Source organism: Streptomyces orinoci, from assembly GCF_003121295.1.
Taxonomy (GTDB): domain Bacteria; phylum Actinomycetota; class Actinomycetes; order Streptomycetales; family Streptomycetaceae; genus Streptomyces; species Streptomyces orinoci.
Genome location: NZ_PHNC01000029.1, coordinates 963,450 through 1,194,135 on the forward strand (window position 1 = coordinate 963,450; position 230,686 = coordinate 1,194,135).

Sequence of the window (230,686 nt, forward strand, 5' to 3'; positions counted from 1 at the left end):
GCGGACCCGGCCCGCCCCCTGGTGACCTTCTACGACGACGCCACCGGCGAGCGCGTGGAACTGTCCGTGGCCACCTTCGCCAATTGGGTGGCGAAAACCGCCAATCTGCTCCAGGGCGACCTGGCCGCCGAGCCCGGCGACCGCCTCGCCCTGCTGCTGCCCGCCCACTGGCAGACCGCCGTCTGGCTGCTGGCCTGCTCCGCCACCGGGGTGGTGGCCGAGGTCGGCGGCGACCCGGCCGGGGCCGGTCTGGTGGTCAGCGGCCCGGACACCCTGGAGGAGGCGCGCGCCTGCCCCGGGGAGCGCATGGCACTCGCCCTGCGCCCGCTGGGCGGCCGCTTCCCACAGCCGCCGCCGGGCTTCACCGACTATGCGGTGGAGGTACCGGGCCAGGGCGACCGGTTCACCCCCTACGCCCCGGTGGACCCCCAGGCCCCGGCACTGACGGTGGACGGCCTGGAGCTGACCGGCGCCCAGCTGGTCGAACGGGCCCGCCAGGACGCGCTCCGGCTGGGCCTTGAGCCCGGCGCCCGGCTGCTGTCCGGCCTGTCCTACCAGGACTGGGACGGGCTCTCGGCCGGCCTCTTCGCCCCGCTGGCCGCGGGCGCCTCGGTGGTGCTCTGCCGCAACCTGGACCGGCTGCCGGCGGAGGGCCTGTCGCAGCGCCTGGAGAGCGAGCGCGTCACCGTGACGGCCCTCTGACGCTGCCGGAGCGTCCTTCCCGCGCGATGATCGGGCGTACACCGCCCCTTGTGGAGGAGGACGCTCGCAGTGATCCCACGCTCCACCGCCCCCGGCCCGGTCAGGGCACCCGCGCACCGCCGCGGGCGCCGCTGGCTGCGCTGGCTGGCGCTGGGGCTGGCCGGGCTGCTGCTGACGCTGACCGGGCTGGGCTGGTACCTCTATGAGCGGCTCAGCGCCAACATCACCACCGACACCCGCACCGCCGAGGAACTGGCCGAGTACGAGCACCAGCGGCCCAGCGCGCTGGTGGCCGGGGCGCAGAACATCCTGATCATCGGCTCCGACAGCCGCACCGGCCCGGAGAACTCCAAGTACGGCCAGGACAGCGGCACCCAGCGCTCGGACACCACCATCCTGCTGCACCTCTCCGCCGACCGGCAGCGGGCGACCGCGGTCAGCCTGCCCCGGGACCTGATGGCGCACATCCCCAGCTGCCGGCGGCCCGACGGCAGCCACACCAATGAGCACTTCGCCCAGTTCAACTGGGCCTTTGAGTTCGCCGGTCCGGCCTGCACCATCCGCACCCTGGAGAACATCACCCATATCCGGATCAACCACCACATTGTGGTGGACTTCAATAGCTTTAAGCGGCTGGTGGACGCGGTGGACGGGGTGCCGGTGTGCCTGCGCAAGCCCATCAACGACAAGGAGGCGCACCTCACCCTCCCGGCCGGGCGCCAGGTGCTGCACGGGGAGCAGGCGCTGGGCTATGTACGTGCCCGCTATGGCATCGGCGACGGCAGCGACACCGAGCGCATGGGCCGTCAGCAGGGCTTTCTGGGCTCGCTGTTCCAGGAGCTGAGCAGCAATGGCGTGCTGCTCAACCCCGCCCGGCTCTATCCGGTGCTGGACGCCGCCACCAAGTCGCTGACCACCGACGCCGGGCTGGACTCGCTCAAGAAGATGTATGACCTGGTGCGCACGGTGCGTCATATCCCCACCGAGCGGGTGCAGTTCCTGACCGTGCCGCGCCGGCCCTACCCCTACAACCCGGACCGGGACGAGCTGGTGCAGCCGGATGCCGACCAGCTCTTCGAACTGCTGCGCAGGGACAAGCCGGTGCCGGTCACTCAGCAGATCCGCCCGGCCGACAACAAGCCGCCGCGTGACGGGGAGGGCGACCCCTCACCCAGCCGTCCGCCCACCTATGAGGGCACCACGGCGGCACACGGTATCTGCGACTGATGGGCACTTTTGCCGCCAATTGACCGGTTGTCCAAGGGCCGCGATTTGTCTCCGGCGTCAGTTGCCGCTGAACTGGGCCGATAGTGTGAGCGATCTCCGCGTACGGCCACGCGACCGGCCACGCGACCGCGCACCGCTCAGACGAGCCGGCAACGACGGAGGATTCAGGCGACCGTGGACGCGCAAGGCCGTGGCCAGGCGGACGGCATCGACCCCGCCGACCAGTGGGTGTTGGACCCCAAGACCGGCAACTACGAGCTACGGCTGAACCCCGCGGGGCCGGCGGCGGCGGGCTCCCCCTTGCCGCCCGCTGCCAAGCCGGGCGTGCCCAGGCCGGGCGCCGCGAAGCCGGGCACCCCCGCCAAGCCGACCGTCCCCGAGCAGCGCGGCAGCGGCCGGCGCGGTGGCCGGGCGGACGCCAAGGCGGCGGCCGCGGCACCGGCCGGCGGCCGCCGCAAGCCCCGGCCCAAGGCGTCCAAAAAGAAGAAGGCCCTGGCCTGGACCGGAGGCACCCTGGGCTTTGTACTGGTCGGCGGCTCCCTGGGCGCGTATCTGCTCTACCAGCACCTCAACAACAACATCGCCAAGGTCGATGTCGGGGTGAAGAACGACGCGGTCCCGGACGGCCCGGTCAACATCCTGGTCATCGGCACCGACAAGCGCTCCGGCAAGGGCAACACCGGCTACGGCGACGACGGCAGCGTCGGCCACGCCGACACCACCCTGCTCTTCCATGTCTCGGAGGACCGCAGCAACGCCACGGTGGTCTCCATCCCGCGCGACATGATCGTGGACATTCCGCAGTGCCCCGTCAAAGAGGGCGGCACCACCAAGCAGATACCCGGCTCCCACAATGTCCGCTTCAACGAGAGCCTGGGCCAGGAGGACCGCGACCCCGGCTGCACCTGGCGGACCGTGGAGCAGATCACCGGGCTGAAGGTCAGTCACTTTATGATGGCCGACTTCAATGCGGTCAAGCAGCTCTCCTCGGCGGTGGGCGGGGTGGAGGTGTGCCTGGCCAAGGACATCAACGACCCCAAGTCCCACCTCAAGCTGAGCAAGGGCCGCCATGAGATCGAGGGCGAGGACGCGCTGGCCTTCGTCCGTACCCGGCACAGCGTGGGCTTCGAGAGCGATCTGGACCGCATCAAGCTCCAGCAGCAGTTTCTGAGCTCCATGATCCGCAAGATGAAGTCCGGTGACACCCTGTCGGACCCCAAGAAGCTCTATGACCTGGGCAACGCGGCCACCAAGTCGCTGACCGTGGACACCGGGATTGGCTCCATATCCAAACTCACCAGTCTGGGCCGGGAGTTGAGCAAGGTGAATCTGAAGAACATCACCTTCACCACCCTGCCGGTGCTGGACAATCCGGCGGACGGCAAGGTGCACAAGACCGTCATCCTGGACAAGGCCAAGGCCGAGCCGCTGCTGGAGATGGTCCGCCAGGATGTCTCGCTCACCGAGGTGAAGCAGAAGGAGAAGGCGGCCAAGGAGGAGAAGGACGCCAAGCAGCAGGCGCTCCTCAAGGGCCCCCGGGCCGAGCCCGCGGCCGTCCGGGTCAAGGTGTTCAACGGCAGCGGCAGGATGGGCGCTGCCCAGGAGACCGTCACCTGGCTGCAGAACACCAAGGGCATGGTACGGACCGGCAACGGCGGCAACGCCCCCGCCAAGAAGGTGGCCAGGACCACCCTGGAGTTCGCCCCCAACCAGGCCGACCAGGCCCGCCGGCTGGCCGATGTGCTGGGCCTGTCCGCGGACGCCCTCAAGCAGGGCACCGCCAACGCGGCGCCCACCGCGGAGATGACGCTCACCCTGGGCCAGGACTTCAAGGGCGCCGGCACCCCGGTCAACGCGCCCAAGGCCCCGGCCAAGGCGCCGGAGGGCATCCAGAAGATCGAAGCGGACGACGACAACATCTGCGCGAAATAGCGAAGCAGCGAAGCGGCAAGACAGCGAGGCAGCGAAGTGGCCCGCCAAGCGAACCGTACGCACAAATTTGCGCATCTAGCCCAGTAGCACCAGCTAGCCCAAAAAACCACGTAGGACACGCCTGCCCTTCGGGCCGGACGCTAAGGGGAGGCCCGATGGGGCGCAGCAGCGCACAAGGGGACCGGACAGAAACCACGGAGACCGAGCCGAAGGAGAAGCCCCGCCGCCGCAAGGCCCGAATACTGCGCTGGAGCGCCCTCTCGCTGGCCGTGGCGGTGCTCGGCGCGTCCACCGCCGCCTATGTCTACTACCGGCACCTCAACCACAACATCCGCAAGAGCGCCCTCAATCTCAGCGACAAGCCGCTGGACCGCAGCGTGCCCAACTCGGCGGGCCAACGCCCGCTGAACATCCTGCTGTTGGGCTCGGACAGCCGGGCGGGCAAGGAGAACCAGGAGCTCGGCGGCGCCCGTGACGAGGCCGACCGGCCCGGCCTGGCCGATGTGGAGATGCTGGTGCATGTCTCGGCGGACCGCAGCAATATGTCGGTGATCAGCGTCCCCCGGGACACCCGGGTGACCATCCCCAAGTGCACCGACCCCTCCGACGGCAAGGTCTACCCGGAGACCCACAGCCAGATCATCAACACCAGCCTGCAGAACGGCGGTCCGGGCTGCACGGTGGCTGCCTGGGAGGAGCTCACCGGCATCCCCATCGACCACTTTATGATGATCGATTTCTCCGGCGTGGTGAGCATGGCGGACGCGGTGGGCGGGGTGCCGGTCTGTGTGGACGGCAATGTCTATGACGACAAGTCCGGCCTGCGGCTGACCAAGGGCACCCACACCATCAAGGGCGAACAGGCCCTGCAGTGGCTGCGCACCCGGCATGGCTTCGAGGACGGCAGCGACATCGGCCGTACCCACGCCCAGCACATGTATATGAACGCGATGGTCCGCCAGCTCAAGAGCGGCACCAAGCTCACCGACCCCGGACAGCTCACCGACCTGGCCGAGGCGGCCACCAAGGCGCTCACCGTGGACAAGGACCTGGGCTCGGTGAAGAAGCTCTACGACCTGGCCAATGACGTACGGCGGGTGCCCACCGCCCGGATCACCATGACCACCATGCCCTGGGCCGCCGACCCCCAGGACCCGGACGCCCATGTGGTGCCCAAGCCCGGTGACGCCGACAAGCTGTTCTCGCTGGTCCGCAATGACATCGCGCTGGACGGCAAGGACAAGCCCAAGGACGACAAGGACGACCAGCGCACACCCGCCACCGCCGACAAGGCCAAGGCCGGCATCGCCGTCACCGTGGTCAACGGCACCGGCACCGTGGTGCTGCCGCCGGTCACCGGGCGCGGCTCGGATGTGGCCGCGTACCTGGTCAAGCAGGGCTTCACCAAGGCCACCGCGGACTCCACGCCCGGCGCCCAGGCGGACACCACCATCACCTACCCGCGCGCCGCCCAGCGCGCCGACGCCCTGGCCGTGGCCAAGGCCGTCGGACTGCCCAGCGACGCGGTGCGCCTGTCCCCCGCCGTGGACCGGATCACGCTGGTGGTCGGCGGCGACTGGCGCAAGGGCACCGCCTACCCGGCGCAGGGCGGGGACGATACGTCCGGGCAGGACGACTCCGCCAAGAAGGACGACGGGGCCAAGAAGGACGACAAGCCGTCCGAGAAGAAGCCGTCCGACAACAAGGCGCCGGAGAGCGCCGATCCGCTCAACGGCGAGGACAAGTCGGCCTGTATGAAGGTCAATTCACTGAACCGCTTCTGACCGGGGACCCCAGGGGCGCGGGGCTGCTTCGCTATGCGGCTCCGCCGCGTGGGCGCGAGCAACCACCCGCAGCCCGCGCCCGAAAAACTACCCCTTGACCGCCGGCCGCCGACTCGCAATAACCCGCTTCGCCAGCGACCGCGGACTCGTCAGGAACCCGAACCCCCACGACATATGCATGGTGGCCAGGGCAAGGGGGATCCGTACCCGCGCCCCCACCGGCAGCCCCTTGCCCGCCGGCACCGACCCCGCGACGATCGCGGCCAGGTACCCCCCGGGCACCACCAGCGCCCACGGCGTGACGGCAACACCCAGCACCACCCCGGCCGCAATGGCCAGCACCGCGGCCGGCGGCGCCAAGTACCGCAAATTGATGGAGCCCTTGTGGAAGCGGGCGACCACATGCCGCCAACGCCCGTAGTCCTTGTACTGCTTGGCCAGCGCCCGCACATTGGGCCGCGGCCGGTACGACACCCTGAGCTCCGGCGAGAACCAGATCAGCCCTCCCGCCTCCCGGATGCGGAAGTTCAGCTCCCAGTCCTGGGCCCGGATGAACTCCTCGTTGTAGCCGCCCTGTTGCTCCAGCGCCGCCCGCCGGAAGACCCCCAGATACACGGTCTCCGCCGGGCCCGCCGTGCCACCGGTGTGGAACGCCGCGTTGCCCACCCCGATCCTGGAGGTCATGGCGGCGGCCACCGCCCGCTCCCAGTCGTTCTCCCCCTCGGCGTGCATGATCCCGCCGACGTTCTGCGCCCCGGTCTCGTCCAGCAGCCGCACCGCCGTGGCGATGTAGTCGGGCGACAGCATCCCGTGACCGTCCACCCGCACCACGATCGGATGGCGGGACGCCTTGATCGCGGCATTGAGCGCGGCGGGGGTACGGCCGGTGGGGTTGGGCACGGTATGCACCCGGGGGTCCTCGCGGACGAGTTCGGCGGCGATCTCGTCGGTCCGGTCGGTGGACGGACCGAGCGCGATCACCACCTCCAGTTCACCGGCGTAGTCCTGCTCAAGGATGTGCCGGACGGCGGTGCGCAGATGGCGCTCCTCATTGAGCACCGGCATGATCACGGAAACGGCGGGCTGCTGCTCTGGCATGGTTCCTCGGGGGTACGGGGGTCGGGGTCACCCCCCGGCGGACAGCGGAATCATCGGCCCACGTTACCGCCAACGGGGGACATCCCCGGCCCCGCCCGGGTGGCCCGGCCGCCGGCCGGCGGCGTGGGGCCGCTATCCGCTGATCGTATGGACCTACCGTGACGGCGGTTACTGCCCGCCCCCAGCGGAGGTGCTCACGATGGCCGACCCGGATCCCTCCCGGCCCAGCCGCGCCCGGCACGGGGTACGGCGCTCCCCCCGCTGGGGACTGCGCGTCGCCGCCGTGATCTCCGCGGGAATCCTGGCCACCAGCGGCATCGGGCACGCGGTGGTGCACCGCATCAACCGGGACATCGGCCGGCTGGACCCCTTCGCCGGGCTGTCCGACCGGCCGCGCGGCAGTGCCGGGCTCAATGTGCTGCTGGTCGGCACCGACAGCCGGGACACCATCACCGAGGAGCAGCGCACCCGCTACAAGCTGGGCGGCGACGCCTGTCACTGCACCGACACCATGATGCTGGTGCACCTCTCCGCCGACCGGGACCGGGCCAGCGTGGTGAGCCTGCCGCGGGACACCTACACCATCCTCCCCGAGCGCACCGACCGCCAGGGCCGCTTCCACCCGGCCCATCCGCAGAAGCTCAACGCGGCCTATGCCGAGGGCGGCCCCTCGCTGACCGTGAGGTCGGTGGAGCGGCTGACCGGGGTGCATATCGACCACTATCTGGAGGTGGACTTCAGCAGCTTTATGAAGACCGTGGACCTGCTGGGCGGAGTCCAGGTGTGCACCACCCGGCCGCTGAGGGACAGCTACAGCGGGCTGGACCTGCCGGCGGGCACCAGCACCCTGGGCGGCGGCCAGGCATTGCAGTATGTCCGCGCCCGGCATGTGGACGGCAGCTCCGACCTGGGCCGGATGCGGCGCCAGCAGCGCTTTGTCGCCTCTCTGCTGCACCAGGTGACCAGCAGCGGGATGCTGCTCAACCCGGTCCGCTTCCAGCAGGTGGCCACCACCCTGCTGGGCTCGGTACGGGCCGACCGCGGCTTTGGCACCGAAGACCTGGTGGAGCTGGGGCGCAAGCTCAAGGATCTCTCGCCGGCCTCCTCGGAGTTCACCTCGGTGCCGGTGGCGACCGTGGACTTCCCGGTGAAGGGGGTCGGCTCCACGGTGAAGTGGGACGAGCCGGCGGCGGCCAGGATCTTCCAGGCCCTGCGCGAGGACCGGCCGATCGCGCTGCCGGCCCGGCGGGCGCAGGACGGCAAGCCGCCGGTGCGGCCGACGCCGGTGGAGGTGGCGCCCAGCCGCATCCATGTCCAGGTGCTCAATGGCACCAAACGCAATGGTCTGGGCCGGACCACGGACGAGGCGCTGCGCGCCACCGGCTTCGCCACCACCGGTATCCCCGGCGACGCGCCGCCGGCCCCGCGCACGGTGATCGGCTTCGACCCGCGCTGGGACCGCTCGGTGCGCACGGTGGCGGCCGCCCTGCCCGGCGCGGAGCTGCGGGCGGTGCCGGGGCAGGGGCCGCTGGTGCAGGTGATTCTGGGCAATGACTTCCAGGAGGTGCACCCGGTGCGGGCCGCCGAGCCCGCACCGGTCCACCCCACCGGCAACCAGGTCGTCACCGGGGACCAGGTCGCCTGCGCCGACGGGACCTGAGCTCGGCGCTCAGGCCGCGCCGGCCGCGCAGGGACGCCTCAGATGCCGGGCGAAGAACCGGGCCGCGGCGTCCCCGGCGAACGGTGGGACGCCGGTGTGCCCGCCCATATTGGCGTAGAGGGACTTCTCCCTGGAGCCAAAGGCGTCGAACAGGTCCAGGGCCGCCTGCCGGTCGTTGCCCTCGTCGTCCCACTGCAGCAGGACATGCAGCGGGATGGTGACCCGGCGGGCCTCCTCGAACATGGCGCGCGGCACAAAGCTCCCGGCGAACAGGCCGGCGGCCACGATCCGCGGTTCTACGTGCGCCAGGCGAACGCCGATGGAGATCACTCCGCCCGAGTACCCGACGGGGCCGTCGAGCGCGGGCAGTGACAGCAAGGCGTCCAGGGCCGCCCGGCATTCCGGGACCGCCTCCTCCACCAGCGGGAGGACCAGCGCGTCGATGATCTCGTCGCTCACCGGCTCACCGGCCTGAATGGCCCGGCGCATATCGGCGCGGGCCTGTTCGACGGCGGCCAAACGGGGCCGGTCACCGCAGCCGGGGAGCTCGATGGTGGCCGCGGCGAAGCCATCCGCCGCGGCCTGCCGGGCCCGCGCCGCCAGCCGGGGATACATCCTGGGGAGTCCGAGCGGGGAGCTGCCGAGCAGAATCAGCGGCACCGGTGCGGACTCGGACGCGAAGGCGGGAGTCCACAGGAAGCCGGGGGCCCCGCCAAGGGTGAATGCGCGCTCGACGACCCCGTCGTCGAGGCGCCGCTCAGAGGTGAAATGCATGGTCGTGCCTTTCGGGAGTGCACGGAAAACGGCGCTCCCGGACGACCTACCGCCCGACCGTGACCCCGGAGGGGAGCACCCATGTCGATACTGCGTTCACGGGTACCACCTCCTCGTTCTCCTGCACGGCCATGGGGAAACGTAGCAGCGGCCGCGGTGGTCCTGCCACCGGTTTTCGCGCCCGGCTCCATGGCCTGCGGCTACTCGTCGTCGAGCCCCTCCGCCGCGCGGTTCTTCCGCAGCTCCATGATCGCGCGACGCCGGGCCAGCCGGTGGGTGCGGCGGATCTGCGCCTCCTGGTAGCGCCGCCGGTCCCGCTCGGTCTCCGGGATCACCGGCGGCACCGGGCGCGGCCTGCCCTCCTCGTCCACCGCGGCGAACACCAGATAGGCGCTGCCCACCTGCACCGGGGGCGCGGACTCGTTCCAGCGCTCGGCCATCACCCGGACCCCGATCTCCATCGAGCTACGGCCGGTCCAGTTGCACTGGGCCTGGACATGAACAAGATCCCCGACCCGGACCGGCTCCAGGAAGGCCATCTCGTCCATGGAGGCGGTGACCGCCGGGCCCCCGGAGTGCCGTCCGGCCACCGCGCCGGCGACATCGTCCACCAGCTTCATGATCACGCCGCCGTGCACAGTGCCCAGCAGATTGGTGTCCGTCGCCGTCATGATGTGGGACAAGGTCGTACGGGAAGCCGCGACTGACTTGCCGGGGAGATCCGGGCCCGCGGCACCGGCGACGTTTTCGCTCATACGTCCACTCTAAGCAGGCGTGCGTTACCGATCTTGCGCGGTGGGCCCACGGCCATCCGCTGTGCATCAGCTCTGCAACAGCCCGGCTCCGGTCCTGGCACAGCGGCGCGGGGCAGGGGGGATCCCCGGGCACACTTCAAGGTATGAACCATGACCGCCGGACCGTCCGGCGGGACGCAGGCCCGCCGCAGCGCCGTCCCGCCGCCGATGACGGCTACAACACGGGCCAGATATACGGACGCGGCAGCGGGAACCGCACCCGTCGTCCCAACTGGAAGCGCCGGATCGGCATCAGCCTGCTGGTCCTGGTGGTGGTGCTGGTGGGAGTGTCGGCCGGCACCTACTTCTGGGCCGACTCCAAGCTGCGCCGCGAGGTGGACCTGGGCAAGATCCCGGACCGGGCGCCGTCCGGCAAGGGCACCAACTATCTGATCGTCGGGTCCGACAGCCGCGAGGGCCTCTCCGACAAGGAGAAGCAGGAGCTGCACACCGGCTCCGCCGAGGGCAAGCGCACCGACTCGATGATGATCCTGCACACCGGGGACAACGGCACCACCATGCTCAGCCTCCCCCGGGACTCCTATGTCACCATCCCGGCCTTCACCGGCAAGAAGTCCGGCAAGCGCTACCCGGCCTCCACCCACAAGCTCAATGAGGCCTTCGCGGACGGTGACGCGGAGCTGCTGATCCAGACCATCGAGTACAACACCGGGCTGCATATCGACCACTACGCCGAGATCGGCTTCGGCGGCTTCCGCAGCCTGGTGGACTCGCTGGGCGGCGTGGACATCTGCATCGACAAGCCGATCAAGGACCGGGACTCCGGCGCCGACTTCAAGGCCGGCTGCCAGACCCTGGACGGCAAGCAGTCGCTGGCCTATGTCCGGGAGCGGCACCAGGAGGCCGACCAGGACCTGGGCCGGATGCGCCACCAGCAGCAGTTCCTCAACACCCTGGCCAAGCAGGCGGCCTCGCCCTCGACCATCCTCAATCCCTTCCGGCTCTACCCGGTGATCGGCTCCGGCCTGGACACGCTGATCGTGGACAAGGACATGGAGCTATGGGACCTGACCTCGATGTTCTGGGCCATGAAGGGCGTCACCGGCGGTGACGGCCGGCAGCTGACCGTACCCATCTCCAACGCCAACCTGCCCACCCGCAGCGATGGCGTGGCGGTCAAGTGGGACCCGGTGAAGTCCAAGCGCCTCTTCGGCCGGCTGAAGAACGACGAGCAGGTGGACAAGCCCTAGCTCGCTACGCCGCCTCCGGCGCCCCCGCATTGATCACCGCGAAGATCCCGCCCTGCGGATCCCGCAGCACCGCCATCCGCCCGGCCATCATGTCGAACGGTGCCTTGAGCACCGTGCCACCGGCCCGGACCACGGCGTCGGTGACGCTGTCGGCATCGTCCACGGCGAAGTAGACGAGCCAGTGCGAGGGCGTCCCCTCGGGCAGGTTCTCCAGCCCCTGCATCCCGCCGACCACTTGCTCGCCCACCTTGAGCGCGTGGTAGCCGGGCGCGTTCTCCATGGGGGTGACGGCGATGCCCAGCGCGGCCGGATAGAACCGCTTGGCCGCCTCCGGGTCGGCGGTGCTGAGCTCGTTCCAGATGACCGCGCCCGGCTCGTTGACCACCTCCGCACCGGCGAAGTCCCGGGCCTCCCAGAGCCCGAAGACCGCCTCGGTGGGGTCGGCGACCACGGCCATCCGCCCAAAGGTGAGCACCTCCATGGCGGGCATCACCACCTGGCCCCGGTTGTCGGTGATCGCCCGGACGGCGACATCCGCGTCCGGCACCGCGAGATAGGTGGTCCACGCGATGGGTGGCGCGGGGTGCCCGTCCGGAGCCATGGACGGCCCGATCCCGGCCACCGCCCTGCCGCCCAGCGTGCAGACCGCATACCCACCGGTCTCCGGCGGCCCCGGCTCGCCCTGCCAGCCGAAGAGGTCCCCGTAGAAATCCAGGGCCGCCCGCTGGTCGGGCGCCATCAGATCCACCCAGCAGGGGGTGCCGGGGGCATACGGGCCGGTTACCTCTGGCATGACAAGGGCCTCCACAACACGGTTGCGCTCCCCCAGACAGCAACCACCCTGCCGGTCCCTCCCCCACCCCGCCATCGGACGGACCCGTCCGGGTACGCGAACGGCCCCGGCGGGGGCCGCGTGGGCCCGTACTTTCTGCGTGCTTTACGGAAACAAGCTCTTGGCCTGCACAAACATCCCCTTCGGAGAGGGCCTCCCCAGCATGTCCCCATGATCGGGACAGTTGGTCTCCCAGGTGCCACACGCCCTCTTGACCGGAGCGGTGCGAAGGACAGATCGTCACATGCAACTGATCGCAAGGGACTCGACACGGGAGACAGCGATGGCGCTACTGTTCGTCGGGATCGACCCGGAGACGAAGACTGACCAGTGCCCTGCGGCATGGGTGGACGTCGAGATGAAACCTGAGCCGGACATCCTCTTCCAGGGCTGGCTGGCCGACGAAGAGACTCAGGCCGAGTGCCGGAAGAACAGCCCACACCCCGACACGGAAGCGGTCATCCGGATGCCGTACCGGATGATCGACATCATCAGGAAGGCGTGCGATGCCGCAGAACAAGCAGCAGCGGGCAAGCTTTGAGGACCTGCTGAACTCGACCACGCGCTCTGCGGTGCACCTGGAGATGCGTGACGACTACGGCATCGCCGGCGAAGCCGAGGAGTTCGAGCAGTGGAAGCGTACCGGCGAAGTAGACCTTGACCCGGGGTCCGAAGGCTGGTCCCGCTGGACGTCGCTGGTACAGAGTGCCGTCGCCCGGGGCGTGGTCATGCGACGGGCCCGCATCATCTCCGAGCCGGTGAGCGAGTACATCAAGTACGAGCACGCCACCACCGCTGTCAACGTCGCCGTGGGAGAGCAGGTTCGCTGGCTACCACGTCGGCGCGCATCGGACATCGCCCTACCCGGAAACGACTTCTGGCTCTTCGACGATCGCCTGGTGAGGTTCAACCACTTCACCGGTGACGGTGACGGGGCCGGCTTCGAGTACACCGAGGACCAGGCCATCATCAAGCTGTGCGCCAACGCCTTCGAAGCGGTGTGGGAGCGCGCTATCCCGCACGAGGAGTACAAGGTCTGACGGCGCGACCAGGACAGCCAGATCATGCCCACCGTCCCCACGTCCAGTGCCCAAACCGCCCGCGAAGCCTTGGCAGGCCGGCTCAAGGAAATCAGACGGGACGCAGGACTCACCGGACATGATCTGGCTGTTCGTTGCGGCTGGCACAAAGCCAAGTCCAGTCGCATCGAGAACGCCAAGACGGCTCCTTCGGACGCTGACATCCGAGCATGGTGTGACGCCTGCGGTGCCCAGGAGCAAGCCGCTGACCTCATAGCAGCCAACCGCGCTGTCGAGTCCATGTATGTGCAGTGGAGGCGGCTCCACAGGAAGCAAACGCTTCGCCAGATCCAACAGAGCCGCGTTCCCCTGAACGAGCGCACGAAGCTTTTCCGTGTGTACAGCTCCGGCCTCATCCCCGGGTTCCTTCAGACCGAGGGGTACGCGACAGCCGTCCTTGAGTCGGCCGCGTGGCTGAGAGACCTCCGGGACAACATCCCCGAAGCAGTAGCAGCCCGGCTTGCGCGGGCACGGGTGCTCCGAGAAGGTGAGCACCGGTTCGTCATGCTCCTCGAACAAGCCGTCCTCCACTACCAAATGGGCGACGACGAGACCATGGCCACCCAACTCGGGCACCTCCTGTCTGTGATGTCCCTCCCCTCAGTCAGCCTGGGCGTGATCCCGTCCCAGGGCCAACGCCCTATCTGGGCCGTGGAAACGTTCAACGTCTACGACGACGAGTATGTCAACGTCGAACTGCTGACTGCTGAGGTCAGCGTGACCGCTCCCGGCGAGGTGCGCGACTACCTCAAGACCTTCGCCGAGCTGCAACGACGTGCCGTGTATGGGGCACGTGCACGTACCTTGATCTCAACAGCGATCGATGCCCTCGGCTAACTGGCCTGCAACTGACTGCAACTTTTTCGCTCCGGATGTCCGCAGGTCCCTAGCGTCTCCTCATGGCCACGGATACCGAAGCAGCCGCACAGCAAGCCGATGCCTTTCTGGCAGGCAAGAAGAAAGCCGACGACACCGCGTTCATGTTCGGTCGGGTGCTGGCGGAGATGGGCGTCAAGGTCGGAGACCCGGACTCCTGGCCCCAGCTCGTGGGCCGGTCCTCCCTCTCCGGCGAACCGTCGTTGTTCCTCGGGACCGTGCCCCTGCCCACCGCCCTCAAGCTCATCGACGCGCTGATCTACGCCGAGTCGGCACAGCGCCGCCAGCGCGACCAGAGCCACGACGCATAGCCCAGTGCCCTTCTGAAGACCCCCGTCCGGTCGCCTTCATGACGGTCGGCGGCCGGACGGGCTCCAGCGCACCACCCCGCTCCATCGAGAGAAAGGGAACATGGTGGCAACAGCACTTCAGACGCGGACCCGCGATCCGCGCATCATCCTCAACGCCGTGCAGGAGCGAGTACCGCACCTGGTCACCGATGTGGGAGTAAAGGACCTGTGGGAGCGGGAAGTTGCGCTCCTGCTCCGTGACAGCGTGGCTGTCCGAAGCCTCGCCGAGCGCATTCTCGGCCAGGGCATCGCCTACCTGGTCACAGCCATGGAGAACCCCGGCGTGGACATGGGCGTCGGGTACACGGTGGACATTGGGGTTCACCAGCTCATCCTCGATACGCCCCTGTACTTCGCCCTCTGCGACGAGTACAACGGCGGGCGGTACAAGCACCATGCCCCGCTCATCGAGCGCCGCCGGGACGGCACCGTGATGCGTACGGCCGACCTGCTGCGCACGAACGGTTTCACCGTCGATGACGAGCTGTGGTCGGTGGACGCGTCCGACTGCTCGCCGTGTGACGACAAGGTCCCCGACAGCCACTGACGCGGGGCTAGAGTGCCCTCGCCCCGGACTCGGATCAGGGGCGGGGGCAGCTCCTTGCCCGCCTCGACACAGAGGAAGCGCCGTTGCCCGTACGACACAACATCGAAAGCGAACGCGAACTCTGGGACGCCTTTGCGGAGAGCACCAAGGACAAGGTGTTCGAGGCAGACCCCGTCTTCTGCTGGACGCAGTACGCCGGGCACGGACCAGGCCCCGAACTGCTGGGCGACCCGACAACCGTCCTGGAGATCGGCTGCGGTACCGGGCGGGCGCTGGCCCACCTCGCGCGGCAAGGTGTGACGGCGACGGGCGTGGACCTCTCCCCCGTCATGGTCGCCAACACCACCGAGCGGTGGGGGCCATTGGGAGCGCGGTTCGTGTGTGCCGAAGTACTGGACCACCTGAGCGCCACGACGGAGACCTACGACGCCATTTATTCGATCTTCGGGGCAGCCTGGTTCACCGACCCGACCAAGCTGCTTCCGCTCATTGCCAAGCGGTTGAATCCGGGCGGCGTGCTCGCCTTCTCCCAGCCTCCGGCCATCCCCGGCGCGTACGGGCCACAGGGCATGTACAAGGGAGGCTTCGCGGGCAAGGCCATGTACACATACCGGTACAGCTACACACCCCGGAGGTGGGAAAGCCTCCTTCTGCGGGCCGGATTCGCGAAGGCGGAAGTGTGGGTTCTCGACGCTCCCGAGCCTGACCACATCGGGACATTGATCGCTCGCGCTGTGGTGAGCTGAGACCAAGCAAAGCAAGGACGCCCCGGCCATGACCGCCGGAGCGTCCTTGGTTACGAACGGCCCCCGGCAGAGCGCTGGGGGCCGTAGTGCTTGTGCAGGTGAGTGGCGGTTTCCCGCCCGACGTCAGTTCCAGGACTCCCCAGCATGACGCCCACGATCAGCCCGAAACGGGCCCGAACGGACCGGAAGCCGATCACAGCTCGCCAGCCGCTGGAACGGCCCTCTGACGTGCAAAACCCCCGCTACGGCAGGTTCCTCGCCATCACGATCCGCTGAACCTGATTCGTGCCCTCATAGATCTGCGTGATCTTGGCGTCCCGCATCATCCGCTCCAGCGGGTAGTCGCGGGTGTAGCCATAGCCGCCGAGCAGCTGGACGGCGTCGGTGGTGATCTCCATCGCCACGTCGGAGGCGAAGCACTTGGCCGCCGCGCCATGGAAGGTGAGGTCGTCGTCGAGGCGCTCGGACTTGGCCGCGGCGGCGTAGGTCAGCTGGCGGGCCGCCTCCAGCTTCATGGCCATGTCGGCCAGCATGAACTGGATGCCCTGGAAGTCGCCGATCGGCTTGCCGAACTGCTTGCGCTCCTGGACATAGCCCTTGGCGTAGTCCAGGGCGCCCTGGGCGATGCCCAGTGCCTGGGCGGCGATGGTGATCCGGGTGTGGTCCAGGGTCTTCATCGCGGTGGCGAAGCCGGTGCCCTCCGCGCCGATCATGCGGTCGGCGGGGATGCGGACGTTGTCCAGGTAGACCTCGCGGGTCGGCGAGCCCTTGATGCCCAGCTTCTTCTCCGGGGCGCCGAAGGAGACGCCCTCGTCGGACTTCTCCACCACAAAGGCGCTGATGCCCTTGGAGCGCTTCTCCGGGTCGGTGACCGCCATCACCGTGTAGTAGTCGCTGACCCCGGCGTTGGTGATCCAGCGCTTGACGCCATTGAGCACCCAGAAGTCACCGTCGCGCACCGCGCGGGTCTTCATACCCGCCGCGTCCGAGCCGGCGTCCGGCTCGGAGAGGGCGTAGGAGAACATCGCCTCGCCCTTGGCCAGCGAGGCCAGATAGCGCTTCTTCAGCTCCTCGGAACCGGAGAGCATCACCGGCAGCGAGCCCAGCTTGTTGACCGCCGGGATCAGCGAGGAGGAGGCGCACACCCGCGCCACCTCCTCGATGACGATCACGGTGGCCAGGGCGTCCGCACCCGCCCCGCCGTACTCCTCCGGCACATGCACCGCGTGCAGGTCGGCGGCGGTCAGGGCGTCGCGGGCCTCCTGCGGAAAGCGGCTCGCCTCGTCCACCTCGGCGGCGAATGGCGCGATCTTCGCCTCGGCGAGCGAGCGCACGACCTTGCGGAGCTCGTCGTGCTCCTCGGACGGCCGGTACAGGTCGAAGTCCTTGTTTCCCGCCAAGGCGTACTCCCCAGAGAGTTAACTACCGTTTAGTAACAACGATTCTAGAGGCGGCCCGCTGGGCGGGGATACGTGAGCTTGCCGACAGCCCGGCGCACTCCTCGTCCCTCCCCCGGCCGGGCCCCGACTATGCTCGCGGGAGCCAGTTACGCAGCACCTCCCTGGAGCACTTCAATGGCCCTCAAGATCACCGTGATCGGCACCGGCTACCTGGGCGCCACCCATGCGGCGGCCATGGCCGAGCTCGGGTTCGAGGTGCTGGGCCTGGACATCGATCCCGCCAAGATCGAGAAGCTGGGCCGGGCCGAGGTCCCGATGTACGAGCCGGGACTGGAAGAGCTGCTGCGCAAGCATGTCGCCGGGTTCGAGGGCTCCACCGGGCGGCTGCGCTTCACCACCTCCATGGAGGAGGTCGCCGAGTTCGGCGACGTCCACTTCATCTGCGTCAACACCCCGCAGAAGCACGGCGAGTACGCCTGTGACATGTCCTATGTGGACGGCGCGGTGGCCGCGCTGGCCCCGCTGCTGCGCCGTCCGGCCCTGGTGGTCGGCAAGTCCACCGTCCCGGTGGGCAGCGCCGCCCGGCTGGCGGAGCAGCTGCGCCGCCTCGCCCCGGCCGGGGAGGAGGTGGAGCTGGCCTGGAACCCGGAATTCCTGCGCGAGGGCTTCGCCGTCAAGGACACCCTGCACCCGGACCGGATCGTGGTCGGAGTGGCCGGCGAACGTGCGGAGAAGGTGCTCCGCGAGGTCTATGCCACGCCGATCGGCGAGGGCTCGCCCTTTGTGGTCACCGACTATCCGACCGCGGAGCTGGTCAAGACGGCCGCCAACTCCTTCCTGGCCACCAAGATCTCCTTTATCAATGCCATGGCCGAGGTCTGTGAGGCGGCCGACGGCGATGTGGCCAAGCTGGCCGAGGCCATAGGGCACGACGAGCGGATCGGCAAGAAGTTCCTGCGGGCCGGTATCGGCTTCGGCGGCGGCTGTCTGCCCAAGGACATCCGGGCCTTTATGGCCCGCGCCGGGGAGCTGGGTGCCGACCAGGCGCTGACCTTCCTCCGCGAGGTGGACTCCATCAATATGCGCCGCCGTGGCCATATGGTCGAGCTCGCCCGGGAGAGCGTGGGCGGCGGGTTCCTGGGCCGCCGGGTGGCCGTGCTGGGCGCCACCTTCAAGCCGGACTCGGACGATGTGCGGGATTCGCCCGCGCTCAATGTCGCCGGGCAGATTCATCTGCAGGGCGGGCAGGTCACGGTGTACGACCCCAAGGGCATGGCCAATGCGCGGGAAGTCTTCCCGACGCTGGCCTACGCAGCGACGGCGCTGGACGCGTGCCGGGGTGCGCATGTGGTGCTCCACCTCACCGAGTGGGCGGAGTTCCGGGCGCTGGACCCGGCGGCGCTGGGTGCGGTCGTCGCGGAGCGGCGCATCCTGGACGGCCGCAATGCGTTGGACGCTGCCGCTTGGCGGGGGGCCGGGTGGTCTTTCCGCGCCATGGGGCGCCCCCGGGCGTAACGGTTCGCCCTTTGCGGGCAACCGCGCCGCCGGGCGCACCGGTTCGCGACCAGCGGTGCCGGTTCGCGGGCAGTCGTGCCGCTGGGTCGCACCCCGCAGCGAGACCGCCGCGCAGGCGGGCATCGTTGCCGGGTGCGGCTCGGCGGTGGCTGGTCGCGCAGTTCCCCGCGCCCCTCGAGGGGCGCCCTCAGCCGTCCAGCTCCGCGAGCGTCGCATTCGACGGTCCGCGCGAAACGGACAAGGAACCCGCAACCGCTTCCGCGGCGCGCAGCACCCGCACCGCGTTCTCCCAGGTCAGCTTTGCCAGGTCGCCCTCCGACCAGCCCCGCCGCAGCAGTTCGGCGATCAGGTTGGGGTAGCCGGCCACGTCCTCCAGCCCCTGCGGGGTGAAGGCCGTCCCGTCGTAGTCGCCGCCGATGCCGATGTGGTCGATCCCGGCCACCTCCCGCATATGGTCCAGGTGGTCCGCCACCGTCTCCACGGTGGCGACCGGCCGCGGCCGTTCCGCCTCGAACGCGCGGTGCACCGCCATCGCCTCGGGCGTGGTGTCCAGCGGGTGGAAGCCATGGGCGCGCATGTTCTCGTCCGCGGCCCGGGTCCAGTCAACGGCCTCCGGCAGGATGAACTTGGGGACGAAGGTCGCCATCGCCACTCCCCCGTTGGCGGCCAGCGAACTCAGCACATCATCGGGGATGTTGCGGGGGTGATCGCACACCGCCCGTGCCGAGGAGTGCGAGAAGATCACCGGCGCCTCGGTGACCCGCAGCGCGTCCCGCATGGTGTCCGCCGAGACATGGGAGAGATCGACCAGCATCCCGATGCGGTTCATCTCCCGCACGACTTCCTCGCCGAAGCGGGTGAGCCCGCCCGCCCGCGGCTCATCGGTGGCCGAATCCGCCCAGGGGACATTGTCGTTGTGGGTGAGGGTCAGATAGCGCACCCCCAGCCGGTGCAGTGAACGCAGCGTGGCCAGCGAGCAGTTGATGCTGTGGCCGCCCTCGGCGCCCATCAGGGAGGCGATCCGCCCCTCCGCCCGCGCCGCCTCCATATCGTCGGCGGTGAACGCCAACCGCAGCTCATCCGGGTAGCGGGCGGTCAACTGCCGCACGATATCGATCTGTTCCAGGGTGGCGCTGACCGCGTCATCACCGGACATATCGGTGCGTACATAGACCGACCAGAACTGCGCTCCCACGCCGCCCTCCCGCATCCGCGGCAGGTCGGTGTGCAGTCCGCTGGCTCGCTGGTCGGTGGCGATATCACGCCGGTCCAGGTCATAGCGGACGTGCTCGCGCAGCGCCCAGGGCAGGTCATTGTGGCCGTCCACCACCGGGTGGGCGGCGAGCAGTTCACGGGCCCGGGCCAGTTCGGCGGTCATCGGGCGCCCTCCCCCGCGAAGCCGAAGCCGCCGCCACCGCGCACCTTGGCCCGCAGCCGGGCGCCCTTCTCGGTGGCCTGGGCGTTCAGCCCGTCCTGGAACTCCCGCATCCGCTCGCTCAGCCGCTCATCGTGCGCGGCCAGCATCCGTACCGCCAGCAGTCCGGCGTTACGGGCGCCGCCGACCGAGACGGTGGCCACCGGCACCCCGGCCGGCATCTGGACGATGGACAGCAGGGAGTCCATCCCGTCCAGGTACTTCAGCGGCACCGGCACCCCGATCACCGGCAGAGTGGTGACGGAGGCCAGCATTCCGGGCAGATGGGCGGCGCCGCCGGCCCCGGCGATGATCGCCTTCAGCCCGCGCCCGGCCGCCCGTTCGCCATAGGCCACCATCTCCCGGGGCATCCGGTGCGCGGAGACCACATCGACCTCATACGGAACATCGAACTCGGCCAGGGCCTTGGCCGCTTCCTCCATGACGGGCCAGTCGGAATCCGAGCCCATCACAATGCCGACGACGGGGGAACCAGTCATTCCGTGATCGTTCCTCGCAGATATCCGGCGGCGTGGGCGGCGCGCTCGCGCACCTCGGCCAGGTCGTCGCCGTAGGTGTTGACGTGCCCGACCTTACGGCCGGGCTTGACGTCCTTGCCATACATATGGATCTTCAGGCCCGGATCGCGGGCCATGCAATGCAGATACGCGGCATACATGTCCGGGTAGTCGCCGCCCAGCACATTGGCCATCACGGTCCACTTGGCGCGCGGCCGGGGATCGCCCAGCGGCAGATCCAGCACCGCCCGGACATGGTTGGCGAACTGCGAGGTGACGGCGCCGTCCTGGGTCCAGTGGCCGGAGTTGTGCGGGCGCATCGCCAGCTCGTTCACCAGCACCCGGCCGTCCGCGGTCTCGAACAGCTCCACCGCCAGATGGCCCACCACCCCCAGCTCCTTGGCGATCCGCAGGGCCAACTGCTGGGCGTGCGCGGACAGTTCCGGGGACAGGCCGGGCGCGGGGGCGATCACCGTGTCACAGACGCCGTCCACCTGGATGGACTCCACCACCGGGTAGGCGACGGCCTGGCCATGCGGGGAACGGACCACATTGGCGGCCAGCTCCCGGACGAAGTCCACCTTCTCCTCGGCCAGCACCGGCACACCCGCCCTGAACGGCTGCTCGGCCTCGCCGGCATCACGCACCACCCAGACGCCCTTGCCGTCATAGCCGCCGCGCACCGTCTTCAGCACCACCGGGAAGCCGCCCACCTCGGCGGCGAAGCGCGCCACATCGGCCGGGCCGTCCACCAGCCGGTGGCGTGGGCAGGGCACTTCGATCTCGGTCAGCTTCGCCCGCATCACGCCCTTGTCCTGGGCGTGCACCAAAGCATCGGGCCCCGGGCGGACGGGAATGCCGTCCGCCTCCAGGGCCCGGAGGTGCTCGGTGGGGACATGCTCATGATCGAATGTGATCACATCGCAGCCTTGTGCGAACGCACGAAGGGTATCCAGGTCGCGATAGTCGCCGATGACGACCTCGCTGACGACCTGGGCCGCCGAGTCCTGTGGAGTATCGCTGAGCAGCTTGAACCTGATGCCGAGGGGGATGCCCGCCTCGTGGGTCATACGGGCGAGCTGGCCGCCGCCGACCATGCCGACTACCGGGAAAGTCACGCTCCAAGGGTATCCGTACGCACGAGCGCCTCAACCCGCCTCCTGGAGGATCCTCCAAGGAGGGATGTCCGAACTGCCGGGAGTTAGCCATGCGTTCACCCACTCCCACGGATCGTGACCGGACCCGCTCGCTAGTGCTCTGACCGGGAAGGTTGGCCGGGTCTCGCCTGCGAGATGATCGCGTCATGAGCGAGATCGTCTTGATGTCAGATCCGAAGGTCGCTGCGATACGCGTTGCGGAGTGCGGTGAACGTCTTGTGGATGTCCGCCGCGATGGCGGGTTGCTGGTCGATTCCCGCAAGCAGGACCCGGCAGATGCCTTCGCGTACTTGCGGGAAGGTGTGCTGGAACGGCTGCTGAAGGCCCAGACGCTGCTCCCGCAAGGCTTGCGACTGCTGTTCGTTGAGGGGTATCGGCCTCCCTCGCTTCAGTGTGCGTACTTCGAGGAGTACGCCGGCCAGCTGCAGGCCGTCCACCCCGGCTGGTCCGCTGAGCAGATCAACTCGGCGGCCAGCCGCTACGTATCGCCGCCCGGCATCGCTCCGCACAGCGCCGGTGCGGCCGTCGACCTCACCCTGGCCGACACCGAAGGGCGCGAGCTGGACCTGGGCACCCGGATGAACGCGGACCCCGAGGAGAGCGAGGGCGCCTGTTACACCCACGCCGTCAACATCAGCGCGGAGGCCCTCGCCAACCGGAAGCTGCTGGGCTCCGTGCTGACCGCTGCGGGCCTGGTGAACTACCCCACCGAGTGGTGGCACTGGTCGTTCGGTGACCGCTACTGGGCTCTGATCACCCGGGAGGCCGCAGCCCTCTACGGACCGAAGGAGATCACCCCGTCAGTCTGACCGGCCAGGACTTCACAGACCGACTGGTTACGCGCGGCCGCGGGGCGTCCGCCCCAGCGGAGCCCTTTCTCGCTGCGGACACGGGCACGCTCACGGCGCTGGGCGGCCAGGACATCGGGGTGCCGGGCGTTCTGGTTGCGCCAGCGTAGGTAGCGGTGCAACTGGCGGGTCTGGGCGGTGTGGTTGGGGTGGTTGGAGTTGGCGATGGTGAACTGCCGCAGCGGTCCGAAGTGGGCCTCGATGGGGTTCGCCCAGGACGCATAGGTCGGGGTGAAGCACAGCTTGACCTTGTTCTTCGTCGCCCAGCGGTGGATGTCGGCGCCTTTGTGGGCGGACAGGTTGTCCAGGATCACGTAGATCGGGGCGCCGTCGGGCCGGGCGGCACGGATCGACTTCAGCGCAACCAAGGTGTTCGCGGTGCTCTTCTTGCGGCGGTTGACGCCCCACAAGGTGTCGTCGCCGATCGAGTAGCAGCCGTGGAAGTAGCGCACCCCATGGGTGCGGTGGCAGGTCGCAGGATGCCGCTCGGGTCGGCCTTGTTCGGCCCAGCACGACCCGGCGGCGGGCCGGATGCCGAGCGGCCCGAACTCGTCGAACGCGAATACGCGGTCCGGGAAACGCTCCAGCACTTCCTCGATGCGGTCCAGCTTGGCGTCGCGCTCGGGGTCGGGGGACTCCTTCCACGTCTTGGTCCGCTGGAAGGTGACACCGCGGCGAGCGAGCAGGCACCGTAATGCCTCGCGGCCGATCAGGATGACGTGGCCGTGCACTTTCCGCAGGTAGGCAGCGAGTTTGCGGATGGACCAGCGGGTGAAGGGCTGACCAAGCTTGGTCGGGCGGGTGGTGGCCGTCTGCACGACGAAGTCCTCATCGTCAATGCTGAGCAGGCGGGGACGGCCTCCCGCCCACCGAGGGTCCAGACAGGCCAGGCCGATCTCGTTGAACCGGTGGATCACATCGCGGACGGTGTCCTCATCGGCCTGCACCAGGTTCGCGATCACCGGCACCCGGTTGCCGCCGGCCGAGGCCAGCAGCATCATCGCGCGCCGGTAGCGCACCGAACTCGTGCTGCCCCGGCGCACGATCTGCTGCAGCTTCTGCCCCTCCTGATCGGTCAGTCTGCGCACACGGACCGGCTCAGCCACCACACCCCCAGCAGTCGGACGGACGCCTCCGGACATCCAACCGCCGGAACCACCACCCCGGCCAACCTTCCCGGTCAGAGCACTAGCATGGGTCCCTGCCCGACCGCCCCTACCGCCCCCCGACCGCCATCGCAACGGAGCCTGACGATCGTGACGAAGCAACGGAGCACAGTTCGCTCCCGCCTGGAGCGGCTGGCCCGCGAGATCGCCAAATTCGGCGCGGTGGGCGCCATCGGGTTCGTGGTCAACCTGGTTGTCTTCAACGCCTGCCGGCATCTGCTGCACCTGGCGGTGGTCCGCTCGGGCATCATCGCCACCGCGGTGGCCATCGCCGCCAACTATGTGGGCAACCGCTACTGGACCTACCGGGACTGCGACCGCAGCCGGCGCAGCCGGGAACTCTCGCTGTTCCTGCTGTTCAGCGGGGTGGGCCTGGTCATCGAGAACGGCATTCTGGCCATCTCGCACTATGGGCTGCAGCTGACCGACCCGCTCTCCGACAACATCGCCAAGAATGTGGTCGGCCTGGGCCTGGGCACCGTCTTCCGCTTCTGGTCCTACCGCACCTGGGTGTTCCGGGCGCGGGCGGTGCAGACCGCGGAGTCCTTCCTGGCCGAGCTGCCGCGCCAGCGGGACGGCGAGTCTCAGCCCTCGCCCGCCCCGGGCTCGCGGTCCCGCTCGCTCTGAGCGCCGCCCGTATCCCGGGCGTCCGTACCCGTATCCCGGCCGTCCGCACCCTGGTCCCGGCCATCCGCACCCTGGTCCCGGCCGTCCTTGTCGCGACCGTCCGTGCCCCGCCCTTCGGCGTCCCGGCCGTCCGCATCGCGCCCTTCGGCGCCCCGACCGTCCGCATCGCGCCCATCCGCCTCCCGGCTGAGGAACAGCGCGAAGATCGGCGGCTGTTGCTGCAACAGCTCCAGCCGCCCGCCGTCCGCCTCCGCCAGGTCACGGGCCACCGCCAGCCCCAGGCCGGTGGAGTTGCGCCCGCTGACGGTCCGCTCGAAGACCCGCGCGCCAAGGTCCGGCGGCACCCCGGGCCCCTCGTCGGAGACCTCGATCACCGCCTGGTTGCCGGTGACCCGGGTACGCAGCGCCACCGTTCCATCGCCATGGGTCAGCGAGTTCTCGATCAGGGTGGCGATCACCTGGGAGACGGCGCCGGGGGTGCCCACCGCGCGCAGCCCCTGCTTGCCGGAGCGCACCAGCGCCCGGCCGCTGCCGCGGATGGCCGGGCGCCACTCCTCCAGCTGCTGTTTGATGACCTCGTCCAGGTCGAAGGTGACCGCCGAACCGGTCTTGGGGTCGCGGGAGTTGGTGAGCAGCCGCTGCACCACATCGGTGAGCCGCTCCACCTGGGAGAGGGCGATGGTCGCCTCCTCCTTGACGGTGTCCGGGTCGTCGGTGAGGGTGATCTCCTCCAGCCGCATCGACAACGCGGTGAGCGGGGTGCGCAGTTGGTGTGAGGCGTCGGCGGCCAGCCGCCGCTCGGCGGTGAGCATTCTGGCGATCCGCTCGGCGCTGGCGTCCAGTACGTCCGCGACCCGGTCCAACTCCGGTACGCCATAGCGGCGGTGGCGGGGCCGGGGGTCGCCGGAGCCCAGGCGTTCGGCGGTCTCGGCGAGGTCGGTGAGCGGGGCGGTGAGCTTATTGGCCTGGCGCACCGCCAGGAACACCGCGGCGATCACGGCCAGCAGGGCCACCGTGAGGATCACCAGCAGGGTGCGGCCGATCTCCTTGCTGACCGTGGACCGGGACGCCTGGACGGTCACCGTCTCGCCATGGTCCCCGGTCTGGGTGGAGGTGATCAGGGCGCCGTCCGGCTTGCTGCCCAGCACGATGGGGGGATGGCCGGGGATCTCCACCCGGGCGTAACGGTCCCGGGCGATCTGCTCGGTGAGCACCCCGGACTCCACCCGCTCATTGCCGGCGATCCGGCTGTCCACGATGCTCACCAGCCGCACCGCCTCGGACTGCACGCTCTCCCGGGCGCTGCTCTCGATGGTCCTGGTCTCCACGATGACCAGGGAGATACCGAAGACGGCGATCACCACGAGCACCACGGCGAGGGTGGAGTTGATCAGTCGGCGGCGCACGGTGCCCGTTCTTCTCTCTCTGGTCCGCTGGTTTCTGCCAAGCGGTCGTGCCGGAGTTCCAGTGCGGTTCCGCCGTGCCCCGTAGGGGCCCGGGGAACTACGCGACCGGCCACGACGCACCCGCGGATGAACTGCCCCAATCCCCGCGGAGCGCTCAGTTCTTCTCGAAGCGGAAGCCCACGCCACGGACGGTGGCGATATAGCGGGGGTTGGCCGCGTCGTCGCCCAGCTTCTTGCGCAGCCAGGAGATGTGCATATCCAGGGTCTTGGTGGAGGACCACCAGGTGGTGTCCCAGACCTCGCGCATCAGCTGGTCACGGGTGACCACCCGGCCGGCGTCCCGCACCAGCACCCGCAGCAGGTCGAACTCCTTGGCCGTCAGCTGGAGTTCCTCATCGCCCATCCAGGCACGGTGCGACTCCACATCGATCCGTACCCCATGGGTGGACGCGGCCTGCTGGGAGGGCTCGGCGGCGCCGCGCCGGAGCAGCGCCCGTACCCGGGCGAGCAGTTCGGCCAGCCGGAAGGGCTTGGTGACATAGTCATCGGCGCCGGCGTCCAGGCCGACCACGGTGTCCACCTCGTCGGCGCGGGCGGTGAGCACCAGCACCGGGAAGCCATGGCCCTCGGTCCGCAGCCGGCGGCAGACCTCCAGGCCGTCCATACCGGGCAGCCCGAGGTCGAGGACGAGCAGATCCACGTCTCCCTTGAGGCCGGCGGCGAGCGCTGTGGGACCGTCTTCGCGGACCTCCACCTCATATCCCTCACGGCGCAGCGCGCGTGCGAGCGGTTCCGAGATGGAAGCGTCATCCTCGGCGAGCAGTACTCGGGTCATGGGTGTGATGGTAGTCCGCTCGGACGCACCTCAGAGTGCACTCAGGGGGACCTGCGTCAACAGATCGCCAAAGGTTTGGCCACGACAGATCGGTCATAAATGGTTCCAGCCCGACCTGTGATCCATGTCTCAACTCCTTCCATATGCGGGCGGGGTGTGACGTATGGTTACGGCAGTCTGTAGCACCAATGGGGGACCTTCGGCACGGCAGTAACGCCGAAGGTCTCTGTCGTGTACAGGGCTGGAACCTCCAGTCTTGTGTTCAGTGAATGACCTGTCGACCGGGTCCGCCGCGCGAAGATGCGCGGGGGCGTGGATCCCGGATGCGGCCGTCCTGCCGGCTTCCCTCCGGGAATCCGAACCCCAGAGGGCGTGGGGCAGGGGCGGTGCGGCAGCCGGTGCCGGTCAACCCCCACACGGACCCGCAATAGCTCAACGCGTGTCCTCAGCACTCAAGGAACGACCATGGCGACCAGCCTGACGAAGGGCACCGCGGAGGCAGAGAAGACCTCTCCCGCCTCGGGCGAGAAGACCTTCCTTGGCCACCCCATCGGCCTGGCCCCCCTCTTCATGACGGAGATGTGGGAGCGCTTCAGCTACTACGGCATGCGTGCCCTTCTCGTCGTCTATCTGATCGCCGGCGGCCCCGACGCCAAGCCCGGCAGCCAGGGCGGCGGTCTGGCCATGCCCCAGGCCAGCTCCGTGGCCATTTACTCCGTGTACGTGGCCATGGTGTACCTGCTGGCCATGCCCGGCGGCTGGATCGGCGACCGCATCTGGGGCCCGCGCAAGACGGTCACCGTCGCGGCCAGCACCATCATGTGCGGTCACCTGCTGCTGGCCGTCCCGGGCAAGCCGACCTTCTTCGCCGGTCTGGCGCTGGTCGCCATCGGCTCCGGCCTGCTGAAGTCCAACATCTCCACGATGGTCGGCCACCTCTACGACGGCCCGAAGGACCCGCGCCGCGACGGTGGCTTCACGATCTTCTACATGGCCATCAACATCGGCGCCTTCGCGGCTCCGCTGGTCATCGGCACCATCGGCCAGAAGGTCAACTGGCACCTCGGCTTCAGCATCGCCGCCGCCGGTATGGCCATCGGCCTGGCCTTCTTCCTGTGGGGCACGCGTCACCTGAACCCGCGCAGCAGCCAGGTGCCCACCCCGCTGACCGCGGAGGAGCGCAACTCCTGGCTGAAGAAGGGCCTGATCTGGCTCGCCATCGCCGCCGTCTTCTACGGCATCGTCGGTGGCACCGGCCACTTCACCATGAACTGGGCCACCGTGCCGCTCGCCCTGCTGGGCCTGGTCATCCCGATCTCCGTGCTGCTGCGCATCAAGCGCGACAAGGAGCTCTCGGACACCGAGCAGACCAAGGTCAGCGGCTACATCTGGTTCTTCGTCGCGGCCGCCGTGTTCTGGATGATCTTCGACCAGGCCGGCTCGACGATGTCCACCTTCGCCGAGAAGAAGACCGCCGACAACGTCTTCGGCATCAACTTCCCGTCCACCTGGTTCCAGTCGGTCAACCCGCTGTGGGTGATGGCCCTGGCCCCGGTGCTGGCTTCGCTGTGGCTGAAGCTGGCCAAGAGCAACCGTGAGCCCAGCACCACGGTGAAGTTCGCCATGGCGATGTTCTTCGCCGGTGTCTCCTTCGTGGTCTTCGCCATCCCGATGTCGATGGCCACCGGCGGGCACACGGTCAGCCCCGCCTGGCTGATCGTGATCTACATGATCCAGACCATGGGTGAGCTGTGCCTCTCCCCGGTCGGCCTGTCGCTGACCACCAAGATGGCGCCGCAGAAGTACGCCAGCCAGATGATGGGCGTCTGGTTCCTCGCGGTCACCGCCGGTGACTGTGTGACCAGCCTGCTGTCCACGGCGGGTGTGAACCTCGACGGCATCGGCGTGATCCTGGGCGAAGCGGCTGCCGCGGCGCTGGCCGGCGGGGCGATCTGGGTGAACCGCAAGAAGATCGTGGCTCTGATGGGTGACGTTCGCTGATGCTCGGCTGATCTCCGCTGATCTCCGCTGATCCTCGCGGGTTACCAGGCCCCGGTGCTCTCCAGCGCCGGGGCCTTGCGCATGCGCGCGTGGGTGGGCTGGACACCGGCGCCCGTTCAGTCCCGGCCCCGCACCCGCACGGTTCCGGGCCGGAACCAGGGCAGGCCGTTGCTGCCGCCCTTAGCGGGAGCCCTGCGGGGGGTCGCCGGGAACGCCCGTCCCACTCCCCACATCCCCGCCCGGTAGACCAGCACCGCCCCTACGACTCCTGCCAGCACCCAGAACACCACTACGCCCCATGGGCGGGGCACGTCCCACGGCTGCTCCACCAGCACCCGGCCCTCGTGGCGCAGCGACACCTCGTACGCTCCGTACGCTCCGGCCGGCAGCTCCACCGGCAGGGAGATCCGCGCCTTGCGGCCCGGCGCGACCGTGCCGCGCCATTTGTGGCGCTCCCATTCCGGTGCCAGGACGCCGTGTGCGGTGCCGAGTTCGAAGACGGGGTCGCGGACCGCCGCCTCCCCGGCGTTTCCCACGGTGAGCACCAGGTGCCGCTGGGGCGGTGCGCCGAACCAGGTCAGCAGCGAGCTGCTGCCCTGCAGCCGGGCGTCCAGGACTCGCAGCTGCCCCTGCGGCAGCGGGGCCTCTGGGTGTCCGCTGATCCGCAGCGCGGCGTCCACTGCCGCCCGGGCGCCCAGCACGGTGGCCACATGCACCACACAGGGGCAGGGCTTGGGCGGCGCCGCCACGGTCAGGCTGCGGCTGAACGCGCCGTCCGCGCCGGTGGTGACCGTGCGCCCGTCCGCGTTGGCGCAGGCATTGCTGCCGCCGATCATGTTCTGGCCGCAGATCACCAGGGTGAGGAGGGCGGCGGGGCGCCAGCCCGTGCCGGAGACGATCACGCTCTGACCGGGGGCTGCGGTGCTGCGGTCCAGGGTTGCGGTGGGCGGCTCGGGGGGTGCGGTGGGGTTCCGGGTGCGGGCTGTGTGTGGCTGATCGCGCAGTTCCCCGCGCGCCTGGTTGGGTGCCCCGAGCGCTTTCCTGAGCCTCTGGGGGCCGGACGCGGGCGCCGTGGGGCGGTCGGCTGCATTGCCGGTGCGGGTTGGCTGTGGCTGATCGCGCAGTTCCCCGCGCCCCTGGTAGGGCGCCCCGGCTGCGGCCCCGCGTGCCTGGTAGGGGGCCTCGGTTCGGGTTGGGGGGTGATGGGGGGCGGGTGTGGGGGGTGGTGGGCAGAGGAGGGTCAGGAGGAGGAGGACGCTCTGGGCCCGGCGCATCAGGGGGTTCTCCGGCGGCGGGTGTGCCGGTGGCGGGCGGCCAGGGCGGCCAGGAGGACGGCCGCCGCGCCGGTCGCCGGGCGCAGCCAGGGCAGGGGGGTGTAGGTGCCGGAGGCGGAGACCTGGTCCGCGCCGGGGGCGGCGGCCGTTACCCGGACCCGGACGCGGTCCTCCAGGCGGGGCGCGTCCGGCCACTGTTCCGTCAGCCAGACGCTGCGTCCGGGCGCCAGCCGCCCGGGCACCCCATGGGCCCTACGCCGCCGCAGCGCCCGCCCCAGCAGCCCCTCGGCCTCGATGGACAGCCGCGGGGACAGCACCGTGGTGCCCCGGTTGGCCAGCCGGTAGCGGATCACCGCCCCGCCGCCGGTGCCGGTGACCGTCACCCGGTCCACCCCCAGCGCCGCCAGTCCGCCACCGCCGACCCGGACCAGTACCGGCACCCGGACCGTCCGCCCGTCCCCGCCGACCACCACCGCCGCCGTATGGTCGCCCTCCGCCGCCCCCACCGGGACGGTGACCGTCAGTGGCACCTCCGCCCGGGTACGGGGCGGCACCGACACCCGCCCGGCCGCCAGCGCCACCCAGGAGCCCGTGCCGCGCAGGGTGACCGTACGCACCCGGTCCCCGGGGTTCACCACGCTCAGCCGGTCCTGGAGCACCGTCCCCGGGCCGCCCTCCAGAACGAAGGCGCCGCGCCCGCCCGGACCCCCGCCCTCCACCACCGGCCCCGCCGTCCAGGGCGGCGGCGCACCGGCCAGCAGCAGCCCGGCCAGGGCCGCCGCGGCCGGGGTCACGGGGCGGTGCGCCGGCGCCGGGTCAGCCAGAGGAGGCCCGCGACGCCGGACAGCAGTACCGTTCCGCCCAGTGTGCCCAGGGCGAGGACCGAGTCGTCCGGACCGGTCTGCGGCAGATTCTGCCCGCCGGTGGTGGTCCCGCCGGCCGTTCCGCCCGTGGTGCTGGTCCCGCCCGTGGTGCCGGTGCTGCCGGAAGTCCCGCCAGTCGTGGACCCGTTGGTGGAGCCGTTGGTGGACCCCGTGGTCGAACCCGTGGTGCCGCCCGTGCTGTCGCCCCCCGTGGTCTGCCCGCCGGGCCCGCCCTGGCCCTTGACCTCCAGGGTCAGCGAGGGCCCCGGATGGTTGCCGGGCTCACAGGTCGTGGTGGTGCCCATCGCCTTGATGGTCAGGGTGGAGGCGGTGAGGGTGACCTTCCCGTTCACATTGCTCTTGGGCGTATAGGTGCCGGTCAAGTTGCCGATCTTTATCGGGGTGTTGGGCGGAATCGGCTGATCGTTCCCCGGTCCGGACACCGGCACCGTGCCGGTGTCCGCGCCGCCCAGCTGAATCACCGCGCTTGGCTGCATCACACCCTTGGGCAGCTCGATCGGGCTGCTGGAGACGCCCTTCTCGAAGGACATGGTGAGCTGGTACGAGCCACCCTTGGCCGCCGCCTTGATGTCGATGGGCGACACCGCGTTCTTGTCGCCGATCGGGGTCTTGCAGTGGTAATCGACGTCCACCGTCTGCGCCTTGGCATCCGGCGCGACCAGCAGCAGCGTGCCCGAGGCCAGCACCGCCGCGAGGGCCGTCACTCCGGCGCGGCTCCTGGGAAGAGGTTGAGCGTGGGACACCTGGGGTTCCCCTCTCACCCGGCGTCGTCAGCCGAAAGTTACTGACGACACATCAGATTCGGCCGCCGACGGTACGCCGGGGACCTTGAGGAGGGAAGACCCGGAACGAGCCGTACCCGAGACCCGCTCCGCTCAGGAGGGACCGGCCAGCTCGGCCCAGACGGTCTTGCCCACGCCCCCCTGGTGCCGTACGACTCCCCAGTCCATACAGAGGCGTTGGACGATAAACATGCCGTGCCCGCCCGGCCGTCCGGCCTGGTGCGGGCTGCGTGGCGTGGGCTCCCCGGCCCCGCGGTCGGAGACCTCCAGCCGCAGCGCCTTGCCGTCCCGGCTGACCATCAGCTCCTCCGGCCCGTCCGCGTGCAGGCAGGCGTTGGTCACCAGCTCGGAGACGACCAGCAGGACGTCCTCCGCGGCCGCCCGGCGGTCGGCGGTGGCCGCGGGCAGCCAGCCCCAGTCGTGCAGCGCCTGGCGGGTGAAGTCACGGGAGAGCGGCACTGCGCCGCTCACTCCGGCGAGGCGAAGCCGGCGGACCGGTCCGCCGGACCCCGGCAGACCGGGCTCGCCCGCGCCGCCCGGCTCCGGGCCGGGGTCCCCCGGCGCCGGCGGGTACGGCCGGGTGGTGCTCATCAGCGCTTCACCTCATCACCGATTCACCGATTGGAACTCTTGCAACGGTCGGTAGTGCACACAATGCACTCAGCTGGCTCCTGCCCGGCCGTCCGCCATGAACACCTTCGACTCAATGCGTGTGATGTGCGCTACGCAAGAGCGAGGGCGTCAGCGGTCCGGGCGCCGGGCCGGACTCACCTGGTGTAAGCCCGGGCTTACCCGATGTAAGTGGGGGCGGATCATTCGGCCAGCGCCGCGTCCAGGGTGTCGTGCACCGTGAACACCGCACCGGCCCCGGTGATCTCGAACACCCGGGCCACCACGGCGCCCATCGCCGCCAGATGCACCGAACCGCCCACGGCCTCGGCCTTCAGCCGGGCACCGAGCAGTACGTTCAGGCCGGTGGAATCACAGAACTCCAGCCGGGAGCAGTCCACCACGACCCGTGCGCCGGGCTCCTCGGCGCACGCCTCCAGAGGCTCCCTGAGCAACTCCGCCGTGTGGTGATCCAGTTCACCCGCCGGCGTCACGATCGCGTTCGCGCCGTGCCGCTGGACGTCCACCCGTAGCCGGGCCACGCTCATGCCGGCACCCCTTCCCTGGCATACCCGCATCCCATTGCGCGCGTCCCTTCGTGATGTGCCGTGTCGTTACGTGGTTGTGATGTGCCCGCGTGACACCGCCGAAACCCTACGCGTTCGATACGCCCAACGAAAACCGAACATCGGTCGATTAACGTCAAATCCGGACAACTTGCACTTGCCAAGCGAGCGTAAAGACCGATACGGCTAGATACGGACATCGATTCACCACGGACGGCTTGGAGGCGCCGCAAACCGCAGCACGAGCTTACGGCTCCGGCGGCCATACGCCGAGAAAGATGGAGGAGACCATGTCACCCCGGCTCGACGAACCGCGTTCCACCCTCCCCCGGGAGACCGACTCGTCGGCAATCATCACCGCAGCCCCGTCCGGACTCCCGGACCTCCCGCCCCCTGACGAGGTGGGACCGGTCGACGCACGGGCCCTTTCCAAGACCCTGTTCGCACGCCTCGAATCACTCGAGGAAGGCACCCATGAGTACGCCTATGTGCGCAACACCCTGGTCGAACTCAACCTGGCCCTGGTGAAGTTCGCCGCCTCCCGGTTCCGCACCCGCAGCGAACCGATGGAGGACATCATCCAGGTCGGCACCATCGGCCTGATCAAGGCGATCGACCGCTTCGAGCTCGGCCGTGGTGTGGAGTTCCCCACCTTCGCGATGCCGACCATCATCGGCGAGATCAAGCGCTTCTTCCGCGACACCAGTTGGTCGGTACGGGTCCCCCGGCGGCTCCAGGAACTCCGCCTGGACCTCGCCAAGGCGGGCGACGAACTCGCCCAGCGCCTGGACCGCTCGCCGACCGTCGGCGAACTCGCCGAGCACCTCGGGATCTCCGAGGACGAGGTGGTCGAGGGCATGAGCGCCAGCAACGCGTACACCGCGAGCTCCCTGGACGCCCAGCCCGAGGCCGATGAGCCGGAGGGCACGCTGGCCAACCGGCTCGGGTACGAGGACCACGACCTGGAGGGCATCGAATACATCGAGTCCCTCAAGCCCCTGATCGCCGAACTCGGCCCGCGGGACCGGAAGATCCTCTCCCTCCGCTTCGTGGCCAATATGACCCAGCTGGAAATCGGCGAGGAACTCGGCATCTCCCAGATGCACGTCTCCCGCCTCCTCTCCAGAACCCTGACCCGGCTCCGCCGGGGGTTGCTGGTGGAGGACTGACCTCCACGTCCGCCCCTCTCGCCGTGCGTCGCAGGGAACTTCCCTGCGGCGCACGGCATTTCACACGCCGGACGCGCCGGGAAACATCCGCGCTCACTCCGAGGGTGACCGGGGAACGGCGGTGCGTTCGGCTTCCTGGGCGGCCATGACCTCATCGCCATGCTCGAAGGCCCATGCTCCGAAAGCGTCGATGGGGGCCAGCAGAGTCCGGCCCAGGGTGGTGAGCCGGTACTCAACGCGCGGCGGCGCACCAGGAAGTTCCTGCCGGTCCACGAGTCCGTTGTACTTCAGGCGCCGCAGCGTCTCGGTGAGGACCTTGGAGCTGATCCCCCCGATCTGCCCGCGCAGTTCGACCGGGCGCCTGGGGCCTTCGCGCAGTGCCCAGAGCACAACAGCGTTCCAGGTGTTGGAGAGGAGATCGAAGGCGAGGCGGGCACGGCAGTCGGCGAGGAAGGCGTCGGTCGTCACCTACCAAATGGTGCCCGACGGGCCCTCTAGCGTCGTTGCGAACGGTCCAAGCAGGTCCTGGAAGGAAACGCGTGATGAGAATCGGCATATGGGGCACGGGCAACATGGCGGACGCGCTCGCCACCCACTGGGTCCGGGCCGGGCATGAGGTGGCCATCGGAGGGCGGGACGTACCCAAGGCGGAGCGGCTCGCAACACGCCTCGGCGGCGGTGCGAAGCCCGCAAGTCTGCGTGCGGCAGCCGAGTTCGGACAGGTGGTGCTGGCCGCGCTGCCCTTCGGCGCGGGGGAGAACACGGCACGCGAACTGCGGGCGGTCCTGGACGGCAAGGTGCTGATCGACTGTTCCAATCCGGTCGGTCCGGGCTTCCGGCTGCTGACACGGAGCGGCGTCTCGGCCGCACAGCAACTGGCCGCGGCGGCGCCGGAAGCCCATGTGATCAAGGCGTTCAATCTCTGCCATGAGGGCGTATGGCGCATGTCGCCGCCCGTCTTCGACGGGCGGCCACTGGCCGTTCCGGTCTGTGGCGACAACGAGACAGCCCTCGCCCTTGTACACCAGCTGGTACGGGATGCCGGCTGCGAACCCTTGGCCGGCGGCGGTCTGGAACGAGCCGGACTCCTGGAGGCGACCGCCGCGCTCTTCATCGGGCTATGGGTGGGCGAGGGAGCCGACGCCCAGGCGATCGCCCCTCCGCTGGCGTATGCCACCGGAGGGGGACACAAGGAGCCGGAAGACGCCGCGAGGGCTCTTCGTTAGGGGTTCTCCGGCCGCCCCGGGCAGCACCCGGCCGGTGGCCGCCGGCCGGGCCCCGGCCCCGCCGGCCATCGGCCGGGCGCCCGTTCAGATGTGGTGTGGGGCACGGAACGGCCGTCCGCCGCCTGGCACTTCACGGCGCGATGCCGGTTGGGTCCGGCACCGGACCGTAGTCTCCGCGGTGAGCCCCCTCGGTGCCGCCAGAAGCACCGGGTCCGAGTACACCTCCGCCATATGCCCCCAGGCGGTGGATCAGCTGCCCCACGGCCGGCATGTCGGCGCAGGACTCGAAGGCCCGCATCGCTTCAGTCAACTCGGCGACGAACAAGCGGACATCGGATTTCGGAAGAAGCCGCAACCATGGAAACGCTTCCCGTAGCTGAGCCTCGGGGCCGCCGTCACTCGTCCAGGCAGTCTACGAGCCGTCGGCAGGTCCGGCCGAGATCATCCATATACGCCGCCGCCGAGCGCAGCCCGCAACCGCCGTCCCGGTCCAGGTCGTCGCGGGCCCGGCCGATCAGAGCCACCCAGCCGAGCCAGGGCTCGGTACCTCGTTCGAGCTGACCGGCCCGGTTCTGCGCCTCCACAAGCATCAGTTGGAGGTGGCCGCGAAGGGTGTGGGTGATCTCGCGGATCTCGCTCGCCCGGGGCAGTGCCGCCCGCTCCTGCAGGGCGCGGCGGACCGTGGCGCGGATGGTCACCAGGTCGAGGGGGGTGTTCTCGCCAGCCACCATGGCGGTGATCGACGGCTGCTGTGGTGTGGGGGACGACGGCATGGCGGTCAATGGCTTCCGTTTCGCAGGGACATGCGGTTACTGGAGGTGGGTGAGCGTCGGGTTCTGCCCCGCACTTGCGGGAAAGTAGGCCGCGAAGGCCCGGTTGGCGATCAGCCAAGTGCGCAGCTGGGCCTTCGCCGGCGGGTGACAGGCGATCTCGTCTTCGCTGCCGGCGACCACGCCACGCACTTCCCAACCTTCCACGAGCCTCTCGACCTTGGGCCATGCCTCTCGGTCCGTACAGGTGGTCGTGATGGGGGCGGTGTCGTAAAGCGCCGCACGTACGACCCAGTCCCTGGCTTCGGCGTGATGGCGCAAGAACGCCATGGCCGCCGTGGGATCGCGGCCGTCCGGAAGGCATGCGTACAGCACCACAGGGACCCGCGAGGCGTTACTCACTGGCAGCGTCGGCGAGGTCCCGGCGACGGTTGGTTTCTCCCAGCGTCCGAATCATGCGGTAACCATGCCGCTACTCAACGCCGTCATTTACCCCGATGAGTTCGGATACCCGGCGCAGCCGGGCGATGGAAGCCTTGCCCACCTTCTGAACGATGACGCCCGGCAGGGCCTGGTGGCGAGCCCACTGCGGGGCCTTGGTGAGTGCCTCCTCCAGGGTGTCCAGCGAGGCATCCCACATCCGGGCATCCGCCTGCGCCATCGCCTTGTCCAGGGCATAGCGATTGCGGGCCGCCTCACTGAGCTGTGCGGTGTCGTGGATCGTGGCGGCGAGGGCAAGTGCCTTGCCGGTCCGGCCGAGTGCAACATTGATTCCCACGGCCTGCGTCGATGCCGTTACAGGCCCGAACAGAGTGCCGTGGGAACGGTGTTCCCGTCCCATGCGAGCCGCCGTGGCATGGGATTGCGACAGGAAGTCGGCCGCTCGTTCCTTGTCCCGCATGCGGGAGGCGACCACCGCCGCGAAGTTGATGTGGCTGCCATAGACAGTGAGTTGTTCCAGGGTCGCCTTCGAGAACCTGGGCTCGATGTCAACGGCCGCCCGCTCCGCCAGTTTGAGCGCATCGGGCAGCCGTGCGTCCCGCAGGTATACCCAGGAGCGTCCCGATGCCACCAGCGCGGGCCGCAGTTCGTCGGCCGAGCGCTCGGCGGCGGACTGGGCGTGCCCGATCGCCGCATAGGCCAGGTCCCGCGCGCCCACCAAGTTGGCCACATACGCCGCGATCCGGTAGGCATCGGCCAGCAGCCCCCAGCTCTCGTCCCGCTCGCCGGCGGGTTGGGCGTGCAGATGGGCGGCGGCCTGGCGCACCAGCGGACCGGCGACCGCCCCAGCCTCTGTGTAATGGCCCTTCCAGTAGAGCCGCCAGGACCGTTCGATCGCGACCCGAAGTTCGGCAGCACTGCCGCATTCCGCATCTTCCGGCAGCATTCCGGCCGCCGAGTCGTGCACGGCCTGGGACAGGGCCCGCAGCATCATGCGGTCCTCCTGCTCCATGGCCCGGCGCGGTGCCTGCTGGCCGAGGATCACGGAGGTATCGACCCCGAGTGCGTCGGCAATCTTCAACAGCGTGGGCAGGCCGAGCTGCTTGTCCTGCTCCGCCTTCTGGATCGTGACCAGGGAAAGGTCCGTCATCTCGGCCAGATCGGACTGGCGCACACCCTTGCCGCGCAGGATCTTGATGCGCTCGCCATTGCTGTAGTCGCTCCACTTGGGCATGGCCGGTCAACTCCGTTCCGGGAACGTCGCCTGCCCTTGCACGGTACCCATGCCGACGCATCGAGGCCCCTGTTGCTACCCCACTCAGCGTCGGGAATCCGTTGCCGAATCGCCTTGCAGGACAAAGGTTTTCCGACTCCCAGTTACGTGATGCCGGCGATCGTTGCGGGAGCGCCCCCTCCCAACTCACCGCGAGCGCGCCCAGATCGGGGAGTTCAGGACCCGGCTGGCCGCCAACCGGCGAGCCACGACGTCCAGTTAAGGAACCTTGGGGAGAACCGAAACCCCACCAACCCGGCCCGCTTCACCCCTTCAGGTGACTCGGTGGCAGATGCGCGGAAAAGGGCGGTACGGTCGCCGCACATCCCCAGACAGGACGACGGCCCCCGGCGGGACGGGCATCCACGCCGAGGGCCTGATCATCCAGGAACAGGACCTTCCCGATGACTGACGCACAGCCTACCGTCGAGGCCGCCCCGCCCTGCGGAGTCACCCACATCCGGTACCGCCACACCAAGCACTTCACCGTGGTCGGCAACCACCTCGCCCAGCACCCGGATTTGTCCGCCGTGGCGATCGGCCTCGGGGTCTACATCCAGTCCCTGCCGAATGGCGCGCCCGTCGGGATCAAGGACCTTGTCCGCCGCTTCCGGGAAGGCGAGATCGTCATTGCCCGTGCGCTGCGCGAACTGGAGTCGGCCGGGTACCTGGAGCGGACGCGGGTGCGCACCGGTGCCGGGCGGGTGATGACCCGTACCCGGTGGTACGAGCGGCCGGGTGCTCCGCCGCCACCGGTCGTGGACCTGGTGAAACGGCGCCCGGCGCGGAAGAGCGAGCCGGTGACGGCGCCGGATCCGCTGCCGCCGGTGGACGAACCGGCCGCCGAACTGCTCGCCGGACTGCGCCGCTTGGACCCTCGGCTGCTGCTGTCGGAGAAGGACGTACGCCGCCTGTCACCGGCCGTGCGCACCTGGCTGAACCGGGGCGTGGGCCCCGCGCAGATCGCGCGCACGCTGACGGCCGAGCTGCCGCCGACTGGAATCGGCTGGCCCGCCCGCCTGGTGGGCTACCGGCTCACCAACTGGCTGCCGCCCGCGCTGCCGGTGGTGCCGGTGGCACCGAGGCCCCAACGACCTGTTCCGCCACTGCCGTTCCAGACCTGCGACGGCTGTGAACGGGCCTTCCGGGCAAGCGCGCCCGGCCGGTGCCGGGAGTGCCGGGAAGCGATGGCGGAGGCGTCCTAGCTGCCCGGAGGGCCCTGTTCCTGCTGAGCAAGAACGAAGGTGCCTTGGCCCTCGGAGTCCAGTCCGGTGTCGAGAATCTTGTCGTCCAGAAAGGCCGCGGCCTGCGCGTCCAGGAAGATCCGCGATCCCTCGGCAGTCAGGACCTGATCCTGTTCGGCGGGAGCCGCGGCGACCGTCAACTCCAAGGTCCCGGCATCGTCGGTCGTGGAGAAGCGCAGCCCGGCGTCCGCCGGGGCGCCCTCCGCGCTGGTGATCGTGCGAACGGCCTCCGCGGCCGTGGGGGTGAGCATCAACATGGTCCGGCTCCTTTCCCGCAACAACACTCCTACACATGTCGCGGGCGTCGGCGATCGGGTGGAGCGTCGTACTCCCCCAGGGGACTCCTCCGCCGGGCGACGTTCATGCGTGCATACTCCGAACGAGTTACGGTTGGTGCGGTGACCAGGGAGATCCTGCCGGCGCCCGGCGCCGCCCCAGACCAGCACATGACCGTCTCAGGGACGCGGACAGAGCCGCATCTGCGGCTGGACGCCGCCCCCAGGGAGATCACGCACCTGGTGTGCTGCCGCGCCCCTTCATGGCGCCGCACGCTGTGCGGGGCGGAATCGGACACCGTCAACGTGGCAGCCGAGACGCTGTGCACCATGTGCGTGGAGCAGATCGAGACCATGTGGCCCGGCTGGCGGGCGGACCCGGAGTGGTTCTGCCCGGTGGACGGGCGGTCGTGCCCGGACGAGCATGAGATCGACCTGCGTATCGCCTGGGAGAGCGGTCCCCCGGCCCGGTAGCCCGCCGGGGTGGAGCCGTATGACGGGCCCCGGCCCCCTACGGGGCGCCCCCCAACGCCGCCTCGACCGCCGCCTGAGCGTGCAGCCGGGCCGTGGGGAAGACCGGGACCGGGCTGTGCTCCCGGCCGATCAGGAGCTCGATCTCGGTGCAGCCGAGGATGATGCCCTCCGCTCCGGCGGCCACCAGGTCGGCGATGACCCGCTGGTACGCCAGGCGGGACTCCTCTCGGACCTCGCCGAGGCAGAGTTCCTCGTAGATGACGCGGTGCACCAGGGCACGGCCCGGCTCGTCGGGGATCAGGACGTCCAGGCCGTTGGCCGCCAGGCGGCCCCGGTAGAAGTCCTGCTCCATGGTGAAGGCGGTGCCCAGCAGCCCAGCCCTGGTGCAGCCCGCGGCCCTGACCGCCTCGGCCGTGGCATCGGCGAGGTGCAGCAGGGGGACGGCGGTCGCGGCGGAGATCTGGTCCGCGACCTTGTGCATGGTGTTGGTGCACAGGAGGAGCAGGTCGGCACCCGCCGCTTCCAGGGACTTGGCGGCGGCGGCCAGGATCTCGCCCGCCTCCTGCCAGCGGCCGGCCACCTGGAGGCGTTCGATCTCCGCGAAGTCCACCGAGTACAGCAGGCACTTGGCGGAGTGCAGGCCGCCGAGCCGGTCCCGGGTCAGCTGATTGAGCAGGCGGTAGTACTCCGCGGTGGACTCCCAGCTCATGCCACCGAGCATTCCGATCGTCTTCATCGGGTCACTTTCATCGGCGTGTGGTGGTAGTGCAAGGGAATTCGGGGCAACCGGTCGGAGCTCATGCTCAAAGCTCCCGGACGCCCCGTCGCCACACCGCCGACACCAGTGGCACCCCCGGCCGGTAGGCCAGGTGGACATGGGACGGGGCGTCCAGCAGCGCCAGGTCCGCGCGGGCGCCCGGGGTCAGGCGGCCCACATCGGTGCGGCGCAGGGCCGCCGCGCCGCCTGCGGTGGCGGACCAGACCGCCTGGTCGGGGGTCATTCCCATGTCCCTTACGGCCAGGGCGATACAGAACGGCATGGAACTGGTGAAGGACGAGCCGGGGTTGCAGTCCGTGGAGAGCGCCACGGTGACGCCCGCGTCCAGCAGACGGCGCGCGTCGGGCCACTGGGCGCGGGTGGAGAACTCCGCGCCGGGCAGCAGGGTGGCCACCGTGTCGCCCTGGGCCAGGGCGTCCACGTCGGCGTCGGTGAGGTGGGTGCAGTGGTCGGCGGAGGCGGCGCCCAGTTCCACCGCCAGCTGTACGCCGGGGCCGTGGCCCAACTGGTTGGCGTGAACGCGAAGTTGCAGGCCGCGCGCCTTGCCTGCCGTCAGTACGGCACGAGCCTGGTCGCCATCGAAGGCGCCGCGCTCGCAGAACACATCGATCCAGCGGGCGTACGGGGCACAGGCGTCCAGCATCTCGCCGGTGACCAGGGCGACATAGCCCTCGGGGTCGCCATCGAACTCCGGGGCGAGGACATGGGCGCCCAGGTAGGTCACCTCGTCCACCTGGGCGGCCGCAATCCGCAGGGCGCGGGCCTCGTCATAAGTGGTCAGGCCGTAGCCGGACTTGGTCTCCAGGGTGGTGGTGCCCTGGCGTACCGCCTCGCGCACCAGGCGCACCAGACCGGCCTCCAGGTCCGCGTCGGAGGCGGCGCGGGTGGCGGCGACGGTGGTGCGGATGCCGCCCGCCCGGTAACTCTCGCCGGACATCCGGGCGTTGAACTCGGCGGTGCGGTCGCCCGCGAAGACCAGGTGGGAGTGGGAGTCCACAAAGCCGGGGAGGCCGCTGCGGCCGCCGGCGTCCACCCGGTTGTCAGTGGCGGGTGCTTTGCTGGTCTCACCGACCCAGGCGATGCGGTCTCCGTCGATGACCACCGCGGCGTCCTGGATCAGACCCAGTGGGCCCTTACCGAGGGAGGTGTCGTTGGTGACCAGACTGCTGATGTTGATGATGGCCGTGGTTGTGGTGGGGGTCGTGGTCACCGTGGCGGTCGTCATGGGGGCGCTGCTTTCCGTGCGTCGCTTCGGCGTTGGAGTGGGCGTGGGCGTCAGTCGTGCAGGGCGGCGATGGAGTCGGCCAGTTCCCGGGGGACGTCGGGTACCAGCAGGTGCGCTCCATCGCGTACGACATGGCGGCCGCCGACCACGGTATGCCGGATATCGGCGCCGGTCGCCGCGAATACGGCCGTTTCCGCAGCGAGTCGCGGGGGTGCGCCCGCGGTGCGTACCGAGTCCAGCGCCACGGTGCTGAAGTCGGCGAGCGCGCCGGGCTCGATCCGGCCGGCCTCCGGCCAGCCGAGGGTTGCATGGCCGTCGGCGGTGGCGGCGCGGAGCAGGGCGGCGGCGGTCCAGTGGCCCCGCTTGCCGGTGGCCAGGCGCTCGTTGAGTTCCATGGCGCGGGCCTCCTCCAGCAGGTCGATCACCGCATGGCTGTCGCTGCCCAGGGACAGCGGGCTGCCCGCCCGCTGGAGCCGGGCGGCGGGGCCGATGCCGTCGGCCAGGTCGCGCTCGGTGGTGGGGCACATACACACCCCGGTGCCGGTGGCCCCCAGGGTGTGGATGTCCTCCTCGGTGAGGTGGGTTGCGTGCACGGCGGTGGTACGGGGCCCCAGCACACCGTGGTCGGCCAGCAGCCGGGTGGGGGTGCGGCCGTGGGCGGCCAGGCATGCCTCGTTCTCGGCGGGCTGCTCGGAGAGGTGGACATGCAGGGCGGCGTCCCGCTCCTGGGCCCAGCCGGCGACGGTGGCCAACTGCCCTGCGGGCACGGCCCGTACCGAGTGGATGGCGGCGCCGATCCGGGCGTGCGGGGCGGGCTTGAGCGCCTCGGCCCGTTCGGCCCAGGCCTCCGCCGTGCGGTCGGAGAACCGGAGCTGGTGCGGGTTGGGCGGCTCACCGAAGCCGCTGGAGAGGTAGGCGGTGTCCAGGAGGGTGATACGGATGCCCGCTTCCCCGGCCGCGGCGATCAGGGCCTCGCCCATGGCGTTGGGGTTGGCGTAGGGCGTGCCGCCGGGGGCGTGGTGGAGGTAGTGGAACTCCCCCACGCAGGTGATTCCGGCCAGCGCCATCTCGGCGTAGACGGCGCGGGCGAGGGCGAAGTAGCTGTCGGGGGTGAGCCTTTCGGTGACGGAGTACATCACATTGCGCCAGGTCCAGAAGGAGTCCGGTGCCTGGCCGCCGGTTTCCCGCGTCTGCGGGGCGGCTTGGACGACTCCGCGCAGTGCGCGGTGGAAAGCGTGGCTATGGGCGTTGGCCAAGCCTGGGACCGTCAGTCCTCGCAGGGCCACCGCGCCCGGCGGTGGGGTGGCGACTCCCTTGCGGACGGCGGCGATCCGGCCGTCGGGGCCCGCCTCGATGGTGACGCCCGGTTCCACCAGGTCGCCGAGCCAGGCCTGTTCGGCCCAGTAGGTGGTGGTCACCGGCACGCCAGTTCCTCCAGTACCTCGGTGAGTGCGGTCACCCCGGCCAGGCAGTCGTCCTCGGTGGCCGATTCGGCGGGCGAGTGGGAGACGCCGGTGGGGTTGCGGACGAACAGCATGGCGGTGGGGACGGTTCCGGACAAGATCCCCGCGTCATGCCCGGCACCGGTGGGCAGCACGGGTACGTCGCCGAGCAGCTTGGCCAGCCGGTCGCGGAGGTCATGGGCGAACTCCACCACGGGGGTGAAGGACTCCCGGGTGACCGCTACCCGTACCCCGTCGCGCTGCCCGCGTTCGGTGGCGGCGCGCTCGATCTCGCCGACCACCTCGGCCAAGGTGGCCTCGTCGGCGGCGCGGGAGTCCAGCCAGCCGCGCACCAGGGAGGCGATGGCGTTGACCCCGTTGGGCTCCACGGTGACCTTGCCGAAGGTGGCCAGGGCCCCGGCCGGCCGGGCCTTTTTACGGGCGGCCAGCACGGTGTTGGCGTAGGTGAGCATGGGGTCGTGGCGGTCCTCGATACGGGTGGTGCCCGCGTGGTTGGCCTCGCCATGGAAGTCGAACCGCCAGCGGCCATGCGGCCAGATCGCGGAGGCGACGCCGACGGGGTGCGGTGTCTGTGCCAGGGCGCGGCCCTGTTCGACGTGGAGCTCCACGAACGCGCCGATGCGGGCGAGGCGTTCGGGGTCGGGGCCGATGGCCTCGGGGTCGTATCCGGCCCGTTCCATGGCCTGCGGGAGGGTGGTGCCATCGGCGTCGCGCAGGCGGTGCGCGGCCTCGGCGGTCAGCAGGCCGGCGGTCAGCCGGGAGCCGACACAGGCGAGGCCGAAGCGGGCGCCTTCCTCGTCACCGAAGTTGACGATGGCCAGGGGGCGGGTGGGCTGGGCGCCGCGGGCGCGCAGTTCATCCAGGGCGGCGAAGGAGGAGACCACGCCCAGGGGGCCGTCGAAGGCGCCGCCGTCGGGGACGGAGTCCAGGTGGGAGCCGGTGACCACGGCGTCACCGGCGGCGGGATCGCCCAGCCAGGCCCACTGGTTGCCGTTCCGGTCCACCTCGTAGGTCAGCCCGCGGGACTGGGCTTGTGCCTTGAACCACTCACGGCAGTCGGTATCGGCGCCGGTCCAGGCGTAGCGGCGGTATCCGCGGGTTTCGGGGTTCCGCCCGATAGGGCGAAGGTCCTTCCACATCTCGTGGAAACCGGTTGCGGGCAGTCGTGCCGCAGGGCGGCACGGGTGGGCGCAACCCGACCCGCGGGCCGCACCCGGCGACGAAACCTGCTCGTGGGACGATCCCGCCGCTGTCGGGTGCCGGCCGGTTGTGCCCACCCTCCCCCAGCTACCGCTGGGAGGTGCCCCCATCGCCCCAGCGGAACGACTGCCCACAACCTCGTCAGTCACAACCCCTCCCGCATCGGGATGCGGACATCGCGCTCCGCGGCAACCGACTCCGCGATGTCGTACCCGGCATCGACATGCCGGATGACGCCCATCCCGGGGTCATTGGTCAGCACCCGGCGGATCTTCTCGCCCGCCAGCGCCGTGCCATCGGCGACCGTCACCTGCCCGGCGTGGATGGAGCGCCCCATGCCCACGCCGCCGCCATGGTGGAGGGAGACCCAGGACGCGCCGGAGGCCACGTTCACCATGGCGTTCAGCAGCGGCCAGTCCGCGATGGCGTCCGAGCCGTCGAGCATCGCCTCGGTCTCCCGGTAGGGGGAGGCGACGGATCCGCAGTCGAGGTGGTCGCGGCCGATGACCACGGGGGCGGACAACTCCCCGGACGCCACCATGTCGTTGAACCGCTCGCCCGCCCGGTCCCGTTCGCCGTAGCCGAGCCAGCAGATGCGGGCGGGCAGGCCCTGGAAGTGGACGCGTTCGCCCGCCATCTTGATCCAGCGGGCCAGGGACTCGTTCTCCGGGAAGAGTTCCAGAATGGCCCGGTCGGTGGCGGCAATGTCGGCCGGGTCGCCGGAGAGGGCGGCCCAGCGGAAGGGGCCCTTGCCCTCGCAGAACAGCGGGCGGATATAGGCGGGGACAAAGCCGGGGAAGGCGAAGGCCCGCTCATAGCCCGCCAGTTGGGCCTCGCCGCGGATGGAGTTTCCGTAGTCGAAGACCTCCGCGCCCGCGTCCTGGAAGCCGACCATGGCCTCCACATGCCTGGCCATGGACTCCCGTGCCCGCTGGGTGAAGTCGGCGGGCTTCTCGGCCGCATAGGCGGCCATCTCGTCGAAGTCGATGCCCAGCGGGAGGTAGGCCAGCGGGTCATGGGCGCTGGTCTGGTCGGTGACGATGTCGATGGGGGCGTTCATCGCCAGCAGCTGCGGGACGAGTTCGGCCGCGTTGCCCAGGACGCCGATGGACAGCGGACGGCGGGCGTCGCGGGCCTCGACGGCCAGCTGGAGGGCGTGGTCCAGGGAGTCCGCGCGGACATCCAGATAGCGGTGCTCGATACGGCGCTCGATGGCCCGGGGGTCGCAGTCGATGCAGATCGCCACGCCGTCGTTCATGGTGACGGCCAGCGGCTGGGCGCCGCCCATGCCGCCGAGGCCGGCGGTGAGGGTGATGGTCCCGGCCAGCGAGCCCCCGAACCGCTTGGCGGCCACGGCGGCGAAGGTCTCATAAGTGCCCTGGAGAATGCCCTGGGTTCCGATGTAGATCCAGGAACCGGCCGTCATCTGGCCGTACATGGTGAGGCCCAGGGCCTCCAGACGGCGGAACTCCTCCCAGTTGGCCCAGTCGCCGACCAGGTTGGAGTTGGCGATCAGGACGCGGGGCGCCCACTCATGGGTCTGCATCACCCCGACCGGGCGGCCGGACTGGACCAGCATGGTCTCGTCCTGCTTGAGGGTGCGCAGGGTGCGGACCATGGCGTCGAAGGAGCGCCAGTCCCGGGCGGCCTTGCCGGTGCCGCCGTACACCACCAGCTTGTCGGGGTGCTCCGCGACCTCGGGGTCCAGGTTGTTCTGCAGCATGCGCAGCGCGGCTTCCTGCTGCCAGCCGAGGGCGCTGAGTTCGCTGCCCCGGGGGGCTCGTACGGGTCGCGGTCCTGACATGCGGATGCCTCCGGCGGTGCGGTACGGCTATTGAATGGGCCACTACACATCTTGGGCGTGTGAATAGAGCTAGTCAACCAGTCGGCGGCGGGGATCCGCCCTCGCCTGCCGCATCCCATAGCGGTACCACCGCACCGGTGCTGAAGTAGGGGCATGGGCAGCAGTGAGGTACGGAGCCCCGGCTGGGACGCCGCCGTCCGGGCGGCCGTGGCGCAGGGCCTGGTCAGCGCGGAGCAGCCGGTGGCCGGGCTGCTGGACGTCGCCGGGATCCGGGCCGCCGCCCGGGCGCTGCGGGAGGCGTTCGCCGAGGTGGGCGCGGACGGCGCCGGGGTGCTGCATGCCTTCGCGGTGAAGGCGGCCTCCCTGGTGCCGGTGCTCCGGCTGCTCGCCGAGGAGGGGCTGGGCTGTGAGGTGGCCAGCCCGGGCGAACTGGCGCTGGCCAGGGCCGCCGGGGTGCCGCCGGAGCGCATTGTGCTGGACTCCCCCGCCAAGACCGAGGCGGAGCTGCGCGAGGCGCTGGCGCTGGGCGTGGCGGTCAACGCGGACAGCCGCGAGGAGCTGGCCCGGCTGGACGCGCTGACCCGGCCGGACATGCCGGCCGGTTCCGGGCGGCATCCGGGCTCGTCCCTGGGCGTACGGGTCAACCCGCAGATCGGCGGGGGCAGCATCGGCGCGCTGAGCACCGCCACCGAGACCTCCAAGTTCGGGGTGGCGCTGCGCGACGAGGGCGCCCGCGCCTGGCTGGTCTCGGCCTATCTGGAACGCCCCTGGCTGACCCGGCTGCACGCCCATGTGGGCTCCCAGGGCTGCCCGCTGGAGCTGCTGGCCGAGGGGGTCCGGATCACCTATGAACTGGCCGAGGAGATCAATGAGTTGGCGGGCCGGCAGCAGGTGGACACGGTGGACATCGGGGGCGGTCTGCCGGTCAACTTCGCCTCCGATGCCATCACTCCCAGCCACCGCGACTATGCCCGGCTGCTGGCGGCCACCGTGCCGGGGCTGTTCGACGGGCGGTACCGCCTGGTCACCGAGTTCGGCCGGTCACTGCTGGCCAAGAACGGGGCGGTGCTGGCCAGGGTGGAGTACGCCAAGACGGCCGGGGGGCGCCGGATCGCGGTGACCCACGCCGGCGCGCAGATCGCCACCCGCACCGTCTTCGCGCCGGGGTCCTGGCCACTGCGGGTGGCGGCCTATGACGCCCAAGGCCGCCCCAAGCGGGGCGAGCCGGTGACCCAGGACGTGGCCGGGCCCTGCTGCTTCGCGGGCGATCTGGTGGCGGTGGACCGGGTACTGCCGCCCCTGGCGGGAGGCGACCATGTGGCGCTGCTGGACACCGGCGCGTACTACTTCTCCAACCACTTCGCCTATAACTCGCTGCCGCGGCCCGGGATTTACGGGTACGTGGCGGATGCGGGCGATGCGGCGGATGCGGTGGACGCGGCCGGTGCGCGGGGCGTGCGCTTTGCGCCGGTGCGCACGCCCCAGACACTGGCGGAGCTGGTCGCCGAGAGCGGCGGCGGCCACGCCGGGGCGCTCAGCGCGCTGCGCTGACCACCGTCCGGGCCGGGGCGGTACGGGCGCGGCGCCGGGCCCCGCCGGGGGCGGCGTCGCCCGCGGCCAGTCCGGTGGTCAGATAGCCGGGCACCGCCTTGGCGGCCGGGCTGCCCTGGGCCCAGTCGGCCCGTACCCACAGCAGGGCGCCGGTGCGGCGCTCCAGGCCGCCCAGCCAGAGGGCCTTGGCCCACAGCCCGGCGCCCAGTCCGGCCAGCGCGAGGCCGCCCGCGGCGGGCAGCGCGAAGGAGGAGCCGACGGCGGCCAGGAAGGCGGCCGGCAGCCACCAGCGCCTGGCGCGCCGCCAGTTGCGCATGGTGACGGCCCGGTCCTGGAGGAAGGCCGAACGGGCGGCGCGGGAGGCCCCGTTCGCCAGGGCGGTGTACCGGCGGCGCCGGGCCAGGAAGGCCCCGGCCGCGGTGAGCAGGAACAGCGCCGCGCCGGCCGCCAGGCCGGTCCGGCGGCCGGTCAGCCCCGGCACGGCCGCTCCGGTCCCGGCGGCCAGCAGGCCCGGCCACCACAGCAGGGCGGCCGGCGCCCGGACGACCACCGCGACCCTGGCCAGTGCGTATGTTCCTCGTCCCACCTCACACCTCCTGAAGTCCGTTTCCGCGGACGGCAGGTTAGTCAACTTTTCTGAGGAGGTCCTGAGAACGCGGCCAATGGGGGCGGGGTGGGGGCCCGTTGGGGCTCATTCCATGAACAGGCCGCGGGCCGCCGCCTTGGCGTCGAACTCCTCCAGGCGGGCCTGGGCGTCCGGCAGCGCGTCGCACATCGCCTCCAGCAGCACCCGGCCCAGCATCATCGGCGCACAGGCGGTGTCAAAGGCCAGCGCGGTGCCCACGGCGGCGGGCAGCAGCAGGTCGCTGTGCGCGGCCACCGGGGCGAAGGCGGAGTCCGCGACGGTGACCACGGTCAGTCCGCTCTGCTTGGCGTAGGCCAGCGCCTCCACCACCTCGCGTGGGTGGCGGGGCAGCGCGAAGCAGAGCAGGGCGCTCGCCCCGGCCCGTACCGCCGCGTCGATGCGGTCGGTCAGCAGGCTGCCGCCCTCGTCGAGCAGCCGGACGTCGGAGTGCACCTTGCGGGCGAAGTAGGCGAACCCGGTGGCCTGGGCGGCGGCGGCCCGCAGTCCCAGCACCGGCAGCGGCCGGGAGGCGGCCAGCAGCCGCCCGGCCTTGGCAACCGGGGAGGGGTCGGCAAGCAGCGCGGCGAGGTGCCGCAGGTTGTCGATCTCGGCCTGCACGGCCTGCTGGTACTCGTTCTCCGCGGACTCCTCCGCCGGGCCCGGCCCGGCGGGTGCCACCTCGCGCAGCCGGCGGCGCAGCGCGGGGTAGCCGTCGAAGCCGAGGGCGACGGCGAAGCGGGTCACCGAGGGCTGGCTGACTCCGGCCAGTTCGGCCAGTTCCACGCTGGAGAGGAAGGGCGCGTCGGCGGCCCGGCGGACCATGCAGTGGGCGATCCGGCGCTGGGTGGGGGTGAGGCGGTGGCCCTCGAAGAGCTTTTGCAGGCGGGCGATGGTGTCCGGGTCGGCGCCTGCGTCGTCGCCGGTGATGCGCATGGGGCCTCCCGGTCCATTCATTGACATCTGTGCGCGCATAAAATTATGCGGGGTTCCGCGGGGCGGGTGCGGGCGGCTTGTGCGGGGGGCTTGTGCGGGGGGCTTGTGCGGGGCGCGCCTGCGCGGTGCGCTCGTCGTTCGGCGGCGGGCCGTGGGTGGCCGGTCGCGCAGTTCCCCGCGCCCCTGGCGGGGCGCCATGCCGTCGTCCGGCCGCGGGCCGTGGGGGGCTGGGCGCGCAGTTCCCCGCGCCCCTGAGGGGCGGGCGCTACGCGTCCGGGAGGAGTTTCTTTTGCGGCTTGCCCATTGCGTTGCGGGGCAGCGCGTCCAGGAAGCGGACCCGGCGCGGGCGCTTGTGCCGTGAGAGGTGCGCGGCGACGAAGTCGATGAGTTCCCGCTCGTCGGCGCCGTCGGCCACGACATAGGCCACCACCTCCTGGCCGAGGTCCTCGTGCGGCACCCCGATGACCGCCGCTTCCCGCACCGCCGGATGGTCCAGCAGCGCGTTCTCCACCTCGCCGGCGCCGATGCGGTAACCCCCCGACTTGATCAGGTCGGTTGAGGCCCGGCCGACGATCCGGTGGGTGCCGTCCTCCTCGATGGCCGCGATGTCCCCGGTCCGGAACCAGCCATCGTCGGTGTACGCGGCGGACGTGGCCTCCGGGCGGCCCAGATAACCGGCGAACAGGGTGGGTCCGGAGACCTCCAGCTCCCCGATGCCGCCCTCCTCGGCGGCCAGCCGGGTGCGTACTCCGGGCAGTGGCAGGCCCACGGTGCCGGGCCGGCGGGCGCCGTCCGCCCGGGCGGAGAGGGTGATCAGCGTCTCGGTCATGCCGTACCGCTCCACGGGCCCCTGCCCGGCCAGCGCCCGCAGGTCGCGGAAGACCGGTGCGGGCAGCGCTGCGCTGCCGGAGACCAGCAGCCGGGCACCGGCGAGCGCCCGGGCGGCGGCGGGGTCGCGGGCGATGCGCGACCAGACGGTGGGTACCCCGAAGTAGAGGGTGCCGCCCGCCGCCGCGTACGCCTCGGGGGTCGGCCGTCCGGTGTGCACCAGGCGGCAGCCGGTGCGCAGGGCACCCAGCACGCCCAGCACCAGGCCATGGACATGGAACAGCGGCAGCCCGTGTACCAGGGTGTCCTCGGCGGTCCACTGCCAGGCGTCGGCCAGCCCGTCCAGTCCGGCGGCGATCGCCCGGTGGGTGATCAGGGCGCCCTTGGGGGCGCCGGTGGTGCCGGAGGTGTAGAGGATCAGGGCCACCTGCTCCGGGTCCGGCTCCGGCCCCTGGTGGTCGGCGTGTTCGGCCGGATCGACGGGGATGCCCTCGCCGCCCAGCAGCAGTTCGGCGCCGGAATCCTTGAGGATGTGCGCGCGCTCGGCGGGGCCCGCGTCCGGGGCCAGCGGCACCACCGGAACGCCCGCCAGCAGCCCGCCCAGTACGGCCACCACCGTGGCGAGGGTGGGCTCGGCGTGTACCGCCACCGAGGCGGCGCCGCCGATCCGGCGGGCCACCGCACCGGCCGCGCCCAGCAGTTCGGCCCGTCCGCACGGCCGTCCGGCCACGACCAGGGCGTCCGGCCGGGCGGTGGCACCGGGGGCGGTGAGGGACGACAGCAGGGATGCGGTCACAACGGCTCCTTCCCGATAGGGGGCTGGCCCCAGCGACACGGGGCCTGGGGCGACCGTACCGTTGTCCCTATGACGGGCCATGACCAAGAGCTCAAGAAGGAGCTCGACGCGACCCTGCAAACCCGTAAGGAACTGGGGCCGGAGTACGAGACCGAGCTCATCGAGTCCTTTGTGGAGAAGCTGGACACCACGGTGGAGCGCCGGGTACGGCGGCAGCTGGCCGAACGCCAGATGGCCGAGGCCCGGGGTGAACACCCGCAGCGGAACTCGGAGTTCGGCACCTTCGGCGAACGCTTCGGCTTTGCCACGGTGACCTTGGTGCTGGCGATCCCGCTGTCCGCGATCGGGGTGGTACAGGCGCATCTGCCGGGTCTGCTGGTGACCTGGGCGGGGATTGTGGGGGTCAACCTGGTCCAGGCGAGGGGCCATTTGCCGTGGCCGCGCCGCAAATCCGGCGAGGAATGGGACTGAGGGTGCCCCAGTAGGGGCGCGGGGCGGCTCCATGATGCGGCTCCGCCGCGTGGGCGCGACCAGCCCAAGGCGACCCGCAGCCGAACGACAACGAGCACTCGGCAGACGCCGTTTCGCCGCTGGCTGCAAGCCGTCCGTGGCTGGTCGCGCAGTTCCCCGCGCGCCATGCCGTCGTCCGGCCGCGGGCCGTGGGTGGCCGGTCGCGCAGTTCTGGAAAGCACCCCGGACAGGGCCGCCGCACCCCGGCCGCTGGCGGCCGGGGCCGGGACGGCGGCGGACCCCGCGAGGGGTACGGGACGAAAAGCCCGTACCCGGACAGCCGGTGAGCCGGGAGCCGCTCCGGAGCTCCGGCCGTCGCACAACCCCACTATGCCCGGCCCGTGTTAAGCCCGTGCTGCCGTCAGGTGACACATAACGAACCCCTGACGGCAGGGCAGTTGATCCGGCGGTTACTTGGAACCGTTGCCCTCGGCCAGGAAGGCCAGCAGGTCCTGCCGGCTGACCACCCCCGACGGCTTGCCCTCCACCAGCACAATGGCCGCGTCCGCCTTGCCCAGCACGGCCATCAGGTCGGCCACCGGCTCACCGGAGCCGACCTGCGGCAGCGGCTCGCTCATATGCTTCTCCAGCGGGTCCGTCAGCGCGGCCCGCTTGTTGAACAGGGCGTCCAGCAGCTCGCGTTCGACCACCGAGCCGATCACCTCGGCGGCCATCACATCGGGGTGCCCGGCACCCGGCTTGACGATGGGCATCTGCGAGACGCCGTACTCGCGCAGCACCTCGATGGCCTCGCCGACCGTCTCCTCCGGGTGCATATGCACCAGCGTGGGCAGGCCGCCCTCCTTGCGGCGCAGCACATCGCCGACCCGCGCGGTCTCCGGCCCCTCCTCCAGGAAGCCGTAGTCCGCCATCCACTCATCGTTGAAGATCTTGCTCAGGTAGCCCCGGCCGCTGTCCGGAAGCAGGACGACCACCACATCCTCCGGACCGAGCTTCTCCGCCACCCGCAGCGCCGCGACCACTGCCATGCCGCAGGAGCCGCCCACCAGCAGGCCCTCCTCCTTGGCCAGGCGGCGGGTCATCTGGAAGGCGTCCTTGTCGGAGACGGCCACGATCTCATCGGCCACCGTCTGGTCGTAGGCGGTGGGCCAGAAGTCCTCGCCCACGCCCTCGATCAGATACGGCCGGCCGGAGCCGCCGCTGTAGACCGAGCCCTCGGGGTCGGCGCCGACCACCTTGACCCGGCCCTCGCTGACCTCCTTGAGGTAGCGCCCGGTGCCGCTGATGGTGCCGCCGGTGCCCACGCCCGCCACAAAGTGGGTGATCTTCCCCTCGGTCTGCTCCCACAGCTCGGGGCCGGTGGACTCGTAGTGCGAGAGCGGGTTGTTGGGGTTGCTGTACTGATCCGGCTTCCAGGCGTTGGGCGTCTCGCGGACCAGCCGGTCGGAGACGTTGTAGTAGGAGTCCGGGTGCTCGGGGTCAACGGCGGTGGGGCAGACCACCACTTCGGCGCCATAGGCCCGCAGCACATTGATCTTGTCCGTGGAGACCTTGTCCGGGCAGACGAAGATGCACTTGTAGCCCTTCTGCTGGGCCACGATCGCCAGCCCCACACCGGTGTTGCCGGAGGTGGGCTCCACGATGGTGCCGCCGGGCTTGAGTTCGCCGGACTTCTCGGCGGCCTCGATCATCCGCAGGGCGATCCGGTCCTTCACGGACCCGCCGGGATTGAAGTACTCGACCTTGGCAAGGACGGTTGCCGAAATGCCGTCGGTCACGTTGTTGAGCTTCACCAGCGGGGTGTTGCCAACGAGCTCAATCATCGAATCGTGATACTGCACGGTGATCTCCGCGGTCGGGGGCACTAGCGGTCATCGCGTGCCCGTACGCCCAGCCTATTGCGCGTCCGACTGCACTAGCGGCGCGTTGCAGTGACCGGCCACCGGGGCAACCTGCTCTTAGCGCGGCCGCGCAAGGGCGGACGGCGATCGTGAAGCTTTGATGAACCCTTTGTGAAGCGGGTTTCCCGCGGCGAGGAGGGCCTGTCGATGTCCAAGGCGAGGGCGAGGGCCGCGCGCCGGATCGCGGCCGCCGCCGCTTATGGCGGCGGCGGGGTCGGGCTGCTGGGCGGGGCGGCGCTGGGGCTGCTGATCACCGAGGTGGCGCTGGCCAGGCGGGTGGTCGGCGGCAACCATGACACCCCGCCGCACGCGGACGGCCGTTATGGCTCGGCCTTCACCCACCAACTGGACCGGCAGCCGCTGGTGCTGGGCATGCTGGGCGACTCCACGGCGGCCGGCAAGGGGGTGCACCGGCCCAGCCAGACACCCGGCGCACTGCTCGCCTCGGGGCTGGCGGCGGTGGCCGAGCGGCCGGTGGAGCTGCGCAATGTGGCGCTCTCCGGGGCGCAGTCGGACGACCTGGAGCGCCAGGTGACCCTGCTGCTGTCCGGTCCGGGCCGGGTGCCGGACGTCTGCGTGATCATGATCGGTGCCAATGACGTCACCCACCGGATGCCGGCCGCCCGCTCGGTACGGCTGCTGGGCGAGGCGGTGCGCAGACTGCGCGAGGCCGGCTGCCAGGTGGTGGTGGGCACCTGCCCCGACCTGGGCACCATCGAGCCGGTCTACCAGCCGCTGCGCTGGCTGGCCCGGCTGCTCAGCCGGCAGCTGGCGGCGGCGCAGACCATAGGGGTGCTGGAGGCGGGCGGGCGTACGGTCTCGCTGGGCGACCTGCTGGGGCCGGAGTTCGAGGCCAACCCGCGGGAGCTGTTCGGGCCGGACAACTACCACCCCTCGGCGGAGGGCTACGCCACCGCCGCCATGGCCATACTGCCCACCCTGTGCGCGACGCTGGGGCTGTGGCCGGAAGAGGAGGAGCGGCCGGACCTCACCCGCCGCGAGGGAATCCTGCCGGTGGCCCGGGCGGCGGCCGAGGCGGCGGCCGAGGGCGGTACCGAGGTCACCCCGGCCCGGGGCCGCTGGGCGCTGCTCAAGCACCGCAAGCGGCGCCGGCTGCCCAGCCATGCGGAGGCGACCCCGCAGCAGGTGCTGCCCTCGGCGGCCGCGGAGGGCGAGTGACACTGGAGTCCGGGCCCCGTGGAACCTTGAGTCCCGCATCACAGCGGAACCCTGGTGACCCCGGCCTTACGCACGGGTAACTTCACCCGGAGTCAGCCCGAGCCCACAGGAGCCGTGATGCCCGAAGCCGTGATCGTCTCTACCGCCCGCTCCCCCATCGGCCGCGCCTTCAAGGGCTCGCTGAAGGAGCTGCGGCCGGACGACCTGACCGCCACCATCATCCAGGCCGCGCTCGCCAAGATCCCCGAGCTGGACCCGCGCCAGATCGACGACCTGATGCTCGGCTGCGGCATGCCCGGCGGCGAGCAGGGCCACAACCTGGCCCGCATCGTGGCCGTACAGATGGGCATGGACCACCTGCCCGCCACCACCATCACCCGCTACTGCGCCTCCTCGCTGCAGACCTCCCGGATGGCGCTGCACGCCATCAAGGCCGGGGAGGGCGATGTCTTCATCTCGGCGGGCGTGGAGATGGTCTCCCGTACGGTCAACGGCTCCTCGGACGGCCAGCCCGGCACCCACAACCCGCTGTTCGCGGACGCCGAGGCGCGTACCGCGGCCCGTGCCGAGAAGGCCGGCGAGGGCTGGCACGACCCCCGCGAGGACGGGCTGGTCCCGGACGCGTACATCGCCATGGGCCAGACCGCCGAGAACCTGGCCCGGTGCAAGGGCGTCACCCGCCAGGAGATGGACGAGTTCGGGGTGCGCTCGCAGAACCTGGCCGAGGAGGCCATCAAGAAGGGCTTCTGGGAGCGGGAGATCACCCCGGTCACCACCCCCGACGGCACGGTGGTGAGCAAGGACGACGGACCGCGCGCCGGGGTCACCCTGGAGGGCGTGGCCGGGCTGAAGCCCGCCTTCCGCCCGGACGGGCTGGTGACGGCGGGCAACTGCTGTCCGCTCAATGACGGCGCCGCGGCCGTGGTGATCATGTCCGACACCAAGGCGCGGGAGCTGGGCCTGACCCCGCTGGCCCGGATCGTCTCCACCGGTGTCTCCGCGCTCTCCCCCGAGATCATGGGCTACGGGCCGGTGGAGGCCAGCCGCCAGGCGCTGCAGCGGGCCGGGCTGAGCATCGGCGACATCGACCTGGTGGAGATCAACGAGGCCTTCGCCGCGCAGGTCATCCCCTCCTACCGGGACCTGGGCATCGACCTGGACCGGCTGAACGTCAACGGCGGCGCCATCGCCGTCGGCCACCCCTTCGGGATGACCGGCGCACGGATCACCGGCACGCTGATCAACTCGCTCCAGTTCCATGACAAGCAGTTCGGGCTGGAGACCATGTGCGTGGGCGGCGGGCAGGGCATGGCGATGGTGCTCGAGCGGCTGAGCTAGCGCTTTTCGGCTACGGGCACCAGGCCCCTGGAAAGTGCCGGTGGCATCCCGCACGGACCTTGCCCAACCGTGACCGAATCTCCCCCAGGATGTGACCAAGCTCCCGGGGGAGATTCGTTTCCCCAGGTCACATCGTTGAAGACGCAACCTCCGGGCCCTAAGTCCTGCCCGTTTGATGACCATTCGCACTTTGGGCGTGCGGCGGCCCCCGTCAAGCTGAGGTAGGAATTCGGGGGATCCATCGCAACCGGGAGTACGTCAGTGAGCGCCATGTCTGTTGCCCTGCTGCTGGCCGCCACCACCGCCACCACCGCGGGGGCCGCCGCTGTGTACGTCACCCGCGGGCTGCGGCGCCAGATCACCGCCCTGCGCCGGGACCTCACCGCGCTCCACCTCCCCGAGCCGCGGTCCGGCGGCGTGCCGCACGCCCGTACCGCACCGGTCGCCGAGATACGGGCGGCCGTGGCGGACGCGCTCGCGGAGGAGCGGGAGCGGGAGCTGGCCGAGGCGCGGGCGTTCTGGGCCGCCCAGGAGGCCCGGGACCTGGCCGGTCCGGGCGTGCCGGGTGCGCCCTTCGGCACCGGTGAGGAGCTGTACCTGCCGCGGCAGGGCGACTTCGCGGGAGTGGATCCGCTGTTCGGGCCGGAGCCGGAGGAGGACGCGGAGCTGGAAGCCGCCCGGCGCCGTCATCCCTCGCATCCTGACTTCACCCCCGCCGGTGTGGTGGGTGACCATGAGCGCATCCTCGAGCGGCTCATGGAGCTGGCCGAGGCGGAGGTGCCGCTGGCGGATGTGCGGCCGGGGCCGCTGGGCACGCTGGACGTCTATGTCTTCGCCGATGGCACCACGATCTGTATGACCCCCGGTCACCGGGAGACGGCCGAGAGCCTGTCCGAGGCGCTGCGGGGTGGGGATGCGCCGGTGCTGCTGGGTGGGTCCGGGGTGGTTGGCGCCTATGCGCTGACCTTCGGCTGCGCCACGGGCAACATCTACGTCCTCGCGGACCGCGTAATCGCTTCCCTTTAGCGCTTACGGCTGCTCGCCGGGTTCCCCGAGCGGTTGTGGGCAGTCGTTCCGCAGGGCGATGGGGGTGCCCCCGCGCCGTTCAGGCGTGGGGGAGGGTGGGCACAACCGCCCACCGGGCGGCACCCGGCGATGAAACGGCGTCTGCCGGCGACCCTTGCCGCTCGGCCGCAGGCCGTGCGTGGCTGGGCGCGCAGTTCCCCGCGCCCCTGGCGGGGCGCACCCGGCGACGAAACCGCGTCTGCCGGCGACCCTTGCCGCTCGGCCGCAGGCCGTGCGTGGCTGATCGCGCAGTCCCCCGCGCCCCTGGCGGGGCGCACCCGGCGACGTAACGGCGTCTGCCGGCGACCCTCGCGGTTCGGCCGCAGGTCGTGGGTGGCTGGGCGCGCCGTTCCCTGCACCCCTGGCGGGGCGGCGCTAGAGGCCGCAGCGGCGGGAGCTGGCCTCGATCAAGGCGACAGCGTCACTCACCGCACCCGGCTCCGCGCCGACGGCCAGCGCCTGGGCCAAGTCGTGGCCCGCGACGGCCACTTGGTCGGCCACCGTGAAGATCCCGGCCTCCGGCATCTCCCGGGGCACCCCCTCCCCCGGCTCCTCGATCCGCTGGGCCCGCCGGGCCAACTCCCGCGCCAGTTCCAGCGCTTCGGCGGCCGCACCCCGGCTCAGGCGGGACTGGGGCAGGGCCCGCAGCCGGTCGGCGAAGGTGTCCACGGCGGTCAGCAGAGGCGTCACATCATCCACGCCCCGAGCCTATGTGGCGCCCACCGACTGTTGCCAATGGCTGAACACTCAGGCACGGTGACATGAAGGACCATCATCCGACGCGTCCCGGAGGCGCCGATGTCCCACGTCAACTCCGACGAAACCCACCGGAACCTGCTCTCCCGAATCCCCCACTGCACCGGCCGTGAGATCGCCGACTGGCTGCGCGCGGTCGATGAGGGCCCCGCACTCTCCCGGTTCGAGGAGAAGGTCAGCTGGCTGCGCGGAGAACACGGCCTGGCGTACGGCCATGCCAAGGCGATCGTGCATGAGTACGACCTACGACGGGCCGCCCGGAAGCTGGGCTAGTCGTCGGCACGTCCCCTACCGGACGGGACAGGGCCCGGGAAGGCGATCCCTCGCCTTCCCGGGCCCTGTCCCGTGCGTACCGGCAACCGGCAACGGGCAACCGCCCGCCGGCCGCTAGTCGTTGCTGTTGAGAATCGCGATCAGACGCAGCAGCTCGGTGTAGATCCACACCAGGGTCAGCGTCAGACCGAAGGCCGCCAGCCAGGACTCCTCGCGCGGAGCGCCGTAGCGGACGCCGTCCTCGACCTGCTTGAAGTCCAGCGCCAGGAACATGGCGCCGATCAGCACACCGGCGATGCCGGCCAGGATGCCCAGGCCGCCGCTGCGGAAGCCCAGACCGTCACCGCCGCCGAACATCGCGAACAGGCCATTGGCCAGCATCAGCAGCAGGAAGCCGACAGCGGCTCCCAGGGCGAAACGCTGGAAGCGGGCGTTCACCCGGATCAGGCGGGTCTTGTAGGCGATCAGCACACCGGCGAAGACCGCCATGGTGCCCAGCACCGCCTGCATCGGGGCGCCCTTGGCGACCTGGTTGTACGCCTGGCTGACCACGCCCAGGAAGAGGCCCTCGCACAGCGCGTAGCCGATGATCAGGGCGGGGGTCGGCCGGGCCTTGAAGCTCTGGACCAGGCCCAGGACCATCGCCACCAGGCCCGCGCCGAAGCCCACGCCGACCGGGAGCTTCAGCGCCCAGGCGGCGGCCGCCATCACCACCACCGCGCCCAGCGTCAGGGCGGTGCGGGAGACGACATCGTCGATGGTCATGACGCCCGTGCGGGCGGCGGTCTGGGGCATGCCGTACTGGAGATCGGGCGTGCCCTGCGCATAGGGGTTGGTGGGCTGCGCGTACGGGTTGTCCGCGTACGGGTTGCCGTAGGACGCGGACCCGGACTGCGGCGCCGCGTTGAATCCCGCGTAGCCGTTGCCGGGAGTGAACCCCCGTCGCGAGAAGACCGGGTTCCTGCTCTCCATTTCACTCCTCCATGGCCACCGTGCGCGGCCTTGCCGACCAGGGTAATAGCTAGGCAAAGGAATGGCTCTCGTGCTTAGGGACGATCTTTTGCCCGACTGCCCCCGACCGGACAAACGCAATCCCGGGCCGCCCGGTTCCGCGGACACACCGACGGAAGCGTCAGGGATCTGTCAAAAACGCGGAGAGCGCGGAGAAGCGGGGTGTGCCCGGAGCCGGACTCGAACCGGCACGGCCCGAAGGGCCAGCGAGGTTTAAGCTCGCCGTGTCTGCTTTCCACCATCCGGGCGGGCCCTCGGACCACACGAGCGGGACGCGCGGGTCTCCCTCAAGGAGAGCAGGACGAGCCTATCCGGGGAGCGCCCCCCAAACAGCGGAACGCCGACCCGAGGTTGTCTTATTTTATTGGCAACTGAGGGTACATCAGGAGTGCGCCGACGCCATTGGCACATGCCAACGGCCGATCCAGGCCGCTCATCCCCCCACCCCCCGGATGCCCCGGAAATGTCGCAATCTCGACTGCGGCACGGCGGGGGCCGCTGTCCTACCCAAGGATGACTCCGGCGCCGGGACATACCTCCGGAGGCTGTCCCCAGAACGGTAGCTGGGGCGGATCCGCGGCGGAGCACCGGGCAGGAGGATGGTCAAGTCCCCGGTTCACCGTCCCGCAAGGAGTGTCCTCCGTGACCACCAGCCCCTCCGGCGCCCAGACCGCCGTCCGCACCTCCGCGCCGGCGGCCCGCGCCACGGATCTCACCAAGGTCTACGGACAGGGCGAGACCCAGGTGGTCGCCCTGGACGCGGTCTCCGTCGAGTTCCACCGCGCCGAGTTCACCGCCATCATGGGCCCCTCCGGCTCCGGCAAGTCCACCCTGATGCACTGCATGGCGGGCCTGGACTCGGTCTCCAGCGGCTCGGCCCGGATAGGTGACATCGAGCTGACCTCGCTCAACGACAAGAAGCTCACCAAGCTCCGCCGGGACAAGATCGGGTTTATCTTCCAGGCCTTCAACCTGCTGCCCACCCTGAACGCCCTGGAGAACATCACCCTGCCGATGGACATCGCGGGCCGCAAGCCGGACGCCAAGTGGCTGGAGACGGTGGTGGAGACGGTGGGCCTGTCCGGGCGGCTGAAGCACCGGCCCAACCAGCTCTCCGGCGGCCAGCAGCAGCGCGTGGCCGTCGCCCGCGCGCTGGCCGGCCGCCCGGAGATCATGTTCGCCGACGAGCCCACCGGAAACCTGGACTCCCGCTCCGGCGCCGAGGTCCTGGGCTTTCTGCGCAACTCGGTGCGCGAGCTGGGCCAGACGGTGGTGATGGTCACCCATGACCCGGTGGCCGCCTCCTACGCGGACCGGGTGGTCTTCCTCGCCGACGGCCGCATCGTGGACGAGATGCGCCAGCCCACCGCCGAGGCCGTGCTGGACCGGATGAAGCGCTTCGACGCCAAGGGCCGTACCAGCTGACCGTCTTCGCCGCTTCGACTTCCCAGGACTGAATCCACGTGTTCCGTACCGCCTTGCGCAATGTGCTCGCGCACAAGGCCCGGCTGCTGATGACCGTCCTCGCCGTACTGCTCGGCGTGGCCTTTGTCTCCGGCACCCTGGTCTTCACCTCGACCGTCTCCGACGCGTACCAGAAGAGCTCCCAGAAGGGCTTCACCGGGATCGACGTCGCCATCACCCCGCACCGGGCGAAGGGCGAGGACCGGCAGCCCGGTGACATCCCCAACCTGTCCCAGGCCCTGCTCGACAAGGCCGCCAAGGTGCCCGGCGCCGCCTCGGTCTCCGGCTCGGTGCACGGCTTCGCCGGCATCGCCGACAAGGACGGCAAGCTGCTCGGCGAGGGCTTCAACTCCACCGGCTCCAACTACTACCCGGGCTCGAACGGCCAGGACGCCCGCTACCCGATGAAGTCCGGCCGCGCCCCGCGGGCCCCCGGCGAGGTGGCCCTGGACCAGCGCACCGCCGACCGGGGCGGCTTCAAGCTCGGCGACACCATACGGATGTCCGTCAGCGGCCCGGTGCTCAGCCAGAAGCTCACCGGCATCTTCACCACCGACGACGGCAATGTGGCGGCCGGCGGCAGCCTGGCCCTGTTCGACACCCGCACCGCGCAGCAGCTCTACACCAAGCCCGGTGAGTTCTCCGAGATCGATGTCAAGGCCGCGCCCGGCACCTCCCAGGACGCCCTGAAGGCAGAGCTGGACAAGCTGCTGCCGAAGGACGCCCAGACCACCACCGGCAAAAAGCTCGCCGATGACCAGGCCAAGGCGATAGCCGACGGCAGCAGCACCATGCGCACCGTGATGCTGGTCTTCGCCGGGATCGCCCTGTTCGTCGGCATCTTCATCATCGCCAACACCTTCACCATGCTGATCGCCCAGCGCACCAAGGAGCTGGCCCTGATGCGGGCGGTCGGCGCCAGCCGCCGCCAGATCACCCGCTCGGTGCTGATCGAGGCCTTTGTGGTGGGCGCGGTGGCCGGGGTGACCGGTCTGCTGGCGGGCATCGGCATCGGCGCGGGCCTGCGCGCCCTGCTGAACAACACCGGCGCGGTGGTCCCGGACGGTCCGCTGGTGATCTCCCCCTCGACCGTGGTCACCTCGCTGGCCGTCGGCATCCTGGTGACCATGCTGGCCGCCTGGCTGCCCGGCCGCCGGGCCGCCAAGATCCCGCCGGTGGCCGCCATGAACAGCGTGCACGCGGTGGCCACCACCCGTTCGCTGGTGGTGCGCAACAGCATCGGCGGAGTGCTGGCCGCGGCCGGTGCCGCGCTGACCATCACCGCCGGCAGCAAGAGCATGCTGGGCCTGGGCGCCGGCCTGCTGCTGATCGGCGTGTTCGTGCTCACCCCGCTGCTGTCCCGGCCGCTGATAGCCGCCGCCGCTCCGCTGCTGCGCGTCTTCGGCATCTCCGGAAAGCTCGCCCGGCAGAACGCGGTGCGCAACCCGCGCCGTACCGCGGCCACCGCCTCGGCGCTGATGATCGGTCTGACCCTGATCACCGGCCTGACCGTGATCGCCGGCAGTGTGCAGAGCGCCATCGACAAGCTGGCCACCGACGCCCTGCGGGCCGACTATGTGGTCTCCATGGCCGGCGAGGGCGGCGGTATGGGCCTGTCCCCCGAGGTGGACAAGAAGCTGGCCGCGCTGCCCGAGGTCACCGCCAGCAGCCCGCTGCGCTCCACCGAGGCCCGGGTCGGCAGCGACCTGCACTCCCTCACCGGGGTCAACGGCGACAGCTTCGCCAAGCTGACCAAGCTGCACTTTGTCTCCGGCTCCGACCAACTCACCGGCCGGCAGGCGATCGTGGACGACCACACCGCCAAGGACTTCGGCTGGAAGCTGGGTTCCTCGGTGAATGTCACCTTCCAGGACGGCAAGCGGGACAAGCTCACCATCACCGGCCTCTTCGACGGCAACCGGATGATCCGCGGCATCATGGTGGACAACTCCGTGGTGACCCCGCATATGTCCGAGGTCCGCGATATGCAGGTGATGGTCAAGACCAAGTCCGGTACCAGTGAGGCCACCAAGCGCTCGCTGACCAAGGCACTGGGCGACAACCCGGCCATCCAGATCCAGGACAAGAACGACATCTCCAATGCCATCGCCCAGGGCATCAACCTGCTGCTGAATGTGCTCTACGCACTGCTCGCCATGGCCGTGATCGTGGCGGTGCTCGGTGTGGTCAACACCCTGGCGATGTCGGTCTTCGAGCGCCAGCAGGAGATCGGCATGCTGCGCGCCATCGGCCTGGACCGCAAGGGCATCAAGCGGATGGTCCGCCTGGAGTCCCTGGTGATCTCGCTGTTCGGCGGGGTGCTGGGCATCGGCCTGGGCGTGTTCTTCGGCTGGGCCGCCGGTGAGCAGATCAAGGGCGGTCTGGCCACCTATGAACTGGTGCTGCCCTGGGGCCGGATGGGCATCTTCCTGCTGCTGGCCGGTCTGGTGGGCATGCTGGCCGCGCTCTGGCCCGCCCGCCGCGCCGCCCGGATGAATATGCTCTCCGCCATCAAGGCGGACTGATTCCAGGCACCTTGACGGCACTTTGAAGGCCACGTTGACGGGCCCGGCTCCTTCTCCAGGAGCCGGGCCCGTCGGCGTTCAGCCCCGCCACTCCCTGGTCCGCAGCGGCAGCCCCGGCTCCCCCGATACCGGGGTACGCACCGCCAGCACCTGGTTGACGCCGATCCGGTTGCGCTCGAAGGACAGCGCCGAGGCGGCCATGTACAGCAGCCACACCCTGGCCCGGCCCGGCGAGGTCAGCCGCACCGCCTCGTCCCAGTGCTCCTGGAGATTGGCCACCCAGGCCCGCAGGGTGAGGCCGTAGTGCTCGCGCAGCGCCTCCACATCACGGACCTCGAAACCGGCCTCCTCCAGCTGGGCCACCGTGCGCCCCACCGGGGCCAGTTCACCGTCGGGGAAGACATAGCGGTCGATGAACTCGTCCACCCGGTAGTGCCGTTCGTCCCGCAGCGGGCGCCGGCCGATCTGGTGGTTGAGCAGCCGCCCGCCCGGCCGCAGCAGCGCATGGAGATCCGCGGCGTACTCGGCATACCGCGCCGAACCCACATGCTCGGCCATGCCGATGGACGAAATGGCGTCATACGGCCCGTCGTTGAGCTCCCGGTAGTCCTGGACCCGGATCTCCACCCGGTCCGCCAGCCCGGCCTCGGCCACCCGCTTACGGGCGTAGAGCGCCTGCTCCTCGGAGAGGGTGATGCCCACCGCGCTCACCCCGTACTCATGGGCGGCGTGCAGCACCATGGAGCCCCAGCCGCAGCCCACGTCCAGCAGCCGCATCCCCGCCCGCAGCCCCAACTTCCGGCACACCAGGTCGAGTTTGGCGCGCTGCGCCTCCTCCAGGGTGGCGCCGGGCTCCCAGTAGGCGCAGGAGTAGACCATGGACGGGCCGAGCACCCGCTCGTAGAAGGTGTTGCCCACGTCGTAGTGGTGGCTGATGGCCTGCTTGTCCCGGCGCAGGGTGTGCAGCGCCCCGCCGGGCCTGCGGGCCTCCTCGGCGGGCGGCGCGGGGGGCGGCAGCGGTCCGGCGAGCCGGATCAACTCCCGGGCGGCCAGGCGCAGTCGGGGGTCGCGCAGGGCGGCCAGCAGCGCCCTGGCGCCGGTGGGGCGGGCGGGGTCCTCGCCGCGCTCCCAGAGGTTGCCGGCCAGCAGGTCCAGGGCCTGGTAGAGATCGCCCTCCACCTGGAGGTCACCGGCCACCCAGGCGCGGGCCAGGCCCAGTTCGCCGGGCTTCCACAGCAGCCTGCGCAGCGCCCGGCGGTTGCGGATGACCAGCACCGGGGTGCCGGGCGGGCCGGACTCGCTGCCGTCCCAGGCGCGCAGGCGGACCGGGAGCGGGACTCCCAGTACCTGTTGCGCGAGCGCGGTGAGCCGTTGGGCGGCCTGGGGCATATCGCACCTCCATGATGAAGCGCCGGAAGACCGGGATGGATTCATCCGACGCCTGAACACCAGCGGATGTGCAAGTACTCCTTCCCGGGGAAAGCCCGTCACCTTCCCCGGGGGAGCCGCTTTCTGCCGTGACGGCCCAACGGCCGGGCGCACCCCTCAGCGCCCCGGCGCCCCGGGTACGCCGAAGGGCGCCCACCCCACGGATTTGGTGGACGCCCTTGGTGTGTGACCTTGGGTCAGCTGGCCTTGGCCTTCTGCGGGGAAGCCGCGTCGGCGGGCTGCGGGGCGGGCTTGGCGGCCTCGTAGAACTCCTCGCGGGGGTTCTCCATGGCGCCCAGCGAGACGACCTCGCGCTTGAGGAACATGCCCAGGGTCCAGTCCGCAAAGACGCGGATCTTCCGGTTCCAGGTCGGCATGGCCAGACCGTGGTAGCCGCGGTGCATGTACCAGGCGAGACGGCCCTTGAGCTTGATCTTCATCTTGCCCATGACGATCATCGCGACGCCCTTGTGCAGGCCGAGACCGGCCACCGCGCCCTTGTTGGCGTGGGCGTAGGTCTTCTGCGGGAAGCCGCGCATCCCGGAGACCACATTGTCGCCGAGCACCTTGGCCTGGCGCAGCGCGTGCTGGGCGTTGGGCGGGCACCAGGCGTTCTCATTGCCGGCCTTGCGCCCGACCATGTCCGGGACCTGGGCGTTGTCGCCCGCGGCCCAGATGTAGTCGGTGCCCTGCACCTGGAGGGTCTCCGAGGTGTCCACATGGCCGCGCGGGCCCAGCGGCAGGCCGAAGCGGGCCAGCGCCGGGTTGGGCTTGACGCCCGCGGTCCACACGATGGTGCTGGCATCGACCTCCAGGCCGTTCTTCAGCACCACATGGCCGTCCACGCAGGAGTCCATGGAGGTGGAGAGGTAGATCTCGACCCCGCGGCTCTCCAGGTGCTCCTTGCCGTACTGGCCGAGCTTGGGGCCCACCTCGGGGAGGATCTTGTCCGCGGCGTCCACGAGGATGAAACGCATGTCCTCGCGCTTGACGTTGCGGTAGTGCTTGGCGGCGTCGCGGGCCATGTCCTCGACCTCACCGACGGTCTCCGCACCCGCGAAGCCACCGCCGACGAAGACGAAGGTCAGCGCCTTGCGGCGGATCTCCTCATCGGTGGTGGAGTCGGCCTTGTCGAGCTGCTCCAGCACATGGTTGCGCAGGCCGATGGCCTCCTCGATGCCCTTCATGCCGATGCCCTGCTCGGCGAGGCCGGGGATCGGGAAGGTACGGGAGACCGCGCCCAGCGCGATGACCAGGTAGTCGAAGGGCAGCTCATACGCCTCGCCGACCAGCGGGGCGATGGTGGCGACCTTGCGGTCCTGGTCGATGGTGGTGACGCGGCCGGTGAGGACCTCCGCCTTGGGGAGCACCCGGCGCAGCGGCACCACGACATGACGCGGGGAGATGCTGCCGGCGGCTGCTTCGGGGAGGAAGGGCTGGTACGTCATGTACGAGCGCGGGTCAACGACCGTGACGGTCGCCTCGCCGTACCGCATCTTCTTCAGGATGCGGCGCGCCGCATACAGGCCGACGTACCCACCGCCTACTACGAGGATCCGTGGACGCTCCGTGGTGCTCATGATTCGAGTATCCAGCACGGTTCCCACGGGTGCGCGTGCGCCCCGACCACAGTCTTACAGGGGGGTCTGCTACACTGCGCGGCCCACGTGACCGACGCCATAGCCGAGAAGGGGAACCACGCGGTCCACTTCTGCGTTGACACCCCCGCTGAACTGGCCTTGCGGGCCCGAGCGTCAGTGGACCACCGCTCGAACGGGCCCTGTCGGTTACCACCGTCAACCCTTGCCCGGCCTGCGCCAAGGCGCCCTTGCGAGCCCGTTCCCGCACGGATGGGCAGACCGGCGGCCACTTCTTGACCGCCGGCGCCAAATTTTCATGTGAAGGATTTCACGAACTTTTTCCGCCGGGCCCTCCGGCCGGGCTTCCGGCCGGGTTCCCAGGGGCCTTCAACGGGCCCTCAGGCGATGCTCCAGGCGATCCCGTCGAGGATGTCGTGCTCGCTCACCACGACCTCCCGGGCGCCGGTCCGCTCCATCACACACTGCAGCACCAGCGCCCCGGCGCCGATCACATCCACCCGGCCCGGGTGCAGCACCGGGATGGCCGCACGCTGCTCATGGGTGGCGGTCAGCAGCCGCTCGGTGACCTCCCGGACCTTCGCCAGCGGGATCCGGGCATGGTGGATGGCCGCCGAGTCGTACTCGGGCAGTTCCAGGGCGATCGCCGCCACCGTGGTCACCGACCCGGCCAGGCCCACCAGGGTGCGTGCCTCGCGCAGCGGGACGCTCGCCTCCGCCAGGTCCAGCGCGGCCTGGACATCGGCCCGTATGGCGGCGATTTGATCCGGCGCCGGCGGGTCGGTGACCGTCCCCTGGTGCACCAGATGACGCTCCGTCATCCGCACACAGCCCACATCCACACTGCGCGCCGCCCGGACATGCTCCTCGCCCACCACGAACTCGGTGGAGCCGCCGCCGATGTCCACCACCAGGAAGGGCCGCTCCAGGTCGGCGCGGCCGGCCAGCTCCCTGGTGGCGCCGGTGAAGGAGAACTCCGCCTCCTGGTCACCGCTGATCACCTCCGGCTCCACGCCCAGGATCTCCACCACGCCGCGGACGAAGTCGTCCCGGTTCTCCGCGTCCCGGGAGGCGGAGGTGGCCACAAAGCGGGTGCGCTCGGCCTTGAGTTCCCGGATCACCTCCGCGTACTCGCGGCAGGCGGCGAAGGTGCGCTCCAGGGCCTCGGGCGCCAGGCGCCCGGTGCGGTCCACGCCCTGGCCGAGCCGGACGATGGTCATCCGCCGGTCCAGCTCGATGAGTTCACCGGTGGCCGGATTCGCGTCCGCTACGAGGAGACGGATCGAATTGGTACCGCAGTCAACGGCGGCGACACGCATGAGTGCTCCTGAAAGTGGGGTATGGGGCGCCCCTTCAGGGGCGCGGGACGGTGAAATCCTGCGGCTCCGCCGCGTGGGCACGACCAGCCACAAACTGCCCGCACTCGAACACGGCCTGACTCAGCCCTGCTCGCCCTCGCACGGCGAGACACAAGGCCCCTTGCGCCACCACTCCGGCAGCATCGCGATCGCCTCATCGCCCAGCGGATTGACCCCCGGCCCCGCCGCCAGCGAGTGCCCCACCAGCACATGCAGGCACTTGACCCGGTCCGGCATGCCGCCCGCGCTGGGGAAGCCCTCCAGCACCTCGATGGCGTCCCGGCGCCGGATGTAGTCCTCGTGCGCGGCCCGGTAGGCGGCGGCCAGTTCCGGATCGGTCTTCAGCCGCTCGGACATCTCCTTCATCACGCCCTCGGCCTCCAGCGTGCCGATGGCGGAGGACGCCCGGGGGCAGGTCAGGTAGTAGAGGGTGGGGAAGGGCGTACCGTCCTCCAGCCGCGGCGCGGTCTCGACCACATCGGGGTTGCCGCAGGGGCAGCGGTGCGCGATGGCGCGCAGACCGCGCGGCGGGCGCCCCAACTGCGCCTTGAAGGCGGCGATATCGGCGTCGGTGGGCTCGGTGGGCTCGGTCTGCGGAGGAGGGGTTTCCATGGGCTCGCTTGTGCTCGGTGGGTCTGGTCGGACTGGTGGGTCCGGTCGGTCTTGGTGAAGGGGCGGGGCGTCAGCGGCGGTTGTCGGCCGCGTCCACACCGTCCCAGAGGTTGCGGTACCAGGGCCGGTCGGCGGCTCCCTGGTCCTTCGGCCGGCGGGCGGCGCCACTGCCGTCCAGCACGGTGTAGCCGGTCTCGCCGGGGCGTACATAGTGCAGGTGCTCGCGCGCCTGCTGCTCGACATATGCCGGGTCCTCCAGCCGTGCCTTCTCGTCGCTCAGCCGTCTGACCTCCTGGCGGGCGTGCTCGGACTGCCGCCGCTGGTCGTCGATGTCAGACCGCTGGGTGACCCACTGGCGCATGGGGTAGGCGAGGGCGACGACCAGCGAACAGACCACCAGCGCCAGCAGCGCGGCCCGGCCGGTCAGCCGGCTGCGCCGCGGTGGCCCGGTGCGGCGGACGTTCGGCCCCTGGACCAGCACCGTGCCGAGCGCCTTGAGTCTGGTCGCGGTGGAAAACCGTTCCGCCGCCACATCGCCTCCCCTTGGGTCCGGTTAGGGACGGGTCCGGTGCGGACGCACAAAGCCCGTCCCCGGCCACGGTACGGGACCATGACCGAGGACGGGGTGAAGCTGAGGGCTTGTCAGCCCCAGCCCTTGCTGTGGCTACTCAGTTCCCCGAACGCTGTGCTTACTGGTTCGCAGAGCGCTGTGCTTACTAGTTCGCAGAGCGCTGTGCTTACTAGTTCGCAGAGCGAAACCGGGGGAAGGCGGAACGCCCCGCGTACACCGCGGCGTCGTCGAGGATCTCCTCGATGCGCAGCAGCTGGTTGTACTTGGCGACGCGCTCGGAGCGGGCCGGGGCACCGGTCTTGATCTGGCCGCAGTTGGTGGCGACGGCCAGGTCGGCGATGGTGACGTCCTCGGTCTCACCGGAGCGGTGGGACATCATGCACTTGAAGCCGTTGCGCTGGGCCAGCTCCACGGCGTCCAGGGTCTCGGTCAGCGAACCGATCTGGTTGACCTTCACCAGCAGGGCGTTGGCGGCGCCCTCCTCGATGCCGCGGGCCAGGCGCTCGGGGTTGGTGACGAACAGGTCGTCACCGACCAGCTGGACCTTGGCACCGAGCTGCTCGGTGATGGTCTTCCAGCCGTCCCAGTCGTCCTCGAACAGCGGGTCCTCGATGGAGACCAGCGGGTACGCCTCGACCAGCTCGGCGTAGTAGGCGGTCATCTCCTCGGCGGAGCGCTCCTTGCCCTCGAAGAGGTACTTGCCGTCCTTGTAGAACTCGGAGGCGGCGACGTCCAGGGCGAGGGCGATGTCCTGGCCGGGGGTGTAGCCGGCCTCCTTGATGGCCTCCAGGATCAGGTCCAGGGCCTCGCGGTTGGAGCCCAGGTTGGGGGCGAAGCCGCCCTCGTCGCCCAGGCCGGTGGACAGACCGCGGCCCTTCAGCACCTTCTTGAGGGTGTGGTAGACCTCGGTGCCCCAGCGCAGGGCCTCGGAGAAGGACTCGGCGCCGATCGGCGCGATCATGAACTCCTGGATGTCCACATTGGAGTCGGCGTGCGAGCCGCCGTTGAGGATGTTCATCATCGGCACCGGCAGCAGGTGCGCGTTGGGGCCGCCCAGGTAGCGGAAGAGCGGCAGGTCGGACGCCTCGGAGGCGGCGTGCGCCACGGCCAGGGAGACGCCCAGGATGGCGTTGGCGCCCAGCGAGCCCTTGTTGTCGGTGGCGTCCAGGTCGAACATGGCCTGGTCGATCAGGCGCTGCTCGGTGGCGTCATAGCCGACCAGCTCCGGGCCGATCTGCTCGATGACGGCCAGCACCGCCTTCTCCACGCCCTTGCCCAGGTAGCGGTTCTTGTCCCCGTCCCGGAGCTCGATGGCCTCGAAGGCGCCGGTGGAGGCGCCGGACGGCACGGCGGCACGGCCGGTGGAGCCGTCGTCGAGGCCGACCTCGACCTCGACCGTGGGGTTGCCTCGCGAGTCGAGGATCTCGCGAGCTACGACGACGTCGATGGACGGCACGAGGGTCTCCTTCGTGTGGGTCTGCAGTTCTGCTGCCTGAGCCTAACGGGCCCCGGCCGGTCCACCCGCCGTAGGACCACCACGCAAAGCGAAAAAAGCCGCAAACGCCGAGATCGCGGGAGGAATGCCTGCTTCCGGTGTTCGCTGAACGAAGAAGCGGGAACCCGCGGTGCGGCCCCCGGGAAACACCGGAGCCCCGTTCCGATGCGGCTCGGGGGGAGCAGACGCATCGGAACGGGGCGGTCCGGTTCAGCCCGGGTGGGCCTTGGCTCAGCTGAGGTGCAGCTTCTGGCCCGGGAAGATCAGGTCGGCGTTCTCCACGATGTCCTTGTTGCGCTCGTAGAGCTTGTGCCAGCCGCCCTTGACCTTGTTGGCGTCGGCGATCTTGGCGAGGGTGTCGCCCTCCTTGACCGTGTACTCGCCGTCGCCCGTCTTCACGGACTTGGGGGCGGAGTGCTGCGGCGCGCTCTGCTTGGGTGCCGGGGTCTCGTCGTCGCTGTCGTCCCGCTGCTGCGGGGCGGTGTGCTTGGGCGTCCAGTGCCGCTCGCTGCGGTCGGCGTGGCTCTTGGTGGAGACATGGCTGCCGGAGTCGGTGTCCACGTCGGCGGCCGGGCCACCACGGGTCAGCCCGCCCTCACCGGCACAGCCCCAGGCACCGGGGCCCTGCGCGGCGAGCAGCTTCTCGGCGACGGCGATCTGCGCGCTCTTGGACGCCAGGTCGGCCCGGGGGGCGTACTTGGTGCCGCCCATGGCCTCCCAGGAGGACTGCGAGAACTGCAGGCCACCGTAGTAGCCGTTGCCGGTGTTGATGGACCAGTCGCCACCGGACTCGCACTTGGCCACACGGTCCCAGGTGTCCACGGAGGCGGCGTGGGCGGAGGTGGCGGCCATCAGCGGAGCTGCGACGGCGGCACCGGTGACACCGGCGAGCGTGACGAGACGGACGGCCTTGTTCGGACGACGATGCTTGCCCTTGGACATAAGTCGGTTTCCTCACCGGCGCCTACGAGGTGAGCTGTCGGGTTCGGGCGTGAGTTGCCCGGCCGTGCGGCTTGCGCTCGCTCGGCTTCACCCCTAGCCGTCCCGGACCTCCGGCCTTCGGCCGGCCGCCCGTTACGGCGCCTTACCTTGGTTCCCCCGCTCCTGCCTACGGCGCTTGCGCGACGACTCCCCCGGTCGCCGGCAGGATTCGGCGTGACGACCGTGGTGCTCGCGGTGGCGAGCGGTGAAGACGTTAAGCACAGGCGGCCGATGGGTTCAAACCCTGGTTTTCGGCCACCCAGTTGCCCCCGCCCTGGCTGAAAACCGTTGTTTTCGCAGGTCGGAGACGGTCCGTTGAGAAGCGGATGCCGACTTTGCGACGAATGCCGAAGAGACCCATGTCTCACTTTCCGCCGGAACGGACATTCGACCCAAACAGCCCCGCTACTTCTTCAGTTCGAGCTGCTGACCGGGAAGAATGAGGTCCGGATCGTCCCCGACCACCTTCTGGTTGTCCCGGTACAGCCGGTGCCAGCCACCCTGGACGGAATGCTGCTCGGCGATGACTGACAGGTTGTCACCGGGGCGCACGGTGTAGTCGTTTGCGGACGGCGGCTGGGTACGTGCCTCCGCACCACCGCGCGATGCGCGGTCCGCGCCCGAATCCTGGGAGTCCGCACGGTGTTTGCCGGTGCTTCCGTCCGTGTTCGCTCCGGTGTGCGGGTCCTGCCCGGGAGTGGAGTCACCGGGGTGCGCGCTCTGGTCGGAGCCATCGGCGGGCGAGGCGGAGGGACCGGCCGAGGGGTCGGCCGAGGGCGTACCGGAGGGCTGGGCGGACGGCTTGCCGGACGGCCCGTTGACGGTGTCGCCGGAGGAACCGTCAGCCGGCTTGCGGTGCTTGCCCGTGGGCCGGTCGTCGTCCTTCACCGGGGGCCGCTGGTCCGGCTGCCGCGGGGAGGCGGAGGAGTCGGGCGCGTCATCCGGCGAACCGGTCTTGCCGGTCCGGGAGTTGGCGGGCGCGGAGGAGGACGGCTGCGGGGCCGTACGGTGTGTGCTCCCCGGGGACGCGTCCTGGGAACCGTCCTCGGGACCCGGGTCCACCTTCGGCGCCGGGCCGTCCTTGGCCAGCCCCGAGTCCACCGCACAGCTGGGCCAGGCGTACGGGCCACGGTCCTGGAGGATCCGCTCGGCCACCGCGATCTGCTGGGCGCGGCTGGCCAGGTCGGGGCGCGGGGCGAATTCCGTACCGCCGTGCTGCTCCCACATCGAGCGGGTCAGCTGGAGCCCGCCGTAGTACCCGTCGCCGGAGTCGGCGCTCCACAGGCCGCCGCTCTCGCACTGGGCCACCCGGTCCCAGGTCTGGGCGTCCGCGGCCTGGGCCCCGGAAGCGGCCATCAGCGGCAGGGCCAGCCCCGCTCCGGTCACCCCCGCGGTGACCACGAGGGCGGGGATCTGACGGGGACGGCGGTGTCGGCCGGAACCGGAAAGCATGCGATGACCTTTCACTCGGCGGCGAATATGACCGTCGAACATAGCGACGGCTTTCGATCGTCACAAGCCGGTGTATCGCTGGTCACGTAGCGATAAAGGCGGCTGACGGCGGGTCATCGGGGACGGGCGGTGAACTCCACCGGGAGGGTGCGCAGTCCGCGCATAATCAGCCCGCCGCGCCAGCGCAGCTCCGCTGGATCGACGGAAAGCCGCAGGTCAGGAAGGCGGCGCAGCAGAGTGGCCAGGGCCGTGCGGCCCTCCAGCCGGGCCAGCGGGGCGCCCAGGCAGTAGTGGATGCCATGGCCGTAGCCCAGGTGCTGGTTGTCGGTGCGGGCCAGGTCCAGGATGTCCGGATCGGCGAAGCGTTCCGGGTCGCGGTCGGCGGCGGCGAGCACCACCAGGACCGGGTCTCCCTCGGCGATCCGCTGCCCCCCGATGGTCAGCTCCCGGGTGGCGAACCGCCAGGTGGCCAGCTCCACCGGGCCGTCGTAGCGCAGCAGTTCCTCGATCCCGGTGGCCAGCAGGCTCTCGTCCCCCTCGGCCAGCGCCCGCTGGAGCCGCTCCCGCTGGCCGGGGTTGCGCAGCAGGGCGTAGGTTCCGTTACCGATCAGGTTCACAGTTGTTTCAAAACCGGCGAACAACAGAATGAAGGCCATGGCCGCGGCCTCGTTCTCGGTGAGGTGTTCGCCGTGGTCGCTTGCCCGGATCAGTCCGGAGATCAGGTCTTCGCCCGGTTCCTCCCGCTTGCGATGGATCAGCTCCGCCAGATATGTCCGCATCCGCTTCACCGAGCGGGCCACCCCGCCACGCGGGCCGCCGCCGTGGCGGATCATCATTCCCGCCCAGTCCCGGAAGTCGTCCTGGTCCTCGGGGGGCACCCCGAGCATGTCGCAGATGGCGTAGATGGGCAGCGGGAAGGCGAACTCATGGATGAGGTCGGCGGTGCCGCGGGCGGCGAAGCCGTCGATCAGATGGTCGGTGAGCTCCTGGACGCGGGGGGCGAACTCGGCGACCCGGCGCGGGGTGAACGCCTTGGACACCAGGCGGCGCAGCCGGGTGTGGTCCGGGGGATCGATATTGAGCAGATGCGTCATCAGGTTGGCGCTGCGCTCGCCGGGGATGCCGACCTTGCCCTTGCCATGGGCGGCTTCCGAGTGGTGCACCGGGTTCTTCGACAGCCGCTGGTCGGCCAGCGCCTGGCGGGCGTCGGCGTAGCGGGTGACCAGCCAGGCGTCCACACCGCTGGGGAGGGTGGTGCGGTGCACGGGGGCGTGCTCGCGGAGCCAGGCGTACGCGGGATAGGGGTCGCCGGCGAACTCCCAGGTGAACAGCGGGGGCTGGTCCGGGTGGCGGTTGTCGTCGTTCTTGTGGTGCACGTCTTTGACGCTACTGGGTGTGCCGCGGGGGTTTGGGGTGCGGGCTGACGGTGGCCGGGCGCACCCACACGGCGGAGCCGCACATCGAACACCGCCCGCGCCCCGAGGGGGCTGCGGCTAGTGGTGGCCGGCGCCGCCGCTGCCGAAGGAGCCACTGCTGCCCGGGCGCCATTTCTTGCGTTCCTCGGAGAGCTCCTCGGGATGGCTGCCGGGGCTCAGCTCATGCGGCAGGATCCGCTCGGGCTGGCCGGGCGGAATGTCCTCCGGCGCCCGGTGCTCGGTGACATAGCCGACGACGTCCTCGTCGTCATTGTGCCCCGGGCCGTGGTTCTCCACCGGACGCCCGTCCTCCTCCGGGGTGCGCCAGGAACCCATCCGCCGCTGCGGGGCGGAGGGCGGCGGGGGCTCCCGGTCGCGCCACCGCATACCGAAGACAAAGGCCAGCAGCAGCAGGACCGCGACGGCGATCCCGACGATAAAGGGAGCAATGCCGCCCAAATAGGCGGGAAGGGCGATTTCGATGTGTTTCATCACCATGGCCTCCGGGTACCCATCGCCCGCTCTGCCAAGCCCACAAATGCGCTGAATGGGTACGAATCCAAAGATAAGGGATATTGCCGGTGCTTACACGTCCCGTCCGTCGAATCACGCTCATCACGCTCATCGCGCTCACTGCCTCTTCTGTGCTGCTGACCGCCTGCGGGGGACCGGAAACCCCCAAGGCCGCCACCGACAACGCCGCCCGGCCGGCCCCGCACTCGGCCCCCCGCCCCGCCCACATCACCGCCGAACAGGCACGGGGCGCACTGCTGGGCACCCAGGACCTGCCCGAGGGCTGGAAAACCGCGCACAAGAACAAACACCGGAAGAAGGCCGAGCTCAAGGGGGTCCAGGCCCGCTGCCTGCCGCTGGCCGCGGTGGTGAACACCGGCCGGCTGGAGGGTGAGTACGCCACCCATGCGCACCGGGTCTTCACCAAGCAGGGCGAGGACGGCCAGGCCACCGGCCTGGCCCAGGACGTCAGCGGCTACCCCCGGCAGCGCGCCGAGCAGGGCATGCGCAGGCTGCGGGACGCGGTGGAGCACTGCGGCAGCTTCACCGGGACCCTGGCGGACACCCAGGCCACCCTTCGGGTGAAGCGGCATGACGCCCCGCGCTACGGCGATGACGTCCTGGCCTACTCGGTGAGCGTCACCGTCGATGACGTCCGGATGGACTTCGACCTGGCCACGGTGCGCAGCCATGGGGCGGTCACCACGCTGGTGGAGAGCCACCCGGCGGAGACCGAGCACAACCGCCAGGCCGTGGACCGGGCGCTGTCCGTCGCCGCCACCAGGCTCACTCGCGCCGCGGCCGCAACCGCGTGACCGGCTCGCCGGTCCCTGGCCGGGCGGGTTTGCCCGTCCCCGGTCCGGGGTCCGGCCGGTCGGACGGTGACGCCGGGCAGGCCGGGAGTGGTCAGGGGTGTGCGGGCCGTTCGCGTTCGGCTGCCAGGATGGCGTCTCGGTAGGTACGGGCGGCCGCCCGGAGTGCGGTCTCCGGCTCCACCCCGGCCGCCTCGGCCTGCACCGCCAGCCGCAGCAGCTCGTACCCCACGCCGTCCCCGTCCGGAAGGGCGATGTCCAGGCCCTCGGTACGGGCCCGGGAGGCCAGCTTGGCGGCCAGTGCCAGCGCGGGCTGCCCCAGCGGGATGCCCTCGGTCACCGACTCCCGGCCCTTCTCGGCCGCCTTGCGGCGCAGCCAGTGCGCCTTGACCTCCTCCGGGGTCTCGGCGGTCTCGTCACCGAAGACATGCGGATGGCGGTGGATCAGCTTGTCCACGATGCCGCCGGCCACATCGTCCACCGAGAAGGGCTCGTCCGGGTCGTCCTGGGCGATCCGGGCGTGGAAGACGACCTGGAGCAGGACGTCGCCGAGTTCTTCGCGCAGCGCCTGCCGGTCCCCGGTCTCGATGGCCTCGATGAGCTCGTACATCTCCTCGATGCCGTACTTTCCCAGGTCCTCATGGGTGCGGATGGCACTCCATGGGCAGGCCAGGCGGATCCGGTCCATCACCTGCACCAGGTCCAGCAGGCGGGCGCCCGGCAGGTCGTAGGAGCCGGGCAGCAGTTCCAGGGCGGGCATGGTCTCCCGGCCGGAACCGGCCAGCCGGGCCAGGCCGTCGGTGAGCTGCGACTCGCCCGCCGCAGAGGTCACCACAACGGCGGTCCGGGCGCCTTCCAGGCAGTAGTCCACCAGTTCGCGAGCTATGGCCGTGCCCTGCTCGGCGGAGATTCGGGCTTCGGCGAGGTAGGGCAGGAGCGGGTGGCCGGGGTCGGCGCACAGGACCCGGTCGGCCTCGCGCAAGGTCTGCCAGGCCGGCCAGGACAGGAGTCCCGGGGCGACCCGGTGGCTGGTGGTGAGCAGGACGATACGGCCGGATGCGGAGTCGTTCACGCTGCCGAGCGTAGGCGCTGCGCCGGCGTACGCGTTGCCGGGTGCGCCCCTTCCAGGGGCGCGGGGAACTGCGCGACCAGCCCTCCACGGCCCGCACCCGCCCACCAAGCGGGGGGCTCCCTGGGGGCGGCAGCCCCCGGAGAAACGGTGAAAGGGCGGGTCCGGGGCCCCCTCCCCCGACAGCCACCCCCACCGGGCCGCACCCGGCGACGCGGCGTCTGCTGTTGCAGTTCGGCCGCGGGCCGTGTGTGGCTGGTCGCGCAGTTCCCCGCGCCCCTGAACACGGCACACCCGGCGAAGACAGGGCGTCTGCCAACGACCGTTGCCGCTCGGCCGCAGGCCGTGTGTGGCTGATCGCGCAGTTCCCCGCGCCCCTGGACAGGGCACACCCGGCAAGGGCAGGGCGTCTGCGGCGGAGCCGCAAATCGGATAGCGCCCCGCGCCCCTGATGGGGCGGGGCCCGCCTCAGATTGGGCGGTCTGAGGGGAGGGTGGCGCGCAGCCAGGGGTCACGCGTCGGGGTGGCGGTGCCGCGTTTGGGGTCCCAGGTGCCGAAGCGGGGATTGATATCCACCCGCAGATCCTCGGAGGTCCGCATCAGTACCTGATTGGTGCGAGCCGCCCCCAGCTTGCCGTCCAGCCGAGTGCGCACCAGATCCATGGCCAGTGCCTGGTCGATCTGATCGGGAGCGATGCCCAGCGCCAGGAACCGGGCCCGCACCGCCTCCGCACCGCCATTGGCCCGCTCCACCTGGGCCCGCTCCCGCTGGAGATCGCCGCGGGTGAGGTCCACCCCGTTGTCGTGCCCGGCCTTGGCCACGATCCGGTACTGGATCAGCCGGACCAGAGTGTCCTGGCTGAGCCGGGCGCTGTTGGCGACCAGCTGCTCCGCCTGCGGGGAGGTCCGCTGTACCCGGCGTACGTCCTCGACCTGCTGCTGGAGCTGGGTGACGGTGATGCGGTCCTTGCCCACGATGGCCGCGGCGCCCGGGTGCGCGGTGGAGCCGCAGGCGGTGAGCGCGGGGGCCAGGGCCAGCAGCCCGGCGGAGACGGAGAGCGCGGCGGTCCTTCGGCGGAACAGGCGGAACATAGAGCCTCCCGGCAGAGATCGTGCGGCGGTGCGTCGATCGTCCTGGCGTTGATCGATGGTAGGGAGTCCAGGTGGCCCAGGCCACTGATTCGACCAACGATTCGCCGGGAGTTGAGGTGCGCCGCGCCGATCTCCCCTTCCCCGGCGTGCACTTCGGCCCCGCAGCTGACGATGCGTCGGCTGATGGCGCACCGTACCCGGCGGCGTACGCCGAGTGAGCACCGCCCCCGGCGCGGAGCCCTCACCTGCGGGATGCCCGGCAGCCGGGGGTGTCCGCGTATCTTTTCGACAGTCGTCCCACAGACCAGAGCAGCCGAAGGAAAGGAACACCATGGACTCGGCCGCAGCCGCCGTGTCGGCGCCGGGGCCGGGCCCGGCCGGGATCGCGGGCCGGAGCGGCCGGAGCAGCTGGAGCACCACCCTGCGGGCACCACGGCTCGACCCCTACTGGGTGGCCGGAGCCTTCTTCGTCCTCTACTCGCTGCTCTCCCTGACCCGCTACCGGCAGCTGCTCACCATGTCCTGGGACCTGGGCATCTTCGAGCAGGCCATCAAGGGCTACGCCCACCTGGGGGCGCCCATAGTCGATCTCAAGGGACCCGGCACCAATATCCTCGGCGATCACTTCAGCCCGGTCACCGCGCTGATAGCGCCCTTCTACCGGGTCTTCCCCACCCCGGTGACCCTGCTGGTGGCCCAGGCCCTGCTGTTCGCGCTGTCCGCGGTGCCGGTCACCCGGCTCGCCGCCGGGCTGCTCGGCCGGGGGCGCGGGCTGGCCATAGGCATCGCCTACGGGGCCTCCTGGGGCATCCAGCGCGCGGTGGACTTCGACTTCCATGAGATCGCCTTCGCCATGCCGCTGCTGGCCTTCTCCCTGGAGGCCGTGGTGCGCCGGCGGTGGCGGGCCGCGGTGCTGTGGGCGCTGCCGCTGGTGCTGGTCAAGGAGGACCTGGGGGTCACCCTGGCCGCCATCGGGGTGGTGATCCTGATACGTCTGCGGCCGCCGCGCCGCGACCCCCGCCGGTCCGCCCTGGCCCTGGGAGTGGTGGTCTTCGGGCTGGCCGCCACCGTGCTGACCGTGTCCGTACTGATACCGGCCTTCAACGCCACCGGCTCCTACGACTACTGGAACAAGGTGGACGGAAATGGCCCCGCCCCCACCATCCCGGTGCTCACCGCGGTCCGCACCCTGCTGTGGGTCCTGCTCCCCACCACCGGACTGCTGGCCCTGCGCTCCCCGCTGCTGATCGCCGCCCTGCCCACCCTCGCCTGGCGCTTTGTCTCCCATGACGACCACTACTGGGGGACCGACTGGCACTACAACGCGGTGCTGATGCCCATCGTCTTCATCGCCCTGACCGACGCCCTCGCCCGCGCCCGGGAGTCCCGCAGGCCCTGGCTGCGTACCTATGCCCGTCAGCTGCCGGCGGCGGTGGCCGGTGCGGCGCTCTCGCTGAGCGCGGCCCTGCCGCTGTACAACCTGACGCTGCCGGAGACCTACCGCACTCCCCCGGCCGTCCGGGCCGCCGAGCGGCTGCTGGACCGGATACCGGACCACGCCACGGTGGAGGCGGACATCGAGCCCATCAGCCGGCTGGCGGGCCGCTGCCGGGTGCTGTGGATAGGGGACACCCGGGGCATCGTCCCGGACTATGTCGCCCTGCACACCACCGACGGCCGGACGCCCCAGGAGCTGATAGCCGGGTCCCAGCAGGCGCACCCCGGCACCGCCTACCAACTCCTGGGCAGCGCGGGCGGTTATACGGTGCTCAGGCGGACCGCCTGAGCACCGGCGGCGGCCTCAGCCGAGGATGGTGGTGAGGAACTCCCCCGTCCAGGCCAGCAGTTCCCGGCCGACCAGCGGCTTGCCGCCGATGCGGGCCGTGGCCGGGCGCGGCACCAGGATCTGCCGGGTGGCGGGCTTGAGGACGGTACGCGGATAGAGCCGCATCAGCCGCAGCTCCTGGGACTCGCGCAACTCCACCGGCCCGAAGCGGACATTGGAGCCCTGGAGCGTGATGTCGGTGACCCCGCAGGCCCGGGCCAGCATCCGCAGCCCGGCCACCAGCAGCAGATTCTCCACCGGCTCGGGCAACTTGCCGTAGCGGTCGGTGAGTTCCTCGCGGACGGCCTTGATGTCCTCCTCGCTGTTGGCGGAGGCGATGGCCCGGTACGCCTGGAGCCGCAGCCGCTCGCCCGGCGCATAGTCGTGCGGGACATGCGCGTCCACCGGCAGTTCGATCTTCACCTCCAGCGGGGGCTCGGCCTCCGCTGCGCCGCCCTCCAGGGAGGCGCGGTAGTCGGCCACCGCCTCGCCGACCATGCGGATATAGAGGTCGAAGCCAACGCCCGCGATATGGCCGGACTGTTCACCGCCGAGCAGATTGCCCGCGCCGCGGATCTCCAGGTCCTTCATCGCCACATACATACCGGCGCCCATCTCGGTGTGCTGGGCGATGGTGGCCAGCCGCTCATGGGCGGTCTCGGTGAGCGGCTTCTCCGGCGGATAGAGGAAGTAGGCGTAGCCGCGCTCCCGGCTGCGGCCCACCCGCCCGCGCAGCTGATGCAGCTGGGAGAGGCCGAAGTTGTCGCCGCGTTCCACGATCAGGGTGTTGGCGTTGGAGATGTCGATGCCCGACTCCACGATGGTGGTGGAGACCAGGACGTCGAAGCGCTTCTCCCAGAAGTCCACCACCACCTGTTCCAGCGCGGACTCCGACATCTGGCCGTGGGCGGTGGCGATCCGGGCCTCCGGCACCAGTTCCCGCAGCCGGGCGGCGGCCCGGTCGATGGACTCCACCCGGTTGTGGATATAGAAGACCTGGCCCTCGCGCAGCAGTTCACGCCGGATGGCGGCGGCGATCTGCTTCTGGTCGTACGGCCCCACGAAGGTCAGCACCGGGTGGCGCTCCTCCGGCGGGGTGGTGATGGTGGACATCTCCCGGATGCCGGTGACCGCCATCTCCAGGGTGCGCGGAATGGGGGTGGCGGACATGGTCAGTACGTCCACATTGGCGCGCAGCTTCTTCAGCTGCTCCTTGTGCTCCACACCGAAGCGCTGCTCCTCGTCCACGATGACCAGGCCCAGGTCCTTGAACCTGGTCTCGGAGGAGAACAGCCGGTGGGTGCCGATGACCACATCCACCGAGCCTTCGCGCAGGCCCTCCAGCACCGCCTTGGCCTCGGCGTCGGTCTGGAACCGCGACAACGCCTTGACCACGACCGGGAATTGGGAGTAGCGCTCGGAGAAGGTGCCGAAGTGCTGCTGCACCAGCAGGGTGGTGGGCACCAGTACGGCCACCTGCTTGCCGTCCTGCACCGCCTTGAAGGCCGCGCGCACCGCGATCTCGGTCTTGCCATAGCCGACATCACCGCAGATCAGCCGGTCCATGGGGACGGACTTCTCCATGTCCTCCTTGACCTCGGCGATGGTGGTCAGCTGGTCGGGGGTCTCGGCGTAGGGGAAGGCGTCCTCCAGCTCCCGCTGCCAGGGGGTGTCCGCGCCGAAGGCATGGCCGGGGGCGGCCATCCGGGCCGAGTAGAGCTTGATCAGGTCGGCGGCGATCTCCTTGACCGCCTTCTTGGCGCGGGCCTTGGTCTTGGTCCAGTCCGCGCCGCCCAGCCGGTGCAGGGTGGGGGACTCCCCGCCCACGTACTTGGTGACCTGCTCCAGCTGGTCGGTGGGGATATAGAGCCGGTCGCCGGGCTGGCCGCGCTTGGCCGGGGCGTACTCCACCAGCAGATACTCGCGGGTGGCGCCCTGGACGGTGCGCTGGACCATCTCCAGGTAGCGCCCCACACCGTGCTGTTCATGGACGATGAAGTCGCCGGTCTGGAGGGTGAGCGGGTCGATGGTCTTACGGCGGCGGGCCGGCATCCGGCCCATGTCCTTGCTGGCGGCCTTCTGCCCGGACAGATCGGTCTCGGTGAGCACCGCGATCTTCAGTCCGGGATCGACAAAGCCGTTGTCCAGACTGGCGCAGGAGACATGGACCACGGACGGGGAGAGCTCGGGCAGGTCGGCGTCCAGCCGGGCGGCGATGCCCTCGCCGCCGAGCACCTCCACGGTACGGGCGGCCGGGCCATGGCCCTCGGTGAGGAAGACAGTGCGCCAGCCGTCGGCCAGCCAGCCCTTGGTGTCGGCCAGGGCGCGGGCGGTGTCACCGCGGTAGCTCTCCGGGGCGCGCATGCCCAGCTTGAGGGTGTCGGCGCCGTCCAAGTCCGCGCCGGCCGCGCCGAGTTCGGTGTCGCCGGAGGCGAACGGGGTCACCGACCACCACATCATGCCCAGCTCGCGGGCGCGGTCGCGGACATCGGCGATGCCCCACAGGGAGGCGGCGCCCACATCGATGGGGGCCTCACCACCGCCGGCCGTGGCCGACCAGGAGGCCTGGAGGAACTCCTGGGAGGTGGCCACCAGATCCGCGGCCCGGGTGCGTACCCGCTCCGGGTCGCAGACCACCGTCATACTGCCCGCCGGAAGCACATCCAGCAGCAGCTCCATCTCGTCCACCAGCACCGGGGCCAGGGACTCCATGCCCTCCACGGCGATGCCCTCGGCCAGCTTGCCCAGCAGCTCGCCCAACTCCGGGTGGCTCTCGGCCAGTTCGGCGGCGCGGGCCCGTACCTCGTCGGTGAGCAGCAGCTCCCGGCAGGGCGGGGCCCACAGACCGTGCTCGGCGATCTCCAGGGAGCGCTGGTCGGCCACCTTGAAGTAGCGGATCTCCTCCACCTCGTCGCCCCAGAACTCGATGCGCAGCGGGTGTTCCTCGGTGGGCGGGAAGACATCCAGGATGCCGCCGCGCACCGCGAACTCGCCGCGGTTCTCGACCAGTTCGACGCGCGAGTAGGCGGCCGCGGCCAGGGCGTCCACCACCTCTTCGAGGTCGGCGCTGCGTCCGCTGCGCAGGCTCACCGGCTCCAGGTCGCCCAGCCCCTTGACCTGGGGCTGGAGTACGGAGCGGATGGGGGCGACGACCACGCTCACGGGGCCGGCGGCCGGGTCGTCGGCGGCGGGGTGGGCCAGCCGGCGCAGTACGGCCAGCCGGCGGCCGACGGTGTCCGAGCGGGGGGAGAGCCGCTCATGCGGCAGGGTCTCCCAGGCGGGGTAGTCCACCACGGCGTCCGGCGGCAGCAGGGAGCGCAGCGCGGCGGCGAGGTCCTCGGCCTCGCGGCCGGTGGCGGTCACCGCCAGCACCGGCCGTTTGGCGTCCCGGGCCAGGGCGGCGATGGCGAAGGGGCGGGCGGCGGGCGGGCCGACCAGATCCAGGTGCGGCCGGTTGCCGTCGGCCGCGGCCTTGACCGCCTCGGCGAGCGCCGGATCGTTGACGACGGCGTCGAGCAGACCGTGCAGGCTCATAAAGGGCTTCCGTCCCGGGGGGGTGGACAACGCGAACCGCCCGGCTCGTCGGGTGGACGGGGCCGGGTGCGTACTCCAGCGTACGACGGGGGTCGGACAGGGGCTTCGTGGAATGACCCCGGCCCCTGGTCCGGACGCGCACCCCCGTGGTGCGTCCGGGCCGGGGCCGGGGCCGGCACTTGCGTGCGGGCCGGTTGCGCCTGCGGCGGGCTGCCCCCACCCACGCGCCACCCGTTGCTCCCCACGTGAGGGTGCGCTTTCCGGTGGGGGCCGGGCGCCGTTGGCGGCTTTCCCCCGTCAGTCCGTGGCGATGGCCTTGAGGACGTTCATGCGGCCCGCCCGGAACGCCGGGGCCAGGGCGGCGGCCAGGCCGACCAGGGCCGAGCCCAGGAAGACCGCGCCCAGTGTGGGCCAGGGGATCTCCAGGACGTCCAGCCCCTGCAAGGCCAGCAGCTTCTGGGCGGTGGCGCCCCAGCCCAGCCCCAGGCCCAGCCCCAGCAGCGCGCCGAACAGGGCGATCACCACCGACTCCAGGCGGATCATGCGGCGCAGCTGGCGGCGGGAGAGGCCGATGGCCCGCATCAGGCCGATCTCCCGGGTCCGCTCGACCACCGACAGGGCCAGGGTGTTCACCACACCGAGGATGGCCACGATGACCGCCAGGGCCAGCAGGCCGTAGATCAGGTTGAGCAGCTGGCCCACCTGGTCCTTGATCAGCTTCTTGTAGTCGGACTGGTCGCGGACCTTGATCTGCGGATAGTCGGCCATGGCGGCCTTGAGCGAGGCGGCGGCCTCCTTGGCGTGGCCGTCCTGCGCCTTGGCGAACAGCATCCGCGGCGGCGGCATCTTGTCGGCCGGCAGGTACCGCTTGGCGGTGGCGGTGCTGAGGTACATCGCCCCCTTGTCGAAGGCGGTGTCGTCCGAGGTGATGGCGTTGACCCTGAGCCTGGCGGTGCTGCCGTCGGTCATGGCCACGGTGAGCCGGTCGCCCAGCTTGACCTTGTGATCCTTGGCGAAGCCCTCGGGCACCGACATGGCGTCCGCGGCGTAGGCCCCGGAGAGCTTGCCCTGGACGGTCTGCCGGCGCAGGTCCTGGGCGTAGCTGGGGTCGGCGGCGGTCAGCCGCTGGTTGCCGGACTTGCCGTCGGGGGTGGTGACCCTGGCGCTCACCTCGGTGTACTCGGTGAGGTGGTCGAGGTACCGGGCCGACCTGGCGGCCTTGAGCATCGCCGGGGTGTAGCCCTTGCCGCCGCTCTCCATGATGAAGTCCGCGCCCACCGACCGGTCCACCTGGTCGGTGGCCGAGGCGACCATCGAGGAGCCCACCACCGAGAGGGCGGCGACCAGCGAGAGGCCGATCATCAGGGCCGAGGCGGTGGCGCCGGTGCGGCGCGGGTTGCGCAGGGCGTTGCGCTCGGCGAGCCGGCCCACCGGGCCGAAGACCCGCAGCACCACCGCGCTGATCACCCGGACGATCAGGCCCGCCAGCAGCGGTCCCACCACCACCAGCCCGATCAGGCTGAGCAGGATGCCCAGGCCCAGCAGGGCCGAGCCGGAGGACGCCCGGTCCGACCGGGCGGCCAGCAGCAGGGCGCCGCCGCCGGCCGCGGTGAGCAGTACGCCCAGGGCGGCGCGTACCTTGCCCGCCTTGGCGTCTCCGGGGTTGCCGGCGTCGCGCAGGGCGGCCATCGGGGAGATCTTCCCGGCCCGGCGGGCGGGCAGATAGGCGGCCAGCACGGTGACCACCACACCGATGGCCAGGCCCACCAGGGGGGTGGTGGCCTTGACGGTCAGGTCGGCGGTGTCCAGCTTCATGCCCAGGGAGCCCATGAGCTTCATCAGCCCCACGGCCAGGCCGATGCCGCCGCCGATGCCCAGCACCGAGCCGGTCACCCCCAGCAGCAGCGCCTCCGCCAGCACCGAGCGGTTGATCTGGCGGCGGCTGGAGCCGATGGCCCGCATCAGGCCGATCTCCCGGGTGCGCTGGGCGACCAGCATGGAGAAGGTGTTGACGATCAGGAAGATGCCCACCAGGACGGCGATGCCGGCGAAGCCGAGCAGCGCGTACTTCATCACGTCCAGCACCGAGCCGAGGCTCTTCTTGTTCTCCTTCTTGCTCTCGGCCGCGGTGTGCACCTGGTAGCCCTCGCCGATGGCGGCGGTGACGTTCTTCTTCAGCTGCTCGTCACTGACGCCGGAGGCGGCGGTCAGCCCGTAGCCGGTGAACGCCCGGGCGCTGCCCAGCAGTTTGGTCTGGGCGGTGGCGGTGTCGAAGTAGAGGACGGCCGCACCGGGGTTGGTGGTCTTGTAGGTGGCCAGGCCCACCACATGCACCCGGAAGTCACCGGGGGCGGCGATCACCCGCAGGGTGTCGCCCACCTTCACATGGTGCTTCTCGGCGGTGTCGGAGTCCAGGACGGCCTCATCGGCGCCCCTCGGCTGATGGCCGCGGGTGATGTCCATGGACTTGCGCTGGCTGTCGTTCCAGTTGAGGCCGACCGTGGGAGCGCCCGAACTGGGGCTCAAGCTCTGCTTGTTGGCGGTGGTCACCGTGATGTTCCTGGTGGCGGCCTCCGGTTCGACCTTGGCCACCCCCGGCACCCCGGCCAGCCGGTCCCGCAGGGAGGCGGGCAGGGTGGCGGGGATGCTGCTCTCCTGGGCGTTGTCCTTCTCCTTGGGCTGGACGTCCACATCGGAGGCAACGGTGGCGAAGAGCTTGTCGAAGGTGGCGGTCATGGTGTCGGTGAACACCAGAGTGCCGCAGACAAAGGCTACCGAGAGCAGCACGGCGATCAGGGAGAGCGCCATCCGGCCTTTGTGCGAAAGGAAGTTGCGCAGGGAGGTGCGGAAGATGGTCACGAGACACGTCCCCGGGCGTCGAAGTGCTTCATCCGCTCGAAGACCATCTCGGCCGTCGGCTGGTGCATTTCATCCACGATGCGGCCGTCGGCGAGGTAGAGCACCCGGTCCGCATAGGAGGCGGCCACCGCGTCATGGGTCACCATGACTATGGTCTGCCCGAGTTCGTCCACCGAGCGGCGGAGGAAGCCCAGCACCTCGGCCCCGGCCCTGGAGTCCAGGTTCCCGGTCGGCTCGTCACCGAAGATGATCTCGGGACGGGCGGCCAGGGCGCGGGCGACGGCCACCCGCTGCTGCTGGCCGCCGGAGAGCTGGTTGGGGCGGTGCTTCAGCCGTCCGGCCAGGCCCACCGTCTCCACCACCCGGTCCAGCCAGGCCCGGTCGGGCTTGCGGCCCGCGATGTCCATGGGGAGGGTGATGTTCTCGATGGCGTTGAGGGTGGGCAGCAGGTTGAACGCCTGGAAGATAAAGCCGATCCGGTCCCGGCGCAGCCGGGTGAGCTTTTTGTCCTTGAGCCCGGTGATCTCGGTCTCATCGATCCAGATCTGACCGGAGGTGACGGTGTCCAGCCCGGCCAGACAGTGCATCAGGGTGGACTTGCCGGAGCCGGAGGGCCCCATGATGGCGGTGAACCGCCCCCGGGCGATGTCCACATCCACCTGGTCCAGCGCGGTGACCCGGGTCTCCCCCGAGCCATAGGACTTGACGATCCGCCGCCCACGCGCCGCGACGGCCGCATGTCCTCCACTGCCCCCGGTCCTGGGAATCGATACAGCCGTAGTCACGGTGAGTCTCCTGAACGCTTGTCCGCTGAAGTGGTGTCCAGCCTGCTGGACGGCGGCCCCGGTCACGATGGGGCTGGTCCGTCTGTTGACGGTGGTGCTAGCCCCACCACCCCTCCCCCGGCCACCGTCACAAGGCTAGGGAGCGGTGGCGGTCCGCCCCTCCTGCTGCGGGACGAGCCGCGGCCTCGGAGAACGTAGGGGCCGCCCCCTAGGGGTCCGGCCGGTGTCCGTATTGCGTGGACGGCAAGCGCCCCTCAGCCCAAGGGGATTGACGGTCACCACGGCATCCGGCGTTCAACCCGCCCGGAAGCCACATGAGCAGCCATCGGCTGTCGCTTCCCCGGACGAGCGCCCCTAACTGTCCGGCGCATCCCGGGTGTTGGAGCCCTGATCACCGACCGAGGGCAGTACGAGCCGCGCGGCCTGTCAACCGGTTGAAGCCCCAGCCATCCGTCACGGGGGAGGCGGACAGCTGGGGCGCTCTGGCGGAAATCAACCGATGGTGAGGCCGTTCTCAGGGGCCTCGAACCATGGGTGAACGCTTCCGTCGGGCCTGACAGTGACGCCGAACCGGTCAAGGCTGGGTTCGCCGTGATCGGTCCACCATCTCAGCGCCCGTTCCACCTCGTCCCACAGACTGCGCGATCCCGACTGGTAGACCGTGGCATCCGGCTTACCGCTGTGAAACTCGACTGCGGCCCATGACCGACTCGCCAGGTCGAAGAACCACGCCTTCCCGCTCTCCTCGTCGGACCGGTTCACGACATGAGCGCAGTCGGACACGCACAGACCGATCACGAAGCGTACGGATTCGTACCGGTCCCCCAGCTCCGCGAGGGTGACCCGCGTACTGGACACGTCGGCATCGCCCGGGAACTCCGGGATGTGCCGGGCAAAGCGGTTCCAGTCGAGGCGCTGAGCCCGCAGCTTCATGAACTCCACCATGCGGAGGAACGGCCCGCGGGCGCTGCCGTCGTCGGCCATGGTCAGCCGGACAAGGGCGTCCTGGTCGCTGTGGTGGGTGCCCCAGGGAGCGAGGATGATCCCGCCTGGGCGGGTCTGCTCCAGCCACGCGGGCGGGATGGCTCGCACACCCACGGTCGCGATCACGCGGTCATACGGGGCCCCCTCCGGCCACCCATGGCGACCGTCCACGTTGACTACCTCCGGGCTGAGCCCGGCGCGTTTCAAGGCATCGCGGGCCTGCTTGGTGACGGAGGGGTCGATCTCGACACTGACGACGCCGGAGCCGCCCAACCGGTGGGCGAGCAGTCCGGCGTTCCAGCCCGTGCCCGTGCCGATTTCGAGCACCCGCATGCCTTCCGTCATGTCCAGGTCGCGAAGCATGGCGGCGACCACTGACGGCATGCTCGCCGAGCTGGTCGGCACGGCTCCCGGTTCGACGCCGGTGTGCCGGCCGTCGTCCCACTGTGTGACGAGTGGGACGTTCGCGTACGCGGATCGCTCCCACGCTTGCGGGTCCTCAGCGCGGGACACGGGGACGCTGCGGCCGGTGGCCATGTCGTACGACCAGACGAGATCCGGCAGGAACAGCGCGCGGGGAACGGCCCTGAAAGTCTCGGCCCATTCGGGCGTCAGGGCTCCGCTGTCGAGGAGGGACCGCGCCAGTTCGTCACCGGCGCGGCCGTCCTGCTCAGAGGGGAGCGTCACTTGCGGTGCTTCCCATCGCCTTCGGGCATGTCACCATCCGGGGGGCGGCGGTGGGGGTGGCGTCCAGGGCTGGCCGGGAACCTTGTCCCCGTCGCCTCCGTCACCCCTGTTCCCCACGATCGGTCCCGTCATCGTCGGACCCTCCCTATGGACTTGCGCGGAACCCGTAAGGCGGGAGTGGCGAACGGGGTCGTGCGACCCGGCCCCAACTCGGGGCTGGTGTCTCAACGGTGAATCATTGCCATAGCCCCATGGGCCTCACCGCCACGCTCCGGGCTCCGCGCAGACTGTTTCGCGTGTGGTGCGCTCGTACAGCCCGTGCCTGGTCTGGGCGCAGTGAGCGGCGATCCACCGGACGAGCTCGTCCGGGCTGTGTACATCGCCGGACGTGGCCCCGCAGTCCCGCTCGTCTCCGGTGACGCACACGGCGGTGAACGTCGGCAGCGTCAGGGGGTCGGCCTCCGCCCGGACGGTGTAGTCACGGAAGCGGTAGCGGGTGGTGGTGCCCATTAGTGTGCCTCTCGCCGGTGTCGTGCCATCAGGACCCGGAGGTCGGTCGCCGCGCTGAAGTCCCCGCCCTGGTTCGCGGACTTGGCCAATTCCAGGTAGCGGGCGCAGTCCGTACAGCCGGGGACGGGCTCCGGCGCGGAGGGCGGGAACTGGGGTAGGATCGCGGCCACTTGCCGTCCGGGGCCGCTCACAGCCGCGTGCCCCAGCTGCGTTCGTTGGCGTCGCGGACGCGCAGCCTCAGCGCCTCATCGGCGGTGACGGGCTTCACATCGCGCGGCTCCGCGTCCCATTGCTGACCGCCACCCTGCGGGCGCAGGCAGAACCGCCCGTTGTGCCGCGCCATGGCCACGCCCACGCGGTCACGCTTGGTGTCATGAGCCAGGGTGCCGACGCTCGGAGGCTCAGGCATCGCCGCTCGCCTCCCCGGGGACGGGGATGCGCCGCCCGCGCGACTCCGCGACCCTGAGCACATCCGACAGGGCCTCGGTCAGCCGGGACGACAGCCACCGGTACTCGATCGCCGACAGGGCGCGGGCGCCGGGCTTCAGGACGCCCCGGGCGTGCTCCAACAACTCGGCTCCCATGCCGAGTTGTACCGCTTCGATGCTGTCGGCCAGCTCGGAGAGGACGCTCCCGTCATCGGTACGCAGGTAACAGGGAAGCCCTTCCGGGGCGGACCACGGCAGTAAGCGGGCCCTCGGTTCGCCCGCAGCCGCGTCGTAGAGTTCCCGGCGCCGAAGCCGGTCCGCGTCGCTCCTCGGCATGATCGCTGCACCCTCGGGTCTTGGTCGGTGGAACGGGTACGGCGACGGTACTTACGTGACGCGGGGTGCCGCCATGGTCACAGTGTGGCAGTTCGCTGTGCATGGCCGACGAACTACCACGCTTCGTGGTACCTCGTTGCCGACATCGCCTTTCCTGCGCGCTCGCGGAACGGAAGCCGAGCACCGGCCCGGGCGCCATTTAACGGCGACCGGGCTTGGTCCTTTCAGTGGAGCGTCATGACCAGCGACCCGATCGCTCAGCGTACGGACACCGGCCTCGACCGCACCCGGCAGCCAGTCGGCGAGACCCTGGGCCGTGCCGACGCCAAAGTGGCGTCCAAGGAAGCGCCCGCAGACGCCTGGTTCACCACTCGCGGTTCACGCTCTCGCAGGAGGCGGTGATCAGAGTATTGGACCTGCCGTCTCCCCCCGGCGGGTTGTCGATCCGCTTGAGGCCAGGGCGTATGCAGTTGTAGCGGTGAATGACCGCGCCTTGGTAGTCATGGAACTCGATGGTGATGAACGCCGGCTTGAAGAACACCCCGTTCCCCTTGAGCCACTGGTCAACATAATCCTGGGGAGGGTTGCTCCCCCGGAGGAAGCTGATCTCATGGTCCCTGCCCGAGACCGCGAGGACCCACTCCGCGGGGCTACCGGCGACGTTGACAAAGAAACTGTGCGCGCCCAGTGCGTCACCGGCCATGAGGTTGCCGTCGTCGAGGGCCGAGGAGGCCGAGGCCGTCCGCTGGGGAGCCGCGTCGGCGGGGCTCACGGCGAGACCGCACGCTGCGGCAGCGATCGCCATGGCGGCAGTCGCCTTGCCGATGCGGTGGAGTGCGGTGCTGTGATGCGACATGATGCTCCATTCCGATCATGAGCTTTGAGAAGGCCATTCCATCCCCGGAGAGCGGCGATTGTCACCATAGGGCCGGAATTTGGCTTGATCCGCTCGGAGATCTCCGGCGCGGTCCGGGGAGGACACGGATCAGGCCGGGATGCTCGCGGTCCACATGGACGCCCTCGCCGGCGTTCTCGCCCACATCCCCGGGGCCTGGAAGACGGGCTGACCCCCATCGACCTGCTCATCGCTCACAAGATCGAGCACTGGGACCGCGCATTCCGCACCCACGGGCTGGACGACACCGTCCCGGCTGCCCTGCTCCCGGCCCTGATCGCCGTGCAGCGCATGGCCCGCGCCAAGGACGAGGACCAGGTCCTGGGCGCCATCCAGGCCGCCTGGGACTCCTACTACCGCAGGTTCGACAACCCGCTGGACGTCGGCACCGCCGCCGAGCCGGAGGACCCGGAGGAAAGCGATCACCTGACCGAAAGCGCCTCGATGGAGACTGGGCTGCGATCGGTGCCGACCGCTCCACCGCGGACCAGTAGCTGACCTAGACTCCCGGCACACCGAACCAACGATCCGATGATCCGAAAGAAACGCCCTAGCCGACGACGCCGAGGTAGGCGGCCATATCGCGCATCTCAGTGGTAAGGGTGCGCTTGCGCTTCCGCAAGATCTCTTCCATGGTCTCTGCGGCCATGCTCTGATGCCGCAGCCACTCGGGGAACGTCTCCCGCACCTGTACCAGTTCTTCCATGGCGGCCGACAGATCACCGGTCCGCGTGTGAGCGCGCGCCAGATCGAGAGTGAATCGGTTGCCGTCGTTCGTGCTGGGACCGCCAAGGCGCTTCCACGCCTTCGGCGACAGCGCCTCTTCTTCACCCGCCTTGCGGACTACCGTGCGGGCGTCCCCGACAACAGTGGAGTCCTCAAGTGCCTTCATGGCGACGGTGACCGGTCCGAACACCGACCAGTGCAAAGAGATGTTGCGGTGAGCTGTGCCGACGGCCGTTGCCGCCACCCGCGCGGCCTTGCGGTACTCCTTGGCCTCCTCAGGGCGGTTGTTCCGCGCGGCAGCGGCGGCGGCTTCCATCGCCAAGCCGCCCCACACCGCGTAGTGATCGGGCTCGGCCCGGGTGATCTTGGGCTCCACTACATCCATGCTCTCTGCGGCGACTCGTTCGGCTTCGTCGAACCGGCTTTGCCGGATCAGCAGCCAACACATGCCGCCGACCCCGGAAGCGGCAGCGAGCATGTCCCCGGCGTTCTTGGCGTCCGCGACCGCGCCTGCCAGGGCGGTATAGGCGATGTCGTATTGGCGCACCTGCGTGAGGTAGGTGCCTGCCAAGCGCAGTGCCTCAGCGCGGGCCAGAAGCGCTTGCTGATGCTCCTCGCCGCTGTCGTAGTAGGCAACAGCCTTGGCGGCGTCCCGCAACAGCCCCGGCAACTGGGAGGACACGCTCTTGTAGCTGTCGGAGAAGTACAGAACTCGTGCGTCCTGGACCGTCCTGCGGAAGGCTCGAAGGTTGGGCTCCTCCTCGGCTGTCTCCGCTACTCGGTCTGCGAGCCCTACCGCCGGGGTCAGCGCGGCGCGAAGCTGGACGAGGTTGACGCGGTTCGGCTCCTCGGCCTGCCCGACCGGTTCCGGCGCGTCCGATGCCACCAGCGCGGCCGTGGTCACATTCAGGGCGCGGGCCAGCATGTGAAGCGTCTCCATGCGGACGGTTCCGCCCTGTTCGAGCTTCCGCACGGTTCCGGGTGACACACTGGCCGCGTGGGCCAGTTCTTCCTGACTCATACCAGCCCGACGCCGGTACTTCCGGACATTGTCCGCGAGTTCCGTGGTCATCTGCTCACCTGCCTCTGGTTGCCACGGTACGCCGGGTGCCCGAACTGCCCAGCGCTATCGCGGCAGATACCCACTCAGGGACCGGCTCGATCCGGTGTCAGCACCACCATGTGACACATGACAGTTGCGGACGGTGATCGCGAAGTGGCCGGTGCCGGAGGGTTAATGGGGCAACAGACGGCGAAGAATCCGTGAAGGGTGCCCCCCGGCAAGACAATTGGGGGCAGAGGGAATTAGTGTTCGGCTTTATGGCCGAGGGGGGAGACGTACGGCCCCCCGCAGTACGGCCGCCGGTCTCTCAAGGAAGCAGCCTTTCGGTGAAGATACTTGGTACTCGCGCCGCCAGCGTCTCCCGACAGGGACTGTGCACGGCTCTGCTGGTCGCCAGCCTGAGCGCCGCCGTCGGCGCCGCGCCGGCGCACAGCACCGCGGACCACGACGATCCCGCACCCACGCCCGGCAACCCGCAGAGCCAGCCGCATGGCTCCCCCAACCTCACCCTCCCCGACCTGGTCCCACGGCCCGGCGCCTCCGGCGGACCCGGCCGCGACCTCGGCACCGGTGCCGTCCCGGACGGTGCCACCGGCATTCCGGCCACCGCGCTGGCCGCCTACCGGAACGCCGAGAAGATAGCCAAGGAGCAGTGGCCGGACTGCCATGTGCCCTGGGAACTGATCGCGGGCATCGGCAAGGTGGAGTCCGAGCACGCCGCCAACTACGGACTGCGCTCCGACGGCTCCACCGAGAAGAGAATCATCGGGCCCGCCCTGGACGGCGGGCAGTTCGCCCTGGTCCGGGCCACCGACGGCGGCCGCTGGACCGGCGACCCGGTCTACGACCACGCCATCGGCCCCATGCAGTTCCTGCCGTCCACCTGGGCGAGCTATGCCGTGGACGGCAGCGGACTGGGCCAGAAGGACCCCAACAACATCTTCGACGCGGCGGCCGGTACGGCCCGCTATCTGTGCGCCGGCGGCCTGGACCTGCGCAACCAGGCCGACATCGACAAGGCCGTGCTGCGCTACAACAACTCGCAGGACTACCTCAACGCGGTGCTCGGCTGGATGCGCGCGTACCAGGACGGCAAGGCCGTGCCGGTCGCCGACCCGCCGGCCGCGCCGGGCACCCCGGCGCCGGGCCGTACGGCGCCCTCCCGGGGCAGCGACACCACGCCCGCCGAGCCGCCGCGGCGCAGCCCGCAGCCCTCGCCGTCCGGTCCGGGACCGGAGCGGCCCGGGAAGCCGACGCCTACGCCTGCGCCTAAGCCGACGCCCGGCAAGACCACCGAGCCAAAGGACCCGGGCAAGGACAAGCCGGTCCCGCCGGCGCCGCTGCCGGCCGGCAGGCTGGACCGGGTCGGCGACGGCACGCTCAAGGCCACCGTCGGCCAGAGCTTCACCGCCCGGGCGCAGGTACGGGCGGTGGACCGCAACGGCAAGCCCGTCGCGGGCACCAAGGTGCGCTTCGAGGTCATCGGCGACACGGAGGCCCGGTTCCCCGGTGACTCCCGTACGGTCACCGTGGTCACCGGCAAGGACGGTTCGGCCGCCGCGCCCACCCTCCAGGCGGGCGGTAAGGCGGGCGACTTCACGGTCCGGGCCACGGTGGTGGGCCGGGACGTCAAGCCGGTGGACTTCGCCGCGACGGTCGAGGCTTTGCCCGCGCCGCGGGCGGACGCCCTGGAGCGGGTCGGCACCGGTGCCCTCAAGGCCAAGGCCAACGCCTCCTTTGCCGAGGTGCGGGTGCGGGCGCTGGCCAAGGGCAAGCCGGTGCAGGGGGTCGCGCTGACCGCCACCGTACTGGCGGCGGACGGCAAGACGCCGGTGAAGACCGGGCCGTTCTTCAAGGACGACAAGGGCAAGCCGGTGCGTGCGCTGACGCTGCCGGTGACCGGTGAGGACGGGGAGGTCATCCTGTCCGGACTGTTCACCGGGGCCGAGACGGGGGCTTACACGGTGGTGCTGGGCACGGAGTCCGGTGCGCAGCTGGTACTCCACGTCACCGTCACGGCAACCTGACCCGCCACCGGGCGGGCCGTTCACCGCGGGCCGCGGGGGGCTGATCGCGTAGTTCCCCGCGCCCCTGGGAGGGGCGCACCCGGCGACGAAACGGCGTCTGCCGATGGCCGTTGCCGGTCGGCCGCGGGCCGCGGGGGGCTGATCGCGCAGTTCCCCGCGCCCCTAAAGGGGCGCACCCGGCGCGGAACGGCGGGCGTTCGGCCGTGGGCGCGCCCACGCGGCGGAGCCGCATATCGAATACCGCCCCGCGCCCCTGAGGGGGCGCGGGTCAGTTGTCCGCGCTGGCGTCCTCGGATACCGGCTTGCCGGTGAGCGCGGCCAAGCTGTGCCGGACATGCGCCATATGCGAGCGCAACTCTTCGCGCCGCTCCTCGTGTTCGCGCAGCACCCGCTCCGTCTCCCGGGCAATGCGCTCCTCCCGCACCCGCGCCTGCGCCAGCACCGCCGCGGCCTGCGCCTCCGCGTCCTCCTGGCCGTGCCGGGCCGCCTCCTCCGCGTCCGCGTAACGGCGCTGGGCCTCGCTCAGCGTGGAGCGGGCGTACTCCTCCATCGCCGCGATCCGGGCCTGCAGCGCCGTCTCCCGCTCGGCGGACTCCCGCCCGGCCTCCTCCCAGCGCTCCGCCTGGTCCTTCTCCTGCTCGGCCAGCATCGCGGCGGTCCGCTCGCGCATCTCCTGCAGCGCGCGGGCCGCGTCCTCCCGCCGGTCCTTGGCCTCCTGCCGTACCGTCGCCCGCAGTTCGTCGGCCACCGCCTCGGCCGCCAGCCGGGCCTGCCGGGCCCACTCCTCGGCCTCGGCCCGTACCCCCACCGCGTACTCATGGGCCGCGTCCCGCACCTCGCGGGCGAAGGCCTCGGCCGCGTCCTGGAGTTCGGCGGCGTCCGCCTCGGCCCGCTGCCGCAGCCCGATCGCCTCCGCCTCGGCCGTGGTGACCAGGCCCTGCGCCCGCGGCCCCAGCGACTCATAGGTCTGCGGCGGCAGCTGAGCCGCGATCTGGGTGAGGCGCTGGAGCTCGTCCTCCATCTCACGGGCCAGCACCGTCAGCCGCGCCACCCGCTCCCACGCGGAATCCCGTTGCCTGGCGAACTCCTGCACCGCGCGGTCCACCTGGTCAGGCCGGTAGCCGCGGCCTCGTACGACAGTGAACCCCTCGGGAGGCACCGATGCACTCATGCTTAAAGCCCCTTATGTCCGGACCCGGTGTGCGACGCGGTCAGGCGCACATCATTCCCGTACGAGAGAAGTGCCCAAAAAACCGACACTCCGCCCGCCCCTTCCATCAACAACGCGCCGACCGACGCGCGGGGCGCCCGGCCCGGAATGCCCGGGTCAAGCGCCCCGCCCTCGTCCAGCCGTGGCCGGTCGCTAGAAGAGACCGTCCCACATCTGCTCCAGCAGCACCGCCCACCAGTTCTCCGGCGAGGACAGCGCGGTGGCGTCCAGCGCGGAGAGCTGGTCCTGGAAATCCACGGTCCAGCGCCCGGCCTGCTCCGGCGTCAGACCGTAGCGCCAGCGCCACATCCGCCCGAGCAACGCCAAAGAGCGTACGAACTGGGGAAGGCTCGTGTTGACGAACTGCGGCGGCGCGCAGCGGCCGTCCGGCCCCGGCTCCAGCGGCACCGCGACGATATGCGCGGTGCCGTACTGCACACAGAGCTGACGGCCGAAGTCATTGCCCATCACCAGATAGGAGGCGGCGTCCACGGCGGGCTGCACACCCCGCTCCATGGCCAGTTCGGCCAGGGTGGGCACCGGACGGCCCGGCTGGGCCTGGGCCCAGAAGAACGGCCCGAACTCCCGCGGCAGACCCGCCCACACCAGGGTGTGCGCCACCACCTCCGGCACGCCCTGCCGGGAGACGGCCCGCTGCTCGAAGCGGAACACATTCTGCTGGCCGAAGACCTCCGCCAGCTCCCGGCCGATGGCGTCCGGGGCGACCGGCGGCGCGGCGGGCACCTGGCCCGGCCGCGGCAGCGGCACCCGGTTGGGCGCGGGCCGCGCCGGGGCGCCCGCGACCTGGTGCAACTCGCCCTGGTGGGTCACCAGATGGTTCATCCCCTGCTGCCGGCCGGCGTGGTCCCTGCCGTACGCGGCGGTGTGACTCACCCGCACCTGCGGCCAGTTCTCGCGCACCATGCGGGCGCAGTAACCGCCCGGCAGGTCACAGGACTCCAGCTCGGTGTGCAGCTCCAGCACCTGCTGCGGCGGCACATTGAGCGCCCGCAGCTCATGCAGTATCTGCCACTCCGGGTGCGGGGTGCCGGGCGCGCTGCGCCGGATGATCTGCTGCTCCGAGCCGTCCTGCGCGCGGTAGCGCAGCACGGCCATATAGCCCGGACCAACGGTCGGCACACCGGCCGGCGGCTGGGGGTAGCCATAGCCGCCGGGGGCGGCGGGGGGTACGGGCATGGCGGGTGCGGCTGGTGCGCCGGGTGCTCCGGGTACGCCAGGTGCTCCGGGCACACCGGGCGGGCCGCCCGGGGCCAGCATGGTGGCCGCGTGGGCGACGTCCGGCGCCGGGGCCGAACCGCCGGGCGCGGCCGGGGGGCTGCCCGGCGCACCGGGTGCACCGGGCGCTCCGGGCGGACCCGGGGGGCGCGGGACATTACCGGAGGCGCCGGGGTGCGCCAGCATGGTGGCCGCATACGCCACACCCTGCGAGGGGGTCGAACCGCCGGGCCCCGCCGGGGTGTTGCCGGGCGTACCGGGCGGCCCAGGGGGCGGCGGAACGCTGCCGGGGGTACCGGGCGGGCCCGGCGGAGGGGGCACGTTTCCGGACGGCCCCAGGTCGGCCGGCTTGGCCAGCATCGTCGCCGCGTACGCCACATTCTGCGCGGCCCCCGAACCACCGGGCCCGGCGGGCGGGTTGACCGGAGCGCCGGGCGGGCCGGGCGGCACGGGCGCTCCGGCACCCGAACCAGCGGGCGCGGCAGGCGCGTTGGGCGCGGCAGGCGGCGCGGGCGGGGCGGACGGAGCCGGGGCGCTCGGCGGCGGCCATGCGCCGCCCATCGAGCCGTCCAGCGCGGGCGCGATGGCGGTGGGCGGCAGCGCACTGCCCTGCGGCATCAACTCGGTCTTGGCGTCCGGCCGTACCCCGGGCGGCGGGGTGTCATCGTCATCGGACCCGGACAGCGCGGGCGCCAGCACGGTGGCGGGCAGCCCCACGGAGCGGTCCTCGCCGTCCCCTTCCGAGGGCGCGTCGGCCCCCGGCCAGGCGGTGTCACCACCGGTGCCGGAGGCTCCGGCCCCGGGCACACCGGAACCCGGCGTCCCCGCATCCGGCCACGAGGCAGACGCCGAGGCACCGTCCCCGGCTTCAGCGGCCGCACCGGGCCAGACGGTCGCGGCGCCACCGCCCGTACCGGACGCCGCAGCACCCGGCCGGGCACCCGGAGCGTCCGGCCCCTGGGCGTCGCCGCCCGGCCGAACACCCGGCTCCGGAGCGGCAGTTCCCGACGACCCCGCATCCGGCCAACCAGCCGCCGAGGCATCGTGCCCGGCAGCGTCACCACCGGCCGCACCGGCACCACCCGCAGCTCCCGGCAGGGAACCCGCACCGGGGCCGGACTCCGGACGCGGAGCCGACGCAGTACCGCCATCGGCCTCACCGGCGCTCGCAGCCACCGGCCCAGCACCCGCGCCCGCAGTGACAGATCCCGCCGGGGTCGCGGCCGCCTCGGGCCATGCGGCCCCGGCAGCACCACCACCAGCCGCACCGGAATCCGAAACCCCGGACCGAACACCCGCGCCCGACACGGCAGAACCCGCATCCGGCCCGGCAGTCGAAACGGCGCCGTCACCGGCCGTACCAGCCCCCGAAGCCCCCGGCAGGGAACCCGCACCGGTGTCCGAACTCGGCACCGCGGCCTCGGACTTGCCCTCGTCCGCGGAGGAACCCTTCGCCTCCCGGCGGTCCGGGATGCCCATCGCGTCCGCCGCGTCCTGAAGCCACTGCGGCGGGCTGAGCAGGAAGGAAGTCGCTTCCAGATCCACCCGCTTGGGGGCGGCCGGCGCGGGCGGGGCCGGCTCGTCCACGGTGCCGTACTCCTCCTCGTAGCGGCGGATCACCTCACCCACCGGCAGTCCGGGCCACAGCGTGGTCTCCCCGCTGTCCCGGGCTATCACCAGCCGGCTGCGGCCGCCGTCGCCGGAGGCGACGCCCTCCCGGTCCTCGGCCCAGGCGACAAAGCCCAGGCCGAACTCCCGTACCTTCACCTCACGGTGCAGATACGCCGGCACCTCGCCATTGATCCAGCGCTCGGCGCGCTCCTGAGCCTGCGCGAAGGTCACCATCGCGCTCACCCCTCCACCGGGACGGCGTACGCGAAGCCGCCGTCAACCATCAGATTCGCCACCGTCTCCAGCTCCGGCGGGCCACCCGCCAGCCGGGAGAGGAAGTCGTCGAAGTCCTCACCACAGGGCAGCAGCAGCCGCTCCACCCTCCCCTGTACCGTCCAGCCGTCCCGGTCCCGGGCGTCGTCATAGGGACAGAACCAGACCGAACCCAGCGCCTCGCCCTTGACCTTGACCGCCAGCACCCCGCCCTGGACAAAGGCGACACCCAGATAGTCCTTGGTGAAGTGGTCTCGCAGGCACTTGTTGACATACACCAGGTCGTTGACCGCCGCCTCCTCGCGGACGGTGAAGAAGGGCTGGTCCAGCAGCAGGCCCAGCTCCGCGTCCAGCGCCGCGCCGACCGGGGCGCAGCCGCCGGCCGCCTTGAGGAAGTCACGGTAGGCGCCCGGCAGCCGATAGCCGAGGTCCTCCTCCACGCCCTGCACCTGCTCCTCGGAGACCGCCAAGTCCCGCTGGGGCAGGGCGAAATGGACGGGGCGGGTCTCCTGCAACGGGCGAGTGCCGCGCTTGTCCTGGTCCACCAGGGCCGTGGCCAGCCCGCCATGGTGCCGCAGCAGCGCCTTCACCTCGGCCGGCACCAGCTCCAGCCGGCGGGTGCCGGCCACATGGTGCCAGGTCCAGCCGTGCGGGGTGGCCACCGGCGACAGGCTGGCCCACAGCTCATGGCCCTCGGCGTGCAGCGCCGCGTTGGCCGAGACATAGTCGGTCAGCCGGAGCTCGTCCACGCCGAAACCCTCCGGCGGCTCGGCAATCTCGGCCGCCGCCCGGGCATAGGGGGAGAAGTCCGGATAGCCGTGTTCATCCACCCGCACCCCCTTGGGGTAGCGGGCATGCCGGACCGGATCCGGGAAGTGCACGACCTGCCCGGCGTAGGCCGTGTTCGGTGGCGCGGCGGCCTGTGCGGGCCGACCTGTCGTCATGGCGAAATGCCCCCTGCTGGCTGGCTGTGTTCCAAATACACCCGGTCCCCTCGGCCGGGACCCGTGGCGACCGACAGCCTATGCGGTGGCGCAAGAAGGCTCCCCGCCTCATCCCGGCGCAGTCCCACAGCATCACCTCACCCCCGTGCGCCACTTCCTTCCCTCGGGGCCACCGCACGGCACTTCAGACTCACGCAACACCGACCTGCCTTCCACTCCCACCACCGCGTTTGGCAGGCTGATCCCCGCAACAGGGGGATTGCACGGGAGGGAAGAACGACCATGCACACGACTCAGGACCGGCGGCCCCGGCAAGACGGGACCGAACACACCGAGGAGGCCGCCCCCGGCGACCCCCGGCTCAGCTGGAGTTCCACCGAGGACGCCGGCCTGCCGCCCGTACTCCTGCACCGCCGCGACGGCATCCTGCCCGCCGTGGCCGCCGCGCTGTCCGTCCGGGGCACCACCCTCACCTGCACCGGCGGCAAGGCCGACCAGGCACCCGCGCTGCACCCCCTGGTCCAGGACTTCCTGGACACCCTCACCAGCGAGCGCCGCGAACGCTTCACCGGCCGCTGCCCCGAAGCTCTGCTGCTCACCCGCTTCCTCACCGCCCATGAGGCCGGCCGCAGCAAACGCGCCGCCCGCAAACCACTCACCCATGGCGAGGCCCGCCGCGCCCTGAAGCAGGCCAAACTGACCGCCCGCCATATCCGCGAGGACGGCGACCCCCGGCACGGCGCCTATGCCGCCCCCTGTCGTTCCTGTACCGCGCTGCTGGCCCACTTCGGGGTCCGCGCCATCGACCCCACCCCGGCCCAAGGCAGAGGCTGACCACCCATGCGCGCCTTCGAACGCACCGCCACCACCCGCTTCCCCGCCGCCGTGGACGCCGCCCTGCGCGAGGCCGGCTGGCAGCCCGGCCGCTGGGACATCAAGGCCGCCGAGCAATGGGCCGACGCACTGCGCGCCCATGTCTCCCCGGCCGGCCATCGGCACACCGTCTTCCCGGCCGCCGTCGAAGCATGGGCCGAGTTCGGCGGCCTGCGCATCGCCGGCGCGGGAGCCGGCCGCCATATCGCGCCCACGCCCTTCGAGATCGACCCGCTGCACGGACTGCACCTGGCCCGCACCGCGGCCGACCTGGGCCGGGCACTGGGCACCGAGGTCTGCCCGCTGGGCCAGGAACTGGACGGCCAGGCACTGCTCACCATCGACGCCCACGGCCGCGTCTACAGCCTGGACCACACCGGCGACTGGTACCTCGGCCCCGACATCGACCAGGCAATAGGCAGCCTGGTCACCGGCGTCCAGCCGGCCCGCCTTTCGGCGGGGGGACGCTGACGGTCCGGTGCGGATGCTGACCGTTCCGGGCAGGCGCTGAGCGCCCTGGGCGGTGTCCGACGGCTCATGGCCTGCGCCATCGCCGGGTGCCGTTCCTCCGGGGAGCGGCCCCGGACCCTCGGTCGCGTGTCAGGTGCCGGCCGGCTGTGGCTGGTCGCGCAGTTCCCCGCGCCCCTGGAGGGGCGCCCGGAAGCGCCCCGCAGCCTCAAGCCGCTCTGCCCCGCCCGGCGCGCACATCCGGAATCACCGCCGAGACCCGGAACCCGCCCAGCTCCGTGGGCCCGGAGACAAAGACCCCGCCCAGCGCAGTGACCCGCTCCCGCATCCCCACCAGGCCATTGCCCCCACTGGGCAGCCCCGCGTCAGGGCCACCGTCCGAAGGCCCGTTCTCCACCTGGAGCGCCACCTCCGCCTCCCGGCGGGCCACCCGCACCCGGGCACTGGCCCCCGGGGCGTGCTTATGGACATTGGTCAGCGCCTCCTGGACCACCCGGTACGCGGTGCGCTCCACCGAGGGCGCGTACTCCTCCCGCTCCCCCTCCACGGAGAACTCCACCGCCATCCCGGCCGCCCGCGACTGGCCCACCAGATCCGCCAGCTCGGCCAGACAGGGCCCCTCCGGGCCATCCACACGGTCCGCACCATCCGGCCCGTCCGCCGGCTCCGCGGCCTCACCGGCCGCCCGCACCCGGGCCGAGGCCACCGCGGCCACCGCCGCCAGCCGCTCCGGCTCCACCGCCGGCTGCCGCGCCGCCGCCGCGTCCGGCTTGCTGCGCAGCACGCCCAGCATCTCCCGCAGCTCGGTCAGCGCCTGACGGCCCATGTCACCCACCAGCGCCGCGTTACGGGAAGCCTTCTCCGGGTCCTTCAGCGCCACCGCCTGCAGCGCCGCGGCGTGCACCACCATCAGCGACACCCGGTGCGCCACCACATCGTGCATCTCCCGGGCGATCCGGGTGCGCTCCTCATTACGCGCCCACTCGGCACGCTCCTCGGCCCGGTCGGCCAGCAGCGACAGCTCCCGTTCCAGGCCGTCCGCCCGCTCCCGCAGGCTCTCCACCAGCCGGCGGCGGGCCCCCACATACAGCCCGAGCAGCACCGGCGGCGCGGTCACCGCCAGCGAGAGCACCGCCGAGAAGCCCAGCACCGCCCACAGGCCCGGCCGGTAGCCGGCCTGGACCATGTCCTGGTGGAAGCGCACCGCCGCCACGATCAGCGTCCCGGCCAGCGCGGCCGAGGACAGTAAGGCGATGATCCGCCGTGGCACATCGGAGGCGGCCAGGGTGTACAGGCCGACCAGCGACAGCAGGATCCCCATCTCCGCCGGGCTCACCGCTATCGAGATCAGCACCACGGCCACCGGCCACCGCCGGCGCACCAGCAGCACCGCCCCTACCGGCAGCCCCAGCAGCCCGCCCAGTACGGCGGGAAACCCGGTCTCATGGGCGAAGGCAATCCCTTCGAGCATGCACTCGAACGCGGACACCACCGCAAGTACGACATCCAGCGCCAGGCCGCGCCGCCTGGCCCACCACCACGGCCCCGCGGGCGCGCCCCGCGCGCCCGCGTCCGTGACTGCCCCCGTTGTGGTCATACCACCCAGACTACGGGTGACGGCCACCGCCTTTCCGGGCCCTTCGACAACACTCGAATCGTTCGAGCGGAAGCGAAATCCGGGGGTTTTCGCTCGAACTGTTGAATCGCCCAGATTTTCGCCTCAGACGGTATGGCGAGCCGCCAGGCTGCTCCCATGACCGAGACACGACGCCGGGACGGCGCGACCGTCCCATTCGAAGACCTGCGAAAACAAGCGATCGCGCTGCGACAGGAAGGACTCAGCCGCAGACAGATCCGCGACCGACTGAAGGTCGGGAGCAACGATCTGCTCACCCGGCTGCTGGAGGGAGAGCCGCCGCCGGAGTGGACGAAGCGGCCACGCGCCAAGGACGACCTGCGGGCCAGGGCGCGCGAACTGCGGGCTCAGGGCATGACCTACGACCAGATCCAGCTGGAGCTGGGCGTTTCCAAGAGCTCGATCTCGCTGTGGGTGCGCGATCTCCCGAAGCCTCGGAAGACGCCGGAGCAGATGCGGGAGATGAGCGAGGCACGCTGGGCTCCGTACCGGCGCGAGATGGCCGTCACGCGCATGCGGACCAAGCTGGATGCCAAGCGGGAAATCGGGCGCATGACGGACCGGGAGCTGTTCCTGGTGGGGGTGGCGCTCTATTGGGCGGAGGGCGCCAAAAGCAAGCCCCACCGTCTGCAGGAGAGCGTTGTGTTCATCAACAGCGATCCCGGCGTGATCCAGGTCTATCGGGCGTGGCTGGCCTTGCTGGGTGTCGAGCCGCAGCGGATCCAGTACCGGGTGATGATCCATGAGTCAGCCGATGTCGCATCAGCGGAGCGCTACTGGGCCGATCTCGTCGGCATCGAACCAGCCGCCCTGCGCAAAACGACCCTGAAAAAGCACAACCCGATGACCGTCCGCAAGAACGTTGGCGAAGCCTACCGAGGCTGCCTGATCGTGCAGGTTCTCAAGGGTGCCGACCTATACCGTCGCATCGAAGGCTGGTGGTACGGCATAGTGTTGGGGGTCGAACGGGATCACTCGGCAGAATGTCCGAGTTGATCGTGTTCGCTATCCCCTGTGGTGTAATCGGCAGCACGGCGACCTTTGGAGTCGCTTGTCCAGGTTCGAGTCCTGGCGGGGGAGCAAGTTCGGGTCCTGACCTCCAGGTCAGGACCCGTCCGCGTTCCACCCGTCTTACGCCCCGGTATCCTGCGGGTGTCCACCCCCTCGAACCCTGAAGCCGAAGGGCCCACCCGTGAGCGCCAACCGCCCGGCAGCCGTCGTCGTCCTCGCAGCGGGTGAGGGCACCCGCATGAAGTCGGCCACACCCAAGGTCCTGCACACGCTCTGCGGCCGCTCCCTGGTCGGACATGTTGTCGCCGCCTCCCGCGAGCTCGCTCCGGAGCACCTGGTCGTGGTTGTCGGGCATGCCCGTGAGCAGGTCTCGGCGCATCTCGCCGGGATCGACCCCGAGGCGCGCACCGCCGTGCAGCATGAGCAGCGCGGCACCGGTCACGCGGTGCGGATGGGCCTGGAGGAGCTGTCGGGCAGCGGTATCGCCCTGGACGGCACGGTGATCGTGCTCTGCGGTGACACCCCGCTGCTGACCGGCGAGACCCTGAAGCTGCTGGCGGGCACGCATGCCGCGGACGGCAACGCGGTGACCGTGCTGAGCGCCGAGGTGCCGGACTCGACCGGCTACGGCCGTATCGTCCGTGACGCCGATGGCGCGGTGACCGCGATCGTGGAGCACAAGGACGCCACCGAGGAGCAGCGCGCCATCCGGGAGATCAACTCGGGGGTGTTCGCGTTTGACGCCCAGCTGCTGACCGACGCGCTGGGCAAGGTCCGTACGGACAACAGCCAGGGTGAGGAGTACCTCACCGATGTGCTGGGCATTCTGCGCGAGGCCGGGCACCGGGTGGGTGCGGCGGTGGCCGGTGACCACCGGGAGATCCTGGGCATCAACAACCGGGTCCAGCTGGCAGAGGCCCGCCGGCTGCTCAATGAGCGGCTGCTGAACGCGGCGATGATGGCCGGGGTGACGGTGGTGGATCCGGCGACGACCTGGGTGGATGTCACGGTGACCTTTGAGCCGGACGCGTTGGTGCACCCCGGCACCCAGCTGCTGGGTGTCACGCATCTGGCCTCCGGTGCCGAGGTCGGCCCCAACACCCGGCTGACGGACACCACCGTGGGCGAGGGCGCCCGGGTGGACAACACGGTGGCAGACGGCGCGCTGATCGGCGCGGGCGCCAATGTGGGCCCGTTCGCCTATCTGCGGCCGGGCACCAAGCTGGGCCCCAAGTCCAAGGCCGGGGCCTATGTCGAGATGAAGAACGCCGAGATCGGCGAGGGAACGAAGGTCCCGCATCTGTCGTATGTCGGTGATGCCACCATTGGTGAGCACTCCAACATCGGTGCGGCGAGTGTCTTTGTGAACTACGACGGAGTGAACAAGCACCGCTCGGTGGTCGGCTCTCATTGCCGGACCGGAGCGGACAATATGTTTGTGGCTCCTGTCACGATCGGGGACGGCGCGTACACCGCCGCCGGCTCCGTCATCACCAAGGATGTGCCCCCGGGTTCGCTGGCCGTCGCCCGTGGCCAGCAGCGGAATATCGAGGGTTGGGTGGCTCGAAAGCGCCCGGGAAGCGCCGCCGCGCAGGCCGCTTCCACGGCTCTCCGGGAGACCTCCGGAGAGCAGTGACCGTGACACGGGTGCGTCGTGCGGGGCGTACCGTGATAAGCGCACACAAAGCGACATCCAAGGAGACTGTGCTGTGACCGGGTTCAAGACCGGCGAGAAGAAACTGATGCTCTTCTCCGGCCGCGCCCACCCCGAGCTTGCCGAGGAGGTCGCGCACCAGCTGGGCGTCGACCTGGTCCCGACCAAGGCCTTCGACTTCGCCAATGGCGAGATCTACGTCCGCTTCCAGGAATCGGCGCGTGGCGCCGACTGCTTCGTGATGCAGAGCCACACGGCTCCCATCAACAAGTGGATCATGGAACAGCTGATCATGATCGATGCGCTGAAGCGGGCCTCGGCCGCCAGCATCACCGTGATCGTGCCGTTCTACGGCTACGCCCGGCAGGACAAGAAGCACCGCGGCCGGGAGCCCATCTCCGCCCGCCTGATCGCCGACATCTTCAAGACGGCGGGTGCGGACCGGATTCTCACCGTGGATCTGCACACCGACCAGATCCAGGGCTTCTTCGACGGCCCGGTGGACCACCTGTTCGCGCTGCCGGTGCTGGCCGACTATGTGGGCGCCAAGGTGGACCGGGACAAGCTCACCGTGGTCTCCCCGGACGCCGGCCGGGTCCGGGTCGCCGACCGCTGGTGCGACCGGCTGGGCGCCCCGCTGGCGATCGTGCACAAGCGGCGTGACAAGGATGTCGCCAACCAGGTCACCGTGCATGAGGTCGTCGGTGATGTGAAGGATCGTGTCTGCGTACTGGTGGACGACATGATCGACACCGGTGGCACCATCTGCGCCGCGGCGGACGCGCTGTTCGCCCATGGCGCCGCGGATGTCATCGTCACCGCCACGCATGGTGTGCTCTCCGGTCCGGCCGCGGACCGGCTGAAGAACTCCAAGGTGAGCGAGTTCGTCTTCACCAACACCCTGCCCACGCCGGACGAGCTGGAGCTCGACAAGATCACGGTGCTGTCGATCGCTCCGACCATCGCCCGTGCGGTGCGCGAGGTGTTCGAGGACGGCTCGGTGACCAGCCTCTTCGACGAGCAGGCCTGATCGATTTCTGCTACGGCCTCCCCGCCGGGTAAGCTCTGCGAGTTGCTCGGCGAGGGAGGCCGTACTGATGTACGGCGGTCCGTTATCGACGCGCTCTTCGTAGCAGGCCGTTCGTGGGCCGGGTAACCCGTCCACTTCTACAGCTTCCGAGGAGCGTGCACCATGGCCGAGATCAAGCTCGCCGCCACCATCCGCACCCAGTTCGGCAAGGGCTCCGCCCGCCGGATCCGCATGGCCGACCAGGTTCCGGGCGTCATCTACGGCCACGGTGCCGAGCCGGTGCACGTGTCCCTGCCGGGCCACGACCTGATGATGGCGCTCAAGAACCCGGGCGTCGTGCTCTCCCTGGACATCGAGGGCCGCAACGAGGTCGTCGTCCCCAAGCAGGTGCAGCGCGACCCGCTGAAGGGCTTCCTGGAGCACGTTGACCTGCTGGTCGTCAAGGCCGAGGCCTGAGCCTCGCGCTCACTCTGATTCACTCTGACCGCCGTCCCGCTCCGCCCGGAGCGGGGCGGCGGTCGGCTATCAAGGAGTTATGCGGATGACGACGGACGGCGTGGGCGCGGGTACGGGCCCCTGGCTGGTGGTGGGTCTGGGCAACCCCGGCCCGGAGTACGCGGGCAACCGCCACAATGTGGGCTTTATGGTCGCCGACCTGCTGGCGGAGCGGACGGGCGCCCGCTTCAAGGCGCACAAGTCGCGTGCGCAGGTCGTCGAGGGCCGGGTGGGCGCGCCGGGGGTCTCCAGTCGCCGGGTGGTCGTCGCAAAGCCGATGTCTTTTATGAACCTCTCCGGGGGTCCGGTGGTGGCGCTGCGGGACTTCTACAAGGTGCCGGTGGAGCGGATCGTTGTCGTCCATGACGAGCTGGACATCGACTATGGCGCGCTGCGGCTGAAGCGGGGTGGTGGGGACAACGGTCACAATGGGCTGAAGTCCATCACCAAGGCGCTGGGTGCGGATTATTACCGGGTGCGGTTCGGTATTGGCCGGCCGCCGGGGCGGATGCCGGTGGCCGACTTTGTGCTCAAGGATTTCTCCTCCGCGGAGCGCAAGGAGCTGTCTTACGAGGTGGACCGGGCCGCGGATGCGGTGGAGTCTTTGATCGTGGACGGGCTCGACCGCGCGCAGAGCGTCTACAACTCTTAGGGGCTGCTTGGTCTTGCGGCGGGCCGCACCCGGCGACGAAACGGCGTCTGCCGACGACCGTTGCCGGTTGGCCGCAGGCCGTGCGTGGCTGGTCGCGCAGTTCCCCGCGCCCCTGAAAGGGGCGCGCCCGGCGACGGGGTGGCGTTTGCCGAGGTCCGTCGCCGGTTGGCCGCGGGGCGTGGGTGGTTGCTCGCGCCCGCGCGGCGGAGCCGCAAATCGAGTAACGCCCCGCGCCCCCGAGGGGGCGCACCCGGTGGCGAAAGGGTCAGCCCGTGTTGCGGAGGCCCGCCGCGACGCCGTTGACCGTGAGGAGCAGCGCGCGGTTGACGACCGGATCCGGTGTCCGGCCGGCGGCGATCGCCTCGCGCTGCCGCCGCAGCAGCGTGACCTGGAGGTAGGAGATCGGGTCCAGGTACGCGTCGCGGATCCGGAAGGTCTGGGCCAACACCGGGCTGGAGGCGAGGAGTTCGCGCTCTCCGGTGATGCGCAGCACTTCCCGTACGGTCAACTCGTGCTCGGCCACGATCGTTTCGAAGACGTGCCGCAACTCGCCCGGCACCAGCGTGTCCACATAGTGCCGGGCGATGCGCAGGTCCGTCTTGGCCAGCGTCATCTCCACATTGGAGAGGAAGTTGCGGAAGAAGTGCCAGCGCTGGTGCATTTCGTCCAGCACCGTTTCCAGGCCCGCGTCCCGCGCGGCCTTGAGGCCGGAGCCGACGCCGTACCAGCCGGGGACGATCTGCCGGGACTGGGTCCAGCCGAACACCCAGGGGATGGCCCGCAGTCCGTCCAGGCCCGCCCCGGAGTCGGGGCGGCGGGAGGGGCGGGAGCCCAGGTGGAGTTCGGCCAGCTGGTCCACGGGGGTGGAGGCGAAGAAGTACGCCGGCAGGTCGGGGTCTTCGACCAGCGCGCGGTACGCGGAGTGCGCCGCCTCGGAGACGGTGTCCATTGCCGCGTCCCAGCGCGCCAGCGCCTCGTCGCTCTGCCGGGGTGCGGTGTGCAGGGCGGAGGCCTGGAGGGTGGCGGCGACGGTGAGTTCCAGGTTCTCCCGGGCCAGGGCCGGGATGAGGTACTTGTCGGAGATGACCTCGCCCTGCTCGGTGACCTTGATCTCGCCGTCCAGCGTGCCCCAGGGCTGGGCGAGGATGGCGTCGTGGGTGGGGCCGCCGCCGCGGCCGACGGTGCCGCCGCGGCCGTGGAAGAGCCGCAGCCGTACGCCGTAGCGGTGGGCGACGTCGCGCAGCCGCCGCTGGGCGCGGTGGATCTCCCACTGGGAGGTGGTGATGCCGCCGAACTTGGAGGAGTCGGAGTAGCCGAGCATTACTTCCTGGACGTCGCCGCGCAGGGCCACCAGCCGCCGGTAGGAGGGGTCGGCGAGCATCTCGTCCAGGATGCGGTCGGCTTCGCGCAGTTCGTCCGTGGTCTCCAGCAGCGGGACGATGCCGATCCTGGCCCAGCCGGCGTGCAGATCGACCAGTCCGGCCTCGCGGGCCAGTACGGCCGCCGCGAAGACATCGTCGGCACCCTGGCACATGGAGATGATGTAGGACTCCACCACGGCGGGTCCGAACCGCTCCAGGGCCTGGCGGATGGTGTGGAAGACGCCCAGGGTCTTGGCGCCGGCCTCGTCCAGGGGGGCCGGGCTGGGGGCCAGCGGCCGGCGTGAGCGCAGTTCCTTGGCCAGCAGCTTGCGCCGGTAGTCGCGCGGCATGTCGGCGTACCGCCAGGACTCCTCGCCGAGCCGGTCGAAGAGCTGGCCCAGCGCGTGGTGGTGGGCCTCGGCGTGCTCGCGGACGTCCATGGTGGCCAGGTGGAGGCCGAAGGCGGCCAGGGTGCGCAGGGCCCGTTCCACCCGGCCGCCGGCGATCAGGGCGCCGCGGTGGGTGCGCAGGGAGTCCTGGATGAGCTGGAGGTCGGCGAGGAGTTCGCCGGTGCCCAGGTAGTCCCGGCCTTCCTGGTGGGGGGTGTCGCGGGCGAGCCGTTCGCGGGTGTTGAGCAGCTTCTGGCGGATGCAGGTGGCCTTGAGCCGGTAGGGCTCCTCGGCGTTGAGCCGCTTGTAGCGGGGGCTGATCTCGGGGAGCCGCTCCAGGTCGCTCTGCAGCGAAGTGAGGAGCTCCTCGGTGGCGCCGCTGTTGCGGATGGAGTTGGACAGGGCCACCCGCAGCTTGTCCACCAGTTCCAGGGCGTCGGTGATGCCGTGCTCGTGCTGGAGGATCAGTACGTCCCAGGTGACCTGGGGGGTGACATTGGGGTTGCCGTCGCGGTCGCCGCCGATCCAGGTGCCGAAGGTCAGCGGGCGGGTGTCGGAGGGCAGTGGGACGCCGATGCGGTCCAGCTCGGCGGCCAGGTCCTCCAGGACGTCGGCGGCGGCGCCGGTGTGCAGTTCGTCCAGGTAGTAGATGGCGTTGCGGGCCTCGTCGGTGGGTTCGGGGCGGGCGACGCGCAGTTCGTCGGTCTGCCAGAGCAGGTCGATGTTCTCGGCCAGGCGGAGGTCGGTGCGGCGCCGGTCGGCCTCGCCGGTGACCGGCTTGTCCAGGAGTTCGGCGATGCGCAGCAGCTTGTTGAGGACGCTGCGGCGGGCGGCCTCGGTGGGGTGTGCGGTGAACACCGGCCGTACGCCGAGGTGTTGGACGGTCTGCCGGAGGTGTTCGGGGTCGGCTTCCTTCAGCTGGTCGGCGGTGCGGGCGAGGAGGGAGCCCTCGCCCTCGCGCCGGGCGCCCAGTTCGCGGGCGCGGTGCACCTGCTCGGTGATGTTGGCCAGGTGGAAGTAGGTGGAGAAGGCCCGGACCAGCTTGGCGGCGGTCTGCGGGTCGGTGGCGCCGAGCAGTTCGGCGGCGGCCTCGCCGTCCGTCCGGGTCAGCGCGCGGACCCGTTCGACCAGGTCCAGCAGTTCTTCGCCCTCCTGGCGGACCAGGGTTTCGCCGAGCAGATCGCCGAGCCGACGGATGTCGGCGCGCAGGGCGGCGCTGCGCTGTGCCTCGGGGCTTTCGGCGGCGGAGTGGTCGGCACTGCTCACAGGTGCGGCTCCTTGCGGTGTTTCCGTGCATCTGGAGGGGTGACGGACCGCGCTGTCCGACGCCCCCAGCATAGGTCGCTCCGGGACGCGCGGGCGCTCGGCAGCCCTCTTGCCGACCGCCGGGGCCCTGCCATACTTACGTTGCCGTAGGTTACGGAACCGTAGGGACCGTACCCAATGCTCCCGACCCCCACGAGGGATTCCATGACTGCAAGCCCCGACGTGATCGAAGACGCTGTGTCGGCCCGACCGGCCGCGCTCCCTTCCGCCACGCTGGGTGGCGACAGCAAGCGTTCGATCGAGCAGATCACGCTGCTGCTGTTCATCATCGTTCCGTTTCTTGCGTTGCTGGCCGCGGTGCCGCTGGCCTGGGGCTGGGGGGTGAGCTGGCTCGATCTGGGGCTGCTGGTGGCGATGTATTACATCGGCTGCCACGGCATCACCATCGGCTTCCACCGTTACTTCACCCATGGCTCCTTCAAGGCCAAGCGGCCGCTGCGGATCGCCCTGGCGGTGATGGGCTCGCTGGCGGTGGAGGGGCCGCTGGTGCGCTGGGTGGCGGATCACCGCAGGCATCACAAGTTCTCCGACGCGGAGGGCGACCCGCACTCTCCCTGGCGTTATGGGGAGACCGTTCCGGCGCTGCTGAAGGGCCTGTGGTGGGCGCATGTCGGCTGGATGTTCGATGAGGAGCAGACGCCGCAGCAGAAGTACGCCCCGGATCTGGTCAAGGACCCGGTGATCCGGAACATCTCCCGCCAGTTCGTGCTGTGGACCACCGTCTCGCTGCTGATTCCGCCGCTGGTGGGCGGTCTGGCCACCTGGTCCTGGCAGGGCGCGCTGACCGCCTTCTTCTGGGGTTCGCTGGTGCGGGTGGCGCTGCTGCACCATGTCACCTGGTCGATCAACTCCATCTGTCACGCGGTGGGCAAGCGTCCGTTCAAGTCCCGGGACCGTTCGGGCAATGTGTGGTGGCTGGCGGTGCTCTCCTGTGGTGAGTCCTGGCACAACCTGCACCATGCCGACCCCACCTCGGCGCGGCACGGGGTGCTGCGCGGGCAGCTGGACTCCAGCGCCCGGCTGATCCGCTGGTTCGAGCGGGCGGGCTGGGCGTATGACGTGCGCTGGCCGGGCTCGGAGCGGATCGAGGCCCGGCGCCGGACGGTGGCCGGGGACCAGGGCGAAAAGAAGCGCGTTGCGATGGGGGCATGATTGACGGGTGGCGATCGACGGCAAAACCACCGGTAACAAGGACCTGACCCCCGCTTCCGGGGGCAGACGCACCCGCCGGGTGCGCATGACCGGCGCCGAGCGCCGGGAGCAGCTGCTGGACGTCGGTCGCACCCTGTTCGCCGAACGGGGCTTCGAGGGCACCTCGGTGGAGGAGATCGCGGCCAAGGCCGGTGTCTCCAAGCCGGTGGTCTATGAGCACTTCGGCGGCAAGGAGGGCTTGTATGCGGTGGTGGTGGACCGGGAGATGCGCCAGCTGCTCACCATGGTCACCGGTGCGCTGACCGCGGGCCATCCCCGGGAGCTGCTGGAGCAGGCCGCGTTCGCCCTGCTCGATTACATCGAGACCTTCACCGACGGCTTCCGGATTCTGGTCCGTGACTCCCCGGTGGCCCAGTCCACCGGCACCTTCGCCTCGCTGATCAGCGATATCGCCACCCAGGTCGAGGACATTCTGGGCCTGGAGTTCAAGGCCCGGGGCTTCGACCCCAAGCTGGCCCCGCTCTATGCCCAGGCCCTGGTCGGCATGGTGGCCCTCACCGGGCAGTGGTGGCTGGATGTCCGCAAGCCCAAGAAGGCCGAGGTGGCCGCCCATCTGGTCAATCTGGCCTGGCATGGTCTGGACGGCCTGGAGCCCCGGCCCCGGCTGGTGGGCCACCGCAAGAGCTGACCGCCGGTCAGTGCGCGGCCGGCTCCAGGAACTCCAGCCGGTTGCCCACCGGGTCCGCGGAGAAGAAGCGTCGGTGGCCGGGGAGGTTGTCGTCCCAGGTGACCGGGGCGCCATGGGCGGCCAGCCGCTCGGCGAAGGCGGTTATCCCGGTCACTCTCAGGCCGGGGTGGGCCTTGCGGGCCGGGCGGAAGTCCTCCTCGATGCCCAGGTGGAGCTGGACCGGGCCGGCGGCGAACCAGCAGCCGCCACGGGCCGCCAGGGCGGGCGGCTTGGGGATCTCGGTCAGGCCCAGGGCGTCCACGTAATAGGCGCGCAGGGCGTCCTCGCTGCCGGGCGGTGCGGCGAGCTGCACATGGTCCAGGGCGGTGATCATCTCAGTCCTCCTTGCGGGCGACGGCGAAGATCCGGCGGAAGGGGAAGAGGGTGCCGTGCGGCCCCGGCGGGTAGGCGCGGCGCAGCAGGTCGCGGTAGGCGGTGAGGAATTCCCCGGTGGCCGCCGGGTCCTCGGCCAGGGCGGTGAGGACGGGGCGCAGTCCGGTGCCCTTGACCCACTCCAGCACCGGGTCCTCGCCGGTCAGCAGGTGGAGGTAGGTGGTTTCCCAGACGTCCGCGCTCAGGCCGAGGTCCATCAGGCGGGTGAGGTAGTCGGCGGGCTCGCCGACATGGGCGGGGCCGCGCAGTACTCCGGCGAGGCGGTCGCGCCAGCGCGGTGAGTCACAGAGCTCGCGCAGCAGGGCGTGGGAGGGCGCGTTGTGGTTGCCGGGCACCTGGAAGGCGAAGACGCCGCCGGGGGTCAGGGCCCCCGTCCAGGCGGGGAAGGAGCCGGTGTGGCCCGGCACCCACTGGAGCAGTGCGTTGGAGACGATCAGGTCGAAGGGCTCGGCCGGCACCCAGTCGGCGGCGTCCGCCGGGGCGAAGTCGATATGCCCGCCGCCGGGGGTGGGTCCGGCGAAGGATGCCGCGCTGTGCAGCATCTCGGCGGAGTTGTCCAGGCCGGTGATATGGGCATCGGGCCAGCGTTCGGCCAGGATGGCGGTGAGGTTGCCGGCGCCGCAGCCCAGGTCGGCGATGCGGGCCGGGCGGCCGTGGGCGGGCAGTTCGGGGATGCGGGCGAGCAGGTCGCGGAAGGGGCGGGTGCGGGGGCCCGCGTGGCGCAGATACTGCCGGGGGTCCCAGGTGGGGGAAGCGGACATGGCCGGGCCTCCTTGAGGGTGGTCATGGCGAGGACCGTCGGATGCGCCCCGGGGGGGCGCCCCGGCCAGAATGAACCCAAGGTCTCTTGACGTCAAGAGACTTCATATCGACAGACCCTCTACACTGTTGCCATGGAGGACGAGGTCGATCGGCTGGTCGCGGCTTGGCGCCGAGAGCGCCCTGACCTCGACGTGGAACCGCTTGAGGTGCTCAGCCGGGTCAGCAGGCTCGCCCGCCATCTGGACCGGGCCCGCCGGCTGGCCTTCGCCGAGCATGAGCTGGAGCCCTGGGAGTTCGACGTGCTCACCGCCCTGCGCCGGGCCGGGCAGCCCTATCAGCTCTCTCCCGGGCAGCTGTTGACCCAGACTCTGGTCACCTCCGGCACCATGACCAACCGCATCGACCGGCTCGCCAAGAAGGGCCTGGTGGAGCGGGAGCCCGACCCCAATGACCGGCGCGGGGTGCTGGTGCGCCTCACCGACGAGGGCCGGGACCGCGCGGACCAGGCGCTCGCCGGACTGCTCGACCAGGAACACGCCATCCTCGCCGAGCTCTCCACCGGTCAGCGCCATGAACTGGCCGGGCTGCTACGCCAGTTGACCGCCCCGTTCGACAACCTCCCCGGCTAGGTCCACCGGGCCCACCCCGGCCCGCCGGGCCAGTGCCACCGCCGCCAGGGTGGAGTGCACCCCCAGCTTGCCCAGCACATTCTGCATATGGGTGCGGACCGTGTGCGGGGAGAGATAGAGCCGCTCGGCCACCGCCTTGCGGCCCAGGCCGGCCACCATGCAGCGCAGCACCTCGCGTTCGCGCGGGGTGAGCGACTCCACCAGGCGCTCGCTCTCGGTGCGGTGTTTGCGCGCGGCGGTCAACTCCCGCAGAACGCCGGTGAGCAGGGCCGGCGGCAGATGGGTCTCATCCCGCAGCACGCCCCGTATCACGGCCAGCAGCCGGGACAGCGAACAGTCCTTGGCCACCCAGCCGCCCGCGCCCGCCTGGAGCGCGGCGGCCGCCCGGCGTGGATCGTCCCGCTCGGCGAGCACCACCGTGCGCACCCCGGGATGCCCCGAACGCACCCCGGCCACCAGCGAGATGCCGTCCACCACGCCTTCGCCGCCGGCCGGTACGCCCGGCCCGGGGGCCCGGCGCTGCTCGGGCACCCGGGCCAGTTCGGCGACCCCGGCGCCCAGATCGGCGTCGATCAGCAGGACGTCAAAGCGACGCCCCTCCGCCGCGGCGCGCTCCAGCGCGCGCAGTGCCGCCGGTCCGCTGCCGGCCGCCGAGACATCCACGTCCTGCTCCGCCGCGAGGGCGGCGGCCAGCGACTCGGCGAAGATGCGGTGGTCGTCGACCACCAGTACCCGAATACGTGCCACAACCACCCCCCAATCCGTTGAGGCGGACCAGTGCGGGTACGGCGCCCGGTATGGGACCGTCACGCGCACGGCCGCCGCCGTGTGCCGGACAACTCCCCACCCCGGGCGTCGTACCTGCCTGTCTCGCCCCCTGATAAGCGTCGGCCCCCACCGGCGCTGTGCACAGCGTACGGCGGGGGTCGGACGAGGGAAGGCGAATCGCGAAACTGGGGGAGCGTGGCTCAACCCACCCGCCCCGCGCCGCTCCCCGCTCCCACGGTGAACACCCGTGGCGCCCCATACCCGGCGTTCCGGAACGCCTCGTCCACCGCCCGTCCCACCGCCGCCGCGCGGGCCTCCGCCACCAGCACCACCGCCGAGCCCCCGAAGCCCCCGCCCGTCATCCGCGCACCCAGGGCCCCGGCCGCCCCGGCCGTGGCCACCACCAGGTCCAACTCCGGGCAGGAGACGGCGAAGTCGTCCCGCAGCGAGTGGTGCCCGGCGGTCAGCAGCGGGCCCGCCTCCCGTACCTCTCCCGCCTCCAGCAGCGCGGCCGTCTCCGCCACCCGCTGGTTCTCGGTGACCACATGCCGTACCAGTGGTCGCAGACCGGGAGTCAACGCGCCCAGCGCAGCGGGCAGTTGCGCCGGAGTGATATCCCGCAGGGCGCGCACTCCCAGTGCCCGCGCCGCCTTGGCGCACCCCGCGCGCCGCTCGGCATAGGCGCCATCGGCCAGGGCATGCCGTACCCCGGTGTCCACCACCAGCAACCGCAACCCCGCGAGTTCCAGGGGCACCTGGCGCATCCCGAGATCGCGGGTGTCCAGCAGCAGGGCATGCCCGGCGGTACAGCAGGCGGCGGCCATCTGGTCCATCACCCCACAGGGCACCCCCACGAACTCGTTCTCCGCCCGCTGCGCCAGCAGCGCCAACTCCGGGCCGGAAAGCGGTGATCCGCCCAGTGCCAGCGCGGTGGCCACCTCCAGCGCGGCGGAGGAGGACAGCCCGGCCCCCAGCGGCACCTCGCTCTCCACAAAGACATCGGCCCCGCCGGCCGCCGCCGTCACCCCCGCCTCACGCAACGCCCAGCACACGCCCGCCGGATAGGCCGCCCAGCCCTTCACCGCCCCCGGCGCCAGCTCCGCCACCCGCAGCGAGATCACCTCGCCGCCCAGCCGGGCCGAGTACAGCCGCAGCAGGCCGTCCCGCCGCGCCGCGGCGGCCACCAGGGTGCGCTGCTCAAGCGCCAGCGGCAGCACCAGGCCCTCGTTGTAGTCGGTGTGTTCGCCGATCAGATTGACCCGGCCCGGCGCCGCCCAGATCCCGTCCGGGGCGCCGCCGTACACCGCCCGGAACCCGGCGGCGGCCCGCCGTTCAGCGCCGGCGGCGGTCACGGGCGAACTCCCAGGCGTCGGCGATGATTCCGGCGAGGTCGCCGCGGGCGGGCTGCCAGCCGAGCAGCCGCCGGGCCCGCTCGGCGGAGGCCACCAGCACCGCCGGATCACCCGGCCGCCGCGCGGCGGCTGTCTCCGGAATGGGATGGCCGGTGACCTTGCGCGCGGTCTCGATCACCTCACGGACCGAAAAGCCATTGCCATTGCCCAGGTTGCAGACCAGGTGCTCCCCGGGCCGGGCCGCCTCAAGCGCCAGCAGGTGGGCCTCGGCCAGGTCGGCCACATGCAGATAGTCGCGGACACAGGTGCCGTCCGGGGTGGGATAGTCGGCGCCGTTCACCGCGATCGCCTCGCGCTCCCCCAGCGCCACTTGCAGCACCAGCGGAATCAGATGGGTCTCCGGCGCATGCCGCTCGCCATAACGCCCGTACGCCCCCGCCACATTGAAGTAGCGCAGCGAGACCGCGCCCAGACCGTGGGCGGCGCACTCGGCGCCGATCATCTGGTCCACGGCCAGCTTCCCGGCGCCATAGGGGTTGGTGGGCGCGGTGGGCGCGTCCTCGGTGATGGGCACCACGGCGGGTTCGCCATAGGTGGCGGCGGTGGAGGAGAACACCAGGGTGCGCACCCCCGCGCCGCGCATGGCGTCCAGCAGTTCCAGGGAACCGCCGACGTTGTTGCGCCAGTACTTCTCCGGACGGGCCACCGACTCCCCCACCTGGGAGGAGGCCGCGAAGTGCAGCACCGCGTCAAAGGAGCCGTCCAGCCAGCGCGCCACCTCCTGCACCCGCCCCTCGACAAAGTGCGCGCCCTCGGGCACCGCGTCCCGGTGCCCGGTGGAGAGATCGTCCAGCACGGTCACCCGGTGCCCGGCCGCCAGCAGCCGGTCGGTGACCACACTGCCGATATAGCCCGCGCCGCCGGTCACCAGACACTTGCCAGCCTTCATCCGCTCGCAACCTCTCGCAGTCTCCGGGCCGCAGCCTCGGGCGGCACATCGTTGACGAAAACGTTCATACCGGATTCGGAACCGGCGAGGAACTTGAGTTTGCCGGGAGTCCGGCGAATGGTGAAGAACTCCAGGTGCAGGGCGAATTCCCGGCGCCGGGGGTGGTGGACGGGCGCCTGGTGCCAGGCGGAGATATAGGGCGTGGGCGGCATATCCGGGCCGAAGATCCGGTCGAAGCGCCGGGCCAGTTCCCGGTGCACCCCCGGCAGCTCCGCCCGCGCCGCCTCATCCAGCGCGGGCAGATCGGGCACCCGGCGCCGCGGATAGAGGTGCACCTCATACGGCCAGCGGGCGGCATAGGGCACAAAGGCCAGCCAGTGTTCACCGGCGAGCACCACCCGGCTGCCGTCCGCCTCCTCCGCCGCCACCAGCTCGTCGAACAGGTTGGCCCCGCCGGTGCGTTGGCGGTGTTCCTCCAGCGAGTGGAGCATGCGCTCGGTGCGCGGGGTGACAAAGGGGTAGGCATAGATCTGGCCATGGGGATGGGCCAGGGTGACGCCTATCTCCGCGCCCCGGTTCTCAAAGCAGAACACCTGCTCAACGCCCGGCATTCGGGACAGCTCCCGGGTGCGGTCGGTCCAGGCGTCCAGCACCAGCCGCGCCCGCTGGTCATCCAGCGCGGCGAAGGAGCCCTGGTGGTCGGCGGTGAAGCAGACCACCTCGCACCGGCCGGCCTCCCCCGCCAGCGCGGGAAACCGGTTCTCGAACACGGCCACCTGATAGTCCCCGGCCGGGATCTCGGTGGGTCTGCCCTCCCTGGACGGGCACAACGGGCAGGCGTCGCTGGGCGGATGGTAGGTCCGCTCCTGCCGGTGCGCGGCGATGGCGACGGTGTCCCCCAGCAGCCGGTCCCGGCGCAGTTCGCCCACGGTGGTGACGGGCGGCAGCGGCCGCCGGTCCACGGCGTCCCTGGCCGGGGCGTCCGCGCGGTCGTAGTAGATCAGCTCGCGGCCGTCCGCGAGGCGGGTCGCCGTCTTGCGCAATTCTGACGTCTCCTCACCCACACCTTCACACAGAACCGAACACAAGGAATCATGAGTCAACAGCCCGGTCAACAGTGAGCGAGGTGACCTTTCGTGCCCCAACTGGCCGAGGAGCAACTGGCGCAAGGGCTCCGGCTGCCCGTCAACGCACTCGATTACGCCATCCTGATCGTCTACTTCCTGGTCGTCCTGGGCATCGGCTTCGCCGTCCGCCGCTCGGTGCGCACCAGCCTGGACTTCTTCCTCTCCGGCCGGTCACTGCCCGCCTGGGTCACCGGACTCGCCTTTGTCGCCGCCAATCTGGGTGCCACCGAGATCCTGGGCATGGCCGCCAACGGGGCCCAGTACGGGGCCTATACGGTGCACTGGTACTGGATCGGCGCGATACCCGCCATGGTCTTCCTGGGCCTGGTGATGATGCCCTTCTACTACGGCTCCAAGGTGCGCTCGGTACCGGAGTTCCTGCTGCACCGCTTCGGCCCGGCCTCCCATCTGCTCTCCTCGGTGATCTTCGCGGTGGCCTCGGTGCTGATCGCGGGCGTCAACCTCTATGCCATGGCCATCGTGTTGCAGGCCCTGCTGGGCTGGCCGCAGTGGGTGGCCATCGTGGTGGCCGCGTTCTTCGTGCTCGCCTACATCACCCTCGGCGGCCTGTCCTCGGCCATCTACAACGAGGTGCTCCAGTTCTTTGTCATCCTGGCCGCGCTGATACCCATGACCGTCATCGGCCTGAAAAGAGTGGGCGGTTGGGGCGGACTGCGCCACTCGCTCTCCGCCCGCCATGGCGATGACTTCCTCAGCGCCTGGGGCGGTACCGGCATAGGACACCCCAACTCCCTGGGCGCCAACTGGCTGACCATCGTCCTGGGCCTGGGCTTTGTCCTCAGCTTCGGCTACTGGACCACCAACTTCGCCGAGGTACAACGGGCGTTGTCGGCCAAGAACCTCAGCGCGGCCCGCCGCACCCCGCTGATCGCCGCCTTCCCCAAGATGCTCATCCCCATGGTGGTGGTGCTCCCCGGGCTGATCGCCCTGGTGATGGAGCCGGCCCTGGGCCGTACGGGCAGCGGACTGAGCTACAACGACGCCATTCCGGTGCTGATGCGCGACCTGCTGCCCAATGGGGTGCTGGGGCTGGCGGTGACCGGACTGCTGGCCGCCTTTATGGCCGGTATGGCGGCCAATGTCTCGTCCTTCAACACCGTGTTCACCAATGACATCTGGGCCGCCTATGTCCGGCGCGGCCGCCCGGACGCCTACTACCTCAGCACCGGGCGCTGGGTGACCGCCGCCGGGGTGCTGGCCGGGATGGGCACCGCCTTTATCGCCTCCTCCTTCTCCAACATCATGAACTACCTCCAGACCCTGTTCTCCTTCTTCAACGTCCCACTGTTCTGCGTCTTCATCATCGGGATGTTCTGGCGGCGCGCCACGGCCGCGGCCGGATTCTGGGGACTGCTCTCCGGCACCGTGGCCGCCATGGTCAACTACTTCGGCCTCTACCGGCAGGGCGTCCTGGACATCCCCTCCGACCAGGGCGCCAACTTTGTCTCCGCCATCGTGGCCTTTGTGGTGGGCGGGCTGGTGATGGTGACCGTCACCCTCTTCACCCGGCCCAAGCCCGCCGCCTCGCTGGTCGGCCTGGTCTATGGCACCAGCTCGCCCGGGATGCAGCCGCCACCCGAGGCCGGGGACGACGCCTGGTACCGCAGGCCCGCCCTGCTGGGCTGGGGCGCGGTGCTGCTGGCCGCCCTGTGCTATGTCCCCTTCTCCCTCTGACCACTTGAAAGGTGCCTGATGAACCGGCCGCAACCCCCCGCCGGCACCCGGCTGTTCGATGTACGCCTGGTCATCGGCGGACTGTTCACCCTCTATGGACTGATGATCACCGGTGCCGGAATCGCCGCCTCCGACCGGGATCTGGACAAGGCCCAGGGCATCAATATCAACCTCTGGGCGGGCCTGGGCATGCTCGCCCTGGGGCTGGGCTTTCTGCTCTGGCTCAGGCTCCGCCCGGCCGTCCCGCCGTCCCCCGCGGAGCGGGAGTGACCGGGCCGCCGCCGGCCGCCCGGTCCAGCAGCCCGGTACGCGCGGCCAGCGCCGCCGCCTCCAGCCTGGAGCCCACGCCCAGCTTCATCAGCACCCGCTGCACATGGGTACGGGCGGTGCTGGGCGCTATGCCCATCCCGGCGGCGATCAGCCGGGTGTCCTCGCCCTCGGCCACCCGCACCAGCACCTCCACCTCGCGCGGGGTGAGCAGCTGAAGCAGCCGGGCGCCCTCGTCGTCCGGCTGCGCGGCCGGGTTGAGCAGCTCGGTGAACGCGCCCTGGAGCAGCTGGGGTTCGACCGCGGCCTCCCCGGCACGGGCCTTCATCATGGCCCGTTCCACACCCTCGATCCGCTCATTGTGCCGCACATAGCCGGAGGCCCCGGCGGCGAAGGCGGCCGCGATGCCCAGCGGGCTGGGCACCGGGCCCAGCACCACCACCGCCACCTGGGGGCGCTCCCGTTTGATCCGCACCACCGGGTCGAAGGCCCCGGGCTCGGCCGGGGCGGCGGTGCCCAGCAGACACACCTCCGGCGCCCGGCTCACCACCAGGTCGGCGGCTCCCGCGCTCGGCGCCGCCGCGGCCAGCACCCGGTGCCCGCGCAGCTTCAGCGCCGAGGCCAGGGCCTCGGCCAGCAGACGGTGGTCATCGACCACCATGAGCCGCACGCCCATGCACTGCCCCCTGTCGCCCGCGCGTAACTCCCCCCGGCCGAACGCCGGGAGGTGCCCCCACAACTGGTCGCCACTCTTGCCCCCGGAAGCTACACGCTTGTTCGACGTTCCGCGCCCCCTACTGGTGAGAAGTCCCCCGGAATGCCGAAATCCCTGCCATTCATGTGTACTTCGCGTCTGAAACGGATCGTTCAGGCATGTACGCACGATGAACAGGGATTTGGCCGGAGCACTCCTCAAATGATCAGGATCAGTTAGCTCCCCAGACCTCGGCCAGGTACTCCTTGCCCTTGGCGAACTGGTCGGGCTGATGGATGAAGGTGCGGCCCAGGTAGAGCCGGTTCTGCGTCCAGATCACCCAGTCGTAGTCGGGCAGGATCTGGTTCTCCGTGTCATAGGAGTCCTTGGGGTTCTTCAGCAGCACATCCACCTTGAAGGTCTTGGGGTCGATGCGCACCACCTGGCCGCCATAGCGCCAGCTGGAGGTCTGGTAGGCGATGACGCCGCCGTCCTTGTCCACCGTGACCGGCGACATGGAGGAGCTCAGCCGGCCGTCCGCCTTGCCCTTGGCCTGGCCGTTGGACAGGTCGAAGCCCACGACCTCATTGGTCTGCCCGACGTCCCCGGCCTTGCCGGTCTGGTGGTCGTTGGTGGGCAGATAGAGGGTGTCCTTGCTGACCACCACCTTGCGGCAGCCGTCCACACCGTCCCGGCACCGGGGAACGTACTTGCCGTTCTCGGTGGAGATCTTGCTGCGCAGCTTGCCGTCCTTGGCGCTGTCGTCCACGACCATGAAGTCGGAAACCCCGGAACCGGTGTGGTCGTTGGCGTTGACCCCGATCACCAGCGGATCGACGGAGGCCACATAGGCGTCGCTGATGCCATTGGGCAGCTTGAAGCTGGAGGCCACCGCGCCATCGGGCTTGAGGGTCTGCACCGACATCTGCGGGTGCTCATAGTCACCGCAGCGGCGCACCGCGACCAGCTTGCTGCCGCCGCCGTAGCCGTCGTCATGGCAGTCGTCCTGCGGCTTGGGCTTCCACAGCTCCTTGCCGTCCATCGACCAGGCGGAACCACCGGCGATGCCGCCCGCGGCGACGATATTGGCGCCCACGGTCACCTGGTCGAAGGTGATCGTCTGGTCACCCTGCTGGGACTGCTTCTGCCACAGCTTCTTTCCGTTGTTGAGGTCGATGGCCACGACCTCGTTGCAACGTCCGCCGGAGAACTTCTCGTTGGTGGGCTTCTTGTCCTGGACCAGGATCGCGGTCTTGCCGTCGTCGGTGACATGGCGCGAGGCCGAGCAGATCTCGCCGTCCAGCGGGATCTCCCACTTCTGGCCGCCGGTTACGCCATAGCCGACCACCTTGAACAGATCGGTCTTGGCGAAGACCTGATCGGTGATCCACATCCCGGGGGCGTCACGGCTGTCGGGCACCTTGGGCTGCTCCACGCCGAACACCAGCTTGCCGTCGGCCGACTGGGGCCGGGGCGCCGGCTTGTCGGTGGAGCCACCGCCGCCGCCGCTGCCGCCGCTGCTTCCGGCGGAACTCTCCGACTTGCCACCGTCCTTGGTGAAGAACCAGACGCCGCCGCCGGCCACCAGCAGGACGGCGATCACGGCGCTGATGATGACCACCAGGCGCTGCTTGGACCCGCCTTGGGACGGCACGGCCGGGGCTGCCGGGGCTGCCGGGTACGGCGCCTGCGGCGCGAAGGGGCCGCCGAACTGGGGCGGTTGACCCGGCCCCGGGTAGCCATAACCACCGGCCGCCGGGGCGGCGGGCGGGGCGGGCGGCATCTGCGGGTAGCCGTAGGCGGGGGCGCCGGGGGTGGGCGCGCCGGGTACGGACTGGTTCGGCACCGGCTGTCCCGGCTGACCCGGCTGCCCGGGCTGGCCCGGCGGCTGCGGCGGCATGGCCGGTGCGGCGCCGAAGCCGCCCGGGGCCGGGGCCTGGGCCGGCGGCTGGGCCGGGGGCGCGGGCGGAACGTCCTGTGGAGCGCCGAAACCGCCGGCCGGCTGCTCCGGAGGTACCCCTTGCGGCGGCTGAGGTGGCTTGGGCGGCTGTGACATCGGTTTTCCTCTTGATATGCGGGTCCCAGAGCCCGATCGGCCTCCCCCGCGATCCCGGTGTCCGAAATGACCACCGAGAAGGAGCGATTCGGGTTGAAATCCCGCCAGTGAGCGGCAGGCGAGCGGGAATTCTTTGTATCACCCGGCGCCGACAACACAGGGGGCGGTATCGGGCGGGATCACCCGCCGATACCGCCCTGTAACGAGACTGTTGTGACCCCAGTGCCTTACGCGGCGGTAGTCACCGCGGCACTCATCCCGCGTTCAACGGGTCACACCTCATCGGCGAGTTCCAGCCACCGCAGCTCCAGCTCCTCGCGTTCGGCGGCCAGTTCACGCAGCTCGGCGTCCAACTTGGCGACCGCCTCGAAGTCGGTGGCCTGCTCGGCGATCTTCTCGTGGAGCTTGGCCTCCTGCTCGCTGATCTTGTCCAGCCGGCGCTCGATCTTCTGCAACTCCTTCTTGGCGGCCCGGGAGTCGCCGGAGGGCTTGGCCTTGACCGCGGGGGCAGCCGGAGCGGAGGGTGCCGCGGCGTCCAGGACCGCCTGCCGCCGCTCAAGGTACTCGTCCAGCCCGCGCGGCAGCATCCGCAGGAAGCGGTCGCCCAGCAGCGCGAAGACCCGGTCGGTGGTGCGCTCCACAAAGTAACGGTCGTGGCTGATGACGACCATTGAGCCCGGCCAGCCGTCCAGCAGGTCCTCCAGCTGGGTCAGCGTCTCGATGTCCAGGTCGTTGGTGGGCTCGTCCAGGAACAGCACATTGGGCTCGTCCATCAGCAGCCGCAGCAGTTGCAGCCGCCGCCGCTCACCGCCGGAGAGGTCGCCGACCGGTGTCCACTGCTTCTCCTTGGTGAAGCCGAACTTCTCGCACAGCTGGCCCGCCGTCATCTCCCGGCCCTTGCCGAGGTCCACCCGGTCGCGCACCTGCTGGACGGCCTCCAACACCCGCAGCGCGGGGTCGAGTTCGGCGACCTCCTGGGAGAGGTAGGCCAGCCGCACCGTCTTGCCGACCACCACCTTGCCCTTGGCCGGCTGCTTCTCGCCCTGGCTGCGGGCCGCCTCGGCGAGGGTGCGCAGCAGCGAGGTCTTGCCCGCGCCGTTGACGCCCACCAGGCCGATCCGGTCGCCCGGACCCAGCTGCCAGGTCAGGTGCTCGATCAGCACCTTGGGCCCGGCCTGCACGGTGACGTTCTCCAGGTCGAAGACCGTCTTGCCCAGCCGGGCGTTGGCGAACCGCATCAGCTCGGCGCTGTCCCGGGGCGGCGGTACGTCCGCGATCAGCTCATTGGCGGCCTCGATGCGGAACCGGGGCTTACTGGTACGGGCCGGGGCGCCGCGCCGCAGCCAGGCCAGCTCCTTGCGCATCAGGTTCTGCCGCTTGGCCTCCTCGGTGGCGGCGATCCGTTCGCGCTCGGCGCGGGCGAAGACATAGTCGCTGTAGCCGCCCTCGTACTCATGGACGGTGCCGCGCTGGACGTCCCACATCCGGGTGCAGACCTGGTCCAGGAACCAGCGGTCGTGGGTGACGCACACCAGCGCGGAGCGGCGGGCGCGCAGGTGGGCGGCCAGCCAGGAGATGCCCTCCACGTCCAGGTGGTTGGTGGGCTCGTCCAGGACGATCAGGTCCTGTTCGGCGATCAGCAGCTTGGCGAGCGCGATGCGGCGGCGCTCACCGCCGGAGAGGGGGCCGATCACGGTGTCCAGCCCGTCCGGGAACCCCGGCAGGTCCAGCCCGCCGAACAGTCCGGTCAGCACATCGCGGATCTTGGCGCTGCCCGCCCACTCGTGGTCGGCGAGGTCGCCGATCACCTCGTGCCGGATGGTGGCCTCGGGGTCCAGGGAGTCGTGCTGGGTGAGCACGCCCAGCCGCAGGTGTCCGGCGTGGGTCACCCGCCCCTTGTCCGCCTCCTCCAGCTTGGCGAGCAGGCGGATGAGCGTGGTCTTGCCGTCACCGTTGCGGCCGACCACGCCGATCCGGTCGCCCTCGTTGACGCCGAGGGAGACGCCGTCGAGGAGTGCGCGGGTTCCGTACACCTTTTCGACGGCTTCCAGATTGACCAGGTTGGCTGCCATTGGGCTCCTCGCTTAATGGGGTTCCTTCCAGGATCCCATGCGCCCCGGCCCCCTCTCCGCAGAGCCCGCCCCGTTCAGGGGCGCGGGCCCCTAAGGGGCGCGGGGAACTGCGCGACCAGCCCTCCACGGCCCGCACCCGCCCACCAAGCGGGGGGCTCCCTGGGGGCGGCAGCCCCCGGAGAAACGGTGAAAGGGCGGGTCCGGGGCCCCCTCCCCCGACAGCCACCCCCACCGGGCCGCACCCGGCGACGAAACGGCATCTGCCGTTGCAGTCCGGCCGCGGGCCGTGTGTGGCTGGTCGCGCAGTTCCCCGCACCCCTGGGCAGGGCGCACCCGGCAAGGGCAGGGCGGCTGCCGACGACCGTTGCCGCTCGGCCGCAGACCGTGCGGGGCTGATCGCGCCCGCGCGGCGGAGCCGCAAATCGGATAGCGCCCCGCGCCCCTGGAAGGGCGCACCCGGCGAGGGGGCAGGGCTACGCGGCGGCCGCCGCGTGGACCGGGCGGCCCCGGAGAGCCAGCCAGGTCGGCACCAGGGTGGCCGTCAGGGTCAAGGCGACCGCAGCCCCCACCACCACGCCATAGATGGAACCCGGCCCCGAAGGCCGGCAGCCGGCCCCCACCGCCACCCCGAAGGGCAGCAGCGTCGTGGCCGCCGCCACCGTACCCAGGGTGAGGCCGACCACCGCCACCAGCAGCCCCTCCACCGTCATCATCCGCAGCACCTGCCCCCGCGTCGCCCCCGTCAGCCGCTGGAGGGCGAAGTCACGGCGCCGGTTGCCGACGGCAACGGCCGTGGAGTTGACCACCGACAGCGCGGTGTACGCCACCAGCATCCCGACGATCAGGTAGTTCACCCACGCCTGGGTGCGCGAATCCCGCGCCTGCCGGTCCAGTACCGCGTCCCGGTCCCCGGCCCGTACCCCCGGGTGCCGGGCGGCCAGTTCGCCGAGTTCGGTCATCAGCCGGTCCCGGGGGAACCCGTCCGCGGCCCGGATGAGGATCCGGCCGGGCAGCCCCTCGGTGGTGTGCGGAGCCAGCAGTTCCACGCTGGTCAGCGCCGACTCGTACCCCTCCCGCGCCGGGAAGAGGGCGACGATCCGTACGTCCGTCACCGCACCGTCGCCCAGCCGCAGCCGCACCGTGTCGCCCAGCCCGCGCCCCATGCGGTGTGCCATCCGCTCCGGCAGGGCAAGGGTGGCGCCCCGCAGGTCCCGCAGGCTGCCCGCCACCGGGCGGATGGCCAGGGTCCGTTCGGCGGCCGTCCCATCGACCCCCTCGATGGCCAGACCCCGCTTGGTCTCCTCGCCGTCGTGCGGACGCTCGGTGTACACCCGGCTGCTCACCGACGCCCCGGCAGCGCCCACCCCGGGCAGCCGCCGCACATCGTCCACCAGTGCCGGGTCCAGCCCGCCGGCCGCCGAGGTGAGGACCGCGTCGGCCCGCAGGTTCTCCTCGGCCGCCCGGTCGGTGGCGCTCTGCACCCCGGTCTGGAGGTAGAGCATCCCGGTGGCGATGGCGCTGGCCAGCATCAGCGGTGTGGCCACCGCCGCCGTCTTCACCGCGCTCACCCGGCAGTTGACCGCCGCCAGCCGTCCCGCCGCCCCGGTGAACAGCCGGACCGGCCAGTACAGCAGCATGGTCACCAGCTTCACGAACCAGGGCCCCAGCAGCGCCAGTCCAATGGCGCAGCACATCACCGTGGGACCCGCCGTGCTCGCCGCGACCGGTCCGCGCAGCACCAGCGCGGTGACCAGTCCAAGGGCCACGGTGCCGGCCAGGAACAGCAGCCCCAGCACCAGCCGCAGCGGCGTCAACCACCGCTGTGGTACGGCCACTTCGCCCAGCGCCTCCACCGGCCTGGCGTTCACCGCGCGCCCGGTGCCGAGCAGGGTGCCGGCGACAGTGGTCAGCAGCAGCGCCCCATAGGCGGGCAGGGCGGGGATCCAGCCATGGCGGTACACCATGGCGTCCGCCACCATGCCATGCTCCGTCATCCGCTCGAACAGCCACCGGCCCACCACCGGCCCCAGCGGCCAGGCCACCGCGGCGGCGGCCACCATCACCGCCAGCGACTCGCCGAGCAGCATCCGGCGCAGCTGGCCGGGGGCCGCGCCGATGGCCCGTAGCAGGGCCAGCTCACGGCGCCGCTGCTGGGCGGCCAGGCCGACGGTTCCGGCCACCACGAACATGGCCACGGCGATGGCCAGTCCGCCGAAGACCCCGGCGAGCGCGATCAGATCCTCGCCGCCCTGGAGCGCGTCCGGCTGCTCCGCCAGGCCCCGCCGGCCGCCGGTGAGCAGGGATACCCGCTCGCCCTTGAGCGCGGCGGCCACATCCTTGCGGTGTGCGCCGGGCGCGAGCCGGACGGCGATGTCGGACACCGTGTCCGGGCGGGGTGACAGCCGTACGGCCTCGGCGTCGCCGAAGAACAGGGTGGGGCGGGGCGCCCGCCCCCGCGCGATGCCGCTCACGGTGTATCCGGCGGAGCCGCCGTGCGCCGCGATCCGCAGCCGGTCGCCGACCGCCGCCTTCGCCCGCCGGGCGAGCGCCTGGTCCAGCACGACCTCGCCGGGGCGGGCGGGGGCGTGGCCGGCGGTCAGGGTGTACGGGGTGAGTGCGGCCGAACTCCAGCCGTGCGCCTGGGCGTTGGTGTGGATGCCGGGCATGGACACATCGAGGGTGCGCTCGGCTATGGCGGTGCGTACGCCGGGTACGGCGCGTATCCGGTCGGTCAACTCGGCGGGCAGCTGGGCCCGCTCGGAGAGGTATACCTCCTTGCTGTGCTTCTTGCCCGGCTGGTGGATCCGGTAGGTCTGGTCTCCGGCGACCACCAGGTCCGCACCGGTGAGCCGCTGCGGCGGGACGGTGGAGCGGATGCCGGTCTCCATCAGTCCGCCGCAGGCCATCACGATGACGGCCCCGATCACCAGGGCGAGGAAGGTGGCGGTGAAGGCGCCGATCCGGTGGCGCAGCGAACGCCGGGCGAGTTTGCCGATCATGCGCTCAACGCTAGGGAGGGGGCGAGCTCCCGCCCATGGGAACAGCAGGCGGGTTGGGGGTGGGGTTAGCCCTACTCAGGCGGAAGCTGAGTAGCAGTGCTCAGGTGTGGGGGTGGGCGGTGCGGCGAGGCTGGCCGCATGACGACGAGATTGATGCTGATCACGCGGCCATGCGTTTGCTTCGCCCTGCGGGCGGGGCGTGTCCGGGAGGACGACGACCACGCGGGGCTGGCCCCGGAACGAGCGGTCGCGTGCCACACGGGCGCCGATGTCATGCAGCAGGCGGAGGTGCGAGAACTGGTGGGTTGAGGCGGGCGAAGCCTTCCTGGCGCTGGTAAGGGAAGTACGGGTAGGGCGCCGTCTTGCCGCTCGCCGCATCGAGTTTGCCCATCTGGTCGGGCGTGAGCGTCCAGCCGATGGCACCAAGGTTCTGGCGTAGCTGCTCCTCGTCGCGGGCGCCGATGATGACGGAGGAGACGGTCGGTCGCTGCAACAACCATTTGATGGCGATCTGCGGAATGCTTTTGCCGGTCTCCTGAGCGATCTCGTCGAGGGCGTCCACGACGCGGTAGAGGTGTTCGTCTTCAACCGGCGGGCCGTAGTCCGCGGTGTGGTGCAGCCGGCTGTTGGCCGGCAGCGGCCGGCCACGGCGGACTTTGCCGGTGAGCCGTCCCCAGCCGAGCGGGCTCCAGACGAGGGCTCCGAGGCCCTGATCGAGCCCGAGGGGCATCAGCTCCCATTCGTAGTCGCGGCCGATGAGGGAGTAGTAGACCTGATGTGCGACATAGCGCGGATGACCGTATCTCTCCGCGATCGAGAGGGACTTCATCGCCTGCCAACCGGAGAAGTTGGAGATGCCGAGGTAGCGGACCTTCCCTGCTCGTACGAGATCGTCGAGTGTGGACAGGACTTCCTCGATCGGCGTGCCGGCGTCAAAGGCGTGCAGCTGGAACAGATCGATGTAGTCGGTGCCGAGCCGGCGCAGGGCGTCCTCGCATGCGGTGATCAGGCGCGAGCGGGAGGAGCCCGCATCCCCTGGGCCGTCACCCATCGGCAGGCCGGTCTTGGTGGACACGATCACGCGATCCCTGCGACCTTTGATCGCTTCGCCCAGCACCTCCTCGGAGGCCCCGCTGGAATAGACGTCCGCGGTGTCGAACATGGTGATCCCGGCGTCGAGGCAGATGTCCACAAGACGGCGTGCTTCTTGTGCATCCGTGTTGCCCCAGGCGCCGAACAGCGGTCCTTGGCCGCCGAAGGTGCCGGCGCCGAAGCTCAGTGCGGGGACCTTGAGGCCGGATGTCCCCAGCCGCCTGTATTCCATGGCTGCTCCTCTCTCGTAGCCCGACCCGACTAATGGGCTTGGAGTTCCGTTAATGTGGAGTCCAACGTAGCAGGTCCGAGCGATTAACGAAACTGGAGTCCCATTATGGGTGCTGAGGGTGCGGATCCGGGAACCGTTCGTCCTGGAGGGCGTACGGCGCGGGTGCGGGCGTCGGTGCTGCGAGCGGCTGGGGACGCCTTGGCGGAGCACGGCTTTGCCCACCTGGACCTCGCCGACATCGCGCGCCGGGCCGAGGTGGGCAAGACCACCGTGTACCGCCGCTGGGGAACGGTGACCAGCCTGGTGGCCGATTTGCTGCTGGACATGGCCGAGCAATCACTACCGCGTACCGAGACCGGCTCGCTGCTCGGTGACCTCAAGGCCAACGCCCGGCTCGTGCAACGGACCCTGGCCGACCCCCGGCAGGGAGCGCTGTTCAAGGCAGTGATCGCCGCCGCCACCTGCGAGGCCAGGACAGCCGAGGCCCTGCACCGCTTCTACGACATCCGCGTCAAGGAGTGGGCACCCTGCGTCCAGCAAGCCATCGACCGGGGCGAGGTGCCCGAGGGCACCGATGTCCACGAGGTCATCCGCGCCGTCTCCGCCCCCCTCTATTACCGCCTGCTGACCAGCAGCGACCGCCTCGACGAAGCCGCCGCGGACCAGGCAGCCGAGGCCGCCGCGGCTGCGGCGCGCGCGGGAGCGTACCTGCGGGGCGACGAAGGTCGTGCGTGACCGGCGTCCCCGCATCCGTCCCTGACCTCGGGTCATCGCGCGTGAGGGTGGTGCGGCGAGGCCGGCCGCATGACGACACTGACGCTGACCATGCGACCGCGCTTTTGCTTCGCCCTGCGGGCGGGGCGTGTCCGGGGGGACGACGACCATGCGGGGCTGACTTCGGAGGGGGTGGTTGTGCTCCGCGCTGGGGGCGTGGGTGCCTGACCTCGTGGTTCCCCGCGCCCCTTACGGGGCGCACCGGGCGCGTGTGCGGACGGTCGCGGAGCCCAAGGTCAGGGCCGCGCCCAGGACGGAGCCGGCCAGGAGGCCGATGCCGTGGTTGTTCCGCAGGACGCACAGCAGAGCACCGGCCACCGGCACCAGCAGTGCCGTCCATCGCAGCCCAGCCCGCTCCCCCGTGAGGGCATACGCACAGGCCAGCGCGCCGACCAGGCCGCAGAGTCCCACCGAGTCGCCGCCCCCGTGCACGCTCCAGCCCGCCATGCTCACCGCATGCGCCGCGATGCCGCTCAGCAGGAAGACCACCGGCATCAGTACCGGGCCCAGCAGTCGCTCGGCGGCCGGGGCGATGCCCACCAGGGCCGCGAGGTTGAAAGTCAGCTGCGTCCAGCCCGAGGTCTGCACCAGCAGGGCGGTCACCGCCCGCCACCAGGGTCCGTCGGGTGTGCGCTCCAGGTGGCCCATCACCCCGGGCACGGCGGTCTGCACCAGCGCCATCACCACCATTACCGCCAGCAGCCCGGCGGCCGCCCAGGGCACCGGCCGCCGCCAGAGCGCGGCCAGCAGTTGGGGCGGTGCGGTGCGGCGCCCGGTCGTCCGGGCGGCGATGATCTGCATCCCCGGGCCGATCACGGCGACCGCACCGGCGTAGAGGGTGATGACGTGCGCGTTCATGGTCGAAGCCTGCCGCAGACCCGCCGGGCCGCGACAGGGCGCTATGTCCGGAGACGGCCATGACATCTGTCTCCACCACCACCCCGCTCCCCCACCCGGAGAGCCGCTTCGGCGGCAAAGAACAAGACCCGGCCCCTCTACCTCTTCACACCCGCCCCGCGATACCCATGAGGCATGGAGACCTCCCCCAACGACCCGCGCGACGCCTGGTATGTCGATTCGCGCTGCATCAACTGCGATGTCGCCAGACAGCTCGCTCCCGGGCTGATCAGGGAGGCCGAGGGACGTTCGGAGATCGTCCGCCGGCCGGAAAACGACGCGGAACTGCGGAAGTTGTATGCGGCCGCGCTCGCCTGCCCCACGCGTTCCATCCACGCGCCGGGGCGGCGGATCGATCCGGCGCTGGATCCCTTCCCGCTGGCGCTGGACGAGCGGCTGCTGCTCTGCGGCCATAACTCCCGCCTCACCGCGGGGGCCAACTCCTATCTGCTGCGCCGCCCTTCGGGCACCATGATGATGGTGGAAACACCGCGCTGGAGCGAGCAACTGGCCGCCCGCTACGAGGCGTTGGGCCCCGTGACGGACGTTCTGCTCACCCACCGCGACCATGTGGCGCACGGCCGCGCCTACGCCGACCGCTTCGGCGCCCGGCTGTGGATCCACGAGGGCGACCTGGACGCCGCACCGGACGCGGATGCGGTGCTGCGCGGGCTGGAGCCGACGGAGATCGCACCGGGGGTCCTCGCCTTCCCGGTACCCGGGCACACGGCGGGCAGTGTGCTGTACGTCGCCGATCAGCGCTACTGCTTCACCGGCGACAGCTTCTACTGGTCGCGGACGGACCAGGACCTGGCGGTGGCGGAATCGGTGACCTGGTACTCCATCGAGGAGCTGGCGGCCTCCCTGGCCCGGGTGGCGGCGGACGACCGGCTGCGGTTCGAGTGGGTGCTGCCGGGGCACGGCGACCGGCGCCGCCTCCCTGCGGAGGAGATGCGGGCGCGATTGCGGAAGCTGGCGGAGCGGACCGCCACGCTCCGGCCCCGGCCCATCGATTTCACGGCGGTGCGCTGGTAGTTGGGCCGCCACGGCCCCTGCAGCGGGCGCCCATGACAAAGGCGAGGAGATTCACCACTCCTCGCCATGTTCAACATATAGCGCACCAGGGGCCTTGCGGCAAGGCCCCGGTACTCCCGCAGAATTGCCCGCCTCAGGCCAGAAACCGCAGGAACGGGAGTTACCCAGTGCGTGTGTTGTTGGCGACCTATGGGTCGCGGGGGGACGTTGAGCCGCTGGTGGAACTCGCCGTGCAGTTGCGGGAACTCGGCGCGGAGGTGCGGATGTGCGCACCGCCGGACCAGGACTTTGTGGAGCTGCTGGCCCGGGCCGGGCTGCCGCTGATACCGGTCGGCCGCCCGATGCGCACCATGGTGCGGCCCGCGAACGCCTCCGAGGCGGGCCGGCGGGCGGCCGAACTGGCCGGGCAGTTCGACGCGGTGGCCGCGGCGGCCGAAGGGTGTGACGCGCTGCTGGCGAGCGGCCTCGCGCACTTCGCCGCCCGCTCGGTGGCCGAGAAGCTGGGCATTCCCTACCGGTACGCCACCTTCTGCCCGTTCCTGCTGCCCTCGCCGCACCAGGCGCCGCCGATGGCCGTGCTGCCGGGCCAGTCGCCGCCCCCGGAGGGGACCGGCAACCGGGAGCTGTGGGAGCTGAACGCCCGGCTCTTCAACACCCTGCACCGCGAATCGCTCAACGCCCACCGGGCGTCGGTCGGCCTGCCGCCGGTGGACGGCGTCCGCGACTTCATCTTCACCGACCGGCCCTGGCTGGCGGCGGACCCGGTCCTGGCACCATGGCAGGAGACCCCGGAACTCGATGTGGTCCACACCGGCGCCTGGATCCTGCCGGACGAACGCCCGCTGCCGGAGGACCTGTTGGCGTTCCTGGCCGCCGGTGCCGCACCGGTGTACGTCGGCCTGGGCAGCTCGCGCGGTGTCCCGGCGGAAGTCGCCCGGGTGGCCATCGAGGCGGTCCGCGCCCAGGGCCGCCGGGTGCTCATCGGACGCGGCTGGTCGGAGCTGGCCCTGATCGACGACCGGGACGACTGCTTCGCCGTCGGCGAGGTCAATCAGCAGGCGCTGTTCCGGCGGGTGGCGGCCGTGGTGCACCACGGCGGCGCGGGCACCACAACAACGGCCGCCCGGGCCGGGGCTCCGCAGGTGGTGGTGCCCCAGGGAGCGGACCAGCCCTACTGGGCGGGCCGGGTGACGGAACTGGGCATCGGCGCCGGGCTCGAAGGCCCCGTACCAAGCGTGGAGTCGCTGTCGGCCGCACTGCGTACGGCCCTGTCCCCGGAGACCGGCGCCCGCGCGAAGGCCGTGGCCGGGACGATCCGCACGGACGGGGCTTCGGTGGCGGCGAGGCTGCTGCTGGACACCATCGCCCGGTAGAGCCACGCGGGACCGCCCGCCCCCCTTTCCCCCACGCCCTGCCGCGCACCCTGACCGTGCGCGGCCCCGGACCGGAGCCGATGCCATGCACCCCCTGACCACCCCCACCGGCACCTTCGACCTTCCCGACCGCCTCTCCGCCAAGGCCGATCCGGCGCTGATCGCCGACGACGAGCTGCACTTCGCGGCCATCGCCCAGTGCCTTGAGCAGTCCATCGCCGAGGTGTCCGACCGTCTGGACGCCGCGCGCAAGGCGCCCGGCGGCATCGGCCGGCAGGCGATGGAACGGGATATGGAGATCCACCGGCTCACCGCCCGGCTGCGCACCCTGCGCCGCTTCGGCCTGGACCTCTGCCTGGGGCATATGGCCGGCACGGACGGCGCCGAGCCGGTGTACATAGGACGCCTCGGCCTCACCGACAGCACCGGCCGCCGGCTGCTGGTGGACTGGCGCTCCCCCGCGGCCGAGCCGTTCTTCGGTGCCACCCATGCCAACCCGATGGGGCTGGCCAGCCGCCGCCGCTACCGCTGGACGGACGGGCGGATCAGCGACTACTGGGACGAGGTGTTCGCCCCGGACGCCTTCGCCGGGCATGCCGCGCTGGACGACCAGTCGGCCTTTATCGCCAGTCTGGGCGGCAACCGCTCGCCCCGGATGCGGGATGTGCTGGGCACCATCCAGGCCGACCAGGACGCCATCATCCGTGCCGGATCGCGCGGCGCCCTGGTGGTGGACGGCGGTCCGGGCACCGGCAAGACCGTGGTCGCCCTGCACCGCTCCGCCTACCTCCTGTACTCCGACCCCCGGCTGGGCCACCGCCGCGGCGGGGTGCTGTTCGTCGGCCCGCACCAGCCGTACCTGTCCTATGTCGCCGATGTCCTCCCCAGCCTGGGCGAGGAGGGCGTACGGACCTGCACCCTGCGGGACCTGGTCGCCGAGGGAGCGGGGGCGACGGCCGAGCCCGACCCGGAGGTGGCTCTGCTGAAGTCCTCGGCGGAGATGGTGCGGGCGGTGGAGACGGCCGTCCGGTTCTATGAGGAGCCGCCCACCGAGGAGTTGACGATCACCACCCACTGGTCCGACATCCAGCTGACCGCCGCCGACTGGGCCGAGGCCTTCGAGGCGGCGGAACCCGGCCTTCCGCACAATGCGGCGCGCGAGCGGATCTGGGACGAGCTGCTCACCATCCTGATGGACAAGCACGACGGCGACGCCCCCGCCGATCTGCTCCGCAGGTCGCTGGAGCGGGACCGGGAGCTGCGCACGGCCTTCAACCGCGGCTGGCCGCTGCTGGAAGCGGCCGATCTGATCGGGGACTTGTGGTCGGTGCCCGCCTATCTGCGGATGTGCGCCCCCTGGCTCGGCCGCGAGGAGGTCACCAAACTCCAGCGGGCGGACCCCCAGGCCTGGACGGTGTCCGACCTGCCGCTGCTGGACGCCGCCCGCCAGCGGCTCGGCGATCCGCGGGCCGCTCTGCACAACCGCCGGCGTGCGGCCTCCATCGCGGCCGAACGCGAGCGGATGGCCCGCGTCGTGGAGGACATCGTCCACGCCGATGCGGATGGCGAGGGCGCGGTGACCATGCTGCGCGGCCAGGACTTCCAGAACCGCCTGGTCGATGAATCCGCCCTGCCGGATGCGGAATCGGACCCGCTCGCCGGGCCCTTCGCCCATATCGTGGTGGACGAGGCCCAGGAACTGACCGACGCGGAATGGCAGATGCTGCTGCTCCGCTGCCCGTCCCGGAGCTTCACCATTGTCGGCGACCGCGCCCAGGCGAGGCACGGGTTCACGGAGTCCTGGCGGGAGCGGCTGGAACGGGCCGGGTTCGACCGGGTCGAGGTGGCGTCCCTGAGCGTCAACTACCGTACGCCGGCGGAAATCATGACCGAGGCGGAACCGGTCATCCGTGCCGCCCTCCCGGACGCCAATGTGCCGGTCTCCATCCGCGTGGGCGGTACCCCCGTCGTCCACGGTTCGCTCGCCGACCGCGACGCCATCCTCGACACCTGGCTCACCGCCAACTTGGAGGGCATCGCCTGCGTCATCGGCGACCCCACATTCCGGGCAACGCCCCCGATCCGGTCCCTGACTCCTCAGCTCTCCAAGGGCCTTGAGTTCGACCTGGTCGTCCTGGTCAACCCGGAGGGGTTCGGCTCCGGCGTCTCCGGCGCGGTGGACCGCTATGTCGCCATGACCCGGGCGACGCGCCAACTGGTCATCCTCACCGGCGAGTAAGGGTCGCATTTCCTCTGCGGGCCGGCTGTGGCTGGTCGCGCAGTTCCCCGCGAACTCCGCAACCCGCCCACAGCCACTCCCCCGCCGGGTGCGCCCCTCCAGGGGCGCGGGGAACTGCGCGACCGGCCCAAGACGGCCCGCACATGAAACGCATCGCGGCATGGACGGCGCTGACCACCTCGCTTGGAGCCGTTATGCAACACATAGTCAGGGGCACCGCCCCAGGGACTCCCCGCAAATCGGACGCCGGTCAGGCCACCTCCCCCGCATAGGCGAGAAAGTCCGCCCAGGCATGGGCAGTTATGGCCAGTTGAGGGCCGGACCGGCGTTTTGAGTCCCGTATCCGGACGGCGCCGCGGACAGCAGCAACTTCCAAACACTGGCTACCGTCCGACGCGCTGTAGCTGGACTTGAACCACATCGGTTCCGCTCTCATAGCTCCTGGGCCACCCTTCGGATGAACTGGACTGAATCAACCGCGCTCAGAGCGTGCATACGGATCACGCCGTAGCGCGTCATCAGCTTGTTTACCCTCTCCGGCTCCGCATGCAGCGTGCTGGTTGACTGCGCCTCTTCGTAGCCGTACAGCTTGTGATCGGCGGTCTCCAGCACGGTGAAGGGGCCTTCGAGCCCAGGATGCATCCCCAACCCCATGGGCAACACCTGAATGGTGACATTGCGCAGCCTGCCAACCTCCGTCAGATGGTGAAGCTGTCGCTTCATCAGCTCCGCCCCTCCGACGGCAGACCGCAGCGCCACCTCATGGATGACAAAGCTGAACAACGTGGTCGGCCGCTTCAGCAGTTCCTGCCGTTACAGTCGTGCCACCAACCGGTGCCGCGTGGTCTCTTCATCCACCGGAGGAATGGGGTTGGACAGCAGCTCGTGGGCGTAGTCCTCGGTCTGGAGGAGGCCGGGAATGTACAGCACGTCGTACCAGTGAAGGGCGACCGCCTCTGCCTCAAGGGCCATGTACTCACGCGAACGATTGGCGAAGCGCTCCGGCTCAAGGTACGGAACCGCCGCCCGCAACTTCCCCTGCGCGCCGAACATTTCGTCGGCGACCTCAAGAAACCGACGGGTCGGGCGTCGCCGCCCCAGCTCCATGGACTTGATCATCTCGGGGCCGTACCCCGCCTCCTCCGCCAACTGCTCGCGCGTGACATTGGCGGCCGTACGCCACATCCGTACCTGATTCCCGCACAGCCGCCACGCCATCGGCGGCTCGGACAGCTCACTCATGCCAGCAGACGCTAGAACCGTACGGCGGGCCGCGAGCCGCGAACGGCCCAGCTCTCCACCCTAGGAGCGAAGGAAGTCCCCCACCGCGGCCGCGGACCCGACCAAATCAGCCGGCTGTGGCTCATGGATCCGGAACAGCCGCCGGACGCGGCCAGGGTGGTGGCGGGGCTACCCGAACTCGCCGATGTCATAGAGGGGAAGGATCAAGGGGACGCGGTCTGACCGGCATTGAAGAACCAGACTTCCACCCGGAAGGAGACCTGGCCCTTGGCATCGACAAGGAACTGTCCATCGGTGAAGTTCGGCTCCCGCAACGTCCTCACAAACAGGTGGCAGTCTCCCGGCGCATGACAACCGGTGCTGGTAACGGACCGCGGCGGCAGCACATATTTGACGTTGGGTTTCGCGGAGAGCCACTTCACCACAGCCGTGCCCTGATCGCGGCAGTAGCCGGTGCAAGGGCTGGAAGCGGTATAGGTGATCCGCGCCTTCCCCTCCGTCGTCATCTGCTCTTCCGACAGTCTGAAACCCTCTGGCGCGCCCAGAGCACGAGCGGTGCGCACATTGGCCTGGTAGGCGGTGTCGTCCCGGGACACATCCTTCTTGCTTCCGAGGGTGTAGTGCACATAGAGGCCATATCCGCCCGCCGCTCCTGCCGCGAGCACGAACCCCAGCGCGGCGCCGGTCAACGCCCTTCGGCGACGGCTGGGCCGCCGTGGCGGCGGCACCGGCACGCGCGCGACGACGGGCGGCCCAGCCGGCCGGGGCGGGACAGCCAGCGAGGTGGTGGTAGGGACGAAGCCCTGCGGCGCGGGCGCGGCTGTCACCGGCCGGGGATCACCGACGACCCCGTCCAGTGACTTCAGCATCCCCTCCAGCCGGTCAAGAGTCAGCCGCGCCCCCGGGTCCTTGTGCAGCAGCGCGCCCAGCACGGGCGCAAGCGGACCGGCGTGCCGGGCCACGGCGGGCTCGTCCGTGGCCACGGAGACCAGGACCGCCCCGGGATTCCCGCCGGAGAACGGTGGTTGGCCCTCCACCGCCGTATGGAGCGTGGCGCCCAGCGCCCAGAGATCCGAGGCCGCCGTGGCGGGCAGACCGCGTACCTGCTCGGGCGCCATATAGGCGGGGGTGCCGACCAGCATGCCGGAGGCGGTCAGGGTGGCGTCACCATCGACGGCGGCGATGCCGAAGTCGGTGAGGACGACCCGCTCGTCCTCCAGCAGGATGTTGGCCGGTTTGATGTCCCGGTGGGTGATTCCTGCCTGGTGCGCCGCACGCAGGGCGGCGGCAGCCTGCAGCCCGATGCGCACCACCCGGTCCACCGGAAGCGGCCCCTGCTCCCTGAGCAGGTCGTCCAGGGAGGTGCCGCGCACCAGCTCCATGACGATCCAGGGACGGCCGTCCTCCCCGGTTATCCGGTCATGGACGGTGATGATGCCCGGGTGCTTCAACCGGGCGGCGGCCCGTGCCTCGCGGTCCACCCGGGCGATCCAGTTGTCCCGCTCGGCGGGGGTGAGACGGTCCGGCAGCCGCAGCTCCTTGACGGCCACCTGCCGGTCCAGGAGTTCATCATGGGCCCGCCAGACGGCGCCCATGCCGCCCTGCCCCAGGGAGCTCGACAATCGATAACGCCCCGCCAGCAGGCGGCCATAACTTCCGTCCACGGCTGGGAATATACGCGGTGCGCCAGGGACGCAACCCGCACCGCTAAAGAACCACAGCCCCCGGCACCGGCCCCGCCGCCACCCGGACCGCCCGGCAGGTACCGGAAATCCGCAGTGCCTCGGCGACGCGGTCCGCGTCCTGCTCGTCCTTGGTGAGGAACGCCGTCGTCGGGCCCGACCCCGACACCATCCCGGCCAGCGCCCCCGCCCCCGTACCCACCGCCAGCGTCCGCGCCAGCGAGGGCCGCAGCGAAAGGGCCGCGTCCTGGAGGTCGTTGCAGACGGCGGCCGCCAGCGCCGCCGCGTCCCCGGCCCGCAGCGCGTCCAGCACCGCGGCCGCCGCATCCGGCTCGGGGATCACCAGGTCCCCGCGCAGCCGGTCGCACTCCGCGTAGACGGCGGGGGTGGACAAGCCACCTTCCGCCACCGCGAACACCCAGTGGAACGTACCGCCGACCGGCAGCGGGGTGAGCAACTCCCCACGCCCGCGCCCCAGCGCCGCCCCGCCCACCAGGCTGAACGGCACATCGCTGCCCAACTCGGCGCAGATCTCCAGCAGTTCGTCGCGCGAGGCGCCCGTTCCCCACAGCGCGTCACAGGCCACCAGCGCGCCCGCGCCGTCCGCGCTGCCGCCGGCCATGCCGCCGGCCACCGGGATGCCCTTGTCGATATGGATGTGCACCCGGGGCGCGCCCAGCCCGTGCCGCTCGGCGAGTACCGCCGCCGCCCGGGCCGCCAAGTTGGTGGCGTCCAGCGGCACTTGGTCCGCGTCGGGGCCGGAGCAGGTGACCGTCAGCCGGTCCGCCGCCGTCACCGTGACCTCGTCATAGAGGCCCACGGCCAGGAACACATTGGCCAGTCCATGGAAACCGTCGGGCCGCAGCCCGCCCACTCCCAGCTGGACATTGACCTTGGCCGGAACCCGGACCCGGACCCGAGCCTGCGCGGAAGAACTCACGCGCCCTCCCCCTTGTGCTCCGCGATCGCCGCGAACTGCTCCACGGTCAGCGACTCACCCCGCGCCTGCGGCGAGATCCCCGCCGCCACCAGCGCGGCCTCGGCCGCGGCGGCCGAACCGGCCCAGCCGGCCAGCGCGGCGCGCAGCGTCTTGCGGCGCTGGGCGAAGGCCGCGTCCACCACCGCGAAGACCTCCGCCTTGGAGGCGCTGGTCTTCAGCGGCTCGGAGCGCCGCACCAGGGACACCAGCCCGGAGTCCACATTGGGCGCGGGCCAGAAGACATTGCGGCCGATGGCGCCGGCCCGCTTGACCTCCGCGTACCAGGCGGCCTTCACCGAGGGCACCCCGTACACCTTGGAGCCGGGCGGGGCGGCCAGCCGGTCGGCGACCTCGGCCTGGACCATCACCAGGGTGCGCTCGATGCTGGGGAAGCGGTCGAGCATATGCAGCAGCACCGGGACGGCGACGTTGTAGGGCAGATTGGCCACCAGCGCGGTGGGCGGCGGCCCGGGCAGCTCGGTGATATGCAGGGCGTCGCTGTGCACCAGGGCGAACCGGTCGGCCCGCTCCGGCAGCCGGGCGGCCACCGTGGCGGGCAGCGCGGCGGCCAGCACATCGTCGATCTCGACCGCGGTGACCCGGTCGGCGGCCTCCAGCAGGGCCAGGGTCAGTGAGCCCAGTCCGGGGCCGACCTCCACCACCACATCGTCCGGCCGCACCTCGGCGGTGCGCACAATGCGCCGCACCGTATTGGCGTCGATGACAAAGTTCTGGCCGCGCTGCTTGGTGGGGCGCACCCCGAGGGCGGCGGCCAGTTCGCGGATGTCGGCGGGGCCGAGCAGGGGACCGGACTCGTCGGCGCTGCTGGGGCTGGGGCTGGAGCTCACCCGTGAAGTTTACGGCCGCACACGGGCCAGGGGCTCGCCCCCCGGCTGACGTACAGCTTCTTCGCCCGCATCGTCTGCTCCCCGGCGGGCGCGTCCTGCGGGCGGCCGCTGCCGCCCAGCGACTGCCAGGTGCGCACATCGAACTGGTAGAGGCCGCCATAGGTGCCCGAGGGGTCCACCGCATTGGGCCGGCCGCCCGCCTCACAGCGGGCCAGGGCCGCCCAGTTGAGGCCCTCCGTGCCCTTGACCGTGGTGGGCACCGGCTTGGTGCCCACCTTGATGATCTGGGTGCGGGGCTTGCGCACCACCTGGGAGGCGATCTTCCTGGGCTTCTGCTTGACGCCGTTGACGCTGCGCAGTGCGTAGGTGACCCGCTCCATGCCCTTCTCGCCGCGCTGGGCGATCACCTGGGTGCCCTTGGCCAGCGAGGGGTCGTCATGGCGCTCGGTGGTGAAGTCGATGGGCTCCTCCCGGACCTCCTGGCCGCCGGTGATCCGCATGATCGAGATGGTCTGGCCTTCGCGGGGGAAGCTGTCCGGGTCCACCGAGGCGGTGTCCTCGCCGTGCAGCTCGATGCCCGCCTCCCGGATGGCGTCCCGCACGGTGGCGGCGTTGGTGCGCACCGGCCGTTCATGCCCGTCCACCAGGAAGGTCAGGCTGCGCTCGGTGCGGACGTCCAGGTTCAGGCCCTGGCGGCCGATGGGTGCGGAGCGGGAGGAGGAGAGGTAGGCGCCTTCGGCCCTTACCCCCAGCTGGCGCAGTGCGCCGTCAACGGTGCGCGCGGTGGTCCACACCTGGCGGCGCTGTCCGTCCAGGGTGAGGGTGACCGGACGGCCGTAGCGGACGATCACCCGGTCGCCGGTGGCCAGGTCATGGTGGGGGCCGGGCGCCACGATGTCGTGCTCGCCGACGTGCATGCCCTCGTCGGCCAGCAGTTCCTCCACATCGTCGGCGAAGGTGTGCAGGGTGCGCGGGGTGCCGTCCACGCTGAGCTGGACGGCCTTGTCGCTGGCGATAAAGGCGGAGGTGCCACCGGCCAGGAAGGCCACCACCAGGGCCTGGGGCAGCAGCCGGCGCAGCGGCTCGGCGTTCAGGGCGGGGCGCTTGCGGCCGCGGCCCCGGCGGGGGGCCGGGGCGGGTGCGGGCTCCTCGGCCTGCGGCGGGGCCTGGGGCAGGGCGGAGGCCGCCGCCTGGCGGGGCAGGCTGGTCTCGTAGCGGCCGTCGGTCGGCTCGGGTAGGGGGTAGGCGTCATCGCGTACATACGCGTCATACGGCGCGTACGCGAACGGAACGTACGGCGGCGGCGCTTCCGTCCCGCCGCGCGGTGCGGCGTGCGGGCTGCCCTGCGGATGACTCACGGCTCTCCACTGGGTCCGGGCTGACGGGCCAGGACTGTAGCGGAGCTTTGGTCACGCTCCAAAGTGCGATAGTCACACTGTGTCGCGATCCAAGGGTCAGTAGCCGAACGCCCTGGCGGTGTTGGCGGCGACCGCCGTGGCCAGCGCGTCCTCGTCCAGCCCCCGCACGGCGGCCATCGCCCGCAAAGTGACCGGAATCAGGTACGGCGCATTCGGCCGCCCGCGATACGGCGCGGGCGTCAGGAACGGGGCGTCGGTCTCCACCAGGATCCGGTCCAGCGGGGTCACCGCCAGGGCGTCCCGCAGCGGCTGGGCGTTCTTGAATGTGACATTTCCGGCGAAGGACAGGTAGTAGCCCTCCGCCGCGCAGATCTTGGCCATTTCGGCGTCACCCGAGTAGCAGTGGAAGACCACCGTCTCGGGGGCACCCTCCTCGGCCAGCACCCGCAGCACATCCTCATGCGCGTCCCGGTCGTGGATCACCAGCGCCTTGCGGTGCCGCTTGGCGATGTCGATATGGCGGCGGAAGGAACGCTCCTGCGCGGCCCTGCCCTCCGGGCCGGTGCGGAAGTGGTCCAGGCCGGTCTCGCCGACCCCGCGCACCTGGTCCAGCGCGGCCAGGGCGTCAATCTCCTCCAGCGCCGCGTCCAGGGCGGCCTCGCCGCCGGGCGTACGGGCCCCCTGGCGGGACCAGCCGTCGGGGTCGCCATGGACGATGCGCGGGGCCTCATTGGGGTGCAGCGCCACCGTGGCCCAGACGGCCTCGAAGTCCGCGGCGGCCTGCGCCGCCCAGCGGGAACCGGCCAGATCGCAGCCGACCTGGACAACGGTGGTAACGCCGACCGAGGCGGCCTGCTCCAGGGCTTCCCGGACCGTCGTCCCCTGCATATCGAGATGCGTATGGGAGTCGGCGACCGGGACATTCAGCGGCTCGGGGAGCGGAGGAGGGGCGTCCTTGCCGGTCCGCTCGCGCTCGCCGCCGGGGTTCTGGGTCGTGGTAGCCGCCATGCCCGGAATTCTAGAGACCCGCCGGGGCCTCACTTGCGGTGGTGGAGGGGCCTCACTTGCGGTGATGGAAGGGACGCAGCAGATCCGAGAGGTGCGGGAAGTGCCAGTGCCAGTGGTGCTGCACCCCGTCGGGGTGCCGGGCGGGCCGGGGCTCGCGGTAGCCGGCGCCATAGCCGACCGGCCCGGCCGGGGACTGTTCGGTGGCCGGGATGACCGAGCGGGAGGCCAGGTGCAGGGCGTCGGCGACCTGGGAGACCCGGCCGGAGCGCATGATCCGCACCACATGGGCCCCGCAGTTGGGGCAGCCGGGGTGGGAGATGGGCGACGGTACGCGGACGCCGTCCGCGTAATAGATCACGAAGGGCCGGCCCTTGGCGTCCACATGGTGCGCTATCTCATACGCCTGCTCCCAGGCGTGCCCGCACCGCATACAGGCGAAGGCATAGGACTCGTGGGCGGTTTCGGTTGTCACCGACGGCAGCGTCGCACGCGGTCCGGTCACCGTGTGCGCCGCTTCCCTGGGCTCCGCACCGCTGGTTCCCGCGGTCTCGCTCATGGCAGCTCCTTAAGCCCGCCGGACACCGTTGTCGGTGCCCTTGGGACTGGTTCCGGAAATTCTCGGACGTCCCTGACTCCAGGGAACGCCCATCCCGGCGCCGATGCAGCAGCTCATCCCGCGAATTGGGGCAAACTTAACGGCTTCATGCCCGAAGCCGCCGCTGTCGGGGGCTGATCTTTGCTTTTGGTGACAGCCCTTTACTCTACGTCGAAGCGGTTCCTTCAGCATTTTTTGCGGCCACCACCGCATCAAACACCTGCCTCTTGGGCAAACCGGCCTCCGCTGCCACCGCCGCGATGGCCTCCTTGCGGCGTTCGCCCGCTTCCTCCCGTACTCGCACCCGGCGCACCAGCTCGGCCGGATCGGCCTGCTCGGCGCCGCGCTCGGGGGCGCCCTCCACCACAATGGTGATCTCGCCGCGTACCCCCTCGGCCGCCCAGGCCGCCAGCTCGCCCAGCGGGCCTCGCCGGACCTCCTCATAGGTCTTGGTCAGCTCCCGGCACACGGCCGCCCGGCGGTCCGCGCCGAACACCTCGGCCATGGCCGCCAGGGTGTCGTCCAGGCGGTGCGGGGCCTCGAAATAGACCAGGGTGCGGCGGTCCCCGGCCACCTCCCGCAGCCGGCCGAGCCGCTCCCCCGGCTTGCGCGGCGGAAAGCCCTCGAAGCAGAACCGGTCCACCGGCAGCCCGGAGACCGCCAGCGCGGTGAGCACCGCGGAGGGGCCGGGCACCGCGGTGACCTTGACCCCCCGCTCCACGGCCGCGGCCACCAGGCGGTAGCCCGGATCGGACACCGAGGGCATCCCGGCGTCGGTGACCAGCAGCACCCGCGCCCCGCCGGCCAGCGCCTCGACCAGCTCCGGGGTACGGGCCGACTCATTGCCCTCGAAGTAGGAGACCACCCGGCCGGTGGTGTGCACCCCCAGCGCCTGGGTCAGCCGGCGCAGCCGGCGGGTGTCCTCGGCGGCGATCAGCTCGGCGGCGGCCAGCTCGGCGGCCAGCCGGGGCGGCGCGTCGGCCACATCGCCGATGGGCGTTCCTGCGAGTACTAGCGTTCCAGTCACGCCCCCATCCTCGCAGGGCCGTGCGCGGTCCCCGGGACTCCCACCGGACCGTTCCCTACGATGGCGCGGTGAGCAGTGACACCGCGACGCAAGACCGGCAGGGACGGGCGACGGACGGGCAGCGGCCCTCCTGGCAGGCCCGGCTGCGCCGTTTCGGGCATTCGGCACCGGCCGGGCCCGGCGTACGCGAACGGCTGGTGCCGCCCTATCCGGAGCCCGGCACCGGAGTGTGGACGGTGCTCGGGGCGAGCCCCGGCACCGCCCGGCTGCTGGCCCGCTCCATGGGCTGGGCCGGACCGCTGCTGGTGGCGCTGATCGCCGGACTGACCCGGTTCTGGAACCTGGGCAGCCCCAACGCGGTGATATTCGACGAGACGTACTACGCCAAGGACGCCTGGGCGCTGTGGAAGTACGGCTACGAGGCCAAGTGGTCCGACGACCCCGATCTCAACAAGCGGATCGTCGAGGGCTTCCACCAGGTCCCCGACGTGCCCTCCTATGTGGTGCACCCGCCGGCCGGGAAGTGGGTCATCGGCCTCGGTGAGTGGATCTACGGGCTGAACCCCTTCGGCTGGCGCTTTATGGTCGCCCTGCTGGGCACCCTGTCCGTGCTGATGCTCTGCCGCATCGGGCGGCGGCTGTTCCGCTCCACCTTCCTGGGCTGTGTGGCGGGCGCCCTGCTCAGCCTGGACGGCCTGCACTTTGTGATGAGCCGCACCTCGCTGCTGGACTCGGTGCTGATGTTCTTTGTGCTGGCCGCCTTCGGCTGTCTGCTGATCGACCGGGACCAGGCGCGCGCCCGGCTGGCGGACGCCCTCCCGGCGGCCGAGGGGGGCGAGGTCCGGCCGGACTCCGCCATCGCCGGGCGGCTCGGCCTGGGATGGCGGCCCTGGCGGATCGCGGCCGGGGTACTCCTGGGCCTGGCCGCCGCCACCAAGTGGAACGGCGCCGTCTATCTGGCCTTCTTCGGGGTGCTGATCGTGCTCTGGGACGTCGGCTCCCGAAGGCTGGCCGGTGCCCGCCACCCCTGGCGGGCCATGCTGCGCCGGGACGCGCCCTGGGCGTTTCTGAGCACGGTGCCGGTGGCGGTGGCCGTGTATCTGGCCTCCTGGACCGGCTGGTTCCTCAACAGCGGTACCTACAGCCCCAGTCAGGGCTGGCAGCACAGCGGCTACTTCCGCCACTGGGCGGAGACCGAAGGCGGCTACAGCAGCCACGGTTTCCTCTCCGGCATCATCAACCCGCTGGCCAGCCTGTGGCATTACGAGCACGAGGTGTGGAAGTTCAACACCACTCTCTCCTCGCCGCACACCTACCAGTCCAACCCCTGGAGCTGGCTGGTCCAGGGCCGCCCGGTCTCCTACTTCTACGAGTCCCCCGGCGCCGGCACCGACGGCTGCCCCACCGACGTCCATGAGAAGTGCGCTCGCGAGGTACTGGCCCTGGGCACCCCGATGCTGTGGTGGGCCGCCTGCTTCGCGCTGGTCTACCTGCTTTACCGCTGGGCAATGCGCCGCGACTGGCGCGCCGGCGCCATCCTGTGCGCCACGGCGGCCGGTTACCTGCCCTGGTTCTACTGGCAGGAGCGCACCATCTTCGTCTTCTACGCGGTGGTGTTCGTGCCCTTCCTGTGCCTGGCGGTGGCCATGATGATCGGCGCGATCCTGGGCCCACCGGGATCGACGGAACGCCGCCGGGTCGCCGGAGTGGTCGGCGCGGGGGCGCTGATGCTGCTGATCGCCTGGAACTTCATCTACTTCTTCCCGATTTACACGGGGCAGGCGATTCCGATGGATGCGTGGCGGGACAGGATGTGGTTCGACACCTGGATCTAGCGGGGGTGGTGCTCTGCGCAGGGCTGTGGCTGTTGGCCGTTGTCGGGCGCTGTTGAGCGCTGTTGGGCGACATCGGCCCCCTTCGACGGCCCGGGCGACTGAACTCACTGCCCGTAGGGAGGCTGGCTTGGCGGTTGCAACTCGGGGGCGGGGCGCGTTGTTTCGCCGTCCGGGCGTCCTCTGATCTCTCGCCGGTGTGCGCATTGGCTGTGCGCCCGCCACAGCCCGCTGAACAGCCAGCAACACGGCGGCCGCCCAAGCGCCCACATGACCAAAGTGCCTTCAGGTGGCACGTGTTGCCCCTAGGCTGGACACTGGATCGCTGCGGCGAGTCCTGAATGGGCCTCTTCCGGGGAGATGGATTGACCCCGGAAGCGCAGTATTTACCGGGTTCGGCCTGGATTGGGGAGGTCTTCACGGATATGCCGCGTCCAGAGAAAGCGAGTAAAAAGGCACCACTTCAGGGGTGAACTCGCTGGTCGCGGCCTGTGGTCCCCGCGTGTGCGGGGGTGGTCCCATGAAAATGGTCTCCGATGGCGTCCTGCAAATGTGGTCCCCGCGTGTGCGGGGGTGGTCCCGACACCATTTTGCAGGGCATGTACCAGGGGGTCGTGGTCCCCGCGTGTGCGGGGATGGTCCCAACACCAACGACACTCAGACCGAATATTTTGTGTGGTCCCCGCGTGATGCGGGGGTGGTCCCGGGTCGTGGTCCATGACATGGAACTGTCGGCGGCCGTCCCCGCGTGTGCGGCCCCCCGCCGCTCTACGCGGAACCACCGGTCCGGCGCCGCTGGTTGCCCTGTGGGCGCGCCCCCTGAGGGTGCTGTCCTGGGTGCCCCTGGCCTCGTTGTCAGTGCCCTCACGTAGTGTGCTGAAGCGAGCACGGAATCCCGCTCACGCGGGCAAGGGGAGGGGACCCAACCATGGCCAGGAGCACCAGGATCACCATCGGCGTGACCGCCGTCGCACTGCTGTGCGGGGCCGGAGCAGGCGCCTACTACCTGACCGGCGGTGGCTCTTCGGGTGGCGAGGCAAGACCCGTGCCCACCGGTCCGCCGAGCAGATCCGAGGTGGAGACCACCGCGCACGACTTCCTGGCCGCCTGGTCCGCGGGCCGCACCGAGCAGGCCGCCGCGCTGACGGACGACTCCGCCGCCGCCTCGGCCGCGCTCACCGGCTACCGGGACACCGCCCATGTCCGCAAGGTGACCCTCACCCCCGGCACCGCCCAGGGCACCCGGGTGCCGTTTTCGGTCAGCGCCGAGATCGCCTATCGCGACCACTCCTCGACCTGGCGCTACGACTCCTCGCTGGCGGTGGTCCGTTCGCCCGGCGACGGGCGGGCCGTGGTCGGCTGGCAGCCCACCGTGATTCACCCGCGGCTGGCCCACGGCGAGACGCTGCGTACGGACAGCGCGCCCCCGGCCAACTTCACCGCCGTGGACCGCAACGGCAAGGAGCTGGACCCCAAGGACTATCCCTCGCTCGCCGCGATCCTGCCGGAGCTGCGCCAGCGGTTCGCCGCAAAAGCCAGTGGCGAGCGGGGAGTTGAGGTCCGGGCGGAGCCGGGCGGCGCCGGCGGCCCCTCCGCCAAGACGCTGTATGTGGTCTCCAAGGGCACGCCCGCCACCCTCCGCACCACGCTGGACGCCAAGTTGCAGCGGGCCGCCGAGGAGGCGGTCGGCCGGCGGCCGGACGCCTCGGTGGTGGCGGTACGGCCCAGCACCGGCGAGATCCTGGCGGTGGCCGACACCGGGGCCCGCAAGGCCGGGTTCAATTCGGCACTGCTGGGCCGGACCGCACCCGGCTCCACCATGAAGGTGGTCACCTCGGCGCTGCTGCTGGAGCGGGGCCAGGCCCGTCCGGAGCAGCCGCTGCCCTGCCCCAAGTACGCCACTTATGGCATGCGGTTCCACAATGTGGAGGAGGGCGAGAACCCCGGTGCCACCTTCGCCCAGGACTTCGCCGCCTCCTGCAACACCGCCTTTATCTCGCTGGCCGGGCGAATATCCGACGGCGATCTGAGCGCCGAGGCGCGCGATGTCTTCGGCATCGGCCTCAACTGGCAGACGGGCGCGACCAGTTTCGACGGCAGCGTGCCGGCCGACAGCGGGGCGGGCAAGGCCGCCGCGATGATCGGGCAGGGCCAGGTGCAGATGAACCCGCTGACCATGGCCTCGGTCACGGCCACCGCGATCACCGGCTCGTTCCATCAGCCGCATCTGGTGGACCCGCAGGCCATGGGGCTGAAGACGGCCCAGGCGGCGCGTTCCCTCCCGGCCTCGGTGGTCGGGCAGATCAAGTCGATGATGCGGCTCACCGTGACGCGGGGCACGGCCACCAAGGCCATGGCCGGGCTGAGCGGGGACACCGGCGCCAAGACCGGTTCCGCCGAGATCGACAACCAGGCCATGCCCAATGGGTGGTTCGCCGGTTACCGCGACGATCTGGCCGCCGCGGCGGTGGTTCCGCAGGGCGGGCACGGCGGGGACTCCGCCGGTCCGGTGGTACGGGCGGTACTGGCCGCCGGGTGACGGCCACGGGTGACGGCCACGGGTGACGGCCGCCACACCGCGCCGGGCGAAGGGGAGTTAGCGTAAGGGGACCATGACTCCCCTGGTCGCCCTCGCCGTTCTGCTAGCCGCCGTCACTCATGCCAGCTGGAATGCCATCGCCCATGGCATCAGGGATCAGGCGGTGGCCTTCACCCTGGTGGGCGGGGGCGGTGCGGTCTGCGGACTGGCGCTGCTGCCGTTCGCCCCGGTGCCGGACGCCGGTGCCTGGCCGTATCTGCTGGCCTCGGTGGTGCTGCATATCGCCTACCAGGCGCTGCTGATGCGGTCGTTCACCCTGGGCGACTTCGGCCAGATGTATCCCATCGCCCGGGGTACCGCACCCCTGACGGTCACCGTACTGGCCGCCGCCTTCGCCGGTGAGCTGCCGGACGACTGGCAGCTCACCGGCGTGGCGGTGGCCTCAACCGGCCTGGTGGGGCTGGCGCTTTGGGGCCTGCGCGGCTCCGGCGCCCGTCCGCACTGGGCGGCGGTCGGCGCGGCGGTGGCCACCGGCCTGTGTATCGCCGGGTATTCGGTGGTGGACGGGCTGGGGGTACGCGCCTCCGGCTCCTCGCTGGGCTATACCGCCTGGCTGATGGTCCTGGAGGGCCTGCCCATCCCGCTGTGGGTGCTGGCCGTGCGCCGGTCCCGTTTCCTGCCGGACGTACGGCCGTTCGCGCCGCGCGGGCTGCTGGGCGGGGTGCTGTCGGTGTTCGCCTACGGCCTGGTGCTCTGGGCGCAGACCAGGGCGGAGCTGGCCCCCATCGCCGCGTTGCGGGAGTCCTCCATCATCGTGGGCGCGGCGATCGGCACGGTGGTGCTGAAGGAGCGGTTCGGCGCGCCCAGGGTCGCGGCGGCGGGCCTGATGGTGGTGGGCATCGGGCTGATGCTGCATACGAGTTGAGCTCATGGAGCTCGGACTCTCCGAGTAACGGGCGGGTGGGTGGGCGGAAATACGCCCCGAAGGGGCGTGCCCCCGGAAATCACCGTTTGCGCAACGCCCGCCGCAACGCCAGATTGCCCACCAGGATCCCGCCGTCCACCGGCAGGGTCACCCCCGTGATCCAGGCCGCGTCCGCCGAGGCGAGGAAGGCCACCGCCGCCGCGATGTCCTCCGGCCGTCCCACCCGCCCCAGCGGATACAGCGGAGCCGCCCGCTCCAATGACTCTTCCCAGCCGGCCCAGTTGGGCGTGCGCACCGTCCCCGGCGCGACCAGGTTCACCCGCACTCCGCGCCCGGCGCACTGCCCCGCCAGCGTCCGGGTCAGGCCGGCCAGCCCCGCCTTGGCCGCGCTGTAGGCGTGGTTGCCGAAGTCCTGTTCCCCGTTCACCGAACCAATGTTGACCACCGCGCCCCGTCCGCCGGCCGCGGCCAGATGCGGCATCGCCGCCCGGACACAGCGCATCGCCCCGCCCAGGGTGATGTCCAGGTCCCGGGCCCAGACCTCGTCCGGGTAGTCCTCCACCAGCGGTGGATCGGGGTGGCAGGAGGCGGCGTTGTTGACCAGCACATCCAGCCGCCCATAGCGGCTCACCGCCCGTTCCACGGCCGCCTCGACCGCGGCCCGGTCCGCCACATCGCAGGGCTGGGACTCGGCCGCCAGTTCCCGCTCCCGCATCGCCGCGGCCACCCGCGCGGCCCGTTCGCCGTCCGCGTCGGTGACCAGCACCTGTGCGCCCTCACCGGCCAGCCGCCACGCGGTGGCCTCCCCGATGCCACGCCCGGCACCGGTGATCAGTACCGCATAACCGTCGAACCGTCGCTCCACGGGAACCCCCACCCGGCCGGGACCGCCATCAACGCCGGAGCCCCTACCCCGCGATCACGCCCGCAACCGCGCGCACCAGGGCCTGGGCCCGGGGATCGGCGGTGATGTTCCGCTGCAGGCCGTTGGTCACATAGCCGAAGGCGATCCCCGACTCGGGGTCGGCGAAGGCCAGCGAACCGCCCCGGCCGGGGTGACCGAAGGAGCCGGGCGCCAGCAGCGGCGAGGCCGGGCCGTGCAGCATATAGCCCAGTCCGAACCGGGTCGGCGAGATCAGCACCCGGTCCGGCCCGGCGGACTCCTCGGTACGCGCCAGGGTGAGCGTGGCGGGCGCGAACAGCCGCTTGCCGCCGTCGAGTTCACCGATCAGCGAGGCATAGAAACGGGCCAGCGCCGGGGCGGTGGCGATACCGGCCGAGGCGGGCAGCTCGGCGGCCCGGTAGGCGGGGTCGTTCTCGTCGGCGGGCGGGTGGATGGCCCCGAAGGCGCGCCGGGTGAGGGAGCGGGGGTCGCCATAGGCGTCGGCCACCGACTTCTTGGGCCGTACCCGCAGCCCCGGGGCGGCGGCGGGTGCCTCGATCTCACCGACCCGGCCGACCCGGTGCCGCTCGGCGTCCGGCAGTCCTATCCACAGGTCCAGGCCGAGCGGGCCGGCCACCTCGCCGGCCAGCCAGTCGCCGATGCTCCGGCCGGTCACCCGGCGCACCAGCTCGCCGGTCAGCCAGCTGTAGGTCTGGGCGTGGTAGCCGTGCTCGGTGCCCGGTTCCCAGGCGGGCGCCTGGGCGGCGATGGCGGCGGCCCCGGCCGCCGGGTCCATGGCCTGCGCCGGGGTGAGCGGGGTGTCCAGCACGGGCACGCCCGCGCGGTGCGAGAGCAGGTGCCGCACCAGGGTGCGTTCCTTGCCGGCCGTCTTGTACTCGGGCCAGTAGGTGCCCACCGGGGCGTCCAGATCGACCAGTCCGCGCTGGTGCAGCAGCAGCGGGACGGCGGCGGCCACACCCTTGGTGGCGGAGCGCACGATCTGGGCGGTGCCGGCCTCCCAGGGGGCGCCCCCGTCCACGTCCCCGTCCACGTCCTTGGTGCCGGCCCAGAGATGGGCGACCTGGTGGCCGTCCCGGTAGACGGCCACGGCCGCCCCGCGCTCGCCGCGCCGGGCGAAGTTCTCGGCGAAGGCGTCCCTGAGCGGCTCATAACCGTCCGCCACCGTGCCCTGGACGTCCACCACTGTTGTTCCGCTCCCGCCGTGCCCGTTGCCCGTCAATGCCGTTCGCATGCCGTTTCCATGCAGTTCCATGGTGCATGGCCTCCGCCGGGCGGCCGGGGGCGGGGGGTACCCGGCGTTACAGCGCCGCCCGGCTGCCGGTGTCCACCGGGGTGGTGGCCGTGGCGGCCTCCTGGGCGTCCGCCGCCACCTGCCGGGCGGTCAGCGCATAGCCGGTCTCGGCGTTGGCCGTGGAACGGGCGAAGACCACACCGTAGACCCGGCCGGAGGGGCTGAGCAGGGGGCCTCCGGAGTTGCCGGGACGGACGGTGGAGCGCACCGAGTAGACGGTACGGGTGGTGACTCCGTCGCCGTAGATGTCCTGGCCCTTGGCCCGGACCTCATTGGCCACCACGGCGGTGCGCAGGTCCAGTCCGCCGTTCTCCGGGAAGCCCGCCACCACGGCGGCGTCCCCGCGCTTGGCGGTCTTGTCGAAGGGCAGCACCGGGGCCCGGAGGCCGGGGACGTCCAGGACGGCCACATCGGTGTCGGGGTCGAAGAGCACCACCCGGGCGCGGTGCGCGGGGCCCACGCCGCCGACCCGGACGGTGGGCTCGGTCACTCCGGCCACCACATGGGCATTGGTCATCACATGCTCGGGGGCGTAGACAAAGCCGCTGCCCTCCTGGCCGCGCTCGCCCTCGCCGACATCCGCCACGCCCTCGATCTTCACCACACTGCGCCGGGCGGCCTCGGTGGCGGCCGGGGACGCCTTGCCGGTGGGCTTGGCGACGCTGGTGGCGGGCTCGTTCTCAAAGGGGTTGAAGACCTGCGGGAACCCGGCCCCGGACAGCGCGTCCGTGGTGCGGCTGAACCAGGTGGGGGCCTGCTCCGGCATGGCGTCCTGGACCGCGCCCAGCACCCGGGAGTCCTTGATCTGCCGGGTGAGGCCGGTGGAGTTGGCCGAGACCAGGACGCTGGCGGCGACCCAGGCCACCAGCAGCACGGCCGCCGCGTTGACGGCCGCGCCGCCGACGCCGTCCACACCGCGCACCGGGGCCCAGGTGAGCCGGCTGCGCAGCTCCCAGGCCAGGCGTCCGGCCAGCGCGTGCCCGATGGCGGCGGGCAGCAGCACGACCAGGACGGCCACCACTGCGGCCGTGGCGGAGCCGGCCTCGAAGTGTTTGATGACGGTGGGCAGCACCCAGACGCCGATGACGGCGCCGCCGAGGAAGCCGGCCAGCAGGATGGCGCTGGCGACCAGGCCGCGCCGGAAGCCGGATATGGCGTAGCCGATCACGATGAGGATCAGCAGGAGGTCGAGCAGGTTCACGGGGTGCCCCTTCCTTCGACCTGGAAAACGTGGTTTGGGTGGGGGGCGGTTCCGTGTGGTGGTATTTGCCACGTTTCGCGGCTGCGCGGCCGCCCACCCAACCGCGCCGGGTAACGGGCTGCGGGTGGGTGGGCGGAAAAGACGCCCCGAAGGGGCGTGCCCCCCAGCGGCGGGTCAGACGCCAACCGGCTCCGGCTCACGCTCCACGGGCGAGGCAGCGGCAAGCCCCTCCCCCTCGACGTCCACACTCGGCAGCACCCGGTCCAGCCACCCAGGCAGCCACCAGGCGGCCCGCCCCAGCAGGGCCAGCACGGCCGGAACAATGGCCATCCGCACAATGAACGCGTCCAGGAAGACGGCCACCGCCAGTCCGAAGCCGATCATCTTGATCATCGACTCCGAGGAGCCGATGAATCCGGCGAAGACGCTGATCATGATGACCGCGGCAGCGGTCACCACCCGCGCCCCGTGCCGGAAGCCGGTGACGATCGCCTCGCCCGGCCGCTCGCCGTGGACATACGCCTCCCGCATCCGGGTCACCAGGAAGACCTCGTAGTCCATGGCCAGTCCGAACACCACGCCCACCATGAAGATCGGCATCATGCTCATGATCGGCCCGGTCTCCTCGACCCCGAACACCGAGCTCAGCCAGCCCCACTGGAAGACCGCGACCACCGCGCCCAGCGCGGCGACCACCGAGAGCAGGAAGCCCAGCGCCGCCTTCAGCGGCACCAGCACCGACCGGAAGACCACGATCAGCAGCAGGAAGGCCAGTCCGACCACCAGCGCCAGGTAGGGCAGCAGCGCGTCGTTCAGCTTCTGGGAGACGTCGATGTTCATCGCCGTGGTGCCGGTGACCAGCACCGTCGCCCCGGTCTCGGCCTTCAGCGAGCGGCCCTTGTCCCGGATGGCGTGCACCAGGTCCTCGGTCTCGGTGCTGCTCGGCCTGGACTTGGGCACCACATTGATCATCGCGGTGTCGCCATGCGGCCCATTGGGCACCGCCCGGCCGACCGAGGCCACGTCGCCCATGCCATTGAGGGTCTTGACCACGGTGTCCGCCGCGTTCTTGACCGGCTTGCCCTTGCCCGCGTCCACCACGATCATCAGCGGGCCATTGAAGCCCGGACCGAAGCTCTCGGAGATCAGGTCATAGGCCTTGCGCTGGGTGGTCTTCACCGGCTGGGCGCTGTCGTCCGGCAGCCCCAGCTGGAGCGAGGCGGCGGGCACCGCCAACGCGCCCAGGCCGAGCACACCGGCCAGCAGCACCAGCAGCGGGCGGCGCAGCACCACCCGGGCCCAGCGGGTGCCCATATTGGGCTTCTCCGCGTCCGCCTGGGTGCCCTTGCGCACCTTGCGGGCCAGCACCTTGCGGCCCGCGAAGCCCAGCAGGGCCGGGATCAGGGTGAGGGCGATCAGAACGGCGATGACGACCGTACCGGCCGCCGCCACGCCCATCTGGGTCAGCATCGGGATATTGACCACGGCCAGGCCGACCAGGGCGATGACCACGGTCAGGCCGGCGAAGACCACCGCGGAGCCGGCCGTGCCGACCGCCCGTCCGGCGGCCTCCTCGCGCTCCCGGCCCTCGGCCAGCTCGGCGCGGTAGCGGGAGACGATGAACAGCGCGTAGTCGATGCCCACCGCGAGGCCGATCATCATGGCCAGGGTGGAGGTGTTGCTGGAGAGCCCCAGCGTGGCGGAGAGCGCGGTGATGGAGGAGACGCCGATGCCCACGCCGATGATCGCGGTGAGCAGCGGCAGCCCGGCCGCCACCAGCGAGCTGAAGGTGATCAGCAGCACCACGGCCGACATCATCAGGCCGATGACCTCGGTGTTGTCACCCGCGGGCATCTGCTGAAGGGCGCTGCCGCCCATCTCCACGGTCAGCCCCGAGTCCTGGCCGTGCTTCCGCGCGTCGGTGAGCGTCTTGCGCGAGGCATCGGTCAGCTGGTTGGACTTGACCTTGTAGGTGACCTGGGCGAAGGCGGTGCTCCGGTCATGGCTGACGGTGTGGGCCACAAAGGGATCGTCCGCGTGGTCCACCTGCGGGCCGGTCAGCTCGGCGACGACCTTCTCGACCTTGGCCTTGTTCTCCTTGGCGTCGATCTTCTGGTCGCCCGGGGCCTTGAAGACGATCCGCGCCGAGGCGGTGTCGGCCTTCTTGCCCGGGTAGCGCTGGCCCAGCAGGTCGAAGGCGTGCTGGGCCTCGGTGCCAGGTATGGAGAAGCTGTCGTTGGTGGACTTGGAGGCCGTGGCGGCGCCGGTGCCGGCCAGGCCCAGCAACACCACCCATATCAGGGCGACATACCAGCGGCGCCGGAAGGCGAGCCGGCCGAGTTTGTAGAGAAAGGTGGCCACGAGGGGTTCTGCTCCCGTCGGAGATAAAAGAACGAGCGTTTCTGGCAGCGGGCAACCAGCCCGGCGACGAGAGCGGCGCGCCGGGTACCGGTGCGTTATGGGTGATGTGGGGTGGGGGGGGTCAGAGGCCGAGGGCGGGGAGCACCACGGCGTCGATATAGCGGACGAGGTAGTCCCGGTCCACCGGGACGTCCTCGATCAGCGGCCGGGTGATGAAGGCGCCGAGCGTCATATGCCCGACGTACTCCAGGGCGGGACGGTCCGGGGAGACCTCGCCGCGGTCCACCGCCCGCTGCAGCATGCGCCGCATGGCGGCGGTCTCGGGTTCGATCAGCAGCTCGCGAAGCGCCCGGTGCAGGTCGCGGTCGCGGTGGATGGCGTGGCCGAGCCCTCGCATAAGGGCCACGTCCTTCTCCATCCGGTGCTCGTCCGCCTTGTCCGCCATCGCCACCAGGTCACCGCGCAGCGAACCGGTGTCGATGTCGTCCAGCCGGACGGGCTTGGTGTGCCGCAGCGCGCTCGCCACCAGTTCCGGCTTGCCCTTCCACTGACGGTAGAGGGTGGCCTTGCTGGAGCGGGTACGGGCCGCGACGGCGTCCATGGTCAGGGCTTCGTAGCCGACCTCGCGCAGCAGCGCCAGCACGGCCTCGTAGAGCTCACCCTCACGTTCGGGGGTGAGCCGGGTGCGGCGCACCGGCGGTTTGGGTGCTTCCGACGGCATACCGCGCCTCCCTTCGAAGAGCCGATCGAACGAAACTGTTTCGTACCGTACGAGCGTAAGTCCGGGTCATAGCGAAACCGGACCGTTTCGATGGTGTTCTCCGTCACGGACCGAGTTGCCGGGCCCCCGGGCCCTGGAAACCATGGAGAAGTGACCGATGCCTATCTGCGGTTCCCCCATCTCCACGGCGATCTGATCTGCTTTGTCGCCGAGGACGACCTATGGCTGGCCTCCCCGGACACCGCCGGGGAGCGGGCCTGGCGGCTGACCGTGGACCGCACCCGCCTGGGGCACCCCCGCTTCTCGCCGGACGGCCGGCAGATCGCCTTCACCAGCTGGCGCAGTCTGGACCCGGAGGTCCATCTGGCGCCGGTGGACGGCGGACCGGCCCGCCGCCTGAGCTACTGGGGCAGCACCGACACCCGGGTATGCGGCTGGACGCCGCCGGACCACGAGGGCCGCAGCGACATCCTGGCGGTCTCCTCGCACGGCCAGCCCTTCTCCTACTTCTCCTGGGCCTACCGGCTGCCGGTGGACGGCAGTCCGGGCGGACGGCTGCCCTGGGGCCCGGTGGCGGACATCGCCATGCGCGGCACCGGGGACGCCCCGGGCCACACCCTGCTGCTGGCCGGGAAGCCCCCGCATGAACCGGCCTCCTGGAAGCGCTACCGGGGCGGGGCCATGGGACGGATGTGGCTGGACGGCACCCGGCTGGTCCCGGACATCAACGGGCATCTGGACTCGGTGATGTTCGTGGGCGACCGGATCGCCTTCCTCTCCGACCACGAGGGCGTGGGCAACCTCTACTCCTGTCTGCCCGACGGCTCCGACCTGCGCCGCCACACCGACCATGACGCGTACTACGCCCGGCATGCCGCCACCGACGGCACCCGGGTCGTCTACCAGTGCGCCGGTGACATCTGGCTGGCCGAGGACTTCGGCCCCGGCGGCACCCCGCGCAGGCTCCGGGTGCGCCTGGGCGGGCCGCGCGCCGGACGACGCCGCTACCAGGTGCAGACGGCCACCAATGTGGACGCGCTCAGTGTGGACACCACCGGCCGGGCCAGCGCGGTCCAGGTACGCGGCAGCCTCTACTGGCTCACCCACCGCGACGGCCCCGCCCGGGCCATCGCCGACACCCCGGGAGTGCGCACCCGGCTGCCGGAAATGCTGGGCTCCACCGGCCGTATTGCCTACGTCACCGACGCCGCCGGCGAGGACGCCATCGAGATCACCCAACTGCCCAGCGCCACCCACGCCTTGGAGCCGCACCGGGTGGCCGCGGGACGGATCGGACGGGTGCACGAGATGGTCGCCTCACCCGACGGCCAGCGGCTGGCGGTGGCCGCACATGACGGCCGGCTGCTGCTGGTGGACGCCTCCGAGGACGGCGAGGGACAGGTCGGCGAACTGATCCGCTCGGACAACGGACCGGTGCGCGACCTGGCCTTCTCCCCCGACTCCAACTGGCTGACCTGGTCCCATCCCGGCATCGGGCGCTCACTGCGGCAGATCAAGATCGCCCGGCTGTCGGACCGGCTGACCGTGGACGTCACCAATGGCCGCTTCGAGGACGAGCAGCCGGTGTTCACCCGGGACGGCCGCTACCTGGCCTTCCTCTCCTGGCGCGGCTTCGACCCGGTCTATGACGTGCACACCGGCGACCTGTCCTTCCCGCTGGGCTGCCGCCCGTATCTGGTGCCGCTGTCCTCGGCCACCCCCTCGCCGTTCGCGGTGTCCACCGAGGGCCGCCCGGCCGCCGGCGGACTGGACCTGGACGGGACCGAGGGCGAGGGCGGGGCGGTGCTGGTGGAGACCGAGGGGCTGGAGAACCGGGTGACCCCCTTCCCGGTGGCCGCCTCCAAGTACTCCTCGCTGCGCCCGGTCAGCGGCGGCGGACTGGTCTGGCTGCGCTGGCCGATCTCCGGCGCGCTGGGCGAGACCTTCGCCAACCCGGCCGACACCTCCGGCCGCCCCACCCTGGAGCACTTCGACCTCACCAAGGCCAAGCGCACCGAACTCACCAGCTCCATCGACTGGTTCGCGCTCAGCGGCGACGGCAGCCGGCTGGTGGTCAATGACGAGGGCGACCTGCGGGTGGTGCCCGCCACGGACACCGCCGACCCGGAGTCCACGGTCTATATCGATATGCGGCGCATCCTGCACGAGGTGGACCCGGCCGCGGAGTGGCGGCAGGCGTACGAGGAGGCGGGCCGGATCGTCCGGGCCTACTTCTGGGAGCCCGGGATGTGCGGCATCGACTGGGACGGGGTGCTGGAGCAGTACCGACCGCTGGTCGAACGGGTCGCCTCCCCCGACGAGTTCGCCGATCTGCTGCGCGAGGTGCTGGGCGAACTGGGCACGTCGCACGCCTATGTCACCCCCTCCCGCCGCAATGAGGGCCCCCCGCACTACCAGCGCGCCATCGGGCTGCTGGGCGTCAACCTCACCCACCAGAAGGACGGTTCCTGGACGGTACGCCGGGTGCTGCCCGGCGACTCCTCCGACCCCAAGGCCCGCTCCCCGCTGGCCGGTTCGGGCATCCACGAGGGCTGGGCGCTGACCCATGTGGACGGCCGCCCGGTGGACCCGGTCACCGGCCCCGGCCCGCTGCTGGCCGCGGCCGGCGGCACCACGGTGGAGCTGACCTTCCGCCCGCCGGACGGCGAGGGACCGCCGCGCCGGGTGGCGGTGGTACCGCTGATCGACGAACGGCCGCTGCGCTACCAGGACTGGGTGGCCAAACGCCGGGCGGTGGTACGGGAGTTGAGCGGCGGCAAATGCGGCTATCTGCACATCCCCGATATGGGCGGCTCCGGCTGGGCGCAGTTCAACCGCGATCTGCGGATGGAGATGTCCAGGCCCGCGCTGATCGTGGATGTCCGGGGCAACGCGGGCGGCAATATCAGCGAGCTGGTGGTGGAGAAGCTGACCCGCACCATCATCGGCTGGGACCTCACCAGGGGCGCGCAGCCGGTGAGTTACGCCTCCAATGCGCCGCGCGGCCCGATCGTCGCCATCGCCGACGAGATGACCTCCTCCGACGGCGACATGATCACCGCCGCCTTCAGACTCCAGGGCATCGGGCCGGTGGTGGGCCTGCGCACCTGGGGCGGGGTGGTCGGCATGACCGGCCGCCACCGGCTGGTGGACGGTACGTCCATCACGGTGCCGATGAATGCGGCGTGGTTCGACGCATATGGGTGGGGCGTGGAGAACCACGGCGTGGAGCCGGATATCGAGGTGGACCGTACTCCGCTGGACTGGGCGGAGGGGCGCCATAAGCAGATGGATGATGCGGTGCGGCTGGCGCTGGACCTCTTGGCCCGCCACGGCGCGTCCACGCCGCCGGACTATTCCGGTGTCCCGGACCTGCGGCGCCCCGCCCTGCCGCCACGCTGACCATTGGCGAGTTGCTTCCCCGGTTGTGGGCAGTCGTTCCGCAGGGCGATGGGGGCACCTCCCAGCGGTAGCTGGGGGAGGGTGGGCACAACCGGCCACCGGGCCGCACCCGGCAACGAAACAGCGTCTGCCGACGACCCTGGCCGTTCGGCCGCAGGCCGTGGGTGGTTGCTCGCGCAGTTCCCCGCGCCCCTAATTGGGCGCACCCGGCCACGAAACGGCGTCTGCCGACAACCGTTGCCGTTCGGCCGCAGGCCGTGCGTGGCCGGTCGCGCAGTTCCCCGCGCCCCTGAAGGGGCGCGGACGGACGCGGCCCGGGGCCGTAGCCCCGGGCCGCGTCCGGTCAAGGCGCCCGCTTACAAGCGGTCGTCGAAGTCATCCTGGATGTCATCCAGCGACTCCTGCCGCGACTGCTGCGACTGCTGCCCACGCTGCTGCTGCTGCTGTTGCTGCTGCCGCGTCTTGTCCTGCGACTGCTGCCCACGCTGCTGAGCCTGCTGCTTGCCTTGCTGCGCCTTCTGCTTGGCCTGCTGCGCCTTCTTCTGCATCTCGTCCTTCATGCCCATGCGGGTTCACTCCTAGGGGAGCTCGGGGATTCGGGCCGCGACCAGCCTCACACGCCCCAGCGCGCACCGCATTTCGATCAATGACGCTCAGTGACCGGTGTACTGACCGGCGCACTGGCCGACGTCCGCGCCCGCTCGTCCGCCGCCCCACCCGCCCCCACCAGACCAAGCCCCCGCATCCCCGCCAGCCGGGGCGCGAAGCGGCGCATCTCGCGCCGGGCACCCAGCGCCAGCACCCCGGGCAGCAGCCCCCGGACGGGCTGCACCCCGCGTATCCACCCCTGCCCATAGACCCGCGCGGAGCGGTGTTCGATGCCCGCCACCAGCCGGTCCACCGCCGGGCCCAGCGGATAGGTGCGGTTGGCGGGCCAGGGCAGCCGGGACCGTAGTTCCCTGAGCACCTCCGCCCGGTCCGCACCGCGCACCATGTCGGTGTCGGTCCAGCTGAGATACGCCACCCCGACCCGTACCCCGCGGTGCCCCACCTCCGCCCGCAGGCTGTGCGCATACGCCTCCACCCCCGCCTTGGACGCGCAGTAGGCGCTCATCATCGGGGCCGGGAGGATCGCGGCCAGTGAGGCGATCTGGAGCAGATACCCCCGGCTCTCGGCCAGCGCGTCCAGAAAGGCGTGCCCGGTGACCGCGCTGCCCACCAGGTTGACCTCGATCACCCGCCGCCAGACGGCCAGGTCGCCGCCTTCGAAGGGCTCGCCATTGGCCACCCCGGCGTTGGCCACCACCACATCGACCTTGCCGAAGCGTTCCCGTACCTCGGCTGCCACCCGGCCCATCGCCTCGGCGTCGGTGACATCCGCGTACCAGTGCCCGGTCTCGGCGGGCAGCGATTCCGCCACCCGCCGCAGCCGCTCCGGCTCCAGCCCCACCAGCGCAAGCCTTGCCCCGCGCGCCGCCAGCTTGCGCGCCAGCAGCTCGCCCACCCCGCGCGCCGCCCCGGTGATCACCACCACCTGTCCGGACAGCGGCACCCGGGCGCTCATCGGGCGGCCTCCGCGGCCGCCGGGGTACGCCGCCGGGCCCGCGGCGGCCGCAGCAGCCGGTACTCCTGCAGGTCCACCCGCCGGGTGGCGCGGCGGAACTCCGCGGTGGTGCCCGGCCAGACCACCGTATTGCGCCCCTCGGCGTCCAGATACCAGCTGGTGCAGTTCCCGGTGTTCCACACCGATCGTTCAAGTCGCCGCTGGAGCTGCCGGTTCCAGGCGTTGACCGCCGAAGGACGGGCGTCCAGCGCCGCCTTGCCGCCCAGGATGTCCAACTGCCGCAGGAAATCCACCAGATAGTTCAGCTGGGACTCGATGATCAGGATCATTGAGCTGTTGCCCAGCCCGGTGTTGGGCCCGATCACCGTGAGGAAGTTGGGGAACCCGGCCACGCTGGCGCCGCGCAGCGCGGCCATGCCGTCCTTCCACTCCTCGGCCAGGGTGCGCCCGGCCGCCCCCACCACCCGCTCGGCAATGGGCATATCGGTGACATGGAACCCGGTGCCGAAGATGATGGCGTCCGCCTCGGCCCGGGTGCCGTCGGCGGCGATCAGCGTGGAGCCGCGTACCTCGGCCAGTCCGGAGGGCACCAGATCGACATTGGGCCGGGCCAGCGCCGGATAGAAGTCATTGGAGAGCAGGATCCGCTTGCAGCCGATGCGGTAGTCCGGAGTGAGCGCGGCCCGCAGCGCCGGATCCTTGACCGCCCGGTGCAGATGGGACTTGGCCAGCCACTGCACCCCCCGCAACTGGCCCGGCCGTTTGGCGAAGGCGCTGACCTGCCACTCCCTTACACCCCACAGCACGCCCCGGCGCAGCGCTCCGGTGACCGGCACCTTCTGGTGCAGCCAGCGTTCGGCGGCGGTGATCCGGCGGTCGGCGCGCGGTATCACCCAGGCCGGGGTGCGCTGGAAGAGGGTGAGACGCTCCACCCGGGGCTGGATGCCGGGGACGAACTGAATGGCGGAGGCGCCGGTTCCGATCACCGCCACCCGCTTGCCGCGCAGGTCGTAGTCATGGTCCCAGCGGGCGGAGTGGAAGACCCGGCCGGGGAAGCGGTCCAGCCCGGGGATGTCCGGAATGCTGGGATCGGCCAGCGGCCCGGCGGCCGATACCACCACATCGGCGGTGAGTTCACCCCGGGATGTGCTCACCTCCCAGTGCAACTCCTGGTCGTTCCAGCACAGTTGCCGCACCTCATGGCCGAAGCGCAGATGCGGGCGCAGCCGGAAGGTGTCCGCGATCCCCTCCAGATAGGTCCTGATGTGCTCCTGGCCGGAAAAGGCGCGCGGCCAGGCCGGGTTGGGCGCAAAGGAGAAGGAGTACAGATGGGAAGGCACATCACAGGCACAGCCGGGATAGGTGTTGTCGCGCCAGGTGCCGCCCAGCGCCTCGGCCCGTTCCAGCACCACAAAGTCGGTGACGCCCGCACGGCGCAGCCGTACGGCCGCGCCCAGGCCGCCGAAACCGGATCCGATCACCGCGACCCGGACGTGCTGACGATCACGTTCGGTCATGCTCGCCGCCTCTCGTGTCCCACACGACGCTGCCAGCGTTCACTGGCAGAGTCCGAGCGTAGGACAGCGGGCGCCGCGCCAGTAGGCCCTCGACGTAAGGGATTTGCCAGGCATCGCCGCCTGGGGCTTCCCCTTAGACTTTCGGCGTGAAGGACGCGGAAGACACCCGGGACGCCGGGGAGGCGGCCCGGCCCCGCGAGTACCGGGCGTCCGAACTGGCCGAGGCAGCCGGCATCACCGTCCGTACCCTGCGCTTCTACCGGGAACGGGGCCTGCTCCCGCCGCCCCGCCGGGCGGGCCGGATCGCCTGGTACGACGACCGCCATCTGGCCCGGCTGCGTACCATCGCCGCGCTGCTGGAGCGCGGCCATACGCTGGGCGGCATAGCCGAGTTGCTGGCCGCCTTTGAATCCGGGCGGCGTGATGTGGGCGAACTCCTGGGCCTGGACGGCTCGTTGGCCGAGGCACCCTGGGCCGCCGAAACCCCGGTGCGCCTGACGCCCGGCGAACTGGCCGACCACTTCGCCGGCCAGGCCACCGTGGAGAACCTGGCCGCCTCCCTGGACCTGGGCTATCTCGCCGTGGACGGCGAGGAGATCGTCCATGTCAGCCGCCGTCTGCTGGACGCCTCCACCGATCTGGTACGCGACGGCGTTCCGCTCTCCGCCGTCCTGGAGGCCGGCCGCCGGGTACGCGCCCAGGCCGACGCCCTGGCCGAGACCTTCACCGCGCTGGTCAGGGACCATGTGGCGGACGGTGAGGCGCTTTCCCCCGCACTGGAGCGGCTGTGGCCACTGGCCAAGACGGTGATCGAGGCGGAGGTCGCCCTGGCCATGTCCCGCCGGCTGCGCACCGGGGTCAGCTCGCCGGGCCGCTCCCATACGGACGGGTGATGATCTCCAGCACATGCCCGTCGAGATCCCGGAAGTAGGCCCCTCGGCCGCCGTCCCGGTGGTTGATCTCCCCTGGCCGGTCCAGCGCGGGCGACGGGTAATAGGTCACCCCCGCCTCCTGGATCCGCCCGAAGATCTGGTCGAAGTCCTTCTCGGAGACCAGGAAGGCATAGTGCTGCGGCGGGATATCCGAGCGGTCGCTGGTCGCGTAGTCCAGGGTCACCCCGTTGTCGGTGACCAGCGGAACGAAGGGGCCGAAGGGAGCCCCGACCTCAAGGCCGAGCAGCTCCCCCACGAACCTCGCGGCCGCGTGCTTGTCACGGGACTGGACGATGGTGTGATTCAGCTCAATCGGCACACACCGATGCTAGGCAGCGGGGGCCGCTCGCGCAGCCCCCTCGTCTTGTCCCCTCGTCCCCTCGTCCCCTCAGTCCCCGAAGACCGCCGTCACCGGCGCGTGGTCGCTCCACCGCTCCGCATGCGAGGCGGCCCGCTCCACCCGGGCCTTCAGCGCCCGCGCGGCCAGGCCCGGCGAGGCGACCAGGTAGTCGATCCGCCAGCCGGAGTCATTGTCGAAGGCCCGGCCCCGGTAGGACCACCAGGAGTACGGTCCGGCGACATCCGGGTGCAGGGCACGCACCACATCCACATACTCCTCGAAGACCTTGGTCAGCCAGGCCCGCTCCTCCGGCAGGAAGCCCGCGCTCTTCTGGTTGGCCTTCCAGTTCTTCAGGTCCGCCTCCTGGTGCGCGATGTTCCAGTCACCGCAGACCAGCACCTCACGGCCCTCGGCGGCGGCCCGGGCCTTCAGCCCCACCAGATACGGCAGGAACTCGGCCATAAAGCGTTCCTTCTCGTCCTGCCGCTCGGTGCCCACCTCGCCGGAGGGCAGATAGAGGCTGGCCACCGTGACGCCGGGCAGGTCGATCTCCAGATAGCGGCCGGAGCCGTCGAACTCGGCCGAACCGAAGCCGGTGCGCACCGCGTCCGGCTCGCGCCGGGAGTACACCGAGACGCCCGCCCGGCCCTTGGCCGCCGCCGGGGCGTGGAAGGCGTACCAGCCGGCCGGCCGGCGCACCTCCTCGGGGAGCTGCTGCGGCTCGGCGCGCACCTCCTGAAGGCAGACCACATCCGCCTCGGTGGCCGCCAGCCAGTCGATAAAGCCCTTCTTGGCCGCGGCGCGCAGGCCGTTCACATTCACGGTCGTCACGGTGAGCATTCCGGCACGATACCGACTTCCGAGACAGGCCGTACCGCGCCCGGTGGCCGCTGCGTACGATCCCGGGCATGCGGATCGTGCCGGTCGGTTACGACCATCCCGACGCCAAGTCCCTTGACGGCCAAGCCCAGCAGGAGTACCTGGCCCGCTACGGGGCCATCGATCTGACCGCCATGGACCCGGCGGAGTTCAGCCCGCCGCGTGGCCTGTATCTCATCGCCTACACCCCGGACGGCAGCCCGGTGGCAACCGGCGGCTGGCGGGCCCAGGACCTCAATGAGGAGGGGTACGCGGATGGCGACGCCGAGATAAAGCGCATGTTCACGGTGGAGGCGGCCCGCGGACGCGGGCTGGCCCGGCGCATCCTCGGCATGCTGGAGGAGAGCGCGCGGGCGGCCGGGCGGCTGCGGATGGTTCTGGAGACGGGCCTCAAACAGCCGGAGGCGGTAGCGCTGTACCTCTCCGTGGGCTACGCCCCCGCCCCCAAATTCGGCCTCTACCGCCACGAGCCGTACAGCCAGTGCTTCGCCAAACCACTGACTTGAGTTCCCCCGCCAGGGGCGCGGGGAACTGCGCGACCAGCCACGCACCGGCCTGCGGCCGACCGGCAACCGCCATCGGCAGACGCCGATTCGTCGCCGGGTGCACCCCGGTGGCCGGTTGTGCCCACTTCCCCCAGCCTCCGGCCGGGGGCGCCCCCATCGCCCTGCGGAACGACTGCCCACAATCGGATCCGGATCCGGATCCGGAACCGGAACCGGAACCCAGGGGCGCGGGGGAGCCGCACAACCAGGCACATACGGGGCGAGCCAAATGACAACGCACCGCCCCCCGTCAACCCCCCCGCTCCGCCTCGCTGAGGTCAAGCGTCGCCCGCGCACCCCCGCCCCGCGGGTTCGCGAACGCCAGCCGTGCACCCAGTACCCGTGCCTGGCCGGAGGCGATGGTCAGGCCCAGGCCCAGCCCCTTCCCGGAGCCGGTGCGGAACCGCTGCGGCCCCCCGTGCAGCAGCTGCGCCGGGAAGCCGGGCCCCGCGTCGTTGACGTGCACCACCGGCCCGTCCACCTCCACCGTCACCGGCTCCGCCCCATGGCGGAACGCATTGGTGACCAGGTTGGCCAGTATCCGCTCCACCCGGCGCGCATCGGTCTCCACCAGACTGTCGCGCACCACCCGCACCCGCACCGCCGCCTCCCGCTCCGGCGCGGCCGCCCGTACCGCGCGCCGGGTGAGCTCGCCCAGCGCCCGTACCTCCGTCTCGGCCCGTTCGGCGTCGCCGTCCAGCCGGGCCACCTCCAGTACGTCCTCCAGCAGTTCGCTCACCCGCCGGGCCCGTTCGCGCACCATCTCGGCGGCCCGGCTCTCCGGCAGCACCGAGGCCGCCGCCACCAGACCGGCCACCGGAGTGCGCAGCTCATGCGAGATATTGGCGGTCACCTCGCGCTCCGCCTGCAGCCGGGCGGCCAGCGCGTCGGCCATGGAGTTGACGGCCTCCATCAGCCGGGCGATCTCGTCCTTGCCGCCACGCGGCCGCAGCCGGGCGGTGAGGTCGCCCTCGGCGATCCGCTCCGCGATCCGCGCCGAGGAGTTCAGCCGGCGCCCGGCCACCGTGGCCAGTGCGACGCCCACCACCCCGGCGAAGGCGGTGCCCAGCCCGCCCGCCACCAGCAGCACATCATCCAGATCGCGCAGATTGCGGGTCTCCCTGCTGTACGGCCGCTTGACCACGATGATGTCGTTGCCCAGCCGGCTGGCCGCCCACAGCGTGGGGTCGCCGCCCCGGTTGTCCAGGTAAGTGGCCCGCTTGCCCCGCTCCGCCGCCCGGCGCAGCGGCTCGGGCATCTTCCGGGGGTTCACCAGGATGTGCGGCCGCCAGTGCGTACCGGCCGCGTGGTCCTCCACCGCCGACACCAGCCGGGAGTCGATCGCGTCCCGGGCCGCGTCCAGCTGGTTGCTTGCCGTGCGGTGGTGCACCACAAAGCCCATGAGGACGGCGACCAGCGCGGCGGTCACGGTGATCGCCGCACCGATCTTCGAACGCAGTCCCATGCGGTCAGGGCTCCTCGACGGCTAACACTTCGGGCATACGGCAAACGCTTCGGGCATACGGCCCACGCTTCGGTACGGCCAACACTTGGTACGGCTAACGCTTCGGTACGAAGAGCCGCAGGTCGCGCAGCTCGTTCTGCTGTTCCGGGGGCAACCCCTCGGCGATCACCACGGCCCGGCTGTAGTAAGCGGAACGATCCTGCCGCACCAGCCTGCTGAGCCGGACCTCGGCCCGGTACGGATGCGCCCCGCACTCCGGCATGCACCAGGTGCCGGACACCTGGCCGCTGCCCTCCGCGTTCGGCCCGTCCCAGCTCCGCCAGCGCAGCCCGGTCAGATGGACCGTACCGCCCACCAGGAAGGAGTCCGGACGCCGCAGTTCCGGACGGCCGGGGGCCTCCAGCACATAGGCGGTCACCGGGCCGGTCGCCGGACTGGCCGCCGGGCCGGTGACCTTCAGCCCGGCCGGATCGCCGCAGCCGGACAGCACGGCGCCCAGCAGGCCGACGGCGACAAGGCCGATGGCCGCGGTGAGTGGTCGCACGGGCCTCCTCATGGCAGGGGAACGAGCCGGATGGGACAGGACTGCCCCATGGGGCCATTCGTGCCAAATGTAACCGGTGCAGTGGTACCGCCCTTCGCGCCCTTGACGCTTCGCGGTCGTCGGCTCATAGGATCTCCGCGCTCCAGTGGTCCAGCCAAGGAACCACAGCGCCATGGGAGGTCACCCCATGCACATCACCCGCCGCACCCTTCTCGGAGCCCTCGCCACCACCGCCGCAGCCGGTGCCCTGGCCGCCCCCGCCGCCGAGGCCGCGCCTCCCGGCGAACCCCCCGCCGAACCCCCGGCCGCGCCCCCCGCCGAACCCTCCGGCGGCCAGGGAGCGGCCGCGGCCGCCCTGGCCCGGCTGCTGCCCCGCCATCACCACCAGGTCACCTTCCGCCCGCTCCCCCGCCATGGCGGGGCCGACGCCTTCCGGGTGACCGGCACCGCGGGCCGGATCCTGGTCGAGGGCAGTACCCCCGCCGTCCAGCTCACCGGCTTCCACCGGTACCTCAGACATACCGCGCACGCCCACTTCTCCTGGGCCGGTGAACAGACCGCCCTCCCCGCCGGCCTTCCCGCGGTCCGTACCCCCCTCACCGCCACCGCGAACGTGCCCCACCGTTTTGTGCTCAACGACACCAACGACGGCTACACCGGCCCCTATCAGGACTGGGATTACTGGCAGCACGAGATCGATGTCCTGGCCCTGCACGGCTTCAACGAGGTGCTCGTCTACACCGGCGCCGACGCCGTCTACCACCGAACATTCCTCGAACACGGTTATAGCGACGCCGAGTTGCTCCGGTGGGTTCCCGGGCCCGCCCACCAGCCCTGGTGGCTGCTGCAGAACATGGCCTCCTTCGGCGGCCCCGTCTCCCGCCAACTGCTCGACCGCCGCGCGGCCTTGGCCCGGCGGATCACCGGCCGGCTGCGCGAACTGGGCATCACCCCGGTGCTGCCCGGCTACTACGGCACCGTGCCACCCGGCTTCGCCCACCGCGTCCCCGGCGCCCGCACCATCCCCCAGGGCGACTGGGGCGGCTTCCCCCGCCCCGACTGGCTGGACCCGCGCACCCCCGCCTTCGCCCGGGTCGCCCGCACCTACTACCGCGTCCAGCGGGAACTGTACGGCGCCACCTCCATGTACAAGATGGACCTGCTGCACGAGGGCGGCACCCCGGGCGACGTCCCGGTGGGCGCGGCCGCCCGGGCCGTGGAGAAGGCGCTGCGCACCGCACACCCCAAGGCCGTCTGGGCCATCCTGGGCTGGCAGTCCAACCCCCGCCGGGAGATCGTGGACGCCGTGGACCGCTCCCGGATGCTGGTGCTGGACGGGCTCTCCGACCGCGACCCCGCGGTCACCGACCGGGAGAAGGACTGGGGCGGCACCCCCTATGCCTTCGGCTCCATCTGGAACTTCGGCGGTCACACCGCCATGGGCGCCAACATCCCCGACTGGACCCGCCTTTACGACCACTGGCGGACCAGGCCGGGCAGCGCGCTGCGGGGCATTGCCCTGATGCCGGAGGCGGCCGACAACAACCCCGCGGCGCTCGCCTTCTTCGCCGACCTCGCCTGGAGCGACGGGCCCACCGAGGCGGCCGAATGGTTCCGGCACTGGCCGGTCTGCCGCTATGGCGCCGAGGACCGCGAGGCCCGCCGGGCCTGGGAGGTACTCGCCCGCACCGCCTATGGCACCACCCGGGAGGACGGATGGAGCGAGGGCGCCGAGGGCCTGTTCGGCGCCCGCCCCGACCTGGCGGTGACCCATGCCGCCGGCTGGTCGCCCCGCCAACTGCGCTATGACCCGGCGGAGTTCGAGCGCGCCCTGCCCGCCCTGCTGGCGGTGGCCCCCGCACTCCGCCACAGCACCGCCTACCGCCATGACCTGCTGGATGTGGCCCGTCAGTGCGTCTCCAACCGCAGCCGGGCCCTGCTTCCACAGCTGAAGTCCGCCTATGAGGGCAGAAACCGGGCCCGGTTGGGAGCGCTGTCGCGGGAGTGGCTCGGCTGGATGGATCTGCTGGAGGAGCTGGTCGCCACCGACGGCCGTCATCTGCTGGGCCGTTGGGTGGCGCAGGCGCGCTCCTGGGGCGCTACCGGGGCCGAACGCGACCATCTGGAATATGACGCGCTCTCGGTGCTCACCACCTGGGGTCCGCGGGCCTCGGCCAATGGCGGCAAGCTGCACGACTATGCCAACCGGGAGTGGGCCGGGCTGGTCGGCGGCCTCTACCGGCTGCGCTGGGCCACCTATCTCAAGGAGCTGGACGCCGCCCTGGCGGCCCGCCGCAAGCCCAAACCGGTGGACTGGTTCGCCCTGGAGGACCACTGGACCCGCCACCACGGCAGCCTGCCCGGCACCCCCAGGGGCGATGTGCTGAAGGCGGCCCGCAAGGTGGCGGACCGCCTGTAGCCGCAGCCGCCGACGGCGCTCGACCCCCACCGGAAGCCTCAGCCTCCACTGGGGGTCAACGGGTGGTCGCGGGTGGGTGTACCAACGCCCCGAAGGGGCATGCCCACCCGCTACGCGCGCCGGCTCCCCGCCAAGAACCACTCCTTGTGGATCCCCGGAAGCGCCAGCTTCCGCTCGAACAGCGGCGTCCCGAAGATCGCCAGCTTCAACTGCAGCGCACCGTTGACGTCGATGCCTCCGTACGCGCCCCACTTCCCGGTGGGCTTACGGGAGTCACTGTTGATCGACACATCCCCCTCGGCCCGCAGATAGGGCGAGATCTCGCCGCTGACCCCAACGGTCCCGTAAAGCCCGATCTCCGCCTCCGCCCCCAGCGAAGCCTTGACCTTGCCCTCACCCGACGCACTGGCCTTGATGGGCGAGCCGCTCATCTTCGACTCATTGACCGGCTGCCATCCGGCGGTCCGGCTGTAGGAGCCGCCGACCTTGAAGTCGCCCTTGACGTCCTGCTTGACGTCCACACTGACCTTTCCGTCCGCCTCCACCTGGAGGTAGCAGGTCAGATCCGTGTTGACCACCACCGGCACCGGCCCCACATTGATCACCGGCGTGGCGTGCAGCTTGGCGAAGGGAATCCGCAGCGGCTTGGAGACCGACGCCTGGCCCTTCAGCTCCCACTGCGAGGCCCAGTCGCCCTTGAGCGCCAGCGAGGCCGTGCCGGGTGCCCGGCCGCCCGTACCCCGGCCGTCATATGAGAAGTCCACCTCCGGCGCCAGCTGGACAAAGCCCGCCACCGTGGCGGAGGCCGAGGCGGGCGCGCCCTCGGGCGTGCTCAGCCCGGTGCTGACATCCAGCCGCAGATTGCCCATCGGCAGCTGTGCGCCCTGCGGGCCGAAGTGCAGGTCACCACGCTTGGCCCAGGACACCTTCACCCCGCTGACCAGCGGCTGCACCTTGACCGCCGAGGGGTCCACGGCCGCCTTGCCGGCCGCGTTGGCCTCGCCCAGCAGCGCATTGAGGTTGGCCGGGGCGGTGCCGACCTCGGTCCCGTGCTCGGTCTTGCGCCCCACCTTGGTGACCTTGGCCAGCACACCATTGGGCGCCCCCGGCGCCGGTGCGCTGGCGAATACATCGCCGACCGCCACCGGCGGCTTGGCGGAGGGCTTGGCCTTCTTGCCCTCCTGGCTTCCATCGGCGATGACGGCCCGGCCGCTGCGCCGGTCATAGGAGGCAACCTTGAGCGAGGACTTATGGGCCTGCGGTGCCGCGGCGGACGCACCGGAGGAGGCGGAGGCGTCATCGGCCTGGTGCGCCACCGCACTTGGCACCACGGCACCGGCCGGGGCCGCGGCGACCGCCAGCTGGGGCTCGTCGGCCGGGGCGGAGGAGGACGGCGTCCGGCCGCCGTCCTTGGCGGCGGACTGGGCGGAGCCGGACGACGAGCAGCCGGCCAGCGCCAGGGAGGCGATGGTCAACGCCGGTATGAGTACGTTCCTTTGGGACGTGCGCAAGTGGGTTCCTCATAGGGCAGGAGGTGCGCCGGCCCCCGTTCCGGCCGCACTGAGCGGGCACCTTGCGATTACTCGCAGGTAACGATCCGCATGATCCTGCCACGGGGCGGGAACGCCGCACCGCCGCCCAAACGATGATCTAGGTCACACCATGGATCGCGCCGTAGAACACGCCGTGGGTCACGCCGCCCGGAACACCGTGATCCGGCAGGAGACCGTCACGGGGAAGGGAACCGTCAACCGCTCGGTGCGCCGCCGCAGTTCATCAGGATCCACATGGTGCGCACTCGGCCCCATCAGCACCAGGTTCGCTACGTCCTCGGCGCCCAACGTGGCGCGGAACTCCACCCGTTGCTCGCTCTCCGGCCGGAACCGGTCGCCCAGGGAGCGCCGCAGCCGCTCCTCCTTGGCCTCATCCACCGTCAGCAGCCCGGCGGCGCCGCGTAGTTCGGCCAGATGACCCGGTGTCGGCGTCAGTACCACCAGCGCCCCGCCGGGCCGCAGCACCCGGTGGAACTCCGGGCCATTACGGGGCGCGAAGACATTGAGCACCACATCAACCGAGCCGGAACGCACCGGCAGCGGCCGCCAGACGTCCCAGGTGGCCGCGCTCACCCGGGGGTGCGCCCGGGCCGCCTGCCGCAGGGCGAACTTGGAGACGTCCAGCGCCAGTCCGCGGGCCCCGGGCACCGCCTCCAGGGCCGTGGCCAGGTAGTAGCCGGTGCCCGCCCCGGCGTCCAGCAGGGTGCCGTCCGGCGGACAGCACTCCGCCACCGCCCCGGCCACCGCGCGGGCCAGTGGTGCGTAGTGCCCCGCCCCCAGAAAGGCGGCCCGGGACCGCACCATCTCCGCGGTGTCCGCGCTGCCCGCCCGCATTCCGCCGGTGAGCAGCCCCGCATACCCCTGCCGGGCCATATCGAAGGTGTGGCGGTTGGCGCAGCGCAGCGAGCGGTCGGCAAGCAGCAGTTCTTCGCCACAGACCGGACAGACAAGGACGTTGTTGAGCACGCCCGAGGCTAACACCGGCACTCAGCGAGCCGTCTCCTTCTCATAGGCCGAAACCACTTCCTCGGTGGGCCCGTCCATCATCAGCTCACCGCGTTCCAGCCACAGCACCCGGTTGCAGGTATCCCTGATGGAGCGGTTGTTATGACTGACCAGGAACACCGTGCCCGCCTGCTCGCGCAGTTGGCGCACCCGTTCCTCCGAGCGCTTCTGAAACGCCCGGTCGCCGGTGGCCAGCGCCTCGTCGATCATCAGGACGTCATGGTCCTTGGCGGCGGCGATGGAAAACCGCAGCCGGGCCGCCATGCCCGAGGAGTACGTCCGCATCGGCAGGGTGATGAAGTCACCCTTCTCATTGATCCCGGAGAAGTCCACGATCTCCTGGTAGCGGGCGCGGACCTGCTCCCGGGACATGCCCATCGCCAGACCGCCCAGCAGGACGTTCTTCTCGCCGGTGAGGTCGTTCATCATCGCCGCGTTGACCCCCAGCAGCGAGGGCTGGCCATCGGTGTAGACCTTGCCGCGCTCGGTGGGCAGCAGCCCCGCGATCGCCTTCAACAGCGTTGATTTCCCGGACCCATTGGAGCCGATCAGACCGATCGCCTCGCCCCGGTAGGCGGTGAAGCTCACACCCTTGACGGCATGCACCTCACGGACGCCCGCACCCGGCTTGCGGCGGATGATGCGGTTGAGGGCGGCGGTGGCACTGCCCCGCCCGGTACTGCCACCATGCACCCGGTAGACGATGTGCACATCGTCCGCGATCACGGTGGGAATGCGCTCGTTCTGCTTCTGCTCAGCCACGGCCGTACTGCTCCTCAGCCTTCCAGAAGTAAATGAAACCGCCGATGCCCAGGACGACCGCCCAGCCAATGGCCAGCAGCCAGACATGGTGCGGCAGCGGAGCACCCTTGACATGCCCCATCAGGGAGAAACGCATCAGGTCGATATAGACGGCGGCGGGGTTGGCGCTGACCAGGTCCACCACCATGGGCGAGGCATGCATCCGCTTGAGGTTGTTGATCAGCGGATACATCACGCCGGACAGATACATCCAGGTGCGCAGGATAAAGGGCAGCAGCTGTGCCAGGTCGGGGGTCTTGCTGCCCAGGCGGGCCAGCACCATGGCCAGTCCGGTATTGAAGAGGAACTGGCAGACCAGCACCGGAATCACCAACAGCCAGGAAAGCCGCGGTATATGGCCGCAGCCCACCATGATGGCCAGCAGCACCACCATGGAATACAGCAGCTGCTGGAGCTGCTGGAGGGCGAAGGAGACCGGCAGCGCCGCCCGCGGGAAGTGCAATGCGCGCACCAGCCCCAGATTCCCGGATATCGCCCGGACGCCGGCCATCGCCGAACTCTGGGTGAAGGTAAAGACAAAGACCCCGGTCACCAGGAACGGAATGAACGCCTTGGGGGTGCCGTCTCCCACATGGCGCTTGCTGTCCAGCAGCAGACCGAAGATGAGGTAGTACACCGCCGCGTTCAGCAGCGGGGTGGCCACCTGCCAGACCTGTCCCAGCTTGGCCTGGCTGTACTGGGCGGTCAGCTTGGCCCGGGAGAAGGCCAGGATGAAGTGCCGCCGGGCCCATAGCTGCCGGGCGTAATCCGGCAGCGAAGGCCGGGCGCCGCTGACCGACAGGCCGTACTCGGCGGCCAGCTCGGCGGCGGGCGTCTCTACGGTCACCTGCGCACTCTCAGCTCTCGATCGACACGACGGAACGGGACCGTTCCGTGAGCGCCACGCTAGAACACTCGCGCGTCGGAACGCAACCGTTCCGTCCTCGCGGTAGGCTCGGGCGCATGGAGAAGGAGTCAGTGCAGAAGGAGCCGGCGCCAAAGGAGCCCTTGGACAAGAAGCCCGGGGACAAGGAGCCGGCCAAGCCGCGCCGCACCCCCGCGGGCGCCGCGGTGCTGCGCCCGGAGGTCACCGACGCGATCCGCGCCGCCGTCTTCGAGGAACTCGCCACCGTCGGCTACGGCCGGCTGTCGATAGAGCGGGTCGCCCGGCGGGCGGGCGTGGGCAAGGCCGCCATCTACCGCCGCTGGCCCTCCAAGCTGCCCATCGTCCTGGACCTGGTCTCGGCCCTCGCCGAACAGGGCGTGCCCGCTCCCGACACCGGCACCCTGCATGGCGACATCAAGGCCCTGCTCAAGGCGATCGCCCGGATCATGCGGCACCCGGTGGCCCACCAGATCATCCCCGATCTGCTGGCCGAGGCCGCCCGCAATGACGACATCGCCCAGGCGCTGCGCACCGCCCTGCGCGACTCCCAGCAGGCCATGGCCGAAGCGGTGGTCCACAAGGCCGTCACCCGCGGCGAGCTCCCGCCGGACGCCGATGTCACCCTGGCCGTGGATCTGGCCAGCGGCCCCCTCTACTGGCGCCTGGTCATGGGCCGCGCCGCGCTGCCCCCGGACTATCTGGACACCCTGACCACCGCCATCTGCGCGGCCCTGGGCGCCCCGGCCCCGTCCCGGGCGGGATAGCCGGCTCTGGCGCCCCGTCAGGAGCTTTGCCGCTCACCCCGGCGCCTGACGGCCGGTCAAATAAAAAGATCCCGCCCGATCGAAGCGATCGGACGGGATCGTTGCTGGTGGACCTGAGGGGATTTGAACCCCTGACCCCCTCGATGCGAACGAGGTGCGCTACCGGACTGCGCCACAGGCCCTTGCAACGAGTGAAACTCTAGCACCCCCACAGGGATGGTTGGAAATCGCTCCTCTGCCACCCCGTCGCTGGTCAGCGCAGCGAGCGTCACTCATTGGCCGCACGCGGGCGGCTGCCGTCCTCGGCGTACTGGTCGAACAGCGGAGTACGGCCGCGGTCCCGGGAACGGCGGCGGGGGCGTACCCCACGGCGCTCCTCGGGGGCCGGGCGGCGGTCGGCGGCGGGCTCGGCGGTGCTGGAGCGGGCCGAGCTCCAGGTGTCGGCGGCGCCGAGGTCCACGCCATCGGTGGCCCGGGGGGCCACCGGGGCGGTGACATAGGTCGGCAGCGGCACCGGCACCGGCTCCCAGCCGTCGCCCGCGTCCCGGTCGCGCTGCTGGTCCACCCACTCGGCGTGGTCGGTCTGCTCCACCAGGGCCCGCCGGTCGGCGCTGCGCGGCGAGGGCTCGGGGGTGGGGGCCGGGTGCACGGCGGTGTCAGCGGTCTCGCCCGCGTCCACCGCCGGTGAAGGGCGGGGCCGGCCCTCCCGCAGCCGCTGCGCGGCCAGTTCGGCCCGGCGCTGGTCCATTACAAAGGCGAACCGCCGCCGCTCCTGGACCCGCAGATAGCAGATATAGGCGCTCAGCAGCAGCGCAGGTCCGGCGGGAGCCCACAGGAACTCCAGGCCACCCACGCCGGCGACCACCGCGCCCAGGGTGAAGGCCAGGAACAGCACCACCGTGGTGCGCCGGCGGCGGGCGAGGACCTTGGAGCGCCGGGCCCGCTCGGCCGGGGTCGGTGCGTGACCGGGGGCGTGCGCGGCGGGCGGCCGGACGGGGGCCGGCTCGGCGACCGTCTCGGGTTCGGCCGGACGCGGCTCCGGCTCGGCGGCCTCCGCGGGTACGGGCGCATCGGCCCGGGTGCGCCCCTCGAGTTCCTTGGCGTACCGGCGCTCCATGCCCGCCCGTCCGGACAACAACCGGATGGCGGTGCTGAAGCGTTCCGTCGGACGGGCTTCGTTGAGCTCGTCCTGCCTACGGAGCCACATCGGCACCAAGTAGGCGGCCCAGGCTCCGACGATGACTGCGTAGATCAGGCCGCTGCTGCTCACAGGCACACGGTAGAGGGGCGCGCGCAAGGGATTCCGCCAATTGGCGCGGTGTGTCGCACGAACCGGCTGATATCTCGAACTTTTTTTGTGATTTCCGGGATCGGAGCCGATCGAATTCGAACATTTATTTTATTTCTCGGATCGGTGCCGCTGGGCACGGTGCCAGCGGGAGAGCAGTCCCTCGGTCATCTCGTCCGCCGTCAGCGCGTACACCAGGTGATCCCGCCAGGCGCCGTCGATGTGCAGATAACGCGGCCGCAGCCCCTCCTCGCGGAAGCCGAGTTTCTCCACCACCCGGCGGCTGGGCAGGTTCTCGGGGCGAATGCAGACCTCCAGCCGGTGCAGGCCCAGGGTGCCGAAGCAGTAGTCGGTGACCAGCGCCACGGCGGTGGGCATCACCCCGCGGCCCGCCACCTCCTGGTCCACCCAGTAGCCGATATGGGCCGAGCACATCGAGCCCCAGGTGATCCCGGCCACGGTGAGCTGGCCCACCAGCCGGCCCTGGTACTCGATCACAAAGGGCAGCATCCGGCCCGCATGGGCCTCGGCGCGCAGATGCCGGACCATCTGCCGGTAGCTGGGCCGCCGGGCGGGCAGCGCGCCGGGCGGCGGGGGCGGCACGGTGGCCTCCCAGGGGCGCAGCCAGTCGCGGTTGCGCCGGTTGACCTCCCGCCAGGTGCGCTGGTCGCGCTGCCGGATGGGACGCAGGGCCACATCCCCGTCCGCCAGCTGGACCGGCCACAGGCTCATGCGGTGGTCCGGGCGTCCGGTCTGGGGTGGTCACCGCCGTGCAGCTGCTCCACCGCGTGCACCAGCAGCCGCCCCAGCACGGCCAGGCCGTCCCGGACGCCGCCGGTGGAGCCGGGCAGATTGACGATCAGGGTGCGCCCGGCGACCCCGGCCAGGCCCCGGGAGAGCGCGGCGGTGGGCACCTTGGGCAGGCCCTCGGCCCGGATGGCCTCGGCGATGCCGGGCACCTGGTAGTCCAGCACCTTCGCGGTGGCCTCCGGAGTGCGGTCGGAGGGGGTCAGGCCGGTACCGCCGGTGGTGACCACCGCGTCGTACCCGGCCGCCACCGCCTCCCGCAGGGCCGCCTCCACCGGGTCCCCGTCCGGGACCACCCGGGGGCCGTCCACGGTGAAGCCCAGCGCGGCCAGGCCCTCGGCCAGCAGCGGGCCGCCGCGGTCCGGGTAGACCCCGGCGGCGGCCCGGTTGGAGGCGGTGACCACCAGCGCCCTCATGACCGGCTCCAGGAGCCGGACTTGCCGCCGGTCTTCTCCTCGACCCGGATGTCGGTGATCACTGCGGCCTTGTCCACCGCCTTGACCATGTCCACCACCGTCAGGGCGGCGACCGAGACCGCGGTCAGGGCCTCCATCTCCACTCCGGTGCGGCCGGTGGTCTTCACGGTGGCGGTGATCTCCACGGCGTCGTCGGTCACCCCGAGGTCCACCCGGACACCGGAGACATCCAGGGGATGGCAGAGCGGGATGAGGTCGGGGGTGCGCTTGGCTCCCATGATGCCCGCGATACGGGCGGTGGCCAGGGCGTCGCCCTTGGGGATGCCGCCGCCGCGCAGCAGCTCCACCACCCGGGGGGCCACCAGCACCCGTCCACTGGCCCGGGCGGTGCGGGCGGTGATGTCCTTCTCCGAGACGTCCACCATGCGCGCCGCGCCCGCGTCATCGAGATGGGTGAGGCGGACGGGCCGGTCCTGGGCGCTGCTCATCGTTCTCCCGGTCCAGTGCGGTCAGCAGTGGGCAGACACCGTACCCGGCGCCGCGGGCGGTCAGCCGAGCAGGATCACCTCGACCTCCGTCCCGGCCGGGACGGAGGTGACCTCCTCCGGGACCACGATCAGGGCGTTGGCCTCGGCCAGCGCCTTGACCAGGTGCGATCCCGGACCGCCCACGGCGGTGACGGTGCCCTCGGCATACCGTCCGCGCAGATACTGACGGCGGCCCCCGGGCGAGGAGCCGATCGCCTCGGCGCACCGGGCGCGTACGGTGCGCCGGTCCTGGGGTTCCAGCCCCATCAGGGCCCGTACCGCGGGACGGACGAAGAGCTCGAAGGAGACATAGGCGCTGACCGGGTTGCCGGGCAGGGCGAACAGCGGCACTCGGTCCGGGCCGATCCGGCCGAAGCCCTGCGGCTTGCCGGGCTGCATGGCCAGCCGGCGGAACTCCACCCGGCCCTCCTCCTCGGTGAGCTCCGAGAGCGCCTCCTTGACCACGTCATACGCCCCCACGCTCACCCCGCCGCTGGTGACCACCAGGTCGGCGCGGATCAGCTGGTCCTCCAGGGTGGCGCGCAGCGTCTCCGGGTCGTCGTGCACGGTGCCCGCCCGGTAGGGCTGGGCTCCGGCGTCCCGGGCGCAGGCGGTCAGCACAAAGCTGTTGGAGTCATGGATCCGGCCGGGCGGCAGCTCCTCGCCGGGCGGGACCAGCTCGCTGCCGGTGGAGAGCACCACCACCCTGGGCCGGGGCCGCACCGGTACGGTGGCCCGGCCGATGGCCGCCAGCAGCCCCAGCTGGGGCGGGCCCAGGATGGTGCCGGCGGCCAGCGCCAGCTCCCCGGCGCCCACATCGCTGCCCTTGGCCCGTACATGCTCCCGGGCCTTGACCGGGCGGAACACCCGGACCTCGGCAGCACCCGCGGCGGGCATGGCGTCCACCGGCCCCCCGCCCAGCCCACCGTCGGTCCACTCCACCGGAACCACGGCCTCCGCTCCGGGCGGCAGCGGGGCCCCGGTCATGATCCGGGCGGCCTCGCCGGGCTCCAGGGCGGACGGGCGCGCGCCGCCCGCCGCCACATCACCGGCCACGGTGAGCACCGCCGGGAACTCCTCGGTGGCGTCCCGGACATCGGCGGTGCGCACCGCGAAGCCATCCATGGAGCTGTTGTCGAAGGGCGGCAGCGGGGCGGGCACGATGACGTCCTCGACCAGCACACACCCCTGGGCGTCCAGGAGTTGCAGCTCGATCGGCTCCAGCGGGCGGATCTTCCGCAGGATGTCGTCGAGATGCTCGTCCACCGACCACAACTGCGGCCGCTCGATGGCATCTTGGGCGGTGCTGCTCAAAGCGCTACATCTCCTCGGTGACGTAACTGCGAAGCCAGGCGCGGAAGTCCGGGCCCAGATCCTCGCGTTCGCATGCCAGTCTGACAATGGCCCGCAGATAGTCGCCGCGGTCCCCGGTGTCATAGCGGCGGCCCTTGAACACCAGGCCGTGCACCGGGCCGCCCAGGCCGGGTTCGGCGGCCAGCGCCTGAAGGGCGTCGGTCAGCTGGATCTCGCCGCCGCGGCCGGGCGGCGTCTCACGCAGCACCTCGAAGACGGCCGGGTCCAGCACATAGCGGCCGATCACCGCGTAGTTGCTGGGCGCCTCGGCCGGGTCGGGCTTCTCCACCAGGCCGGTGACCTCCACCACATCCTCGATGTCGGTGGGCTTGAAGGCCGCGCAGCCATAGAGATGGACCTGGGAGGGATCGACCTCCATCAGCGCGATCACGCTGCCGCCGCGCAGCCGCTGGATGTCCACCATGCGGGAGAGCAGGGGGTCCCGGGCGTCGATCAGGTCGTCGCCCAGCAGCACCGCGAAGGGCTCATTGCCCACATGCGGGGCGGCGCACAGGATGGCATGACCCAGGCCCCGGGGGTCGCCCTGGCGCACATAGTGGATGGTGCCCAGGTTGCTGGACTCCTGGACGCGGGAGAGGCGGGACTCGTCGCCCTTGCGCCGCAGGGCCTCTTCCAGCTCGTAGTTGCGGTCGAAGTGGTCCTCAAGGGGGCGCTTGTTACGGCCGGTGATCATGAGGACGTCAGACAGACCCGCGTTGACCGCCTCTTCCACCACATACTGGATGGCCGGCTTGTCCACCACCGGCAGCATCTCCTTGGGAGTGGCCTTGGTGGCGGGGAGAAAACGGGTTCCGAGCCCGGCGGCGGGGATGACAGCCTTGCTGATCCGGGGGCGCGCTTGAGTCATGGGTCGAACACTATCCGTTGCGTAAGGGCGAAGATACGGCTTCACCGAGTATGGCCCCCGAAAATGAGTTTGTACGAACAATTGATGATCGGGAGGGCTTGATGGCCGGCGCCAAGGCGGAACTGCGGCGCTCCCTGCTGGCCGCACGGGCCGCGCTGAACGCAGAGCAGCGGGCGGTGGCGGAGCGTGACCTGGCCCGGCACGCGCTTGGCCTGCCGGAGCTGACCGGGGCGGGCACCGTGGCCGGCTATGTGTCGGTGGGCAGCGAGCCGGGCACCCGGGCGCTGCTGGAAGCGCTGCGCACCCGGGGCGTGCGCGTCCTGCTGCCGGTGCTGCTCCCCGACAACGACCTGGACTGGGCCCGCTACCGGGGCCCGGAGCAGCTGCGGCCGGCCGGCCGCGGTCTGCTGGAGCCGGACGGCGAGCGGCTGGGCCCAAAAGCGGTGACGGAGGCGGACGCGGTGCTGCTGCCGGGCCTGGCGGTGGACGGCCAGGGCCTGCGGCTGGGGCGCGGCGGCGGCTCCTACGACCGGGTGCTGGCCCGGCTGGCGCGGGCGGGGACCGATCCGGCGCTGATCGTCCTGCTCTATGCGAACGAGGTGGTCGCGCGGGTTCCCCGGGAACCCCACGACCACCCCGTCCACGCGGTGATCACCCCCGACGGCCTGCGCCGGTTCCGGCGCCCCCAAGGGGCGCGGGGAACTGCGCGACCGGCCACCGACGGCCCGCAGTCGTAGCACCTCGCCCGACGGCGGAGCCCTAAGGCTTCAGCGTCAGCGTGTCGTCCCCCGCCTTGTTCACCGCGTCCGCGCTGAACGCCCAGGGCAGCAGCTCGCCCTTGGCCCACTTGTCCGTCTGGTCGTAGTAGTGGGCGTTATAGGCGTGCCCGGAGGCGCCGGTGAGGTTTATCCACCGGGACTTGTCCAGATCGCCCAGGTTGACCACCATCCGCATGGACGGCACCCAGACCACGCCATAGCCGCCCGCCGCGTTCCAGCCGGCCGCGTTGACGGCGGCCTCGCCGCCCGCCAGGTTCCACGGGCCGCGGTTGAGCAGCCAGCGCACAATGGCGGGGCCCTTGGTGCCCAGCGTCTGGTTGCGCAGGGTCAGCTGGTGCAGCCGGCCCCAGCTCCAGGAGTTGACGTCCTTGCCCAGCTTGGCGGTCAGCTCCCAACGGGCGTCCTGCATGGCCTTGTTGAGCAGTTCGTCCCGGTTGGTGGCGCCCGGGTTGGCACGGGTGCCATTGGTCTTCCACCACGGGCTGTCCGGCTTGTCGAGGATATTGCGCACCACCTCGAACCAGCGGTCGCCGCCGTCCGGCTGCGCCGAGTCCGGGTCCCGCTCGCCGCACTCGGTGACCAGCCGGGTGTTGCCGTTGAGGTCCTCCTGCGGCCCGGAGTCATTGGCCGGGCGGACCCGCAGGCACTGGCCCTTGACCCGCAGCTCCTTGGGCAGCTTGTTGCCGAAGGCCAGCTTGAGGACATTGCGCCAGACCGCGTTGAAGTACGCGGCCGCGGGCGAGTCGGCGTCCTGGTTGTAGTCCCAGTCCTTCAGCAGCTTCTGCGCGTCCCGGACGTACTGGGTCTCGCGCTCATTGGCGGCCTTGACCTTGACCTTGAGCAGGTAGGGCGTCAGCAGCTTGCCGATCTCGCTGCTGTTGTCCATCTGCATCTTCTGCATGTCGTCCGTCGAGATCTTCCCGCCGTCCTTGATCTTGGACTGGATCAGATCGTTTATCCGCTGGCTGCGGGTGCCATAGCCCCAGTCGCCGGTCAGCTTGAACGGGTAGTCCTTGCCCACCACGGCCTGGTTGGCGGTGACGATATAACCGCGCGACGGGTTGTACTCCCAGGGCAGCGCGGACTGCGGCAGGTAGTCCTTCCAGCGGGTGCTGGGGTCCCAGCCGGCCGCCGGGAGACTGCCGTCGCTGCCCTTGCCGCGCACCGGGATCCGGCCCGGCGCCTGGTAGCCGATATTGCCCTTGGTGTCCGCGTAGATCAGGTTCTGCGAGGGAACGTCGAACTCGCCCGCGGCCTTGCGGAATTCCTGGAAGTCGGTGGCCTGGTCCAGGGCGAAGACCGCGTCCATGGTGCGGCCCGGCTCCAGGGCGGTCCAGCGCAGCGACACCGCATAGCCCTCGGCCCGGTCCGGCGCCGGGTCCTTCACCGGTGCGTCCTGGCCCACCTTGCCCAGCTCGTCATTGCGGTCCGAGACGATCGGCCCATTGTTGGTGGAACGGATGGTGAACTCGCGGGTGGCACCGCCGGCGACCTTGACGGTCTCCTTGCGGGTCTGGAGCGGCAGTTGCTTGCCGTCAAAGAGGTAGGTGTCCGAAGTGACCTTCTCCAGATAGAGATCGGACACATCCGCACCCAGATTGGTCATGCCCCAGGCGATATCGGCATTGTGGCCGATCACCACGCCCGGCATGCCGGAGAAGGTGTAACCCGCCACGTCATAGGGGCAGGAGGCGCTGACCTTGGTGCAGTGCAGCCCCATCTGGTACCAGAGCGAGGGCATCTGCGGTGCCAGATGCGGGTCGTTGGCCAGCAGCGGCTTACCGGTGGCGGTGTACTTGCCGGACACCACCCAGGAGTTGGAGCCGATGCCATTGCCATTGGGGCCCAGCAGCGCCGGGACCTGATCCAGCGTCCTGGACAGCGAGGACAGCCCATTGCGCAGCCCATTGGCGGCGTTGGAGCCGCCCGTCGTGATGCCGGTGCCCGGGATCCGCGGGGTCTCGGACGGGGTGCCCTTGGGGTCGAAGGTCTTGGTCAGCGGGTCATAGGAACCGCCCTCCACGATCGGCTTGTTGCGGTCGTAGGGGTACGGCGGGTACAGCTCGTCGATCTGCTTGGCGCTCAGCCGGGTCGCCGCCAGCGAGCGGTCGATCTCGTCGCGCATATTGGAACGCAGGTCCCAGGCCATGGCCTTGAGCCAGGCCACCGAGTCCACCGGGGTCCACTGCTCCGGCTTGTAGTCGTTCTGGAACTTCAGGACCGCGTACTCCACCGACAGCGACTTGCCCTGATGGTCCTTGAGGTAGGCGTTGACGCCGTCCGAGTAGGCCTGGAGGTACTTCTTGGTGGTGGCCGACAGCTTGGTGTCGTACTCCTGCTGGGCCACCCGGCGCCAGCCCAGGGTCCGTACAAAGGCGTCCGTCTCCACCTGGCTGTCACCGAACATCTCGGAGAGCCGGCCGGCCGTCAGATGCCGGCGGACGTCCATCTCCCAGAACCGGTCCTGCGCCTGGACAAAGCCCTGGGCGCGGAAGAGGTCCTCGGCGTTGTCCGCGTAGACCTGCGGAATGCCATTGCCGTCCCGGACCACCTTGACCTGGCCGGACAGCCCCTTGAGCTGAAGGGTGCCGGTGGTCTGCGGGAAGGAGGCGCGGACGGTGCTGACGCTCCAGTACGCGCCGTATCCGACGCCCGCCACGAGCAGCAGCACAAGGGTGATCACGAGCAGGCGGGCGCGTCGCCCCTTCTTCTTTTTGCCGGAAGGGCCGGTCTTGTTGGCGGGCATCGCTGTCCTTCGCGGGGCAGGGTGGTCCTGGAGTGCTGGAAGCAACCATAGGCGCAGGGCGGCCGGCGGCCCGACGCGGAGTGGCCGCAGCGCCCCGGACCGGACAGCGTCCGCCCCGAACCGCGTTAAGAACCCGTAAAATATTAGATGAGGAAATCAAGTTCTGGTCCACACAGCTAGTGATGGGAGCGGCCCCTGACTGTCCACCACCTCAATGAACTCCTGCTGGTGTGCTCGCTGGTGCTGCTGGTAGCGGTCGCCGCGGTGCGCATCTCCTCCCGCAGCGGGCTGCCCAGCCTGCTCGTCTATCTGGGCATCGGCGTAGCGATAGGCCAGGACGGCATCGGCGTCCACTTCAATGACGTGGGCCTGACGCAGGTCATCGGTTATGCGGCCCTGGTGGTGATCCTGGCCGAGGGCGGCCTGGGCACCAAGTGGCACGAGATCAGACCGGCCCTGCCCGCCGCCGCCGTCCTTTCCACTGTCGGCGTGGCCGTGAGCGTCGGCGTCACCGCCTCGGCCGCGCACTATCTGGCGGGCATCGACTGGCGCCAGTCACTGATCATCGGTGCGGTGGTCTCCTCCACCGACGCGGCCGCCGTCTTCTCCGTCCTGCGCAATGTCCCGCTGCCGGCCCGTCTCACCGGTGTGCTGGAAGCCGAGTCCGGCTTCAATGACGCCCCCGTGGTGATCCTGGTGGTGGCCTTCTCGGCCGCCGGACCGGTCGATCACTGGTATCTGCTGCTGGGCAGGATCGCCCTGGAACTGGCCATCGGCGCCGCCGTGGGCATCGCCATCGGCCTGCTGGGCGCCTATGCCATGCGCCATGTGGCATTGCCCGCCTCCGGCCTCTATCCCATCGCGGTAATGGCCATCGCCACCATCGCCTATGCGGGCGGCGCGCTGGCCCATGGCTCCGGCTTCCTGGCCGTCTATCTGGCGGCACTGATACTGGGCAACGCCAAGCTGCCGCACTGGGCGGCCACCCGAGGCTTCGCCGAGGGGCTCGGCTGGATCGCCCAGATCGGGATGTTCGTCCTGCTCGGCCTGCTGGTCACCCCGCATGAGCTGGGCGCCGACTTCCTCCCCGCGCTGTTTGTGGGCCTGGTGCTGACGATGGTGGCCCGGCCGGTGTCGGTCCTGGTGAGCACCGCCCCGTTCCGCACCCCCTGGGCGGAGAAGGTGCTGCTGTCCTGGGCGGGGCTGCGCGGCGCGGTGCCCATTGTGCTGGCGACCATCCCCATGGTGGCCGGGGTCCCGGACAGCCGCCGGATCTTCAATATCGTCTTTGTCCTGGTGATCGTCTACACCCTGGTCCAGGGCCCGACCCTGCCCTGGCTGGCCCGGCGGCTGCGGCTGGGCGAGGCGGAGGCCGAGGACCTGGGCATCGAGTCGGCGCCGCTGGAACGGCTGCGCGGCCATCTGCTGTCGGTGGCCATCCCGCCCGGCTCCCGGATGCATGGGGTGGAGGTCTCCGAGCTGCGGCTGCCCGCCGGATCGGCGGTCACCCTGGTGGTGCGCGAGGGAGCCAGCTTTGTCCCGCTGCCGTCCACGGTGCTGCGGCGCGGGGACGAACTGCTGGTGGTGGCCACCGACCCGGTGCGGGACGCGGCCGAGAAGCGGCTGCGGGCAGTCGCCGAGGGCGGCAAGCTGGCGGGATGGCTGGGGACTACTGGTGACCGTGGTGCGGCAGGTATGGTAAGGAAGAAGTAGGTCTTTTGTTCGCATTGCCGGGTCTCGGCCCGGCAGTGCGGACCACTGCTCTGCCGGGTCTCGGCCCGGTGGTGCGGGGACCGCTTTTTTCTGACCCTTTGCTCGACCCCAAATCCGAACCAACTCTGCCTGATGCAGGGCTGGCGCGACCGCACGGCGGCCGTGGCCGCGTAACACAAGGCGGCCGGATCGGTATCTACCACGGTCCTGCGCGAGAGGACAGCTCTCGGCGCGCTCCGTTGGCGACCCTTCGTCCGGGGCGTGCTACCAGGTGGCGGAAAGGCCCGGCCGTGGCGACCACGGTCCACGACGACTCCGGGGCACGCCCCGGGTACGGACAGCTGCTGCGCACCCGCGGCGCCTGGACGTTCCTGCTCCCCGGCTTCCTGGCCCGGCAGCCCTTTGCGATGCTGACCATCGGCATCCTGCTGCTGGTGCAGCACACCACCGGCTCGTACACCACCGCGGGCGCCGTCTCGGCGACCGCGGGCGTCTCCATGGCGCTGTTCGCCCCGCAGGGCGGCAAGCTCGCGGACCGCTTCGGGCAGGCCGCGGTGCTGATCCCCGGCGTGATCATCCATGCCGCGGCGATCTCGCTGCTGATCAGCCTGGCGCTGTCCGGCGCCCCGCTGTGGGCGCTGTTCGCGGCGGCGGTGCCGGCCGGTGCGTCCACCCCGCAGATCGGCCCCATGGTGCGGGCCCGCTGGGCGGCCAAGCTGACCGGCACCCCGCTGATGGGCACCTCGGCGGCCTTTGAATCGGTCACCGACGAGTTCACCTTTGTGATCGGCCCGGTGCTGGCCACCGCCCTGTGCACCGGCGTCCACCCCTCCGCGGGCCTGGTCGCCGAGGCCGTGCTCACCCTGGTCGGCGGCCTGCTGTTCGCCGCCCAGCGGGGCACCCAGCCGCAGCCCGGCGGCGTCGCCGGCACCCGGGAGAAGGGCGCCTCCGCGCTCTCGGTGCCGGGTGTGCGGGTGCTGATCTGCGTCTTCCTGGGCATTGGCTCGGTCTTCGGCGGTATGCAGATGTCGCTGACCGCCTTCACCGAGTCCATCGGTCAGCCGGGCATCAACGGCCTGCTCTATGGCGCATTCGCGGCCGGGAACATGGGCGCGGGCATCGTCTGCGGCACCGTTGCCTGGCGCAGCGCCCCGCAGCGCCGGCTGCTGTTCGCCTACCCGCTGCTGACCCTGGCCACCACCCCGCTGTGGTCGGTGCAGTCGGTGCCGCTGCTGGGCGGCCTGGGGCTGCTGGTGGGCCTGTGCATCGCCCCCTCGCTGATCAACGGCTACACCCTGGTGGAGTCCCTGGTTCCGGCGAACGCCCGGACGGAGGCGTTCACCTGGCTGACCGGTGCGGTGGGCCTGGGCCAGGCGGCCGGGTCCACGGTGGCCGGGCGGCTGGTGGACAAGTTCAGCGCCCACACCGGCTTCCTGGTGCCGCTGGGCGGTACCGCGCTGGCCCTGCTGGTTCTGCTGACGCTGCGCAAGCGGCTCACTCCGGTGGGCGGCGGCACGGTCGTCGCCCAGCGTGGAGTCGGTCACCGAGACCCCGTCTCAGTGGACTGACGGAGCGGAATACTGCACTATGGAGCGTCGTTAGCACTCATTGAGTGAGAGTGCCAGGAGGAGCAAGTGCCGACTTACCAGTACCAGTGCACCGAATGCGGCGAGGGCCTCGAGGCGGTGCAGAAGTTCACCGATGACGCCCTGACCGTGTGCCCGAGCTGTGACGGACGCCTGAAGAAGGTTTTCTCCGCGGTCGGCATCGTCTTCAAGGGCTCCGGCTTCTACCGCAACGACAGCCGCGGCTCGTCGTCCAGCAGCACGCCGGCCTCGTCCTCGAAGCCGTCGTCGTCCACTTCCTCGTCCGCGTCGTCCTCGGCGTCCTCGTCGTCCTCTTCGTCGGCGAGCACCTCGACGGCCGCCTGACGAGCTCACACTCACCCATATCGCACCCTTTTCGTGCATCTCGCGCGATGGAGCCCACCGCCTGCCCGCGCAGGCCGTGGGCTCCTTGTGTCCATACGGGTCCGGTCCGGCCCGGCTAGGGTGATCGCATGGTGGACACGAGCATGGCCGACGCGCTCGGCACACAGGCTGAGATAGGGGTCATCGGCGGATCGGGGTTCTACTCCTTCCTCGATGATGTGACCGAGATCACCGTACGGACGCCCTACGGGGATCCCAGCGACTCGCTGTTCCTCGGCGAACTGGCCGGACGCAAGGTGGCCTTCCTGCCCCGCCATGGGCGCAAGCACCACCTTCCGCCGCACCGCATCAACTACCGGGCCAACCTCTGGGCGCTGCGTTCGCTGGGCGTCCGCCAGGTGCTGGGCCCCTGTGCGGTGGGCGGCCTGCGGCCGGAGTACGGGCCGGGGACGCTGCTGGTGCCGGACCAGCTGGTGGACCGCACCAGGTCCCGGGTCCAGACCTACTTCGACGGTGAGCCCATCGGCCCGGACGGCCGGGTCCCCGAGGTGGTGCACCTGGCCTTCGCCGACCCCTACTGCCCCACCGGGCGCGCGGTGGCGCTGGCGGCGGCGCGCGGCCGGGGCTGGGAGCCGGTGGACGGCGGGACCATGGTGGTGATCGAGGGGCCGCGCTTCTCCACCCGCGCCGAGTCCCGCTGGCATGCCGCCCAGGGCTGGTCGGTGGTCGGTATGACCGGGCACCCCGAGGCCGTGCTGGCCCGCGAACTGGGGCTCTGCTACACCTCCATGGCCCTGGTCACGGACCTGGACGCGGGCGCCGAGACGGGCGAGGGCGTCACCCATGAGGAAGTGCTGAAGGTCTTCGCGGAGAACGTCTCCCGGCTGCGCGAGGTGCTCTTCGACGCGGTGGGCGCGCTGCCGGCCACCGAGGAGCGGGACTGCCTCTGTGTGCCCGCCCACGCCCTTCCCTAACTCCCAGGGGTGAGCGGGCTGTTCACAACCCGCGCACCGTCCACAGGCTCCAGCGGGATCCGTGGAAAGCGGGCATGGTGAGGAGCGTTCCACCGAGCGCTCCGCCAACTCCCTACCAGCCGACAGGTGGTGGCCGCCATGCCCCCTTTCCCCTCCTCGCCGGAAGCGGCTCCTCCCGTACCGGCTCCTCCCGTACCCGCGGTACGAACCGTCCCGCCGCTTCCGCCCCATGTCCCGCCGCCCACGCGTACGGTGCCGCGGTTCGCCCCGGTGCGCGTCGGCGGGCGCCGGTGCGACGGAGCGGCGGCGTGGTTGCTGGCCGCGGCGGGAACGCTCTCGCTGTACGGCTGCCTGCTGATCTCCGGCCATCTCGGCTGAGCACGGCGCTGAGCACGGCGATGGATTGGACAGAGCGCCCAGGCCCTCTCGTATGGTGTGGAATCGACCATTCCAGGACAGGTGCGTCAGGCGAGCACAGAGAGAGGCCCTTCGGTGAGCGAGAAGACAACAGGAATCCTTGGCGGCTTCAAGGCATTCCTGATGCGGGGCAATGTGATCGACCTCGCGGTCGCCGTGGTCATCGGAGCGGCCTTCACCAACATCGTGAACTCCGTGGTGAAGGGCGTGATCAACCCGATCGTCGGCGCCTTCGGCACCAAGGACCTGGACCGCTACGCCTCCTGCCTCAAGGGCCCCTGCACCAAGAACGCGGCGGGCGAGGTCACCAAGGGCGTCTTCATCCAGTGGGGCGCGGTGCTCAGCGCCTCGCTCACCTTCCTGATCACGGCGGCGGTGGTCTACTTCCTGATGCTGCTGCCGATGAAGCGCTGGCAGGACCGCCAGGCGGCCCGCTCCTCTGCCGAGGAGAAGCCGGCCGAGCCCACGGAGCGGGAGCTCCTCGCCCAGATCCGGGACGCCCTCCTCGAGCAGCGCCGAGGCCCGTCGGGCAGCACGGATTCATCGGTGCCCGCGCCGCGGTAGGCGGTTGGCGGGCCGGTCGCCGGGTGCCGTTCTCCAGAGCGGCCCCATACCGTCGGTCACTTGTCACATGCGGGCCGTCTGTGGCTGGTCGCGCAGTTCCCCGCGCCCCTGAAGGGGCGCCCCTGACGGTCGGCCGCCAACGCACGCCCGCCCCCACCTGCCGTAGGCGCACCCCTACAGGTGATGCGGCGGCTTCTGCTCAAGGAACCACGCAAGATCGCCCCCGGCGGGGGCCCGCTCGCCCCACCCCTCGTCCCGGTCGTCCGAGGACTGCCGGTCCAGCGGATCGTCGAAGACCAGCGCTGTGGCGGGATCCCGGCGCGGCGCCGGTTCGGGAGCGGTACTCATACCCCCAGCGTACGGCCCACCGCGCGCCACCCCACCGCCAAAGCGACAATCACCGCATGAGCGACCACTCCCCCACCACCCGCTCATACGGCGTCGTCCGCCGCATGACCGCCCGCGGCCGGGACGAGGAGCACCGCACCGCCACCCCCCTGGAGCTCTTCTTCGACCTCTGCTTTGTGGTGGCCGTGGCCCAGGCGGGCCGCCAACTGGTGCACGCCCTGGCCGAGGGCAACCCGTCCCATGGCATCCCCGGCTACCTGATGATGTTCTTCGCCGTGTGGTGGGCCTGGATGAACTTCACCTGGTTCTCCTCCGCCTACGACACCGATGATGTCCTCTTCCGGGTCACCACCCTGATCCAGATCGCCGGCGTCCTGGTGCTTGCCGCCGGAATTCCGCGCGCCTTCGACTCCGGGGACTTCCGCGCCGTCTGGTTCGGCTATCTGGTTATGCGGCTGGCCATGGTCGCCCAGTGGCTGCGGGCCGCCCACTCGGCCGCCGGCGCCGAGCGCTGTGCCGCCATGCGCTACGCCCAGGGCGTGAGCCTGTGCCAAGTGGGCTGGCTGGGGCTGCTGTTGCTGCCGCAGCACGCCAAGCCCTGGCTGTTTCTGGTGATGGCCCTGCTGGAGCTGACCGTTCCGGTGATCGCCGAGCGTCCGTACCAGACCGGCTGGCACCCGCACCATATCGCCGAGCGGTACGGCCTGTTCCTGATCATCGTGCTGGGCGAGACCGTCTCGGCGGCGACCGTCGCCGTGCAGTCCGGGGTGGACCAACACGGCGGCCTGGGCACCCTGTTGCCCATCGCGGCCGGCGGCCTGCTGCTGATCTTCGCCGCCTACTGGATCTACTTCGCCGTGCCCATCCATCTCCATCTGGCCTCCAACCGCCAGGCGTTTCTCTGGGGTTATGGCCACTATCCGGTCTTTGCCTCGGTGGCGGTGATCGGCGCCGGGATCGAGGTGGCCGTGGAGGAGGCGACCGGCAAGGCGCATATCTCCGCCCTCGCCGCCGCCGCGGCCGTCACCGTCCCGGCCGCGCTCTTCCTGTTCACCGTGTGGCTGGTGCACTCCCGCCACCAGAAGCGCGGCCTGGCCCAGCAGTCGGTGCTGCCGGTCTCCGCGGTGCTGGTGCTGGCCTGCACCTTCGGCGGCCGCTGGGCGGTGCTGCTGGCCGGGCTGGTGGCCACCGGCACCGTGGCCACCGGAGTCACGCTGACCACCAGGGCGGCCAGAGCCGGAGCGGCGGCGTCCGCCCAACAGGCCGGTACGGAAGCGTGATACGCATGAGGCCATGACCGATTCCCCGCGCACGGGACCGCTTGACGCCCTCACCGACATCCCCGGCCTGCGGGTCGGCCACGCCCGGCTGGCCGGTGAACGGGCCCTGTCCGGCACCACCGTGGTGCTCACCGAGCCGGGCGGTGCCACGGCCGCCGTGGACGTCCGCGGCGGCGGCCCCGGCACCCGGGAGACCGATGCCCTGGACCCCCGCAATCTGGTGCAGCGCGTCGAGGCGCTGGTGCTCACCGGCGGCAGCGCCTTCGGCCTGGAGGCCGCCGCGGGGGTGATGGCCTGGCTGGAGGAGGCGGGGCGGGGAGTACGCGTGGGCCCGGACCCCACCCAGGTGGTGCCGGTGGTGCCCGCCGCCGCCCTGTTCGACCTGGGGCGGGGCGGCGACTGGCGGGCCCGGCCGGATGCCGCGCTGGGCCGCCGGGCGGCCGAGGCCGCGGCCGCCGCCGGGCCGGGGACGCCGGTCGCCATGGGCAATGTGGGCGCCGGCACCGGTGCCGTGGCGGGCGGGCTCAAAGGCGGTATCGGCACCGCCAGCCTGGTGCTGCCCTCCGGGGTGACGGTCGCCGCGCTGGCCGCCGTCAACGCGGCCGGCTCGGTCGCCGACCCGCGAACCGGCGTGCTCTACGGCCGGCTTCACTCCGGTGAGCGGGTCGCCTACCCCGATGCCGGCCGCCATGAAGCCGCCCGGCGCACCCTGGCCGCCGCCCGGGAGGAGTCCGCCCGGCGCTTCGCCGCCTCGGTCCGGCCGCCGCTGAACACCACCCTGGCCGTGGTGGCCACCGATGCCGCGCTCACCCGTGCCCAGGCGCAGAAGCTGGCCGGTACGGCGCATGACGGTCTGGCCCGCGCGGTGCACCCGGTCCATCTGCTCACCGACGGCGACACCGTCTTCGCCCTGGCCACCGGCGCCCGCCCACTGGCCGCCGAGGAGGGGCTGCCGGAGGGGGTGGACTACGCCCTGGGCGCGGTCAACGAGATCCTGGCCGCGGGGGCGGAGGTGCTGACCCGGGCCGTGGTCAAGGGAGTTCTGGCGGCGGAGAGCATTGACGGCCCCGGCGGGGTCTTCCCCTCCTACCGGGACCTCTACGAGCTCTGAGCCATCCGGATCACCCGGATCACCCGGATCCGGGGCTGCCGCCCGCTCAGACCAGCCGGCGCCGCAGGGCGAGGCACACCGCCACCACCAGCGCCACCGCCGCCACCAGGTAGATCGCCGTCTCGATGTACTGGAAGGCCCAGAAGTCCCCGCTGGGATAGACCTTGTGATAGCGGGCGACAAAGCCATGGTCCGCCATGCAGCGCTTGAGCTCCGCCCCCGAAAACTGGCAGTACCGGTCGATGGGGTACTCCCGCCCCGAGCGGTCCAGATAGCCGAACTGCCCGGTGGACCAGGCACTTCCCACCGGTGTCCTGGGCGTCATCCCGGGGGTGACCCGCCGGGTGGGCGAAATCCAGTCGGAGCGAACGGAGTTGAGCAGCACCCGGATCCCCACCACCACCGCCAGGGTGCACCCCATCGCCGCCATGGTCCGCCGGAACAGCAGCCCCGCCGCCGTGCCCACCGCCAGGCCGAACAGCGCACAGGCCACCGCCGCCGGGCCGGTGGCGTTGAACAGGAAGCCGTCGTGCCAGTAGAGCCCGTCCAGCATGTTGGCGATGGGCGCCCACCACCAGGCCACCAGCGCGGCCAGGACCGCCGCACCGGCCGCCGTAGACCCGGCCGCCAGCGCGAACCGGCTGCCCAACCAGGCCCGTATGCCCACCCCTTGGGTGAGCGCCAGCTTGGCGGTACCGCTCTCCAGCTCCCGCCCGATCAGCGGTGCTCCCCAGAAGACGCCGATGATCACGGGCAGTGCGGCACTGAGCGCGCCCAGGGCGCGGATGCCATCGGTGTTGTCCCGCAGCACCCGTTCCGCGAGGTCCGTATCGGTCCGGGGGCACTCCGAGGCGTCCCAGCCCTTGCAGATCACCAGATGGTGGTCGTGGATGACCGCCATCATCTCCGACCGCCGCCAGGCCACCCAGGCCGCACAGATCAGCAGCGCGATGCCACCGGCCAGGATCAGGGCGCGCTGCTGGCGCCAGGCCAGCCAGTAGGTGCCCTTCACGCCACAGCCTCACCATCGGGGCAACGGCCGCCGGGGAAGCGGTCGTCAGGGAAACGGCCGGCGGGCGCACGCAAATGGGCCAGCAACAGCTCCTCCAGCGTGGGGTGTTCGGCGACCATCCGCGCGGGCGGCGTCCACTGCTCCGCCACCCGCAGCAGGGCGGTGACCTGGCGTCCGGTGACCGCGGATGCCACCACGGCGGTACGGTCCAGGCCCGTCGGCAGCCCGTCGTCCGTGGCCTCCTCGGCCCGGCCGGTGATCCGCAGATGCCCGTCGATCAGCTCCTGTGCGTCCCCCGCCAGCCGCACCCGCCCCTCGCGCAGCAGCAGTACATGGTCACAGACGCTCTCCAGCTCGCTGAGAATGTGCGAGGACAGCACCACGGTCACCCCGCGCTCGGCCACCTCGGCCATCACCAGGCCCATGATCTCGTGCCGCACCAGCGGATCGAGATCGGCCAAGGGCTCGTCCAGCAGCAGGAGTTGGGGCCACTTGCCGAAGGCCAGCGCCAGCGCTATCCGGGTGCACTGCCCCGGGGAGAGGGTGCCGACCTGGGCGAGGAAGGCGATATGCCGCCGGGCGGCGTCGGTGCCCGGCCGCTCGCCGTACACCAGCAGCTCTCCGCCGGTCGGCTGGAGCAGCCCGGTGGCCAGGTGCAGCAGGGTGCTCTTGCCCGCGCCATTGGGGCCGACGAGCCCGGTGACCCGGCCCGCCGGGACGGTGAAATCGCAGTCACGCAGCGCCCAGCCGCCCCGGAATCTGCGTCCGAGCCGGGTGGCCGTCAGGGCTGCCGGGGCAGTCGCGATCATCTCCACCTGCTTTCACTAACGTATTAGTGGAATGATGCGGATCTGCGGCCCGCCCCGTCAAATTCCGGCATGGCACCCACTCCGGCGCCCACCCCCGCGCCCGCTCTTCACCCGCGCGCCTGCCATAGTTCCCCCCGTCGCCGCCGCCCGGACCAGGGCGGTACGGATGCTGAGCGCGCTCCCCGGCGACCCCGCCTCTTTGCACTAGCTCAAAGTCCATTGTCACCTAGTACGAAACGCCCTATCTTTCAGCCATGATCAGCACCACAGCCGTCCCGCCCGTACGTTCCACCACCCTCCCCGGCCGCCATGTCCGGCTGGAACCGCTGGCCCATTCCCATGTGCCGGACCTCTTCCAGGCGGTCGCCGGTGACGAGGACGTATGGCGCTGGGTGTCCGCCCTGATGCCCCGCACCGAGGACGAACTGCACGCCGTCATCGGCGCCCGGCTGGACAATCCGGAGCTCGTCCCCTTCGCCGTCATCCAGCTGGCCACCGGCCGCTGTGTGGGCGTGACCTGCTATGCCAACATCAGCGCGCGGGACGAGTCGCTGGAGATAGGCGGCACCTTCTACGGCCGCGCGGTCTGGCGCACGGCGGTCAACACCGAGGCCAAGCTGCTGCTGATGACCCATGCCTTCGAGGACCTGGGCATGGGCCGCGTCCAGTGGTGCGCCGACCGCCGCAATGAGCGCTCCCGCAATGCCATCCTGCGCCTGGGCGCCACCTATGAGGGCACCTTCCGCCGCCACCGCCGCCGCCCGGACGGCACCTGGCGGGACACCATGCAGTTCGCGATGCTGCGAGATGAGTGGCCGGCGGCGAAGGAGCGGCTGGAGGCGCGGCTGTCGCGGGGGTGAGCGGGGCCTTTGTCAGACCCCCCTGACACTCTGTCCGCCATGGACGATCTCATCGGCACCCAGACGCCCACGCGACGCATCGCGGATCCCGCCGAGGCGGTCGGCCTTCTGGAGCGGGCGCTCCCGGCGGACGAGCTCCCGGCGGGCACCTTCCTCACCGGACATGCGGGACGGTTCATGACTGCGGCGGCCCACCGGATGCCCGTTCCATAAGGGCCAGCAGATGGCGCCGCTCCGGCTCGCTGCCGGTGCGCCGGGCGGCCTCCCCGTATGCCTCCGCCGCCGCGGCCCGGTCGCCGAGCAGTTCCAGCAAGTGGGCCCGAGTGGCCGGCAGGCGGTGGTGGCGGGCCATCCGGGGATCGGCGGCGGCCAGGGCGGTGAGCAGGTCGAGCCCGGCCGCGGGTCCGTCCACCATGGCGAGGGCGACCGCCCGGTTGAGGGTGACCACCGCGCTCGGCGCGACCTGCTCCAACAGGCCGTAGAGCGCCAGCACTTGGCGCCAGTCCGTGGCCTCCGCGCTCGCCGCCTCGTCATGCACGGCGGCGATGGCGGCCTGCAACTGGTACGGGCCGACCGCACCCCGGCGCAGCGTCCGGGCGAGCAACTCCGTTCCGTCCGCGATCAGTTGGCGGTCCCAGAGCGAACGGTCCTGGTCGGGGAGCGGCACCAGTTCGCCATGGGGACCGACCCTGGCCGGGCGGCGGGCGTCGGTGAGCAGCATCAGGGCCAGCAGGCCCGCCACTTCGCAGTCATCGGGCAGCAGCCGGTGCAGCAGCCGGGTCAGCCGGATGGCCTCGGTGGACAGCGCGGGCGTGGTCAGTTCCGGCGAAGAGGTGCTGGTATAGCCCTCGTTGAAGATCAGGTAGAGGACGTGCAGCACCTCGCCCAGCCGCCGGTGGTACTCCCCCGGGTCCGCCGGCTCCGGGAAGCCCGGCCGGACCACCCGCTTGGCGCGGGTGATCCGCTGGGCCATGGTCGCCTCGGGCACCAGAAAGGCCGCCGCGATCTGGGCGGTGGTCAGACCGCCCACCGCCCGCAGGGTCAGCGCGATCCGGCCCGCCGCGGAGAGGTCCGGGTGACAGCAGAGGAACAGCAGGGCCAGGGAGTCGTCCCGGTCCCCCGCCGGACGTGCGTCGGCCGCCCAGGCCAGCAGTTCGGACTGCGGGGTGGCCAGGGCGAGGCGCGCCTCGCGGTTGCGGCGGGCCTGGTCGGCCCGTATCTGATCGACCAGCCGGCGGGCGGCGACCGTGATCAGCCAGCCCCGGGGAGTGTCCGGGGTGCCCTCCCGCGGCCACTTCAGGGCCGCCGCCAGCAGCGCCTCCTGCACGGCGTCCTCACAGAGATCGAAGGAGCCGTACCGGCGGACCAGCGCCCCAAGCACCTGGGGCGCCAGCTCGCGCAGCAGCTCATCCGGCCTGACGGCCACGGTCACAACCCCGCTCCGGCGACTCATGCGGAACCGGCCAGACCTCGACCGGGTCCTGCCCCGCGATGGGCATCTCGGAGACGATCCGCAGCGCCCGCTCCTCGGTCTCGCACTCGAAGAGGTAGAAGCTGGCCATGTACTCCTTGGTCTCCAGGTACGGGCCGTCGGTGACCACCGGCTCCCCGCCCTCGCGGCGCACCAGCTTGGCCTGGGCCGCGTCCGCCAGCCCATAGGCGCCCACCAGCTCCCCGGTCTCCCGGTAGCGGGCCAGATACGCCTCCTGCTCGGCAATGATGGCCGGCCACTCCTCGGCCGGTACGGCGTCCCACTTGGCCTGGTTGCCGTAGATCATCGCGAGGTACTTCATCTCGGGTGTCCCCTCGTTCTCGCCCGCCCCGGTGGCGCGCTGTCACCCAAGGGTCGGAGCGGGACGCCGGTTCTCGACATCCCGCTCCCGATTGTCTTCGAACCCGGACTCGCGAGGAGTTCCTGGAGGAGTTCCCGGAAGAATTCCTAGGCGGCCAGCGGCAGTTCATCGGCCGGCTCGGTGTCCGCCTCGGCGGCCGCCCGCGCCGACGCCTTCCGGGGCAGGGCGAACATCAGGGCCAGGACCAGGCACAGCACGCCCGTCACCCACCACATGCCATGGGCGTAGGCGTCCGAGAACGCCTGGCCGATCCGGCCATGGGCGACCGCGCCCTGGTCCACCGCGTCGAAGAAGACCACCGAGACCAGGCCCAGCCCAATGGCATTGCCCAGCTGCTGGGTGGTGTTGATCAGCCCGGAGGCCGAGCCGGAGTGCTCGCGCGGCACCTCGGAGAGCACCGCGTCGGTCAGCGGGGCCACGATCAGGCCCATTCCGGTGCCCATGACCACCAGCGGCAGGGCCATCTCCCAGGAGGTGATGCCCGTACCGAAGTGCTTGGCCTCCCAGATGTAGAGCAGGACGCCGCACATCATGGTCAGCGCACCGGCCTGGAGCACCTTGCGGCCGAAGCGGGGCACCAGCTTCTGGACGGACATTCCGGCGGCGGCCGAGACCGCCAGCGAGAACGGGACGCCGGTCAGCCCCGCGTGCAGCGCGCTCCAGCCCAGCCCGATCTGCATATACAGCGTCCAGATCAGGAAGAAGATGCCGCAGGCGATGCCAAAGGCGGTCTGCAGGGCGATACCGGCCGCGAAGCTCTTGACCCGGAACAGCGAGAGCTCGACCAGCGGGGAGCCGTCCCTGGCGGCCTTGCGGCGCTCATAGGCGACAAAGAGGGCGAAGACCACCGCGCTGCCCGCCGTGCAGAGGTAACCCCACAGCGGCCAGCCCAGCTCCCGGCCCTGGGTGAGCGGGTAGAGCAGCATCAGCAGGGCGGAGGTGGCCAGGGCGACCCCGACGAGGTCCAGCTTCAGCGCCCGCGGCGCCTTGGACTCGGCGATATAGCGGCGGCCCAGCAGCAGACCGGCGATGCCCACCGGCAGGTTGACCAGGAAGATCGGGCGCCATTCCAGGCCGAAGAGGTTCCACTGGGTGAGCAGGGCGCCCAGGATCGGGCCGGAGACCGCGCCCAGCCCGACGACCATGCCGAAGAGCCCGAAGACCTTGCCGCGCTCCTCGGCCGGGAAGGTGGAGTGCACAATGGCCAGCACCTGCGGGACCATCAGGGCGGCCATCCCGCCCTGCAGCACCCGGGCGGCCACCAGGAAGTGCGGGTCGGCGGCGACACCGCAGAGCATCGAGGCGAGAGTGAAGCCGGACATGCCGAGCAGGAACATCCGCCGGCGTCCGAAGATGTCGCCCAGGCGGCCACCGGTGATCAGACCGGCGGCGAAGGCCAGCGCATAGCCCTCGGTGATCCACTGGAGGATGCTGAAGGACGCGCCTATGTCCCGTTTGATGCTGGGCATGGCGATATTGACGATCGTCACATCGACCAGGTCCATAAAGGACGCGGTCATCACCACCGCGAGCGCGATCCACCGGCGGCGGTCGGGCGGCGGGGAGGTGCTCACTGAGGTCACAGGGGTACTGCCTTTCGCTTCACTTCTTGCTCGGTCTTCGGGGCGGTCCCCACATTAGGAGCGCTCTAGGACAGATCGCGTCCTAGTTACCCGCCAGACTTGGCGTCATGACGGACACACCCGTACGACTCCTGAATCTGCTGTCGCTTCTCCAGACCCCCCGCGAGTGGCCGGGCAGCGAGCTCGCCGAGCGGCTCGCCGTGAGCACGCGCACGATTCGACGGGACATCGAGCGCTTGCGTGACCTCGGTTATCCCGTACAGGCAACGATGGGAGCGGTGGGTGGGTACCGGCTGGCCGCCGGAGCGGCGCTGCCGCCCCTGGTGCTGGACGACGAGGAGGCGGTCGCCATCGCGGTGGGGCTGCGGGCCGGGGCCGGCCATGCCGTCGATGGTATCGAAGAGGCGTCGGTACGGGCGCTGGCCAAGCTGGAGCAGGTGCTGCCCTCCCGGCTGCGCCACCGGGTGACCTCACTCCAGGCCGCCACCGTTCCGCTGACCTGGGGCGACGGGGCCACCGTCGATCCGCGCACGCTGACCGTGATGGCCTCGGCCGCCACCGGGCGGGAGCGGCTGCGGTTTGCCTACCGCAAGGGCGACGGCACCGGGACCAAGCGGCTGGTGGAGCCGCACAGCCTGGTCAGCACCGGGCGGCGCTGGTATCTGGTGGCCTACGACAATGACCGCGAGGACTGGCGCACCTTCCGGGTGGACCGGGTGAGCGAGCCCTTCGCCACCGGCGCCCGCTTCGAGCGCCGCGAGCTTCCGGCGGAGAACGCGGCGGACTTCGTCCGCGGTTCCACGGCCCGCAACCAGCCGGGCTACCGGGTGGTGGCGACGGTACGGGCCCCGGCGGCCTTTGTCACCGCCCGGCTGGCCAACCATCTGGGCACCCCGCGGCCCATCGACGAGGACAGCTGCCGGCTGGACGCGGTGAGCACCGACTCCATCGAGTGGACGGCCTTCCGGCTGCTGATGCTGGACTGCGAGTTCCAGGTGACCGAGCCCCCGGAACTGGTCGCTCATCTGCGGGACCTGGGCGCCCGCATCTCCCGCGCCACGGCCCGTACGGGGACGGCCCCGGCCGGAGCACCTTGAGCATGAAGAAGGGCCCCGGCGCGGGGGGGGGTGGCGCCGAGGCCCGGTCTATGAGGTTATGCCCTTTTAGGCCGCCGCGTCGAAACCGGTGTCATGAGCCATCTTCTTCAGCTCCAGCAGAGCGTGCTTCTCGATCTGCCGGATCCGCTCCCGGGTGAGGCCATGCTGCTTGCCCACCTCGGTGAGGGTGCGCTCACGCCCGTCCTCGATGCCATAGCGGGCCTTGATGATGGACGCGGTGCGCTCGTCCAGGCGGCCGATCAGGCTCTCCAGCTCCTCGGTGCGCAGCAGCGCGACCACGGCCTGCTCGGGGGAGATCGCGGAGGTGTCCTCCAGCAGATCGCCGAACTGGGTCTCGCCCTCGTCGTCCACCGACATATTGAGGCTCACCGGGTCACGGGCCCAGTCCAGGACATCGCCGACGCGCTCGGGGCTGGTGCCCAGCTCGGCGGCGATCTCCTCGTGCTCCGGGTCACGGCCGTGCTCCCGGTTGAACTCGCGCTGCACCCGGCGGATGCGGCCGAGCTCCTCCACCAGGTGGACGGGGAGCCGGATGGTGCGCGACTGGTCGGCGATGGAGCGGGTGATGGCCTGACGGATCCACCAGGTGGCATACGTGGAGAACTTGAAGCCCTTGGTGTAGTCGAACTTCTCCACCGCCCGGACCAGGCCGGCGTTGCCCTCCTGGATCAGGTCCAGCAGCGGCAGGCCGCTGCGCGGGTAGCGGCGGGCGACGGCGACCACCAGGCGCAGGTTGGACTTGATGAAGATGTCCTTGGCATGGGCGCCCTCGGCGGCTATCGCCTCCAGCTCCTCACGTGAGGCGCCGGCTGCCTCACCGCTCTCCAGGCCGTCGAGGATCTGCTGGGCGTAGACGCCGGCCTCGATGGTCTGGGACAGCTCGACCTCCTTGGCGGCGTCGAGCAGAGGTGTGCGCGCGATCTCGTCGAGGTACATGCCGACCAGGTCGCGGTCGGCGATCTCCCCGGCCGAGGCGCGCACATTGCTTGCTGCCTCGTCACTGCCGGTGGGGGTGGTCCGACGACGGGCGACGGCACGGGTTGCCATGCGTGCTCCCTTGCGATGAGTGGGTCGCGGGATGATGGAAGGGACCCGGTTGAACTCGCCGAGGAGTCCCCCGCGAGGCCCGTCCGAAGGAAAGAACGACCGGAATCCGGACAGAATTCCCAAGAAACGTCTTCTTTTTTCTGATCATGCAGTACCCTGCCCCGCCACAATTGGGGCAGCGGCCGATGGAACCGGGGGAAGTCCAGGTCAGGCCGGGTACGGACGCCCGTCGGCGGCCTGGATCCTCCCCTCAAGACGCCCCCCGCCGCCCTCCGGTTGCCCGCCGCCCCGGCCGCCCCTCGGTGATCGAGTTGCCCGGTCCGGGCGGCCGGGTGTGCGCTGGGGGGACAGGGGCCCGCACCGAGGACACCGACGACATCAAGGAGATCGAGGAGTCCGTACGTCCGTACCGAGAGGAGGCCGCGATGCCCGCGCACATCCTGCCCGGACACCACACCGCGCACCCCGGTCCCGGCCCGGTGCCCAGGGACCGCCGGCTGCCGGCCCGTATCACCAGAACCGGCCCGGTGCCGGACACCAGCCGGCCCGCCTGGCTGGTCCCGGTGATCGCCGGAGTGGTGCTCGGCCTGTACACCGTCTTTCTGTCCCATGACAACGGCTTCTCCGAGGGCTCGGGCTGGCTGCTCGGCCTGGCCGCCGCGGTGATCTCCGCCGGCGTCGGCTATCTGCTGGTAAGGGAGCGCAACGCGATGTCCGCCGAGGTCCGGGCGGCCACCTTCGGCGCGCTGCTGGGCGGCTCCATCGGCTTTCTGCACAGCGTGGCCGGCGGAAGCTGGCTGCGGTCCAGCGGGATCGGGCTGGGCTTCGGGATCGGGATGGCCCTGGTCTCGTACTACGTCTTCTACGAGCACGAGCACTGAAACGTTCTCTGTGCCCAGGGAGCGCCTGAGCACCGAAGACCTAGGGAGCCTGGGCCGCCGGACCGATCCGCCCCGCCGGGGCCGCGCCTAGCGTGTTCGCATGACCCAGTCGGAGAGCAGCACGACCCTGGACGAGGCCCTGTCCCGCCTGCACACCACCGGCCCCGAGCATGAGGGCTATCTCAGCAACCACGGGCCCATGGCGGTGGAGGCGTTGGTGCGTCACGGCCGGACGGCGGCCGAGGTGCATCACTGGATCGACGGCTACCGGAGCAAGCTGGAGGAGATGCCCGCCGCGGGCAACCTCCGCCTGGACGAGGAGAATTGGCGGGAGTATCTCGGCCGGCCCCGCCATCTGGCCGACTGGACGGGCCACTTCGGCCGTCTGATGGACCAACGGCCCTGGCGGGAGGTGCTCGCCCAGTGGTGGCCACGGCTGCTGCCGGGCATCCTGGGCGGCGCCACCCATCCGGCGATCCGGGTCGGCCATGCGGTACGGACCCTGCTGGCGGACGGTGACTCCGCGCCGCGCACCGCGGAACTGGCGCAGGCGCTCGGCTACTGGGCCGCCCGCAGCCTCCCGCCGGCCACTCCCGTCACCCTCTCCGGCGCCCACCGCCCGGCCCGCGCACTGGCGGAGGTCCCGCGCGTACCCAGCCGGCGGGGCGGGCTGCTCAGCCGGGTCGGCCGGCTGCCGGACACCCCCGGCTGGCCCGCTGCGGTGCGCGCGCCCCGGCCGGCCCGGGGGCCGGAGGATGCCCGGGAGCTGCTGTCGGAGCTGGTGTGCGAGGCGGTCCGGCGGTACGCGGAAGGGGCGCATGGCGAGCCGGTGATGCTGGTGCACTCGGCCACCGCGCCCAACGCGGTGCTGCGGACGCTGCCCGCGCTCCCCCGCGAGCTGTGGGTGCCGTCCTATACGGCGGCCTGGCTGGCCGCCGCCACGGTGACCGCCGCCTATGCACCGACCGATGCCCGGCCCGTGCCGGCGGCCGTACCCGGCACCGCCGAGGAGGCGTTCGAGCGGGCCGCGGCCCATGGCGACGAGCATGTGATCAAGCTGGCCGACACCGCGCTGGATGTGGCCGCGGCCGCCCCGCACTACGCCGCCACCGCGCTGGCCGCGGTGGACCGGGCCTGTGAGCTGGTCGCGAAACCGGCCTGGACCGCGCGGAGTTGATCACGCGCACCCCGGTCAGCCGAACTGCACCGAGCGCTTGGCCAGCCCCCTCCAGAAGCCGTCGATCACACTGCGCTGGCTGCCGAGTTCGTCCTCGGCGGCGCCCAGGGCGACAAACAGCGGGGCGAAGTGCTCGGTGCGCGGGTGGGCCAGCCGGGCCGCGGGGGACTTCTGCCAGAAGTCCAGCAGCGCGTCCACGTCCCCGGCCGCCAGCGCCTCCTGGCCCCAGTGGTCGAACTCGGCGGACCAGGCCGGGGTGCCGGAATGACGCAGGGCAGCCAGATTGTGGGTGAAGAAGCCGCTGCCGACGATCAGCACCCCCTCCTCGCGCAGCGGGGCCAGCCGGCGGCCGGTCTCCAGCAGCCGCCGGGGGTCGAGGGTGGGCAGCGACATCTGCAGCACCGGGACGTCCGCCCGCGGATACATCTCCCCCAGCGGCACATAGGCGCCATGATCCAGCCCCCGCTCCGGCAGGTCCTGTACGGGCGTACCGGCCCGGCGCAGCGTCTTGCGCAGCCGCTCGGCCAGGGCGGGGGCGCCGGGGGCGGGGTAGCGGACCCGGTAGTAGCGCTCGGGGAAGCCCCAGAAGTCATGGACCAGCGGGACGGTGGTGGTGGCGCCCAGCGCCAGGGGGGCCTCCTCCCAGTGCGCGGAGACCATCAGCACGGCGCGCGGCCGGGGCAGCCCGGCCGACCAGGCGGCCAGCTGGCCCGGCCACAGCGGGTCATCGGCGAGCGGCGGGGCGCCATGCGAGAGATAGAGGACGGGCATGCGTCCGGCGGGGGTCGGCATGACACCCTCCCTCTAATACTTGAACTCTAAAACATCCACCCTCAGATTACGCTGGGATATTCAAAGTTCAAGCATTGCGGAGGGTCGGATCAATGCGTGAAACAGTGGATGTCATGAGCAACCGACCCGCGACGGACCAGCCGCCGGCCCGCTGGCTCAATGAGCAGGAGCAGGCCACCTGGCGGGCCTTCCGTCATGCCATGACGCTGCTGGAGGACCACCTCGACCGTCAGCTGCAGCGTGACGCGGGCATGCCCCACCTCTACTACGGCCTGCTGGTGGAGCTCTCCGAGGCCCCGCGCCGCCGGATGCGGATGACCGAACTGGCCCGGAGCGCCAAGATCACCCGGTCCCGGCTCTCCCATGCCATCGCCCGGCTGGAGAAGAACGGCTGGGTGCGCCGTGAGGACTGCCCCTCGGACAAGCGTGGCCAGCTGGCGGTACTGACCGAGGAGGGCTACCGGATGCTGAGCGAGTCGGCGCCGGGCCATGTGGCCGCGGTCCGGGCGGCCGTCTTCGACCTGCTCACCCCCGAGGAGACCAGGCAGTTCGGCGAGATCTGCGGCAAGCTGGCCACCGCCCTCCAGCCGACCGGGGCGGACCTGCCCTGGCTGCGCTGAGCATTGACGCTCCGCGCTGACGCCGGGGTTGACCCCATGCGGATGGTACGGCGAAGGCCCCCGCCGGACGGAGCAGTCCGGGCGGGGGCCCTGCGTCGGTAAGGCGACGGACCGGTCAGTGCGCCATCACCGGAACGAAGTCCTCGGCGTCCGCGTCCTCACCGGAGGCGGCGACCGAAGAGCCATTGTCATGGCCGACATTGATGAGCACCAGGGCGAGCAGCGCGGACAGCGTAAGGATGCCCCCCGCCCACCAGATGGCCACCTTGTAGCCGTGCACCATGGACTGGAACCCCAGCAGCTTCGGTGAAGTGGCGTGCGCCAGATGCGACTTGGCGTACGCGGTGGTGGCGCTGGCCGCGATGGTGTTCAGCAGCGCGGTGCCAATGGCGCCGCCGACCTGCTGCGAGGTGTTGACCATCGCGGAGGCGACACCGGCGTCCCGCGCCTGCACCCCATGGGTGGCCATGCTCATGGCGGGCATAAAGGCCGTACCCATGCCCACACCCATGATCATCAGGCCGGGCAGGATGCCGGTGGTGTAGGAGGTGTCCAGGTCGATCCGGGTGAGCAGCAGCATGCCGACCGCCGCCAGCAGGAAGCCCGGGGCCATCAGCCAGCGCGGGGCCACCCGGGTCATCAGCCGGGCGCCGATCTGGGTGGAACCGGTGATCATCATGGCGATCATCGGCAGGAAGGCCAGACCGGTCTTGACCGGGCTGTAGGCCCGTACCACCTGCAGGTAGTACACCAGGAACAGGAACAGGCCGAACATCGCGATGGAGGCCAGGCCCAGCGAGGCGTAGACACCGGCGCGGTTGCGGTTGGCCACCACACGCAGCGGCAGCAGCGGCGCCTTCACCCGGGCCTCGAAGGCCACAAAGGCACTCAGCAGCACTGCGGCCGCCGCGAACAGGCCGATAGTGCCGCCGGCCGTCCAGCCGTTGGACTCGGCACGGGTGAAGCCGTACACCAGCGAGACCAGGCCCAGGGTGGCCAGCACCACACCGGGCACATCCAGCCGGGCGGAGTTGCGGCTGCCCGCCCGCTCCTTGATGGTCGCTATCGCACCGGTCGCGGCCACGATGGCGAAGGGGATGTTGACAAAGAAGGTCCAGCGCCAGTTGAGGTACTCGGTGAACAGCCCGCCGAGGATCAGGCCGACGCCGCCACCGGCACCGGCGATGGCACCGAACACACCGAAGGCCTTGGCGCGTTCCTTGGCCTCGGTGAACATCACCGCCAGCAGCGACAGCGCGGAGGGGGCGAGCAGCGCGCCGAAGACGCCCTGCAGGGCGCGGGCACCCATCAGCATTGGTCCGTTGACCGCCGCGCCACCGATGGCGGAGGCGGCGGCAAAGCCCAACAGGCCCGTGACAAAGGCGTTCTTACGGCCCCAGAGATCGGATATTCGGCCACCGAAGAGCAGCAGGCCACCGAAGGCGAGGGCATAGGCGGTGATCACCCACTGGCGGTTGCCGTCCGAGATGTGCAGCGCCTTCTGGGCGGACGGCAGCGCGATATTGACGATGGTGGCGTCCAGGACGACCATCAGCTGGGCGAGGGCGATAAAGATCAGCGCTTTCCAGCGCCTGGGGTCGGGTGCGGTGTTGATGTCTGGCATGGCAGGGCCTAACTGGCGTCGCGGGCTTGCGGAAGGAAGTCTCAAGGTCTGATCGGACTATGGCAGAGGGGTCTGACAACGGGCTTCGCGGGGCGATCAGTTGTCGCGGAAGTCACTGAAGGTCGCGGCCCTCCCCGGCAGTTGGGAGCGGGCCGGAGCCAGCAGACCGTCCAGGAAGATCTGCAGGTGGCGGTGGATGAACTGGCCGAAGTTCGTACAACCCGGGCCCGGCAGCGGCCGGGTGAGCTGGGAGAGCGCCATCATCAGGTCGCCGACCTCCACATCGGGGCGCAGCTGACCCGAGTTACGGGCCGCCGACAGCAGCGCTTCGATGCCCCGCTCCATCCGCAGCCGGGCGTCCTCCAGCTCCGGGTGGTGGCGGTCCACATCACCGTCCAGCAACGGGCACAGCGCGCCCACCTGTTCATCGGCGGCGGCGTGCACAAAGCGGCTCAGTGCTCGGAAAGCATCGGGCTCCTCGGCTCTGGCCCTCTCCGCCCGGTCGGCGATGCGGGATACCACGGAGAGGACGACATGGTGGATCAGCTCGCGGCGGTCCGCGAAGTGCCGGTACAGCGTGGCATTGCCCACCCCGACGCGTCGAGCGATTTTGTCGAAGGAGAACTCCGGTCCCTCCTCGACCAGCAGCTCCCGGGCGGCCACCAGGATCCGCTCGCGGTTGCGCTGGGCATCCGCGCGAAGACGCGGCTGCGGCGGGGCTGACACGAGAGGGCCTCCTGGGTCCGGGGTGAGATCGGTGATCCGCGGGTGAGTTCCGGGACGGCCGCGGGAACTGCGCGGCCGGTCGCCGCGAAAAACGGGGACCATCCCCCCGTTTTTTGTGGGACGCACTGTCAAACGGGGAGCCCCTCCCCGGAAATTTCCCGTTCCGCCTGTGATCCGCGTCACCCATTTGCCGTACCCCCGTGGGCGAACACCCGCGCGAGAACCCACAGTGAAGGGAGCGCTGCAGGAGGTGACGGCCATGAGATCGCTGGCCATCCCGGTCATGGCGGCCACCCTGTTCGCCCTCACCGCACCGGCTCCCGCCGAGGCCTGCCGGACCGTTCCGGCGGCCTTCACCGCGGTGGACCCCACCGGCCGCCCGCCCTCCGGTCCCTGCGCCCTGCGCACGGCCACCCACAATGTCTCCGAGGGAGCCAGGACCCCGCGCGGCTTCGCCCGCTCCAGCGGGGTGGTGCGGGCCGTGACCCTCTTCATCGACTTCCCGGACGCCCCGGCCCGCCTCACCCCGCAGCAGCGGTACGCCGAGTTCTTCCCCGCCGTACCCGCCTACTACCGGGCCAGCTCCTACGGCCGGCTGGACTACCGCTCCACCCCGCTGCTGCGCTGGATCCGGATGTCACGCCCGTACTCCGCGTACGGGATAGAGCGCGGCACTCCCTTCGAGGCGCGCGGCGATGCCGGGTACTACGCGCTGTCCAAGGAGATCCTGGCCGCGGTGGACGGACAGCTCGACCTGCGCCACTACGACCTGGTCAATGTGCTGGCCGCCCCCGACGCCGGGCCGCCGGCCACCGAGGACGTCCGCTCGGTCACCTTCGCCGGCGCCCCCACCGGGCTGCGCACCCGGCACGGCGCCCCGCTGAAGAACGTCTCCTTCATCTGGAGCCGGCAGACCGGTGACAGCCCCTACCGGGTGCTCACCCATGAGAACGCGCACAGCTTCGGCCTGCCCGACCTCTACTACACCGGCTCCGGCAGCCGGCTGCGTACCCCGGTGGGCCACTGGGACCCGATGGACGAGGACTGGGGCCCGTCCAATGACTTCCTGGCCTGGCACAAATGGAAGCTGGGCTGGCTGGCCCCGGGCCAGGTGCACTGCGCCACCCTGGCCGGCACCCGCACCTTCACCCTGACCCCGACCTCGGTCAAGGGCGGCCCCAAGCTGGTGGTGGTCCCGCTCTCCCCCACCCGGGCCGTCACCCTGGAGGCCCGCGCGCCCGGCCCGCTGGACCACGCCGTCTGCCGCCCCGGCATCCTGGTCACCACCGTGGCCACCGACCACCCCTCCGGCGCCGGGCCCATCCGCACCCTGGACGCCACCCCAGGCAGCCGGGGCTGCTACACCAAGGACCCCAATGTCACCGCCGGCCTGACCGACGCGACCTTTCTCCCCGGGCAGCACGTCACCATCGAGGGCGTCACCGTGGAGGTAACCGGCCATGACCGCCAGGGCAGTTGGCAGGTCAAGGTCACCCGCCGGGGCCGCGGCGCACAACGCCACTGAGGGGCCCTTGGGCCCGGGGCGGCATGCCGCTCCGCCGCGTGGGCCCGGCCGGTCATGGACGGCCCGCGCCCAGCCCCGTCCACCGATGTGCCCCACCTCACATCCAGCCCATGTCACACAGGAGCCCCCGCCCCCCATCCCCTGGTCGTCAATCACCGACCACGACGAACGGCGGACCGATGAGCCTCCTGCCCACCCCCGACCCCCCCGCCCCGCACCGCGTCCTGATCCTCGGCGCGGGGTACGCCGGCCTGGCCGCCGCCATCCAGCTCGCGGCCCGTACCAAGCGCCGCCAGGACATACACCTCACCCTGGTCAACGCCCAGGAGCAGTTCACCGAGCGGCTGCGGCTGCCCATGACGGCCACCGGACGGCAAACCGCCCCGCTGAGCATCCCCGGCCTGCTGGACGGAACCGCCGCCCGCTTCGTCCGCGGCTGGGTGACCGCGCTGAACACCGAGGCCAGGACCGTACGCATCGACGACGACCACGACCTGCCCTACGACACCCTGGTCTACGCCCTGGGCGGCGTGACCGACACGGTCTCGGTGCCGGGTGCCGAGGACCATGCGTACACCCTGAACACCGTCCAGGACGCCGGTCTCCTGGCCGCCCGGCTGGCGCGGCTGGACCGCGGCACGGTGGTGATCGGCGGCAGCGGGCTGACCGGAGTGGAGACGGCCGCGGAGATCGCCGAGCGGTACCCGCACCTGGACGTCCTGCTGCTGGGCCGCCGGGAACCGGGCGCCACCCTGCACCCCGGGGCCAGGACCTACCTCCGCACCGCCCTGGACCGCCTGGGGGTACGCGTCCGCAGCGGAACCGAGGTGGCCAAGGTGCTGCCGGACGCCGTGGAACTGTCCGACGGTGAGCACATCGCCGCCGATGCGGTGGTATGGACCAGCGGCGTCCGGATGTCCCCGCTGGCCGCCGCCGCGGGCCTGACCGTGGACGCGCACGGCCGCATCGTCACCGACGACGCCCTGCGGTCCGTCTCGCACCCGGAGGTGTACGCGGTGGGCGACGCCGCCGCGATCCGCCAGGGCTACGGCGTGATGCACGGCACCTGCCAGGGCGGCATGCCCACCGGCGTACACGCCGCGCTCTCCATCCTCCGCGCCCTGAGCGGCCGTCGTCCCAAGCCCTTCCGCTTCGGCTACTACCACACCCCCGTGAGCCTGGGCCGGCAGGACGCCGTGGTGCAGTTCACCCACCCCGACGACAGCCCGCGCCGTCTGTATCTGACCGGCCGACTGGCGGCCCGGTACAAAGAGGCGGTGACCGCAGCCCCCTGGCCGACCTACGGCCGAATGAAGAAGATGCCCGCCTCCGGCGCGTTCTGGCCCCACGGCGGACGCTTCACCCGCACCCGGAACCCCCGATGACCCGCCCCGCGCCCTCCTCCCTCGACCCTGACCAGCAGGTCTTCCACCAGCACCGCCGCCTGCTGTTCTCCGTCGCCTACCGCGTCCTGGGCAGCGCGGCCGACGCCGAGGATGCGGTCCAGGACGCCTGGCTCAAATGGTCGGCCGCCGACCGCTCGCAAGTGGCCGACCCCAGGGCCTATCTGGCACGGATCGTCTCCAACCTGGCCCTGGAACGCCTGCGCTCCGCCCGCCACCAGCGCGAGGTCTACGCCGGCCCCTGGCTCCCGGAGCCCATCCTCACCACCGGCGACACCGCCGAGACCGTGGAGGACGCCGAATCCGTCTCCATGGCCATGCTGGTGGTCCTGGAGACCCTGAGCCCGCTGGAGCGCGCGGTGTTCGTACTCAAAGAGGTCTTCGACTTCAGCCATGCCGAGATCGCCGAGGCGGTGGAACGCTCCGAGGCCGCGGTACGGCAGGCCGCGCACCGCGCCCGCGAACATGTCCGGGCCCGGCGGCCGCGCTTCACCGCGGACCGGTCACGGCAGCGCGAGGTCACCGAGCGGTTCTTCACCGCCGCGCTCGGCGGTGACCTCAACGCCCTGCTGGAGCTGCTGTCCCCGGACGTCACCCTGTGGACCGACGGCGGCGGCAAGGTCCGCCAGGCCATGCGCCCGGTGACCGGCGCCGCCACCGTCGCCGCCTGGTTCGCCGCCATTGGCACCGTCACCTACCAGGGCGTCTCCCCTGCCGAGATGCGCGCCGAACTCACCGAGATCAACGGCGGCCCCGGCGTGGTCTTCTCCGCCCCCGACCGCGTGATCGCCACCCTCACCTTCGACTTCGACGCCACCGGCCGCATCACCACCCTCCACAACGTGGCCAACCCGGACAAACTCCAGGCCATCACCCAAGGCACCACCCACGACATCCGCGCCCACTGACCCCACCACCCCGGAGACCGGCAACCCCTTCCCCAGCGCCCCCCGGAACCCGGTAGGCTGACCTCCGGCCACCAACCGGGTGGCCTGCGCCTCCGTAGCTCAGGGGATAGAGCACCGCTCTCCTAAAGCGGGTGTCGGCAGTTCGAATCTGCCCGGGGGCACTTCGTGGTAACGCGCTGACCTGGGGTTTCTTCCCAGGGAGGGGTTCTATTCGGCCTCGGACTTCTCGTCCGGGGCCGTTTGCGTGAGCGGTGCGTGAGCGGACGGGTCGCCAGACCCCGATATTTCTGCGGATCGCTCAGCACCATCTGGCACCGGCTCCGCTGCGGGCTCCTCAACATCGTCGGGCTCCGCCGCGTCTTCGGTCCCGTCGGTACCTGGCGTCATACGCGCTCGCGGTACGAGGCGAGCCGCGGCCTCGGCGATCGCCAGGTCGGCCTCGGGAAGGAGGCTCGTGTACGTGTCGGCGGTGATGGTGATCGAGGAGTGGCCGAGCATCTCCTGAATGTCCTTCAGGTCGGCCCCGGCCGCGTGGGCCAGCGTCGCGGCACCGTGGCGGAGATCGTGGAGCCGGACCGGTGGGAGACCGATCTCCTCGTACAGTTCCACGAACCGTCGTGTGACGTTGGCGGGGTGGAGCAGTTCGCCGTTCTCCTTGGTGAAGACGCGGCCGGTCTCCACCCAGGCGCTCCCCCACTCCTTTCGGTCCTTGTCCTGCTGGGCGCGGTGCCGCTGGAGGGCCTGGACCGTATCGGAATCCAACGCGATGGTGCGGGCGCCGGCGTCGGTCTTGGGGTCGTCCTCGTACACCTCCCAGCCGTCCACGACGAGTTGCTTGGCGACGGTGATGAGCCCGGCGTCCAGGTTGATGTCGGTCCACTTCTGTCCGCACGCCTCACCCCGCCGCAGTCCGCGGAACGCGATCAGGTGGAACAGCGCGTACAGGCGGTCCTCCGCGACGTGGTCGAGGAAGAGGCCGGTGTGCTCCGGAGTCCATACCATCACCGGCGATGGCTTCTCACCGGTGCGCTTCCAGTGGAGGATGCGCTCCTCGGTCCACACCAGCGCCTTGGGGCGCTTGCCCGCCTCCAGCTCGACGTGGGCGGCCGGGTTGAAGGTGATGAGCTGCTGGGCGATCGCGGCGTTGAGCGCGGCACGCAGGGTGGAGCGGACACGCTGGCGGGTGGCCGGGCCCACGATGCGGCGATAGGGCTCCATCTCTGCAATAGCCGCTTTCAGCGCCTTGCGCCGGGCACGGTGCTCGCGCCCCTTCCAGGGAATCCGGGCGAGATCCTCGAACGCCTTGCGCCGTGCGGCGTTGCCCTCTGCGATCTCCACGTTGGCCTCGGCGATGGCCTCGAACATCTCCGAGAGATGGGCCACACGAAGGCGGTCCATGCGCAAGTGCCCAATGTGAGGCTTGAGATGGACCCGGATGTTGCTCTCATCGCGGCTGATGGCACTCTGCCGCCCCTTCTTGCCAGCCAGCCACATGTCCAGCCACTCCCCGACCGTGAGTCGGCTGGTCAGGTCCAGGCCGTGGCTGAGACGACGCCGGGTCGCCTCGACGTCCGGCAGCGGGGCCTTCTCGTCGGCCACCGTCTCCAGCAGCTTGGCGATTTGGGCCAGTCCTTCGGCGTCGTCGGCGTCGGCCAGGCTCAGGAGGGCGCGGACGTGGTCGAGGTCGGCCTGGGCGGCTTTGAGGTTCTCGTAGCCGGCGCGGCTGAAGGAGCGGCGGGTGCCGTCTTCGCGGGGCGGGAGCTCCTGACGTATGGAGTAGGAGCCGTGCTTGCGGCTGGCGAGTTTGGGGCACTTCTTGCCGAGCGGCTTGCCGGTCTTGGGGTCGCGGCAGTAGCAGCGGCGGTGCGTTGAACCCTTCAAGGGCGTTCCTCCTGGGTGGTGTTGGGTTCGGGGTCGGGTGGGTCGACGTCGCCCAGTGCGGGTGGCAGAGAGGGTGGGGTGGCTCCCTCCTCGCGGAGGTCGCGGCGGAGGTAGCGCAGGTTGTACTTGGCGGAGATGACCTGGTCGGCGTACTTGGCCCGCTGGCGCTCGGCTTCTTCCTTCTCGGCGCGGCTGGTGGCTGTCCTTGCCGCGAATCGCGCCCGTTCTTCTTCTTCGAGCGCGGTGAGGGCGGTGCGGACGAGGCTGGAGTGATGCTCGAAGTGCGGGACCAAGCCGGCGTCGTAGCCCGGTACCTCCTCCTCGCCAGTGAAGCGGCGCAGGGCCCTCCAGGTGGACACAAGGCTCTGGAAGGGGAGTTCCTGGGTCTGCTCGACGTATCCGACCGGAAAGATCAGGCAGACCGGGTACGTCTCCAGGGCGGCGGCCAGGACCATGACGTCCACGAGAGGGAGGTTGGCCCGGCGCCCGGATTCCATGTTGGCGATGACGTTGCGCGGGATGGGATGCCCGAGTTCCTCGCACCGGTCGGCCAGCTCTTGCGCGCTCCATCCCATCTCCTTCCTTCTGCGCCGCACTTCGCCGGCCACGTTGGCCTTGATCCGGTCCGCCCACTCAGGGACGTCGTCTTCGTCGCTTCCATCATCAAATCCGTGTTGTGTCATGTCGACACATTAGCTTGGCCATCCTGGTTTGTGACGCCTGGAGCCGAACGTGATGACCGCGTTCGCCGAGGGCTGCATGAAAGGGGGCGCACTGCATGCGCGACGACACGGCGACGGGGCAGTCGAAGGGGATGAGCCGGGATGAGCTGCTGACCCTCCCCGTAGCAATTGACCTGGACACAAGCAATCGAGCTCTGGGGCTGGGGCGGAGTAAGGGGTACGAGCTGGCCAAGCGGGGCCAGTACCCGTGCAAGGTGCTGCGGCTGGGCAACGCCTACCGGGTGGTGACCGCGGATCTGCTGCAGCTGCTGGGTCTGGCGGCATGAAGGGGCGGCAGCGTAGCAGGCGTTTCTGCGCTGAGCTGACACAGAAACGCTGGACTGCTGCCGGGGGCGGACGTACTGTCCGTGTTCCCTCAGGGAACGGCGCAAGCGTTCCCTCGGGGAACAAAGCGAATGTTCCCTCAGGGAACGACGCGAGCATTCCGAAACGGAACAAATCCCTTGTCCCGATTCGGGACAGAGCGTGTGTTCCGAAACGGAACAGAGCGGGCCTCCGGCGCGGCCACGCCGGAGGCCCGGGAAACCCCGTCGCCCGCATCCAACGAACGATCCGCGCCGCTGGGCCTGCATGCCCGGCGCCGCAGAAGTGGAGCCGCCCAGTGCAACCTGAGAACCCCGCGCCCTATTCCGCACCCGCACCCTTCGCCGCTGCTCGGCCGCCGGTCGCGGTGCCGGGCAAGCCCGCCCCGCGCGAACCCGAGCACACCACGCCGCTCGGTGCGTTCGAGACATCGGTGCCGGATGGGGAGCCGACCGTAGGCTCGGCGCTGCTGGATGAACTGCGTGAGCAGATAGCGAAGTTCGTGATCCCGCCCTCGCCGGAAGCGCTGGACGCGGTGACGCTGTGGGTGGCGGCAACACATCTGCAGCCCGCCTGGCAGCACGCGCCGCGTCTGGCGGTGGTGGGTCCGGCGAAGCGGTGCGGCAAGTCGCGGCTGCTGGACGTGCTGACCGAGACGGTCCACGATCCGATGCTGACCATCAACACCACACCGGCGGCCATCTTCCGGTCGATCAAGGAGGAGGATCCGCCCACGCTGCTGGTGGACGAGGCGGACACCATCTTCGGCACGCCGAAGCAGGCGGAGAAGAACGAGGAGATGCGTGGCCTGCTCAACGCCGGTCACCAGCGCAACCGTTACGTGACCCGGGTGGTCGGCAACGACCACACCCCGCACCGGTTCGCCACCTTCGCCATGGCGGCGATCGCGGGGATCGGTGATCTGCCCGACACGGTCATGGACCGGGCGGTGGTGATCCGCATGCGGCGCCGGGCCGAGGGCGAGAAGGTCAAGCCCTTCCGCTCTCGCCGCGACATCCCGGCCCTGCATGATCTGCGCGGCCGTATCGCCGCGTGGGCCAGGCCGCTGGTGGACGAGGCCGCGAACCTGGAGCCGGAGATGCCGGTCGAGGACCGCGCGGCGGATACCTGGGAGCCCCTGGTCATCGTGGCCGATCTGGCCGGTGGGTGCTGGCCGCGTCTGGTGCGGGTCGCGTGCGCGCGGATGGTCGCCGCCGAAGCGGCGGCCGAGGAGGATCACCCGAGCGGGGCGCGGATCCTCGCCGACATCCGCCGGGTCTTCGTCGCCCAGCGTGAGGTGGACAGCCTGTCCACCGAGGAACTCCTCCACCACCTGCGCCAGGATCCCGAGAGCCCGTGGGCCGAGTGGGGACGCGGCGGGCTGACCGCCCGTGAGCTGGGCAGGATGCTGCGCGAGTTCGATATCACTTCCGGCAACGTGCGCATGGCCGACCGGACCCAGCGCAAGGGGTACATGCGCCACAAGTTCCTCGACGCCTGGCGCCGGTACTGCCCCACCGTCCACCCCGTCGGCGCCGACCCCGCCCACAGCGAGGGCTGACCGCCCCACGCCGCCCCTGGTTGCCGTCCTTGCCGTCCCTGCCGTGATCTCGCAGGTCAAACGGCATACGGCCAAGACGGCAACCGGGGCCAAGACGGCAACGCGATCAGCACCGGCGCGCTTGCCTGTCCAGATCCGTCTTGCGCCGTCCTAGGCGTCCTTGCCGTATCAGCGCAGGTCACAGCCCTGTCCGCCGGGACGGAAGACGCAACGGGCGTCCTGACCGGACAGGGCCACCCCGAGCCGGGGCCCAGGCACGACGAACCGCCTGAGCCCCCTGGCGACAGGACCGAGACGCCAGCGAAGCCCGCCAGGACGGAAGCCCGAGGCCGCTGCCGTACCCGCTCTGACCTGCGCTTGCAACGGCCAAGACGCACCACACCGCCACCACAGGAGTACCCCGCTTGACCCTCCAATCCATCCACCACCCACCGCACCACCCGACGCCGGGCAACCGGCCTGGCGACGGGCAGCCAGCCATCGCCAAGCGGGCTGCCGAGCAGTACGCGCTCATCGCGGCCAGCACCGTCATCGTCGCTCTGACCGCTGGTGCGTTCTGGCTCTCCTACGCGCACCTGGCCGACGTCGCTGGCCAACACGGGCTGGGAACGTCACCGGTCCGCCGCTGGACATGGCCGGCAACCCTGGACGCATTCATCGTCGCGGGCGAACTGCTCATGCTCCGCGCGGGCCTGCGCCGGGTCACCGACGCCTGGGCCATAGCCCTGACAGCTGCCGGAGCGGTCGGCTCCATCGCGCTGAACGTCGCCGGGGTCAACGGCACGGGCAACGCCGCCACCGTCCCGTTCCTCGACTACGTGGTCGCCGCGGTTCCCCCGACCGCCGCGATGCTGGCCTTCGGCGTGCTGATGCGCCAGATCCACCAGCTCATCGATCAACCTGCCGACCGCCCGGAACCAGGCTCCACGCAGGTGCCGGAACCACCGGTCACCACATCCGCCCAGCCCGCCGAACCACCGGCCGAACCCGTCCAGGCTGCGGAGCCGCCGGCCGAGTCCGTCCGGCCCACGGGGCCACCAGCCGCCGTATCCGACCGGTTGGCGGAACCACCGTCCGAGGTTGCGGAGAGCAAGCCGCGCGGTGGCCGACCGGCGAGCGCGTCGATCGAGGAACTCGTAGAGATCGGCCGAATCGCCGCCGCTGAGCACGGCAAACTCACCCGGGACCTTCTCCGGAAAGCCGTTAAGGACAAGGGCCTGACGATCGCCAGCGAGCGGGTGACCGACGTGATGAACATCCTCAAGCCCGAACTCGAAGCGAAGGCGGGCACCGCTTCGGCCAGCGGCTGACCGTCCGCCCTGCCGGGTGACCGGAAACCTTTTCCGGTCACCCGGCCCGCCGACCACCGGCCCGCCCGGCATCCGCCTATCCCCACCTGTGGACAAGGCGACGCCACCCTCACACTCCGCCAGACCTTCCGCCGTCCGCCCGCCCTCTGTCCTTCCCTTCCCGGAGAACCACCTGTGATGCACGACTCGCACCATCCCGACGATGGCCGCGACGAGCCGACGCCGCTAACGAAGTCGCCTACGCTGATAGGGCGTTTGCGGCGTGCGTTCGGACGGGCTGCCCCTGGCGGAGCCAGTAGTACCCCGAGTCCGACTCAAGGCCGGACTTCGGGGGTCCCCGCCCCGGGGGTGGCGGAGACGGCCCAGCGCCAGGGGGCGCAGGACCAGGAGGCCGGGGCCGAGGGCGGCCCCGACCCGGACACCCTCCACGCCGCCCAGCAAGCCGTCCTCCGCCCCGTACGCTCCGCCGAGACCGCAGCCGGCGAGCCCACCGTGAAGAGCGTCCAGCCCACGATCCGCCGTTTCACCGGCACCAAGCGCACCGTCCGCGTCGGCCCCATGCTCTTCACCGATGACGAGGACAGCCGCCTCCAAGAGGCGGCCACCGAGCACGGCTACAAGGGCAAGTCCGGCTTTGCCGCCGACGTCGTCCTCGCCTTCATCACCGGCCGGTTCACCGCCAACCTGCCCCTGTCCGAGGACCGCCGCCGCACCCACATCTTCCGCGCCCAGGTCCTGCGCCAGCTCAACCGCATCGGCGTCAACGTCAACCAGATCGCCCGCGCCCTCAACAGCGACCACACCCCACCCGACCTCCGCCAGCACCTTGACGAACTCCACCAGCTGCTCACCGTGATCGCCGAAGCCCTGCGCCAGCCCGCCGACCCAACGGAGGACCTGGCCGCATGATCGCCGCCATAAAATCGCCCGGCTCCAACACCCGTGGCCTCCTGGCCTACCTCTACAGCCCCGGGCGCCAGGACGAACACCTCGACCCGCACATCGTGGCGGGATTCGCGATGCTCGGCATGCCCGACCCCGGCCGCGACGAGAACGCCACCCTCACCGAACTCGCCCGCTACCTCGACGAACCCGTCCACCTGCGCAACAGCGAGTTCGGCAAGAAGATCACCGACCACGTCTGGCACTGCCCCGTCCGCGCCGCACCCGAAGACCGCTACCTCTCCGACACCGAATGGGGCGAGATCGCCCAGCGCATCGTCCAAGCCGCCGGCATCGCCCCCACCGGTGACGACCTCGCCTGCCGCTGGATCGCCGTACGCCACGCCGACGACCACATCCACATCCTCGCCACCACCGTCCGCGAAGACGGCCGCCGACCCAAACTCCACGACAGCGGCATCCGCGTCGGCGACGAATGCCGCCAGATCGAAAAGGACTACGGCCTGCGCCGCCTGAAAAAGGGCGACCGCACCGGCACCCGCCGCCCCACCCAGGCCGAGATGCACAAGGCCAAGCGCATGGGCTGGGAACAGACCAGCCAGCAGTGGCTCGAAGACCGCATCCGCGCCGCCATCCCCCACACCGGCACCGCCGAGGAACTCCTCGCCTACCTCGAAGCCGACGGCATCGAAGTCAAGCCCAAGCGCGGCCCCTCCGGAGACCTTCTCGGCTACGCCGTCGGCCGCCCCGGCGACCTCAACGAAGACGGCGAACAGATCTACTACCCCGGCGGGAAGATCGCCCCCGACCTCTCCCTGCCCAAACTCAAAGCCCGCCTGGAAACCAGCGCACCCGAGGAACACCCCACCGCACGCCGCAACCGGCCCAGCACCCCTTGGCAACGGGCCACCGAGGCCCTCGACACCCTCCACACCGAGATCACCGACACCACAACCGGCGACGGTGGTGACGCGCGGACCCAGGCACACATCACCGCCCTCGGCGAACTGATCGAAGCCACCGCCCAGAAAGCCCCCACCGACCTGCGCGCCCAACTACATGCAGCCAGCAGGGAATTCGCCCGCGCTCAGCGATCCCAGATCCGGGCAGAAGACCGAGCCGCCCACACCCTGCGCACCGCAGCACGCGACATCGTCAACACCGCAACCGGCCCCGACGGCAGCGCGCTTGCCACCCTCGTCGCCGCCCTGGTCTGGGCCGCCATCCTCGCCGCACGCTGGCACGAGGCCAAGGGCCACGCCCATCAGGCCGATGCAGCCCGCCGAGCCGTCCATCACCTTCAGGCAGCGGCCGACGCTGCCATCATCCCCACGCTCATCGAACTCGAAGCCCGTCGCCCCAACGAGGAAACCAGCCGCACCCTGGCCAGCGACGTACGCGCCGCCATCCCCGAACACGCCAACCGGATCCTCACCGACCCCAGTTGGCCCGCCCTCGCCACCGTCCTCGCCGACGCCGAAGCCGGCGGCCACAAACCCCACCAGCTCCTCAAGGAAGCCGCCACCCAACGTGAACTGACCACCGCCCGCCAACCAGCCCGCGTCCTGATCACCCGCATCCAGCACACGGCCCGTAACCCCGTGCCCAACCGCCGCGCCGAAGCAGCCCGCCGACGCTCAACCACCACGGCCACGACATCCGCTCAGCAGACCCGAACGGACCAACTCCCAGTCACACTCCTGGCGCCCACCGAACTGCAGCACCGTCAACGCCGATAGACGCCCGGGCGCGGCACCCCGTGCACCCTGCTGATGGCCTCCCCCATTTCCAGGGCGAGGCCATCAGTGGTTACGAAGCGCCATCTGGCTCGGGGATGGAATGGGCATCGAGAAGCGCTTCAGCCTTGGCAGCATGCTCCGGCCGCCCTGCACGAAGCATGCTCGCGGCCAAGAGACCGTAGAGCATGCGCTTTTGGGCAAGGTCGGGAAATGTATCGAGGAATTCCCTGACCACCTCGACCGCTTCAAACTCGACAGCCCTGCCATGCCTCGGCCGAAATTTACTGAGCGCCTCGGCAAACGCCTTGACCTTCTCGACGCTCGGAGGGTTGTTCCAATCAACTGCGTCTTGCTCAGTCCAGCGCACCAGTACAGCAGCTGGATCGGCCAGCTCCTCGGCCAAAGCCTTGGTTCGCTGTAGCCGCACTGCATCGGCAACGGCCTGCCGACGCTGTGCTGCAAGCACTGCAGCAACGGCCATTTGATCGTCGGGAAGCAGGCTCAGGGTGACCTTGGCATGAAACTCGATTCGGGGTGTAGTTGGCAGGAAGCGGACCTGACGCAGATGGTCTTCGCAGATGTCAGCGGCCGTGGCGAGATCGGCCGGATCACAGTCTTTGGCGATGTCGCAGGCCGCTTGTCTCAAGACCGAACGGATCCTGCTGGTGACCTCGGCGACGCTTATTGGGTACGGCGGCTCCGTCATGACGGTTGCCGCGATCCGTGCGGTGAAGCCAATGCCAGGGTGGGCGCTGGGCAACCGAATTTCGATGCGGGCCAGGCCGCGCCGCAACGCCCATCGTGCTCGGCGCCGCGACCATCGTGTGGAAAGCACGGGTCACTTCTCCCGTGGCGGCTCGCCGATCGGTGAGATCGCCAGGCCCATGCCCATTTGTAGTTCTTTGCGCAGATCGATCACGGCCTCGTCGTAGGCAACTCCTGGCTCACCGGCCACGAGTGCGGCAATCGGCGTGGTGAGCATGTGGCGCGCTACGACTTGCTTGAGGATATCTGTTATCAGATCCCGAGGCACCGTTCCGTCTGCACGGGCATGTGCCCAGGCCGTCAGCAGCGCCTTAGATTCGGCATTCACGCGGGGATCCACAAGGGCCGCGTTCCAACCGCTGATCAGAGCGTCCTTGACATCCGACTTTTGCTCCGCGGCCGCCATCAGGACCTGGAGTACAAACGGGTCCACCTGCGGGTCGAGGAGAGAGAGAAACGCGCGGTGTCCCGCCAAGTGGTGGTGCTCAGTGGCCCATTTGATGACCGTCGCCCACACACGGGGCAGCTGACCCTCACGGGCAGCAATGCTGCGCAACGCTCCTTCTGCTGTCTCCACGGCGAGGTCTCGATTGGTGCGATCGAGGATGTGACGAAGGCGTACAAGTGCCTGCCGTGGGAAGTGGTCGGCAAACTCACCCCGACACACGAGCGCCACGACGGTCGCGACCGATGTACTGCGATCTTGTGCCCAGTCCAGAAGCCGCGCACGAACTGCCGGCCCCAGCGCGTCTGCTTTGGCTGCGGTGGTGAGCACGCGGGCAATCAAATCGCGGTGCTCATTGCGGTCGTTGCCATTATCGACCCACGCCTGAATCTGTTCGACGACCCGTATGTCGTTCTCGGCCATGGCCAGTTGGACCAGGAGCTCGCTTATCGGCCCCAGCCGGGCTGCCCCTGGTTGTCCGGACGCCGTGATTGCATCGAGCCAGGTCAGCAAGTGGGTGTGGATGTCGGGACGCTGGTGCCATAGGTGGAGCAAGATCGCTCGTGCGTATCCCGGTCGATGGTCCAATGTGACCTGGCGTCCGGCTATTTTGGCACCGACGCCTTCAAAACGTGTGGTGAGGTCCGGGCCAGTCAGGATGGCCCTTACCTTCCGGTCTTGAGGTTCGTTCAAGAGCATCCGGGCAGCACGTTGAATGTTGAGTGCGTCTTCTCCGCTGAGGAAGAGTGACGCGATGAGCAGGGCGCGGTCGTCCGCGTTGTCCTCAGTATTTTTGAATACGTCGGTGACCTGCTTTTTCCACTGCTGGAACCTGGCCTTGGCGGTCTCGAGTCCCTCTCGTGATTCGTCGACCGACGCGAGAATGGAGGCCAAGCGGGCAGCATCCGCAGGGCTGCTGCTTTCAGTCAGTAGGCGGCTGGCCTCGCCGATGCCACCGGCTGAGCTCGGTGTGGTGTTGAGCCAGTGTTCGCGTTCCGGCTTGCGATGAATATGACGCAGGTGAGCCTGCGCCACGCCGTGAGGAGATGGCTTGACCTTTGCACTGACGACTACGCGCGACAGACTGCTGGATTCGCTCTCCGGCCACTCGTGCTCATCGACGATGACAACGAGGTATGAGCCCCTGTTCCGTAGTTTCTCTGCGTGACTCACCAATGAATTGGCTGCACGGTCCCGATTCGTCCATGAACCGATCTCTGATGCAACGTCCAGGAGGTAGCCGGTTCCCGGGTTGTCAGGCAGCGTGGAGATGTCCGGAGCACTCGGGTCGACCCAGTCCGGCTGGATCTCTTTCAGTTCCAGCGACTTATCGCTGGTCCGCTCCGCCCTGGCCACCTCCCACAAGGCTCTGATGCCAGCAGTGCGCTTGCCGTATCCAGCTGGCCCGGTGATGACCGCAAGAGCGGGTCCAGTGTTGGTGAGCAGGTGCACCGCATCGGTGGCTGTGGGGACTGTTTCGTCGTGCGGGCCGACACGCACCCATGCCAGTCGCACGACATCGAGTTCCGCCTTGGGAATGTCGGTGACGGTGAGCAGTTGCTTCCCCGTCATGGTTACCGGGCCCGCGGCGATGATGATCTGGGAGCGGTCGTTGTGCTGGACGCTGACCTTCATCTCGCCTGCCTGTGGGGGTGCGGGTGGGGCAGGAGGGGGAGGCGGTGTAGGTGCGGGAGGCAGTTCCTCGCTCACTTCTCGCTCCGCGGGGGCTGGTAGGTGAAGCTGCCCCCAGAGATGGAGCCACCGGAAATTACCACCTGGCTGTTGGTGTTGTGGTGCGCGTTGATGCTCGCTCTACCATCACCAGACTGTTCCGCTTGGTCAATCAGGGCCTGCAAGTCGGCCGCGCCATCAGGATGCTTCTGGAGGAAGGCTGCCAGCTGGATCGTCAGTTGCTGCTGCAGCGATTCCACAATGGACGCCCGCTCGCTCTCCGCGGTGCTGGTAAGCCGCGCCTGGGCGGCATCAAGCAGTCGTAGCTCTTGTTCGGCGACCTCGTCGCCGCCTCGCTGGAAGAAGCGGACCATGGTGCTACGAACCAGCTCCCACCCACTTTTGACCATCTCCGCGACGAGCACTCCAGCGCCGCCCGTAGCCACCTGCATGATGTCGAGCGCTTCCCCCATGTTCCTCCCCCTGCCTTGCAGAGCCAGCGGCATATTCGCCAGCCCAGGGTGGGTTGATCGCCTGCCTGCGGCAACCGAATCCACTTCGGTCGTCCGAAAGCATCTGGTCTCACAGCGAGCAGATTGAGACACAGCCTCGCAGCGATGGACAGGAGGAGAGGCGACGGACCAGGGAGCACAGTGAGCCGCAGAACGTCGTTCCGTCGATCGGGTAGTGCTTTCGGCCAGTGCGAGGCTTCGATGGGTTGGCCGGAACTACCCGTCCGCCGCGAAGCCGGTGCGGTATCCGTCAGCCGAAGACCAACCCCCGGAAGGCGTTGCGGATGCTGGTCAGGGGCTCGCGGTCACGTGTGTAGTAGAGCTTGTTGGTCAACAGGACGGCCCAGGTGCCCTGTTTAGGGGAGATCCACATACCGGTGCCGGTGAAGCCGTAATGGACGTACGTGCGGTCTGCTGGATCCGTGCCGGGGGCAGGGTGCCAGAACAGGCCGCGGACGGGTTCCAGGGTGCCGGTCTGGACGGTCAGGGACTCCTCGACCCAGTTCGGCCCGAACCCGGGTGACGCCGGGGCGGTGGCGGGGTCGAGCATGTACCGCAAAAAGCGGGCGAGGTCGTCGAGGACGGAGAAGGCGCCGGCGATGCCGCAGACGCCGCCGAGGAGGCGGGCGGAGAAGTCGTGGGCGGTGCCTTTGAGGTGGCGGCCGGTGTCCTGGTCGAGCTCGGTGGGGGCACAGCGGGCGGCCAGCTCGGTCGGCAGCGGCCCGAAGCGGGTGTGGGTCATGCCCAGGGGCTGCCAGATTCGGGTGTGGGCGAGCTGGTCGAGGGGCTGGCCGGAGAGGTGCTCGGCGAGGTAGCCGAGGATGAGGGCGGCCCGGTCGGTGTACTCGACGGCTTCGCCGGGCGGCCGGTGCAGGGCCTCGTGAAGGACGCCTGCACGGATGGTGGCGGGCTCGGTGCCGTAGAGGTTCTTGAGCTGGGCCCGCAGCGGTACGCCGGCGGTGTGGGTCAGCAGCTGCCGGGCGGTCACCTGGCCGAGGGGGTGCCCGCTGACCTCGGTCCAGAAGGTGCCGAGGGGGTCGTCGAGCGGGAAGGCGTCGTCTTCCCACAGGGCACCGATGGTGGACCAGACGGCGAGGATCTTGGTGAGGCTGGCGACGTCGAAGACCGTGCCGGGCCGCATCGAGGTGTCCGGCTCGGCGGGATCGAGGAGGCCGGCGGTTCCTCCGGCCTTTATGCCCGCGGCGTCTCCCATGGCCCACACCGCGCCGGGGTAGACCTGGTCGCGGACGCCGTCCGCCACGAGCTGCTTGATCCGGTCGGTGCTGTCTGCCATGGAGCATCTCCGATGTCGCGGTGCGGGCCCGGCTCGTCAGCGTAGTGACCGTGCCGGGCCCGGGCGGGGAACTGCGGCGGGATGGTCAGCTGATCCGGTGGCCGAGTTCGGTCAGGGCCTTGGCGGTGGCGCTGAGCGGGTAGCGGGCCGCGTTGGCCTGTCCGGCCTGGCGCAGGGCCGCCAGCAGGCCGGGGGTGGTGCGGAGGCGGTCGATGTCGCGGGCGAGGGCGGCGGGGCGGGTGAAGTCGGTGCTGGTGCCGGAGGCGGCGAGGGCGTCCACCAGGCCGGGGACGGGCTGGTAGAGCACGGGCAGGCCGCAGGCTTGGGCTTCGAGGGCGACCAGGCCCATGGCTTCGAGGGTGGTGGAGGGCATGACGAGCAGGTCATGGTCGGCGAAGGTCCGCCACAGCTGTGGCCGACGGAGCCAGCCGAGGTAGCGGACCTTGGCCCCGGACTGCCGTATGGCGCGGGTGAGGGTGTGGAACTGGTCTTGCGGGGCGGCGATGCTCAGCTCGACACCGGTGACGGCTGCCAGGGCCCGCAGCAGGTTCTCCGCTCCCTTCTCCGGGGTGAGCCGCCCGGCGTACAGCAGCCGGAACGGGCCGCCGGACGGCCGGGACGGTCTGCGTGGCGGGTGGGTCAGGAGCTGGTCGGGGATGCCCCAGGGGATGTGGGTGATCTTCGTGCGGTCGGTGGTGGGCGCGATGCGCAGGAGCCGGTCAGCCATGGCTGCCGTGGGCACGACGATGGCGTCGGCGAGATGGACGGTGTCGGTGAGGACCTTGTGCTGGTCGCGGTGGGCTTCAGCGAATAGCAGGTCGGTGCCGTGGACGAGCGCGATCCGCGGGCAGTCGGGCAGGGCCCTCATCAGCGCGGGGGTGGCGCCGAAGGCGAGGTGCTGAAGGTGCAGGAGGCCGACCTGAGCCGGGTCAACGGCTTCGGCCAGGGCCCGGTGGAGAGCGGCGACGTAGCGGTGGAAGGCCGGGCCGTCCAGGCACTTGCCGACGACCGGCAGCAGGCCGAGCCCGGTGGGACGGCGGGGGCGGCGGCCGGTGGGAGCGAGCATGAAGGGCCGGGCGGGGATCAGCGGGCGAGGGCCGGTGTAGAGGTCGAGGAAAAGTTCGACGCTGCCGCCGGGGCTGCCGGCGGGCAGGTCGAGGGCGGTGGCGACCAGGGGGCCGGTGGTGGTCATCGCGGGCCTCCGGCGATCTCGGTGTAAAGGCGGGAGATGTCGATGCCCTCGGTGGCCGCGTACTTCGCCCCAGGCCGCTGGTAGCTGGCGCGTTCGCCCGCGGTGGCGAGGAAGACGAGCTTGCCGAAGGTCATCCGCGGGTAGATGCGCACCCGTTTGGCGGCGCGGATCTCCAGGGTCCAGCGGATGGCGTGCCCGACGTGCCCCAACGGTGCGGAGACGTGCACCCAGATGCCCAGCGAGCCGGTGGTGCGGTCGCCGTTGAGCATCTGCGCGTACGTCTCCGAGCCGGTCCGCTCGTAGGTGACGCCCAGGTAGAGCACGCCGGGTTCAAGGACGGTCCCGGCGGCAGGGATCACGGTTTCGGTGAAGGCGGTGGGGCGGGCAGCGTCGAGGTCGCCGTCGCAGATCCGTAAGGTCTCCCCCAGCCGCCAGTCGTAGGCGTTCGGGGAGAGCCGGTTGGCCTCAAAGGGCTCGATGCTGATCTCGCCTGCCGCGACGGCGGCGGCGATGGCCGGGCCAGTGAGGATCACGAGGCCGCCGCCTGGGCCGAGATGAGGTCCTGCCAGGCCCGGGAGGGCTGGGGGCCGAGGGAGCCCTGGTACTTGCCCGTGTAGAGGTCCACGGCTCCGGTGGCCACGAAGAACATGACCTGTCCGATCTCCATGCCCGGATACACGCGCAGGGGGCGGACGGGGGTGAGCATCAGGGTCCACTGGCCGTGGAATCCAATGTCGCCGATCGGGGCGGTGATCTCGACGAATAAACCGAGGCGGCCGACGCTGGAGCGGCCGAACAGCAGCGGCACGAAGTGGTCGGAGCCAATCTGTTCGAAGGTGTGGCCGAGGTAGAGCTCGCCGGGCTGGAGGACGTAGCCGTCGCCGCCGATGGTGATCACCGTGGTGGGGTTGGGGCGGTGGGCGTCGATGACGGGGGCGGTGTAGGTGGCCAGGGTGGTGCCGAGGCGGACGTTGTAGCTGTTGGGGTTGACCTGGTCCGCGTCGAAAGGGTCGATCCGCAGCCGCCCGTCCAGGGCGGCGGCGGTGATCTCGGGTCCGGTCAGGATCACGGCAGGGACCTCTCGTGTGCGGTAGTAGGGGCGCCGGTCAGGACGTGGCGGACGGCCTGGCCGAGGGACATCCCGGCCCGGCGGGTGCGGTTGCCGAGGAAGTTGCCTGCCAGGAAGTCGGTGGTCAGCACGGTGCGAAGCCCGGGCGGCAGCGGGTTGGGGGCCGTGACGAGCGGGCCGACCCGCTCGGTCAGGTAGGCGGTCAGGCCGCCAGGGTTGTGGAGGTAGGCGTCGGGGATACGCGCGTAGGCGAGCTGGTTGGCGAACGGCTCGATGGCCAGCAGGTCCCCGAAGGTCAGCACCGTGCCCAGCCTCTGGGGCCGCAGCACGGTGTCGTTGAGGACCACAGCGTCAGCCCCCAGTCCGCTGTGGAGCCGCAGGGCGACCTCAGCCAGGACCTGGTGCCGGTCGGGCACCGTGCCGCGGTAGGACTCGGCGATGAGCCCCAGCGGGGCGGCCAGCTTCTCCCGCACGACGCTCATCTGCCGGACGACGCAGGCCAGATCGTGCGGCACCGCGGCCGTGCCGGTGGGGAAAGTGCAGGTGTGGGCGGCCCAGACAGCGCCGACCGGTTCGGCCAGTGCATATCCGGCGCCAAGTTCGCCGCCCTTGACCACGAGTGTGTCGCCAACCGGCTCGGGCGCGTAGTGGTCGCTGTGGCAGTGCCCGGCGAAGATGACGTCCAGGAACGGGCACTCGGCGGCCAGTGCCAGGTCCTGCTCGAAGCCGGAGTGCGACAGCAGCATCCACGCGTCGGCCTCGTGGTGGTGAGCCAGCATCAGCTCCCGCAAGGTCCGCACCGGGTCTGTGACGCGTTGGCCCTGGCGCTGGTGGGCGGGGATGTCCAAGAAAGCGTCCGGGCCGATGACGGCGGTGACGGCCACGCGCCGGCCGCCGATGAGGAAGGTCCGCAGGCGGCGGAAGAGCGGCTGTCCACTGATGTCGTCGATGGCATTCGCACAGACCGTCAGTGGGCGGAGGCCGGGCTCGAAGTGGTGGGGCCAGCCGTGATTACCGGGGGCGAGCACGTCATAGAGCCCAGTCAGGACGGCCCGTTCGATGGCGCCACCCGCGAGCCGGTAGTAGCCGCTGCCCTCGAAGAAGTCGCCGCAGTCCGCGATCAACGAGGTGGGCCGGGCCTTCTGGAGGTGGGTCAGCATGCCGTCAGCCGTGGCGAAGGCGGAGTGGAAGTCGGTGGTCGCCACGATCCGCTCCAGCACCCGGGCGGCGGTCACCAGGTCACCGGTGTGATGTCGGCGCCGAGGGTGCGGAGCTTGCCGGGCAGGTCCGCGTGGCCGCGCCGCAGCTGGTCGAGCCCGGTCAGCATGGTGACGCCCCGGGCCATGAGGGCGGCGATCAGCAGCGCGGAGCCGGTGCGGATGTCGGTGGCCTCCACCATGGCGCCTGTCAGCCGCTGTGGGCCCGCCAAACGACACTGGGTCGGCGACAGCTCGTCGATCCGGGCGCCGAGCCGGGCCAGCTGCGGCAGCAGGTTGCCGTGGCGGCCGGGGTTGATCGAGTCCCCGAACAGATGGGTGCCGGGCAGGCCCAACGCGAGGGCCATCAGGGCGGGTTCGAAGTCGGCATCCAGGCCGTTCGGGGCGAGGGACGCCATCGCCCGCACCGGACGGCCGGTCAGCTGACCGGCCGGGTGCACGGTGATCGCATCGGCGGTGACGGTGACCGGGATCCCGGCCTGGGTGAGTAAGTCGGCCGGCAGCCGGACGTCCGGACCGCGCAGGCCCTCGATCCGCCCGGCGCCGCCGGTGGCCGCGAGTGCACAGGCCAGGATGCCCGCCTCGATCTTGTCCCCGGGCACCCACCAGTTGAGGCTGCCGCGCGTGCTGTCAGCGGGCGGTCCAAGGGCGATCGTCTCCTCGCCGGCGGCCACGTCCCAGCCCGATTCCTGCAAGGCGGCCAGGAGGGTGGTCGTCTCGGGCGACAGGTTCGGGTTGCCCACCACGAGGCGGCAGCCAGCGACGACGGCCCGCAGCACGGCGGCGACGGTCGCCCCGCGCGAGCGGAACGGCAGGTCGAGACGGACTGGGCCGGGCCTGCGGCTGGAGGCCGTGACGGTGTAGTGGTGGTCCTCGGCCTGCACCACGTCGCCGAAGGCTTCGTACACCCTGAAGTGCTCGTCCATGCCCCGCTCGCCGATCCGGCAGCCCCCGGGCCACGGCAGCCGCGCGGTGCCGTGCGTGGCCAGCAGAGCGGGCACCAGGTAGTAGGAGCCCCGGATGCGGGCGGCATCGGCCAGGTCCGGGGCGGTGGGGCCGAAGGCGCCGGGCCACAGGATCAGGCTCCCGGGCTCTCCCACGGGATAGGAGAGGCGAAAGCCCGTCCGCTCCAGCAGACGCAGCATCAGCTGCACGTCCGCGCTGGCCGGCACGTTGCTGAGCTTGACGTGGCGCCGGGTGGCTGCGGCGGCGGCCAGCAGGGGCAGGCAGGCGTTCTTCGAGCCGTCGACCGCGACGGCGCCGGTCAGCGGCTGACCGGGGCGGACGGTGAGCGTGCGGGGGACGACCGTGGCAGGCACGGTTGCGGGCAGGGGTGTCACCAGGGCCTCCATAGGGGATGCCGGTCTAGTCCGTGGGGCGGGCCCGGCCGGGGGCCGGGCCCGCCGAGGGCGCCAGGGGTGTCATGGCGCCTGCCGCACCACCGGGTGGGGAGGATGGGCGTGCGGCTCGGCGGGCGGCGACGCCTCGGCGGGAACATGCCGCCGCCCGCCGACGTGCTAGTGCAGCGGCAGCAGGACCAAGACGGTCTTGCCGCCGCCGTCCTCGTCCCGGGGGATGCTGGTTCTGCCGCCCGCCTCCGCGGCCAGGGCTTCGACCAGACGCAGCCCCCACCCCCCGCTGCCGTCGAGGTGCGGAGCGTGGAGTCGGCGGGGCATGCGCGGGTCGCGGTCGTGGACCGCGACCATCAGGTGCCGGGGGTCCATGCCGAGGTGGACGTCCGCCTGGGCGGAGACTGCGGCGGCATGGCGGACGGTGTTGGTGACCAGCTCGCTGACGGCAAGCACGGCGGTCTCCACCACGGCGGCCCCCGGCTGCAGCCCCCACAGGCCGAGCTGGGCCGCGACTTCCCGCCGGGCGGCCGGCACGGCCGCCGGGGTGGCCGGGACGGAGAAGCGCAGCGAGCGGTCTATCACTGCCGCATCGTCGTCGGCTTCGTCCTTCGGTCGTTCGCACCGTTGGCCTGGCACCACGTGCATGGCCGGGCTCCTTCCGTCCGAGGCGGCATCCGCGCACGCCAGCCACCGACGATCAGCGACGGGTGGGCTACGGATCGTGAAGCGCCCTCAGAATGACCCCGTGCACTTCTCTCACGCAAGTGCGTGGAACAAGTGGGCATATGCCTGCCGCTCAGGCTGCTATCTGGCATCAAACGCCAGTCCAGCGGTAGGAGTTGGCTGCGCTAGGGCACACTTGCGTACGGCAACCGCCGTTCGCGGAGGTGCTTCAAGGAGGGGTGATGGCCACGGCCAGCGGACCGACCGTACGCAAGCGTCAGCTTGGAGCCGAGTTGCGGAGGCTGCGCGAGAGCGCGGGCAAGAAGATCGAGGACGTCGCCGAGCACCTGGAGTGCTCGATGTCGAAGATCAGCAGGGTGGAGACCGGACAGGCCCCGATCAAGGCCCGGGATGTGCGCGAACTACTCGCCTGGTTCGGCGTCGAGGACCCCCTTCAGGTGGAGGCCGTGATGCAGATCCACAAGGACGCCCAGCAGCAGGGCTGGTGGGCCCACTACGAGGAGGTACTGCCGTCCGGCATGGCCACCTACGCCGGGCTGGAGTCAGACGCGGTCGCCCTTCGCGCCTACGAGCCAATATTCGTACACGGACTGCTGCAGACCGAGGACTACGCCAGAGCCGTGATCGCGGCGGTGCGGCCGGGCGAGCCCGAGGAGGTCGAGCGCCTGGTCCGCTTCCGCGTGCAACGGCAGGACCTGCTCTCCCGCCGCCCCGATCCGCTGGAGCTCTGGGTGGTCGTCGAGGAAGCCGCCCTGCGACGTCCGGTCGGCGGGAAGGAGGTGATGGCGGCCCAGATCAAGCACCTCATCCATGCCGCCGCCCTGCCGAACGTCACCATCCAGGTCATGCCGACCGCCAAGGGCGCCCACGCCGCCATGGCCGGGACCTTCGCACTCATGGAGTTCGGCACCAAGGCGCCCACCATCGTCTACGTCGATTCAATCGCCGGAAACGTGTACCTGGAGAAGGAACGCGATGTCCGCAAGTTCATCCAGACCTTCGACCTCGTACGAGCCGCGGGGCCCGATCCGCAGGACACCCCCGCCATCCTGGAGAACATCGCAAGGGAGATGCACCAGATATGAACACCCACTACGGCCGGACTGCCCGTGAGGCAGACCTGAGCGGCGCCCGCTGGCGCAAGAGCAGCCACAGCTCCGGCAACGGAGCGTGCGTCGAAGTCGCCGAGACCGGCGGCATCGTCGCCGTCCGGGACTCCAAGGACCGCAGCGGCCCCGTCCTGCGGTTCTACGCTGCCCAATGGGCCTATTTCATCAGCACTGCGGCCGAGGAAGCAGCCACCGGGAGCTGAGCCTGCGAGACGAAGCCGGTCCGAACGAAGCGCGGTCGCTCGGGCCGGCAACAAGTGACGCCTCTAGCCCTCGCGACCGACGACATTTCGACCGGAATGGCCGGATCCCCCGTTCCACTCTTGCCCCACCAACAGCAGGCTGACCCACGTCCATCCGGTAATCCCAGTGGGGGGAGCTCCTGTGAGGACCAGAACCAACAAGCGGGGGGCGGCGGTCTTACCCGCCGCAGTTATTGTCGCGGTCCTTCCCTTGATCGCTGCCACACCATCGGCTGGTGCGGCGGCACCCGACCAGCGCAGCACAGTGAAGAAAGGCTCGCCTGCCGCTCATCAGGCCACGGACCCGCGCCTGATCGCAATCCAGAAGAAGCAGCAGGTGCTCGACCAGATCGCCGGAGACATCACGGAAGGTCTCTCCGAGTTCGATCGCGCCAAGATCTCCGGATTCACCGAGGTCGAGGTCGATCCGAACCACAACCACCTGAGCCTCCATTGGAAGGGCACGCCCCCAGAGCGGGTACGGCGCATCCTCACCCACCTGCCCAGCGGGGTGACGGCCGATGTCCTGCCGGCCCGCTATTCCAAGGCTGATCTCCATGAGGCCCGAACCAAACTGCTCCATGCCGGGAAGCCGATCGCCCTACACCCCTCGTCCACAACGGACCCGATCCGGATCACCAGCATCGCGGGCGCCAATGACGGTAGCGGTCTGGAAATCACCTACGACGAAGACCGAGGCGTGGGTCACCGGGACCGGAAGGACCCACTGGCCCGTGACGAGCGCAACACCAGATCCAGCAGGATTAAGGCGCTCACCGATCGACTGACCGGTATCAATACCATTGCCGTCTATAAGCCGTTGAGCGAGGACCCGGTCGCCAGCAACGGTAATCCGCAGCCGCACCTGACCAACGGGGTAGCCGCAAGCAAGGCGATGCGCAAACACGATGCACCACCGTGGTACGGCGGCGCGGCCCTGAGGAATCCTTCCGGCGGTATTTGCTCCAGTGGCTTCGCCGTTACGGACAGCCACGGCAACAACATGCTCACGACCGCCAAGCATTGCGACGGCAAGGACGGCTACTGGCACACCTGGGAGGGCGGTGACGACGTCGGTGTGAGCGACCACCTGCAGAGCAACGCCCACGTGGACACCGTGGGCATAGCCCTGCACGACCCGGCCGATGGGTATCTGTACGACGGGGAGGCGAACAGGACCGACGGCTACGCCAAGCCCGTCACCGGATACGGGCACAACAACGTCGGAGACTACGTGTGTACCGACGGCGCCAACGGCGGCGTGCACTGCAACGTCGTCCTGAGCAAGGTGGACGTCGGCGTCACCGGGGCGGACGGCGGATACC

General features: G+C 70.7%; 203 protein-coding genes, 4 tRNA genes, 3 pseudogenes and 1 riboswitch (2 of these 211 only partly in view). Of the genes and pseudogenes, 84 read left to right on the top strand and 126 right to left on the bottom strand.

The window, feature by feature from the left end; translation table 11 throughout:
• The 4 genes from CV755_RS19125 to CV755_RS19140 all read left to right on the top strand — a co-directional run.
• A protein-coding gene (locus tag CV755_RS19125) for a TIGR03089 family protein (RefSeq protein WP_109281414.1) crosses the window boundary here: on the top strand, positions 1-702 show its 3' portion. The gene continues 51 nt to the left of window position 1, outside the view; only the last 702 of its 753 coding nucleotides appear in the window; the start codon falls outside the window, past its left edge; it ends in the stop codon at positions 700-702.
• 69 nt (positions 703-771) lie between these two features.
• Positions 772-1,929 (top strand): LCP family protein, encoded by a 1,158-nt coding sequence (locus CV755_RS19130; protein WP_241561289.1) that lies wholly within the window; start codon positions 772-774, stop codon positions 1,927-1,929.
• A 174-nt stretch (positions 1,930-2,103) separates the two neighbouring features.
• Complete coding sequence (locus CV755_RS19135) at positions 2,104-3,861, top strand: LCP family protein (protein WP_109281415.1); 1,758 nt, start codon at positions 2,104-2,106, stop codon at positions 3,859-3,861.
• A gap of 155 nt (positions 3,862-4,016) precedes the next feature.
• The gene (locus CV755_RS19140) at positions 4,017-5,645 is read left to right on the top strand and encodes an LCP family protein (protein ID WP_109281416.1); all 1,629 of its coding nucleotides are present in this window, start codon (positions 4,017-4,019) and stop codon (positions 5,643-5,645) included.
• An 87-nt stretch (positions 5,646-5,732) separates the two neighbouring features.
• Here CV755_RS19140 and CV755_RS19145 read toward each other — a convergent pair whose 3' ends face one another.
• Positions 5,733-6,743 carry a glycosyltransferase family 2 protein gene (locus CV755_RS19145; RefSeq protein ID WP_109281417.1) on the bottom strand — a complete coding sequence of 337 codons (1,011 nt, stop codon included), beginning with the start codon at positions 6,741-6,743 and terminating at the stop codon, positions 5,733-5,735.
• A gap of 199 nt (positions 6,744-6,942) precedes the next feature.
• On the opposite strand from CV755_RS19145, the gene CV755_RS19150 reads away from it, so the two are divergent.
• A complete protein-coding gene (locus CV755_RS19150; RefSeq protein ID WP_109281418.1) occupies positions 6,943-8,403 on the top strand; it encodes an LCP family protein in 1,461 nt (486 codons plus the stop codon).
• Positions 8,404-8,412: 9 nt separating this feature from the next.
• Here the strand turns inward: CV755_RS19150 and CV755_RS19155 are convergent, their stop codons facing one another.
• Together CV755_RS19155 and CV755_RS19160 are read right to left on the bottom strand one after the other, a co-directional pair.
• Positions 8,413-9,177 carry an alpha/beta hydrolase gene (locus CV755_RS19155; protein ID WP_109281419.1) on the bottom strand — a complete coding sequence of 255 codons (765 nt, stop codon included), beginning with the start codon at positions 9,175-9,177 and terminating at the stop codon, positions 8,413-8,415.
• Positions 9,178-9,377: 200 nt separating this feature from the next.
• Positions 9,378-9,932 carry an acyl-CoA thioesterase gene (locus CV755_RS19160; protein ID WP_109281420.1) on the bottom strand — a complete coding sequence of 185 codons (555 nt, stop codon included), beginning with the start codon at positions 9,930-9,932 and terminating at the stop codon, positions 9,378-9,380.
• A gap of 143 nt (positions 9,933-10,075) precedes the next feature.
• On the opposite strand from CV755_RS19160, the gene CV755_RS19165 reads away from it, so the two are divergent.
• Positions 10,076-11,182: an LCP family protein gene (locus CV755_RS19165; protein ID WP_109281421.1), complete on the top strand. Its 1,107-nt coding sequence runs from the start codon at positions 10,076-10,078 to the stop codon at positions 11,180-11,182.
• 4 nt (positions 11,183-11,186) lie between these two features.
• On the opposite strand, the gene CV755_RS19170 is transcribed toward CV755_RS19165, so the two are convergent.
• Entirely contained in the window at positions 11,187-11,975 is a 789-nt protein-coding gene (locus CV755_RS19170) for a VOC family protein (RefSeq protein WP_109281422.1), read from the bottom strand.
• Between the two features lie 322 nt (positions 11,976-12,297).
• Between CV755_RS19170 and CV755_RS19175 the strand changes: the two genes are divergently transcribed.
• The 6 genes from CV755_RS19175 (at position 12,298) to CV755_RS19200 (ending at position 15,612) form a co-directional block, all read left to right on the top strand.
• A complete protein-coding gene (locus CV755_RS19175) occupies positions 12,298-12,555 on the top strand; it encodes a hypothetical protein (RefSeq protein ID WP_109281974.1) in 258 nt (85 codons plus the stop codon).
• Entirely contained in the window at positions 12,521-13,054 is a 534-nt protein-coding gene (locus CV755_RS19180) for a DUF6879 family protein (RefSeq protein ID WP_109281423.1), read from the top strand. The genes CV755_RS19175 and CV755_RS19180 overlap by 35 nt, the downstream gene beginning before the upstream one ends.
• Positions 13,055-13,078: 24 nt before the next feature.
• Positions 13,079-13,930 (top strand): helix-turn-helix domain-containing protein, encoded by an 852-nt coding sequence (locus tag CV755_RS19185; protein WP_109281424.1) that lies wholly within the window; start codon positions 13,079-13,081, stop codon positions 13,928-13,930.
• Positions 13,931-13,992: 62 nt separating this feature from the next.
• Complete coding sequence (locus CV755_RS19190; protein WP_109281425.1) at positions 13,993-14,280, top strand: hypothetical protein; 288 nt, start codon at positions 13,993-13,995, stop codon at positions 14,278-14,280.
• A 100-nt stretch (positions 14,281-14,380) separates the two neighbouring features.
• The gene (locus CV755_RS19195; RefSeq protein ID WP_109281426.1) at positions 14,381-14,866 is read left to right on the top strand and encodes a hypothetical protein; all 486 of its coding nucleotides are present in this window, start codon (positions 14,381-14,383) and stop codon (positions 14,864-14,866) included.
• A gap of 83 nt (positions 14,867-14,949) precedes the next feature.
• Entirely contained in the window at positions 14,950-15,612 is a 663-nt protein-coding gene (locus CV755_RS19200; protein WP_109281427.1) for a class I SAM-dependent methyltransferase, read from the top strand.
• Between the two features lie 242 nt (positions 15,613-15,854).
• Here CV755_RS19200 and CV755_RS19205 read toward each other — a convergent pair whose 3' ends face one another.
• Positions 15,855-17,012 (bottom strand): acyl-CoA dehydrogenase family protein, encoded by a 1,158-nt coding sequence (locus CV755_RS19205; RefSeq protein WP_109281428.1) that lies wholly within the window; start codon positions 17,010-17,012, stop codon positions 15,855-15,857.
• Between the two features lie 174 nt (positions 17,013-17,186).
• Here CV755_RS19205 and CV755_RS19210 point away from each other — a divergent pair, with 174 nt between their 5' ends.
• The gene (locus CV755_RS19210; protein WP_109281429.1) at positions 17,187-18,527 is read left to right on the top strand and encodes a UDP-glucose dehydrogenase family protein; all 1,341 of its coding nucleotides are present in this window, start codon (positions 17,187-17,189) and stop codon (positions 18,525-18,527) included.
• Between the two features lie 187 nt (positions 18,528-18,714).
• On the opposite strand, the gene CV755_RS19215 is transcribed toward CV755_RS19210, so the two are convergent.
• Genes CV755_RS19215 through CV755_RS19225 form a run of 3 tightly spaced genes read right to left on the bottom strand, consistent with a single transcriptional unit; the run spans position 18,715 to position 21,577 of the window.
• Positions 18,715-19,905, bottom strand: a complete 1,191-nt coding sequence (locus CV755_RS19215) for a dipeptidase (protein WP_109281430.1) — start codon at positions 19,903-19,905, stop codon at positions 18,715-18,717.
• Positions 19,902-20,441, bottom strand: coding sequence for a 5-(carboxyamino)imidazole ribonucleotide mutase (purE, locus tag CV755_RS19220; protein ID WP_109281431.1), 540 nt, complete (start codon positions 20,439-20,441; stop codon positions 19,902-19,904). The genes CV755_RS19215 and purE overlap by 4 nt, the downstream gene beginning before the upstream one ends.
• The gene (locus tag CV755_RS19225) at positions 20,438-21,577 is read right to left on the bottom strand and encodes a 5-(carboxyamino)imidazole ribonucleotide synthase (RefSeq protein ID WP_109281432.1); all 1,140 of its coding nucleotides are present in this window, start codon (positions 21,575-21,577) and stop codon (positions 20,438-20,440) included. Before CV755_RS19225 ends, purE begins: the two co-directional genes overlap by 4 nt.
• 185 nt (positions 21,578-21,762) lie before the next feature.
• Between CV755_RS19225 and CV755_RS19230 the strand changes: the two genes are divergently transcribed.
• The gene (locus CV755_RS19230) at positions 21,763-22,425 is read left to right on the top strand and encodes a M15 family metallopeptidase (protein WP_109281433.1); all 663 of its coding nucleotides are present in this window, start codon (positions 21,763-21,765) and stop codon (positions 22,423-22,425) included.
• Between the two features lie 41 nt (positions 22,426-22,466).
• On the opposite strand, the pseudogene CV755_RS19235 reads toward CV755_RS19230, so the two are convergent.
• Positions 22,467-23,570 (bottom strand): annotated as a pseudogene (locus CV755_RS19235) (IS630 family transposase); the annotation flags it as partial.
• 87 nt (positions 23,571-23,657) lie between these two features.
• On the opposite strand from CV755_RS19235, the gene CV755_RS19240 reads away from it, so the two are divergent.
• Positions 23,658-24,257 (top strand): GtrA family protein, encoded by a 600-nt coding sequence (locus tag CV755_RS19240; RefSeq protein WP_109281434.1) that lies wholly within the window; start codon positions 23,658-23,660, stop codon positions 24,255-24,257.
• On the opposite strand, the gene CV755_RS19245 is transcribed toward CV755_RS19240, so the two are convergent.
• Entirely contained in the window at positions 24,215-25,663 is a 1,449-nt protein-coding gene (locus tag CV755_RS19245; RefSeq protein ID WP_422070569.1) for an ATP-binding protein, read from the bottom strand. The genes CV755_RS19240 and CV755_RS19245 overlap by 43 nt on opposite strands.
• Before the next feature lie 154 nt (positions 25,664-25,817).
• A complete protein-coding gene (locus CV755_RS19250) occupies positions 25,818-26,498 on the bottom strand; it encodes a response regulator transcription factor (RefSeq protein WP_109281435.1) in 681 nt (226 codons plus the stop codon).
• A 465-nt stretch (positions 26,499-26,963) separates the two neighbouring features.
• Between CV755_RS19250 and CV755_RS19255 the strand changes: the two genes are divergently transcribed.
• Positions 26,964-28,499 (top strand): peptide MFS transporter, encoded by a 1,536-nt coding sequence (locus tag CV755_RS19255; protein ID WP_109281436.1) that lies wholly within the window; start codon positions 26,964-26,966, stop codon positions 28,497-28,499.
• A gap of 116 nt (positions 28,500-28,615) precedes the next feature.
• On the opposite strand, the gene CV755_RS19260 is transcribed toward CV755_RS19255, so the two are convergent.
• From CV755_RS19260 to CV755_RS19280, 5 genes are all read right to left on the bottom strand, one after another.
• Entirely contained in the window at positions 28,616-29,401 is a 786-nt protein-coding gene (locus CV755_RS19260; RefSeq protein WP_422070570.1) for a neocarzinostatin apoprotein domain-containing protein, read from the bottom strand.
• Between the two features lie 371 nt (positions 29,402-29,772).
• Positions 29,773-30,567: a hypothetical protein gene (locus CV755_RS34280; RefSeq protein WP_153068704.1), complete on the bottom strand. Its 795-nt coding sequence runs from the start codon at positions 30,565-30,567 to the stop codon at positions 29,773-29,775.
• Entirely contained in the window at positions 30,564-31,361 is a 798-nt protein-coding gene (locus CV755_RS19270; protein ID WP_241561293.1) for an LPXTG cell wall anchor domain-containing protein, read from the bottom strand. The genes CV755_RS34280 and CV755_RS19270 overlap by 4 nt, the downstream gene beginning before the upstream one ends.
• A 171-nt stretch (positions 31,362-31,532) precedes the next feature.
• A complete protein-coding gene (locus CV755_RS19275; protein ID WP_109281438.1) occupies positions 31,533-32,030 on the bottom strand; it encodes an ATP-binding protein in 498 nt (165 codons plus the stop codon).
• A gap of 221 nt (positions 32,031-32,251) precedes the next feature.
• Positions 32,252-32,596 (bottom strand): STAS domain-containing protein, encoded by a 345-nt coding sequence (locus CV755_RS19280; protein WP_109281439.1) that lies wholly within the window; start codon positions 32,594-32,596, stop codon positions 32,252-32,254.
• A gap of 296 nt (positions 32,597-32,892) precedes the next feature.
• On the opposite strand from CV755_RS19280, the gene CV755_RS19285 reads away from it, so the two are divergent.
• On the top strand, positions 32,893-33,783 hold the full coding sequence (locus tag CV755_RS19285; RefSeq protein ID WP_109281440.1) for an RNA polymerase sigma factor SigF: 891 nt from the start codon (positions 32,893-32,895) through the stop codon (positions 33,781-33,783).
• A 93-nt stretch (positions 33,784-33,876) separates the two neighbouring features.
• Here CV755_RS19285 and CV755_RS19290 read toward each other — a convergent pair whose 3' ends face one another.
• Positions 33,877-34,251: a winged helix-turn-helix transcriptional regulator gene (locus tag CV755_RS19290; RefSeq protein WP_109281441.1), complete on the bottom strand. Its 375-nt coding sequence runs from the start codon at positions 34,249-34,251 to the stop codon at positions 33,877-33,879.
• Positions 34,252-34,325: 74 nt separating this feature from the next.
• On the opposite strand from CV755_RS19290, the gene CV755_RS19295 reads away from it, so the two are divergent.
• Positions 34,326-35,009, top strand: a complete 684-nt coding sequence (locus CV755_RS19295) for an NADPH-dependent F420 reductase (protein WP_109281442.1) — start codon at positions 34,326-34,328, stop codon at positions 35,007-35,009.
• 395 nt (positions 35,010-35,404) lie between these two features.
• On the opposite strand, the gene CV755_RS19300 is transcribed toward CV755_RS19295, so the two are convergent.
• The 3 genes from CV755_RS19300 to CV755_RS19310 all read right to left on the bottom strand — a co-directional run bounded on the left by CV755_RS19300 (position 35,405) and on the right by CV755_RS19310 (position 37,454).
• Complete coding sequence (locus CV755_RS19300) at positions 35,405-35,782, bottom strand: DUF6415 family natural product biosynthesis protein (RefSeq protein WP_153068705.1); 378 nt, start codon at positions 35,780-35,782, stop codon at positions 35,405-35,407.
• Positions 35,783-35,818: 36 nt separating this feature from the next.
• Positions 35,819-36,157 (bottom strand): hypothetical protein, encoded by a 339-nt coding sequence (locus CV755_RS19305; RefSeq protein WP_109281444.1) that lies wholly within the window; start codon positions 36,155-36,157, stop codon positions 35,819-35,821.
• 94 nt (positions 36,158-36,251) lie between these two features.
• Positions 36,252-37,454 carry a helix-turn-helix domain-containing protein gene (locus CV755_RS19310; protein WP_109281445.1) on the bottom strand — a complete coding sequence of 401 codons (1,203 nt, stop codon included), beginning with the start codon at positions 37,452-37,454 and terminating at the stop codon, positions 36,252-36,254.
• Between the two features lie 443 nt (positions 37,455-37,897).
• Between CV755_RS19310 and CV755_RS19315 the strand changes: the two genes are divergently transcribed.
• Complete coding sequence (locus tag CV755_RS19315; protein WP_109281446.1) at positions 37,898-38,698, top strand: DNA-binding protein; 801 nt, start codon at positions 37,898-37,900, stop codon at positions 38,696-38,698.
• On the opposite strand, the gene CV755_RS19320 is transcribed toward CV755_RS19315, so the two are convergent.
• Entirely contained in the window at positions 38,695-38,994 is a 300-nt protein-coding gene (locus CV755_RS19320; protein ID WP_109281447.1) for a hypothetical protein, read from the bottom strand. The genes CV755_RS19315 and CV755_RS19320 overlap by 4 nt on opposite strands.
• A 141-nt stretch (positions 38,995-39,135) precedes the next feature.
• Between CV755_RS19320 and CV755_RS19325 the strand changes: the two genes are divergently transcribed.
• Entirely contained in the window at positions 39,136-39,486 is a 351-nt protein-coding gene (locus CV755_RS19325; protein WP_109281448.1) for a hypothetical protein, read from the top strand.
• Positions 39,487-39,523: 37 nt separating this feature from the next.
• Here the strand turns inward: CV755_RS19325 and CV755_RS19330 are convergent, their stop codons facing one another.
• The 5 genes from CV755_RS19330 to hutU form a co-directional block, all read right to left on the bottom strand.
• Positions 39,524-40,222 (bottom strand): aspartate/glutamate racemase family protein, encoded by a 699-nt coding sequence (locus CV755_RS19330; protein ID WP_109281449.1) that lies wholly within the window; start codon positions 40,220-40,222, stop codon positions 39,524-39,526.
• 67 nt (positions 40,223-40,289) lie between these two features.
• The gene (hutI, locus tag CV755_RS19335; protein WP_109281450.1) at positions 40,290-41,489 is read right to left on the bottom strand and encodes an imidazolonepropionase; all 1,200 of its coding nucleotides are present in this window, start codon (positions 41,487-41,489) and stop codon (positions 40,290-40,292) included.
• A gap of 50 nt (positions 41,490-41,539) precedes the next feature.
• Positions 41,540-42,913: a formimidoylglutamate deiminase gene (locus tag CV755_RS19340; protein ID WP_193553429.1), complete on the bottom strand. Its 1,374-nt coding sequence runs from the start codon at positions 42,911-42,913 to the stop codon at positions 41,540-41,542.
• The gene (locus CV755_RS19345) at positions 42,904-44,091 is read right to left on the bottom strand and encodes an allantoate amidohydrolase (protein ID WP_109281451.1); all 1,188 of its coding nucleotides are present in this window, start codon (positions 44,089-44,091) and stop codon (positions 42,904-42,906) included. The genes CV755_RS19340 and CV755_RS19345 overlap by 10 nt, the downstream gene beginning before the upstream one ends.
• 206 nt (positions 44,092-44,297) lie before the next feature.
• Positions 44,298-45,956, bottom strand: a complete 1,659-nt coding sequence (gene hutU, locus CV755_RS19350) for a urocanate hydratase (protein WP_109281452.1) — start codon at positions 45,954-45,956, stop codon at positions 44,298-44,300.
• 153 nt (positions 45,957-46,109) lie between these two features.
• Here hutU and CV755_RS19355 point away from each other — a divergent pair, with 153 nt between their 5' ends.
• On the top strand, positions 46,110-47,507 hold the full coding sequence (locus CV755_RS19355; RefSeq protein ID WP_109281453.1) for a type III PLP-dependent enzyme domain-containing protein: 1,398 nt from the start codon (positions 46,110-46,112) through the stop codon (positions 47,505-47,507).
• Here the strand turns inward: CV755_RS19355 and CV755_RS19360 are convergent.
• The 3 genes from CV755_RS19360 to CV755_RS19370 form a co-directional block, all read right to left on the bottom strand.
• On the bottom strand, positions 47,491-48,093 hold the full coding sequence (locus CV755_RS19360; RefSeq protein ID WP_109281454.1) for a hypothetical protein: 603 nt from the start codon (positions 48,091-48,093) through the stop codon (positions 47,491-47,493). The two genes, CV755_RS19355 and CV755_RS19360, sit on opposite strands and share 17 nt — an antisense overlap.
• A gap of 105 nt (positions 48,094-48,198) precedes the next feature.
• Positions 48,199-49,065, bottom strand: a complete 867-nt coding sequence (locus CV755_RS19365; RefSeq protein ID WP_241561294.1) for a MurR/RpiR family transcriptional regulator — start codon at positions 49,063-49,065, stop codon at positions 48,199-48,201.
• 265 nt (positions 49,066-49,330) lie between these two features.
• A complete protein-coding gene (locus CV755_RS19370) occupies positions 49,331-50,689 on the bottom strand; it encodes an acyl-CoA synthetase (RefSeq protein ID WP_241561296.1) in 1,359 nt (452 codons plus the stop codon).
• A gap of 69 nt (positions 50,690-50,758) precedes the next feature.
• Here CV755_RS19370 and CV755_RS19375 point away from each other — a divergent pair, with 69 nt between their 5' ends.
• Complete coding sequence (locus tag CV755_RS19375; protein WP_109281978.1) at positions 50,759-51,160, top strand: hypothetical protein; 402 nt, start codon at positions 50,759-50,761, stop codon at positions 51,158-51,160.
• A 449-nt stretch (positions 51,161-51,609) separates the two neighbouring features.
• Here CV755_RS19375 and CV755_RS19380 read toward each other — a convergent pair whose 3' ends face one another.
• Entirely contained in the window at positions 51,610-53,001 is a 1,392-nt protein-coding gene (locus CV755_RS19380) for a cystathionine beta-synthase (protein WP_109281979.1), read from the bottom strand.
• Positions 53,002-53,208: 207 nt separating this feature from the next.
• Here CV755_RS19380 and CV755_RS19385 point away from each other — a divergent pair, with 207 nt between their 5' ends.
• From CV755_RS19385 to CV755_RS19395, 3 genes are all read left to right on the top strand, one after another.
• Positions 53,209-54,240, top strand: a complete 1,032-nt coding sequence (locus tag CV755_RS19385; protein WP_109281980.1) for an SGNH/GDSL hydrolase family protein — start codon at positions 53,209-53,211, stop codon at positions 54,238-54,240.
• Positions 54,241-54,357: 117 nt separating this feature from the next.
• The gene (locus CV755_RS19390; RefSeq protein WP_109281456.1) at positions 54,358-55,578 is read left to right on the top strand and encodes an acetyl-CoA C-acetyltransferase; all 1,221 of its coding nucleotides are present in this window, start codon (positions 54,358-54,360) and stop codon (positions 55,576-55,578) included.
• 261 nt (positions 55,579-55,839) lie between these two features.
• A complete protein-coding gene (locus CV755_RS19395; RefSeq protein WP_109281457.1) occupies positions 55,840-56,604 on the top strand; it encodes a hypothetical protein in 765 nt (254 codons plus the stop codon).
• Positions 56,605-57,018: 414 nt separating this feature from the next.
• Here the strand turns inward: CV755_RS19395 and CV755_RS19400 are convergent, their stop codons facing one another.
• Complete coding sequence (locus tag CV755_RS19400; protein ID WP_161968719.1) at positions 57,019-57,342, bottom strand: hypothetical protein; 324 nt, start codon at positions 57,340-57,342, stop codon at positions 57,019-57,021.
• A gap of 99 nt (positions 57,343-57,441) precedes the next feature.
• On the opposite strand from CV755_RS19400, the gene CV755_RS19405 reads away from it, so the two are divergent.
• Positions 57,442-57,672, top strand: coding sequence for a DUF4287 domain-containing protein (locus CV755_RS19405; RefSeq protein ID WP_109281459.1), 231 nt, complete (start codon positions 57,442-57,444; stop codon positions 57,670-57,672).
• A gap of 114 nt (positions 57,673-57,786) precedes the next feature.
• Here CV755_RS19405 and CV755_RS19410 read toward each other — a convergent pair whose 3' ends face one another.
• Positions 57,787-58,644, bottom strand: a complete 858-nt coding sequence (locus tag CV755_RS19410) for a Bax inhibitor-1/YccA family protein (protein ID WP_109281460.1) — start codon at positions 58,642-58,644, stop codon at positions 57,787-57,789.
• A gap of 204 nt (positions 58,645-58,848) precedes the next feature.
• Positions 58,849-58,931, bottom strand: a tRNA-Leu gene (locus tag CV755_RS19415).
• Between the two features lie 394 nt (positions 58,932-59,325).
• Here CV755_RS19415 and CV755_RS19420 point away from each other — a divergent pair.
• Together CV755_RS19420 and CV755_RS19425 are read left to right on the top strand one after the other, a co-directional pair.
• Positions 59,326-60,108, top strand: a complete 783-nt coding sequence (locus tag CV755_RS19420) for an ABC transporter ATP-binding protein (RefSeq protein WP_109281461.1) — start codon at positions 59,326-59,328, stop codon at positions 60,106-60,108.
• Positions 60,109-60,146: 38 nt separating this feature from the next.
• Positions 60,147-62,672, top strand: coding sequence for an ABC transporter permease (locus CV755_RS19425; protein ID WP_109281462.1), 2,526 nt, complete (start codon positions 60,147-60,149; stop codon positions 62,670-62,672).
• A 78-nt stretch (positions 62,673-62,750) separates the two neighbouring features.
• On the opposite strand, the gene CV755_RS19430 is transcribed toward CV755_RS19425, so the two are convergent.
• From CV755_RS19430 to CV755_RS19475, 10 genes are all read right to left on the bottom strand, one after another.
• Positions 62,751-64,061 (bottom strand): class I SAM-dependent methyltransferase, encoded by a 1,311-nt coding sequence (locus tag CV755_RS19430; protein WP_109281463.1) that lies wholly within the window; start codon positions 64,059-64,061, stop codon positions 62,751-62,753.
• 236 nt (positions 64,062-64,297) lie between these two features.
• Positions 64,298-65,680: an NAD(P)/FAD-dependent oxidoreductase gene (locus CV755_RS19435; RefSeq protein WP_109281464.1), complete on the bottom strand. Its 1,383-nt coding sequence runs from the start codon at positions 65,678-65,680 to the stop codon at positions 64,298-64,300.
• 398 nt (positions 65,681-66,078) lie between these two features.
• Positions 66,079-67,017 (bottom strand): Ppx/GppA phosphatase family protein, encoded by a 939-nt coding sequence (locus tag CV755_RS19440; protein ID WP_109281465.1) that lies wholly within the window; start codon positions 67,015-67,017, stop codon positions 66,079-66,081.
• Between the two features lie 120 nt (positions 67,018-67,137).
• Positions 67,138-67,668 carry a DUF501 domain-containing protein gene (locus tag CV755_RS19445; protein ID WP_109281466.1) on the bottom strand — a complete coding sequence of 177 codons (531 nt, stop codon included), beginning with the start codon at positions 67,666-67,668 and terminating at the stop codon, positions 67,138-67,140.
• A gap of 70 nt (positions 67,669-67,738) precedes the next feature.
• Positions 67,739-68,200, bottom strand: a complete 462-nt coding sequence (locus CV755_RS19450) for an FtsB family cell division protein (RefSeq protein WP_109281467.1) — start codon at positions 68,198-68,200, stop codon at positions 67,739-67,741.
• 208 nt (positions 68,201-68,408) lie between these two features.
• Positions 68,409-69,695, bottom strand: coding sequence for a phosphopyruvate hydratase (eno, locus tag CV755_RS19455; protein WP_109281468.1), 1,287 nt, complete (start codon positions 69,693-69,695; stop codon positions 68,409-68,411).
• 270 nt (positions 69,696-69,965) lie between these two features.
• Positions 69,966-70,676, bottom strand: a complete 711-nt coding sequence (locus tag CV755_RS19460) for a LysM peptidoglycan-binding domain-containing protein (RefSeq protein WP_109281469.1) — start codon at positions 70,674-70,676, stop codon at positions 69,966-69,968.
• Positions 70,677-70,680: 4 nt separating this feature from the next.
• Positions 70,681-70,860, bottom strand: a riboswitch (cyclic di-AMP (ydaO/yuaA leader).
• Positions 70,861-71,120: 260 nt separating this feature from the next.
• The gene (locus tag CV755_RS36735) at positions 71,121-72,167 is read right to left on the bottom strand and encodes a transglycosylase family protein (RefSeq protein WP_109281470.1); all 1,047 of its coding nucleotides are present in this window, start codon (positions 72,165-72,167) and stop codon (positions 71,121-71,123) included.
• 113 nt (positions 72,168-72,280) lie between these two features.
• Entirely contained in the window at positions 72,281-73,543 is a 1,263-nt protein-coding gene (locus CV755_RS19470) for a cytochrome P450 family protein (RefSeq protein ID WP_109281471.1), read from the bottom strand.
• Between the two features lie 117 nt (positions 73,544-73,660).
• Entirely contained in the window at positions 73,661-74,074 is a 414-nt protein-coding gene (locus CV755_RS19475) for a DUF6479 family protein (RefSeq protein ID WP_153068707.1), read from the bottom strand.
• Positions 74,075-74,163: 89 nt separating this feature from the next.
• On the opposite strand from CV755_RS19475, the gene CV755_RS19480 reads away from it, so the two are divergent.
• Positions 74,164-74,910: a hypothetical protein gene (locus CV755_RS19480; RefSeq protein ID WP_153068708.1), complete on the top strand. Its 747-nt coding sequence runs from the start codon at positions 74,164-74,166 to the stop codon at positions 74,908-74,910.
• Between the two features lie 91 nt (positions 74,911-75,001).
• On the opposite strand, the gene CV755_RS19485 is transcribed toward CV755_RS19480, so the two are convergent.
• Positions 75,002-75,979: a nucleoside triphosphate pyrophosphohydrolase gene (locus CV755_RS19485; RefSeq protein WP_109281474.1), complete on the bottom strand. Its 978-nt coding sequence runs from the start codon at positions 75,977-75,979 to the stop codon at positions 75,002-75,004.
• A gap of 465 nt (positions 75,980-76,444) precedes the next feature.
• Positions 76,445-77,068 carry a SurA N-terminal domain-containing protein gene (locus CV755_RS19490; protein ID WP_241561297.1) on the bottom strand — a complete coding sequence of 208 codons (624 nt, stop codon included), beginning with the start codon at positions 77,066-77,068 and terminating at the stop codon, positions 76,445-76,447.
• 331 nt (positions 77,069-77,399) lie between these two features.
• Here CV755_RS19490 and CV755_RS19495 point away from each other — a divergent pair, with 331 nt between their 5' ends.
• Entirely contained in the window at positions 77,400-78,854 is a 1,455-nt protein-coding gene (locus tag CV755_RS19495) for a DUF2079 domain-containing protein (RefSeq protein ID WP_109281475.1), read from the top strand.
• Between the two features lie 15 nt (positions 78,855-78,869).
• On the opposite strand, the gene mfd is transcribed toward CV755_RS19495, so the two are convergent.
• The 8 genes from mfd to CV755_RS19535 all read right to left on the bottom strand — a co-directional run bounded on the left by mfd (position 78,870) and on the right by CV755_RS19535 (position 89,872).
• The gene (gene mfd / locus CV755_RS19500) at positions 78,870-82,427 is read right to left on the bottom strand and encodes a transcription-repair coupling factor (protein WP_109281476.1); all 3,558 of its coding nucleotides are present in this window, start codon (positions 82,425-82,427) and stop codon (positions 78,870-78,872) included.
• A gap of 297 nt (positions 82,428-82,724) precedes the next feature.
• Positions 82,725-85,286 carry an ABC transporter permease gene (locus CV755_RS19505; protein ID WP_109281477.1) on the bottom strand — a complete coding sequence of 854 codons (2,562 nt, stop codon included), beginning with the start codon at positions 85,284-85,286 and terminating at the stop codon, positions 82,725-82,727.
• The gene (locus CV755_RS19510) at positions 85,283-86,071 is read right to left on the bottom strand and encodes an ABC transporter ATP-binding protein (RefSeq protein ID WP_109281478.1); all 789 of its coding nucleotides are present in this window, start codon (positions 86,069-86,071) and stop codon (positions 85,283-85,285) included. Before CV755_RS19510 ends, CV755_RS19505 begins: the two co-directional genes overlap by 4 nt.
• 492 nt (positions 86,072-86,563) lie before the next feature.
• Positions 86,564-87,742, bottom strand: coding sequence for a methyltransferase domain-containing protein (locus CV755_RS19515; protein WP_109281479.1), 1,179 nt, complete (start codon positions 87,740-87,742; stop codon positions 86,564-86,566).
• A gap of 258 nt (positions 87,743-88,000) precedes the next feature.
• Positions 88,001-88,252 carry a DUF7848 domain-containing protein gene (locus tag CV755_RS19520; protein WP_109281480.1) on the bottom strand — a complete coding sequence of 84 codons (252 nt, stop codon included), beginning with the start codon at positions 88,250-88,252 and terminating at the stop codon, positions 88,001-88,003.
• 187 nt (positions 88,253-88,439) lie between these two features.
• A complete protein-coding gene (locus CV755_RS19525; RefSeq protein ID WP_109281481.1) occupies positions 88,440-88,661 on the bottom strand; it encodes a hypothetical protein in 222 nt (73 codons plus the stop codon).
• Entirely contained in the window at positions 88,654-89,016 is a 363-nt protein-coding gene (locus CV755_RS19530; RefSeq protein ID WP_109281482.1) for a hypothetical protein, read from the bottom strand. Before CV755_RS19530 ends, CV755_RS19525 begins: the two co-directional genes overlap by 8 nt.
• A 364-nt stretch (positions 89,017-89,380) precedes the next feature.
• A complete protein-coding gene (locus tag CV755_RS19535; protein WP_109281483.1) occupies positions 89,381-89,872 on the bottom strand; it encodes a hypothetical protein in 492 nt (163 codons plus the stop codon).
• A gap of 84 nt (positions 89,873-89,956) precedes the next feature.
• Between CV755_RS19535 and CV755_RS19540 the strand changes: the two genes are divergently transcribed.
• Positions 89,957-90,409, top strand: coding sequence for a hypothetical protein (locus CV755_RS19540; RefSeq protein ID WP_109281484.1), 453 nt, complete (start codon positions 89,957-89,959; stop codon positions 90,407-90,409).
• A gap of 52 nt (positions 90,410-90,461) precedes the next feature.
• On the opposite strand, the gene CV755_RS19545 is transcribed toward CV755_RS19540, so the two are convergent.
• Complete coding sequence (locus CV755_RS19545) at positions 90,462-91,709, bottom strand: helix-turn-helix domain-containing protein (protein WP_109281485.1); 1,248 nt, start codon at positions 91,707-91,709, stop codon at positions 90,462-90,464.
• Between the two features lie 317 nt (positions 91,710-92,026).
• Between CV755_RS19545 and CV755_RS19550 the strand changes: the two genes are divergently transcribed.
• Positions 92,027-93,727 carry a lytic transglycosylase domain-containing protein gene (locus CV755_RS19550; RefSeq protein ID WP_241561298.1) on the top strand — a complete coding sequence of 567 codons (1,701 nt, stop codon included), beginning with the start codon at positions 92,027-92,029 and terminating at the stop codon, positions 93,725-93,727.
• 268 nt (positions 93,728-93,995) lie between these two features.
• Here the strand turns inward: CV755_RS19550 and CV755_RS19555 are convergent, their stop codons facing one another.
• From CV755_RS19555 to CV755_RS19565, 3 genes are all read right to left on the bottom strand, one after another.
• Positions 93,996-94,898, bottom strand: a complete 903-nt coding sequence (locus tag CV755_RS19555; RefSeq protein WP_164503301.1) for an apolipoprotein A1/A4/E family protein — start codon at positions 94,896-94,898, stop codon at positions 93,996-93,998.
• Positions 94,899-95,090: 192 nt separating this feature from the next.
• Positions 95,091-98,018 (bottom strand): SUKH-4 family immunity protein, encoded by a 2,928-nt coding sequence (locus tag CV755_RS19560; RefSeq protein WP_109281487.1) that lies wholly within the window; start codon positions 98,016-98,018, stop codon positions 95,091-95,093.
• 5 nt (positions 98,019-98,023) lie between these two features.
• Complete coding sequence (locus tag CV755_RS19565; protein ID WP_109281488.1) at positions 98,024-99,001, bottom strand: SMI1/KNR4 family protein; 978 nt, start codon at positions 98,999-99,001, stop codon at positions 98,024-98,026.
• A 282-nt stretch (positions 99,002-99,283) separates the two neighbouring features.
• Here CV755_RS19565 and CV755_RS19570 point away from each other — a divergent pair, with 282 nt between their 5' ends.
• Positions 99,284-99,835 (top strand): YwqJ-related putative deaminase, encoded by a 552-nt coding sequence (locus CV755_RS19570; protein WP_109281489.1) that lies wholly within the window; start codon positions 99,284-99,286, stop codon positions 99,833-99,835.
• Between the two features lie 6 nt (positions 99,836-99,841).
• Positions 99,842-100,345 (top strand): SUKH-3 domain-containing protein, encoded by a 504-nt coding sequence (locus tag CV755_RS19575; protein ID WP_109281490.1) that lies wholly within the window; start codon positions 99,842-99,844, stop codon positions 100,343-100,345.
• Between the two features lie 205 nt (positions 100,346-100,550).
• Here CV755_RS19575 and CV755_RS19580 read toward each other — a convergent pair whose 3' ends face one another.
• Entirely contained in the window at positions 100,551-101,939 is a 1,389-nt protein-coding gene (locus tag CV755_RS19580) for a sensor histidine kinase (RefSeq protein WP_109281491.1), read from the bottom strand.
• A 156-nt stretch (positions 101,940-102,095) separates the two neighbouring features.
• On the opposite strand from CV755_RS19580, the gene CV755_RS19585 reads away from it, so the two are divergent.
• From CV755_RS19585 to pth, 6 genes and pseudogenes are all read left to right on the top strand, one after another.
• On the top strand, positions 102,096-102,974 hold the full coding sequence (locus CV755_RS19585) for a hypothetical protein (protein ID WP_109281492.1): 879 nt from the start codon (positions 102,096-102,098) through the stop codon (positions 102,972-102,974).
• A gap of 12 nt (positions 102,975-102,986) precedes the next feature.
• Positions 102,987-103,058 (top strand) — tRNA-Gln (locus CV755_RS19590).
• A gap of 112 nt (positions 103,059-103,170) precedes the next feature.
• Complete coding sequence (glmU, locus tag CV755_RS19595) at positions 103,171-104,625, top strand: bifunctional UDP-N-acetylglucosamine diphosphorylase/glucosamine-1-phosphate N-acetyltransferase GlmU (protein WP_109281493.1); 1,455 nt, start codon at positions 103,171-103,173, stop codon at positions 104,623-104,625.
• A gap of 73 nt (positions 104,626-104,698) precedes the next feature.
• Positions 104,699-105,673 (top strand): ribose-phosphate diphosphokinase, encoded by a 975-nt coding sequence (locus CV755_RS19600; protein ID WP_109281494.1) that lies wholly within the window; start codon positions 104,699-104,701, stop codon positions 105,671-105,673.
• A gap of 162 nt (positions 105,674-105,835) precedes the next feature.
• Positions 105,836-106,117 (top strand): annotated as a pseudogene (locus CV755_RS19605) (50S ribosomal protein L25); the annotation flags it as partial.
• A gap of 97 nt (positions 106,118-106,214) precedes the next feature.
• Positions 106,215-106,820, top strand: a complete 606-nt coding sequence (pth, locus tag CV755_RS19610) for an aminoacyl-tRNA hydrolase (protein ID WP_161968720.1) — start codon at positions 106,215-106,217, stop codon at positions 106,818-106,820.
• Positions 106,821-107,085: 265 nt separating this feature from the next.
• On the opposite strand, the gene ppc is transcribed toward pth, so the two are convergent.
• Entirely contained in the window at positions 107,086-109,836 is a 2,751-nt protein-coding gene (ppc, locus tag CV755_RS19615; protein ID WP_193553430.1) for a phosphoenolpyruvate carboxylase, read from the bottom strand.
• Between the two features lie 204 nt (positions 109,837-110,040).
• On the opposite strand from ppc, the gene CV755_RS19620 reads away from it, so the two are divergent.
• Entirely contained in the window at positions 110,041-111,048 is a 1,008-nt protein-coding gene (locus tag CV755_RS19620; protein ID WP_193553431.1) for an acyl-CoA desaturase, read from the top strand.
• Between the two features lie 7 nt (positions 111,049-111,055).
• Positions 111,056-111,736, top strand: coding sequence for a TetR/AcrR family transcriptional regulator (locus tag CV755_RS19625; protein WP_109281497.1), 681 nt, complete (start codon positions 111,056-111,058; stop codon positions 111,734-111,736).
• 7 nt (positions 111,737-111,743) lie between these two features.
• Here CV755_RS19625 and CV755_RS19630 read toward each other — a convergent pair whose 3' ends face one another.
• Together CV755_RS19630 and CV755_RS19635 are read right to left on the bottom strand one after the other, a co-directional pair.
• Positions 111,744-112,109, bottom strand: coding sequence for a VOC family protein (locus CV755_RS19630; protein ID WP_109281498.1), 366 nt, complete (start codon positions 112,107-112,109; stop codon positions 111,744-111,746).
• Position 112,110: 1 nt separating this feature from the next.
• Entirely contained in the window at positions 112,111-112,929 is an 819-nt protein-coding gene (locus CV755_RS19635) for a trans-aconitate 2-methyltransferase (RefSeq protein WP_109281499.1), read from the bottom strand.
• Between the two features lie 132 nt (positions 112,930-113,061).
• Between CV755_RS19635 and CV755_RS19640 the strand changes: the two genes are divergently transcribed.
• On the top strand, positions 113,062-113,559 hold the full coding sequence (locus tag CV755_RS19640; protein WP_109281500.1) for a MarR family winged helix-turn-helix transcriptional regulator: 498 nt from the start codon (positions 113,062-113,064) through the stop codon (positions 113,557-113,559).
• Here the strand turns inward: CV755_RS19640 and CV755_RS19645 are convergent.
• From CV755_RS19645 to galT, 4 genes are all read right to left on the bottom strand, one after another.
• A complete protein-coding gene (locus CV755_RS19645; protein ID WP_109281984.1) occupies positions 113,518-114,306 on the bottom strand; it encodes a response regulator transcription factor in 789 nt (262 codons plus the stop codon). The genes CV755_RS19640 and CV755_RS19645 overlap by 42 nt on opposite strands.
• Before the next feature lie 221 nt (positions 114,307-114,527).
• The gene (galK, locus tag CV755_RS19650; protein ID WP_109281501.1) at positions 114,528-115,679 is read right to left on the bottom strand and encodes a galactokinase; all 1,152 of its coding nucleotides are present in this window, start codon (positions 115,677-115,679) and stop codon (positions 114,528-114,530) included.
• On the bottom strand, positions 115,660-116,628 hold the full coding sequence (gene galE / locus CV755_RS19655) for a UDP-glucose 4-epimerase GalE (RefSeq protein WP_109281502.1): 969 nt from the start codon (positions 116,626-116,628) through the stop codon (positions 115,660-115,662). The genes galK and galE overlap by 20 nt, the downstream gene beginning before the upstream one ends.
• Positions 116,625-117,671 carry a galactose-1-phosphate uridylyltransferase gene (galT, locus tag CV755_RS19660; protein WP_109281503.1) on the bottom strand — a complete coding sequence of 349 codons (1,047 nt, stop codon included), beginning with the start codon at positions 117,669-117,671 and terminating at the stop codon, positions 116,625-116,627. The genes galE and galT overlap by 4 nt, the downstream gene beginning before the upstream one ends.
• A gap of 93 nt (positions 117,672-117,764) precedes the next feature.
• Between galT and CV755_RS19665 the strand changes: the two genes are divergently transcribed.
• Positions 117,765-119,450 carry a sodium:solute symporter family protein gene (locus tag CV755_RS19665; protein ID WP_241561299.1) on the top strand — a complete coding sequence of 562 codons (1,686 nt, stop codon included), beginning with the start codon at positions 117,765-117,767 and terminating at the stop codon, positions 119,448-119,450.
• Positions 119,451-119,468: 18 nt separating this feature from the next.
• Positions 119,469-119,720: a hypothetical protein gene (locus CV755_RS19670; RefSeq protein ID WP_109281504.1), complete on the top strand. Its 252-nt coding sequence runs from the start codon at positions 119,469-119,471 to the stop codon at positions 119,718-119,720.
• Here CV755_RS19670 and CV755_RS19675 read toward each other — a convergent pair.
• The 5 genes from CV755_RS19675 to CV755_RS19695 form a co-directional block, all read right to left on the bottom strand.
• Positions 119,674-120,393 (bottom strand): response regulator transcription factor, encoded by a 720-nt coding sequence (locus CV755_RS19675; RefSeq protein WP_109281505.1) that lies wholly within the window; start codon positions 120,391-120,393, stop codon positions 119,674-119,676. The genes CV755_RS19670 and CV755_RS19675 overlap by 47 nt on opposite strands.
• Before the next feature lie 250 nt (positions 120,394-120,643).
• Positions 120,644-122,467, bottom strand: a complete 1,824-nt coding sequence (locus CV755_RS19680) for an outer membrane protein assembly factor BamB family protein (protein ID WP_153068709.1) — start codon at positions 122,465-122,467, stop codon at positions 120,644-120,646.
• 272 nt (positions 122,468-122,739) lie between these two features.
• Positions 122,740-124,539, bottom strand: coding sequence for an ABC-F family ATP-binding cassette domain-containing protein (locus CV755_RS19685; protein ID WP_109281507.1), 1,800 nt, complete (start codon positions 124,537-124,539; stop codon positions 122,740-122,742).
• Between the two features lie 473 nt (positions 124,540-125,012).
• Positions 125,013-127,538: an FtsX-like permease family protein gene (locus tag CV755_RS19690; RefSeq protein WP_241561301.1), complete on the bottom strand. Its 2,526-nt coding sequence runs from the start codon at positions 127,536-127,538 to the stop codon at positions 125,013-125,015.
• A gap of 271 nt (positions 127,539-127,809) precedes the next feature.
• Positions 127,810-128,862 (bottom strand): aldo/keto reductase, encoded by a 1,053-nt coding sequence (locus CV755_RS19695; RefSeq protein WP_109281508.1) that lies wholly within the window; start codon positions 128,860-128,862, stop codon positions 127,810-127,812.
• Positions 128,863-128,967: 105 nt separating this feature from the next.
• Here CV755_RS19695 and CV755_RS19700 point away from each other — a divergent pair, with 105 nt between their 5' ends.
• Positions 128,968-129,597, top strand: a complete 630-nt coding sequence (locus CV755_RS19700; RefSeq protein ID WP_109281509.1) for a TetR/AcrR family transcriptional regulator — start codon at positions 128,968-128,970, stop codon at positions 129,595-129,597.
• A 228-nt stretch (positions 129,598-129,825) separates the two neighbouring features.
• Here the strand turns inward: CV755_RS19700 and CV755_RS19705 are convergent, their stop codons facing one another.
• A complete protein-coding gene (locus CV755_RS19705; RefSeq protein ID WP_109281510.1) occupies positions 129,826-130,494 on the bottom strand; it encodes a rhomboid family intramembrane serine protease in 669 nt (222 codons plus the stop codon).
• A gap of 174 nt (positions 130,495-130,668) precedes the next feature.
• On the opposite strand from CV755_RS19705, the gene CV755_RS19710 reads away from it, so the two are divergent.
• The 3 genes from CV755_RS19710 (at position 130,669) to helR (ending at position 135,180) form a co-directional block, all read left to right on the top strand.
• Positions 130,669-131,568 carry a 4Fe-4S domain-containing protein gene (locus CV755_RS19710; RefSeq protein ID WP_109281511.1) on the top strand — a complete coding sequence of 300 codons (900 nt, stop codon included), beginning with the start codon at positions 130,669-130,671 and terminating at the stop codon, positions 131,566-131,568.
• Positions 131,569-131,735: 167 nt separating this feature from the next.
• Entirely contained in the window at positions 131,736-132,941 is a 1,206-nt protein-coding gene (locus CV755_RS19715; protein ID WP_109281512.1) for a glycosyltransferase, read from the top strand.
• Positions 132,942-133,026: 85 nt separating this feature from the next.
• Positions 133,027-135,180 carry an RNA polymerase recycling motor ATPase HelR gene (helR, locus tag CV755_RS19720; protein ID WP_109281513.1) on the top strand — a complete coding sequence of 718 codons (2,154 nt, stop codon included), beginning with the start codon at positions 133,027-133,029 and terminating at the stop codon, positions 135,178-135,180.
• A gap of 250 nt (positions 135,181-135,430) precedes the next feature.
• Here the strand turns inward: helR and CV755_RS19725 are convergent, their stop codons facing one another.
• The 9 genes and pseudogenes from CV755_RS19725 to rsmI form a co-directional block, all read right to left on the bottom strand.
• Positions 135,431-135,616, bottom strand: a complete 186-nt coding sequence (locus tag CV755_RS19725) for a DUF397 domain-containing protein (RefSeq protein WP_109281514.1) — start codon at positions 135,614-135,616, stop codon at positions 135,431-135,433.
• Positions 135,613-136,422, bottom strand: a pseudogene (locus CV755_RS19730) (helix-turn-helix domain-containing protein). The gene CV755_RS19725 and the pseudogene CV755_RS19730 overlap by 4 nt, the downstream one beginning before the upstream one ends.
• 203 nt (positions 136,423-136,625) lie before the next feature.
• The gene (locus CV755_RS19735; RefSeq protein ID WP_241561302.1) at positions 136,626-138,086 is read right to left on the bottom strand and encodes a serine/threonine-protein kinase; all 1,461 of its coding nucleotides are present in this window, start codon (positions 138,084-138,086) and stop codon (positions 136,626-136,628) included.
• A gap of 43 nt (positions 138,087-138,129) precedes the next feature.
• Positions 138,130-139,044 carry a 4-(cytidine 5'-diphospho)-2-C-methyl-D-erythritol kinase gene (locus tag CV755_RS19740; protein ID WP_109281515.1) on the bottom strand — a complete coding sequence of 305 codons (915 nt, stop codon included), beginning with the start codon at positions 139,042-139,044 and terminating at the stop codon, positions 138,130-138,132.
• A complete protein-coding gene (gene rsmA / locus CV755_RS19745; protein ID WP_109281516.1) occupies positions 139,041-139,931 on the bottom strand; it encodes a 16S rRNA (adenine(1518)-N(6)/adenine(1519)-N(6))-dimethyltransferase RsmA in 891 nt (296 codons plus the stop codon). Before rsmA ends, CV755_RS19740 begins: the two co-directional genes overlap by 4 nt.
• Entirely contained in the window at positions 139,928-141,289 is a 1,362-nt protein-coding gene (locus CV755_RS19750) for a resuscitation-promoting factor (RefSeq protein WP_109281517.1), read from the bottom strand. The genes rsmA and CV755_RS19750 overlap by 4 nt, the downstream gene beginning before the upstream one ends.
• Positions 141,290-141,385: 96 nt before the next feature.
• The gene (locus CV755_RS19755) at positions 141,386-142,297 is read right to left on the bottom strand and encodes a TatD family hydrolase (protein ID WP_109281518.1); all 912 of its coding nucleotides are present in this window, start codon (positions 142,295-142,297) and stop codon (positions 141,386-141,388) included.
• A 52-nt stretch (positions 142,298-142,349) separates the two neighbouring features.
• Positions 142,350-142,853: a hypothetical protein gene (locus CV755_RS19760; RefSeq protein WP_109281519.1), complete on the bottom strand. Its 504-nt coding sequence runs from the start codon at positions 142,851-142,853 to the stop codon at positions 142,350-142,352.
• 205 nt (positions 142,854-143,058) lie between these two features.
• Positions 143,059-143,919, bottom strand: coding sequence for a 16S rRNA (cytidine(1402)-2'-O)-methyltransferase (gene rsmI, locus CV755_RS19765; protein WP_109281520.1), 861 nt, complete (start codon positions 143,917-143,919; stop codon positions 143,059-143,061).
• A 68-nt stretch (positions 143,920-143,987) separates the two neighbouring features.
• On the opposite strand from rsmI, the gene CV755_RS19770 reads away from it, so the two are divergent.
• The 3 genes from CV755_RS19770 (at position 143,988) to CV755_RS19780 (ending at position 149,215) form a co-directional block, all read left to right on the top strand.
• On the top strand, positions 143,988-145,754 hold the full coding sequence (locus CV755_RS19770) for a dolichyl-phosphate-mannose--protein mannosyltransferase (RefSeq protein WP_109281521.1): 1,767 nt from the start codon (positions 143,988-143,990) through the stop codon (positions 145,752-145,754).
• Positions 145,755-146,679: 925 nt separating this feature from the next.
• A complete protein-coding gene (locus CV755_RS19775) occupies positions 146,680-148,290 on the top strand; it encodes a penicillin-binding transpeptidase domain-containing protein (protein ID WP_109281522.1) in 1,611 nt (536 codons plus the stop codon).
• A 73-nt stretch (positions 148,291-148,363) separates the two neighbouring features.
• Positions 148,364-149,215, top strand: a complete 852-nt coding sequence (locus CV755_RS19780; protein ID WP_109281523.1) for a DMT family transporter — start codon at positions 148,364-148,366, stop codon at positions 149,213-149,215.
• 79 nt (positions 149,216-149,294) lie between these two features.
• Here the strand turns inward: CV755_RS19780 and CV755_RS19785 are convergent, their stop codons facing one another.
• The 5 genes from CV755_RS19785 to CV755_RS19805 all read right to left on the bottom strand — a co-directional run bounded on the left by CV755_RS19785 (position 149,295) and on the right by CV755_RS19805 (position 155,666).
• Positions 149,295-150,080: an SDR family NAD(P)-dependent oxidoreductase gene (locus CV755_RS19785; protein ID WP_109281524.1), complete on the bottom strand. Its 786-nt coding sequence runs from the start codon at positions 150,078-150,080 to the stop codon at positions 149,295-149,297.
• A gap of 43 nt (positions 150,081-150,123) precedes the next feature.
• The gene (locus tag CV755_RS19790) at positions 150,124-151,350 is read right to left on the bottom strand and encodes a serine hydrolase domain-containing protein (RefSeq protein WP_193553432.1); all 1,227 of its coding nucleotides are present in this window, start codon (positions 151,348-151,350) and stop codon (positions 150,124-150,126) included.
• A gap of 67 nt (positions 151,351-151,417) precedes the next feature.
• Positions 151,418-152,611 (bottom strand): MarP family serine protease, encoded by a 1,194-nt coding sequence (locus CV755_RS19795; protein WP_109281525.1) that lies wholly within the window; start codon positions 152,609-152,611, stop codon positions 151,418-151,420.
• A gap of 174 nt (positions 152,612-152,785) precedes the next feature.
• Complete coding sequence (locus tag CV755_RS19800) at positions 152,786-154,972, bottom strand: MMPL family transporter (protein ID WP_109281526.1); 2,187 nt, start codon at positions 154,970-154,972, stop codon at positions 152,786-152,788.
• Between the two features lie 121 nt (positions 154,973-155,093).
• Positions 155,094-155,666 carry a TetR/AcrR family transcriptional regulator gene (locus CV755_RS19805; RefSeq protein ID WP_109281989.1) on the bottom strand — a complete coding sequence of 191 codons (573 nt, stop codon included), beginning with the start codon at positions 155,664-155,666 and terminating at the stop codon, positions 155,094-155,096.
• Positions 155,667-155,783: 117 nt separating this feature from the next.
• Between CV755_RS19805 and CV755_RS19810 the strand changes: the two genes are divergently transcribed.
• Entirely contained in the window at positions 155,784-159,095 is a 3,312-nt protein-coding gene (locus tag CV755_RS19810) for a S41 family peptidase (protein WP_109281527.1), read from the top strand.
• Positions 159,096-159,451: 356 nt separating this feature from the next.
• On the opposite strand, the gene CV755_RS34715 is transcribed toward CV755_RS19810, so the two are convergent.
• The 3 genes from CV755_RS34715 to CV755_RS19825 all read right to left on the bottom strand — a co-directional run bounded on the left by CV755_RS34715 (position 159,452) and on the right by CV755_RS19825 (position 162,176).
• Positions 159,452-159,661, bottom strand: coding sequence for a hypothetical protein (locus CV755_RS34715; RefSeq protein WP_161968721.1), 210 nt, complete (start codon positions 159,659-159,661; stop codon positions 159,452-159,454).
• 77 nt (positions 159,662-159,738) lie between these two features.
• Entirely contained in the window at positions 159,739-160,659 is a 921-nt protein-coding gene (locus CV755_RS19820; RefSeq protein ID WP_109281529.1) for an SDR family oxidoreductase, read from the bottom strand.
• The gene (locus CV755_RS19825; RefSeq protein WP_109281530.1) at positions 160,656-162,176 is read right to left on the bottom strand and encodes a flavin-containing monooxygenase; all 1,521 of its coding nucleotides are present in this window, start codon (positions 162,174-162,176) and stop codon (positions 160,656-160,658) included. Before CV755_RS19825 ends, CV755_RS19820 begins: the two co-directional genes overlap by 4 nt.
• Positions 162,177-162,322: 146 nt before the next feature.
• Here CV755_RS19825 and CV755_RS19830 point away from each other — a divergent pair, with 146 nt between their 5' ends.
• Positions 162,323-163,069, top strand: coding sequence for a MerR family transcriptional regulator (locus CV755_RS19830; RefSeq protein ID WP_109281531.1), 747 nt, complete (start codon positions 162,323-162,325; stop codon positions 163,067-163,069).
• Here the strand turns inward: CV755_RS19830 and CV755_RS19835 are convergent.
• A complete protein-coding gene (locus CV755_RS19835; RefSeq protein ID WP_109281532.1) occupies positions 163,035-163,427 on the bottom strand; it encodes a VOC family protein in 393 nt (130 codons plus the stop codon). The two genes, CV755_RS19830 and CV755_RS19835, sit on opposite strands and share 35 nt — an antisense overlap.
• A gap of 69 nt (positions 163,428-163,496) precedes the next feature.
• Positions 163,497-164,288 (bottom strand): exodeoxyribonuclease III, encoded by a 792-nt coding sequence (locus CV755_RS19840; protein ID WP_109281533.1) that lies wholly within the window; start codon positions 164,286-164,288, stop codon positions 163,497-163,499.
• 68 nt (positions 164,289-164,356) lie between these two features.
• On the opposite strand from CV755_RS19840, the gene CV755_RS19845 reads away from it, so the two are divergent.
• Entirely contained in the window at positions 164,357-164,833 is a 477-nt protein-coding gene (locus tag CV755_RS19845; protein WP_109281534.1) for a GNAT family N-acetyltransferase, read from the top strand.
• A 289-nt stretch (positions 164,834-165,122) separates the two neighbouring features.
• On the opposite strand, the gene CV755_RS36740 is transcribed toward CV755_RS19845, so the two are convergent.
• Entirely contained in the window at positions 165,123-166,337 is a 1,215-nt protein-coding gene (locus CV755_RS36740) for an ATP-binding protein (RefSeq protein ID WP_109281535.1), read from the bottom strand.
• Positions 166,338-166,431: 94 nt separating this feature from the next.
• Complete coding sequence (locus CV755_RS19855) at positions 166,432-166,881, bottom strand: hypothetical protein (RefSeq protein WP_109281536.1); 450 nt, start codon at positions 166,879-166,881, stop codon at positions 166,432-166,434.
• Between the two features lie 187 nt (positions 166,882-167,068).
• On the opposite strand from CV755_RS19855, the gene CV755_RS19860 reads away from it, so the two are divergent.
• Positions 167,069-169,300: an alpha-N-acetylglucosaminidase gene (locus tag CV755_RS19860; protein WP_109281537.1), complete on the top strand. Its 2,232-nt coding sequence runs from the start codon at positions 167,069-167,071 to the stop codon at positions 169,298-169,300.
• A 110-nt stretch (positions 169,301-169,410) separates the two neighbouring features.
• Here CV755_RS19860 and CV755_RS19865 read toward each other — a convergent pair whose 3' ends face one another.
• The 4 genes from CV755_RS19865 to CV755_RS19880 all read right to left on the bottom strand — a co-directional run bounded on the left by CV755_RS19865 (position 169,411) and on the right by CV755_RS19880 (position 173,506).
• Positions 169,411-170,811 carry a hypothetical protein gene (locus tag CV755_RS19865; protein ID WP_109281538.1) on the bottom strand — a complete coding sequence of 467 codons (1,401 nt, stop codon included), beginning with the start codon at positions 170,809-170,811 and terminating at the stop codon, positions 169,411-169,413.
• Between the two features lie 180 nt (positions 170,812-170,991).
• A complete protein-coding gene (locus CV755_RS19870; protein WP_422070581.1) occupies positions 170,992-171,819 on the bottom strand; it encodes a putative RNA methyltransferase in 828 nt (275 codons plus the stop codon).
• 21 nt (positions 171,820-171,840) lie between these two features.
• Positions 171,841-172,620 (bottom strand): ABC transporter ATP-binding protein, encoded by a 780-nt coding sequence (locus CV755_RS19875; protein ID WP_109279872.1) that lies wholly within the window; start codon positions 172,618-172,620, stop codon positions 171,841-171,843.
• A complete protein-coding gene (locus CV755_RS19880) occupies positions 172,613-173,506 on the bottom strand; it encodes an ABC transporter permease (RefSeq protein ID WP_109281539.1) in 894 nt (297 codons plus the stop codon). Before CV755_RS19880 ends, CV755_RS19875 begins: the two co-directional genes overlap by 8 nt.
• A 116-nt stretch (positions 173,507-173,622) precedes the next feature.
• Between CV755_RS19880 and CV755_RS19885 the strand changes: the two genes are divergently transcribed.
• A complete protein-coding gene (locus tag CV755_RS19885) occupies positions 173,623-174,309 on the top strand; it encodes a TetR/AcrR family transcriptional regulator (RefSeq protein WP_109281540.1) in 687 nt (228 codons plus the stop codon).
• Between the two features lie 105 nt (positions 174,310-174,414).
• Here the strand turns inward: CV755_RS19885 and CV755_RS19890 are convergent.
• From CV755_RS19890 to galU, 7 genes are all read right to left on the bottom strand, one after another.
• Positions 174,415-174,491: transfer RNA gene (locus CV755_RS19890), tRNA-Ala, on the bottom strand.
• 86 nt (positions 174,492-174,577) lie between these two features.
• Complete coding sequence (gene sepX, locus CV755_RS19895) at positions 174,578-175,579, bottom strand: divisome protein SepX/GlpR (RefSeq protein WP_109281541.1); 1,002 nt, start codon at positions 175,577-175,579, stop codon at positions 174,578-174,580.
• Between the two features lie 129 nt (positions 175,580-175,708).
• Positions 175,709-176,329, bottom strand: a complete 621-nt coding sequence (locus CV755_RS19900) for a GNAT family N-acetyltransferase (RefSeq protein ID WP_109281542.1) — start codon at positions 176,327-176,329, stop codon at positions 175,709-175,711.
• A complete protein-coding gene (locus CV755_RS19905) occupies positions 176,326-176,820 on the bottom strand; it encodes a MogA/MoaB family molybdenum cofactor biosynthesis protein (protein ID WP_109281543.1) in 495 nt (164 codons plus the stop codon). Before CV755_RS19905 ends, CV755_RS19900 begins: the two co-directional genes overlap by 4 nt.
• Positions 176,817-177,308 carry a cyclic pyranopterin monophosphate synthase MoaC gene (gene moaC, locus CV755_RS19910; protein WP_109281544.1) on the bottom strand — a complete coding sequence of 164 codons (492 nt, stop codon included), beginning with the start codon at positions 177,306-177,308 and terminating at the stop codon, positions 176,817-176,819. The genes CV755_RS19905 and moaC overlap by 4 nt, the downstream gene beginning before the upstream one ends.
• Before the next feature lie 60 nt (positions 177,309-177,368).
• Positions 177,369-178,661, bottom strand: coding sequence for a molybdotransferase-like divisome protein Glp (gene glp / locus CV755_RS19915; protein WP_109281545.1), 1,293 nt, complete (start codon positions 178,659-178,661; stop codon positions 177,369-177,371).
• A 4-nt stretch (positions 178,662-178,665) separates the two neighbouring features.
• Complete coding sequence (galU, locus tag CV755_RS19920) at positions 178,666-179,568, bottom strand: UTP--glucose-1-phosphate uridylyltransferase GalU (protein ID WP_109281546.1); 903 nt, start codon at positions 179,566-179,568, stop codon at positions 178,666-178,668.
• A 101-nt stretch (positions 179,569-179,669) separates the two neighbouring features.
• Here galU and CV755_RS19925 point away from each other — a divergent pair, with 101 nt between their 5' ends.
• Positions 179,670-180,305: a 5-formyltetrahydrofolate cyclo-ligase gene (locus CV755_RS19925; RefSeq protein ID WP_193553433.1), complete on the top strand. Its 636-nt coding sequence runs from the start codon at positions 179,670-179,672 to the stop codon at positions 180,303-180,305.
• Between the two features lie 22 nt (positions 180,306-180,327).
• Here CV755_RS19925 and CV755_RS19930 read toward each other — a convergent pair whose 3' ends face one another.
• Entirely contained in the window at positions 180,328-183,093 is a 2,766-nt protein-coding gene (locus CV755_RS19930) for a penicillin acylase family protein (protein ID WP_109281548.1), read from the bottom strand.
• A gap of 195 nt (positions 183,094-183,288) precedes the next feature.
• On the opposite strand from CV755_RS19930, the gene CV755_RS19935 reads away from it, so the two are divergent.
• The 6 genes from CV755_RS19935 (at position 183,289) to mscL (ending at position 188,692) form a co-directional block, all read left to right on the top strand.
• Positions 183,289-184,806: a potassium/proton antiporter gene (locus tag CV755_RS19935; RefSeq protein WP_109281549.1), complete on the top strand. Its 1,518-nt coding sequence runs from the start codon at positions 183,289-183,291 to the stop codon at positions 184,804-184,806.
• A gap of 290 nt (positions 184,807-185,096) precedes the next feature.
• A complete protein-coding gene (locus tag CV755_RS19940) occupies positions 185,097-186,374 on the top strand; it encodes an MFS transporter (RefSeq protein WP_109281550.1) in 1,278 nt (425 codons plus the stop codon).
• A gap of 66 nt (positions 186,375-186,440) precedes the next feature.
• A complete protein-coding gene (locus tag CV755_RS19945; protein ID WP_109281551.1) occupies positions 186,441-186,737 on the top strand; it encodes an FmdB family zinc ribbon protein in 297 nt (98 codons plus the stop codon).
• Between the two features lie 128 nt (positions 186,738-186,865).
• On the top strand, positions 186,866-187,711 hold the full coding sequence (locus tag CV755_RS19950) for an S-methyl-5'-thioadenosine phosphorylase (protein ID WP_422070571.1): 846 nt from the start codon (positions 186,866-186,868) through the stop codon (positions 187,709-187,711).
• 138 nt (positions 187,712-187,849) lie between these two features.
• Positions 187,850-188,089, top strand: a complete 240-nt coding sequence (locus tag CV755_RS34285) for a hypothetical protein (protein WP_153068711.1) — start codon at positions 187,850-187,852, stop codon at positions 188,087-188,089.
• A 114-nt stretch (positions 188,090-188,203) separates the two neighbouring features.
• Positions 188,204-188,692: a large conductance mechanosensitive channel protein MscL gene (mscL, locus tag CV755_RS19955; protein ID WP_109281552.1), complete on the top strand. Its 489-nt coding sequence runs from the start codon at positions 188,204-188,206 to the stop codon at positions 188,690-188,692.
• A gap of 174 nt (positions 188,693-188,866) precedes the next feature.
• Here the strand turns inward: mscL and CV755_RS35180 are convergent, their stop codons facing one another.
• A complete protein-coding gene (locus CV755_RS35180; protein WP_164503302.1) occupies positions 188,867-189,040 on the bottom strand; it encodes a hypothetical protein in 174 nt (57 codons plus the stop codon).
• A gap of 56 nt (positions 189,041-189,096) precedes the next feature.
• Here CV755_RS35180 and CV755_RS19960 point away from each other — a divergent pair, with 56 nt between their 5' ends.
• A complete protein-coding gene (locus CV755_RS19960; RefSeq protein ID WP_109281553.1) occupies positions 189,097-190,320 on the top strand; it encodes a low temperature requirement protein A in 1,224 nt (407 codons plus the stop codon).
• Positions 190,321-190,333: 13 nt separating this feature from the next.
• Positions 190,334-191,431, top strand: a complete 1,098-nt coding sequence (locus CV755_RS19965; RefSeq protein WP_109281554.1) for a P1 family peptidase — start codon at positions 190,334-190,336, stop codon at positions 191,429-191,431.
• 46 nt (positions 191,432-191,477) lie between these two features.
• Here the strand turns inward: CV755_RS19965 and CV755_RS34720 are convergent, their stop codons facing one another.
• Positions 191,478-192,443, bottom strand: a complete 966-nt coding sequence (locus CV755_RS34720; RefSeq protein WP_161968722.1) for a transporter — start codon at positions 192,441-192,443, stop codon at positions 191,478-191,480.
• Positions 192,440-193,252 carry an ATP-binding cassette domain-containing protein gene (locus CV755_RS19975; RefSeq protein WP_153068712.1) on the bottom strand — a complete coding sequence of 271 codons (813 nt, stop codon included), beginning with the start codon at positions 193,250-193,252 and terminating at the stop codon, positions 192,440-192,442. Before CV755_RS19975 ends, CV755_RS34720 begins: the two co-directional genes overlap by 4 nt.
• Positions 193,253-193,506: 254 nt before the next feature.
• On the opposite strand from CV755_RS19975, the gene CV755_RS19980 reads away from it, so the two are divergent.
• Both CV755_RS19980 and CV755_RS36245 read left to right on the top strand, forming a co-directional pair.
• Positions 193,507-194,112, top strand: a complete 606-nt coding sequence (locus CV755_RS19980; RefSeq protein ID WP_109281556.1) for a GNAT family N-acetyltransferase — start codon at positions 193,507-193,509, stop codon at positions 194,110-194,112.
• A 39-nt stretch (positions 194,113-194,151) separates the two neighbouring features.
• Positions 194,152-194,325, top strand: a complete 174-nt coding sequence (locus CV755_RS36245; protein ID WP_241561304.1) for a hypothetical protein — start codon at positions 194,152-194,154, stop codon at positions 194,323-194,325.
• Here CV755_RS36245 and CV755_RS19990 read toward each other — a convergent pair.
• From CV755_RS19990 to CV755_RS20000, 3 genes are all read right to left on the bottom strand, one after another.
• Entirely contained in the window at positions 194,288-195,565 is a 1,278-nt protein-coding gene (locus CV755_RS19990) for an RNA polymerase sigma factor (RefSeq protein WP_109281557.1), read from the bottom strand. The genes CV755_RS36245 and CV755_RS19990 overlap by 38 nt on opposite strands.
• A complete protein-coding gene (locus tag CV755_RS19995) occupies positions 195,519-195,905 on the bottom strand; it encodes a YciI family protein (RefSeq protein ID WP_109281558.1) in 387 nt (128 codons plus the stop codon). The genes CV755_RS19990 and CV755_RS19995 overlap by 47 nt, the downstream gene beginning before the upstream one ends.
• Positions 195,906-196,051: 146 nt before the next feature.
• Entirely contained in the window at positions 196,052-197,485 is a 1,434-nt protein-coding gene (locus CV755_RS20000; protein ID WP_109281992.1) for an MFS transporter, read from the bottom strand.
• 170 nt (positions 197,486-197,655) lie between these two features.
• Here CV755_RS20000 and CV755_RS20005 point away from each other — a divergent pair, with 170 nt between their 5' ends.
• Entirely contained in the window at positions 197,656-198,645 is a 990-nt protein-coding gene (locus tag CV755_RS20005) for a helix-turn-helix transcriptional regulator (protein WP_109281559.1), read from the top strand.
• 66 nt (positions 198,646-198,711) lie between these two features.
• On the opposite strand, the gene CV755_RS20010 is transcribed toward CV755_RS20005, so the two are convergent.
• On the bottom strand, positions 198,712-199,713 hold the full coding sequence (locus tag CV755_RS20010; protein ID WP_109281560.1) for a sigma-70 family RNA polymerase sigma factor: 1,002 nt from the start codon (positions 199,711-199,713) through the stop codon (positions 198,712-198,714).
• A 311-nt stretch (positions 199,714-200,024) separates the two neighbouring features.
• On the opposite strand from CV755_RS20010, the gene CV755_RS20015 reads away from it, so the two are divergent.
• Positions 200,025-200,594 carry a hypothetical protein gene (locus tag CV755_RS20015; protein ID WP_153068713.1) on the top strand — a complete coding sequence of 190 codons (570 nt, stop codon included), beginning with the start codon at positions 200,025-200,027 and terminating at the stop codon, positions 200,592-200,594.
• A 100-nt stretch (positions 200,595-200,694) separates the two neighbouring features.
• Positions 200,695-201,771 carry a questin oxidase family protein gene (locus CV755_RS20020; RefSeq protein WP_109281562.1) on the top strand — a complete coding sequence of 359 codons (1,077 nt, stop codon included), beginning with the start codon at positions 200,695-200,697 and terminating at the stop codon, positions 201,769-201,771.
• Between the two features lie 15 nt (positions 201,772-201,786).
• Here CV755_RS20020 and CV755_RS20025 read toward each other — a convergent pair whose 3' ends face one another.
• Positions 201,787-202,563: a dioxygenase family protein gene (locus tag CV755_RS20025; protein WP_109281563.1), complete on the bottom strand. Its 777-nt coding sequence runs from the start codon at positions 202,561-202,563 to the stop codon at positions 201,787-201,789.
• Positions 202,564-202,676: 113 nt separating this feature from the next.
• Here CV755_RS20025 and CV755_RS20030 point away from each other — a divergent pair, with 113 nt between their 5' ends.
• Positions 202,677-203,183 (top strand): MarR family winged helix-turn-helix transcriptional regulator, encoded by a 507-nt coding sequence (locus CV755_RS20030; protein ID WP_109281564.1) that lies wholly within the window; start codon positions 202,677-202,679, stop codon positions 203,181-203,183.
• 115 nt (positions 203,184-203,298) lie between these two features.
• On the opposite strand, the gene CV755_RS20035 is transcribed toward CV755_RS20030, so the two are convergent.
• Together CV755_RS20035 and CV755_RS20040 are read right to left on the bottom strand one after the other, a co-directional pair.
• On the bottom strand, positions 203,299-204,807 hold the full coding sequence (locus tag CV755_RS20035; RefSeq protein WP_109281565.1) for an MFS transporter: 1,509 nt from the start codon (positions 204,805-204,807) through the stop codon (positions 203,299-203,301).
• A 96-nt stretch (positions 204,808-204,903) separates the two neighbouring features.
• Complete coding sequence (locus CV755_RS20040; protein WP_241561305.1) at positions 204,904-205,533, bottom strand: TetR/AcrR family transcriptional regulator; 630 nt, start codon at positions 205,531-205,533, stop codon at positions 204,904-204,906.
• Positions 205,534-205,792: 259 nt separating this feature from the next.
• On the opposite strand from CV755_RS20040, the gene CV755_RS20045 reads away from it, so the two are divergent.
• The 4 genes from CV755_RS20045 to CV755_RS20060 all read left to right on the top strand — a co-directional run bounded on the left by CV755_RS20045 (position 205,793) and on the right by CV755_RS20060 (position 209,530).
• The gene (locus CV755_RS20045) at positions 205,793-207,058 is read left to right on the top strand and encodes a M6 family metalloprotease domain-containing protein (RefSeq protein ID WP_109281567.1); all 1,266 of its coding nucleotides are present in this window, start codon (positions 205,793-205,795) and stop codon (positions 207,056-207,058) included.
• A 179-nt stretch (positions 207,059-207,237) separates the two neighbouring features.
• Positions 207,238-208,443 carry an NAD(P)/FAD-dependent oxidoreductase gene (locus tag CV755_RS20050; RefSeq protein ID WP_109281568.1) on the top strand — a complete coding sequence of 402 codons (1,206 nt, stop codon included), beginning with the start codon at positions 207,238-207,240 and terminating at the stop codon, positions 208,441-208,443.
• The gene (locus CV755_RS20055; RefSeq protein ID WP_109281569.1) at positions 208,440-209,369 is read left to right on the top strand and encodes an RNA polymerase sigma-70 factor; all 930 of its coding nucleotides are present in this window, start codon (positions 208,440-208,442) and stop codon (positions 209,367-209,369) included. Before CV755_RS20050 ends, CV755_RS20055 begins: the two co-directional genes overlap by 4 nt.
• Before the next feature lie 88 nt (positions 209,370-209,457).
• Positions 209,458-209,530, top strand: a tRNA-Arg gene (locus CV755_RS20060).
• A gap of 46 nt (positions 209,531-209,576) precedes the next feature.
• Here CV755_RS20060 and CV755_RS20065 read toward each other — a convergent pair.
• Entirely contained in the window at positions 209,577-211,250 is a 1,674-nt protein-coding gene (locus CV755_RS20065; RefSeq protein ID WP_109281570.1) for a site-specific integrase, read from the bottom strand.
• Positions 211,247-211,933, bottom strand: a complete 687-nt coding sequence (locus tag CV755_RS20070; protein ID WP_109281571.1) for a helix-turn-helix domain-containing protein — start codon at positions 211,931-211,933, stop codon at positions 211,247-211,249. Before CV755_RS20070 ends, CV755_RS20065 begins: the two co-directional genes overlap by 4 nt.
• A 95-nt stretch (positions 211,934-212,028) precedes the next feature.
• Here CV755_RS20070 and CV755_RS20075 point away from each other — a divergent pair, with 95 nt between their 5' ends.
• From CV755_RS20075 to CV755_RS20095, 5 genes are all read left to right on the top strand, one after another.
• Positions 212,029-212,259 (top strand): hypothetical protein, encoded by a 231-nt coding sequence (locus CV755_RS20075; RefSeq protein ID WP_109281572.1) that lies wholly within the window; start codon positions 212,029-212,031, stop codon positions 212,257-212,259.
• A 335-nt stretch (positions 212,260-212,594) separates the two neighbouring features.
• Positions 212,595-213,857, top strand: a complete 1,263-nt coding sequence (locus tag CV755_RS20080; protein WP_109281573.1) for a DUF3631 domain-containing protein — start codon at positions 212,595-212,597, stop codon at positions 213,855-213,857.
• Positions 213,858-214,261: 404 nt separating this feature from the next.
• Entirely contained in the window at positions 214,262-215,167 is a 906-nt protein-coding gene (locus CV755_RS20085) for a DUF2637 domain-containing protein (RefSeq protein ID WP_422070572.1), read from the top strand.
• Positions 215,168-215,515: 348 nt separating this feature from the next.
• Positions 215,516-216,076, top strand: coding sequence for a MobC family plasmid mobilization relaxosome protein (locus CV755_RS20090; protein ID WP_109281574.1), 561 nt, complete (start codon positions 215,516-215,518; stop codon positions 216,074-216,076).
• A complete protein-coding gene (locus CV755_RS20095; RefSeq protein ID WP_109281575.1) occupies positions 216,073-217,809 on the top strand; it encodes a relaxase/mobilization nuclease domain-containing protein in 1,737 nt (578 codons plus the stop codon). Before CV755_RS20090 ends, CV755_RS20095 begins: the two co-directional genes overlap by 4 nt.
• A 70-nt stretch (positions 217,810-217,879) precedes the next feature.
• Here the strand turns inward: CV755_RS20095 and CV755_RS34290 are convergent, their stop codons facing one another.
• The 10 genes from CV755_RS34290 to CV755_RS20145 all read right to left on the bottom strand — a co-directional run bounded on the left by CV755_RS34290 (position 217,880) and on the right by CV755_RS20145 (position 227,971).
• Complete coding sequence (locus tag CV755_RS34290; protein ID WP_153068714.1) at positions 217,880-218,644, bottom strand: hypothetical protein; 765 nt, start codon at positions 218,642-218,644, stop codon at positions 217,880-217,882.
• Between the two features lie 3 nt (positions 218,645-218,647).
• Positions 218,648-220,654: a hypothetical protein gene (locus tag CV755_RS20105; protein ID WP_153068715.1), complete on the bottom strand. Its 2,007-nt coding sequence runs from the start codon at positions 220,652-220,654 to the stop codon at positions 218,648-218,650.
• A gap of 71 nt (positions 220,655-220,725) precedes the next feature.
• A complete protein-coding gene (locus CV755_RS20110) occupies positions 220,726-221,163 on the bottom strand; it encodes a hypothetical protein (protein WP_109281578.1) in 438 nt (145 codons plus the stop codon).
• 289 nt (positions 221,164-221,452) lie between these two features.
• A complete protein-coding gene (locus CV755_RS20115) occupies positions 221,453-222,496 on the bottom strand; it encodes a serine hydrolase domain-containing protein (RefSeq protein ID WP_109281579.1) in 1,044 nt (347 codons plus the stop codon).
• 85 nt (positions 222,497-222,581) lie between these two features.
• Positions 222,582-223,688 (bottom strand): glycosyltransferase family 4 protein, encoded by a 1,107-nt coding sequence (locus tag CV755_RS20120; RefSeq protein ID WP_109281580.1) that lies wholly within the window; start codon positions 223,686-223,688, stop codon positions 222,582-222,584.
• Positions 223,685-224,221 carry a dCTP deaminase gene (locus CV755_RS20125; RefSeq protein WP_109281581.1) on the bottom strand — a complete coding sequence of 179 codons (537 nt, stop codon included), beginning with the start codon at positions 224,219-224,221 and terminating at the stop codon, positions 223,685-223,687. The genes CV755_RS20120 and CV755_RS20125 overlap by 4 nt, the downstream gene beginning before the upstream one ends.
• On the bottom strand, positions 224,218-224,757 hold the full coding sequence (gene dcd, locus CV755_RS20130; protein WP_109281582.1) for a dCTP deaminase: 540 nt from the start codon (positions 224,755-224,757) through the stop codon (positions 224,218-224,220). Before dcd ends, CV755_RS20125 begins: the two co-directional genes overlap by 4 nt.
• Positions 224,754-225,992, bottom strand: coding sequence for a metallophosphoesterase (locus CV755_RS20135; RefSeq protein WP_109281583.1), 1,239 nt, complete (start codon positions 225,990-225,992; stop codon positions 224,754-224,756). The genes dcd and CV755_RS20135 overlap by 4 nt, the downstream gene beginning before the upstream one ends.
• Positions 225,989-227,314: a UDP-N-acetylglucosamine 1-carboxyvinyltransferase gene (locus CV755_RS20140; protein WP_422070573.1), complete on the bottom strand. Its 1,326-nt coding sequence runs from the start codon at positions 227,312-227,314 to the stop codon at positions 225,989-225,991. Before CV755_RS20140 ends, CV755_RS20135 begins: the two co-directional genes overlap by 4 nt.
• A 177-nt stretch (positions 227,315-227,491) precedes the next feature.
• Positions 227,492-227,971: an ATP-binding protein gene (locus tag CV755_RS20145; RefSeq protein ID WP_109281585.1), complete on the bottom strand. Its 480-nt coding sequence runs from the start codon at positions 227,969-227,971 to the stop codon at positions 227,492-227,494.
• Positions 227,972-228,231: 260 nt separating this feature from the next.
• Between CV755_RS20145 and CV755_RS20150 the strand changes: the two genes are divergently transcribed.
• The 3 genes from CV755_RS20150 to CV755_RS20160 all read left to right on the top strand — a co-directional run.
• Positions 228,232-229,095 (top strand): helix-turn-helix domain-containing protein, encoded by an 864-nt coding sequence (locus CV755_RS20150; protein ID WP_109281586.1) that lies wholly within the window; start codon positions 228,232-228,234, stop codon positions 229,093-229,095.
• A complete protein-coding gene (locus CV755_RS20155) occupies positions 229,092-229,322 on the top strand; it encodes a DUF397 domain-containing protein (protein ID WP_109281587.1) in 231 nt (76 codons plus the stop codon). The genes CV755_RS20150 and CV755_RS20155 overlap by 4 nt, the downstream gene beginning before the upstream one ends.
• Before the next feature lie 181 nt (positions 229,323-229,503).
• Positions 229,504-230,686: the 5' portion of a S1 family peptidase gene (locus CV755_RS20160; RefSeq protein ID WP_109281588.1), read on the top strand. The gene runs 290 nt beyond the window's last position; the window shows 1,183 of its 1,473 coding nt (coding positions 1-1,183); the start codon lies at positions 229,504-229,506; its stop codon lies off the right edge, out of view.

Excerpts from the sequence above, each read along its gene's own strand:
- CV755_RS20110 (WP_109281578.1), bottom strand. The coding sequence starts at position 221,163 with ATGGGGGAAGCGCTCGACATCATGCAGGTGGCTACGGGCGGCGCTGGA.
- galU (WP_109281546.1), bottom strand. The coding sequence starts at position 179,568 with ATGACTCAAGCGCGCCCCCGGATCAGCAAGGCTGTCATCCCCGCCGCC.
- CV755_RS19820 (WP_109281529.1), bottom strand. The coding sequence starts at position 160,659 with ATGAGCGCCCGGGTGCCGCTGTCCGGACAGGTGGTGGTGATCACCGGG.
- CV755_RS19900 (WP_109281542.1), bottom strand. The coding sequence starts at position 176,329 with ATGAGCCTGTGGCCGGTCCAGCTGGCGGACGGGGATGTGGCCCTGCGT.
- CV755_RS19760 (WP_109281519.1), bottom strand. The coding sequence starts at position 142,853 with ATGAGCGAGACCGCGGGAACCAGCGGTGCGGAGCCCAGGGAAGCGGCG.
- CV755_RS20075 (WP_109281572.1), top strand. The coding sequence starts at position 212,029 with ATGCGCGACGACACGGCGACGGGGCAGTCGAAGGGGATGAGCCGGGAT.
- CV755_RS20010 (WP_109281560.1), bottom strand. The coding sequence starts at position 199,713 with ATGGCAACCCGTGCCGTCGCCCGTCGTCGGACCACCCCCACCGGCAGT.
- hutU (WP_109281452.1), bottom strand. The coding sequence starts at position 45,956 with ATGTCAGGACCGCGACCCGTACGAGCCCCCCGGGGCAGCGAACTCAGC.
- CV755_RS35180 (WP_164503302.1), bottom strand. The coding sequence starts at position 189,040 with ATGAGTACCGCTCCCGAACCGGCGCCGCGCCGGGATCCCGCCACAGCG.
- CV755_RS19375 (WP_109281978.1), top strand. The coding sequence starts at position 50,759 with ATGACGGGCCATGACCAAGAGCTCAAGAAGGAGCTCGACGCGACCCTG.
- CV755_RS19320 (WP_109281447.1), bottom strand. The coding sequence starts at position 38,994 with ATGTTGATGCTCACCCCCACGGCCGCGGAGGCCGTTCGCACGATCACC.
- CV755_RS19240 (WP_109281434.1), top strand. The coding sequence starts at position 23,658 with ATGGGTCCCTGCCCGACCGCCCCTACCGCCCCCCGACCGCCATCGCAA.
- CV755_RS19175 (WP_109281974.1), top strand. The coding sequence starts at position 12,298 with ATGGCGCTACTGTTCGTCGGGATCGACCCGGAGACGAAGACTGACCAG.
- CV755_RS19565 (WP_109281488.1), bottom strand. The coding sequence starts at position 99,001 with ATGACGACAGGTCGGCCCGCACAGGCCGCCGCGCCACCGAACACGGCC.
- CV755_RS20050 (WP_109281568.1), top strand. The coding sequence starts at position 207,238 with ATGAGCCTCCTGCCCACCCCCGACCCCCCCGCCCCGCACCGCGTCCTG.
- CV755_RS19535 (WP_109281483.1), bottom strand. The coding sequence starts at position 89,872 with ATGTCGCATCACAGCACCGCACTCCACCGCATCGGCAAGGCGACTGCC.
- CV755_RS19620 (WP_193553431.1), top strand. The coding sequence starts at position 110,041 with ATGACTGCAAGCCCCGACGTGATCGAAGACGCTGTGTCGGCCCGACCG.
- CV755_RS19965 (WP_109281554.1), top strand. The coding sequence starts at position 190,334 with ATGACCGATTCCCCGCGCACGGGACCGCTTGACGCCCTCACCGACATC.
- CV755_RS19160 (WP_109281420.1), bottom strand. The coding sequence starts at position 9,932 with ATGAGCGAAAACGTCGCCGGTGCCGCGGGCCCGGATCTCCCCGGCAAG.
- CV755_RS19775 (WP_109281522.1), top strand. The coding sequence starts at position 146,680 with ATGGCCAGGAGCACCAGGATCACCATCGGCGTGACCGCCGTCGCACTG.
- CV755_RS20070 (WP_109281571.1), bottom strand. The coding sequence starts at position 211,933 with ATGACACAACACGGATTTGATGATGGAAGCGACGAAGACGACGTCCCT.
- CV755_RS20115 (WP_109281579.1), bottom strand. The coding sequence starts at position 222,496 with ATGGCAGACAGCACCGACCGGATCAAGCAGCTCGTGGCGGACGGCGTC.
- CV755_RS19440 (WP_109281465.1), bottom strand. The coding sequence starts at position 67,017 with ATGCGTGTCGCCGCCGTTGACTGCGGTACCAATTCGATCCGTCTCCTC.
- CV755_RS19845 (WP_109281534.1), top strand. The coding sequence starts at position 164,357 with ATGCGGATCGTGCCGGTCGGTTACGACCATCCCGACGCCAAGTCCCTT.
- CV755_RS19755 (WP_109281518.1), bottom strand. The coding sequence starts at position 142,297 with ATGGCGGCTACCACGACCCAGAACCCCGGCGGCGAGCGCGAGCGGACC.
- CV755_RS19390 (WP_109281456.1), top strand. The coding sequence starts at position 54,358 with ATGCCCGAAGCCGTGATCGTCTCTACCGCCCGCTCCCCCATCGGCCGC.
- CV755_RS19705 (WP_109281510.1), bottom strand. The coding sequence starts at position 130,494 with ATGAACGCGCACGTCATCACCCTCTACGCCGGTGCGGTCGCCGTGATC.
- CV755_RS19825 (WP_109281530.1), bottom strand. The coding sequence starts at position 162,176 with ATGACCGAACGTGATCGTCAGCACGTCCGGGTCGCGGTGATCGGATCC.
- CV755_RS19930 (WP_109281548.1), bottom strand. The coding sequence starts at position 183,093 with ATGCCCGCCAACAAGACCGGCCCTTCCGGCAAAAAGAAGAAGGGGCGA.
- CV755_RS19840 (WP_109281533.1), bottom strand. The coding sequence starts at position 164,288 with ATGCTCACCGTGACGACCGTGAATGTGAACGGCCTGCGCGCCGCGGCC.
- CV755_RS19300 (WP_153068705.1), bottom strand. The coding sequence starts at position 35,782 with ATGCCGTCGTCCCCCACACCACAGCAGCCGTCGATCACCGCCATGGTG.
- CV755_RS19495 (WP_109281475.1), top strand. The coding sequence starts at position 77,400 with ATGGACTCGGCCGCAGCCGCCGTGTCGGCGCCGGGGCCGGGCCCGGCC.
- CV755_RS19475 (WP_153068707.1), bottom strand. The coding sequence starts at position 74,074 with ATGAAACACATCGAAATCGCCCTTCCCGCCTATTTGGGCGGCATTGCT.
- CV755_RS19460 (WP_109281469.1), bottom strand. The coding sequence starts at position 70,676 with ATGTCCAAGGGCAAGCATCGTCGTCCGAACAAGGCCGTCCGTCTCGTC.
- CV755_RS19630 (WP_109281498.1), bottom strand. The coding sequence starts at position 112,109 with ATGATCACCGCCCTGGACCATGTGCAGCTCGCCGCACCGCCCGGCAGC.
- CV755_RS19295 (WP_109281442.1), top strand. The coding sequence starts at position 34,326 with ATGAGAATCGGCATATGGGGCACGGGCAACATGGCGGACGCGCTCGCC.
- CV755_RS20045 (WP_109281567.1), top strand. The coding sequence starts at position 205,793 with ATGAGATCGCTGGCCATCCCGGTCATGGCGGCCACCCTGTTCGCCCTC.
- CV755_RS19975 (WP_153068712.1), bottom strand. The coding sequence starts at position 193,252 with ATGATCGCGACTGCCCCGGCAGCCCTGACGGCCACCCGGCTCGGACGC.
- CV755_RS19250 (WP_109281435.1), bottom strand. The coding sequence starts at position 26,498 with ATGACCCGAGTACTGCTCGCCGAGGATGACGCTTCCATCTCGGAACCG.
- helR (WP_109281513.1), top strand. The coding sequence starts at position 133,027 with ATGCACCCCCTGACCACCCCCACCGGCACCTTCGACCTTCCCGACCGC.
- CV755_RS19545 (WP_109281485.1), bottom strand. The coding sequence starts at position 91,709 with ATGACCACGGAACTCGCGGACAATGTCCGGAAGTACCGGCGTCGGGCT.
- CV755_RS19560 (WP_109281487.1), bottom strand. The coding sequence starts at position 98,018 with ATGGTGACCTTCGCGCAGGCTCAGGAGCGCGCCGAGCGCTGGATCAAT.
- CV755_RS36740 (WP_109281535.1), bottom strand. The coding sequence starts at position 166,337 with ATGGGACTGCGTTCGAAGATCGGTGCGGCGATCACCGTGACCGCCGCG.
- CV755_RS19585 (WP_109281492.1), top strand. The coding sequence starts at position 102,096 with ATGACCGAGACACGACGCCGGGACGGCGCGACCGTCCCATTCGAAGAC.
- CV755_RS19190 (WP_109281425.1), top strand. The coding sequence starts at position 13,993 with ATGGCCACGGATACCGAAGCAGCCGCACAGCAAGCCGATGCCTTTCTG.
- CV755_RS20020 (WP_109281562.1), top strand. The coding sequence starts at position 200,695 with ATGACCCAGTCGGAGAGCAGCACGACCCTGGACGAGGCCCTGTCCCGC.
- CV755_RS34715 (WP_161968721.1), bottom strand. The coding sequence starts at position 159,661 with ATGGGCATGAAGGACGAGATGCAGAAGAAGGCGCAGCAGGCCAAGCAG.
- moaC (WP_109281544.1), bottom strand. The coding sequence starts at position 177,308 with ATGAGCAGCGCCCAGGACCGGCCCGTCCGCCTCACCCATCTCGATGAC.
- CV755_RS19995 (WP_109281558.1), bottom strand. The coding sequence starts at position 195,905 with ATGAAGTACCTCGCGATGATCTACGGCAACCAGGCCAAGTGGGACGCC.
- CV755_RS19365 (WP_241561294.1), bottom strand. The coding sequence starts at position 49,065 with ATGCGCATCACCGGCGACGACGCAGGCGCCGACCCGGACACCATCGCC.
- CV755_RS20105 (WP_153068715.1), bottom strand. The coding sequence starts at position 220,654 with ATGAAGGTCAGCGTCCAGCACAACGACCGCTCCCAGATCATCATCGCC.
- galE (WP_109281502.1), bottom strand. The coding sequence starts at position 116,628 with ATGAAGGCTGGCAAGTGTCTGGTGACCGGCGGCGCGGGCTATATCGGC.
- CV755_RS19860 (WP_109281537.1), top strand. The coding sequence starts at position 167,069 with ATGCACATCACCCGCCGCACCCTTCTCGGAGCCCTCGCCACCACCGCC.
- CV755_RS19520 (WP_109281480.1), bottom strand. The coding sequence starts at position 88,252 with ATGGGCACCACCACCCGCTACCGCTTCCGTGACTACACCGTCCGGGCG.
- CV755_RS20025 (WP_109281563.1), bottom strand. The coding sequence starts at position 202,563 with ATGCCGACCCCCGCCGGACGCATGCCCGTCCTCTATCTCTCGCATGGC.
- CV755_RS19435 (WP_109281464.1), bottom strand. The coding sequence starts at position 65,680 with ATGAGCACCACGGAGCGTCCACGGATCCTCGTAGTAGGCGGTGGGTAC.
- CV755_RS19810 (WP_109281527.1), top strand. The coding sequence starts at position 155,784 with ATGGTGTTCTCCGTCACGGACCGAGTTGCCGGGCCCCCGGGCCCTGGA.
- CV755_RS19315 (WP_109281446.1), top strand. The coding sequence starts at position 37,898 with ATGACTGACGCACAGCCTACCGTCGAGGCCGCCCCGCCCTGCGGAGTC.
- CV755_RS19670 (WP_109281504.1), top strand. The coding sequence starts at position 119,469 with ATGAACCGGCCGCAACCCCCCGCCGGCACCCGGCTGTTCGATGTACGC.
- CV755_RS20155 (WP_109281587.1), top strand. The coding sequence starts at position 229,092 with ATGAACACCCACTACGGCCGGACTGCCCGTGAGGCAGACCTGAGCGGC.
- CV755_RS20095 (WP_109281575.1), top strand. The coding sequence starts at position 216,073 with ATGATCGCCGCCATAAAATCGCCCGGCTCCAACACCCGTGGCCTCCTG.
- CV755_RS19385 (WP_109281980.1), top strand. The coding sequence starts at position 53,209 with ATGTCCAAGGCGAGGGCGAGGGCCGCGCGCCGGATCGCGGCCGCCGCC.
- CV755_RS19580 (WP_109281491.1), bottom strand. The coding sequence starts at position 101,939 with ATGACCACAACGGGGGCAGTCACGGACGCGGGCGCGCGGGGCGCGCCC.
- CV755_RS19635 (WP_109281499.1), bottom strand. The coding sequence starts at position 112,929 with ATGTCCGCTTCCCCCACCTGGGACCCCCGGCAGTATCTGCGCCACGCG.
- CV755_RS19255 (WP_109281436.1), top strand. The coding sequence starts at position 26,964 with ATGGCGACCAGCCTGACGAAGGGCACCGCGGAGGCAGAGAAGACCTCT.
- CV755_RS20150 (WP_109281586.1), top strand. The coding sequence starts at position 228,232 with ATGGCCACGGCCAGCGGACCGACCGTACGCAAGCGTCAGCTTGGAGCC.
- CV755_RS19355 (WP_109281453.1), top strand. The coding sequence starts at position 46,110 with ATGGGCAGCAGTGAGGTACGGAGCCCCGGCTGGGACGCCGCCGTCCGG.
- CV755_RS19285 (WP_109281440.1), top strand. The coding sequence starts at position 32,893 with ATGGAGGAGACCATGTCACCCCGGCTCGACGAACCGCGTTCCACCCTC.
- CV755_RS19410 (WP_109281460.1), bottom strand. The coding sequence starts at position 58,644 with ATGGAGAGCAGGAACCCGGTCTTCTCGCGACGGGGGTTCACTCCCGGC.
- CV755_RS19925 (WP_193553433.1), top strand. The coding sequence starts at position 179,670 with ATGGCCGGCGCCAAGGCGGAACTGCGGCGCTCCCTGCTGGCCGCACGG.
- CV755_RS34285 (WP_153068711.1), top strand. The coding sequence starts at position 187,850 with ATGCCCCCTTTCCCCTCCTCGCCGGAAGCGGCTCCTCCCGTACCGGCT.
- CV755_RS19710 (WP_109281511.1), top strand. The coding sequence starts at position 130,669 with ATGGAGACCTCCCCCAACGACCCGCGCGACGCCTGGTATGTCGATTCG.
- CV755_RS19490 (WP_241561297.1), bottom strand. The coding sequence starts at position 77,068 with ATGTTCCGCCTGTTCCGCCGAAGGACCGCCGCGCTCTCCGTCTCCGCC.
- CV755_RS36735 (WP_109281470.1), bottom strand. The coding sequence starts at position 72,167 with ATGCTTTCCGGTTCCGGCCGACACCGCCGTCCCCGTCAGATCCCCGCC.
- CV755_RS19690 (WP_241561301.1), bottom strand. The coding sequence starts at position 127,538 with ATGATCGGCAAACTCGCCCGGCGTTCGCTGCGCCACCGGATCGGCGCC.
- CV755_RS19575 (WP_109281490.1), top strand. The coding sequence starts at position 99,842 with ATGCGCGCCTTCGAACGCACCGCCACCACCCGCTTCCCCGCCGCCGTG.
- hutI (WP_109281450.1), bottom strand. The coding sequence starts at position 41,489 with ATGACGACCGCCACGGTGACCACGACCCCCACCACAACCACGGCCATC.
- CV755_RS19140 (WP_109281416.1), top strand. The coding sequence starts at position 4,017 with ATGGGGCGCAGCAGCGCACAAGGGGACCGGACAGAAACCACGGAGACC.
- CV755_RS20035 (WP_109281565.1), bottom strand. The coding sequence starts at position 204,807 with ATGCCAGACATCAACACCGCACCCGACCCCAGGCGCTGGAAAGCGCTG.
- CV755_RS19170 (WP_109281422.1), bottom strand. The coding sequence starts at position 11,975 with ATGCCAGAGGTAACCGGCCCGTATGCCCCCGGCACCCCCTGCTGGGTG.
- CV755_RS19790 (WP_193553432.1), bottom strand. The coding sequence starts at position 151,350 with ATGCGAACGGCATTGACGGGCAACGGGCACGGCGGGAGCGGAACAACA.
- CV755_RS19700 (WP_109281509.1), top strand. The coding sequence starts at position 128,968 with ATGGGTGCTGAGGGTGCGGATCCGGGAACCGTTCGTCCTGGAGGGCGT.
- CV755_RS19680 (WP_153068709.1), bottom strand. The coding sequence starts at position 122,467 with ATGTCACAGCCGCCCAAGCCACCTCAGCCGCCGCAAGGGGTACCTCCG.
- CV755_RS19555 (WP_164503301.1), bottom strand. The coding sequence starts at position 94,898 with ATGAGTGCATCGGTGCCTCCCGAGGGGTTCACTGTCGTACGAGGCCGC.
- CV755_RS19210 (WP_109281429.1), top strand. The coding sequence starts at position 17,187 with ATGGCCCTCAAGATCACCGTGATCGGCACCGGCTACCTGGGCGCCACC.
- CV755_RS19960 (WP_109281553.1), top strand. The coding sequence starts at position 189,097 with ATGAGCGACCACTCCCCCACCACCCGCTCATACGGCGTCGTCCGCCGC.
- CV755_RS19215 (WP_109281430.1), bottom strand. The coding sequence starts at position 19,905 with ATGACCGCCGAACTGGCCCGGGCCCGTGAACTGCTCGCCGCCCACCCG.
- CV755_RS20005 (WP_109281559.1), top strand. The coding sequence starts at position 197,656 with ATGACGGACACACCCGTACGACTCCTGAATCTGCTGTCGCTTCTCCAG.
- CV755_RS20055 (WP_109281569.1), top strand. The coding sequence starts at position 208,440 with ATGACCCGCCCCGCGCCCTCCTCCCTCGACCCTGACCAGCAGGTCTTC.
- CV755_RS36245 (WP_241561304.1), top strand. The coding sequence starts at position 194,152 with ATGGACGATCTCATCGGCACCCAGACGCCCACGCGACGCATCGCGGAT.
- CV755_RS19185 (WP_109281424.1), top strand. The coding sequence starts at position 13,079 with ATGCCCACCGTCCCCACGTCCAGTGCCCAAACCGCCCGCGAAGCCTTG.
- CV755_RS20000 (WP_109281992.1), bottom strand. The coding sequence starts at position 197,485 with ATGACCGCGTCCTTTATGGACCTGGTCGATGTGACGATCGTCAATATC.
- CV755_RS19695 (WP_109281508.1), bottom strand. The coding sequence starts at position 128,862 with ATGGAATACAGGCGGCTGGGGACATCCGGCCTCAAGGTCCCCGCACTG.
- CV755_RS19405 (WP_109281459.1), top strand. The coding sequence starts at position 57,442 with ATGTCCCACGTCAACTCCGACGAAACCCACCGGAACCTGCTCTCCCGA.
- CV755_RS19180 (WP_109281423.1), top strand. The coding sequence starts at position 12,521 with ATGCCGCAGAACAAGCAGCAGCGGGCAAGCTTTGAGGACCTGCTGAAC.
- CV755_RS19570 (WP_109281489.1), top strand. The coding sequence starts at position 99,284 with ATGCACACGACTCAGGACCGGCGGCCCCGGCAAGACGGGACCGAACAC.
- CV755_RS19275 (WP_109281438.1), bottom strand. The coding sequence starts at position 32,030 with ATGAGCACCACCCGGCCGTACCCGCCGGCGCCGGGGGACCCCGGCCCG.
- pth (WP_161968720.1), top strand. The coding sequence starts at position 106,215 with ATGACGACGGACGGCGTGGGCGCGGGTACGGGCCCCTGGCTGGTGGTG.
- CV755_RS19165 (WP_109281421.1), top strand. The coding sequence starts at position 10,076 with ATGAACCATGACCGCCGGACCGTCCGGCGGGACGCAGGCCCGCCGCAG.
- CV755_RS19530 (WP_109281482.1), bottom strand. The coding sequence starts at position 89,016 with ATGCCGAGGAGCGACGCGGACCGGCTTCGGCGCCGGGAACTCTACGAC.
- CV755_RS19980 (WP_109281556.1), top strand. The coding sequence starts at position 193,507 with ATGATCAGCACCACAGCCGTCCCGCCCGTACGTTCCACCACCCTCCCC.
- CV755_RS19525 (WP_109281481.1), bottom strand. The coding sequence starts at position 88,661 with ATGCCTGAGCCTCCGAGCGTCGGCACCCTGGCTCATGACACCAAGCGT.
- CV755_RS19675 (WP_109281505.1), bottom strand. The coding sequence starts at position 120,393 with ATGGGCGTGCGGCTCATGGTGGTCGATGACCACCGTCTGCTGGCCGAG.
- CV755_RS19155 (WP_109281419.1), bottom strand. The coding sequence starts at position 9,177 with ATGCATTTCACCTCTGAGCGGCGCCTCGACGACGGGGTCGTCGAGCGC.
- CV755_RS19885 (WP_109281540.1), top strand. The coding sequence starts at position 173,623 with ATGGAGAAGGAGTCAGTGCAGAAGGAGCCGGCGCCAAAGGAGCCCTTG.
- purE (WP_109281431.1), bottom strand. The coding sequence starts at position 20,441 with ATGACTGGTTCCCCCGTCGTCGGCATTGTGATGGGCTCGGATTCCGAC.
- CV755_RS20120 (WP_109281580.1), bottom strand. The coding sequence starts at position 223,688 with ATGACCACCACCGGCCCCCTGGTCGCCACCGCCCTCGACCTGCCCGCC.
- CV755_RS19310 (WP_109281445.1), bottom strand. The coding sequence starts at position 37,454 with ATGCCCAAGTGGAGCGACTACAGCAATGGCGAGCGCATCAAGATCCTG.
- CV755_RS19780 (WP_109281523.1), top strand. The coding sequence starts at position 148,364 with ATGACTCCCCTGGTCGCCCTCGCCGTTCTGCTAGCCGCCGTCACTCAT.
- CV755_RS19330 (WP_109281449.1), bottom strand. The coding sequence starts at position 40,222 with ATGAAGACGATCGGAATGCTCGGTGGCATGAGCTGGGAGTCCACCGCG.
- mfd (WP_109281476.1), bottom strand. The coding sequence starts at position 82,427 with ATGAGCCTGCACGGTCTGCTCGACGCCGTCGTCAACGATCCGGCGCTC.
- CV755_RS20030 (WP_109281564.1), top strand. The coding sequence starts at position 202,677 with ATGAGCAACCGACCCGCGACGGACCAGCCGCCGGCCCGCTGGCTCAAT.
- CV755_RS19685 (WP_109281507.1), bottom strand. The coding sequence starts at position 124,539 with ATGGCAGCCAACCTGGTCAATCTGGAAGCCGTCGAAAAGGTGTACGGA.
- CV755_RS19725 (WP_109281514.1), bottom strand. The coding sequence starts at position 135,616 with ATGAGAGCGGAACCGATGTGGTTCAAGTCCAGCTACAGCGCGTCGGAC.
- CV755_RS19990 (WP_109281557.1), bottom strand. The coding sequence starts at position 195,565 with ATGAGTCGCCGGAGCGGGGTTGTGACCGTGGCCGTCAGGCCGGATGAG.
- CV755_RS19430 (WP_109281463.1), bottom strand. The coding sequence starts at position 64,061 with ATGCCCCAGGCCGCCCAACGGCTCACCGCGCTCGCGCAACAGGTACTG.
- CV755_RS19195 (WP_109281426.1), top strand. The coding sequence starts at position 14,381 with ATGGTGGCAACAGCACTTCAGACGCGGACCCGCGATCCGCGCATCATC.
- CV755_RS19640 (WP_109281500.1), top strand. The coding sequence starts at position 113,062 with ATGGAGGACGAGGTCGATCGGCTGGTCGCGGCTTGGCGCCGAGAGCGC.
- CV755_RS19950 (WP_422070571.1), top strand. The coding sequence starts at position 186,866 with ATGGTGGACACGAGCATGGCCGACGCGCTCGGCACACAGGCTGAGATA.
- CV755_RS19345 (WP_109281451.1), bottom strand. The coding sequence starts at position 44,091 with ATGTGGAAGGACCTTCGCCCTATCGGGCGGAACCCCGAAACCCGCGGA.
- CV755_RS19905 (WP_109281543.1), bottom strand. The coding sequence starts at position 176,820 with ATGAGGGCGCTGGTGGTCACCGCCTCCAACCGGGCCGCCGCCGGGGTC.
- CV755_RS19445 (WP_109281466.1), bottom strand. The coding sequence starts at position 67,668 with ATGGAAACCCCTCCTCCGCAGACCGAGCCCACCGAGCCCACCGACGCC.
- CV755_RS20145 (WP_109281585.1), bottom strand. The coding sequence starts at position 227,971 with ATGCACGTGGTGCCAGGCCAACGGTGCGAACGACCGAAGGACGAAGCC.
- CV755_RS19230 (WP_109281433.1), top strand. The coding sequence starts at position 21,763 with ATGAGCGAGATCGTCTTGATGTCAGATCCGAAGGTCGCTGCGATACGC.
- CV755_RS19150 (WP_109281418.1), top strand. The coding sequence starts at position 6,943 with ATGGCCGACCCGGATCCCTCCCGGCCCAGCCGCGCCCGGCACGGGGTA.
- CV755_RS19145 (WP_109281417.1), bottom strand. The coding sequence starts at position 6,743 with ATGCCAGAGCAGCAGCCCGCCGTTTCCGTGATCATGCCGGTGCTCAAT.
- CV755_RS19280 (WP_109281439.1), bottom strand. The coding sequence starts at position 32,596 with ATGAGCGTGGCCCGGCTACGGGTGGACGTCCAGCGGCACGGCGCGAAC.